Raw genomic sequence first — 230,686 nt, 5'->3', positions numbered from 1 at the left:
GCTTGAAGTGCGTAATTTAAGTAAAACGTTCCGCTACCGGACCGGCTGGTTTCGTCGTCAGACCGTAGAAGCGGTAAAACCCTTGAGCTTTACGCTACGTGAAGGCCAGACACTGGCGATTATTGGCGAGAATGGTTCGGGTAAATCCACGCTGGCAAAAATGCTGGCGGGAATGATAGAGCCTACCAGCGGCGAGTTATTGATTGACGATCATCCACTGCATTTTGGCGATTATTCCTTCCGCAGTCAGCGTATTCGCATGATTTTTCAGGATCCTTCGACCTCGTTGAATCCCCGTCAACGTATCTCGCAAATTCTGGATTTTCCACTGCGCCTGAACACCGACCTGGAACCGGAACAGCGTCGCAAACAGATTATTGAAACGATGCGTATGGTTGGGCTGCTACCGGATCACGTCAGTTACTATCCGCATATGTTGGCACCCGGACAAAAACAGCGTCTGGGTCTGGCGCGCGCGCTGATATTGCGCCCAAAAGTCATTATTGCCGATGAAGCCCTCGCTTCACTGGATATGTCGATGCGTTCGCAGTTGATTAATCTGATGCTGGAATTACAGGAAAAACAGGGCATTTCGTATATTTATGTTACCCAGCATATCGGAATGATGAAGCACATTAGCGACCAGGTGCTGGTGATGCATCAGGGCGAGGTTGTCGAGCGAGGCAGCACCGCGGATGTGCTGGCATCGCCGCTGCATGAACTCACCAAACGGCTGATTGCCGGTCATTTTGGCGAGGCATTGACGGCGGATGCGTGGCGTAAAGATCGCTAATTTTCTGAATCCTCCTTCCAGATTATTCACCTCATTCTGACAAAAGATTAAATCTTGTCAGAATGAGGTGATAGATAAAATTAAATCAAATGCGCGTGATTTAAGACGCAATCTCACTTTGCAGGAACGAAAGCTCTGGCGATATCTTCGCAGCCGACGTTTTAGTGATTTCAAATTTCGCCGTCAACATCCAGTGGGGAGCTACATTCTCGATTTTGCTTGCTGCTCGGCGCGTGTAGTCGTTGAGCTGGATGGTGGGCAGCATGATTTAGCAGTTGCCTATGATTCCAGGCGCACTAGCTGGCTTGAGTCGCAGGGCTGGACCGTGCTGCGTTTCTGGAATAACGAGATTGATTGTAATGAGGAGACGGTGCTGGAGAATATTCTGCAGGAACTGAACCGCCGGTCACCCTCTCCCTGAAAGAGCGAGGGGGCAGACCGAGCCGAATAGCTGTTGTGGTGAAAACATGGAGACGGTGCTGGAGAATATTCGGCAAGGTCTGAACCGTCCCAGCCATCGCCATGAAAGGGTTAGGGGCTGTATGAGCCTGTTTGTTGCTGGGGTAACAATATTTGCACAATACGGTCCCCTCGCCCCTCTGGGGAGAGGGTTAGGGTGAGGGGAAAAGCGCCCCCCCTGCCGCAGCCTGCTCCGGTCGGACCTGGCAACTATAGCTACTCACAGCCAGGTTGATTATAATAACCGTTTATCTGTTCGTACTGTTTACTAAAACGACGAATCGCCTGATTTTCAGGCACAACAAGCATCAACAATAAGGATTAAAGCTATGGGTTTTCTTTCCGGTAAGCGCATTCTGGTAACCGGTGTTGCCAGCAAACTATCCATCGCCTACGGTATCGCTCAGGCGATGCACCGCGAAGGAGCTGAACTGGCATTCACCTACCAGAACGACAAACTGAAAGGCCGCGTAGAAGAATTTGCCGCTCAATTGGGTTCTGACATCGTTCTGCAGTGCGATGTTGCAGAAGATGCCAGCATCGACACCATGTTCGCTGAACTGGGGAAAGTTTGGCCGAAATTTGACGGTTTCGTACACTCTATTGGTTTTGCACCTGGCGATCAGCTGGATGGTGACTATGTTAACGCCGTTACCCGTGAAGGCTTCAAAATTGCCCACGACATCAGCTCCTACAGCTTCGTTGCAATGGCAAAAGCTTGCCGCTCCATGCTGAATCCGGGTTCTGCCCTGCTGACCCTTTCCTACCTTGGCGCTGAGCGCGCTATCCCGAACTACAACGTTATGGGTCTGGCAAAAGCGTCTCTGGAAGCGAACGTGCGCTATATGGCGAACGCGATGGGTCCGGAAGGTGTGCGTGTTAACGCCATCTCTGCTGGTCCGATCCGTACTCTGGCGGCCTCCGGTATCAAAGACTTCCGCAAAATGCTGGCTCATTGCGAAGCCGTTACCCCGATTCGCCGTACCGTTACTATTGAAGATGTGGGTAACTCTGCGGCATTCCTGTGCTCCGATCTCTCTGCCGGTATCTCCGGTGAAGTGGTCCACGTTGACGGCGGTTTCAGCATTGCTGCAATGAACGAACTCGAACTGAAATAATCGTTCTGTTGGTAAAGATGGGCGGCGTTCTGCCGCCCGTTATCTCTGTTATACCTTTCTGATATTTGTTATCGCCGATCCGTCTTTCTCCCCTTCCCGCCTTGCGTCAGGATAACGATTTCCTTTACGACCAAGGAGCGCCCATGGAACAACGCCACATCACCGGCAAAAGCCACTGGTATCATGAAACGCAATCCAGTACTACGGAGTATGACGTTCTGCCTCTGGTCCCGGAAGCCGCAAAGGTCAGCGATCCCTTTCTACTCGACGTGATCCTTGAAAAAGAAACGCTGGCCCCCTTCCTTTCATGGCTGGACCCTGCGCGTGTTCTTGCAGTGGATTTGTTCCCTGACCAGCTTACCGTGACCCGTTCACAGACCTTCACCGCTTATGAACGCTTGTCGACGGCCCTGACGGTTGCTCAGGTTTGCGGCGTCCAGCGGTTATGTAACTACTATTCGGCGCGACTTACGCCGCTCCCCGGGCCTGATTCCACCAGGGAAAGTAATCATCGGTTGGCACAAATCACGCAATATGCCCGCCAACTGGCTAGCTCGCCTTCTATTATCGACAACCGATCGCGCCAGCATCTGAATGACGTCGGTCTTACTGCCTGGGACTGTGTGATCATTAGCCAAATCATTGGTTTTATTGGCTTTCAGGCGCGGACAATTGCGACATTTCAGGCTTATCTCGGGCATCCGGTACGCTGGTTACCCGGGCTGGAGATACAAAACTACGCCGACGCGTCACTGTTTGCTGATGAATCATTACGCTGGCGAAGCAGCTATGAGGTGGAAAAACTACCTGAAGAGCACACAAAAAGTTCAACTGCAGAACTTTGCCAACTGGCCGAAATACTCTCTCTCCACCCTATTTCACTTTCCCTTCTCGAAAAGTTGTTAAACAGCACACGGGGCAATACACAGCCGGATAATCAGCTTGCGGCGTTGTTATGCGCGCGTATAAATGGCAGTCCTGCTTGTTTTGCCACCTGTATGGATTCATCAAATGAATATAAAAAAATCAGCACCCTTATGCGCAAGGGCGAAAATGAAATTAACCAATGGGCTGACCGTCATTCTGTTGAGCGCGCTACCGTTCAGGCGATACAATGGCTGACCCGAGCACCCGATCGCTTTAGCGCCGCCCAGTTCAGCCCTTTACTCGAACACGAAAAATCATCAACGCAGATTATTAATCTGCTGGTATGGAGCGGGCTGTGTGGCTGGATAAATCGCTTAAAAATCGCGTTGGGTGAGACATATTAACCTTGCCGCGTCAGACAGATTCGCGTAAAACTGTCAGCCGCTCTAATGGCCACCAAAATAGACAATTATGTTTCAGGACAACCCGCTGCTAGCGCAGCTTAAACAGCAACTGCATTCCCAGACGCCACGCGCTGAAGGGGTGGTAAAAGCCACAGAAAAAGGCTTTGGCTTCCTGGAAGTCGACGCGCAAAAAAGTTATTTCATTCCGCCGCCGCAGATGAAAAAAGTCATGCATGGCGACCGAATTATCGCGGTGATCCACAGTGAAAAAGAACGTGAATCCGCAGAGCCAGAAGAACTGGTTGAACCGTTCCTGACTCGTTTCGTGGGTAAGGTTCAGGGCAAAAATGACCGTCTGGCCATCGTTCCTGATCATCCACTCTTAAAAGACGCCATTCCTTGCCGCGCAGCCCGTGGCCTGAACCACGAGTTTAAAGAAGGCGACTGGGCGGTTGCCGAAATGCGCCGTCATCCGCTGAAAGGCGATCGTTCTTTCTATGCAGAACTGACACAATACATCACTTTTGGTGACGATCACTTTGTACCGTGGTGGGTTACCCTTGCACGCCATAATCTGGAAAAAGAAGCACCAGACGGCGTCGCTACCGAAATGCTCGATGAAGGTCTGGTTCGTGAAGATCTGACCGCGCTGGATTTTGTCACCATCGACAGTGCCAGCACAGAAGATATGGATGACGCCCTTTTCGCTAAGGCGTTGCCGGATGACAAACTTCAGCTGATTGTGGCGATTGCCGATCCAACCGCGTGGATTGCTGAAGGCAGTAAGCTGGACAAAGCCGCGAAAATTCGCGCATTCACCAACTATCTGCCTGGCTTCAACATCCCTATGCTGCCTCGCGAGCTTTCTGACGATCTCTGCTCACTGCGCGCCAATGAAGTCCGCCCGGTACTGGCATGCCGCATGACGCTCTCCGCTGATGGCACCATTGAAGATAATATCGAATTCTTTGCCGCCACCATCGAATCCAAAGCGAAGCTGGTGTATGACCAGGTTTCTGACTGGCTGGAAAATACCGGTGACTGGAAGCCTGAAAGTGAAGCAATTGCCGAACAAGTCCGTTTGTTAGCGCAAATTTGCCAACGCCGCGGCGAGTGGCGTCATAACCACGCACTGGTGTTTAAAGATCGCCCGGATTACCGCTTTATTCTCGGTGAAAAAGGTGAAGTGCTGGATATCGTCGCCGAGCCTCGTCGCATTGCCAACCGTATCGTCGAAGAAGCGATGATTGCCGCTAACATTTGTGCGGCCCGCGTACTGCGCGATAAGCTCGGTTTTGGCATCTATAACGTGCATATGGGCTTTGATCCGGCGAATGCCGACGCGCTGGCAGCGTTGCTGAAAACGCACGGTCTGCATGTCAATGCCGAAGAAGTGCTCACGCTGGACGGTTTCTGCAAACTGCGTCGTGAACTGGATGCGCAACCAACTGGTTTCCTCGACAGCCGCATTCGTCGCTTCCAGTCATTTGCTGAAATTAGCACTGAACCCGGTCCTCACTTTGGCCTCGGTCTGGAAGCATACGCCACCTGGACATCGCCGATCCGTAAATATGGCGACATGATCAACCACCGTCTGCTGAAAGCGGTTATCAAAGGCGAAACTGCGACGCGTCCACAGGATGAGATCACTGTCCAAATGGCCGAGCGTCGCCGTCTCAATCGGATGGCAGAACGTGATGTTGGTGACTGGTTATACGCACGCTTCCTGAAAGACAAAGCCGGGACCGACACCCGTTTCGCGGCGGAAATTGTCGATATCAGCCGTGGCGGCATGCGTGTTCGTTTGGTTGATAACGGCGCTATCGCCTTTATTCCTGCACCTTTCTTACACGCTGTGCGCGATGAAATGGTTTGCAGCCAGGAAAACGGCACCGTACAAATTAAAGGTGAAACGGTTTATAAAGTAACTGACGTTATTGACGTCACCATTGCCGAAGTCCGCATGGAAACCCGCAGCATTATTGCGCGCCCGGTCGCGTAATCTCCTTTCACGGCCCATTCCTTATGAATGGGCCGTTTATTTCCCCGCTCTACCTTCATCATATCCCGGCAGTTTTTTAACTGACTTTCGTTTGAAAACTGGCGTTTTTCCAAAACTGGATTACAAATAAATATATAAAAAAACAATGCGTTTAGCCGCCGTTAATTTCATGTAAGTCATGTTGTTCCTTTTATTTAACCGCGGACTCCGCTGTTAACCGGAGGATATGCATCATGAAAACCGTTAGGGAGTCCACAACGTTGTACAACTTTCTCGGATCGCACAATTCATACTGGCGGTTGACGGAAAGCAGCGATGTTTTGCGCTTTTCTACCACCGAAACCACAGAACCTGAACGTATGTTGCAGTTATCTGCCGAACAGGCTGCTCGAATCAGGGAAATGACAGTCATCACCTCCAGCCTGATGATGAGTCTGACCGTCGATGAAAGCGATCTTTCTGTGCATCTGGTAGGACGAAAAATCAATAAACGGGAATGGGCTGGCAACGCGTCTGCATGGCATGACACACCGGCGGTTGCTCGTGATTTATCACACGGGCTTTCCTTTGCTGAGCAGGTAGTTTCTGAAGCACATTCCGCAATAGTCATTCTCGACAGCCGGGGGAATATTCAACGCTTCAATCGCTTATGTGAAGATTACACAGGGTTGAAAGAACACGACGTCATTGGGCAAAGCGTGTTTAAACTGTTTATGAGTCGTCGTGAAGCTGCGGCATCCAGGCGCAATAACCGTGTATTTTTTCGAAGCGGCAATGCATATGAAGTCGAACTGTGGATACCAACACGTAAAGGCCAGCGGCTGTTTCTGTTTCGCAATAAATTTGTCCACAGCGGCAGTGGCAAAAACGAGATTTTTTTAATCTGTTCCGGTACCGACATTACCGAGGAGCGCCGCGCTCAGGAGCGACTGCGTATTCTGGCAAATACCGACAGTATCACCGGACTGCCGAATCGTAACGCAATGCAGGAGTTAATCGATCACGCTATTAATCATGCAGATAACAATAAAGTTGGGGTTGTGTATCTTGATTTGGATAATTTTAAAAAGGTCAACGACGCCTATGGGCATTTGTTTGGTGACCAGTTATTACGCGACGTGTCATTGGCTATTTTAAGCTGTCTCGAACATGACCAGGTGTTGGCGCGTCCAGGTGGCGATGAGTTTCTGGTACTGGCATCCAATACCTCACAAAGCGCGCTGGAAGCAATGGCATCACGAATTTTGACCCGCTTACGCCTCCCCTTTCGTATTGGTTTAATTGAAGTTTATACCAGCTGTTCAGTAGGTATTGCACTCTCTCCCGAACATGGTTCGGACAGCGCGGCTATTATTCGTCACGCCGACACAGCAATGTACACAGCGAAGGAAGGCGGACGAGGACAATTTTGCGTTTTTACCCCAGAAATGAATCAACGGGTATTTGAATATCTCTGGCTGGATACCAACTTGCGTAAAGCACTAGAAAACGATCAGTTGGTTATTCACTATCAACCGAAAATCACCTGGCGTGGCGAAGTGCGCAGTCTGGAAGCACTAGTACGTTGGCAGTCACCTGAACGTGGGTTGATTCCACCGTTGGACTTCATTTCCTACGCCGAAGAGTCAGGGCTAATTGTGCCTTTAGGCCGTTGGGTGATTCTCGATGTCGTACGCCAGGTGGCAAAGTGGCGGGATAAAGGCATAAACCTGCGAGTGGCGGTAAATATTTCTGCACGTCAGCTCGCCGATCAAACCATTTTCACCGCCCTGAAACAGGTTCTCCAGGAACTCAATTTTGAATACTGCCCTATAGATGTTGAACTGACAGAGAGTTGTCTGATTGAGAATGATGAACTGGCACTGTCTGTTATTCAACAATTTAGCCAACTAGGTGCGCAAGTACATCTGGATGATTTTGGTACCGGCTACTCTTCACTTTCGCAACTGGCGCGCTTTCCGATCGATGCCATCAAACTTGACCAGGTTTTTGTTCGAGATATTCACAAACAACCTGTCTCGCAGTCACTGGTCCGGGCGATCGTCGCTGTGGCCCAGGCATTGAATCTTCAGGTGATCGCCGAAGGTGTAGAGAGTGCAAAGGAAGATGCTTTTTTAACCAAGAACGGGATCAATGAGCGGCAAGGATTTTTGTTTGCCAAACCGATGCCCGCCGTCGCCTTCGAACGCTGGTATAAACGCTATCTGAAGCGCGCATAAGTAGATGAATATATATACTTAGCGCTATATCCCGTCATTATATATCGTATTCCTGGATGATAATTAGCCGTTGCTGTTAAACACTTCTCTTTTAGCGGCAATTTTTGCATTATTCATTTTCCACTTTTGCTATAAGGATGTCCTTGATGTCTGAATTTGATGCCCAGCGCGTTGCCGAACGTATTGATATTGTGTTAGATATCCTTGTGGCAGGCGATTACCACTCTGCGATCCATAATCTCGAGATACTTAAAGCAGAACTCTTGCGCCAGGTTGCTGAATCTACGCCAGACATCCCGAAGGCACCGTGGGAGATTTAACAATCGTGCCTTCAGGTTTTCCTATTTGAGGATGCCCGGCGCGTCAGTATTTTTTTATTAAGTATTATAACGTTATAAGAATTACAGCGATGAATTCCCGACAACAAACTATTCTACAGATGGTCATTGACCAGGGTCAGGTTAGCGTAACCGATCTGGCAAAAGCCACTGGAGTTTCTGAAGTTACCATTCGCCAGGATCTCAACACACTCGAAAAACTGAGTTACCTCCGCCGTGCACATGGCTTTGCTGTTTCGCTTGATAGTGATGACGTCGAAACCCGTATGATGAGCAACTATACGCTGAAGCGTGAACTCGCCGAGTTTGCCGCGTCGCTGGTTCAACCGGGCGAAACCATCTTTATCGAAAATGGCAGCAGCAATGCCCTACTCGCCCGGACTCTGGGCGAGCAGAAGAAAAATGTCACTATCATCACGGTCAGCAGCTACATCGCGCATTTGCTGAAAGACGCGCCTTGTGAAGTTATTTTGCTCGGTGGCGTGTATCAGAAAAAAAGCGAAAGTATGGTTGGCCCTTTGACACGCCAGTGCATCCAACAGGTGCATTTCAGCAAAGCATTTATTGGTATTGATGGCTGGCAACCTGAAACTGGATTTACCGGTCGCGATATGATGCGTACCGATGTGGTCAATGCCGTGCTGGAAAAAGAGTGCGAAGCGATAGTCCTGACTGACAGCTCGAAATTTGGTGCTGTACATTCATACTCCATCGGTCCCGTTGAGCGATTCAATCGCGTGATTACCGATTCGAAAATACGCGCCAGCGATCTGATGCATCTTGAGCACAGTAAACTCACCGTTCACGTCGTTGACATTTAACCATTTCCCTTCTCTACGGATGATTTGCAGTTTGGCAAATCATCCGCTCTAAGATGATTCCTGGTTGATAATTAAGACTATTTACCTGTTATTAACACTCTCAAGATATAAAATTATTATCAGCGATATAACAGGAAGTCATTATCACCTGCGTGATATAACCCTGCGCGCGAGCAGATTTCACGGAATAATTTCACCAGGCTTATTCTTAGCTATTATAGTTATAGAGAGCTTACTTCCGTGAATCATAAATTCAGGAGAGAGTATTATGTTTGTAACGAGCAAAAAAATGACCGCGGCTGTTCTGGCAATTACTTTGGCAATGTCTCTGAGTGCCTGTTCTAACTGGTCTAAACGGGACCGCAACACCGCAATCGGCGCGGGTGCAGGGGCATTAGGCGGTGCAGTACTGACCGATGGCAGTACGTTGGGTACATTAGGTGGTGCAGCTGTCGGCGGTGTTATTGGTCACCAGGTCGGTAAATAATCGTAAATAAATGTCGATTATCGACTCGCAATTATAATACGCTTGATTCTGTTCAGTACGAAATAACTGAATAATACACACAGTAAAATATTCGAAAGCCACGGATATATCCGTGGCTTTTTATGTTAACCGCCTGCGAGTTTTACCTTCATCCCTTTCGCTTCAAGTAGTGATTTTAATAAATCACGCTTATCGCCCTGGATTTCAATAACTCCATCTTTAACTGCTCCGCCGCAGCCGCATTTTTTCTTCAGTTCCGCTGCAAGTTTTGTCAGTTCGGCATCATCGAGATCGACACCGGTAATCAGGCAAACGCCCTTACCTTTACGTCCACTGGTCTGACGCTGAATACGCATCACACCGTCGCCTTTAGGGCGTACAGGGACCGCTTTGGGCTCATCAATACGTCCGGTTTCCGTTGAGTAGACCAGACGGCTGTTGGAATCACTCATCATGCACTCCGCTGTAAAGAGGCGTTGATCGCTTTCAGCGTCTGCGCTGGATCTACCGATTGCGTTACCGGGCGACCAATCACCATATAATCAACACCAGCCGACAACGCCTGTTCTGGCGTCATAATGCGGCGCTGGTCACCAGCTTCACTCCCCTGCGGACGAATGCCCGGCGTAACCAGTTTGAACTCCTGACCGAATACCTGTTTAAAGCGCACAGCTTCCTGAGCAGAACACACCACACCATCAAGGCCACATTTTTGCGTCAGTGCCGCCAGACGTTCTGCATAATCTGCAGGTGACAGTGTCATGCCAAGATCGACCAGGTCGCTGGCTTCCATGCTGGTCAACACTGTCACAGCAATCAAAAGCGGTGCATCTTTGCCAAACGGAACCAGTGCCTCACGCGCTGCGGTCATCATACGCGCCCCACCAGAGGCATGAACATTCACCATCCACACGCCTAAGTCAGCTGCAGCAGCGACAGCGTGCGCTGCAGTGTTAGGAATATCGTGGAATTTCAGGTCAAGAAAGATATCAAAACCACGCTGTTGAAGTTCGCGCACAAACTGTGGCCCAAACAATGTAAACATCTCTTTGCCGACCTTCAGACGACAATCGCGTGGGTCGATCTTGTCGACAAAGGACAGCGCGTCATCACGATTATGATAATCAAGGGCAACAACCACAGGAGAATTCGTAACAGCGCGGGAAGAAGATGAAGCAGTTAACGTCATGACCAGACCTTCTTGATGATGGGCACCGGAAGTGGCGCGAAACAGGTAAACGGCGAGCATTCTACCCGTGGAAATAAAAAATTAACAGTTGCGATTTTTCCCCTGGCAGGCTTTTTCTGCGCCGTCGTTGCCGGAGCACAATGGAACATCAATAACTAGTATGTTGTAACTAAAGTAGGATTTTTTTAAAAATTACAGGCCATCAAGACCGCGAATCGGTTTAATGGTTGACCAGGCCCGACAAGACGGACAATGCCAGTAGAGGGTGTATGCGGTAAAACCACATTTCTGGCAGCGATAACGAGGCTTACTACGTACCTTTTCGCCAACCATGTCACGCAGCACCATCAGGCTCTCTTTGGCACGCCCTTCTTCCGCTTCATTTAAGTGGTAATCCATTAACTTATGGAACACACGCATGGTCGGATGACGCTGAAGCTGGCGCGTAATATAGACCTGTGCGGCCTCACTACCGTCGCGCGCTTCGATGATATCAGCAAGCATCAATTCAGCATCGGCACCGGTGTTCTCTTCCACCGCACGCTGCAGGAATTCTGCCCATTCGGCAGTTTTACCCAACTGCTGATAGCAGGTTTGCAACATTTCCAGCGTTTCGCTGACCAGTTCTCTGTCCTGGGATATCACGCGTTGCAGACTTTCGACGGCTTTGGCGTATTCTCCTTTCGCCATAAACACGCGTCCCATCATTATGGATACGCGGGCGCTGTTTTTATCTGCCGCCGCCCCTTTTTTTAGCAAGGTCATGGCACGATCGAGATCGTCGCTGGCCATATGCTGCAGGGCTAACTCACAGTAGAAATGGGCAATTTCGACGCGCTGTTTATCTTTACCCAGCTTCACCAGGCGTTCGGCAACATCAATTGCTTTCTGCCACTCACTGGTAGCCTGGTAGATTTGTAGCAACTGTTGCAGCGCGCCAATGCGGAAGTCAGTTTCATCGGTCAGCTGATTGAACATGTCTTCCGCGCGGTCATATAACCCGGCGGCCATGTAATCACGCCCCAGTTGTTGAATCGCCAACAGACGCTGTTCATAGGTCAGCGAGGCGCTTTCCATTAGGGTCTGATGGATGCGAATAGCGCGATCAACTTCGCCACGCGAACGGAACAGGTTTCCGAGCGTAAGGTGGGCTTCAACGGTGCCTGTATCCTCTTTAAGCATATCGAGAAACAGGTCTACCGCTTTATCCTGTTGATTACTAAGCAGGAAGTTAACCCCCGCTACGTAATCACGCGACAAGCGGTTGGCTTCATCTTGCTTGTTTTGTTGCGCACTTCTGCGGCCCATATACCAGCCATAGGCAGCGGCTACAGGCAAAAGCAGAAACAACAACTCCAGCATAGAAAGTTATTCCTTCGCCGCTGACGAGTGCGGCACTACAGCCACGTCAGTCGCGGGTGAAAGCTGGTTTTCCAGTCGCTTTATTTTACGTTCAGCGCGCGCCAGGGAAACACGAACTCGCAGCCAGAACAGGCCACAAATCAACCAACCGATAGCAAACCCCGCAGCAAACAATACCGCCAGCAATGTGGAAATACGGTACTCCCCTTGCGCTAACAGATAATTAAACGTCACCTGTTGATCGTTCTGCGCACCCAACGTGACCGAAATCACGAAGATCGCTAACACCAGTAAGAAAATGAGTAAATATTTCACATTACTTCCCGTTATGTGGTTAGAGCGAATAAATTATGGTCAACTTACCGCAATAGCCCTTTAAAGTACCATTTTCGCGCCGTCTGCGAAATGGCATCCACACGCATTGTTGATGATTTAAGGGCTAAACTCGGAAAATCAACCAGCGTTAACTTTCTTGTTCTCGTTGCGCTATTTCGCGATTTTCTTCCGCAGGTGGTGTTAATGGCCCACAAATTCGTTGCGCAAGCCACGTTGCCACCACCACCAGCGCCCACGAAATCAACGTAGCTACTACCAGATCGCGTGGCCAATGCATCCCGAGCAGCAGGCGGCTTCCCATGACTCCCGTTGCCCAGACCAGCAAGATAGCAATGGTTAACGTTCGCCGACGCGGCCACAGCAAACCAACGGCCAGCAGTGCCCAACTGGCAGCAAACATCGTGTGACCGGAAGGAAAGGCAAACCCCGTCTCTTTCTGCCAGTGTGAACGCAAATATTGTGGGATATTTTTCTCTTCAGCCAACTGTTCTTTCACTAGATTTCCGCGTTCTGCTCGCTTTAAAGTGTAGAACTCATCAACCGGAATATGATGTGTTTTTTCCAGCCAGATAACAAAAGGTCGTGGTTCCTGGACTTTGTCTTTGATCCAGGATTTAACGCCTTGTCCCACAAGGATTGCGGCCGCCAGAATGGCAAATAATACAAAGGCAGCCTTAATGCGAAAACGCAGACACCAGAGAAACCAGCCGAATAAAATCAAATGTGTAATGACGCCCCAGGGCTGGGTGACAGTTTCAGTAACCCAAAAAGCCGCTTTTAGTAGCCAACTTTGTTCTCCAGGTTGCCAACGCCAGCCAGAAATCCATACGGCTACTGGCATGACAAGCAATAGTGCAGCTCCCACTGCGGTACGTCTGGCAATCGAACGCATGGCCTCTCCTTTTTGATAAGTCCCACAATCATAACTGAAAACGCCAGTTTCAGGAAAAATTGACAGATTTGTGCCATTCCGTGAACGATCGACGCGTCGTGATTAGGTGAACCCCTTCTCGTTATGGCAAAATAAGCCAATACAGAACCAGCATTATCTGGAGAATTTCATGCAGCTTAAACGTGTGGCAGAAGCCAAACTGCCAACCCCATGGGGCGATTTCCTGATGGTGGGATTTGAAGAACTGGCAACCGGACACGATCATGTCGCGCTAGTCTATGGCGATATTTCCGGGCATACCCCGGTACTTGCGCGCGTCCATTCCGAATGTCTGACCGGTGACGCCCTGTTCAGCTTGCGCTGCGATTGTGGCTTCCAGCTCGAAGCGGCATTGACGCAAATTGCCGAGGAAGGCCGTGGTATTTTGCTGTATCACCGTCAGGAAGGTCGTAACATTGGTCTGCTGAATAAAATCCGCGCTTACGCACTGCAGGATCAAGGTTACGATACCGTAGAGGCTAACCACCAGTTAGGCTTCGCCGCTGATGAGCGCGACTTCACTCTTTGCGCTGATATGTTCAAACTCCTTGGCGTCAATGAAGTCCGCTTGTTAACCAATAACCCGAAAAAAGTCGAAATTCTGACCGAAGCAGGGATTAATATTGTTGAACGCGTACCATTGATTGTAGGTCGTAACCCCAATAACGAACATTATCTCGATACCAAAGCCGAGAAAATGGGCCATTTGCTGAACAAATAACCCTCTTGCATTGTGTAATTCATTTGCTTGCCGGAAGCAAAATAACCGGCAAGCAAATAGTTGTTACTTCAACATATTACGAATGACATAATGCAAAATGCCGTCGTTCTGGTAGTAGGTCAACTCCGTCGCGGTGTCGATACGACAACGGCAGGGTACGACTTCCTGGCTACCATCCGCGCGCGTAAGCGTCACCGGAACCGTCGCGCCGGGTTGTAGGTTTTGCAGATCGCCAATATCAATCTTCTCTTCCCCGGTTAGCCCTAACGTTTTACGCGTTACGCCTTGCGGAAATTCCAGCGGCAGGATGCCCATGCCAATTAAATTCGAACGGTGAATTCGTTCAAACGATTCGGCAATCACCACACGAATACCAAGCAGACGCGGACCTTTTGCCGCCCAGTCACGACTGGAGCCTGATCCATACTCTTTCCCGGCAATCACCGCCAGCGGCGTTTGCTCCTGCTTATAGCGCATCGCAGCATCATAAATAGAGACTACGTCGCTGTCAGGTAAATGCCGCGTCATCCCCCCTTCAACGCCAGGCACCATTTCATTACGGATGCGAATATTGGCGAAGGTGCCGCGCATCATCACTTCATGGTTACCACGCCGCGAACCGTAGGAGTTAAAGTCTTTTCGCTCAACACCCCGACCTTGTAGATATCGACCCGCTGGGCTGTCGGGCTTAATACTGCCCGCCGGAGAGATATGGTCAGTGGTGACTGAATCCCCCAGCATTGCGAGGATCCGCGCACCGTGAATATCTTCCACTGGTGCTGGTGTTGCCTGCATTTCATCAAAGAAAGGCGATAAGCGAATATAGGTTGAGTCCTCCTGCCAACCGTAGGTATCGGATCGTGTGACGTTAATTCCCTTCCACTCTGCTGTGCCTTCAAAAACTTCTGCGTACTCTTTGCGGAACATTTCTGTGGAGACTTGTTCTACCGCACGGGCAATTTCTTGTGCCGATGGCCAGATATCTTTCAGATAAACCGGATCGCCTTTGCGATCATGGCCGATAGGCTCAGAAGCCAGGTTGATATTCATATTTCCCGCCAGCGCATAGGCAACCACCAGCGGCGGCGAGGCCAGCCAGTTAGTTTTAACCAGCGGATGGATACGGCCTTCAAAGTTACGGTTGCCGGACAGCACCGCACCGACGGTTAAATCGCCTTTTTTGATTGCCGTTTCGATAGGATCGGGCAGCGGCCCAGAGTTACCAATACAGGTGGTACAACCGTATCCCACAAGGTTAAACCCCAGTTCGTCGAGATACGGTGTCAGTTTCGCTTTTGCCAGATAATCAGAAACGACTTTCGAACCCGGTGCCAGCGACGCTTTGACCCATGGTTGCCGCTTGAGGCCCAGAGTTACGGCTTTTTTCGCCAGCAAGCCTGCGGCCATCAGCACACTTGGGTTAGAGGTGTTGGTGCACGAGGTTATCGCAGCAATGACCACAGCGCCATCAGGTAACTGATACTGATGTCCGTTCATAACATAATCGACCGGCTGGCGATCTTTATGCGTGGCATTCACTTCCAGTTCGTTACTGGCGGCAAATGCTTTTGGTACATCGGGCAGTGCAACGCGATCCTGTGGGCGTTTAGGCCCTGCCAGGCTCGCTTCAACGTCATTCATATCCAGTTCTAACGTACTGGTAAAAATTGGTTCATCGCCCGGGTTACGCCACATGCCCTGCGCTTTGGCATATTTTTCGACCAACTCGACCTGATCTTCGCTGCGCCCGCTTAAACGCATGTAATCGAGGGTTACAGCATCGATTGGGAAGAAGCCACAGGTGGCACCATATTCTGGCGACATATTGGCAATGGTGGCGCGATCCGCCAACGGTAGTGAATCCAGACCATCACCATAAAATTCGACGAATTTCCCCACCACGCCATGTTTGCGCAGCATTTGGGTAACAGTGAGAACCAGGTCTGTGGCGGTAATACCTTCACGTAATTTTCCGGTAAGTTTGAAGCCCACTACATCCGGGATAAGCATGGAAACCGGCTGGCCTAACATTGCGGCTTCTGCTTCGATCCCACCAACGCCCCACCCCAGCACGCCAAGGCCGTTGATCATGGTGGTGTGCGAGTCAGTACCAACGAGTGTATCCGGATAAGCAATCCATTCACCGTCCTGCAATTCACTCCACACTGCTTTGCCGAGATATTCGAGGTTAACCTGATGGCAAATGCCTGTGCCTGGCGGCACGACGCTAAACCGACTGAACGCTTGCTTTCCCCATTTCAGGAACACATAACGTTCGTGGTTGCGCTCCATTTCCAGGCGTACGTTTTCTTCAAATGCCTCATCATCACCAAAACGATCGACGGTCACCGAGTGGTCAATGACCAGGTCGACCGGTGAGAGCGGGTTAACCTTTGCAGTATCGCCGCCGAGGCGTTTAACCGCTTCGCGCATTGCCGCCAGATCAACAACGGCAGGTACGCCGGTAAAGTCCTGCATCAGCACCCTTGCCGGGCGGTAGGCAATTTCACGGTCAGCATGGGCATTTTTCAGCCATCCTGCCAGCGCGTGGATATCCTCTTCGGTAACCGAGTTACCATCCTGCCAGCGCAGCAGGTTTTCGAGCAAAACTTTGAGTGACTTGGGTAGACGGGTGATATCGCCCAGTGATTTAGCAGCAAGCGGCAGGCTGTAGTAGTGGTAAGTTTTATCTTTGGCCTGCAACGTGTCCTTACTGGCTTCTCGTAGGGTTGACGACATAGCTCCTCCTTAATGACAGGGTTGCGAAGCCCTGATTCTCTTCAGGGTGAATATTAAAGATAACACAAACATCGCGTAACGATTTGATAACAACCCAAATTGATAAAAGAGGAGAAACCTTGTGGCAAAGCAAATGACAACCCCGCCGCAGCGGGGTCAAGGATCAGTGAGTAATGATCCAGAGGAGTTCGGCCCAGAAGAGCATCGACAGAGAAAACGCGCCCATCCAGGACCAATATTTCATATTTGTGTTGATCATAGGCTACACCCTTAACGGTTATTATTTTGTGTTGAGATAACTCAAGCTGTTATTGCTGCGGTGTATTAAAAGCCCTTTAATTCATTAAAAATGGGTAATAAGAATGATGATAATTATTGTTTCGGCTGATCATCTTCAGCAAACAGTTCTATAAAGGCTTGCTGCTGCGATGTTAGTTGCCAGTCGTCTGGAATAACGACGGAACATTCCCGTTTCGTTTCTGTTTCATTGTCACTATGCTGGCATAATGGTGACGACTCCAGTTGCTCCTGACCGACCATAGTTATCCCCACACTTTCCAAATCAGCAGTGCGACAACCACCCAGAAAAGTGCAGAACCAAGAAAAACCGCCAGCCAGGCTTTACGTTTTAATTCAGGATCGCGGCGGGGTTCCTGATTTCCAGAAGGCATTGCTAACCTCATATAATCGCCATCACTTATCAGCAAGACGTTGAACGATTGGTGTAATTAATCATACGATGAGACAAATCCTAAAGAAACTTTAGTCAAAAATCCAGCGAATTTACGAATCGTCTCCAGTGAATAATTCAATCTTTTGACCTGAAATAGATATTTGAAAACTGGAGTTTGCGAGGCGGGTAATTAGACACTACTTTACAGGTAATTTACCCTATAAATATGAGGGATAAAAATATTGTGCACGGTATAGAAATAAGTAACAAAAGAGAATATATTCCGGCACCTTCGCTACATAAAAGGTGCCGAAAATAACGCAAGAAATTATTTTTCCGGCAGTTTTATATCTTTAAACATGACCTCAATTTCTTCATTAGAGCGCAATGCGACAGCCGCATCAACGACATCACGCGTTAAATGCGGTGCAAAACGCTGAATGAAATCATACATATAACTGCGCAAGAAAGTACTACGGCGAAAACCAATTTTGGTTGTACTGTGGCTGAAGATATCGTGAGCATCAACACGCACAAGGTCGGGATCGGCGACCGGATCCACCGCCATGCTGGCAATGACCCCTACCCCCAGCCCTAACCGGACGTAAGTTTTAATGACGTCAGCATCCGTTGCCGTGAAAACGATACGCGGCGTTAACCCTGCGCGATTAAAGGCAGTATCCAGTTCTGAACGTCCGGTAAAGCCGAAGGTATATGTCACCAACGGATATTGCGCCAGTTCTTCAATGGTAATGGCTTTTTTGCCTGCCAGCGGGTGATCCGGAGTGACTACAATAGCCCGATTCCAGTGGTAGCACGGTAACATCACTAAATCTTCATACAGATGCAGCGCTTCTGTGGCGATAGCGAAATCAGCATTGCCTTTAGAGACGGCATCAGCAATTTGTGTCGGCGAGCCCTGGTGCATATGCAAAGAAACGCGAGGATAACGCTCAATAAAGCCTTTGATGACGTTTGGTAATGCGTAGCGTGCCTGGGTATGCGTGGTGGCGATATACAGTGAACCTTTATCCGGCCAGGTGTGCTCTCCGGCAACCGATTTTATGGCATCGACTTTCGACAGGACTTCGCGAGCGATACGAATTATTTCTTGCCCTGCTGGCGTTACCTGCGTCAGGTGCTTGCCGCTTCGGGAAAAAATTTGAATGCCTAGCTCGTCTTCCAGCATTCTGACTTGTTTACTGATCCCGGGTTGTGATGTGTAAAGTCCTTCCGCTGTTGATGAGACATTCAGGTTATGATTGACCACCTCAACAATATAGCGAAGTTGTTGTAATTTCATGTTAAACCATCCACTTAGACGCCATCAGAACATCGTTTTTTCGTCACACCTGGCGGGTGACTAATACGATTTAATAATAAAAAAGGTGCTAACTATAACCACTATATCATTTATAGCCTTAGTGTATAGGTGTGAAGAAAAAATAATATGCAATAAAAAAGGGCCGCTTTCGCGACCCTTTGTTTATAAAAACCTGACAGAATTAAAGGTTATTTTTTTCCTTCAACCCATTTGCCATCAACATAAAATGCTGACCAGCCAGTCGCCTTTCCGTCTTTTTCCGAAGAGACATATTGCTGTTTGGTTTTACGGCTAAAGCGAACCATGGTCTTATTACCTTCCGGATCCTGCTGTGGCGCATCGGCCAGATAACGCAGTTTTTCCGGCAGACGGTCGCGGAAGCGATAAAGCTCTTCCACCAGTGGCGCACGCGTTTCACGCGATTTCGGGAAAGTGTTGGCAGCCAGGAACACACCGGCAGCACCGTCACGCAGCACGAAATAAGCATCTGATTTTTCGCACGGCAGCTCAGGTAATGGCACCGGATCTTCTTTCGGTGGTGCCACTTCGCCGTTACGTAAAATCTTACGTGTGTTTTTACACTCTTCGTTGGTGCAGGCCATGTATTTACCGAAACGCCCCATTTTCAGGTGCATTTCAGAGCCACATTTTTCACACTCAACGATCGGGCCGTCATAACCTTTAATGCGGAATTCGCCCTCTTCGATCTCGTAACCGTCGCAGGTTGGGTTATTACCACAGACATGCAACTTACGTTTCGGATCGATGAGATAGCTGTCCATCGCCGTGCCGCATTTCGGGCAACGACGTTTTGCGCGCAGCGCGTTGGTTTCAGCATCTTCGCCTTCCAGCACGTTCAGCACTTCGTTTTCCGGCACCAGGTTAATGGTGGTTTTGCAACGCTCTTTCGGCGGCAGCGCATAGCCAGAACAGCCAAGGAATACCCCGGTGCTCGCTGTGCGAATCCCCATTTTGCGACCACAAGTCGGGCAGTCAATGCTGGTCAGAACCATCTGGTTCGGGCGCATACCACCCTCTTCCGGATCTTTTTCAGCTTTATCTAACTGCTGGGTGAAATCCGAGAAGAAGTGATCCAGTACAGCTTTCCACTCTGCTTCGTGATTTGCCACCTGGTCGAGGCTGTTTTCCATCTGCGCGGTAAAGTCGTAGTTCATTAACTCGCGGAAATTTTCTTCAAGGCGATCGGTGACGATTTCGCCCATTTTTTCCGCATAGAAACGACGATTTTCTACTCGCACGTAGCCACGATCCTGAATGGTCGAAATGATCGACGCATAGGTAGACGGGCGACCGATACCACGTTTTTCCAGTTCTTTAACCAGCGATGCTTCACTGAAACGGGCTGGCGGCTTGGTAAAGTGCTGGGCTGGTGTCAGTTCAACGAGCGTCAGAGCATCGCCTTTATCGACTGCCGGTAAGATACGATCTTCATCGCCTTTACGCAGTGCAGGCATCACTTTCGTCCAGCCATCAAAGCGCAAAATACGACCGCGTGCTTTCAGGCGGAAATCGCCCGCACCAACGGTCAGCGTCGTGGAGTCATATTTCGCTGGGGTCATCTGGCAGGCAACGAACTGACGCCAGATTAACTGGTACAGTTTCTGCGCATCTGCTTCCATATCCTTCAGCGATTCCGCCATCACATTGACGTCAGAAGGACGAATCGCTTCGTGCGCTTCCTGTGAGTTTTCTTTGCTGGCGTACTGATTCGGACTTTCCGGCAGATATTTCTTACCAAAATTATCGCTGATATAACCGCGAACCATATTTACCGCGTCCTGACTCAGGTTAGTGGAGTCGGTACGCATGTAAGTGATATAGCCTGCTTCATACAAACGCTGCGCCATCATCATGGTTTTTTTCACGCCAAATCCAAGACGGGTGCTGGCAGCTTGTTGCAGCGTAGAGGTAATAAAAGGAGCGCCAGGTTTACTGGTTGTCGGTTTGTCTTCACGTTCCAGCACGCTGTAGCGCGCTTTTTCCAGCAGACTTACCGCAGCCTGAGTTTGTTCTTTGTTGACCGGACGGAACGGTTTGTCGTTCTGATGAGTCACCTGCAACGCCAACACTTCACCAGATGGCGTGGTCGTGCTGGCATCGACTTCCCAGAACTCTTCCGGCACGAACGCTTTAATTTCACGCTCACGCTCGACCACCAGGCGGACTGCCACCGACTGCACACGACCGGCAGACAGACCACGAGCGATCTTTTTCCATAGCAGCGGCGAAACCATATACCCCACCACACGGTCCATAAAGCGACGCGCCTGCTGGGCATTAACACGATCAATATTCAGCTCACCCGGTTTGTTAAATGCCTGGCGGATCGCGTTTTTAGTAATTTCGTTAAACACCACTCGGCTATAGCGCGCATCATCACCACCAATCACTTCCCGCAGGTGCCATGCAATGGCTTCCCCTTCGCGGTCAAGGTCGGTTGCGAGATAGATGTGGTCGGCTTTTTCAGCCAGTTGTTTCAGTTCAGAGACGACCTTCTCTTTACCAGGCAACACTTCATAGTGCGCCTCCCAATTGTGCCACGGGTCAACCCCCATACGGTTGACGAGAGCGCCACGTTCATCCTTTTTAGGCTTTTTAGCCGTCTTGGTGGAGGTAGAGTCGGCACTCTTTTTGGCAGCTGAGCCACTGGTCGGCAAATCGCGGATGTGACCGACGCTGGATTTCACCACGTAGTCACTACCCAGATACTTGTTGATCGTTTTGGCTTTTGCCGGGGACTCAACGATGACAAGAGCTTTACCCATATTCACCTTACCTAATTTGATTCTTCCAGGAATGCGTCGCACGTTGATAAACCTTCCACTGGCAACGAGTTACCGATATGGACTCGCTCTCTGCGGATATCAACCCCTTGTCGTGACTCTGTTCACGAAAATTCAGGTGACTGAGTTAACAGGTCTTGGCCTACAGGCGCTATAGCACGACGGAATTTTGGTCGAATGTCAAGCAAATCTATTGCCAGATTGACGAAAGCGTCACACTGTACCTGATAAAATCCGATACGCAACTTTATTAGCATGCAAAATCCAAAGTTGCCAGTAAGGCGCTCTTGCCACCAGCGTGGTATATTTGTCTGCAAGCCATGCCTGGCGTAGACTAATGTCCTTGTTTAAGGAGTAAATAATGAACAAAGAGACACACCCCATCGACCGCGAAACGCTGTTGAAAGAGGCCAACAAAATCATTCGTGAGCATGAGGATACGCTCGCAGGGATTGAAGCCACCGGCGTCACGCAGCGTAATGGCGTGCTGGTATTTACCGGCGACTACTTTTTAGATGAACAAGGATTGCCAACAGCCAAAAGCACCGCGGTGTTTAATATGTTCAAACACCTGGCCCATGTGCTTTCAGAAAAATATCACCTGGTTGATTAAAGCAAAACGCGAGGTCTTACCCTCGCGTTTGTCTTTTACATCAATGGCTTTTGCCCCCGCTGCCACCAGCGTAACAACAATCGATCGGCGCTCTCTGCCGCGCTGCCGGTGAATCGGTCAATGAGTCGTTTACGCTGCATATAGCGTACATTGACCACTTCTCGGCCTTCCATCAGGCTAAGAATAACTTCATCACTGGTGTTGATTTCATCAACCAGGCCTTTCTCTACCGCCTGTTGTCCGTACCAGTGTTCACCCGTTGCCACCTGTTCAATATCCAGAGACGGACGCATACGCTTCACAAAATCTTTAAATAACTGATGCGTTTCGTTCAGCTCTTCGCGGAATTTCTCCCGCCCTTCTTCGGTATTTTCACCCAGCAAGGTCAGCGTACGCTTATACTGCCCGGCGGTGTGAAGTTCGATATCAATATCTTTGCTTTTCAGGAAGCGGTTAAAGTTGGGCATTTGCGCCACCACCCCAATGGAACCCACAATAGCAAACGGTGCGGAAACAATTTTGTCCGCCACACAGGCCATCATGTAACCGCCGCTGGCAGCGACTTTGTCTACCGTAACAGTTAAAGGAATGTTTTTATCACGCAGACGCTGCAGCTGCGAAGCCGCCAACCCGTAACCATGCACCATGCCACCAGGGCTTTCCAGACGTAGTACAACCTGATCCTGCGGTTTGAATGCTGCGAGTACAGCCGTTATCTCTTCACGTAGCGAGTTCACTTCATGGGCGTCCATGCTGCCTTTAAAATCCAGCACCCAGACGCGGGGTTTACTGTCAGTTGCCACCTCTCCCAGTTTGGCTTTCGCTTTTGCTGCTTTCGCTTCTTGCTTATGCTTTTTCTTCTGCGCTTTGTGCCACTGTTTTTGCTGATGTGAGTCCATCAGCGCCGCGGCCAGTTCTTCTTTCATCTCCTTATACTGTTCGCTGAGATTGTTGACCCGTAACTCGCCACGCTGGCGTTTATTACGTTGAGCAACATTGACAATAATGGCGGCAATCGCCGCAATCGCTAGCACAACGGTAACGATTTTCGCCAAAAACAAACCATATTCAGACAACAATTCCACGAGTCCCCACCTTGGTTAAACAACGCTTTGGCTCACAGTTTACAACAGGCATGTTAAGCCGTCTCGCAGAGATGTTATTGCAGCGAAAGTATGACAAAGTATCCATTTTGCGGTGTTATCGCCCCAGGCTGATTGAAATGCCCTTCTGTTTCAGGCATAAAGCCCCAAAGTCATAAAGTACACTGGCAGCGCGACAGACAACGTCGTTGAGGAGTAGCCATGCATTACCAGCCAAAACAAGATTTACTCAATGATCGCATTATCCTGGTGACGGGAGCCAGCGATGGGATTGGCCGTGAAGCCGCGATGACGTATGCACGCTATGGTGCGACAGTGATTCTGTTGGGCCGTAATGAAGAAAAATTACGTCAGGTAGCCAGCCACATAAACGAAGAAACTGGACGTCAGCCACAGTGGTTTATTCTCGATTTGCTGACCTGCACGTCCGAAGATTGCCAACAACTGGCACAGCGCATTACCGTTAATTATCCGCGTCTGGATGGTGTTTTGCATAATGCCGGATTGCTCGGCGATGTTTGCCCAATGAGCGAACAAAATCCACAGGTCTGGCAGGACGTCATACAGGTCAACGTTAATGCCACCTTTATGCTCACCCAGGCACTGCTTCCTTTATTACTCAAATCGGACGCCGGTTCACTGGTCTTTACTTCATCAAGCGTTGGACGTCAGGGACGAGCCAACTGGGGCGCATATGCAGCGTCGAAATTTGCCACCGAAGGGATGATGCAGGTACTGGCCGATGAATATCAGCAGCGCCTGCGCGTCAACTGCATTAACCCAGGCGGTACGCGCACCGCAATGCGTGCCAGCGCCTTCCCGACCGAAGATCCACAGAAACTTAAAACACCCGCTGATATCATGCCGCTCTACCTCTGGCTGATGGGCGATGACAGCCGCCGTAAAACCGGCATGACCTTTGACGCCCAACCGGGCCGTAAACCAGGAATTTCCCAATGAGTGATGAACGCTACCAACAGCGTCAGCAGCGAGTGAAAGAAAAAGTAGATGCTCGTGTGGCCCAGGCCCAGGATGAACGCGGTATTATCATCGTCTTTACCGGCAATGGAAAAGGCAAAACCACCGCGGCATTTGGTACGGCAACACGCGCAGTTGGTCACGGAAAAAAAGTGGGCGTCGTGCAGTTTATTAAAGGCACCTGGCCTAATGGCGAACGCAATCTGCTGGAGCCACATGGCGTTGAGTTTCAGGTGATGGCAACGGGCTTTACCTGGGATACACAAAACCGCGAGTCTGATACCACCGCCTGCCGCGAAGTCTGGCAACATGCAAAGCGGATGCTTGCTGATTCCTCACTGGATATGGTTTTGCTTGATGAGCTGACTTATATGGTGGCGTATGACTATTTGCCACTGGAAGAAGTGGTGCAGGCGTTAAATGAACGTCCACATCAACAGACGGTGATTATCACGGGTCGAGGCTGTCATCGGGATATTCTTGAACTGGCGGATACGGTGAGTGAGTTGCGCCCCATCAAACATGCGTTTGATGCCGGTGTAAAAGCGCAGATAGGGATCGATTATTAATCTGTAAAAATGCCGGATATGACGTCCGGCATACTTTGATTAACCGTTATTATTACGTCCGCCAGAACGACGACCGCCGCTCACCTGACTGTGACGTTTCACCGCACGACGAATCTGATTCGCCTTCATGCGACGACGGTCTTTTTCTACAGCGACTTTAGAGCTGGTTTCTGGCGGTAGCTCCACCAGTTCGCGCAGATAGTTAGTCTGGGCGAGGTCCAGCTCCGTCCAGCCACCGCGTGGCAGACCTTTCGGCAGTGGGATATCACCGTAACGAACACGGATCAGGCGGCTGACCTGCACACCAACCGCTTCCCACAGACGACGAACTTCACGGTTACGGCCTTCGGTCAGAGTCACGTTGTACCACTGGTTGATCCCTTCGCCGCCGCTGAACTTGATGGTTTTAAAAGCTGCCGGACCATCTTCCAGTTGCACGCCACGACTCAAATCACGCAGTTTCGCGTCGTCAACCTGACCAAATACACGCACGGCGTATTCACGTTCAACTTCACGGCTTGGATGCATTAAACGGTTTGCCAGTTCACCGTCAGTGGTGAACAGCAGCAGACCACAGGTGTTAACGTCCAGACGACCTACGGCAATCCAGCGTGCGCCACGCAGCTTTGGCAGACGGTCAAACACCGTCGGACGCCCTTCCGGATCGTTACGGGTACACAACTCACCTTCCGGTTTGTAATAAGCCAGAACGCGACAAATTTGTTCAGCGGACTCACGTACCGAAATAAGGTGACCATCGATACGGATTTTCAATCCAGGGGTAACTTCAACGCGATCGCCGAGTTTAGCAATTTTGCCATCAACACTCACACGACCGGCTTCAATAATAGATTCGATTTCACGGCGAGAACCGTGGCCGGCACGCGCCAGCACTTTCTGTAGCTTTTCGCTCATAGAGCTTCCTTTTGGTGTCGCCTTCCCAGGCGTCTGATATGCTTTTGTGCAACAGTGAGTCAGAACTTACATCTGACTCACTGATAGTAAAGTCTGTTTGAACTCCTCAGGCCTTAAGTAAACGACTCGACGTTTTAACTGGCCTGGCTTTGAGGCGCAACATACTACACTATCTTTATGGTTAAAGCTTGTTTCGATTAACATCAGCTTAATTACCAGCCACCACCGCCTCCGCCACCCGCGCCGCCGCCAGCACCACCACCGGAATAACTTCGCCCCAACAAACTGGTATAGGCCCCGCAACTTAGGTGCGTCTGTAATGAGAATAAAACGCCGCTACGGGCAATTTCCGGGGCGCGAACAGCCGCTGTGAGTGATGGGGTGATACGTGCTGCCCATTCTCTGCCAAGGTTTGCCGAGACCGCCCAACCTAGCAACGCATAATCCAGTTTCCGTGTTTCCCCTTTCCGACGCCGCCCACTGTGTGTTGCCGCCTCTTTACGCGCAAGATAGTTAACGATAGCTTCACCGTGGGCATAACGTTGCTGTCCAGTTTGGGTAAACTTTGGCAGAAAAATATACCCCATGCCAGTGAGATAACCGGTCAGGAAAACAGCGGTAAAATAACCCGCTGGCATATACCAGTAAAAGAATACATCTCCGACATTGATGTAGAGAGAATAGAAGGCCACGCCTGAACAAATCAGTGGTAAAAACAAAGTGATGATTACACGATTAACGCAAGGCTTGTCATCATCGCGGGCAAACAAAAGCTCAAGGGAACAAAATAAAAAAGGAATAATCCAGCAGATCATAATAAACATATCGCCCACCAGACTCATTCCTGCCCAGCCTACAGGACTCAAGTTACCGTAAAGAATGACCGCCAATATTGCCAGTCCACCCCATTGCAAAAAAGTATCAGACCGGTAAAACGAAGACTTTTTACGCGGCAGATAAAATTTCTGCATCCGTAAAAATGCCCTGCGTAAGACTCTGTTGCGTCTCCCCGTAAGAACGACCTTATCGCCTTTACGAAATAACGCTTCCAGTAATAACTGCTCTGCGGGCAGTAATACCGCATTATTTCTGGTCGCGCCTTCATTAACACGAATCAGGATTTGCTGGTTCTTGTCAGACTGATCTTCCAGATGAATTTTTCCTTTCACAATCAGATTTACGATATCGGCACAAAAACCTTTATCGTCGTAAACTAGCTTCGCATCGAGACGTAACATGCCGGGCGTGTAATCTGGCGGAATGACATCGGTTTCAATCACATCTACCGGCGTAAATTGCGGCCTGCGCTTCCAGAGATATAACCATCCACAAACCAGGAACAGACACGGAAACCAAATTAACAACGATGACGTGGAGGGTAAAAGAAGATGGCTGAAAATATTCGTCGTTTGCGGAGCCGAGGCATTGCTAAGTAAAGCGTGAGGCCAGCGGTAGAGGACCGTGAAATCTTCACGATAAAACGGATCGCGGGATTCAATTCTTCCGTCCTCAAGGATGCGGCCATTACGATATGTGTCGCCCTCTTCTCCGGTAAAGAGATCGATTTCGCTAAATGGATTACCCGCAATATTAGAGAACTGGAGAGAAAAACGGGTCTTATAAATTTCAAACGGCCAGTGGTTACCGGTCACGTTCCAGATTAGCAGATCAGAATCCCCCTCACGCAGGAAAGCATTTTTAACCTGATAATGAATTTGATAATGATAGTCGCCTTGAGGCAAGAAACGTTGTTTATCGCCCACGACAATACTCATTAACCCGATATGCCAGTCAAGATGCCAGGGTTCAGGAATACCATCACGGGTGACGCCAACAATATGATAGTTCAGCAGTGCAGCGTCCCCATCAGGCTGCATCCAGAGTCGTGGTAAATCACGATAAAAGCCGTGCTTAATCTGCTGATTTCGCGCCTGAAAATGAATATTTTCTTTGATGTCGAGCACCCCATCTGGTTGCAGAGTGGCTTCAACATCAAAGAGCGAGATCCCTTCTTCATAAGAAGGGATCTCCGTGTTTTCTGCATAACTTAGAGATGATACAAACAGCCCTGCTATCAACAGCAAAATGCAGCGAAACTTCCCTGCCATAGTCTTCCATCCATGGAACGCAATTTGTTATAAGAAAGGCTTCACATCACCTACGCCTTCACGCACCACGACCGGCGTATCATCGGTAAGATCAATAACCGTTGTTGGTTTCTGCCCGAGATAACCGCCGTGAATAATCAAATCTACCTGTTTTTCCAGACGGTCTTTAATTTCTTCCGGATCGGATTCGGTAAATTCGCTGCCTGGCAGCATTAGCGAAGTGGAAAGCATCGGTTCGCCCAATGCTTCAAGCAACGCTTGCGCAATCGGGTTAGAAGGCACACGCATACCGATGGTTTTGCGTTTTTCCTGCAACAGACGGCGTGGCACCTCCTTCGTCCCCTTCAGGATGAAGGTATAGTTGCCCGGCGTGTTGTTTTTCATTAAACGAAACGCAACGTTATCGACAAATGAATAGGTCGAGAGTTCAGAAAGATCGCGACACATCAGGGTAAAGTTGTGACCGTCCGGCAGCTGGCGAATACGACAAATACGCTCCATGGCGTTTTTATCTTCAATTTTACAGCCGAGCGCATAGCCGGAATCAGTTGGATAAACAATCACCCCGCCTTTACGCACGATCTCCACCGCCTGGTTGATCAGACGTTGCTGTGGGTTATCAGGATGAATATAAAAAAACTGGCTCATAATTCCCTCTCTGTGGTGTTCTGCGGCTGTTCCCATAGCTGCCAGACGCCTTCAACGCCTGCGGGCAGCCAGAGTTTACGACCCAGTTCGATCCACGGGCATGGCTGATGAAAATCAGATCCTTGTGATGCCCATAAATGATGCTGACGCGCAAGGGCCGCCAGCTGGGTACGTTCATTGGGCGATTGCTGGCACTGCGCGACTTCCATCGCGTCACCGTGGTGTTCGGCAAAATGCGCAACCAATCTTTTCAGCCATTTAGCACTAAGATTGTACCGCCCAGGATGAGCTAGCACCGCCTTACCGCCAGAATGATGAATGACATCAATAGCTTGTTCTATTGTACACCACTGTGGCGGAACGTATCCGGTTTTCCCGCGCGCCAGATACTTTTTAAAGACATCCGCCATTGAACTGGCTTTGCCGCACTCAACAAGGAAACGCGCAAAATGACCGCGCGTCACTGCGCCGCCCTGCGCCAGTCGTTGTGCGCCTTCCAGCGCCCCAGGTATTTGCGCTTTTTCAAGTCTTTCGGCAATCAGCTGCGCCCGCTGATTGCGCCGTTCTGTCTGCTGCGCGAGGAACTCACACATTAGCGGATGAGTAATATCAATATTCAGCCCGACAATATGAATTTCATGATTTTCCCAGACCGTGGAAATTTCCACGCCGGGAATAAGATTCAACGCCAGTCCCGAACGTGAAATTTCCTCTCTTGCTGGCGCGATTGCAGCTGTGGTGTCATGGTCGGTGATCGCCAGGGTGCCGACGCGCATCTCGACTGCACGGTGCACCAATGCTTCTGGCGTCAGGCAGCCATCGGAAGCTGTGGTATGGCTGTGCAGGTCGTAAATCACTGCATAATTCGTGTCGCTCAAGGCGCACTCCCGTTCTGGATAATGTTTTTTGCGCCGACATCATAACGGTTCTGGCAAATATTCTGAAATGAGCTGTTGACAATTAATCATCGAACTAGTTAACTAGTACGCAAGTTCACGTAAAAAGGGTATCGACAATGAAAGCAATTTTCGTACTGAAAGGTTGGTGGCGCACTTCCTGAAACGGGCAGTGTATTCACCATGCGTAAAGCAATCAGATACCCAGCCCGCCTAATGAGCGGGCTTTTTTTTGAACAAAATTAGAGAATAACAATGCAAACACAAAAACCGACTCTCGAACTGCTAACCTGCGAAGGCGCTTATCGCGACAATCCCACCGCGCTTTTTCACCAGTTGTGTGGGGATCGTCCGGCAACGCTGCTGCTGGAATCCGCAGATATCGACAGCAAAGATGATTTAAAAAGCCTGCTGCTGGTAGACAGTGCGCTGCGCATTACAGCTTTAGGTGACACTGTCACAATCCAGGCACTTTCCGGCAACGGCGAAGCCCTGCTGGCACTACTGGATAACGCCCTGCCTGCGGGTGTGGAAAGTGAACAATCACCAAACTGCCGTGTGCTGCGCTTCCCCCCTGTCAGTCCACTGCTGGATGAAGACGCCCGCTTATGCTCCCTTTCGGTTTTTGACGCTTTCCGTTTATTGCAGAATCTGTTGAATGTACCGAAGGAAGAACGAGAAGCCATGTTCTTCGGCGGCCTGTTCTCTTATGACCTTGTGGCGGGATTTGAAGATTTACCGCAACTGTCAGCGGAAAATAACTGCCCTGATTTCTGTTTTTATCTCGCTGAAACGCTGATGGTGATTGACCATCAGAAAAAAAGCACCCGTATTCAGGCCAGCCTGTTTGCTCCGAATGAAGAAGAAAAACAACGTCTCACTGCTCGCCTGAACGAACTACGTCAGCAACTGACCGAAGCCGCGCCGCCGCTGCCAGTGGTTTCCGTGCCGCATATGCGTTGTGAATGTAATCAGAGCGATGAAGAGTTCGGTGGCGTAGTGCGTTTGTTGCAAAAAGCGATTCGCGCTGGAGAAATTTTCCAGGTGGTGCCATCTCGCCGTTTCTCTCTGCCCTGCCCGTCACCGCTGGCGGCCTATTACGTGCTGAAAAAGAGTAATCCCAGCCCGTACATGTTTTTTATGCAGGATAATGATTTCACCCTATTTGGCGCGTCGCCGGAAAGCTCGCTCAAGTATGATGCCACCAGCCGCCAGATTGAGATCTACCCGATTGCCGGAACACGCCCACGCGGTCGTCGCGCCGATGGTTCACTGGACAGAGATCTCGACAGCCGTATTGAACTGGAAATGCGTACCGATCATAAAGAGCTGTCTGAACATCTGATGCTGGTTGATCTCGCCCGTAATGATCTGGCACGCATTTGCACCCCCGGCAGCCGCTACGTCGCCGATCTCACCAAAGTTGACCGTTATTCCTATGTGATGCACCTCGTCTCTCGCGTAGTCGGCGAACTGCGTCACGATCTTGACGCCCTGCACGCTTATCGCGCCTGTATGAATATGGGGACGTTAAGCGGTGCGCCGAAAGTACGCGCTATGCAGTTAATTGCCGAGGCGGAAGGTCGTCGCCGCGGCAGCTACGGCGGCGCGGTAGGTTATTTCACCGCGCATGGCGATCTCGACACCTGCATTGTGATCCGCTCGGCGCTGGTGGAAAACGGTATCGCCACCGTGCAAGCGGGTGCTGGTGTAGTCCTTGATTCTGTTCCGCAGTCGGAAGCCGACGAAACCCGTAACAAAGCCCGCGCTGTACTGCGCGCTATTGCCACCGCGCATCATGCACAGGAGACTTTCTGATGGCTGACATTCTGCTGCTCGATAATATCGACTCTTTTACGTACAACCTGGCAGATCAGTTGCGCAGCAATGGGCATAACGTGGTGATTTACCGCAACCATATTCCGGCGCAAACCTTAATTGAACGCCTGGCGACCATGAGCAATCCGGTGCTGATGCTTTCTCCTGGCCCCGGTGTGCCGAGCGAAGCCGGTTGTATGCCGGAACTCCTCACCCGCTTGCGTGGCAAGCTGCCCATTATTGGCATTTGCCTCGGACATCAGGCGATTGTCGAAGCTTACGGGGGCTATGTCGGTCAGGCGGGCGAAATTCTCCACGGTAAAGCCTCCAGCATTGAACATGACGGTCAGGCGATGTTTGCCGGATTAACAAACCCGCTGCCGGTGGCGCGTTATCACTCGCTGGTTGGCAGTAACATTCCGGCCGGTTTAACCATCAACGCCCATTTTAATGGCATGGTGATGGCAGTACGTCACGATGCGGATCGCGTTTGTGGATTCCAGTTCCATCCGGAATCCATTCTCACCACCCAGGGCGCTCGCCTGCTGGAACAAACGCTGGCCTGGGCGCAGCAGAAACTAGAGCCAGCCAACACGCTGCAACCGATTCTGGAAAAACTGTATCAGGCGCAGACGCTTAGCCAACAAGAAAGCCACCAGCTGTTTTCAGCGGTGGTGCGTGGCGAGCTGAAGCCGGAACAACTGGCGGCGGCGCTGGTGAGCATGAAAATTCGCGGTGAGCACCCGAACGAGATCGCCGGGGCAGCAACCGCGCTACTGGAAAACGCAGCGCCGTTCCCGCGCCCGGATTATCTGTTTGCTGATATCGTCGGTACTGGCGGTGACGGCAGCAACAGTATCAATATTTCTACCGCCAGTGCGTTTGTCGCCGCGGCCTGTGGGCTGAAAGTGGCGAAACACGGCAACCGTAGCGTCTCCAGTAAATCTGGTTCGTCCGATCTGCTGGCGGCGTTCGGTATTAATCTTGATATGAACGCCGATAAATCGCGCCAGGCGCTGGATGAGTTAGGTGTATGTTTCCTCTTTGCGCCGAAGTATCACACCGGATTCCGCCACGCGATGCCGGTTCGCCAGCAACTGAAAACCCGCACCCTGTTCAATGTGCTGGGGCCATTGATTAACCCGGCGCATCCGCCGCTGGCGTTAATTGGTGTTTATAGTCCGGAACTGGTGCTGCCGATTGCCGAAACCTTGCGCGTGCTGGGGTATCAACGCGCGGCGGTGGTGCACAGCGGCGGGATGGATGAAGTTTCATTACACGCGCCGACAATCGTTGCCGAACTGCATGACGGCGAAATTAAAAGCTATCAGCTCACCGCAGAAGACTTTGGCCTGACACCCTACCACCAGGAGCAACTGGCAGGCGGAACACCGGAAGAAAACCGTGACATTTTAACACGTTTGTTACAAGGTAAAGGCGACGCCGCCCATGAAGCAGCCGTCGCTGCGAACGTCGCCATGTTAATGCGCCTGCATGGCCATGAAGATCTGCAAGCCAATGCGCAAACCGTTCTTGAGGTACTGCGCAGTGGTTCCGCTTACGACAGAGTCACCGCACTGGCGGCACGAGGGTAAATGATGCAAACCGTTTTAGCGAAAATCGTCGCAGACAAGGCGATTTGGGTAGAAGCCCGCAAACAGCAGCAACCGCTGGCCAGTTTTCAGAATGAGGTTCAGCCGAGCACGCGACATTTTTATGATGCGCTACAGGGTGCGCGCACGGCGTTTATTCTGGAGTGCAAGAAAGCGTCGCCGTCAAAAGGCGTGATCCGTGATGATTTCGATCCAGCACGCATTGCCGCCATTTATAAACATTACGCTTCGGCAATTTCGGTGCTGACTGATGAGAAATATTTTCAGGGGAGCTTTAATTTCCTCCCCATCGTCAGCCAAATCGCCCCGCAGCCGATTTTATGTAAAGACTTCATTATCGACCCTTACCAGATCTATCTGGCGCGCTATTACCAGGCCGATGCCTGCTTATTAATGCTTTCAGTACTGGATGACGACCAATATCGCCAGCTTGCCGCCGTCGCTCACAGTCTGGAGATGGGGGTGCTGACCGAAGTCAGTAATGAAGAGGAACAGGAGCGCGCCATTGCATTGGGAGCAAAGGTCGTTGGCATCAACAACCGCGATCTGCGTGATTTGTCGATTGATCTCAACCGTACCCGCGAGCTTGCGCCGAAACTGGGGCACAACGTGACGGTAATCAGCGAATCCGGCATCAATACTTACGCTCAGGTGCGCGAGTTAAGCCACTTCGCTAACGGTTTTCTGATTGGTTCGGCGTTGATGGCCCATGACGATTTGCACGCCGCCGTGCGCCGGGTGTTGCTGGGTGAGAATAAAGTATGTGGCCTGACGCGTGGGCAAGATGCTAAAGCAGCTTATGACGCGGGCGCGATTTACGGTGGGTTGATTTTTGTTGCGACATCACCGCGTTGCGTCAACGTTGAACAGGCGCAGGAAGTGATGGCTGCGGCACCGTTGCAGTATGTTGGCGTGTTCCGCAATCACGATATTGCCGATGTGGTGGACAAAGCTAAGGTGTTATCGCTGGCGGCAGTGCAACTGCATGGTAATGAAGAACAGCTGTATATCGATACGCTGCGTGAAGCTCTGCCAGCACATGTTGCCATCTGGAAAGCATTAAGCGTCGGTGAAACCCTGCCCGCCCGCGAGTTTCAGCACGTTGATAAATATGTTTTAGACAACGGCCAGGGTGGAAGCGGGCAACGTTTTGACTGGTCACTATTAAATGGTCAATCGCTTGGCAACGTTCTGCTGGCGGGGGGCTTAGGCGCAGATAACTGCGTGGAAGCGGCACAAACCGGCTGCGCCGGACTTGATTTTAATTCTGCTGTAGAGTCGCAACCGGGCATCAAAGACGCACGTCTTTTGGCCTCGGTTTTCCAGACGCTGCGCGCATATTAAGGAAAGGAACAATGACAACATTACTTAACCCCTATTTTGGTGAGTTTGGCGGCATGTACGTGCCACAAATCCTGATGCCTGCTCTGCGCCAGCTGGAAGAAGCTTTTGTCAGTGCGCAAAAAGATCCTGAATTTCAGGCTCAGTTCAACGACCTGCTGAAAAACTATGCCGGGCGTCCAACCGCGCTGACCAAATGCCAGAACATTACAGCCGGGACGAACACCACGCTGTATCTCAAGCGTGAAGATTTGCTGCACGGCGGCGCGCATAAAACTAACCAGGTGCTGGGGCAGGCGTTGCTGGCGAAGCGGATGGGTAAAACCGAAATCATCGCCGAAACCGGTGCCGGTCAGCATGGCGTGGCGTCGGCCCTTGCCAGCGCCCTGCTCGGCCTGAAATGCCGTATTTATATGGGTGCCAAAGACGTTGAACGCCAGTCGCCTAACGTTTTTCGTATGCGCTTAATGGGTGCGGAAGTGATCCCGGTGCATAGCGGTTCCGCGACGCTGAAAGATGCCTGTAACGAGGCGCTGCGCGACTGGTCCGGTAGTTACGAAACCGCGCACTATATGCTGGGCACCGCAGCTGGCCCGCATCCTTATCCGACCATTGTGCGTGAGTTTCAGCGGATGATTGGCGAAGAAACCAAAGCGCAGATTCTGGAAAGAGAAGGTCGCCTGCCGGATGCCGTTATCGCCTGTGTTGGCGGCGGTTCGAATGCCATCGGCATGTTTGCTGATTTCATCAATGAAACCAACGTCGGCCTGATTGGTGTGGAGCCAGGTGGTCACGGTATCGAAACTGGCGAGCACGGCGCACCGCTAAAACATGGTCGCGTGGGTATCTATTTCGGTATGAAAGCGCCGATGATGCAAACCGAAGACGGGCAGATTGAAGAATCTTACTCCATCTCCGCCGGACTGGATTTCCCGTCTGTCGGCCCACAACACGCGTATCTTAACAGCACTGGACGCGCTGATTACGTGTCTATTACCGATGATGAAGCCCTTGAAGCCTTCAAAACGCTGTGCCTGCACGAAGGGATCATCCCGGCGCTGGAATCCTCCCACGCCCTGGCCCATGCGTTGAAAATGATGCGCGAAAACCCGGATAAAGAGCAGCTACTGGTGGTTAACCTTTCCGGTCGCGGCGATAAAGACATCTTCACCGTTCACGATATTTTGAAAGCACGAGGGGAAATCTGATGGAACGCTACGAATCTCTGTTTGCCCAGTTGAAGGAGCGCAAAGAAGGCGCATTCGTTCCTTTCGTCACGCTCGGTGATCCGGGCATTGAGCAGTCATTGAAAATTATCGATACGCTAATTGAAGCCGGTGCTGACGCGCTGGAGTTAGGTATCCCCTTCTCCGACCCACTGGCGGATGGCCCGACGATTCAAAACGCCACTCTGCGCGCCTTTGCGGCAGGTGTGACTCCGGCACAATGTTTTGAAATGCTGGCACTGATTCGCCAGAAACACCCGACCATTCCCATTGGCCTGTTGATGTATGCCAATCTGGTGTTTAACAAAGGCATTGATGAGTTTTATGCCCAGTGCGAAAAAGTCGGCGTCGATTCGGTGCTGGTTGCCGATGTGCCAGTTGAAGAGTCCGCGCCCTTCCGCCAGGCCGCGTTGCGTCATAATGTCGCACCTATCTTCATCTGCCCGCCAAATGCCGATGACGACCTGCTGCGCCAGATAGCCTCTTACGGTCGTGGTTACACCTATTTGCTGTCACGAGCAGGCGTGACCGGCGCAGAAAACCGCGCCGCGTTACCCCTCAATCATCTGGTTGCGAAGCTGAAAGAGTACAACGCTGCACCTCCATTGCAGGGATTTGGTATTTCCGCCCCGGATCAGGTAAAAGCAGCGATTGATGCAGGAGCTGCGGGCGCGATTTCTGGTTCGGCCATTGTTAAAATCATCGAGCAACATATTAATGAGCCAGAGAAAATGCTGGCGGCACTGAAAGTTTTTGTACAACCGATGAAAGCGGCGACGCGCAGTTAATCCCACAGCCGCCAGTTCCGCTGGCGGCATTTTAACTTTCTTTAATGAAGCCGGAAAAATCCTAAATTCATTTAATATTTATCTTTTTACCGTTTCGCTTACCCCGGTCGAACGTCAACTTACGTCATTTTTCCGCCCAACAGTAATATAATCAAACAAATTAATCCCGCAACATAACACCAGTAAAATCAATAATTTTCTCTAAGTCACTTATTCCTCAGGTAATTGTTAATATATCCAGAATGTTCCTCAAAATATATTTTCCCTCTATCTTCTCGTTGCGCTTAATTTGACTAATTCTCATTAGCGACTAATTTTAATGAGTGTCGACACACAACACTCATATTAATGAATCAATGCAACGCAACGGGAGAAATAACATGGCCGAACATCGTGGTGGTTCAGGAAATTTCGCCGAAGACCGTGAGAAGGCATCCGACGCAGGCCGTAAAGGCGGTCAGCATAGCGGCGGTAATTTTAAAAATGATCCGCAACGCGCATCTGAAGCGGGTAAAAAAGGCGGTCAACAAAGCGGTGGTAATAAATCAGGCAAATCCTGATTCACCGTTAATTATTAATATCAGCTGATAAAGATAATTGCATCTGCGGGCCGTATGGCTCGCAGTGATTTCACTGGAGAAAAATATGAATATGAAGACCATTGAAGATGTATTTATTCACCTGCTTTCAGATACCTACAGCGCAGAAAAACAATTAACCCGGGCACTGGCAAAACTCGCAAGAGCAACATCAAATGAAAAATTAAGTCAGGCTTTTCATGCGCACCTCGAGGAAACTCATGGACAGATTGAACGTATTGATCAAGTTGTGGAGTCCGAATCGAACCTGAAAATTAAGCGCATGAAATGTGTGGCAATGGAAGGTCTTATTGAAGAAGCTAATGAGGTCATCGAAAGTACCGAGAAAAACGAAGTGCGTGATGCCGCACTGATTGCCGCAGCACAGAAAGTCGAGCATTATGAGATTGCCAGTTACGGGACATTAGCGACGCTGGCTGAACAATTAGGTTACCGTAAAGCAGCGAAGCTTCTGAAAGAAACCCTGGAAGAAGAAAAGGCCACCGACATCAAACTGACTGATCTGGCCATTAATAACGTAAATAAGAAAGCCGAAAATAAAGCCTGAAATATGAATTTTAACTTTTAGTCATTTTATAAAGAGGACATTTTCATGAATCGTATTGAACATTATCATGACTGGTTACGTGACGCCCACGCAATGGAAAAGCAAGCCGAATCTATGCTTGAATCCATGGCCAGCCGTATAGATAATTATCCTGAACTACGCGCTCGTATTGAACAACATCTTAGTGAAACCAAAAACCAGATTGTTCAACTGGAAACTATTCTTGATCGTAATGACATTTCACGTTCAGTCATTAAAGATTCCATGAGTAAAATGGCTGCGCTTGGGCAGTCAATCGGTGGTATATTCCCTTCTGATGAAATAGTCAAAGGCTCTATTAGCGGATATGTCTTCGAGCAATTTGAAATCGCCTGTTACACCTCACTATTAGCAGCAGCAAAAAATGCCGGTGATACAGCTTCAATTCCAACCATCGAAGCGATTTTAAATGAGGAAAAGCAAATGGCCGACTGGCTGATTCAGAATATTCCGCAAACAACTGAGAAATTTTTAATTCGCTCTGAAACTGATGGCGTAGAAGCGAAGAAATAATACCCTTTATACCATGTCCTTATTGACCCCGTATATTACGGGGTCGTTTTTGTGCGGAATTAAAAACGATATCCTGCTGAGAACATAAACACCCACGGATCGAGGCGTACGCTATCGTGTTGCTGTGCACCGCCCAGCTTATAATTGGCGGTGGTATCGATATCCATGTACCACACTGACATGTTAACCAACCAGTCACGGTTAATCAGATAATCAACCCCCACCTGCCCGGCAGCTCCCCAGGAATCTTTCAGACTGAGATCGGAAAGCCCTGCCTCTTTGCCATGATCGTTAAATCCATTATCAAAGAAGGTGGTGTAGTTAATACCTGCCCCAACGTAAGGACGGAATTTGCTGCTGGCATCACCAAAATACCACTGCGCCATCAGTGTTGGTGGCAGATGATGAACGGTTGCAATATCGCCGGTCGCCCGGGTGCCGATTTTATGGCGGAACGGCGTCGCTGCCAGTAATTCCACACCAATGTTGTCGGTCGCCATATAAGTAAACGTAAGGCCCAGTTGCGTGTTATTGGTCACGCTGAATCCACCCAGACTTCCTAACGTACCACCAGCACCTTCTGTTGGACGTACGGTTGCAGAACCTGCACGCATAAAAAATTCGCCTGCTTCATGCGCAAAGGCACTGCCAGAGAGAAGAGTTGTTACTGCCAAAGCCGCCACTGTTAACTTTTTCATATCCGCTCCGTCGTTATGGTTATAAAAACGTGACGAATATACCTACATTGGAGTAACAAATGATCCTACATAGATCACATTACATATGATAATTCACCCTTTATTGATCTGGATTAATTTAGAAGTTGCATTGAGAATCCTGGTTAATGTGATTTAAATCAATTTTTAAATATTTTCGCTACGCAAATATTAACTCGGTCGCCACTTGCCGCGATTTGCCCATGCCTGAAGGCCAGCAATTACCTCCGCTTTACAAAGATATGCTTTTCCATACAAGACCTGATGCTGCCACCCGAGGCTTAACCAGGGTACAATTGCCCGCTAATTAACACCTGCATAAAACTCAAGGAGAGTGCATGTCTATCACGGCGCAGTCCGTATACCGTGACACCGGAAATTTCTTCCGTAATCAATTTATGACCATTCTGTTGGTATCGTTGCTATGTGCGTTTATCACAGTGGTGTTAGGGCATGTTTTCTCACCCAGTGATGCACAGCTTGCGCAGCTCAATGACGGCGTGCCCGTTAGCGGCAGTAGTGGGTTGTTCGACCTGGTTCAGAATATGTCACCGGAACAGCAACAAATTTTGCTGCAGGCTTCAGCGGCGTCCACTTTTTCAGGATTAATCGGTAACGCCATTCTCGCCGGAGGCGTAATATTAATTATCCAGCTGGTGTCTGCGGGTCAGAGAGTCAGTGCGCTGCGAGCTATTGGTGCCAGTGCGCCGATATTGCCAAAGTTATTTATTCTGATTTTTCTGACTACCCTTTTAGTACAGATTGGCATCATGCTGGTGGTCGTTCCGGGAATTATCATGGCCATTTTACTGGCCCTGGCACCGGTGATGTTGGTACAGGGCAAAATGGGCGTTTTTGCCTCGATGCGTAGCAGTATGCGGCTGACTTGGGCGAATATGCGTCTGGTGGCACCCGCAGTACTGAGCTGGTTGCTGGCAAAAACACTGTTGCTGCTTTTTGCCTCTTCTTTTGCCGCATTAACCCCGGAAATTGGTGCCGTACTGGCGAACACCTTGAGCAACCTGATTTCAGCCATATTGCTCATCTATCTGTTCCGCCTGTATATGTTGATTCGCCAATAACCTTAAGCATTTGATTACGGAATCGTAAAATGAAGCAGTTTCTTGATTTTTTACCGCTGGTTGTCTTTTTCGCGTTTTACAAGATTTATGACATCTATGCGGCTACTGCGGCGCTGATCGTCGCCACGGCGATTGTGCTTATCTATAGCTGGGTTCGCTTTCGTAAGGTTGAGAAGATGGCCCTGATCACTTTTGTTCTGGTGGTCGTCTTCGGTGGCTTGACGCTGTTCTTCCACAATGATGAGTTTATTAAATGGAAGGTTACAGTCATTTATGCTCTATTTGCGGGAGCCCTGTTAGTCAGCCAATGGGTGATGAAAAAGCCGCTAATTCAGCGGATGCTGGGTAAAGAACTCACGCTGCCGCAACCGGTATGGTCGAAGCTGAATCTGGCCTGGGCTGTTTTCTTTATCCTTTGCGGTCTGGCAAACATCTACATCGCATTCTGGCTGCCGCAAAATATTTGGGTCAACTTTAAAGTCTTTGGCCTGACCGCCCTTACCTTAATCTTCACATTGTTAAGCGGTATCTATATCTACCGCCACATGCCGCAGGAAGATAAATCCTAACCAGACTGCCAGTCCTTCGGGGCTGGCGCTGTATCTCCTCTGTTCTCCTCAGGAAAATCATAGTAGCATCGCGCCTGTGATTTTCCTTTTAAGTCGGTTTTACCATGTCTACAACACATAACGTCCCTCAGGGCGATCTTGTTTTACGTACTTTAGCCATGCCCGCCGATACCAATGCCAATGGTGACATCTTTGGTGGTTGGTTAATGTCACAAATGGATATTGGCGGCGCTATTCTGGCAAAAGAAATTGCCCACGGTCGCGTAGTGACTGTGCGGGTTGAAGGAATGACTTTCTTACGGCCGGTTGCGGTCGGCGATGTGGTGTGCTGCTATGCACGCTGTGTCCAGAAAGGGACGACATCGGTCAGCATTAATATTGAAGTGTGGGTGAAAAAAGTAGCGTCTGAACCAATTGGGCAACGCTATAAAGCGACAGAAGCATTATTTAAGTATGTCGCGGTTGATCCTGAAGGAAAACCTCGCGCCTTACCTGTTGAGTAATAGTCAAAAGCCTCCGGTCGGAGGCTTTTGACTTTCTGCTTACTGAATTTCGGTGGTGCCGTTAATTTTAAACAGGATATTCACCACAATCCCACTGCCTGGCTTACCCGGCTCATAACGCCATCTGCGCATCGCATTTTTCACCTCACGCTCAAACATGTTCGCAGGCTTGGCTGAGAGGATTTGTACGTTATCCACGCGACCATCCGGCGTAACGTCAAATTTAACTTTAACCTGCCCTTCAATGCGCAATGCCTGTGCTCGTGCCGGATACTGCGGCTGATTACGGCTTAATGCGCGTGGTCCTGAAGCCACACTGGTAACCGGCTTGCTGGTTGCAGCCGTTGCTGTACTTGATGTCAGGCGTGCCGGTGCCGTATTTTCAAACGGTGATGCCGGACGCGACTCTACGGGTTTGACATCGCGTTTTGGCTGCTCCTGTACCTTTTTCACCGGCTTCGGTTTTGGCTTAGGTTTCGGCTTCGGCTTTTCAATGACCACCGGTGCTTCTTTTGGCGGTTCGGGGATCGGCTCAGGTTCCGGTTCTGGCTCTACCACCGGCTCCGGTGGCGGCTGAACGGCTTGTGGCGGTTCGAGATCAGCAGGCGTAACCATCGTGACAGAAATCGGCTGCGCAGGCGCAGGTAGTTCAATAACCTGATGTACCGAGGTATAGAGCAGACCCGCCACAACAGCACCATGAATGCAGACCGAAAGTAACGTCGGCCAGGGGAAGCGGCGAGGTAAATCAAGGGTCATTGAAGTCATAATCATTTCAGTAGAAAAACCAGGTCTCGATTTTAAATGCAAATAGCAATCATATTCAATAAGGCAAGACGATCAGGATCAGTGAAAATGTCATTTTTGGCGTAATTACCCTTACTTTATGCATGGCCTTAACAAAGACATCATCTTTCCGTTGCAGATCTTCGCCCTTTCAAATAACGTACTTTACAACTTTCCCGAACAAGGAGTTGTGCCCGTGTTGTATGTTATTTACGCTCAAGACAAAGCTGATAGCCTCGAAAAACGCCTTTCCGTTCGTCCGGCACATTTAGCACGTTTACAGTTACTGCATGATGAAGGTCGTTTGTTGACAGCTGGTCCAATGCCAGCGGTAGACAGTAACGATCCAGGGGCTGCGGGATTTACTGGCTCAACCGTTATTGCTGAATTTGAATCGCTGGAAGCAGCTCAGGCCTGGGCCGATGCTGACCCGTACGTAGCGGCAGGAGTCTATGAACACGTTTCAGTGAAACCATTTAAGAAAGTGTTCTGAATAGAGATTCAATATTTAAGGGCACGGTTTTTGCAACCGTGTTCTTGTTTGGCCTTTCCTTATAGCCGGTCAGTGCATTCACCACCACAAGCAGATAATAACTTTATCTGTATTTCTTTATATGATGTGAGCATATTCAGGAAAAATGACCTTTCCTGAGGTACAGTTGCTCGCTCAAATCCTTTGATTACTGCGGATAAAGTCATCTACTATTGTTTAACACATTCACGCGCTGCATGTATGTTCAGAAAATGTGCACGCTAAGATAATTAAACAAAATTGTGGTTACAGAGGTATCAGTGAGTCACTGGGCTACATTCAAACAAACAGCAACAAATTTATGGGTGACCCTTCGGCACGACATTCTCGCGCTGGCCGTCTTTTTAAATGGATTGCTTATTTTTAAAACAATCTATGGTATGTCGGTCAATTTGCTTGATATTTTCCATATCAAAGCATTTTCAGAGTTGGATCTCTCCTTGCTGGCAAACGCCCCACTCTTTATGCTCGGCGTCTTTCTTGTCCTGAACTCCATTGGCTTACTGTTCCGGGCAAAGCTCGCATGGGCAATCAGTATCATTTTGTTGTTGATAGCGCTAATTTACACCCTGCATTTTTATCCCTGGCTGAAATTTAGTATTGGATTTTGCATTTTTACGCTGGTGTTTTTGCTGATACTGCGCAAAGACTTCTCCCACAGTAGCGCCGCAGCCGGGACAATTTTTGCATTTATTAGTTTCACGACATTACTGTTTTACTCAACCTACGGTGCGCTTTATTTAAGCGAAGGTTTTAATCCGCGAATAGAAAGTTTGATGACCGCGTTCTATTTTTCGATAGAAACCATGTCAACCGTCGGCTATGGCGATATTGTCCCTGTTTCTGAATCAGCACGATTGTTCACTATTTCGGTCATTATTTCCGGCATTACCGTTTTTGCCACATCTATGACCTCAATTTTTGGTCCGCTTATCCGCGGGGGATTCAACAAACTTGTAAAAGGAAACAATCATACAATGCATCGTAAAGATCATTTTATTGTTTGCGGACATTCGATTCTCGCCATCAATACGATCCTGCAACTGAATCAACGCGGACAAAACGTAACGGTTATCAGCAACTTGCCTGAAGATGATATCAAGCAACTTGAGCAACGCTTAGGCGATAATGCTGATGTTATCCCCGGTGACAGTAATGACAGTTCTGTATTAAAGAAAGCGGGAATCGATCGTTGCCGGGCCATTCTGGCGCTGAGTGATAACGATGCAGATAACGCGTTTGTTGTACTCTCGGCAAAAGATATGAGCAGTGATGTCAAAACAGTTCTCGCCGTCAGTGATAGCAAAAACCTGAATAAGATTAAGATGGTACATCCGGATATCATTCTCTCACCGCAACTGTTTGGCAGCGAAATTCTGGCGCGAGTTTTAAATGGTGAAGAGATTAATAATGATATGCTCGTTTCAATGTTGTTGAACTCAGGTCATGGTATTTTCAGCGATAACGATGAACTAGAAACGAAAGCTGACAGTAAAGAATCGGCGCAAAAATAGAGTTTAAAGACGGAAGAGTAAACTTATTGGGCACCGCAATGGTGCCCAGTACATTTAGATATTGTAGATCGCAAACAATAACGAGTTACGCTGTTTGTTTAGAATGCACTTCCTGATGCTGTGGATACGCATATTTCGGCGCGATTGCCCCTCAAGCCAACGCGATTTACGTCGGCTAGCCTGACGCTGCATGCGCCAGCGCCCCACTTCCGTTCTACTCCGCTTCATGTTAACTACTCTATGCAATAACAGAATGGTCATTATACCCCCACCCCCGACGCTGACCAGTGCTTTTCCCGCGTTTTTATTTGCCAGATGAATCCATATGCGTAAACTCATAACAATGCGCTTTCAAAAGGATTTCTAATCTATGACAACCGTTTATACGTTGGTGAGTTGGTTGGCCATTCTGGGATACTGGTTGCTCATTGCAGGCGTAACTTTACGCATTCTAATGAAACGACGCGCAGTTCCCTCCGCGATGGCCTGGCTGTTGATTATTTACATTCTGCCGTTAGTCGGAATTATTGCCTATCTTGCCGTTGGCGAGCTCCATTTAGGCAAACGCCGCGCTGAGCGCGCCAGAGCGATGTGGCCTTCCACCGCAAAATGGCTTAACGACCTTAAAGCCTGTAAGCATATCTTCGCCGAAGAAAATAGCAGTGTCGCTGCGCCATTATTCAAGCTTTGCGAGCGTCGTCAGGGGATCGCTGGGGTCAAAGGGAATCAGCTACAACTGATGACCGAGTCAGATGATGTGATGCAGGCGTTAATCCGCGACATCCAGCTCGCGCGCCATAATATTGAGATGGTGTTTTATATCTGGCAGCCCGGCGGCATGGCGGACCAGGTGGCTGAATCATTAATGGCGGCTGCGCGACGCGGCATTCATTGCCGATTGATGCTCGACTCCGCCGGGAGTGTGGCTTTTTTCCGCAGCCCGTGGCCCGAGCTAATGCGTAATGCCGGTATTGAAGTGGTCGAAGCCTTAAAGGTCAATCTGATGCGTGTGTTTTTACGCCGTATGGACCTGCGCCAACATCGCAAGATGATCATGATCGATAATTACATCGCGTACACCGGCAGCATGAATATGGTCGATCCTCGCTACTTCAAACAAGATGCGGGCGTAGGGCAATGGATTGATCTGATGGCGCGTATGGAAGGCCCTATCGCCACCGCGATGGGGATTATTTATTCCTGCGACTGGGAGATTGAAACCGGAAAACGTATTCTGCCGCCACCACCAGATGTCAATATTATGCCGTTTGAACAGGCCAGCGGTCACACCATTCACACAATTGCTTCTGGCCCCGGCTTTCCGGAAGATCTCATTCACCAGGCATTATTGACTGCGGCTTATTCGGCGCGTGAATATTTGATCATGACCACGCCCTACTTTGTGCCAAGCGATGATTTACTTCATGCGATTTGCACGGCGGCGCAGCGCGGGGTGGATGTCAGTATTATCCTTCCGCGAAAAAATGACTCGATGCTGGTCGGCTGGGCCAGTCGCGCATTCTTTACGGAACTGCTGGCTGCTGGGGTTAAAATTTATCAGTTTGAAGGCGGGTTACTGCATACCAAGAGCGTGCTGGTCGATGGCGAACTAAGTCTGGTTGGCACAGTTAACCTTGATATGCGTAGTCTGTGGCTAAATTTCGAGATTACCCTGGCAATCGACGATAAAGGTTTTGGTGCTGACCTCGCCGCCGTTCAGGACGATTATATTTCGCGTTCACGTCTGCTCGATGCCCGTTTATGGCTAAAACGTCCATTATGGCAACGTGTCGCCGAGCGACTGTTTTACTTCTTCAGTCCGTTGCTGTAAAACGTCGCCAACAGAGGTTAAACAGGTAGTAACTATGGATATGGATCTAAACAATCGCCTGACTGAAGATGAAACGCTTGAACAGGCCTACGATATTTTTCTCGAACTGGCTGCCGACAATCTCGATCCAGCTGATGTTCTGCTGTTCAATCTTCAGTTTGAAGAGCGCGGCGGCGCGGAGTTATTCGATCCGGCGGAAGACTGGCAGGAACATGTTGATTTCGATTTGAACCCGGACTTTTTTGCCGAAGTGGTGATTGGTCTGGCGGACAGTGAAGATGGTGAAATCAACGATGTTTTTGCCCGCATTCTGTTATGCCGCGAAAAAGATCACAAACTTTGCCATATCATCTGGCGGGAATAAATAATCGCTTTTAGCGTGAAAAAGGGCTGACAACTGTCAGCCCTTATTGTTTTTAAAGCGGATCGACTTTCAGGCAAGAAACGGCGTGTCTGAAACTCCCCTCCAGAACAGGACGTGTTTTGGCGCACTCTGGACCGGCAATCGGGCAACGGGTACGGAAAACACAACCGGAAGGCGGGTTGATCGGCGACGGTAATTCCCCTTCCAGTAACTGGATGGTTTTGTTCTTCTCCAGATCCGGATCAGGTATGGGGACTGCCGACATCAATGCCCTGGTGTAAGGATGTAGTGGATTGTGGTAGACCTCATCATAGGTCCCCAGTTCTACCGCATGGCCGAGATACATCACCAACACACGATCGGAAATGTGTTTTACCACGGCCAGGTCATGAGCGATAAAAATTAATGACAATCCCATCTCACGTTGCAATTGCTGGAGCAGGTTGACCACCTGTGCCTGAATTGACACGTCCAGCGCCGACACCGGCTCATCACAGATAATCAGCTTCGGTTCAAGAATAAGAGCACGCGCAATCCCGATACGCTGGCACTGCCCACCAGAGAACTCATGCGGATAGCGGTTAATCAGGTTAGGCAATAACCCGACTTTCAGCATCATCGCCTTCACGCGCTCGCGAACTTCCTGGCGTGACATTTTCGGATGATAAGTACGTAGTGGTTCAGCGATGATCTCGCCGATGGTCATACGCGGGTTTAGCGATGCCAACGGATCCTGGAAAATCATCTGAATATCACTGCGAACGGCACGCCATTCATCGGGTTTCATGCCCAGCAACTCTTTACCTAACCAGGCAACATGACCGTCGGTCGCCTTGACCAAACCGATGATGGCGCGAGCAAAGGTGGACTTACCGCATCCCGATTCCCCTACCACACCTAATGTTTCCCCTTCATACAGGCGAAGAGTGACACCATCGACGGCTTTGAGCGTTTTCGGCGGTTGCCAGAACCACTGTTTGCCATCTTTGATTTCAAAGTGCACTTTAAGATCGGCGATTTCAAGGAGGACTTTTCTTCCTTCAGTTACAGCATTCATAACAGTTCCTCCACCGGTTTAAAGCAAGCACGCAGACGGCCAGGCGTAAACTCTTCCAGCGGCGGTGCGCTACTACAAATTTCCATCGCATGCGGACAACGTGGCTGGAACGGGCAACCTTTCGGTAATCGCAGCAGGTTTGGCGGATTACCCGGGATGGTCAACATTGTTTCACCTTCCGCATCGAGACGCGGCACCGCGTTGAGCAAACCGATAGAATAAGGATGAACGGGTTGATAAAAGACATCGCGCGCGTTGCCATATTCCATCGTGCGCCCGGCGTACATTACCAGCACTTTGTCGCAGATCCCCGCCACCACGCCAAGATCGTGGGTGATCATAATGATGGCGGTATTAAATTCCCGCTTCAGTTCATTTAATAGCGTCATGATCTGCGCCTGTACGGTGACGTCCAGCGCAGTTGTTGGTTCATCCGCAATCAGCAGCTTAGGTCGACATAACAAGGCCATCGCAATCATGACTCGCTGACGCATGCCGCCAGAAAATTCGTGCGGGTACATTTTCATGCGTTTACGCGCTTCCGGCATTTTTACCGCATCGAGCATCCGCACCGACTCTTCAAACGCCTCAGCTTTGCTCATGTTCTTATGCAGCATCAGCACTTCCATCAACTGCTCACCGACGCGCATATAGGGATTCAACGAAGTCATTGGGTCCTGAAAAATCATTGAGATTTGTTCAGCGCGCAGTTTATTGAGTTCATGCTCTGGCAAATTGAGGATTTCACGCCCATTGAAGGTTGCCGATCCGCCAATACGTCCGTTGGCAGCCAACAGGCCCATCAACGCAAATGCAGTTTGCGATTTACCCGAACCAGACTCACCTACAATACCCAGCGTTTCTCCGGCACGTAGGGAAAAATTCAAATCATTGACCGCCGTGACGTCGCCGTCCGGGGTACTAAAGGTGACACGCAAATCTTTCACGTTCAGCAGTGCGTCAGCCTGTTGTTGTGCGAGCGGCACAGTTGCAGTTTCAATTACGCTCATGGCTGCACTCCTTAACGATCTTTCGGGTCGAGGGCATCACGCAAGCCATCGCCGATAAAGTTGAAACAAAACAGCGTCACCACGAGGAATCCCGCTGGGAACAACAATAACCATGGAGAGACTTCCATCGAGTTCGCGCCATCACTCAGCAATGCACCCCAGCTGCTTAACGGCTCTTGCGTACCCAACCCCAGGAAGCTAAGGAAAGATTCAAAGAGGATCATGCTGGGCACCAGAAGTGATGCGTAGACCACCACCACACCGAGTACATTCGGCACAATGTGGCGAATAACAATGCCCGATGTCGATACACCGCCAACTTGTGCCGCCTCAATAAACTCTTTGCGCTTCAGACTCAGGGTTTGTCCACGCACAATACGAGCCATATCCAGCCAGGAAACCATGCCAATCGCCACGAAAATCAGCAGGATGTTTTGACCGAAAAAGGTCACAAGCAAAATGACGAAGAACATGAATGGGAAGGAGTTGAGGATTTCCAGCAGACGCATCATTACCGAATCCACTTTACCGCCCAGATAACCGGAAAGCGAACCATAAAGTGTCCCCACGACCACTGCCACCAGTGCCGCAGCAACACCGACCATGAGTGAGATACGCCCGCCAATCGCAACGCGCACAAGCAGGTCGCGACCGGATGAGTCAGTACCAAAGTAGTGACCGGACTCCATATCCGGGGCGCTGGACATCATCGCCCAGTCAGTATCGTCATAGGCAAACTGCGAAAGCATCGGTGCCAGGATTACAAATAACGCGATCAGCACCAGCACTATCAGACTGGCAACCGCCGCACGGTTATGCATAAAACGTCGACGTGCGTCCTGCCACAAGCTGCGCCCTTCGACCTCCAGCTTTTCACTGAAATTTTCCAGCGTCTCGCTGTTTTTCTTACTTAACATCATCGCGAGCTCCAGTATCAGTAACGGATTTTCGGGTCGATAACCGCATATAGCACATCGACAATGGCATTAAACAAAATGGTTAACGCACCAACCAGGATGGTCAGGCTTAACACTAAGGAATAGTCACGGTTCAATGCGCCATTAACGAACAGTTGCCCAATCCCCGGCAAACCATAAATGGTTTCGATGACCATAGAACCGGTAATAATGCCGACAAATGCGGGGCCCATATAGGAGAGCACGGGTAACAGAGCAGGTTTTAATGCGTGGCGTAAAATGATCCGCCGCATAGGTAACCCTTTCGCCCGGGCAGTACGAATAAAGTTGGAGTGTAATACTTCAATCATAGAGCCACGGGTAATACGCGCAATACTGGCGATATAAGCGAGTGACAACGCCACCATCGGCAATATCATGAATTTAAGCGCCCCACCATTCCAGCCACCGCCCGGCAGCCAATGCAAAATGATCGCAAATATCATGACTAATAATGGTGCAACCACAAAACTGGGGATAACAACCCCGGTCATTGCCAGGCCCATCACGGTATAGTCCCATTTGGTGTTTTGTTTTAATGCGGCAATAACGCCAGCACTAACACCCAGTATTACCGCAAGGAAAAATGCTGCGGCTCCCAATTTGGCAGAAACGGGAAAACTGGATGCAACCAGGTCATTGACCGAATAATCTTTATATTTAAACGATGGACCGAAATCACCGTGCGCCAGTTGTTTCAGGTAGCTGAAATACTGTGTCATGATCGGATCATTAAGATGATATTTCGCTTCGATATTGGCCATCACTTCTGGCGGTAAAGTACGTTCGCCGGTAAAAGGGCTTCCCGGCGCGAGGCGCATCATAAAGAACGAAATAGTAATAAGAATAAATAGCGTCGGAATCGCTTCCAGACAGCGACGTAGAATAAATTTTAACATTGCCCTACCTTCTGGCCTGTGCCTTCTGTAATGCGATAAAAATCAGACACCGTGGAGCAGGACACTCCTGCCCCACGCATTGCCATTAGTGCTTCACAATGTACATATTCCGGGTATAGGTATTATCCAGCGGATCTTTGCCGGTATAGCCACCAACCCACGGTTTCACCAGACGCGCATTCACGTAGTAATAAACAGGAACAATGGCCGAATCCTTATCCAGCTGTTGTTCTGCTTTAGTGTACAGAGCTGTGCGCTGCGCCTCGTCAGTCACTTTCAGCGTTTCCGCCATAATGCTGTCAAAGGCCGGGCTCTTATAATGCGCGGTATTCATCGAGCTGTTCGAAAGCATGGTGTTCAGGAAGGAAGTTGGTTCGTTGTAGTCAGCACACCAGCCTGCACGGGCCACATCAAAAGTACCCTGGTGACGGGTGTCGAGGAACGTTTTCCACTCCTGGTTAACCAGTTTGACGTTTACACCAATGTTTTTCTTCCACAATGAAGAGGCAGCAATCGCCAGCTTTTTATGCAGATCGGAGGTGTTATACAGCAGGTTGATGGTCAACGGTTTGTCTGCGGTATAACCCGCTTCAGCCAGCAGTTTTTTCGCTTCTTCGTTACGTTTTTCCTGGCTCCAGCCAAACCATTCTGGCTGAGTCAATTTTGCGCCATCAGTATACGGTGGAGTGTAACCATAGGCGGGCATGTCGCCCTGCGCTTTCACTTTATTAACAATGATATCGCGGTCCATACCTAGTTTCAGTGCGGTACGCACACGCACATCGTTGAATGGCGGTTTCTGGTTGTTAATTTCGTAATAGTAAGTGCACAGGTATGGATCAACGTGAACTTCGTCCGGGATCTCTTTTTTCAGCTTCTGGAACAATTCGATCGGCATGTTGTTATACGTCATGTCGATTTCACCACTACGGTAGCGGTTGACATCGGTAACTTCAGAAGCAATAGGCAAATAGGTTACCTGGTTAATAACGGTTTTCGCGTTGTTCCAGTAGGTCGGGCTGCGTTCAAGAACGATTCGTTCGTTTACGACCCAATCTTTTAAGGTATAGGCACCGTTGGTGACGATATTACCAGGCTGGGTCCATTTTTCGCCGAATTTCTCGATAGCGGCTTTTGGCACCGGTGAAGTTGATGGGTGAACAAGTAATTTATAGAAGTACGGAACGGGTTCACTTAAGGTGACTTCTAATGTGTGATCATCAATAGCTTTCACGCCGAGATCGGTAATCGGTTTTTTCCCTTCAAGAATTTCATCAATACCGGCGATATGCCCATATTGCAGATAACTGGCATACGGAGAAGCAGTGTTCGGATCAACAGAACGTTGCCAGCTATACACAAAGTCTTGTGCTGTGACTGGCGTGCCATCAGACCATTTCGCATCTTTACGCAAATGGAAGGTCCAGACTTTCGCGTCTTTATTATCCCAGGATTCAGCGACGCCAGGTGCTGGATGACCGTCAAGATCGCTGACCAGTAAGCCTTCAAACAGGTCTCGGCTGATATTAGACTCCGGAACACCTTCAATTTTGTGCGGATCTAATGACTGAACTTCTGAACCATTGTTACGTACCAGTGTTTGTTTTTCCGCCAGTGTGACGCCTGCGGGTACATCAGCTGCCAGCGCGACATTCCCTGCCATTAGCGCAGCCAGAACGCCAGCTGCTACTAAACTTCTCTTGGTGATGTTGGTCATTGTTTTTTGGACTCCCTCATTATAATTACTGGTATTAACCAGCATGTGTAATCCCGGATTGGGACCCTGCACAGGCTCGGAGACTTTCTGCTGTCAGGTTACTTTATCGTTACGTATTACTATCACCGACTTTATTTATTCTGGTGATTCAGACGATCACCTTATGTCGATTCGTACTGTGTCTCCCCTGTCGAGACACATTATTCTTTCGCGACGCTCTTTAATTGTTAATTATTCTCATTACCAATAAAGAATCGTCTGGCGGTTGCCCGGAAAGTACCAAATGCGGTTCTTACTCGCCAATACATTTTGCAAAATTGTTAAGCAATTCTCTTTTATTGACCGTATCAGAATCTATAGCTTGCATCCATGCCTTAACAAACATCTTTCAATTCAATCAAATAGAGATTGGCTAAGCATGTCTATCTTTTCTGATTACAGTTCCAGTAGTGAAATGCACAATAATTTAACAATTGATTATTATTTAGCACTTTCCTCTACCAAAGGCAGTGGAATTACTAATATCATTTCAATTATTCTTCAGCAAGCCCAGGATTATGATGTGGCGAAAATAACATGATGGTGAGGAGAAGCAGTTAAGGAAATCCTTATAACTAACTGTAATTTGAGAAGAATATTTTTACCTATTCCTTTTGCTTTTGATAACTGCGCGGGAACAAAGTAAAAATAATGACGAAGTAAACGGAGCATGGCAGCTCCGTTTCATTTGAAAGGAATTAATTAAGCAGGCCGGGGAAAATCCCCTTAATACCAGTAACGATAAATTCAATCCCCAATGCCATCAGCAATAGCCCCATAATACGCGTAATCACGTTGATGCCGGTCTGGCGTAAAACCCGTACCAGCCACGGTGCCATGCGGAACAATCCCCAACAACATAAAGCGAACAATGCAATAGCCACAAAGAAACCAAACAGATAGCTAATGCTGTGATAACGCGTACCCCAGACGATGGTAGAACTGATCGCCCCTGGCCCCGCCATCAACGGCAACGCCAGTGGCACCACACCAATGCTTTCACGTACCGCGGTTTCTGATTTTTCTTGCTTGTTCTGTTTATCCTCGCCAAGCTTGCCGCTGATCATCGACATCGCTATTGTCACCACCAGGATACCCCCGGCGATACGGAACGAATCAATTGATATACCAAAAAGTTGTAGAATCGTGTCGCCGAGAAAAAGCGAGATCCACAAGATAATGGCCACAGACAGGTTGGCTGTAAGGTTAGTTTTGTTTCGCGCTGCCGCTGTCTGATAACTGGTCATGCTGATAAAGACGGGAATAATCCCTACCGGGTTGACCAGCGCAAATAACCCGATGAAAAATTTGAAGTAAACGGGAAAATCAAAAAAGGTCTGAATCACGGTTAGCTCCGAAGCAAAAGCCGGATAATGTTAGCCATAAATAAGGTTGAAAAGACGCGCTGACAATACGCCTTTTGACAGCATTTTTCACCTCCTAACTACTTAAAATTGCTATCATTCGTTATTGTTATCTAGTTGTGCAAAACATGCTAATGTAGCCACCAAATCATACTACAATTTATTAACTGTTAGCTATAATGGCGAAAAGCGATGCTGAAAGGTGTCAGCTTTGCAAAAATTTGATTTGGATCACGTAATCAGTACCCAGAAGTGAGTAATCTTGCTTACGCAACCTGGAAGTGACGCATTAGAGATAATAACTCTAATGTTTAAACTCTTTTAGTAAATCACAGTGAGTGTGAGCGCGAGTAAGCTTTTGATTTTCATAGGTTAAGCAAATCATCACCGCACTGACTATACTCTCGTATTCGAGCAGATGATTTACTAAAAAAGTTTAACATTATCAGGAGAGCATTATGGCTGTTACTAATGTCGCTGAACTTAACGCACTCGTAGAGCGTGTAAAAAAAGCCCAGCGTGAATATGCCAGTTTCACTCAAGAGCAAGTAGACAAAATCTTCCGCGCCGCCGCTCTGGCTGCTGCAGATGCTCGAATCCCACTCGCGAAAATGGCCGTTGCCGAATCCGGCATGGGTATCGTCGAAGATAAAGTGATCAAAAACCACTTTGCTTCTGAATATATCTACAACGCCTATAAAGATGAAAAAACCTGTGGTGTTCTGTCTGAAGACGACACTTTTGGTACCATCACTATCGCTGAACCAATCGGTATTATTTGCGGTATCGTTCCGACCACTAACCCGACTTCAACTGCTATCTTCAAATCGCTGATCAGTCTGAAGACCCGTAACGCCATTATCTTCTCCCCGCACCCGCGTGCAAAAGATGCCACCAACAAAGCGGCTGATATCGTTCTGCAGGCTGCTATCGCTGCCGGTGCTCCGAAAGATCTGATCGGCTGGATCGATCAACCTTCTGTTGAACTGTCTAACGCACTGATGCACCACCCAGACATCAACCTGATCCTCGCGACTGGTGGTCCGGGCATGGTTAAAGCCGCATACAGCTCCGGTAAACCAGCTATCGGTGTAGGCGCGGGCAACACTCCAGTTGTTATCGATGAAACTGCTGATATCAAACGTGCAGTTGCATCTGTACTGATGTCCAAAACCTTCGACAACGGCGTAATCTGTGCTTCTGAACAGTCTGTTGTTGTTGTTGACTCTGTTTATGACGCTGTACGTGAACGTTTTGCAACCCACGGCGGCTATCTGTTGCAGGGTAAAGAGCTGAAAGCTGTTCAGGATGTTATCCTGAAAAACGGTGCGCTGAACGCGGCTATCGTTGGTCAGCCAGCCTATAAAATTGCTGAACTGGCAGGCTTCTCTGTACCAGAAAACACCAAGATTCTGATCGGTGAAGTGACCGTTGTTGATGAAAGCGAACCGTTCGCACATGAAAAACTGTCCCCGACTCTGGCAATGTACCGCGCTAAAGATTTCGAAGACGCGGTAGAAAAAGCAGAGAAACTGGTTGCTATGGGCGGTATCGGTCATACCTCTTGCCTGTACACTGACCAGGATAACCAACCGGCTCGCGTTTCTTACTTCGGTCAGAAAATGAAAACGGCGCGTATCCTGATTAACACCCCAGCGTCTCAGGGTGGTATCGGTGACCTGTATAACTTCAAACTCGCACCTTCCCTGACTCTGGGTTGTGGTTCTTGGGGTGGTAACTCCATCTCTGAAAACGTTGGTCCGAAACACCTGATCAACAAGAAAACCGTTGCTAAGCGAGCTGAAAACATGTTGTGGCACAAACTTCCGAAATCTATCTACTTCCGCCGTGGCTCCCTGCCAATCGCGCTGGATGAAGTGATTACTGATGGCCACAAACGTGCGCTCATCGTGACTGACCGCTTCCTGTTCAACAATGGTTATGCTGATCAGATCACTTCCGTACTGAAAGCAGCAGGCGTTGAAACTGAAGTCTTCTTCGAAGTAGAAGCGGACCCGACCCTGAGCATCGTTCGTAAAGGTGCAGAACTGGCAAACTCCTTCAAACCAGACGTGATTATCGCGCTGGGTGGTGGTTCCCCGATGGACGCCGCGAAGATCATGTGGGTTATGTACGAACATCCGGAAACTCACTTCGAAGAGCTGGCGCTGCGCTTTATGGATATCCGTAAACGTATCTACAAGTTCCCGAAAATGGGCGTGAAAGCGAAAATGATCGCTGTCACCACCACTTCTGGTACAGGTTCTGAAGTCACTCCGTTTGCGGTTGTAACTGACGACGCTACTGGTCAGAAATATCCGCTGGCAGACTATGCGCTGACTCCGGATATGGCGATTGTCGACGCCAACCTGGTTATGGACATGCCGAAGTCCCTGTGTGCTTTCGGTGGTCTGGACGCAGTAACTCACGCCATGGAAGCTTATGTTTCTGTACTGGCATCTGAGTTCTCTGATGGTCAGGCTCTGCAGGCACTGAAACTGCTGAAAGAATATCTGCCAGCGTCCTACCACGAAGGGTCTAAAAATCCGGTAGCGCGTGAACGTGTTCACAGTGCAGCGACTATCGCGGGTATCGCGTTTGCGAACGCCTTCCTGGGTGTATGTCACTCAATGGCGCACAAACTGGGTTCCCAGTTCCATATTCCGCACGGTCTGGCAAACGCCCTGCTGATTTGTAACGTTATTCGCTACAATGCGAACGACAACCCGACCAAGCAGACTGCATTCAGCCAGTATGACCGTCCGCAGGCTCGCCGTCGTTATGCTGAAATTGCCGACCACTTGGGTCTGAGCGCACCGGGCGACCGTACTGCTGCTAAGATCGAGAAACTGCTGGCATGGCTGGAAACGCTGAAAGCTGAACTGGGTATTCCGAAATCTATCCGTGAAGCTGGCGTTCAGGAAGCAGACTTCCTGGCGAACGTGGATAAACTGTCTGAAGATGCATTCGATGACCAGTGCACCGGCGCTAACCCGCGTTACCCGCTGATCTCCGAGCTGAAACAGATTCTGCTGGATACCTACTACGGTCGTGATTATGTAGAAGGTGAAACTGCAGCGAAGAAAGAAGCTGCTCCGGCTAAAGCTGAGAAAAAAGCGAAAAAATCCGCTTAATCAGTAGCGCTGTCTGGCAACATAAACGGCCCCTTCTGGGCAATGCCGATCAGTTAAGGATTAGTTGACCGATCCTTAAACTGAGGCACTATAACGGCTTCCACAACAGGGAGCCGTTTTCTTATGCCACTTCTCAATGATCTGCTCGATTTCAGTGACCATCCGCTTATGCCTCCGCCCTCTGCACAACTATTTGCAGAACACCTTCCCACCGAGTGGATACAACACTGCCTGACGCTTTCTGCTCATGCGACCGTTCGCCGCCGTCGTTTACCGGGGGACATGGTTATCTGGATGGTGGTGCAATGAGCCAATTACCGATGTTGTTCGCCGTCTGAACCTGAGCGCGGATGGCGAAGCGGGGATGAACCTGCTGGCCCGCAGCGCTGTCACCCAGGCGCGTCAGCGCGTGGGGGCCGCCCCAGTGGAATGGCTCTTCCGCCAGACCGCACAGACAGGGGCGCGGAACGTTACCTGAAGGATGACTGGCACGGCCTGCAACTTTTTGCCATTGATGGCGCACAGTTCAGGACACCTGATAAACCCGAGCTGCGTGAATATTATGGGTCTGCCAACACATCCACTAAGCGGCAGAACGCCTACCCGGTTATGCGTCTGGTGGCCTTAATGAACCTGGGAAGTCACATTCTGCTGAATGCCGTGACCGCACCTTACCGGCAGAGCGAAACTGTGCTGGCCCACTCCATGCTCGCCACCATCCCGGATAACTCTATTACGTTGTTTGATAAACTTTTTTACAGCGAAGACCTGCTGCTGACGCTGAACCAGAAGGGTTGTAACCGCCACTGGCTACTGCCTGCGTGGAAGAATATCGCATCAGAAATGATAGAGCTGGGAAACACGGCGTCACCAGGGACCATCCCGAAACGACTGGAGCATCTTCGGGGTGCTCTGGAAGTGGTGTTCATAACAAAACGCCCCCGACCATCAAGGCCGAGGTCGGTTAAGATATCAAAAACCCGTTATCCTGTGAAACATAGTGCCGCTCCTCTTAAGTGAACGGCATTGCCCTTCTGGGGCCGTATTTTTTGTTTACCCAAAGCAACTTTTCCATAAACCGACAGCATTAGCCTTCATCATATTTGCGACGATGTATAACGCCTAAACACAGGGATATTGTACTTTACAGGTCACAAGTCAACGTCGGTGCTTAAGAGCCCTGTGAGGCGTATAGCGGCGTTAAAAAACTGCCGAGAAGGGTATATAGCCCGGAAGAAGTGCGTAAAACGAACTGACAGGATAAAAGTGCCCTGCTCACCCTGTCAGTAAAGAAATTCTTATTAATCGTGGCGATGCCTTTCCTGAATAGCCGTTAATGAGTCGACTTGTAACGCCTCTTTATAGTGTTTACGGCATACAGAAACGTATCGTTCATTACCACCAATTACCACCTGCTCACCTTCGTTATAAGGTCTGCCTGCTTGATCAAGACGCAGCACCATGCTTGCTTTACGGCCACAAAAACAGATGGTTTTTAATTCAACCAGTTTGTCGGACCATGCCAGTAAGTATTGGCTGCCAATAAATAATTCACCTCGAAAATCGGTACGTAAACCATAACAAAGTACGGGTATATCGAGTTGATCGACAACCTCCGATAATTCATATACTTGTTGTCTGGTTAAAAACTGGCATTCATCAACCAGTACGCAATGAATTGCCTGCTGTTCATGTTCCGCACGAATCTCATCAAATAATGATGAATTTTGGTTAAATAATTTTGCAGGCGATGACAAACCTATACGCGAACTGACTTTCCCGGCACCAAAGCGATCATCAATTTCTGCCGTATATACGACAGTGCGCATGCCGCGTTCCTGGTAATTGTATGAAGATTGCAACAATGCTGTAGACTTACCCGCATTCATTGCGGAATAGTAGAAATATAGCTGTGCCATCAGCCACAGGCCCTCAATGATATGAAATAAAGTTGGCTGGAGTTTATCATAATTCGTCAGTTTTTCAGCTCAACAGTATGCACAGAAGTGGGTATATGCGTTCTCCCTTACGAAGCCTTGCATAATCCTTCTGAGCTATCATTACAACTGCCTCGCTTGTTATAAGCGGGTAAATGACTGCTGGTAACTATTCACAATCTTTAATCTGTTGCGCAAGTAATAGCCCTCTGTTGACCTCCAGGAGATAGTGCAATACTAAGTCCCTGCTCTTATTGCGACTGTTCTACTTTTCATCATTCGCTTAATAGGGAATTCTCGTAAACACGACTAATACAGAAGACTGAAAGGTCGTCAGCCTACGATAATCTCCCCATAAAATGTGACATGAATCAGGAAGTTTTAACCTCACGAGCTGCGAAATCATCGGTACAAATAGGGCTATATGCCGCGTCTTTTCTGGCTAATTTTATGAAAAGATATTTATTGGCGGCACAAAATAAAGAACAATTTTGAATTCCTTACATTCCTGGCTATTGCACAACTGAATTTAAGGCTCTATTATTACCTCAACAAACCACCCCAATATAAGTTTGAGATTACTACAATGAGCGAAGCACTTAAAATTCTGAACAACATCCGTACTCTTCGTGCGCAGGCAAGAGAATGTACACTTGAAACGCTGGAAGAAATGCTGGAAAAATTAGAAGTTGTTGTTAACGAACGTCGCGAAGAAGAAAGCGCGGCTGCTGCTGAAGTTGAAGAGCGCACTCGTAAACTGCAGCAATATCGCGAAATGCTGATCGCTGACGGTATTGACCCGAACGAACTGCTGAATAGCCTTGCTGCCGTTAAATCTGGCACCAAAGCTAAACGTGCTCAGCGTCCGGCAAAATATAGCTACGTTGACGAAAACGGCGAAACTAAAACCTGGACTGGCCAGGGCCGTACTCCAGCTGTAATCAAAAAAGCAATGGATGAGCAAGGTAAATCCCTCGACGATTTCCTGATCAAGCAATAATCTTTTGTAGATTGCACTTGCTTAAAATCCCGCCATCGGCGGGATTTTTTATTGTCCGGTTTAAGACAATTTAATAAGAATAAGCTATAAAAAAACGGCGTCGATTGCTCAACGCCGTTTCGTGGATAACACCGATACGGATGTTACTTCTTAATGCCCATCTCTTCTTCAAGCCAGGCTTTAAATTCCGTGCCAAGGGTGTTATGACGAATACCGTATTCAACGAAGGCCTGCATGTAACCTAATTTATTACCGCAGTCATGGCTCTTCCCTTTCATATGATAGGCTTCAACCGTTTCTTTTTCGATTAGCATATCAATTGCGTCGGTGAGCTGAATTTCATCACCAGCTCCCGGAGGGGTTTTTGCCAGCAACGGCCAAATATCCGCACTAAGTACGTAACGACCCACAATAGCGAGATTAGACGGCGCAACATCCGCTTTTGGTTTTTCAACCACGCCAACCATCGGTACGCTTTCACCCGGCGCTAATTCAACGCCTTTGCAATCCACAACGCCATATGCGGTCACATCAGCAACCGGTTCAACCATGATCTGGCTATGACCCGTTTCATCAAAGCGGCGGATCATCTCTGCCAGGTTATCCTGTGACAAATCGGATTCATATTCATCCAGAATAACGTCAGGCAAAATAACAGCCACAGGTTCATCACCCACTACCGGGTGAGCACACAATACCGCGTGTCCCAGACCTTTCGCCAGCCCCTGACGAACTTGCATAATAGTCACGTGCGGCGGACAAATAGACTGCACTTCATCAAGCAGTTGACGTTTTACACGTTTTTCCAGCATTGCTTCCAGTTCAAAACTGGTATCAAAGTGGTTTTCAATAGAGTTTTTAGATGAGTGTGTAACCAGCACAATTTCAGTAATGCCAGCCGCAATACATTCATTCACGACGTATTGAATTAATGGCTTATCGACAAGTGGCAGCATCTCTTTCGGGATGGCTTTCGTCGCCGGCAACATCCTGGTTCCTAATCCCGCAACGGGGATAACGGCTTTTTTGACTTTCGTATTAATGGCAGCCATTTAAATTCTCCTGGACTGTTCGTGTTTTGAACGTGTTCATATTTCTGTATCGCATCCCAGTATATCAGCACCCCGAAGGGGCTAAGTTCTGAAAAGGAGGCGAGTTAGCATAATTAAGACAATTACTTATACGAATGGCGACGATAGTACCACCAGCCGACATTAGCAGGTAATGCAAATTTAGCCCGCGTTATCGTTTGCTCATTCTGCAGACAACATCAAGCGCAGTCGACCACCGGTTCCCCATATTTGGCATTGCCAGGCATCGCATCGCTGGCTCAATTGATTCAAATAAGCGTTACCTAATGTGCCTAACGGAACACCATTACTGATTTGCACCTGGTGTTCGCCGGTATTTAACGTCGCATTCAGACCCGCAGAAACCAGAATGAGATTTTTCAGTTCGCGATGATAATAGCCAACTAATAGCGGAAACTGCCCCGGCAGATTGGCCTGACGGAGTAAATGGTTTACCTGCTTCAATAACGCGCCCAACTCTGGCAACCGTTGATTTTGGTGTGCAAGCTGTTCCTGTAATAATCCGTTAAACAATGCGCGTAATAACAAGGCAGCAAGTACGCCATTATGTCCAGCTCGGGTGACATCAAGGCAATAAAATGCCAGATCGTTTTCCGAAAGTGCGGCAATATCAAGCACCAGGCCGGGTTTGTCCGCGGCAACCAATTGACGATAATTAACCCGGCAATGGGAAATCACCTGCTGAACCGGCGGTTGTAGTTCCTGTAATAATTTCGCCGCTGCGGCAGGGTTATCAACCATTGCATCCCAGTCGCGAAAAAGCCTTTCCTCTTCCTCAACGCGCGAATTAAACATGCTGGGATAGAGACAGGCAAAAACCATCTCGCGCAAGCGATTCAGATCTTTAACTGGTTTCAGCAAAACATCTTCAACGCCCAGACGTAACGCTTTGGCAATATCTGCCATATTTTCAGTGGCAGATATCACCAGAACTGGGGTCTGGTCGCCTCTGTTACGTATATGCTCCAGCAGTTTAAGCCCGTTCATTCGTGGCATCGCGATATCACATATCATCAGGTCTGGAGTGAAACCTCCCAGCAACTCAAGGGCATCCACCCCATCAGCCGCCAGTACCGTTGTCGCTCCCAATGAGGAAAACCATGAATCCAGAAGCGAGCGAAATACCTGCTCATCTTCAACAATGAGAATCTGTTTTCCGACCAATGGCTGCGTCATGTTCTCTCCCCTGACTGGCTTTACTCAATAGTGGCATGCTATTGCCACCTGCGCCTGTCAGAATTAACTTAAGTGTAGATAAAAATTCTGGTCAAATGTTGGTGCGTACCAACGGCAAAAGTTCGTCCATTTTCCTTTCCACTGCCAGCTGTCCGGCCGCAATGGCAGCGTGCGCGCGATGAAAATCAAGCGTAGATATTTGCGGGCAAACAGGTTGAATCAGAATATCGGGCGGATCACCTGCCATGCGGTTCCTTTTAAGGCGGTTCTCCAGCACCTGGATAGAAGTGGTCATAATCTCTGTTGCCGTTGGCGCTGTCACCGCCCGACGTGTCGTTATGCTGCCTAACCTTTCTTTCAGACGCGCATGCCACGGCAGAGAATCACCATTCTCGCTATTTTCTTCACTGACATTAAAGGAGAGCAAATCTTGTTGCATCAAATGAGCATCGTGCTGCAGGTCAACCGCTATCACAATATCAGCCCCCAATGCACGCGTGAGGGAAATAGGAATTGGGTTAACGACTGCTCCATCAACCAGCCAGTAGCCGTTATGTGCAACAGGTGCCATGAGTCCTGGAATACTGCATGATGCGCGAATAGCAAGATGGAGATCGCCTTCAGTAAACCATAATTCACGTCCCGTACTTAAATTGGTGGCAACAGCCGCAAAGCGACGGGAACAATTTTCGATCTCTGTTTCCGGCATTATTTCGCGGTATTGATTGAAGACACGCTCGCCGCGCAGTAACCCACCGCGCTGCCAGGAGAGATCCATCAGGCGTAAAACATCCCAATAACTGAAAGAGGTCACCCAATCTTCCAGCGCAGATAATCGATCGCATGCATAGGCAGCGCCCACCAGCGAACCAATTGAACATCCTGCAACGATATCAATTTCAATACCCACTTTTTTTAGCGCATTAATAACGCCAATATGCGACCAACCTCTCGCCGCGCCAGATCCCAGCGCCAGCCCTATTTTTATCTTTCTCATTATTCCCGCAAGATTCCCCTGGAATGCAATCGTAGCCACATCGCTACTGCTCGGTTAACATAGTGCTACTCAGGCGGTTAATACGCCGTTATTGTTTCCAGGGAGATTATTTGTGTCTCAGCTTTGTCCCTGTGGTAGTGCTGTCGAGTATAGCCTATGTTGCCACCCTTATGTGTCTGGTGAAAAGGTTGCACCTGATCCAGAACATCTCATGCGTTCGCGTTACTGCGCTTTTGTGATGCAAGACGCAGATTATTTAATAAAGACCTGGCATCCATCTTGTGGAGCAGCGGCGTTACGTGCCGAATTGATTGCCGGATTTGCGCATACTGAATGGTTGGGATTGACCGTATTTGAACATTGTTGGCAGGACGCCGACAATATCGGATTTGTCAGTTTTGTTGCTCGATTTACCGAAGGTGGCAAAACAGGTGCAATAATTGAACGTTCGCGATTTTTGAAAGAAAACGGTCAATGGTACTATATTGACGGTACACGTCCGCAGTTTGGCCGCAACGATCCCTGCCCTTGTGGTTCAGGTAAAAAATTTAAAAAGTGCTGCGGCCAATAATGGTTGACGGTACGGTTTAGCAAACACTCTCAACAAGGTTTTTCCAGCAATGCATTCACTCCAACGTAAAGTTCTGCGTACTATTTGTCCGGACCAAAAAGGTCTGATCGCACGTATTACCAATATTTGCTACAAGCACGAGTTAAATATCGTACAGAACAATGAATTTGTTGATCACCGTACCGGGCGCTTTTTTATGCGCACGGAACTGGAAGGGATTTTTAATGATTCCACCCTGCTGGCGGATCTCGATAGCGCATTGCCAGAAGGCTCCGTGCGTGAGCTGAATCCTGCCGGTCGTCGCCGGATAGTGATTCTGGTCACTAAAGAAGCGCATTGCCTTGGCGATTTGTTGATGAAAGCCAATTACGGCGGCCTGGATGTCGAAATCGCGGCAGTTATTGGTAACCACGATACTCTACGTTCTCTGGTTGAGCGTTTTGATATTCCGTTTGAGCTGGTAAGCCATGAAGGGTTAAGCCGCAACGAGCACGATCAAAAGATGGCGGATGCCATTGATGCTTATCAACCTGACTACGTGGTGCTGGCGAAGTATATGCGGGTATTAACGCCGGAATTTGTGGCACGCTTCCCGAATAAGATCATCAATATTCACCATTCATTCCTGCCAGCGTTTATTGGCGCACGTCCTTATCACCAGGCCTATGAACGTGGTGTGAAGATTATTGGCGCAACCGCTCACTATGTGAATGACAATCTGGACGAAGGCCCAATCATCATGCAGGACGTTATTCATGTCGATCATACCTACACAGCTGAAGATATGATGCGCGCAGGTCGTGACGTCGAGAAAAACGTCTTAAGTCGTGCACTATACAAAGTACTGGCACAGCGCGTCTTTGTTTACGGTAATCGGACGATTATTCTTTAATCGCCAGCAAAAATAACTGGTTACCTTTAATCCGTTACGGATGAAAATTACGCAACCAGTTCATTTTTCTCAACGTAACACTTTACAGCGGCGCGTCATTTGATATGATGCGCCCCGCTTCCCGATAAGGGAGCAGGCCAGTAAAAAGCATTACCCCGTGGTGGGGTTCCCGAGCGGCCAAAGGGAGCAGACTGTAAATCTGCCGTCATCGACTTCGAAGGTTCGAATCCTTCCCCCACCACCATAATTCACCACAGCGATGTGGTAACTTCGGTGAGATTGTGAAAGTTCGCACTCATCGGGGAAGGGTGAGAACCTTCGACTAAGGTTCGATTCGAGCGAAAGCGAGAGAACGTTGCCACAGGCAACGGCCCGAAGGGTGAGGAGCGAAGCGACGAATAATCCTTCCCCCACCACCATCTCAAGCATTACCTCAAAATTTGAATTACCCCTGGTGGGGTTCCCGAGCGGCCAAAGGGAGCAGACTGTAAATCTGCCGTCATCGACTTCGAAGGTTCGAATCCTTCCCCCACCACCATCACTTTCAAAAGTCCCTGAACTTCCCAACGAATCCGCAATTAAATATTCTGCCCATGCGGGGAAGGATGAGAAGCTTCGACCAAGGTTCGACTCGAGCGCCAGCGAGAGAGCGTTGCCGCAGGCAACGACCCGAAGGGCGAAGCGCGCAGCGCTGAGTAATCCTTCCCCCACCACCATCACTTTCAAAAGTCCCTGAACTCTCAAGCGAATCCGCAATCAAATATTCTGCCCATGCGGGGAAGGATGAGAAGCTTCGACTAAGGTTCGGCTCGAGCGTCAGCGAGAGAGCGTTGCCGCAGGCAACGACCCGAAGGGCGAAGCGCGCAGCGCTGAGTAATCCTTCCCCCACCACCATCACTTTCAAAAGCCCCGGAATTCTCAAACGAATCCGCAATCAAATATTCTGCCCAAGCGGGGAAGGATGAGAAGCTTCGACCAAGGTTCGACTTGAGCGCCAGCGAGAGAGCGTTGCCGCAGGCAACGACCCGAAGGGCGAAGCGCGCAGCGCTGAGTAATCCTTCCCCCACCACCATCGCTTCCTTAAATAATCAAAACCTGTTACTCCGAGCTAATTTTGCCCGATGGCACCACGTTTACCGGGCCTACAATATCCTCCCCTGTAGGTCGGATAAGCGAAGCGCATCCGACAACTCACCCCGCACCGTGCCCATAAAAAAACCCCGCCGAAGCAGGGTCTATGTGAACTAAAATTCGCTTAGTGACGAGCGCGCACCAGCTGGTACTTACGTGTCAGATACTCCACCGGTACGCTCCAGATGTGTACCAGACGCGAGAACGGGAACAGCAGGAATAACGTCATCCCCAGCACCAGGTGCAGACGGAAGATAAACGCCACACCATCGAGGTGTTGAGAAGCGCCACCGTGGAAGGTCACCACCGACTGCGCCCAGCCAACCAGTTTCATCATCTCGCTACCGTCCATATGCTGAGCGGAGAACGGAATGGTCAACAGGCCCAGCGCGCACTGGATAACGAGCAGCGACAGGATCAGGATATCCGCTCCGGTAGTGGTTGCACGCACGCGTGGGCTGAACAGACGACGCTTCAGCAACAGCACGCCGCCAATCAGACACAGCACGCCGCTGGCACCACCAGCAAACATCGCCATTTTCTGTTTCACTTCAATCGGCAGCCAGGCTTCATACATCCAGTGCGGCGTCAGCATACCGAAGAAGTGACCAACAAAAATCCCCAGAATACCGATATGGAACAGGTTCGACGCCAGGTTCATCCCTTTGCGATCCAGCATCTGGCTGGACGCCGCGCGCCAGGTGTACTGCCCGTAGTCATAACGCAGCCAGCTACCAATCAGGAAGACCGCCCCGGCTATGTACGGGTAGATATCAAAGAAGAACATATTCAGGAATTGCATTAGTGCTGTCCTCCGGTGGTGATATTCAGATATTGCGGCGCGACGGCACCGGCAAAGCGACGCTGATGAGCAGTGATTGCTGAATCACCGCAGCCTTTGTCAGCAAAGAATTTAACCTGCTCTTCTTCCCAGACAGCATCCAGCGCCTGCGGCGTATCATCGCGCGCTTCGTCGGCAATTTTTTCCGCCACTTTGTCGCTGTCGATAGCGGTATTGGCCAATTTCAGCAGCAGATCAAACATCACGGCATAACGGCTTTCACGCTGTTGCAGACGCGCGCTCAGCAATGCCAGAATCGGCGCGATATCTTTCAAACCTTCCACGGCTTCGCTTTGCGGCAGCTGCGACAGGTACTCCAGATACAGCGGCAGATGGTCCGGTAATTCGCGGCTGTTTAACTGCAAGCCGTGCTGCTCGTACTGCGCCAGCAGGTCCACCATCGCCTGGCCGCGGTCACGGGATTCACCGTGAACATGTTCAAATAGCAACAGTGACGTGGCGCGGCCACGGTCGAACAGTTCGCTGTACTGGGCCTGGGCATCGAGCGGATCCATCGCCGTTAAATCGCGCAGGAAAATGCCCAGCGCATGGGCATCTTCTTTCGACAGATTTTTCGACGCAGCAATCGCCTCAAACATCTCTTGTTGATGCTGCCATAAGGCAGCATCCGGATATTCAAGGAGACGCGATACAATCACGAGTTCGATCATGGATGCGGCTCCGTTTTGCTGGTCACATCGATGGCATCGATACGACGGCTGTTGAACAGATTGAATTTGGTATCTGAACCGTGGCAGCCATCACCAAAGGTAAAGCCGCAGCCATTTTTCTCCGGGAAGGCTTCCCGTGCCAGTTCACGATGACTACTCGGCACCACAAAGCGATCTTCGTAGTTAGCAATCGCCAGATAACGGTACATCTCCTGTGCCTGGGCTTCGGTCAGACCGACCTCTTCCAGCGCACGGGTATCAACTTTACCGTCAACGGTTTCAGCACGTTTGTAATGACGCATCGCCAGCATACGTTTCAGTGCGCGCAGTACCGGTTTGGTATCACCGGCGGTCAGCAGATTCGCCAGATACTGTACCGGAATACGCAAGCTTTCGACGTCTGGCAGAATGCCGTTGCTACCCAGCTCACCCGCGTCTGCTGCAGACTGAATCGGAGACAGAGGCGGCACGTACCAGACCATCGGCAGTGTGCGATATTCTGGATGCAGCGGCAGCGCCAGTTTCCATTCCATTGCCATTTTATAAACCGGCGACTGCTGTGCGGCTTCAATAACGCTCAGCGGAATACCGTCTTTAATCGCCTGCTCGATGACTTTCGGATCGTTCGGATCGAGGAACACCTCCAGCTGACGCTGGTAAAGATCTTTCTCGTTCTCGGTGCTGGCTGCACGTTCAATCGCGTCGGCATCGTACAGCAGCACGCCAAGATAACGGATACGACCGACACAGGTTTCTGAGCACACGGTCGGCTGACCCGCTTCAATACGCGGATAGCAGAAGATGCACTTCTCAGACTTACCGCTCTTCCAGTTGAAGTAGATTTTTTTGTACGGGCATCCGGTGATGCACATACGCCAGCCACGGCATTTATCCTGGTCGATCAGGACGATGCCATCTTCTTCACGCTTGTAAATCGCACCGCTCGGGCAGGTCGCCACACATGCCGGGTTCAGGCAGTGTTCGCACAGGCGCGGCAAATACATCATGAAGGTGTTTTCGAACTGGCTATACATCGCCTTCTGGATGTTGTCGAAGTTCTTGTCTTTCGCCAGTTTGTCAAACTCACCACCCAGGTCATCTTCCCAGTTCGGCCCTTTTTCGATTTTCGCCATCCGTTCCCCGGTAATCAGCGAACGCGGACGGGCAATCGGCTGCGATTTGCTGCCTTCCGGCGCGGTATGCAGGTTCTGATAGTCAAAATCGAACGGCTCGTAATAATCGTCGATCCCCGGCAGATGCGGGTTAGCGAAGATTTTACCCAGCAACATGGCACGGTTACCCATGCGCGGCTGCAGTTTGCCGTTGATTTTACGGATCCAGCCGCCTTTGTATTTTTCCTGGTTTTCCCAGTCAGTCGGGAAGCCCTGACCCGGCTTGGTTTCCACGTTGTTGAACCACGCGTATTCCACGCCTTCACGGCTGGTCCAGACGTTTTTACAGGTAACTGAACAGGTGTGGCAGCCGATGCACTTATCGAGATTCAGCACCATGCCGACTTGTGAACGAATTTTCATTTTACGCTCTCCTGTACCTGGTCATTGCCTTCGCCATCTAACCAGTCAATGTTCTTCATCTTACGCACTACAACAAACTCATCGCGGTTAGAACCTACGGTGCCGTAGTAGTTAAAGCCGTATGCCAGATGGGCATAGCCGCCGATCATATGCGTCGGTTTCGGAGTGATACGGGTGACCGAGTTATGGATACCACCACGCTGTTGGGTAATTTCCGAACCAGGCAGGTTAACGATACGTTCCTGCGCGTGGTACATCATGGTCATCCCTGCCGGAACACGCTGGCTGACAACCGCACGGGCAGTCAGAGCACCGTTGCTGTTGAATACTTCAATCCAGTCGTTATCGGCGATACCCAGATCTTTGGCATCGGCTTCACTCAACCAGACCACCGGACCACCGCGACCTAAAGTCAGCATCAGCAGGTTGTCGCTGTAGGTGGAGTGGATACCCCACTTCTGGTGCGGCGTCAGGAAGTTGAGCGCTTTTTCCTGGTTGCCGTTGGATTTCTGGCCTATCACTTCTTTCACCGAACGGGTGTCGATCGGCGGACGATAAACCAGCAGGCTTTCACCGAAATCACGCATCCACTGGTGATCCTGATACAGTTGCTGACGACCAGAGAGCGTACGCCATGGGATCAGCTCGTGAACGTTGGTGTAACCGGCGTTGTAAGAAACGTGTTCATCTTCCAGACCAGACCAGGTCGGGCTGGAGATAATTTTGCGCGGCTGTGCCTGAATATCGCGGAAGCGGATCTTCTCGTCTTCTTTATTCAGCGCCAGATGCGTATGGTCACGACCGGTAAATTCGCTCAGGGCAGCCCAGGCTTTCACGGCTACCTGACCGTTGGTTTCCGGTGCCAGTGTCAGGATCATCTCTGCCGCATCAATTGCGGTGTTCAGCATCGGCTGGCCTTTCGCCGGACCTTCCGCTTTGGTGTAGTTGAGCTTACGCAGCAGATCCATCTCGCTCTGGGTGTTCCAGGCAATCCCTTTACCGCCATTACCGATTTTCTCCATCAGCGGGCCGATAGAGGTAAAGCGTTCGTAAGTCGCCGGATAATCGCGCTCTACGACCATAATGTGTGGCGCGGTTTTACCTGGGATCAGGTCGCACTCGCCTTTTTTCCAGTCTTTCACATCCAGCGGCTGCGCCAGTTCAGCGGCAGAGTCATGCTGGATAGGCAGCGTGACGATGTCGGTTTCTTTACCCAGATGGCCGACGCACACTTCGGAGAATTTCTTCGCGATGGCTTTGTAGATTTCCCAGTCGCTTTTCGCTTCCCAGGCCGGATCGACCGCCGCAGACAGCGGGTGAATAAACGGATGCATATCCGAAGTATTCATGTCGTCTTTTTCGTACCAGGTCGCCGTCGGCAAAATGATGTCGGAATAGAGACAGGTGCTCGACAGACGGAAGTCCAGCGTAACCACCAGATCCAGCTTGCCTTCCAGACCATTGTCCTGCCAGTCCACTTCTTCCGGCTTCACGCCGCCCTGTTGCCCCAGATCTTTACCCTGGATACCGTGCTCCGTCCCCAGCAGGTACTTGAGCATAAACTCATGACCTTTACCGGAAGAACCGAGCAGGTTAGAACGCCAGATGAACAGGTTGCGCGGGTGGTTTTTACCGTTTTCTGGTTGTTCTGCCGCAAAACGGATGGAACCCTCTTTCAGGGATTTCACCGTATAGTCCACCGGATTCATCCCGGCTTTTTCCGCTTCGCCAGCGATAGTCAGCGGGTTAGTGCCTAACTGCGGTGCAGACGGCAGCCAGCCCATGCGTTCCGCACGGACGTTAAAGTCGATCAAGTGTCCGGTATAGCGGGATTTGTCCGCCATCGGTGACAGCAACTCTTCCGCCGTGACGGTTTCATAACGCCACTGGCTGGAGTGGTTATAGAAATAAGAAGTGCTGTTCATGTGACGCGCCGGACGCTGCCAGTCAAGGGCAAACGCCAGCGGCTGCCAGCCGGTTTGCGGACGCAGTTTTTCCTGACCTACATAGTGCGCCCAGCCGCCCCCGCTCTGACCGACACAGCCGCAGAAAATCAGCATGTTGATCAGACCACGATAGTTCATATCGAGGTGATACCAGTGGTTCAGCCCCGCACCGACGATAATCATCGAACGACCGTGCGTTTTATCAGCGTTATCGGCAAATTCACGGGCGATGCGAATAATCTGGCTGCGAGAAACGCCGGTAATCTGCTCGGCCCAGGCCGGGGTATAAGCTTTCACATCGTCATAGCTGGTTGCACAGTTAACGTCGTTCAGGCCACGTTCCAGACCGTAGTTTGCCAGCGTCAGATCATAAACGGTGGTCACCAGGGCGGTGCTGCCATCAGCCAGTTGCAGGCGTTTCACCGGCAGTTTGTGCAGCAGCACGTTTTCCAGTTCCACTTTGTTGAAGTGTTCCGTGCCGTCGCCACCAAAGTACGGGAAGCCTACCTCAGCGATCTCATCCTGGCTACCCAGCAGGCTCAGTTGCAGCTCGGTTTCTTCGCCAGTTTTGCCGTCGCGCTGCTCAAGATTCCATTTGCCCTTCTCGCCCCAGCGGAAGCCAATAGAACCGTTCGGCGCAACCATTTCGCCATTGGTATTAAAGGCGACAGTTTTCCATTCCGGATTGTTTTCCTGGCCCAGCGCATCAACCAGATCAGCAGCGCGCAGCATACGACCTGCAGCGTAGTAACCGTCGCGTTCTTCCAGCATCACCAGCATCGGCATGTCGGTGTAGCGACGCACATAGTCGGTGAAATACTGGCTTGGGTTGTCGAGGTGGAATTCACGCAGCATTACGTGGCCCATCGCCAGCGCCATTGCCGCATCGGTGCCCTGTTTCGGTGCCAGCCACAGATCGCACAGTTTGGCGATTTCAGCGTAGTCTGGTGTGACGGCAACAGTTTTGGTCCCTTTGTAACGCACTTCAGTAAAGAAGTGAGCATCCGGGGTACGCGTCTGCGGCACGTTTGACCCCCAGGCGATGATGTAGCTGGAGTTGTACCAGTCAGCAGATTCCGGTACGTCAGTTTGCTCGCCCCAGGTTTGCGGAGACGCAGGAGGCAAGTCGCAGTACCAGTCGTAGAAGCTTAAGCAAGTACCGCCAATCAGCGAGAGATAGCGTGCACCCGATGCGTAAGAAACCATCGACATTGCCGGAATTGGCGAGAAACCAGCAACACGGTCCGGGCCGTAGTTTTTGATGGTGTAAACGTTAGATGCGGCGATCAGTTCGTTCACCTCCTGCCAGGAAGAACGAACAAATCCACCGCGTCCACGCGCCTGCTTAAAGCTTTTCGCTTTATCGGCGTCTTCAATGATAGAAGCCCATGCCTCAACCGGATCGCTATGCAGCGCCTTCGCTTCACGCCACATTTTCATCAGGCGTTTGCGCATCATCGGGTATTTCAGGCGGTTGGCACTGTAAAGATACCAGGAGTAGCTGGCACCGCGCGGGCAGCCGCGAGGTTCATGGTTTGGCAGATCCGGACGGGTACGCGGATAGTCAGTCTGCTGGGTTTCCCAGGTGACCAGACCGTTTTTGACGTAGATTTTCCAGCTGCAGGAGCCGGTGCAGTTTACCCCGTGGGTAGAGCGGACGATTTTGTCATGCTGCCAACGCTGGCGATATCCATCCTCCCAGTCACGGTTGGTATTGAGAAGCTGGCCATGCCCATCGGCAAAGGTTTCACCCTTCTGTTTGAAGTAGCGAAACCGGTCCAGGAATTTACTCATCGGTTTTCTCCTGTGGGAGCCTGTCGGCCCTCTGATAAATCGACATTGCTAATGTTTAAGGGCAAGGTAACGCTCTGAAACAGCGTGGGAATTGATAACGATCAAGAGTGATGGGGATGAAAAATAAAGTAAATTCCTAAGATACCCCTTTAGGATAATTAACAGCCACCACATAACAGACTGTAAATTAAGACGTTTTATACCTGTAGTTATTTAAACTATTAAGATTTTTATGCAGATGGGTATTAAGGAGTATTCCCCATGGGTAACATATTAATGGCTCTTAATGAAATCCGGCGAAATAAACCATATAACATTAGTATGTTGTAACTAAATGACGCATAAAAAAAGCGCGACATCATGCCGCGCAAAGGATAATCAAATATTTTACTCTATATAATTCGGTTTACAGGAAGGCGGCAAGTGAATGAATCCCAGGAGCTTACTAAAGTAAGTGACTGGGGTGAATGAACGCAGCCGCAGCACATGTAACCCGAAGTATGACGAGTAACGGTTTATTTTTTAGAATGCCGACCATATACCGCCCAGGTAATCACTACGCAGGCGATATAGAAAATCAAAAATACCTTCATTGCGCCGACTGGCGAACCCGTTAATGCCAGCGAGCTACCAAACGCTTTCGGGATAAAGAAGCCACCAATCGCGCCAATCGCAGAGATGAAACCCAGCGCCGCCGCCGTGTCGGTTGCCGCTTCACGCATCGCACGTTCGTCAGAACCCCCTTCTGCTTTCACGCGATCCATTGTCAGTTTACGGAAGATCACTGAAATCATCTGGAAAGTGGAACCACTACCCAGCCCAGCTGTCAGGAACAGCGCCAGGAAGACCGCGAAGAACGCCATGAAGCTTCCGCCCTGCCCGTCAGTCGGTAAGGTCAGGAACAGCAGGCCGCTGAAAATCGCCATCAGAATAAAGTTCACCAGCGTGACACGAGTTCCGCCCAGACGGTCAGATAATGCACCACCTGCAGAACGCGCCAGCGCACCAATAAACGGCCCGAAGAAAGCGTATTGCAGAATCTGAACATCCGGGAACTGCGTTTTTGACAGCATTGCAAAGCCCGCGGAGAAGCCGATGAAGGAGCCGAAGGTTGCCAGATACAGCAGGCTCATAATCCACAGATGACCCCGTTTGAGTACCGGCAACTGCTCCTTGATGGAGGCTTTCGAGGTAGCAAGATCGTTCATGCCAAACCACGCCGCAATGGTGAAGATGGCAAGGAACGGCACCCATATCCAGGACGCATTCGCCAGATACAGCTCAGTCCCATCCGGCTGTTTGACGCCCTGGCTACCAAATACTGCGAAAATCGACAGTGATACCACCAGCGGAGCAACCAACTGCATGACGCTGACGCCCATGTTTCCCAGACCACCATTCAGACCCAGCGCGCCACCCTGCTTCTGTTTCGGAAAGAAGAAGCTGATGTTTGCCATACTGGATGCGAAGTTCGCGCCAGCAAAGCCGCATAGCAGAGAGATGATGATGAAGACGCTATAAGGCGTGGAGGTATCCTGCACGGCAAAACCCAGCCAGACGCAAGGAATAATCAGAATACCGGTGCTGAACGCCGTCCAGCGACGACCACCGAAGATAGGAACCATAAAGGAGTATGGAACACGTAATAACGCGCCAGAAACCGAAGGCAGCGCAGTCAACATAAATAGCTGATCGGTCGTAAAATTAAAGCCGACTTTCGGTAGGTTCACCGCAACAGCGCTGAACAACATCCATACGCAAAACGCCAGCAGCAGACAGGGAACGGAAATCCACAGGTTGCGGCTGGCAATACGTTGACCGCGTTGTTGCCAGAACGCAGGATCTTCCGGTCGCCAATCTGTAATGACAGCTCCAGTAGCCCTTTCGGGGGCGGATGAGTGACTCATAGACACCTCTGATACTCGTTTCGATGTCTGCCACCTTAGTGTCTGTAGCTAAAGGCAATTTGATGTAAATCAAACGATAAGATAACTTTATCTATCATTGATATTTATCATTACCCATAGTGAGTACAGTGACTTCATAAAAATTATGAGATTTTTCACGGTGCTGTAAAATCCCTACCCTTACCGATGTAAAGCGACTAACCACACGGCAAATAAGGAGTAACTCTTTCCGGGTATGGGTATACTTCAGCCAATAGCCGAGAATACTGCCATTCCAGAATGTATCGTCACATTCATTAAGGTTATTGCTCATTTAAAGCCTGAAGGAAGAGGTTTACATGCTTAAACGTTGTCTCTCTCCGCTCACCCTGGTTAATCAGGTTGCGCTTATTGTGTTGCTTTCTACTGCTATTGGACTGGCAGGGATGGCGGTTTCTGGCTGGCTGGTGCAAGGCGTTCAGGGCAGCGCCCATGCGATCAACAAAGCGGGATCGCTGCGCATGCAAAGTTACCGTCTGTTGGCGGCAGTGCCATTAAGCGAGAAAGACAAGCCCTTAATTAAAGAGATGGAACAAACGGCATTTAGCGCCGAGTTGACTCGAGCAGCAGAACGAGACGGACAACTGGCGCAATTACAGGGTTTACAAGATTACTGGCGTAATGAACTGATCCCTGCGCTGATGCGTGCACAAAACCGAGAAACGGTGTCAGCGGATGTCAGCCAGTTTGTTGCCGGGCTTGATCAACTGGTATCTGGTTTTGACCGCACCACGGAAATGCGCATCGAGACAGTGGTACTGGTCCATCGGGTAATGGCGGTATTTATGGCACTTTTACTGGTGTTCACTATTATCTGGTTGCGGGCGCGACTGCTACAACCGTGGCGGCAACTGCTGGCAATGGCGAGTGCCGTCAGTCATCGCGATTTTACCCAACGCGCAAACATCAGCGGGCGCAACGAAATGGCGATGCTTGGAACTGCGTTGAACAATATGTCTGCAGAACTGGCCGAAAGTTATGCCGTACTTGAGCAGCGGGTTCAGGAGAAAACCGCCGGGCTGGAGCATAAAAATCAGATCCTCTCTTTTTTATGGCAGGCTAACCGCCGTTTGCATTCCCGCGCCCCGCTGTGTGAACGCCTGTCACCTGTACTCAACGGCTTACAGAATTTAACCCTGCTACGTGATATCGAATTGCGGGTGTATGACACTGATGATGAAGAGAATCATCAGGAGTTTACCTGCCAGCCAGATATGACTTGTGATGATAAAGGCTGCCAGCTCTGCCCGCGCGGCGTATTACCCGTTGGTGATCGCGGCACGACCCTGAAGTGGCGGCTGGCTGACTCTCATACGCAGTACGGTATTTTGCTGGCGACCCTGCCGCAGGGGCGTCATCTTAGCCATGATCAACAACAACTGGTGGATACCCTGGTTGAACAACTCACCGCCACGCTGGCGCTGGATCGCCATCAGGAACGTCAGCAACAGTTGATCGTGATGGAAGAGCGTGCCACCATTGCGCGCGAACTGCATGATTCTATTGCCCAATCTCTCTCTTGCATGAAGATGCAGGTGAGTTGTTTACAGATGCAGGGCGATGCGCTGCCAGAAAGCAGCCGCGAACTGTTAAGTCAGATCCGTAACGAACTGAATGCATCCTGGGCGCAGTTGCGTGAATTGCTCACCACATTCCGCTTGCAGCTCACCGAGCCTGGATTACGTCCGGCGCTGGAGGCGAGTTGCGAAGAGTACAGCGCCAAATTTGGCTTCCCGGTGAAGCTGGATTATCAATTGCCGCCTCGCCTGGTGCCTTCGCATCAGGCAATCCACTTGTTGCAAATTGCCCGTGAGGCATTAAGTAACGCCCTCAAACATTCGCAAGCGAGTGAAGTCGTGGTGACGGTGGCGCAAAACGATAATCAGGTCAAACTGACCGTCCAGGATAACGGCTGCGGCGTGCCTGAAAATGCCATCCGCAGCAATCACTACGGCATGATAATAATGCGCGATCGTGCGCAAAGTTTACGAGGCGATTGCCGCGTCCGCCGTCGTGAATCAGGTGGCACCGAAGTGGTGGTCACCTTTATTCCCGAAAAAACTTTCACAGACGTCCAAGGAGATACCCATGAGTAATCAGGAACCGGCTACTATCCTGCTGATTGACGATCACCCGATGCTGCGAACTGGCGTAAAACAGCTTATCAGTATGGCACCAGATATCACCGTGGTTGGCGAAGCGAGTAATGGCGAACAGGGTATTGAACTGGCGGAGTCTCTTGATCCCGATCTGATCCTGTTAGATCTCAATATGCCCGGCATGAACGGTCTGGAAACGCTGGATAAACTGCGCGAAAAGTCCCTCTCAGGGCGCATTGTGGTATTCAGCGTCTCTAACCATGAAGAAGATGTGGTCACCGCACTGAAACGCGGCGCGGATGGCTATCTGTTAAAAGATATGGAACCGGAAGATCTGCTGAAAGCATTGCATCAGGCAGCTGCTGGCGAAATGGTATTAAGCGAAGCATTAACGCCTGTTCTGGCCGCCAGCTTGCGCGCTAACCGTGCCACTACTGAGCGCGATGTTAACCAGTTAACCCCACGCGAGCGCGATATTCTCAAGCTGATTGCCCAGGGTTTGCCGAACAAGATGATTGCCCGCCGCCTGGATATCACCGAAAGCACAGTAAAAGTGCACGTCAAGCACATGCTGAAGAAAATGAAGCTCAAGTCTCGCGTGGAAGCAGCGGTATGGGTGCATCAGGAGCGCATTTTCTGATTACGGTTCCCAGCGCAGTTCGTCGTTTGACAATGCATCGAACGGTTCGACAAGCGTTAGCGTGATCTCATTGGAGGAGACACGCTGCCCCTGGTTATCTTCCACCACCACAGACAATCGCCAGTGATTGCTTGCCCCTTCCCCGTTCTGCCAGTCAGGCATGATCAGCGTCCAGCCCTCCGCGCTGTTGGCTTGTGCGCCCGGCGTCAAACTTAATATCTGCGTATCGCCCTGCCAAATCAGTTGCCGAATACCGTAACGACTGCGGATTTGTAATTTCAGCGGCACTGTTTCGCCAGGTTTTAGATCCCACGGCGGTGTCGCCAGAAACACCGTTAACGTTTTTCGCTGTCGGTACTCAAGAGTCGGTAGATTATTTCGCTGCGGATTGTCATAGCGACTACCACGTAACGACTGACTTTCGGCAACCTCGCCCGCAGAAAGTTGTTTTTTGAGCGGTACACCAAAGCGGTAATTAAGATTCAGCCCGAGGTTATTTTGATTTTCGCCACTTTCACCCTGTTTATGCTGGGCCGTCACAGTGACTAATGGCACAGGGGTGTAATTTAATCCCAGACTCAACGCGACGGGATTGTGATAACCCGTACCAGAGTTAAACAAATCAACACGATCACCAAAATACTGTTCTAGGCTGACACTGGTATTGAGGTGTTGATAGAACGGCATGCGCATCCGAGCTGTCAGGTCGTACCCGCGCGCCATCCGTTGTTCCTGCGTGGCTGTCTGTTCATGCCATGCAGCAAACGGCTGATAAAAGTTTGCCGATAATCGCAAATATTCGCCCCACGCTTCGGCACCAAAGCCCGCTCGCTGAAGATTTTCGTCCAGCAAGTTGTCATAAAAAGTGTTATAACCCACCAGCCAGTTGCCGCGCGCCCAGCGTTGCCCAACGCCCACATTGCTCACCAACCCATTATCCTGCTGAGTAAGACCAAGCTGGCTCCAGGTGAGATAACGATCATTATCTTGTAACGGCACAAACCAGCTTCCACGACTGCCGGTGAAATGTCCTTCGTTATCCACTTTGACGTCAACACTGGCATTTCCCCACGGTGATAGCCAGGACTCTACGTGCTGATTAACCTGTTGACTAAGCGCGTCGCGGACTTTTCCCAATGCGAAAGCTTTTGCCTGCTCGCCAGTATCCAGCCCGTTATCATTCATACTGGTTTCGCCGAAATCTTTCACAATTTCAGCAAAGTGTTTTTCCCCATCATGATTTTCGGGAGCCATGCCTAAATCCGGCAGACCATCATTGTTATTATCAAAGGGATTTGCCGCTTTTTGCTCGAAGGTAGATTGTGCGTTAGCTGTACCGCCTGCTACAAGCAAGAGTAAATAAAACGGGATAATGCGAGGAACGAAACGGCTCAAAACGTCGGTAACTTCCGGTAATAATGAAAAACCATAGCCTTAAAGAATAACGATTACTGGCAACTTTTGTCGTATTTTCTCGCGCTTTCAGGAAAATCCTTAAAAATGTGACCGATTGGTCAGACGCTGCAGAAGCAGTAAGATAGAAGATGAGTGTCTAATTCCCTGAATACAGGAGTAAATAATGCAAAAAATCGTGATCGTTGCCAATGGCGCACCTTACGGGAGCGAATCCTTGTTTAACAGCTTGCGGCTGGCCATTGCGTTACGAGAGCAGGAGAGCAATCTGGATCTGCGTCTGTTCCTCATGTCTGATGCGGTCACAGCCGGGTTGCGCGGGCAAAAACCAGGGGAAGGCTACAACATTCAGCAAATGCTGGAGATCCTTACCGCTCAGAATGTACCGGTGAAATTGTGCAAAACCTGTACCGACGGGCGCGGGATTAGTACACTTCCTCTGATTGATGGGGTGGAAATCGGTACTCTTGTGGAACTGGCGCAATGGACGCTGTCAGCCGATAAAGTGCTCACATTTTAATGTTTGAGGGGGCGTCTGACGCCCCACTATGCGGGAAGTTTACTCAGGCGAATCCCGGACGTAACACACCATCCGGAAAATTCTCCGCCAGCAGTTTTTTTACCGATACCAGCAAATCATTCAGCCCATCGTCCTGCATTCCCAGTTTGATAAGCTCCTGTTCCAGTGAAAACAGGTATTGTGCGTTGGTTCCCAGCGGACCGCTCGCCGCCGCAATCAACGGCGCGATGACCTGAGCGCGAGTATCAGATTCATATTCTGGATGTCGCGGGTCCATAATAAACACAATGGCGTTTACTGTGCGTCCATCATCAAGATCAAGCTGACACCAGGTTGGCAGATAACAGCCGGTAATCATCTCTCGCTTCCACAACAGGGTTAGTTCCTGCTCCAGCGTCTCTTCTGGCAGTCGATAGGCGACGCCTGTGGTGCGTCCGCCCTCTTTCAGTGCAAGCATCCGTCCCGGCTGGTGCGCAGTCCCGCGCCCGGCGGTCAGGCGCAGGCAAAATGCGCGATGCCATCCAACCAGTGTACCGGTGCACGATTCGGTAAACTCCAGTGCCGGATTCCACATCAACGATCCATAGCCGAAGATCCACACCGGTCCCTCATCAGGTCGACAAGCCAGCGTCGCCGCCAGCGAAGCCGCCCGTTGTTCTGCTGACCATAAGAGTGATTCTTCAATGGCACCAAATGCCGTTTTACAATCGGCATTCATCAAGAAATCACGCGTTATCACCTTACACCTCCGCCACTGCATACTTCCCTGCGACAACTTTTTGGTGTCTTCCGGACATTTTTACTGCTCATTTTGAAACCACTAACGGGACAATATGCAATCCACGGACCACTTGCAAGGCAACACCGCACGAATAGCTTTAACTAAGCGACCGGTTTTACGATTTTTTATGCCATTTATCATCATCCCCTTTGGCATATTCATGCTTCACAGCAGCCCAGGCCACTTTATGCGCGGTTTCTTCGCGACTGGCGTCATCACGCCGATCTTCTTTATCTTTATATTGATCCCATGCGCTGTTGAACGCTTCTTTATAGATATCCTGGGCATGAGACGGTAGAACGTGCTTTACGCTTTCCGGCAGATCGCTTTTCGTTTTATACGGCATCGTTGACTCCTTTTACAAAGTTGAACATTAAGTGTGGTCAACAATATCTACTCTTGCCAAAACATAAGAATTTTCAGGTCAGACTCTTCTTAAGAAACGCTAAAACAAACATTGTCTAAACGTAATACTTATTTTTATGCCCCAATGAGTAAAAAATCGACAGCGGGGTAAAAATTCGTAAAATGTTACCGATATCCAGACACTTTCTGTTATTTTTCCTACCTATTTTTTACATTTTCGATAAATTCATCTGCAAAGGGATAACCATAATGTCAAATGCTCAAGAGGCGGTAAAAACCCGCCACAAGGAGACTTCGCTTATTTTCCCGGTTCTGGCGCTGGTAGTGCTGTTCCTGTGGGGAAGCAGCCAGACACTACCAGTGGTCATTGCCATCAATCTTCTTGCGCTTATTGGTATTTTAAGTAGCGCCTTTAGTGTTGTCCGTCATGCGGACGTATTAGCCCATCGCCTGGGAGAACCTTACGGTTCGCTTATTCTTAGCCTTTCAGTGGTTATTCTTGAAGTCAGTTTGATTTCAGCTTTAATGGCAACCGGCGACGCCGCGCCAACGCTAATGCGTGATACGCTCTATTCAATCATTATGATTGTTACCGGTGGGCTGGTTGGCTTTTCATTATTGTTGGGCGGTCGTAAGTTTGCCACCCAATATATGAATCTGTTTGGTATCAAGCAGTATTTAATTGCGCTGTTCCCCCTGGCGATAATCGTACTGGTATTTCCAATGGCTCTGCCTGCGGCGAATTTTTCAACCGGTCAGGCGTTACTGGTAGCATTAATTTCTGCGGCAATGTATGGCGTATTTTTGCTGATCCAGACCAAAACGCATCAAAGTTTGTTTGTCTACGAGCACGAAGATGACAGTGATGATGACGACCCGCATCACGGTAAACCGTCTGCCCATAGCAGCCTGTGGCATGCTATCTGGTTGATTATCCATCTGATTGCCGTTATTGCGGTGACCAAAATGAACGCCAGCTCGCTGGAGACATTGCTCGACAGCATGAATGCCCCTGTCGCCTTTACTGGCTTCCTGGTGGCACTGTTGATTCTGTCGCCGGAAGGTTTAGGTGCATTAAAAGCAGTGTTGAACAACCAGGTTCAGCGCGCGATGAATCTGTTCTTTGGTTCAGTGTTAGCAACCATTTCGCTTACCGTACCTGTCGTCACGCTAATTGCCTTTATGACGGGTAACGAATTGCAGTTTGCACTTGGTGCGCCAGAAATGGTGGTGATGGTGGCCTCTTTAGTGCTGTGCCATATCTCCTTCTCCACCGGACGTACTAACGTGCTCAATGGCGCAGCGCATCTGGCACTGTTTGCCGCCTATTTGATGACGATATTTGCCTGACAGTTATATCTCCTCCGATGACGGTAATCGGGGGAGATAATATAAATTCCTGCTTATTGTATTTCTTCATACTACCTGGACAGGTCGTTAATCAGAATTGCGAGCCTGTACCACACCCTGCACGAAACCACTGCAACAGCTGTTGAAAAGCCGGAATGTACTCTTCATTGCAAACATTTCAGGGATGAAGTGAAGATGAATTGCGACGTAGTATCCACACCAAGCCGGCGTTATCCGGTGAGGCGCAATGTTGCGGGGCTTTATCCCTGGTGGCATTGGTTGCTGGAAAGAGAAAACCCCCGCACGTTGAGAGGTAAAACCTGACAACAAAACGGGGGCTAATCTTGAAACCAGACACTTCAAGAATAGCCGCAAAATGTTGTCATTACAACAAGGCGGCTATATGACGCTCGCGCAGTTTGCCATGATTTTCTGGCACGACCTGGCAGCACCGATCCTGGCGGGAATTATTACCGCAGCGATTGTCAGCTGGTGGCGTAACCGGAAGTAAGGTGAAAACGGGCGTCAGGCTGCCGTGATGGCAATATGCGCCCGAAACCGGCCGCAGGGGTAACAGCCTGCGGCCATTTTTGTCTTTATCTCTTCCACAAGTAAATATTGGCAACCCGAGCTGGAAGCATCATCCAGAGCACTCATGAAACGACTGCAACAGCTGTTGAAAAGCCGGAATGTACTCTTTATTGCAAACATTTCAGGGATGAAGTGAAGATGAATTGAGACGTAGTATCCACACCAAGCCGGAATTATCCGGTGAGGCGCAATGTTGCGGGGGCTTTATCCCTGGTGGCATTGGTTGCTGGAAAGAGAAAACCCCCGCACGTTGAGAGGTAAAACCTGACAACAGAACGGGGGCTAATCTTGAAACCAGACACTTCAAGAATAGCCGCAAAATGTTGTCATTACAACAAGGCGGCTATATGACGCTCGCGCAGTTTGCCATGACTTTCTGGCACGACCTGGCGGCACCGATCCTGGCGGGAATTATTACCGCAGCGATTGTCGGCTGGTGGCGTAACCGGAAGTAAGGTGAAAACGGGCGTCAGGCTGCCGTGATGGCAATATGCGCCCGAAACCGGCCGCAGGGGTAACAGCCTGCGGCCATTTTTGTCTTTATCACTTCCACAAGTAAATATTGGCAACCCGAGCTGGAAGCCTCATCCAGAGCACTCATGAAATGACTGTAACAGCTGTTGAAAAACCGGAATGCACTCTTCATTGCAAACATTTCAGGGATGAAGTGAAGATGAATTGAGTCGTAGTATCCACACCAAGCCGGCGTTATCCGGTGAGGCGCAATGTTGCGGGGGCTTTATCCCTGGTGGCATTGGTTGCTGGAAAGAGAAAACCCCCGCACGTTGAGAGGTACAACCTGACAACAGAACGGGGGCTAATCTTGAACCAGAACAATTCAAGAATAGCCGCAAAATGTTGTCATTACAACAAGGCGGCTATATGACGCTCGCGCAGTTTGCCATGATTTTCTGGCACGACCTGGCAGCACCGATCCTGGCGGGAATTATTACCGCAGCGATTGTCAGCTGGTGGCGTAACCGGAAGTAAGGTGAAAACGGGCGTCAGGCTGCCGTGATGGCAATATGCGCCCGAAACCGGCCGCAGGGGTAACAGCCTGCGGCCTTTTTTGTATCCGGCACCCATGAAAAAAGTCTTAACGCAGAACGCTAATACTTTATTTTTCAAGCAAAAAAGATTACTTGCTGGTATCCAGTTCTTCGAAACCTTTCACCAGATCATCAATCGCTTTCATCTGCTTGAGGAACGGTTCCAGTTTAGCCAGCGGCAGCGCGGATGGACCATCACATTTCGCATGTTCCGGATCCGGATGCGCTTCAATAAACAGCCCCGCCAGACCTACCGCCATACCGGCTCGTGCCAGCTCAGCCACCTGAGCACGACGACCACCGGAAGCTGCGCCAAACGGATCGCGGCATTGCAGTGCGTGGGTCACGTCGAAAATCACCGGCGAGTTACCAGACACTTTCTTCATAATGCTGAAGCCCAGCATATCGACAACCAGGTTGTCATAGCCGAAGTTAGCACCGCGATCGCAAAGAATCACTTTTTCGTTGCCGCCTTCTTTGAATTTATCAACGATATTACCCATCTGTCCCGGGCTGACAAACTGTGGTTTCTTGACGTTAATTACCGCACCGGTTTTCGCCATGGCTTCAACCAGGTCAGTCTGGCGAGCAAGAAACGCCGGCAACTGAATCACATCCACGACATCAGCAACGGGCTGTGCCTGACTTGGTTCGTGAACGTCGGTGATAATTTTCACGCCAAAAGTCTGCTTCAACTCCTGGAAGATTTTCATCCCTTCTTCCAGGCCCGGTCCACGATAAGAGTGGATGGAGGAGCGGTTGGCTTTGTCAAAAGAGGCTTTGAACACGTAAGGGATACCCAGTTTCTGGGTCACAGTTACGTAGTGCTCGCAAATGCGCATCGCCAGATCGCGAGATTCCAACACGTTCATACCGCCAAACAGTACGAACGGCAGGTCATTTGCTACGTTGATGTCGCCAATGCTAACCACTTTTTGTTTCATAGGATCGCCTTAATCTTGAGTAAAATGTCGATTAATTAATGCAGCACAATATGTTTATGCGCGATGTTATTTATTTGCGCACGGATCATTTCGCTGATCGGGTCTTCCGGACACTGTTCAACGAAATAACTTAAATCGTTCAACGCAACGTGTTCGCAATCCAGTTGCGCATAAATCAACCCGCGATCGCGAATTTCATAGGGATCTTCAGGGTTGAATTGTAATAAAGCTTCGCTGGTGCGTAACGCCAGCTCCATCTGATTTTCTTCCATCAACGAGGCTTTGAGTGTATCCAGCAATTTGCGGATTACCTCAATGTTATCAGCTTCATCAAGGTCTTCATAAAACAGTTCCGCCGACGGGCTGATATTTCCCTTTAACCATACGTCCAGCATATGTTCGCTTAACGATTCACCGTTAAAAGGATTAATCAGCCAAATTTCGCCATCCGGACATTCAATGCGCAATATCAGCTGCGTAGGGAAAATCACCGGCAGCAGCGGCAAATCGAGACGATTCGCGACCCATAATAAAACCGCACCTAATGATACCGCACTGCCCTGTCGATTCTTTAACACCTGGTCCAGCCATAATGCATCGGAAAGACGATAAACACCGCGTGAGGCTTTAAATCCCCAGTCGCCGTAAAACAGCGCGATCAGTTTTTCCAACTGCTCTTCTAAAGGCAGAAGCTGGCTGATTTCTTCCTTCGCCAGACTAACGAGACGCTCCAGTTCGTCGTAAACATCTTGCGAGGGAAAATCGCGGCGGATTGCTTCGCAAGCCAGGATCATGCCTTCGCACAATGGCGCTTTATTAAATTCGAAATCAGCTAACGATCTCATGACTTACCCCAGTAACGGTACTTTTGTGGTGGCGAGTTTAATGATGATGTACAGCACCACCAACGCCAGCGGGAAGGCAATAATGCGCGCCTGCTGACTGTGCATACGACGATAATCGAGTGCAATAAAACCCAAAACGATATAAATGATAACTCCAAACAGCTTTTCAGTCAGCCACTGTGCCTGCCCGGAAAATGGCAGGATGTGCGCTTTAGCCATCAACGCAATGCCGCTTAACAGTAACAGCGTATCGACAACCGGCGGCACAATGCGCGTCCAGCGAGCAAATGCCTGTGGATGCTTCTGATAACGTAGCCAGAAACGTAAGGTTAATAGCCCAACAGAAAGCGCGATACTAATAAGATGAACACTAAGCAGTGTAGAAAAACTTGTCATTGATAATAGCGGCCGAGCGTTACGCGCTCGTTATCACCATAGTCACGGCAGGTTTCGACGTCATGATACCCCGCGAGGATAAATGCTTGTCGCACCGCTTCGCCCTGCTGCCAGCCATGTTCCAGAAGCAGAAAGCCGCCGGATACCAGCGCGTTACGCGACTGTTCGATGATATGCACGATGTCTGCCATTCCACTGTCTGCCGCAACCAGCGCAGTGAGCGGCTCAAAGCGGACATCGCCTTGTTGAAGATGAGGGTCCTGCTCGTCAATATACGGCGGATTGCTGACAATCATCGCAAACTGCTGCCCGGCTAGCGCGCTAAACCAGTCGCTTTGCAGAATGTGGATATTTTTGATCGCCAGATGCTGGGCATTACGTTGTGCCAGGGAGACAGCATCAGGCATACGATCTACAGCGATAATTTCGCAGTCCGGGCGCTCGCTAGCCAGCGCAAGCGCAATCGCCCCGGTACCCGTCCCGAGATCGAGAATACGGCAAGGTTGTTCAGGCAACCGCGCCAGTGCCTGCTCCACCAGACACTCCGTATCCGGGCGCGGAATTAAGGTCGCTGGCGAAACAAATAACGGCAACGACCAGAATTCTCGCACCCCGGTTAAATGAGCAATGGGTTCACCATCGCGACGACGTGTCAGTAGCGCATCAAGTTGCTGACATTGTTCGTCAGTCAGCTGCGTTTCACCAAAGGCGAGAATAAAAGTACGCCCTCTGCCGGTAACATGCTCCAGCAGGATTTCAGCATCACGACGCGGGCTTTCGCTCGCCTGAAGTTGGCTTATTGCTTCACGTAACCAGTGTTGATATTCCATTATTCCTGCTCGGACAACGCCGCCAGTTGGTCGGCCTGATGTTCCTGGATAATCGGTTCAATCAGCATATCCAGCTTACCTTCCATCACTTCATCCAGGCGGTAGAGCGTCAGGTTGATGCGGTGATCGGTAACGCGCCCCTGCGGGAAGTTGTAAGTACGGTTACGGTCGCTGCGATCGCCACTCCCCAGCAGGTTACGACGGGTAGACGCTTCGGCCTGTTGGCGTTTTGCCATTTCAGCAGCGTGGATGCGAGCACCGAGAACAGAAAGTGCTTTAGCTTTGTTTTTATGTTGTGAACGTTCGTCCTGACATTCAACAACAATCCCGGTCGGCAAGTGAGTAATACGAATTGCCGAATCGGTGGTGTTAACGTGCTGACCACCCGCCCCTGACGAGCGGAAAGTATCAATGCGTAAATCTGCTGGGTTGATGTCCGGCAGTTCTGCGTCAGGCAGTTCTGGCATTACCGCAACGGTACAAGCAGAAGTATGAATACGACCCTGCGATTCCGTAGCAGGAACACGTTGCACGCGATGACCGCCGGATTCAAATTTCAGACGACCATACACACCATCACCGCTAATTTTGGCGATGATCTCTTTATAACCACCATGTTCACCCTCGCTGGCGCTCATGATTTCTACCCGCCAGCGGCGGGCTTCGGCATAACGGCTGTACATACGGAACAGATCGCCCGCGAACAGCGCCGCTTCGTCGCCGCCGGTTCCGGCTCGGACTTCGAGGAAGGCGTTACGTTCGTCATCAGGATCTTTTGGCAGTAACAGAACCTGTAATTGCTGTTCCAGTTGCTCGCTTTTTTCTTTAGCTTCGCGCAGTTCATCCTGCGCCATCTCACGCATTTCAGGATCATCGAGCATCATCTGTGCGGTTTCGATATCTTCCTGAACCTGTTGCCAGTCGGTAAAACAGCGCGAAACATCACTTAACTGCGCATATTCGCGTGATAATGCGCGAAAACGTTCCTGGTCGGCGATAGTTTGCGCGTCACCCAGCAACGCCTGAACTTCTTCATGGCGTTCATGCAGGGCTTCCAGTTTGGCAACGATAGAAGGCTTCATAGGCGTAAATGCACCCTGTAAAAAAAGAAAATGATGTACTGCTACTCCAGCCCGAGGCTGTCGCGCAGAATATTCAGGCGTTCGTTATCCCCGTCACGGGCGGCCTGTTGAAGTGATTTCGTTGGCGCATGGATCAAGCGGTTAGTCAGTTTCCATGCCAGATCCTGCATAATGGCTTGCGCGTCGCCGCCCTGCTCAAGGGCCGCTAACGCTTTGGCGGTTAACTCATCGCGAACTTGCTCTGCCTGGCTGCGATACTCGCGAATGGTTTCGCTGGCGCTTTGTGCTCGCAGCCACGCCATAAATTCGCTGGTTTCCTGAGCGACAATAGTTTCCGCCTCAACCGCTGCGGCTTTACGCTGCGCCAGGTTGTGCGAAATGATGCTTTGCAGATCATCAACGCTATAAAGATAAGCATTCGCCAGTTTGCCAACTTCCGGCTCAACATCGCGCGGAACGGCAATATCCACCAACAGCATTGGTTGGTTGCGACGGCTTTTTAATGCGCGCTCCACCATGCCTTTCCCGATAATCGGTAACGGGCTGGCGGTGGAACTGATGATGATATCGGCTTCGCGCAGACGTTCGTCGATATCACTCAGGGCAATCACTTCCGCGCCGACTTCATCTGCCAGAATTTGGGCACGTTCGCGAGTGCGGTTGGCGATAATCATCTTCTGTACTTTGTGTTCGCGCAGATGACGCGCCACCAGCTCGATAGTTTCGCCCGCGCCTACCAGCAACACTGTGACCGTAGAGAGCGATTCAAAGATCTGCCGCGCCAGCGTACAAGCCGCAAAAGCGACAGACACAGCGCTGGCACCGATATCTGTTTCAGTGCGAACGCGTTTCGCGACAGAGAAAGATTTCTGGAACATGCGTTCCAGTTCGCTGGCCTTCATATGACCTTTTTGCGAATCGGCAAACGCTTTTTTAACCTGACCGAGGATCTGCGGCTCCCCCAGAACCAGTGAATCCAGGCCGCTGGCAACACGCATTAAATGGCTAACCGCGTCGTTATCCTGATGCCAGTAGAGGCTTTTACGCAGATCTTCTTCATTAAGATTGTGATAATCGCAAAGCCAGCGGATTAACGCCTCTTGCAGGTTGTCCTGCTCTTCAACGCTAAGATAAAGTTCCGTGCGGTTGCACGTCGACAGCACCACGCCGCCCTGCACCATCGGCTGCGCAAGCAGGCTGTCAAGCGCCTGATCGAGCTTATCCGGCGAAAACGATACACGTTCTCGCAGCGATACAGGTGCCGTTTTATGGTTGATACCGAGTGCTAAAAGGGTCATGTCTGCGGGAAATAATACCAACGTTGATAGGGTTAGTCTGCTTGCATCATACAGGATGCGTAAGATCAATAAAAGAGAGCGCCCCCTTTTGGAGTAATTGCCGAAAGCCGTTAGATTCTGGCAATTAAGACAACTTGAACATAGACGATAGCGGACGGTAACGCTAGCATTAAGGGTTATAACTGCAACGTATCTCAAGGACTTGTCATCACTATGCCCCTGCCCGATTTTCGTCTTATCCGCCTGCTACCGCTGGCTGCTCTTGTGCTCACTGCCTGTTCCGTTACCACGCCCAAAGGTCCTGGCAAAAGCCCGGATTCGCCACAATGGCGTCAGCATCAGCAAGACGTGCGCAATCTTAATCAGTATCAGACTCGCGGCGCGTTCGCTTATATTTCTGACCAACAAAAAGTGTACGCCCGCTTTTTCTGGCAGCAAACCGGCCAGGATCGCTACCGTCTGCTGCTCACTAACCCATTGGGCAGCACGGAACTGGAGCTGAATGCTCAACCGGGTAACGTGCAGTTAGTCGACAATAAAGGTCAGCGTTATACCGCCGATGACGCCGAAGAGATGATTGGCAAATTGACCGGAATGCCAATTCCGCTCAACAGCTTGCGCCAGTGGATTTTAGGTTTACCGGGTGATGCAACCGACTACAAACTGGACGACCAGTACCGCCTGAGCGAAATTACCTACAGCCAGAATGGCAAAAACTGGAAGGTTGTTTATGGTGGTTATGACACCAAAACGCAACCTGCGATGCCAGCCAATATGGAACTCACCGACGGTGGTCAACGCATCAAGTTAAAAATGGATAACTGGATAGTGAAATAATGCGGACACAGTGGCCCTCTCCGGCAAAACTTAATCTGTTTTTATACATTACCGGTCAGCGTGCGGATGGTTACCACACGCTGCAAACGCTGTTTCAGTTTCTTGATTACGGCGACACCATCAGCATTGAGCTTCGTGACGATGGGGATATTCGTCTGTTAACGCCCGTTGAAGGCGTGGAACATGAAGATAACCTGATCGTTCGCGCAGCGCGATTGTTGATGAAAACTGCGGCAGACAGCGGGCGTCTTCCGACGGGAAGCGGTGCGAATATCAGCATTGACAAGCGTTTGCCGATGGGCGGCGGTCTCGGCGGTGGTTCATCCAATGCCGCGACGGTCCTGGTGGCATTAAATCATCTCTGGCAATGCGGGCTAAGCATGGATGAGCTGGCGGAAATGGGGCTGACGCTGGGCGCAGATGTTCCTGTCTTTGTTCGGGGGCATGCCGCGTTTGCCGAAGGCGTTGGTGAAATACTAACGCCGGTGGATCCGCCAGAGAAGTGGTATCTGGTGGCGCACCCTGGTGTAAGTATTCCGACTCCGGTGATTTTTAAAGATCCTGAACTCCCGCGCAATACGCCAAAAAGGTCAATAGAAACGTTGCTAAAATGTGAATTCAGCAATGATTGCGAGGTTATCGCAAGAAAACGTTTTCGCGAGGTTGATGCGGTGCTTTCCTGGCTGTTAGAATACGCCCCGTCGCGCCTGACTGGGACAGGGGCCTGTGTCTTTGCTGAATTTGATACAGAGTCTGAAGCCCGCCAGGTGCTAGAGCAAGCCCCGGAATGGCTCAATGGCTTTGTGGCGAAAGGCGCTAATCTTTCCCCATTGCACAGAGCCATGCTTTAAGCCGGGCAAGCTGAGTTTCGGTGACAACGTCACCTTGTTCCAGACGTTGCATCGCGCTCTTTAATACACCGCCTGGAAAGGATCATGCCTGGCCCGCACAGTTTTCGGCAGATTCTTTCCACCAATGGACGCATGCCTGAGGTTCTTCTCGTGCCTGATATGAAGCTTTTTGCTGGTAACGCCACCCCGGAACTAGCACAACGTATTGCCAACCGCCTGTACACTTCACTCGGCGACGCCGCTGTAGGTCGCTTTAGCGATGGCGAAGTCAGCGTACAAATTAATGAAAATGTACGCGGTGGTGATATTTTCATCATCCAGTCCACTTGTGCCCCTACTAACGACAACCTGATGGAATTAGTCGTTATGGTTGATGCCCTGCGTCGTGCTTCCGCAGGTCGTATCACCGCTGTTATCCCCTACTTTGGCTATGCGCGCCAGGACCGTCGCGTCCGTTCCGCTCGTGTACCAATCACTGCGAAAGTGGTTGCAGACTTCCTCTCCAGCGTCGGTGTTGACCGTGTGCTGACAGTGGATCTGCACGCTGAACAGATTCAGGGTTTCTTCGACGTTCCGGTTGATAACGTATTTGGTAGCCCGATCCTGCTGGAAGACATGCTGCAGCTGAATCTGGATAACCCAATTGTGGTTTCTCCGGACATCGGCGGCGTTGTGCGTGCCCGCGCTATCGCTAAGCTGCTGAACGATACCGATATGGCAATCATCGACAAACGTCGTCCGCGTGCGAACGTTTCACAGGTGATGCATATCATCGGTGACGTTGCAGGTCGTGACTGCGTACTGGTCGATGATATGATCGACACTGGCGGTACGCTGTGTAAAGCTGCTGAAGCTCTGAAAGAACGTGGTGCTAAACGTGTATTTGCGTACGCGACTCACCCGATCTTCTCTGGCAACGCGGCGAACAACCTGCGTAACTCTGTAATTGATGAAGTCGTTGTCTGCGATACCATTCCGCTGAGCGATGAAATCAAATCACTGCCGAACGTGCGTACTCTGACCCTGTCAGGTATGCTGGCCGAAGCGATTCGTCGTATCAGCAACGAAGAATCGATCTCTGCCATGTTCGAACACTAATCGAACCCGGCTCAAAGACCCGCTGCGGCGGGTTTTTTTGTCTGTAATATCCATTTGTATGACCTATGCCTCCTTCACCTGCCATTTAGTTGACAGATGATGCGCTCACGGATGAAACATTATTGTGAACAAAATATTTTCCTCACATGTGATGCCTTTCCGCGCTCTGATCGACGCTTGCTGGAAAGAAAAATATACTGCCGCACGGTTTACCCGTGACCTGATTGCCGGGATAACCGTCGGGATTATTGCTATCCCGCTGGCGATGGCGTTGGCTATTGGTAGTGGTGTGGCACCCCAGTACGGTTTATATACCGCAGCTGTTGCGGGGATTGTCATTGCTCTGACGGGTGGGTCACGCTTTAGCGTTTCCGGTCCGACTGCGGCATTTGTGGTAATTCTCTATCCCGTGTCGCAACAGTTTGGACTGGCAGGACTGCTGGTTGCGACCTTGCTGTCGGGGATCTTTTTGATTCTGATGGGTCTGGCACGCTTTGGTCGCCTGATTGAGTATATTCCGGTTTCCGTCACCTTAGGTTTCACCTCGGGTATCGGGATCACCATCGGTACCATGCAGATTAAAGATTTTCTCGGTCTGCAAATGGCCCATGTCCCGGAACATTATCTACAAAAAGTCGGCGCATTATTTATGGCGCTGCCGACCATTAATGTGGGTGATGCTGCCATTGGCATTGTGACGCTAGGTATTCTTGTTTTTTGGCCGCGTCTGGGCATTCGTTTACCCGGTCACCTTCCGGCCTTGCTGGCTGGTTGCGCGGTGATGGGGATTGTTAACCTGCTCGGCGGACATGTTGCTACCATCGGTTCGCAATTCCACTACGTCCTGGCCGATGGTTCTCAGGGTAACGGTATTCCGCAACTGCTGCCGCAACTGGTGCTGCCGTGGGATCTGCCTAATTCAGAATTCACGCTAACCTGGGATTCTATTCGCACACTGCTGCCTGCGGCATTCTCAATGGCAATGCTCGGCGCAATCGAATCTCTGCTCTGCGCCGTGGTGCTGGATGGTATGACCGGGACGAAACACAAGGCGAACAGCGAACTGGTTGGACAGGGACTGGGGAATATTATCGCTCCGTTCTTTGGTGGTATTACCGCTACAGCTGCCATCGCGCGTTCTGCCGCTAACGTCCGTGCCGGGGCAACGTCCCCTATCTCGGCGGTGATCCACTCTATTCTGGTTATTCTTGCCCTGCTGGTACTGGCACCGCTGCTCTCCTGGCTGCCGCTTTCCGCCATGGCAGCCCTGCTGTTGATGGTGGCGTGGAACATGAGTGAAGCGCACAAAGTGGTCGACTTGCTGCGTCATGCGCCGAAAGATGACATCATCGTCATGCTGCTGTGCATGTCGCTGACCGTGTTGTTTGATATGGTTATTGCCATCAGCGTGGGGATCGTGCTGGCATCGCTGCTGTTTATGCGTCGTATCGCACGTATGACTCGCCTGGCACCGGTAGTCGTAGATGTTCCAGACGATGTCCTGGTTCTGCGCGTTATTGGCCCGCTGTTTTTTGCTGCTGCTGAAGGCTTATTCACGGACCTGGAGTCACGTCTTGAAGGCAAACGGATTGTGATTCTGAAGTGGGATGCCGTTCCGGTACTTGATGCTGGTGGTCTTGATGCGTTCCAGCGTTTTGTGAAGCGTCTGCCCGAGGGATGTGAACTGCGCGTGTGCAACGTGGAATTCCAGCCACTGCGCACTATGGCTCGCGCTGGCATTCAACCGATCCCGGGACGCCTGGCGTTCTTCCCGAATCGTCGCGCGGCGATGGCGGATTTATAAGTACGAGATTGACCAGTCAGCGCAAACTGACTGGTCAGCAAACTGCATTATTTGTTAGCTATGACGGCGATTATCGCTACGGCGGCAACGTTTGTCATAGTGGCGAACCCACCAGTAACGGTCGCACACCTGTTCATGCCCGCCAACACGGGCACCCGCCAGCCAGAGAATGGCACCGACGAAAATACTTAGCACTGCACCATGTGCGAAATACTGGGGCATATTAAACTGTGGTAACTGGTTGAGGATTGAATACCCCACGCCGACCACCATTACCACCAGACCCAACCCCATGAGCACGTTACCGAGTAACGAAGCGTTTTTGCGTTTCATATGTCACCTCCGGAACTTTCTGGGTTGTAACAGGGAATACCCCTCTTCCTTATGTGTAAAGTATAGACAACACCCAGTGGGTTATGTGCGGGCGTGATCACAATTACAACCCTTATTTCAACAAAACTTTACAAATAAACGCCTGAACACCTTGACTTTCTAATAGTCCGCTCAGGCAATTATTACGTTATCTGCATTTGATACGCAGTTTTTTGTCAAGCGGGGCCGCAACCAGTAAACTACGCGCCAGTTATGTACACACTCAGGACAAAAAAACGTGACGATTAAATTGATTGTCGGCCTGGCGAACCCCGGTGCTGAATACGCCGCAACGCGACATAATGCTGGTGCCTGGTTCGTTGACTTACTGGCAGAGCGTTTGCGCGCTCCGCTGCGCGAAGAGGCTAAATTCTTTGGTTATACTTCGCGAGTCACTCTTGGAGGCGAAGATGTCCGCCTGTTAGTCCCGACTACATTTATGAATCTCAGCGGCAAAGCCGTTGCGGCGATGGCCAGTTTTTTCCGCATTAATCCGGACGAAATTCTGGTGGCCCACGACGAACTGGATCTGCCTCCTGGCGTCGCCAAATTTAAATTGGGCGGTGGCCATGGTGGTCACAATGGACTGAAAGACATCATCAGTAAATTGGGTAATAACCCTAACTTTCACCGTTTACGCATCGGAATCGGTCATCCGGGCGATAAAAATAAAGTTGTCGGTTTTGTGTTAGGCAAACCGCCTGTTAGTGAACAGAAGTTAATTGATGAAGCCATTGACGAAGCGGCGCGTTGTACTGAAATGTGGTTTACAGATGGCTTGACCAAAGCAACGAACCGATTGCACGCCTTTAAAGCGCAATAAGTCGTTGTCTGCGGCATTTTTGCCGAGTGCCGTGTATAATAGGCAAAGTTATTTCCATTTCTGCAATCTGTTAGCAATAACAGGTTGATTATTAAGATATTAAGGTGATTTAAATCATGGGATTCAAATGCGGTATCGTCGGTTTGCCCAACGTCGGGAAATCTACCCTGTTCAACGCGCTGACCAAAGCCGGTATTGAAGCGGCCAACTTTCCATTCTGCACCATTGAGCCGAACACAGGCGTCGTACCAATGCCTGATCCTCGCCTGGATCAACTGGCTGAAATCGTAAAACCGCAGCGTACGCTTCCCACGACCATGGAATTTGTCGATATCGCCGGTCTGGTAAAAGGCGCATCGAAAGGCGAAGGTCTGGGTAACCAGTTCCTGACCAACATCCGTGAAACCGAAGCGATCGGTCACGTTGTTCGCTGCTTTGAAAATGACAACATCATTCACGTTTCCGGCAAAGTTAACCCGGCTGACGATATTGAAGTTATCAACACCGAACTGGCGCTGGCAGACCTCGACACCTGCGAACGTGCGATTCATCGCGTACAGAAGAAAGCCAAAGGTGGCGATAAAGACGCGAAAGCTGAGCTGGCGGTCCTGGAAAAATGCCTGCCCCAGTTGGAAAATGCAGGTATGCTGCGCGCGCTGGATTTAAGCGCTGAAGAGAAAGCGGCTATTCGTTACCTGAGCTTCCTGACGCTGAAACCAACAATGTACATCGCCAACGTCAACGAAGACGGTTTTGAAAACAACCCATATCTTGACCAGGTGCGTGAAATCGCGGCGAAAGAAGGTTCTGTTGTGGTTCCGGTTTGTGCTGCTGTTGAAGCAGACATTGCCGAACTGGACGACGAAGAACGTGACGAGTTTATGCAGGAGCTTGGGCTGGAAGAGCCGGGCCTGAACCGTGTGATCCGTGCCGGTTATAAACTGCTGAACCTGCAAACTTACTTCACCGCTGGGGTGAAAGAAGTGCGTGCATGGACCATTCCGGTTGGAGCAACCGCGCCGCAGGCAGCGGGCAAAATCCATACTGATTTTGAAAAAGGCTTTATCCGTGCACAAACCATCTCGTTTGAAGATTTCATCACTTACAAAGGTGAACAAGGCGCGAAAGAAGCAGGCAAAATGCGTGCAGAAGGTAAAGATTACATCGTGAAAGATGGCGATGTGATGAACTTCCTTTTCAACGTCTAATTAATTTATTGTCTTATGAGGTTTCGCTAAATCTCATGAAGAGCGCAAAAGTATATAAAATCCACGCAATTGCGTGGATTTTTCATTTCACCGAGTCCTAATCATTCTTGTAACATCCTACACTTTTGTGCTTATTGCCTATAGTGAACCACGAGAATAATTAAAGACATAAGTGTTCAGATGACGGATATCTCATTAGCAGTGATATAACGTAAGTTTTTGTATCACTACACATCAGCCCCCTTCACAGCTGATCAAAATTGATCACGCTCCAATATGCTGGCAAGATGAAAATGATAACCAGTAGCACAATAACAACGATAGGCCAGAAAACCCATTGACCAAAAATGAATATCGATGTTTTTTGCTTTTTCTTATTAGTAATGCAAAAATGGCGCATATTGTTTTTGTTATGCAGATACATCAAGCGAAACTCCCATAACTAATTAGGATTATTACAAAAAATCTTCACCAAATTTTTTAACCGCTGTTTGTTGTAATATTTTTGCCATATTTATAGTAACGAATTGGAATAAGTAACGACAACTTAGGGAATAACTCGATATAAACTCACCTTTGTAAGGGGGATGTTAAATATATATTAATTCCTGTGTTCCTGATTTTGCCCGGTAATAGAGAATTATTCTCTGAGAAGCTCATCATGATTGCACCATACAAATATCATGATGATAAGAGGATATTATTCATTGATTTAAACAAAATGACAAAATCCATAGACCCATAGTCTGGGTACTATATAGGAGTGGTATGGGCATCAAACAACACAATGGGAATACCAAAGCAGATCGTCTCGCTGAATTAAAAATCCGTTCGCCCTCAATTCAACTGATAAAATTTGGCGCTATTGGTTTGAATGCAATTATCTTTTCCCCCCTGCTGATAGCTGCTGATACAGGAAGTCAATATGGCACCAATATTACTATTAATGATGGTGACAGAATTACAGGAGATACCGCCGATCCATCAGGAAACCTCTATGGTGTAATGACCCCAGCAGGAAACACGCCTGGCAATATCAACCTGGGTAATGATGTCACCGTCAATGTCAACGACGCCTCTGGATATGCAAAAGGAATCATTATTCAGGGCAAAAACAGCTCCCTGACAGCTAACCGACTCACAGTAGATGTTGTTGGTCAAACCTCTGCCATCGGCATTAACTTAATTGGTGACTATACCCATGCTGACTTAGGCACAGGCAGCACCATTAAGAGTAACGATGACGGCATCATTATTGGGCATAGCTCAACACTAACAGCCACTCAATTCACCATTGAAAACTCGAACGGTATAGGCCTAACCATCAATGACTATGGCACCAGTGTCGATCTTGGAAGCGGAAGTAAAATCACGACCGATGGAAGTACAGGTGTTTATATCGGTGGTCTCAACGGCAATAACGCCAATGGTGCTGCGCGTTTTACGGCTACAGACCTGACAATCGATGTTCAGGGCTACAGCGCCATGGGGATAAACGTACAGAAAAACTCTGTTGTCGATCTCGGAACAAACAGTACCATTAAAACCAATGGCGATAATGCTCACGGCCTCTGGAGCTTTGGCCAGGTTAGCGCGAATGCACTCACTGTTGATGTAACTGGAGCCGCGGCCAATGGCGTCGAAGTTCGTGGTGGTACAACCACTATCGGTGCAGATAGCCATATTTCTTCCGCGCAGGGCGGTGGCCTCGTCACCAGTGGTTCAGACGCGATAATCAATTTTACTGGCACGGCAGCGCAACGAAACAGCATCTTTTCCGGCGGTTCTTATGGTGCCTCGGCCCAGACGGCAACGGCTGTTGTCAACATGCAAAATACCGATATTACAGTTGATCGTAATGGCAGTCTGGCGCTGGGTTTGTGGGCTCTCAGCGGCGGTAGAATAACCGGAGACAGTTTGGCTATCACCGGCGCGGCAGGAGCCAGGGGAATTTATGCCATGACCAACAGCCAGATCGACCTCACGAGCGATCTGGTCATTGATATGAGTACACCCGACCAGATGGCCATCGCAACGCAACATGACGATGGTTATGCCGCCAGCCGCATCAACGCCTCGGGTCGTATGCTTATCAACGGTAGCGTTCTTTCCAAAGGTGGGCTAATCAATCTGGATATGCACCCTGGGTCGGTTTGGACAGGTTCCTCCCTCAGCGATAATGTCAATGGCGGAAAACTGGACGTTGCAATGAATAACAGCGTCTGGAACGTAACAAGTAATTCTAATCTCGACACGCTGGCGCTGAGCCATTCAACTGTCGATTTTGCCAGCCACGGGTCAACTGCCGGCACATTTGCCACATTAAACGTAGAGAACCTGAGCGGTAACAGTACCTTTATTATGCGTGCTGATGTTGTTGGCGAGGGTAATGGCGTTAATAATAAAGGGGATTTATTGAATATCAGCGGGAGTAGTGCTGGTAATCACGTATTGGCTATCCGCAACCAGGGCAGCGAGGCCACAACGGGAAATGAAGTTCTGACAGTGGTAAAAACCACTGACGGCGCGGCCTCGTTCAGCGCGTCTTCTCAGGTTGAGTTGGGGGGATATCTGTACGATGTGCGTAAAAATGGCACTAACTGGGAGCTTTACGCTTCCGGGACAGTTCCGGAACCGACTCCTAATCCTGAACCCACACCAGCTCCCGCTCAGCCTCCCATAGTCAACCCCGATCCTACGCCTGAACCCGCTCCCACGCCTAAACCCACCACGACCGCAGATGCTGGCGGCAATTATCTCAATGTCGGTTACTTATTGAACTATGTTGAAAACCGTACGCTGATGCAACGGATGGGTGACCTGCGAAATCAGAGTAAAGACGGTAATATCTGGTTGCGCAGTTATGGGGGAAGCCTGGACTCCTTTGCCAGTGGCAAACTGAGCGGCTTTGACATGGGTTACAGCGGTATCCAGTTTGGTGGGGATAAACGTCTCTCTGATGTAATGCCGTTGTATGTCGGTCTGTATATTGGCTCAACACATGCATCGCCGGACTATAGCGGAGGCGACGGTACCGCACGTTCAGACTACATGGGAATGTACGCCAGTTACATGGCACAAAACGGTTTTTACAGCGATCTCGTTATAAAAGCATCGCGCCAGAAAAATAGTTTCCACGTACTGGACAGTCAGAACAACGGCGTTAACGCCAACGGCACTGCGAATGGAATGAGCATCTCCCTGGAAGCCGGGCAGAGGTTCAACCTGTCCCCTACTGGTTATGGGTTCTATATAGAGCCGCAAACCCAGCTTACATACAGCCACCAGAATGAGATGACTATGAAGGCGAGTAATGGCCTCAATATACATCTGAATCACTACGAATCGCTGCTGGGGCGTGCCAGCATGATACTGGGGTATGACATCACCGCAGGCAACAGCCAGCTGAATGTCTATGTGAAGACTGGCGCTATCCGCGAGTTTTCAGGGGATACCGAATATCTGTTGAACAACTCCCGGGAGAAGTACAGTTTCAAAGGTAATGGCTGGAATAACGGCGTGGGAGTCAGTGCACAGTATAACAAACAGCACACATTCTATCTCGAAGCGGATTACACGCAGGGTAACCTCTTTGATCAGAAGCAAGTCAACGGAGGATATCGCTTCAGCTTTTAAGTGCGGGATAGACAAGCCCTTAAACGATGCTGAAAATTGTTAGCGTGCGCCGGAATGAAATACAGATCACTCTGATGTATCAGAAATCGTTTCTGTCTTTCATACCCGGCGCTTAAACTGCCCTGCATCAATGCCATGTTGCTTCATTTTCCGCCACAGCGTAGTGCGGCCGATCCCAAGTAAAGCCGACATTTCCTGAATGCGACCGCCTGTGACCTGGGCTGCGTTAATAATTGCCTCTTTTTCAACTTCCGCAAATGACAGACTGGTGGAAAGGCGGGTGGCGCTGACATCATCTGTCGCCTGCTCGGTAAACAGATGTTCCGGCAAATCACTGACGCGAATGCGCCCGTTATCACTACTCAGAGCAAGATTCTCGATGACGCTGTAAAGTTCAAAATCGTTGCCTGGCCATGCACAAGAAACCAGGCGAGCGAGGGCATCGTCATCAATTTTCAGCCGCGTAGAGAAGCGTTTTTCAAGACTGCGTAATTTGTTATTCACCAGCGCCGGAATGCTGCCACGCCGCATACGCAGAGGCGGGATGGTAATTTCAAATGCATGCAGCGCGTAATACAGCTGGCGACTAAAACGATTTTGTTCCACCAGCATTGCGAGGTCCGCGGTCGTTGTTGCAATCACTTTGACATCAATTGGTATTAAACGCCGCGCATCCAGTCGCGTGATAACCCCCTGCTTGATAACCTGAAGCAAAGCAGACTGTAACTCCACCGCCAGATATTCAATCTTTTCAAGAAACAGCGTGCCGCCGTGTGCCAGTTCCAGCCGACTCAGACGGCCATTTTCATTGTCCGTGCGATCGCCACCAATAAATTCTTCCGCCAGCGCAGCATCACCATATAACTCACAATTGACGGCGATATAAGGACCTGCAGCACGCTCGCTTTCATTATGAATTGCCTGACTTAGCAGTGCCTTGCCCACGCCCTCTTCTCCACAAAGCAGGACAGGAAAGCTACTGCGCGCCGCCTGGCGACCAAAATGAATCAAGCGGCGGGTTTGCGGATCGTCCTGTGGCATATGAGCGAAGGTATGGCTGACTTTTCCTAATTGACTGGTCATCAACTGCCGCATCTGTTCCACAGGATGGAGCAACAAAATAAAGCTGGTTCCCTGCGTTTCTATTATCGGTTTAAGGGTTATCACCGCATCAATAAACTGGTGCTGGCTTTCAAAGGTTGCTTCTACGTGTTTGAGCGGATGTGCCTGTTTTATTGCTTGTTGCAATACGGCGGGTAACGTTAAGAGTTCAGTGATTGCCCGTCCCTGACTTGCCGTCGCGTCAAGGCGCAAGACCCGCGCCGCCTGGGCATTAATAAATTGCAAATTACCCTGCTCGTCCCAGCTAATCACGCCATCATCCATACTTTCTAACAGGGCATTAAGTTGATTTAAATGACGGTTAGTTTCAGCGAGCAAACTGTCCGTCAGCAGTAAATTTCCGACCTCGCGGGCGATTGCCAACGTCAACGGCAAATCAGCTGCGGTAGTTTGCTCAACCGGACACGCCAGCGCTATTGTTCCCGTCAATCGGCCCTTGCTGTCAAACAACGGCGTTGCACAAAAGGCCCAGTTCCAGAGTACCTGTTTGAAATGTTGATCGGCCATCGTTTTCACGGCCTGACCAGAGATAGCCGCTAACGATAGCGCACAAGTACCAATAATTCCCTCGGCGCAATACGTGCCGTCATTGAATCCCAGTGCACTTAGCTGCTGCAAGGTTTGCGGATCGCCATTACGGCTGAGAATGCAGGCGGTTTCATCGAGGATAAACAGCGCACACTCTCGCGGTGCCATATATTCCCAGGCATCTTCCAGCGCAGCCTGCCCGAGCGTCAGCATCGCTTTCTTACGCCGATAAATAGAAGCAAATGTCACGCCCTGGGCCTGATGTGGTACGTTCCATGTCTCCCGTTTCATCAGCTTATTGCATCGCTCCCAGGAGGTTGCAATTAAGGGAGATATGCCCCGACCATCGTTGTTAAAAGCGCCACTCATATCCCGCATCCCTTATGACAAAAGGTGTTCCGGCTCGCAATTTTAAGTATTAATACACGTAAAAGTTTCAATATGGAACATTCATTAAAGCATATGTTTCACTATGAAACATAATTTGGGCTAATTTTCTTTTCCCTTGCCTGATGCACAATGGATTCATCGGCAGTCAGTGGTCGCCGTGTCGTTGAACATCATCCATGCCCTACCGTAATTGCTGGAGCAAAATAATGAAAAAATTGATCAATGATGTGCAAGACGTACTGGACGAACAACTGGCAGGACTGGCGAAAGCGCATCCATCGCTGACACTGCATCAGGATCCGGTGTATGTCACCCGAGCTGATGCCCCTGTTGCAGGAAAAGTCGCCCTGCTGTCGGGTGGCGGCAGCGGACACGAGCCGATGCACTGTGGTTATATCGGTCAGGGGATGCTTTCGGGGGCCTGTCCGGGCGAAATTTTCACCTCACCGACGCCCGATAAAATCTTTGAATGCGCCATGCAAGTTGATGGCGGCGAAGGTGTACTGTTGATTATCAAAAATTACACCGGCGATATTCTTAACTTTGAAACAGCGACCGAGTTACTGCACGATAGCGGCGTAAAAGTGACCACTGTGGTCATTGATGACGACGTTGCGGTAAAAGACAGTCTTTATACTGCCGGGCGACGCGGCGTTGCCAACACCGTATTAATTGAAAAACTCGTAGGCGCAGCGGCGGAGCGTGGCGACTCACTGGACGCCTGTGCGGAACTGGGGCGTAAGCTGAATAATCAAGGCCACTCAATAGGTATCGCTCTCGGTGCCTGTACCGTTCCTGCCGCGGGCAAACCTTCTTTTACCCTGGCGGATAATGAGATGGAGTTTGGCGTCGGCATTCATGGTGAGCCGGGTATTGACCGCCGCCCCTTCTCTTCCCTTGATCAAACCGTCGATGAAATGTTCGACACCCTGCTGGTAAATGGCTCATACCATCGCACTTTGCGTTTCTGGGATTATCAACAAGGCAGTTGGCAGGAAGAACAACAAACCAAACAACCGCTCCAGTCTGGCGATCGGGTGATTGCGCTGGTTAACAATCTTGGCGCAACTCCGCTTTCTGAGCTGTACGGCGTCTATAACCGCCTGACCACACGTTGCCAGCAAGCGGGATTGACTATCGAACGTAATTTAATTGGCGCGTACTGCACCTCACTGGATATGACCGGTTTCTCAATCACCTTACTGAAAGTTGATGACGAAACGCTGGCACTCTGGGACGCCCCGGTCCACACCCCGGCCCTTAACTGGGGTAAATAAGGAGAAAGCAATGTCACTGAGCAGAACTCAAATTGTTAACTGGCTCACTCGTTGTGGCGATATTTTCAGCACCGAGAGCGAGTATCTTACCGGACTGGATCGCGAAATTGGCGATGCTGACCACGGGCTAAATATGAACCGAGGCTTTAGCAAAGTGGTGGAAAAACTCCCTGCTATCGCAGATAAAGATATCGGTTTCATTCTCAAGAATACCGGTATGACGCTGCTTTCCAGCGTCGGTGGTGCCAGTGGTCCGCTGTTCGGTACCTTCTTTATCCGCGCCGCACAGGCGACCCAGGCACGGCAAAGCCTGACACTGGAAGAGCTTTATCAGATGTTCCGCGATGGCGCGGACGGCGTAATCAGTCGCGGGAAAGCCGAACCTGGCGATAAAACCATGTGTGATGTGTGGGTGCCGGTGGTGGAATCGTTACGTCAGTCCAGCGAGCAAAATCTCTCTGTTCCGGTGGCGCTCGAAGCTGCCAGTAGCATCGCCGAATCCGCTGCACAAAGTACGATTACGATGCAAGCCCGCAAAGGCCGCGCCAGTTATCTCGGTGAACGCAGTATTGGTCACCAGGATCCCGGCGCGACCTCGGTGATGTTTATGATGCAAATGTTGGCGTTAGCCGCAAAAGAGTAAGGAATTGGTGATGGTAAACCTGGTCATAGTTTCACATAGCAGCCGACTGGGAGAAGGTGTCGGTGAATTAGCCCGTCAGATGTTAATGAGTGATAGTTGTAAAATCGCCATTGCCGCGGGAATTGACGATCCACAAAATCCCATTGGTACCGATGCCGTCAAAGTGATGGAGGCCATCGAATCTGTTGCTGATGCCGACCATGTGCTGGTCATGATGGATATGGGTAGCGCATTATTGAGTGCTGAAACTGCGCTGGAATTGCTGGCTCCCGAGATCGCCGCAAAAGTACGTTTGTGTGCTGCGCCGTTGGTCGAAGGTACACTGGCAGCAACGGTCAGCGCGGCCTCGGGGGCGGATATCGACAAAGTTATCTTTGACGCCATGCATGCGCTGGAAGCCAAACGTGAACAACTGGGTTTACCGTCCTCCGACACTGAAATCTCTGACACATGTCCTGCGTACGATGAAGAAGCCCGTTCTCTGGCGGTGGTCATAAAAAACCGTAACGGCCTGCATGTACGTCCGGCCTCCCGGCTGGTTTATACCTTATCGACATTTAATGCCGATATGTTGCTGGAAAAAAACGGCAAATGCGTCACACCAGAGAGTATTAACCAGATTGCGTTACTACAAGTTCGCTATAACGATACGCTGCGCCTGATTGCGAAAGGGCCAGAAGCTGAAGAGGCACTGATCGCTTTCCGTCAGCTGGCTGAAGATAACTTTGGTGAAACGGAGGAAGTCGCTCCACCTACTCTGCGTCCCGTTCCGCCTGTTTCGGGTAAAGCCTTTTATTATCAACCAGTTTTATGTACGGTACAGGCAAAATCAACCCTGACCGTGGAAGAAGAACAAGATCGATTACGCCAGGCTATTGACTTCACGTTATTAGATCTGATGACGTTAACAGCGAAAGCAGAAGCCAGCGGGCTTGACGATATTGCCGCAATCTTTTCTGGTCACCATACACTGTTAGATGATCCGGAACTGCTGGCGGCGGCAAGCGAACTCCTTCAGCATGAACATTGCACGGCAGAATATGCCTGGCAGCAAGTTCTTAAAGAACTTAGCCAGCAATACCAGCAACTGGATGATGAATATCTACAAGCTCGCTATATTGATGTGGACGATCTTCTGCATCGCACCCTGGTCCACCTGACCCAAACGAAAGAAGAACTCCCGCAGTTTAACTCGCCAACTATTCTACTGGCGGAGAACATTTATCCTTCCACAGTACTGCAACTGGATCCGGCGGTTGTAAAAGGTATCTGCCTTAGCGCCGGAAGTCCGGTATCCCACAGCGCCCTAATCGCCCGTGAACTGGGGATTGGCTGGATTTGCCAGCAGGGTGAGAAACTGTATGCGATACAACCAGAAGAAACGCTAACGCTGGACGTTAAAACGCAACGTTTCAACCGTCAGGGTTAAGCCACTGTTCGGATGGCATCGTTCTGATGTCATCCGGCAATTTACTCAGCACTAATGGTTTTTAACTACCTGTTATATTTTTCACCAATTTATGATGATTTTTCTTCGCTAATCACGAACCCAACGCCGCTGGCTGGCTAATAAACAGACGTTATTTGATCACTCTATTTCGCCGTTATTTATCCCTTTAATTCCCTTTTCTAAAATGCCTGACAGTTCGCAGAATGAGATTTCGATCATGCAGCTAGTGCGATCCTGAACTAAGGTTTTCTGATACTTGAATACCGTTTTATTCGGTTTCGCCAAAGGAGAATGATTGATGAAATCCCCCGCACCTTCTCGCCCGCAAAAAATGGCGTTAATTCCAGCCTGTATCTTTTTGTGTTTCGCTGCGCTATCGGTGCAGGCAGAAGAAACACCGGTAACACCACAGCCGCCTGATATTTTATTAGGGCCGCTGTTTAATGATGTGCAAAACGCCAAACTTTTTCCGGACCAAAAAACCTTTGCCGATGCCGTGCCGAACAGCGATCCGCTGATGATCCTTGCTGATTATCGGATGCAGCAAAACCAGAGCGGATTTGATCTGCGCCATTTCGTTAACGTCAATTTCACCCTGCCGAAAGAAGGCGAGAAATATGTTCCGCCAGAGGGGCAGTCACTGCGCGAACATATTGACGGACTTTGGCCGGTATTAACGCGTTCTACCGAAAACACCGAAAAATGGGATTCTCTGTTACCGCTGCCGGAACCTTATGTCGTGCCGGGCGGACGCTTTCGCGAGGTATATTACTGGGACAGTTACTTCACCATGTTAGGACTTGCCGAAAGCGGTCACTGGGATAAAGTCGCGGATATGGTGGCCAATTTTGCTCATGAAATAGACACTTACGGTCATATTCCCAACGGCAACCGCAGTTACTATTTAAGCCGCTCGCAACCGCCCTTCTTTGCCCTGATGGTAGAGTTACTGGCGCAGCATGAAGGCGATGCCGCGTTGAAGCAATACCTGCCGCAAATGCAAAAAGAATATGCTTACTGGATGGACGGTGTTGAAAACCTGCAAGCCGGACAACAGGAAAAACGCGTTGTCAAACTTCAGGATGGTACCCTTCTCAACCGCTACTGGGACGATCGCGATACGCCACGACCAGAGTCATGGGTGGAAGATATTGCCACCGCCAAAAGCAATCCGAATCGACCTGCCACTGAAATTTACCGCGACCTGCGCTCTGCCGCTGCGTCTGGCTGGGATTTCAGCTCGCGCTGGATGGACAACCCGCAGCAGTTAAATACCTTACGCACCACCAGCATCGTACCGGTCGATCTGAACAGCCTGATGTTTAAAATGGAAAAAATCCTCGCCCGCGCCAGCAAAGCTGCCGGAGATAACGCGATGGCAAACCAGTACGAAACGCTGGCAAATGCCCGTCAAAAAGGGATCGAAAAATACCTGTGGAACGATCAACAAGGCTGGTATGCCGATTACGACCTGAAAAGTCATAAAGTGCGCAATCAGTTAACCGCGGCCGCCCTGTTCCCGCTGTACGTCAATGCGGCAGCGAAAGATCGCGCCAACAAAATGGCGACGGCGACGAAAACACATCTGCTGCAACCCGGCGGCCTGAACACCACGTCGGTGAAAAGTGGGCAACAATGGGATGCGCCAAATGGCTGGGCACCGTTACAGTGGGTCGCGACAGAAGGATTACAAAACTACGGGCAAAAAGAGGTGGCGATGGACATTAGCTGGCACTTCCTGACCAATGTTCAGCACACCTATGACCGGGAGAAAAAGCTGGTGGAAAAATATGATGTCAGCACCACCGGAACGGGGGGCGGCGGTGGCGAATATCCATTACAGGATGGCTTTGGCTGGACCAATGGCGTGACGCTGAAAATGCTGGATTTGATCTGCCCGAAAGAGCAACCGTGTGACAATGTTCCGGCGACGCGTCCGACCGTTAAGTCAGCAACGACGCAACCCTCAACCAAAGAGGCACAACCCACACCTTAACCAGCGCTTACTCCGACAACGTCATTCGGCTTCTCCGGATGGCGTTGTCGGCAGATAACACCATAGCTATGGTTTTTTCTACACAGACGGTTTTTCAAGTCCTGGCGGGAAGTATTGCGCAAATGTTTGCCATACGTGGTTGCCGAAGATAGCGTCATTTCTACGGGTAAGTGTTTCACTTTCATCACCCGGCGATTTACGCCGACGTTGGCTATATAAAGCATCAATTGCTACCTGAATATTGTTACGGTGTTCACTCATCAACGTTTTTTTGCTTTCTGGAGTTAAATTAATAATCACATAATCCAGACACTCCAGAGAATTTAGCAACCAAAAAAAGAATTCAGACCATTCCTCTTCGCGTAACTGAAGCATTGCCGAACGGGTATTTTGGCTTAATCTGCCAGAAGGATTGATCAATTCTAAATGTTCAATAAGCGCAGCCAAAACCGCCTCACTATCCGCCCCATTTTTAACGCCTGACTGGCTACTGTCTAAAATATTTATTTTCTGAATCACACCAAAAACAACGAAACAATAATTAAAAAAGGATTCTGTTGTTGTTACCGGGAACCGACTTTATCGGATATCGAAGTGCTATATTGATTTTTTTCACCCGTAAAGCAGGTGTCGAGTATACGTTCTGATGTGAAAGCGGATAGCGGCATCTGTATCGCTATCCGCCTTATGAAAATCTTATTCTCTTCGCAGGAGGCGGAATATGCCCAGAACGAGAATAGCTCCCACCACCGCCACCAGGAAGCTGTGCAGATTAAAACCACTGATGGAGCCGCCAATGCCAAACATGGTCGCCAGCCAGCCGCCGACCACCGCACCGACTATCCCGAGAATACAGGTCAGGAAAAATCCACCACCATCACGCCCCGGCATGATTAGCTTGGCGATAATGCCGGCTATCAGGTCAAAAATAATCCAGGCAATAATTCCCATGTTCAGGCCCTCGTTTCGATGAATCGGACGCAAGAAATGCTTACATCAACGCTCTAAGTATAGGCAAGGGCGGGATCGATGCTGGGCGTATGTCGGCTGATTTAAGAACAACATGTAAAAAATATTCACGCATTTGTATTAAGTTTTGTTAACTGTGACCGATAAACCAAAGACAGTTTGTCAGTCAGGAGTTTTTCCGCGTGAGTCATTACCATGAGCAGTTCCTGAAACAAAATCCGTTAGCCGTCCTGGGCGTGTTACGCGATTTGCACAAAGCCGCAATTCCTTTGCGTCTCAGTTGGAATGGCGGGCAGCTGATCAGCAAATTACTGGCAATAACCCCGGATAAACTGGTGCTGGATTTCGGCAGTCAAGCCGAAGACAACATCGCCGTGCTAAAGGCACAGCACATTACCATTACCGCCGAAACTCAGGGTGCGAAAGTCGAGTTTACTGTTGAACAACTACAGCAGAGTGAATACTTGCAGCTTCCGGCATTTATTACCGTACCGCCTCCCACCTTATGGTTTGTACAACGACGCCGATATTTCCGCATCTCCGCCCCACTCCATCCGCCTTATTTTTGCCAGACCAAACTGGCGGATAACAGTACGTTACGTTTCCGCCTGTATGATTTGTCGTTAGGCGGCATGGGCGCATTACTGGAAACAGCAAAGCCTGCCGAATTACAAGAAGGCATGCGCTTCGCTCAGATTGAAGTCAACATGGGGCAATGGGGTGTTTTTCACTTTGACGCCCAGTTAATCTCCATCAGCGAGCGCAAAGTGATTGATGGCAAGAATGAAACCATCACCACTCCCCGTCTGAGCTTCCGTTTTCTTAACGTCAGCCCGACGGTGGAGCGGCAATTACAGCGGATTATTTTCTCTCTCGAGCGAGAAGCCCGGGAAAAAGCGGACAAAGTGCGCGACTGATTTACATCGCGTCCAGTGCCTGCTCAAGTTTGTAGATATAGCGCGGAGCCTGCGGCGCAGGGTGATTTCGCGCTACGTGTTCGAGGAACTCGTCAGCATCCAAATCGTTGATTTTGCTGATCGCCTTTTTCCGATCTGACGAGAAAGTCCGTAGCAGCGCACCTGCCCCGTTAGCGTATGACACCACCAGCGCATATTGCAGTACCTTCGGATCTTCAATGCCTGCCAGCGGGCCGGTTTCCAGAATATTCAGGTAAGCCGCCCCCATTGAAATATTACGCTCTGGATTTTTCAGCTCGCTGGTCGTCGGCTCACCACTCCAGCCCATACGGCGATAAACATCACGTCCGGAGGTTGAAGCTTTTAACTGCATCAAACCAATGGCATTCGATTTACTCACCGCGTTCGGATTACCACCCGATTCGATAGCGATAATCGCCGTGATCAATTGTGGATCGACGCCCCAGGCTGCACCGGCTTTCTGGCTTATTGGCATCCACTGCATCGCACGTTGCACCGGAACTTTCGCGTTCCACGGCGGGTTCGTATAGTCATGCTTTGATGAACAACCCGCTAATAACACAATCAAAAAGGCAAACCATCTCAATTTCACTTCTTCTATCCTTATAGCCTGGAATCGCCGTTGAGGTGACAACGGCACACCTAAGCGGCATGATATACATTTCGTTTCTGTTGTCAGCAAGGAATTGCCATGTCTCTGTTTCACTTAATTGCCCCATCGGGTTACTGCATTAAACAGCACGCCGCGCTGCGTGGTATCCAGCGCCTTACCGACGCGGGGCATCAAGTCAATAACGTCGAGGTTATTGCCCGTCGTTGTGAGCGTTTTGCGGGTACGGAAACAGAGCGTCTGGAAGATCTCAATTCCCTTGCCAGACTGACTACCCCCAACACCATCGTGCTGGCTGTACGCGGCGGTTACGGTGCCAGTCGTTTACTGGCAGATATTGACTGGCAGGCACTGGTGGCTCGCCAACAACATGACCCGTTGCTCATTTGCGGACATAGCGATTTTACCGCCATTCAGTGCGGTCTTCTGGCGCATGGCAATGTCATCACCTTTAGCGGCCCCATGCTGGTAGCAAACTTTGGCGCGGATGAACTGAACGCCTTTACCGAGCACCATTTCTGGCTGGCGTTACGCAATGAAACCTTCACCATTGAATGGCAAGGGGAAGGCCCGACATGTCGGGCCGAAGGCACGTTGTGGGGAGGCAATCTTGCGATGCTGATTTCACTGATCGGTACACCGTGGATGCCAAAAATTGAGAACGGTATTCTGGTGCTGGAAGATATTAACGAGCACCCTTTCCGGGTCGAACGTATGCTGTTGCAGCTCTATCATGCGGGAATTTTGCCACGTCAGAAGGCGATTATTCTCGGTAGCTTTAGCGGCAGCACGCCCAATGATTATGACGCAGGTTACAACCTGGAGTCAGTGTACGCGTTTTTGCGTTCCCGCCTGTCGATTCCACTCATTACCGGCCTCGATTTTGGTCATGAACAACGCACGGTTACGCTGCCGTTGGGCGCACATGCCATTCTGAATAACACCCGGGAAGGCACTCAGTTGACGATTAGCGGTCATCCTGTTCTTAAAATGTAAAAAAATCACGCTTCAGGGCTAAGTAAAACGCTGTCTCTGCCGCTAATATGGTAGGGTTTATATAAGAGACAGCGTAATCAGGAGTAACCGACCGTTGGATGCCACAACAATAATTAGCCTTTTCATCTTAGGATCCATCCTTGTCACCAGCAGTATATTACTTAGTTCATTTTCTTCCCGTCTTGGCATTCCTATTCTGGTTATTTTTCTGGCGATCGGCATGCTGGCAGGAGTCGATGGCGTCGGCGGTATCCCGTTTGATAATTACCCCTTCGCCTACATGGTAAGTAACCTGGCACTGGCGATTATTTTGCTCGACGGCGGGATGCGCACTCAGGCCAGTTCCTTTCGTGTGGCGTTAGGACCGGCACTGTCGCTGGCGACGCTGGGCGTGCTTATCACCTCTGGTTTAACCGGCATGATGGCGGCGTGGCTGTTTAATCTTGATTTGATTGAAGGCTTATTAATCGGCGCTATCGTCGGCTCTACCGATGCTGCAGCGGTCTTTTCTCTGCTGGGTGGTAAGGGGCTTAACGAACGTGTTGGCTCGACGCTGGAAATTGAATCCGGCAGTAATGATCCAATGGCGGTCTTTCTGACGATTACCCTAATTGCGATGATCCAGCATCATGAGAGCAATATTAGCTGGATGTTCATTGTCGATATTCTGCAACAATTTGGTCTGGGCATTGTAATAGGTCTTGGCGGCGGTTATTTACTACTGCAAATGATCAACCGCATCGCCCTGCCCGCCGGATTATATCCATTGCTGGCATTAAGTGGCGGTATTCTGATTTTCTCATTAACTACTGCGCTGGAAGGTAGCGGTATTCTGGCGGTGTATCTGTGCGGTTTTCTGCTGGGTAATCGCCCTATTCGCAACCGCTACGGCATCCTGCAAAATTTCGACGGCCTCGCCTGGCTGGCGCAAATCGCCATGTTCCTGGTGCTGGGGCTGTTGGTTAACCCAAGCGATCTGCTGCCTATTGCCATTCCGGCGCTCATTTTGTCCGCATGGATGATATTCTTCGCCCGTCCCCTTTCGGTATTTGCTGGATTGCTCCCCTTCCGCGGTTTCAATCTGCGTGAGCGCGTGTTTATCAGCTGGGTAGGATTACGCGGCGCGGTGCCAATCATCCTGGCCGTGTTCCCGATGATGGCGGGGCTGGAGAATGCACGTCTGTTCTTTAATGTCGCCTTCTTTGTGGTTCTGGTTTCACTGCTCTTGCAGGGAACATCACTCTCGTGGGCGGCTAAAAAAGCCAAAGTGGTGGTTCCGCCAGTGGGACGTCCGGTGTCACGCGTTGGCCTGGATATTCATCCGGAAAATCCGTGGGAGCAGTTTGTTTATCAATTGAGTGCCGATAAATGGTGCGTGGGCGCGGCACTGCGCGATTTGCATATGCCAAAAGAGACGCGTATTGCGGCACTGTTTCGTGATAACCAGTTGCTTCATCCTACCGGCAGCACCCGACTGCGCGAAGGCGATGTGTTGTGTGTAATTGGTCGGGAACGCGATCTTCCGGCGCTCGGTAAACTGTTCAGCCAGTCGCCGCCGGTCGCGCTGGATCAACGCTTCTTTGGTGACTTCATTCTCGAAGCCAGCGCCAAATATGCTGATGTTGCGCTGATATATGGCCTGGAAGACGGGCGAGAATATCGTGATAAGCAGCAAACGCTGGGTGAAATTGTCCAGCAGTTGTTAGGCGCGGCACCGGTTGTCGGTGACCAGGTAGAGTTTGCCGGGATGATCTGGACGGTGGCCGAGAAAGAAGATAATGAAGTGTTGAAGATTGGCGTACGGGTGGCTGAAGAGGAAGCTGAATCTTAAATTTAATGAAGCATCTATCGCCGGTTGCGATGCTTTGCTGAACGCAGCCTGAGCCTGCAATTGTTTGTCGTCCATAATTTAACCTTCATTTGATGTTGAATTGAACATATCAAAATCAGGCAATTACACAAATCTATGTACAGGCTCCATCAAGGGTAAAGCGTGATTTATCTGAAGTCGAGTTCGAGTCAACAATGAAGCGTAAGCGTTTTATGTAGAACGCCTGTGCGGTGAGTTCAGGTTCCGGGGAAATAGTGTCCATCCTTTTAATGGACACTATCATGGGCAATGGCTCTGTCACATTAACAACTACAGTTGCTGACCAGCCGGATGGATGATTTTTTTGCACCCAGAAGACGTTGCCTCCGATCCGGCTTACAACAAGTTACACCGTCACAACCGGGACGCGTAGCGCCAGCGCGCACATCAACTCATAGCCCACCGTTCCGGCAGCGGCGGCGACATCATCAATTTTGATCTCCTTGCCCCACAGCTCAACCGGCGTACCAATACCCGCCTGCGGGCAAGGCGTTAAATCGACCGCTAGCATATCCATCGAGACGGTCCCCACCGTCATGGTGCGCACGCCGTCCACTAAAACAGGGGTACCGGTAGGCGCGTGGCGCGGATAACCGTCGGCGTACCCTGCGGCGACAATGCCGATTCGCTGTTCATCGCGCGCAGTATAGCGACCGCCGTAGCCCACACGCTCGCCCGCTTTTAGCGTCTGGACACCAATAATCTCACTGCTTAGCGTCATCACCGGACGTAATCCGGTATTGGCGATATCACGCCACTGACCGGACGGCGAAGCGCCATACAAAATAATGCCAGGCCGAACCCAGTCAAAATGCGCTTCCGGGTGCCACAGAGTCGCCGCCGAATTGGACAACGAACGCCGACACTCCAGCCCCTCCGCCGCCTGCTCAATACGCGCCATCGCGCCGGAAATTCCATCAGGATGTTCCGCTTCGGCAAAATGCGACATCAGGGTCATTTCGCCAACATTCGCCATTGCCCGCAACTGCTGCCAGACGGTAAGCACGCGATCGGGCTGGAAGCCCAACCGATTCATCCCACTGTTCACTTTAAGATAAATATCCAACGGTGCTTTTAGCCGCGCATTTTGCAGTGCTTTGAGCTGCCAGTTGCTGTGTACGCAGGTGGTCAGGCGGTGCTGGTCATAAATCTCCAGATCCTGAGCATGGAAAAATCCTTCCAGCATCAGGATCGGTCCTTTCCAGCCGCGCTCACGTAACGTTATTGCCTCTTCCAGGTTAAGCAATGCAAAGCCATCGGTGGCCCCGATCGCGCTCCAGATACGCTCAATACCATGCCCGTAAGCGTTCGCTTTTACCACCGACCAGACGCGCGCGTGCGTCGCGGCCTGGCGGACAATGGACAGATTCTGTTTTAATGCCTGCAGATCGAGGCTGGCCTGTATCGGACGGGTCATCTCGTTTCCTTAGCTGTGTGCGCCATGTAAATGGCCCGGACGTGATGGCGTAAATCCACGGCTGTAGCGCGCTACGCTTAGATCCTCATATGGGATCGCTGGCGTGCGACCAGAGAGCAGATCGCTTAACAACTGACCGGAACCGCAAGCCATCGTCCAGCCGAGCGTGCCGTGACCGGTATTCAGCCACAGATTTTTAAAGCGTGTACGCCCGACAACCGGCGTGCCGTCTGGCGTCATCGGGCGCAGACCAGTCCAGAAAGTCGCCTGCTCGACATGACCGCCGCGTGGATAGAGATCGCGAACCACCATCTCCAGCGTTTCACGACGCGGTTGCAACAGCTCGGTATTAAAACCAACAATCTCCGCCATTCCGCCAACACGAATGCGGTTATCGAAACGGGTAATGGCGATTTTGTAGGTTTCATCAAGAATGGTGGATACCGGCGCACCATCTTCCTGCGCAATTGGAATGGTCAGCGAGTAGCCTTTCAGCGGATACACCGGAATATCAACAATGCCTTTGAGCATCGCCGTCGAGTAAGAACCAAACGCCATCACATACGCATCGGCCTTAATCACTTCATCGCCACACTTCACGCCGTAGATTTGCTCGCCGTCGCAAAGCAGTTGGTCAACGGGCGTATTAAAGCGGAATTTAACCCCCGCCTGCTCCGCCATCCGCGCCAGATTCTGGGTAAATAGCTGACAGTCTCCGGTTTCATCATTGGGTAACTGCAGGCCGCCCGTCAGTTTGTGCGCCACTTCTGCCAGCGCGGGCTCCACTTCCGCCAGGCGGCTGGATTCCAGCAGCTGATACGGTACGCCGGCATCTTCCAGCACGGCGATATCGCGGGTCGCATTTTCATACTGTTGTTCGGTACGGAACAGTTGCAGCGTCCCACCCTGACGCCCTTCATACTGAATATTGGTTTCGGCGCGCAATGCTTTCAGGCAATCACGGCTGTATTCCGCCAGACGCACCATCCGCCCTTTGTTTTCCATGTAGTGGCTGGTGTCGCAGTTACGTAACATTTGCCACATCCATTTCAACTGGAACTGCGTACCGTCGAGACGAACCGCCAGCGGCGCATGGCGCTGGAACATCCATTTAATCGCTTTTAAAGGCACACCTGGTGCCGCCCACGGTGCAGCATATCCGGGGGAGATTTGCCCGGCATTCGCGGCACTGGTTTCCAGGGCGGCCCCCGGCTCCCGATCAATGACGGTGACCTCATGTCCTGCCTGATTTAAGTACCAGGCGCTGGCAACGCCTACCACACCACTTCCCAGTATGACAACTCGCATAGCCACTCCGATAACGGTAGATACAGTAAAAGAATAATAATCTAATCACATCTTGATAACTCAGTTGAAAATATTATTCAACATACGGCTTTTTTATGGTGAGCTGGCTCACATCTCCCTGACTCTGCGGCAATATGGCGTCTTTAGTATCTCCTGCTGAACGCCCTTTTTATCCAGCATAAAATTCCGTTCAGAAGCGGATTAGTGGCACTCTGATAATAAGAAATCGCAAAGAAAAAAATTCTCCGGCGACGCGGTTTTTAACAGGTGTTCTATGCTTGAAATGAGGTGCTCCACACAGAGAGCGCCGACAACAATGAGGTGCGCGTATGGCGACGATCGATTCTATGAATAAGGACACCACACGTTTGAGCGATGGACCCGACTGGACGTTCGACCTGCTGGATGTTTATCTGGCAGAGATAGACCGGGTGGCGAAACTCTACCGGCTGGATACCTACCCGCACCAGATTGAAGTGATAACCTCAGAACAGATGATGGATGCCTACTCCAGCGTCGGCATGCCAATTAACTATCCGCACTGGTCATTCGGTAAAAAGTTTATCGAGACTGAACGGCTGTATAAGCACGGTCAGCAAGGACTGGCCTATGAAATCGTCATTAACTCTAACCCGTGTATCGCTTACCTGATGGAAGAGAACACCATTACCATGCAAGCGCTGGTGATGGCTCATGCCTGCTATGGGCATAACTCTTTCTTCAAAAACAATTACTTATTCCGTAGCTGGACCGACGCCAGTTCGATTGTCGATTATCTGATTTTTGCCCGTAAATATATTACCGAGTGCGAAGAGCGTTATGGCGTTGATGAAGTAGAACGGCTTCTGGACTCGTGCCACGCGCTGATGAACTACGGCGTGGACCGGTACAAACGCCCGCAAAAAATCTCGCTGCAAGAAGAGAAAGCCCGGCAGAAAAGTCGCGAAGAGTATCTGCAAAGTCAGGTCAATATGCTCTGGCGTACCCTGCCGAAGCGCGAGGAAGAGAAAACGGTTGCTGAAGCGCGCCGCTATCCGTCCGAACCACAAGAAAACCTGCTCTATTTTATGGAGAAAAATGCGCCACTGCTGGAATCATGGCAGCGTGAAATCCTGCGTATTGTGCGTAAGGTGAGCCAGTATTTTTATCCGCAAAAACAGACTCAGGTGATGAACGAAGGCTGGGCGACCTTCTGGCACTACACCATCCTTAACCATCTGTATGATGAAGGGAAAGTAACGGAACGTTTTATGCTGGAGTTTTTGCACAGCCACACCAATGTGGTCTTCCAGCCCCCCTATAACAGCCCGTGGTACAGCGGCATCAACCCGTATGCCCTCGGGTTCGCCATGTTCCAGGATATTAAACGGATTTGTCAGTCGCCAACGGAAGAAGACAAATACTGGTTCCCGGATATCGCCGGTTCCGACTGGCTGGAAACGCTGCATTTCGCGATGCGTGATTTCAAAGATGAGAGTTTTATCAGCCAGTTCCTGTCACCGAAAGTGATGCGTGATTTCCGCTTCTTCACCGTGCTGGATGACGATCGGCATAATTATCTGGAGATTTCCGCTATTCATAATGAAGAAGGTTATCGGGAGATCCGTAACCGGTTATCGTCGCAATATAACTTAAGTAATCTGGAGCCGAATATTCAGATCTGGAACGTGGATTTGCGCGGCGACCGTTCGCTGACGCTGCGTTATATTCCACATAATCGCGCACCGCTGGATCGGGGGCGCAAAGAAGTCCTGAAGCATGTGCATCGCCTGTGGGGATTTGATGTGATGCTCGAACAGCAAAACGAAGACGGCAGCATCGAGTTGCTGGAACGTTGCCCGCCAAGAATGGGAAATCTGTAAAAACAACAAAAAACCCCTCGTTTGAGGGGTTTGCTCTTTAAACGGAAGGGATTATCGCCCCTGAATGGCTAAATCACCCGGCAGATTTTTCTGCATCCGGTGCCAAATCTCGCCACTCTCATGCCCATAGCGACGCACTGTTTCGTACACCTGATCGTGCGCGCCTTCACTGCACAACGCCGACAGTTTGTGGTAGAAGCCCAGCGCCAGACTGCGCGCTTCCGGATTGGCGAAATAGTGACGACCAATACGCGTATACAGCCCTTTCATCCCGTTAAGAATCAGACCGTAAATCGGGTTGCCGGAAGCAAACGCCAGGCCGCGGAATATGTTGTAATCCAGCTCGGCAAAGGCATCGGCGTGATCGGCCACTTCATTAGCGGTAGCCAGCACTTCCTGCGCTTTATCGGGATGCTGACGAAACGCGGTGCGAATAAAAATAGTGGAAATATTGGTACGCACCGACAGCAAATTATCAATAAGCTGCGGCACACTTTCGTGATCCAGTCGCGCCAGTGTTTCAAGGATATTTAAACCGGAAGTTTCCCAGAAATTATTCACCTTCGTCGGCTTGCCATGTTGAATGGTCAACCAGCCATCTCGTGCCAGACGCTGTAACACTTCACGTAACGTAGTACGCGTTACGCCAATTAATTCTGAAAGTTCACGTTCTGCGGGCAAAATAGTCCCGGGAGGGAAGCGGTTATTCCAGATACTTTCAATAATGTACTCTTCCGCGAAACCCGCCGGGCTTTGCGCCTTAATGACCATAGTGAGATTTCCATAACACAGCAAAACAAAGTTGGACTCATCATACCAGAGGGCTAACTACGCTGATAGCAGACAAAAAGAAGAAAAAGGGATCAAGGCTTCATTTTCCGCATCTCTTTCCCCTTGACTATCAAGACTTGCCTCACTCCTGCCTGACCGTTAAGCTTTGCGTTTAAACATAAAAACATCATTGATTATTTGTAAGGTAAGGGAAACCATCATGGAGATCTCCTGGGGCCGCGCGCTATGGCGCAATTTTTTGGGCCAGTCCCCCGACTGGTACAAACTCGCCCTCATCATTTTCTTAATCGTAAACCCGTTAATTTTCCTCATCAGCCCTTTCGTCGCGGGCTGGTTGCTGGTAGCGGAATTTATTTTCACTCTGGCGATGGCCCTGAAATGCTACCCGCTGCTCCCCGGTGGTCTGTTGGCTATCGAAGCGGTATTCATCGGCATGACCAGCGCGGAACACGTCCGTGAAGAGGTGGCGGCAAATCTTGAAGTCTTGCTGTTACTGATGTTTATGGTGGCGGGTATCTATTTTATGAAACAGCTGTTGCTGTTCATATTTACCCGTTTGCTGTTAAGCATTCGCTCCAAAATGCTGCTGTCGCTCTCTTTTTGCGTGGCGGCTGCGTTCCTCTCCGCGTTCCTCGATGCCTTAACCGTCGTGGCGGTGGTGATCAGCGTTGCAGTCGGTTTTTATGGTATTTATCACCGCGTAGCCTCTTCCCGTACCGAAGACACCGACCTGCAAGACGATAGTCATATCGACAAGCATTACAAAGTGGTTCTGGAACAGTTCCGTGGCTTTCTGCGTAGCCTGATGATGCATGCCGGTGTCGGCACCGCATTAGGCGGCGTAATGACCATGGTGGGCGAACCACAGAACCTGATCATCGCTAAAGCGGCTGGCTGGCATTTTGGCGATTTCTTCCTGCGCATGTCGCCGGTGACCGTTCCGGTTCTGATTTGTGGCCTGTTAACCTGCCTGCTGGTAGAGAAGCTGCGTTGGTTTGGCTACGGTGAAACGCTGCCGGAGAAAGTCCGCGAAGTGTTGCAACAGTTTGACGATCAAAGCCGCCACCAGCGTACCCGTCAGGATAAAATCCGTCTGATTGTCCAGGCGATTATTGGCGTCTGGCTGGTGACTGCGCTGGCGTTGCATCTGGCGGAAGTTGGCTTGATTGGTTTGTCAGTCATTATTCTGGCAACATCATTGACCGGTGTCACCGATGAGCATGCTATCGGTAAAGCCTTCACCGAATCTCTGCCATTCACCGCACTGTTGACGGTGTTTTTCTCGGTAGTCGCGGTGATTATCGACCAACAACTGTTTTCGCCAATTATTCAGTTTGTGTTGCAGGCATCGGAACATGCTCAGCTGTCGCTGTTCTATATTTTCAACGGTCTGCTGTCATCCATTTCGGATAACGTCTTCGTGGGGACGATTTATATCAACGAAGCGAAAGCGGCAATGGAAAGTGGCGCTATCACGTTGAAGCAATACGAGCTGCTGGCGGTCGCCATTAATACCGGTACCAATCTGCCCTCCGTCGCTACGCCGAACGGTCAGGCTGCGTTCCTGTTCCTGCTGACCTCTGCACTCGCGCCATTGATTCGCCTCTCTTATGGCCGCATGGTGTGGATGGCCCTGCCTTACACCCTCGTCCTGACACTCGTCGGCTTGCTCTGCGTCGAGTTTACGCTTGCCCCTGTAACCGAATGGTTTATGCAAATGGGCTGGATAGCAACGCTTTGATAACAACTTACCGGGCATATAAATGCCCGGTTTGCCTTTTCGCCCGATAATTGTCCAATTGCGTCCTATTTTTGCTGCCTCCTGGTGGCGCAGCGAATGAATTGGTTTAAACTGCGCACTCTATGCATATTGCAGGGAAATGATTATGTTGCGATTTTTGAACCAATGTTCACAAGGCCGGGGCGCGTGGCTGTTGATGGCGTTTACTGCTCTGGCACTGGAACTGACGGCGCTGTGGTTCCAGCATGTGATGTTACTGAAACCTTGCGTGCTCTGTATTTATGAACGCTGCGCGTTATTCGGCGTTCTGGGTGCTGCGCTGATTGGCGCGATCGCCCCGAAAACTCCGCTGCGTTATGTAGCGATGGTTATCTGGTTGTATAGTGCGTTCCGCGGTGTGCAGTTAACTTACGAGCACACCATGCTTCAGCTCTATCCTTCGCCGTTTGCCACCTGTGATTTTATGGTTCGTTTCCCGGAATGGCTGCCGCTGGATAAGTGGGTGCCGCAAGTGTTTGTCGCCTCTGGCGATTGCGCCGAGCGTCAGTGGGATTTTTTAGGTCTGGAAATGCCGCAGTGGCTGCTCGGTATTTTTATCGCTTACCTGATTGTCGCAGTGCTGGTGGTGATTTCCCAGCCGTTTAAAGCGAAAAAACGTGATCTGTTCGGTCGCTAATCCATTCGGCGCTCCTGCGGGAGCGCTTTTTTCCTGCCGCTATATTTATTTGACCCGCAGTAAATCAGAACTTCGCGTTGTATAACGTGGTGAAAGCATGGCTCGCTTCATCTGCCATTGTTGCTGGATCCCCTGCCCGGCAAAATAGAGTGTTCCTCTGCCCTCTTTAGCATTCAGTGTATCCATTACCGTCATCAATTGCTCACTCCCGGGGCGCGGTGCGTTGTCATCGAATAAATTGAGCTGCGCGACTCCCTGACTGAAGAAATCCCCCAGCATCACGCCCGCTTTTTGGTAACGATGGCCCGCTTGCCAGATGGCATCCAGAGATCGCGTAGCAGCGTTAATGATATCCCTGCTGTCCTGAGTGGGCGTCAGCAGTTTTACCGACGCGCTATTGCCGTAATAAGGTTCATTGAGCGCAAATGGTGACGTCTTAATAAACGTGGAGATAAACCGACAATATTGATGCTCGCTGCGAAGTTTTTCCGCCGCCCGGGCAGCGTAACTACAAATGGCCTGCCGCATCGACGGATAATCCGTGATGCGTTCACCAAACGAGCGGGAACAGATAATTTCCTGCTTCGTCGGTGCAAACTCTTCCAGTTGCAAACAGGGTTCGCCGCGCAGTTCACGCACCGTTCTTTCGAGCACGACATTAAAATGTTTACGGATAAACCGGATATCTGTATCCGCCAAATCGAGAACGGTTTTGATCCCCATCGCGTCCAGTTTTTTGCTGATCCGCCGTCCAATCCCCCAGACGTCATCCACGGGGAGAGCAGACATTAATTTACGCTGGCGTTCCAGATTTGATAAATCCACCACCCCACCCGTCTGCCGCTGCCATTTTTTTGCCGCATGATTGGCAAGCTTAGCCAGCGTTTTGGTCTGGGCGATCCCCACGCCAACAGTAAGATGGGTACGTTGTAGCACCGTTGCGCGAATTTCTCTGCCAAAATCAGTCAGATCGCGACAATTACGCACACCTGTCAGATCGCAGAATGCCTCATCAATACTGTAAATCTCGACGCGGGGCGATAGCTCTTCCAGCGTCGACATCACCCGATTGCTCATGTCTGCGTAAAGCTCATAATTGCTGCTAAAGCAAACCACACCACAGCGACGAAACAGATCTTTTTGTTTGAACCAGGGATCGCCCATTTTAACGCCAAGCGCCTTTGCCTCAGCGTTTCGGGCGATAACGCAACCGTCATTATTCGATAGCACAACCACCGGTTTACCCCATAAATCAGGGCGAAACACCGTCTCACAGCTGGCATAAAACGCGTTTACATCACAGAGGGCAAACATCAGCGCATCGCCTTAACGACGTGGATCACCACACCAAAGACATCCAGCGTATCTTCGCTACTGATGGTAATGGGCGAGTACGCACTGTTCATGGGAATAAGCTGTACCGTCGGGCGTAGTTGCAATTTTTTCACCGTAAACTCGCCGTCAACAGCAGCGATGACAATATCACCATGGCTGGCGGTAATAGCGCTATCGACAATCAGTAAATCACCGTCACTAATTCCACCATCAATCATAGAATCACCACTTGCTTTGACGAAGTAAGTCGCGCTGGGATGCTGGATCAACAGTTGATTCAGATCGATGCGCTGTTCAACGTAATCTGCTGCCGGTGAAGGAAAGCCACACTGAACAAGATCGCTAAATAGCGGAAAAGTCACAATTTCGCGGAGATCCGCAGGCTTGATAAACAACATAATAATCTGCCTGAAGTTATACTGTTTTTATATACAGTAGTCTGTTCTTGCCAGCAGATCAATACTGATTCAGGCTATCAATATTTGTCGCTGCATAGACTGCTGATTTTTCGTTCTCTTATCCTGTGCTCACGTGGCCTTCTGGCGACGACGCTCATCCAGCAGAAATGAAAAATATCACCCGGCAAAAAAATAGAATAGAAGCACTCGCCATAATGACATTAAACATTGTTTGATATTTATCATATTAATAGAAATAAAGACATTGACGCATCCCGCCCGGCTAACTATGAATTAGATGAAGTAAAATTTATTAATAGTTGTAAAACAGGAGTTTCATTACAATTTATATATTTAAAGAGGCGAATGATTATGACTGAAATCGTTGCAGATAAAACGGTAGAAGTAGTTAAAAACGCAATCGAAACCGCAGATGGAGCATTAGATCTTTATAATAAATATCTCGATCAGGTCATCCCCTGGCAGACCTTTGATGAAACCATAAAAGAGTTAAGTCGCTTTAAACAGGAGTATTCACAGGCAGCCTCCGTTTTAGTCGGCGATATTAAAACCTTACTTATGGATAGCCAGGATAAGTATTTTGAAGCAACCCAAACAGTGTATGAATGGTGTGGTGTTGCGACGCAATTGCTCGCAGCGTATATTTTGCTATTTGATGAGTACAATGAGAAGAAAGCATCCGCCCAGAAAGACATTCTCATTAAGGTACTGGATGACGGCATCACGAAGCTGAATGAAGCGCAAAAATCCCTGCTGGTAAGCTCACAAAGTTTCAACAACGCTTCCGGGAAACTGCTGGCGTTAGATAGCCAGTTAACCAATGATTTTTCAGAAAAAAAACAGCTATTTCCAGTCACAGGTAGATAAAATCAGGAAGGAAGCGTATGCCGGTGTCGTCGCCGGTCCATTTGGATTAATCATTTCCTATTCTATTGCTGCGGGCGTAGTTGAAGGGAAACTGATTCCAGAATTGAAGAACAAGTTAAAATCTGTGCAGAATTTCTTTACCACCCTGTCAAACACGGTTAAACAAGCGAATAAAGATATCGATGCCGCCAAATTGAAATTAACCACCGAAATAGTCGCCATCGGGGAGATAAAAACGGAAACTGAAACAACCAGATTCTATGTTGATTATGATGATTTAATGCTTTCTTTGCTAAAAGAAGCGGCCAAAAAAATGATTAACACCTGTAATGAGTATCAGAAAAGACACGGTAAAAAGACACTCTTTGAGGTACCTGAAGTCTGATAAGCTATTATTCTCTCCATGTACTCAAGGTATAAGGTTTATCACATTTAAAAACACAGACGTTTTTTAAAGATTGAGAGTTACCTGTTGATAATAAGGTATCGGGTAACTCTCATTATGACAGAGCGCTTTCAAAAACAGGGCTACGAAATGGCGAGCATCCAGACGTATATTAAGAAAGCCCCCATCAACATCTATTAAATTTATCACTGCGCCCAGTCAGGTTTATTTAAGATATGATCCTGCCAGTCAATCACTTCTGATTCTTTCACTGCGATATGACGCACAGAGATACGTTCACCATGCATTGCCGCTTTCGAACCCGTAAGTAGCGGATGCCACGCAGGTAAATCTTTACCTTCCGCCAGCAACCGATAAGCGCAGGTCATTGGCAGCCATTCGAATGTTGGCAGATTTTCACGGGTTAATTTAATGCAGTCGGGTTCAAACTCGAAACGACGTTCGTAGTTCCGACATTGACAGGTTTTAATATTGAGCTGGCGACAGGCGACGTTAGTGAAGTAGATTTCGTCGGTGTCTTCATCCATCAGTTTATGCAGGCAACACTGACCGCAACCATCACACAACGACTCCCATTCCGCATCGCTCATTTCGTCCAGGGTTTTACTTTGCCAGAAAGGTACATCGCTCATCAGGTGTTCCGCCATTACGTTAAAACGCACCTTATAACCAGTCTGGCACAGCGATGCAAGTTTTGCCGCCGCTTTCAGGCGGCAAAAAGTATTACAAAACGCGAGTTGTCAAAGAATGCCCATCGAAAGTGACTGTCAGCTCATCACCGCTTTGCAACGGGCCGACGCCATCAGGCGTGCCTGTCAACACAACGTCACCGGCCTTGAGGGTAAAAAACTTGCTCATATAAGCGATCAGCGGAACGATTTTATGGATCATGTCCGCAGTCGTACCTTGCTGGCGTTGCTCGCCGTTTACGCTCAGGCCCAGCGTTGTATTTTGCGGGTCGCCGGTAAATTCCGCCGCGGGAATAAACCCGGAAAGCGGACAAGAGTTATCAAACGCTTTAGCCTTTTCCCACGGCTGCCCGGCTTTCTTCATTTTTCCCTGAACATCACGCAACGTCAGATCGAGCGCCACGCCATAACCGGCAATGGCTTTGCGGACATGCTCTTCCGTAGCCTGACGCAGCGTCGCGCCAATCAACACCGCCAGTTCGACTTCATGATGAACTGAACCGAAATCGGATGGGATCGCCAATGGCTGCCGCAGATCGCACAGTGCCGTTTCTGGTTTAATAAACAGCACTGGCTCTTCGGGCACTGCGCTGCCCATCTCTTTAATATGTTTGGCATAGTTACTGCCAACACAGACTACTTTACTCACCGGATAATCCAGCAGCGCACCTTGCCAGTTGTGATGTTGATACATAACGTTCCCCTCACCTTATCGTGGATATGAAAACCCGCGCCGACAAAGATAATGCCACCGCCGGATATCGGTTATTTGTTAGTGTCGTCTGTTTTCTGCCCCATGACGGAAAGATGTTGCTTCAGCAAATCTTCGGGTGGTGGCGGTAACTGCAAATAGTAACCTTGCTCGGTTAATGCCAGTTTAACCTTTTCAATATCAGCATTGACCAGTTTCTTCCGCCCATCCAACGGCAGAATCATCGCTAACTGAGGCTGACCAAAACCTTTCATCAGTTCCTCAGGAACACGCGAAAAATCGTCTTTTTTTTCGACATATAAATAGGTCTGGTCACGCTTGCTGCTTCGATAAATCACACAAAACATACTTTTACTCTTTAAGATGCCAGGTTTTGGCATAAGCTAACATCAATGAAACCCGCGCCACAAGCCAGCCAGCTGTAGATTTCTGCGGTTTGTTGAGTCCATGCCCCTTTATAAGTAATCCCCCCGGCAAAAAATGCCGCGCCGGGATTTTACCGAACGCAGAAAAGCCACTGGAATTCTCCCGTAAGGGATTGTTATATTATAACAGTTCATCGTACTCATTCTGAACAGGAGACTACCAATGAAAATCAAGAGCATCAGTAAGGCTGTATTGCTGTTTGCACTGCTAACCTCCACGAGCTTTGCTGCGGGTAAGAATGTCAATGTTGAGTTCAGAAAAGGCCATAGCAGCGCTCAGTACTCCGGCGAAATAAAGGGATACGATTACGATACATATACCTTCTATGCCAAAAAAGGTCAGAAAGTGCATGTGAGTATCTCTAATGAAGGCGCTGATACTTACCTCTTCGGGCCAGGAATCGATGATTCAGTTGATTTATCCAGATATTCCCCAGAACTCGATAGTCACGGACAATACTCACTCCCTGCTTCTGGCAAATATGAGCTGCGAGTGTTGCAAACCCGAAACGACGCCCGTAAAAACAAAACTAAAAAATATAACGTCGATATTCAAATTAAGTAAATGTCAACCGACGGGGACTCTCCCCGTCATAAACGTTAATGCCCCACTCCTCTCTGTCGCTCAAGAGGTTAATGACGAATAGAACATAATGTAAACAAGACATCACTCACGACACATAAATAACATCTTTGTGGTGGTTTGATTGATTTTTCCACTCCGCTTACCATCCACACCAAAATAACGATCATCACGACATAATTTTTCTTTAACATCGCAAAATACACCGTTAGCGAATGTAAATTCGCTGGGATCGTAGCCTTGTAATGATTGTAAGTTTTCAGCGGCTTTTTCGCCGAGATATTTCCTTGTTAACTCTGGGGAAATGCCATCTGAGTTCACACAAATATACGGGTCGCAAACAACGCCGCACGCCGGAGATTGAAGTCCGCCAGCGTCATTTCCAGACGCCATTGATGAGAACATCATCCCCACACCTGACAATCCGATATAAAAAATACGCATCATATTCATAGCACATCCTGATAATCCAACCGTACAACACTTATGCTCATTTCATCATCAATCCGTAATCAAAACCGCTGACCTGGACGAGTTACGATGACCTGACAGAAGTATCAGACGTCTTCTGCGGTTTCTATGATAGAGCAATTCTGTGGCGGATATTAAGATAACGGGTATCTGTTCTTTAATGATGCTGCAAAAAATGGAAAGTTAAGAAAGCCTGGCGTGGTGAAAAAATACACTTGTCTCAATACTGGATATTTAAACAGGTCTGGAGATGCTGTCACGATTAGGGTGCGGAAAAAGGAAGCGTAAATAAGAAGAATCAAAAGTACGACGGCAATGGGTTGATTGACAAGGGTATTTTTTAAGCTATGAATCAGCGCCATTTATCACAGAATAGACTTTTACTCTGAATAAATGGGAGGGTGACTTGCCTCAATATAATCCAGACTATAACATGCCTTATAGTCTTCGGAACATCATCGCGCGCTGGCGATGATTAATAGCTAATTGAGTAAGGCCAGGATGTCAAACACGCCAATCGAGCTTAAAGGCAGTAGCTTCACTTTATCTGTGGTTCATCTGCATGAGGCAGAACCTAAGGTTATCCATCAGGCGCTGGAAGACAAAATCGCTCAGGCCCCCGCATTTTTAAAACATGCCCCCGTTGTACTCAACGTCAGTGCACTGGAAGACCCGGTAAACTGGTCAGCGATGCATAAGGCGGTTTCGGCAACCGGTTTGCGGGTTATTGGCGTAAGTGGCTGCAAAGATGCGCAACTTAAAGCCGAAATTGAAAAAATGGGGCTGCCTATCCTGACGGAAGGAAAGGAAAAAGCGCCACGTCCAGCTCCCGCACCGCAGGCTCCAGCGCAAAATACAACGCCGGTCACAAAAACGCGTTTAATAGATACCCCGGTGCGTTCCGGTCAGCGTATTTATGCTCCACAATGTGATCTGATTGTTACAAGCCACGTTAGCGCTGGGGCCGAATTGATTGCCGATGGGAACATTCATGTCTATGGCATGATGCGCGGTCGTGCGCTTGCAGGGGCAAGTGGTGACCGGGAAACGCAAATATTTTGTACTAACCTGATGGCGGAATTGGTGTCCATCGCAGGTGAATACTGGCTGAGTGATCAAATCCCAGCAGAATTTTATGGCAAAGCGGCGCGACTGCAGTTAGTCGAAAACGCTTTGACCGTTCAACCGTTAAATTGATCCCTTTTTAACAAGGAATTTCTATGGCACGCATTATTGTTGTTACTTCGGGCAAAGGGGGTGTTGGTAAGACAACCTCCAGCGCGGCCATCGCCACTGGTTTGGCCCAGAAGGGAAAGAAAACTGTCGTGATAGATTTTGATATCGGCCTGCGTAATCTCGACCTGATTATGGGTTGCGAACGCCGGGTCGTTTACGATTTCGTCAACGTCATTCAGGGCGATGCAACGCTAAATCAGGCGTTAATTAAAGATAAGCGTACTGAAAATCTCTATATTCTTCCGGCATCGCAAACACGCGATAAAGATGCCCTCACCCGTGAAGGGGTCGCCAAAGTTCTTGATGATCTGAAAGCGATGGATTTTGAATTTATCGTTTGTGACTCCCCGGCAGGGATTGAAACCGGTGCGTTAATGGCACTCTATTTTGCAGACGAAGCCATTATTACCACCAACCCGGAAGTCTCCTCAGTACGCGACTCTGACCGTATTTTAGGCATTCTGGCGTCGAAATCACGCCGCGCAGAAAATGGCGAAGAGCCTATTAAAGAGCACCTGCTGTTAACGCGCTATAACCCAGGCCGCGTAAGCAGAGGTGACATGCTGAGCATGGAAGATGTGCTGGAGATCCTGCGCATCAAACTCGTCGGCGTGATCCCAGAGGATCAATCAGTATTGCGCGCCTCTAACCAGGGTGAACCGGTCATTCTCGACATTAACGCCGATGCGGGTAAAGCCTACGCAGATACCGTAGAACGTCTGTTGGGAGAAGAACGTCCTTTCCGCTTCATTGAAGAAGAGAAGAAAGGCTTCCTCAAACGCTTGTTCGGAGGATAAGTTATGGCATTACTCGATTTCTTTCTCTCGCGGAAGAAGAACACAGCCAACATTGCAAAAGAACGGCTGCAGATTATTGTTGCTGAACGCCGTCGCAGCGATGCAGAACCGCATTATCTGCCGCAGTTGCGTAAAGATATTCTTGAGGTCATTTGTAAATACGTACAAATTGATCCTGAGATGGTAACCGTACAGCTTGAGCAAAAAGATGGCGATATTTCTATTCTTGAGCTGAACGTGACCTTACCGGAAGCAGAAGAGCTGAAATAAGCCCGCTGTAAAAGCGCATTTATCTTCAAGGCAGAGTTATCTCTGCCTTGAGTTTTTCATCCCTCTCATCCACGTTGTGGTAAAGCGGCGAGTATTCTTGCTGATACTCCTCATTGCTATTTCCACCTCCCCCTTTACACCTTAAGGCTGTTCCCACGCACAAAACAAAATGTTTATGCCTGGTTGAGTAAATAACCTTATTGTTTGTATGGATATACTGGGAGATGATAACCCCGCAATTTCATTATTCATTGTTCTCCCATAGGATGAGGTTTCCCGCCGTAACTGGCGGGCTTTTTTTGCCCCAGAATTTTCCCTTTCAACATCCTGTAAACGAAAACTGCGCCGAAGCGCAGTTTAATCGTTGATGGTCAGAACGACCAGTTCACACCAGCCACCGCGTTCCACGGGGATTCCACACCGGCACCATGGCTATACCCTACCCCGAGATGTCCGCTAAACGTACTGCTGAATGAGGCTTTAATACCTGCCTGGTATATTCCACGTCTGCCCGACAAATCATTGACGAAATTACCGTCATTATTCACCTTCACCCGGTTATCATCGACAAATTCTTTGCGCACAGCCGCCTTCAGCCAGGGTTCATTTCCATACCGTTCCCCAGGCGCATGTTGTAACTCAGCGTTGCACCCAGTTCACGATATATACTGCGGGTATCGACTGATTTCGATTCCATGCCATTGGATAAATGATAGTAGCGTCTAAGTGACCTAAGCTCTGCTGCAACATCAGCCCGCAGGCACCAGACCAGGGGATTCATCCTGAAGAGACAGCGCAGGTGTATTGTGTTCACCGCTCACCAAAGACATCATGATGAAATGATGATATCCCGCATAAGAAAGAGGCATTTTTTACACGCAGTGCGCTGAAGTGTAGTTGGATAAAAAATCACTCTTTTCAGATAATACTGTCGTACGCTTATCTTTCGACAATGAGGCCGTCGGCAAAATAAAATGACTAATGTAATCGTTGCTGATGAATATCTTCTGCTCACATAAAAATCACACAATAATATTGATAAATCAGATTATCTTACCTTTACAACATTGCGTTAACAGTCAATGACACTTCTTGAATAAATATATTGTCAATCAATGAGTTATTCCTCATTTAAGATTATTCTCATTCACGTAAAAAACATAATTCCTATCATCACAGCCACGCTCATTTTGAATTATCTGAATAATAGCGAGCGTTCTTTAGTTAAGCAGATCTTAATTGAAGACGAAATTATTGTGTGTGCAACTTACTTAATACCGGACATCTAAGTTGAAGAAAAAAATACTTGCCTTCGGGCTTATCTCAGCATTGTTCTGCTCCACGCCAGCGATGGCGGATATGAACCGCACCACGAAAGGTGCATTGCTAGGCGCAGGCGTTGGTTTACTTACTGGCAATGGTGTTAATGGCGTACTGAAAGGTGCAGCTGTTGGCGCTGGTGTTGGTGCAGTAACAGAAAAAGGCCGCGACGGTAAAAATGCGCGTAAAGGTGCAAAAGTGGGTGCCGCCGTTGGTGCTGTCACTGGCGTTCTGACCGGCAATGGCCTCGAAGGGGCGATTAAAGGTGCCGTGATTGGCGGTACGGGTGGTGCAATTCTGGGTAAAATGAAATAAGGAATGATGATGAAAAAATTTGCTTTACTGGCGGGCCTGTTTGTTTTCGCACCAATGACCTGGGCGCAGGACTACAATATTAAAAACGGTTTGCCGTCAGAAACCTATATTACTTGCGCAGAAGCCAACGAAATGGCAAAAACTGACAGCGCACAGGTTGCAGAAATTGTTGCGGTAATGGGTAATGCCAGCGTTGCCAGCCGTGATTTAAAAATTGAGCAATCTCCGGAACTGAGCGCCAAAGTGGTAGAAAAACTGAATCAGGTTTGCGCTAAAGACCCGCAAATGCTGTTGATCACGGCAATTGATGACACCATGCGTGCTATCGGCAAAAAATAATATTTCATATGTACCGCGTCGATGAATACGACGCGGTTTTTTAGCTAACGGCGGGATCAGAACTTATATTTCAGGCCCACCATCACTGCGGTGTCATTGTAGCCATTATCACCCAGCTGCACGCCCACATTCCCCAGACGCTGGCCGCTGGATTCAGGTTGCCATTTACGCCAAGTTTAATTTCCCCCAAATTACTCGCCCCATCTTGTTCGACTTTCACACCGTTCATTGAGACAGCAAAATCTTTACTGTTATGGATCCAGTTCATTTCAACAAAAGGTTCAAAGTCGTCACCGTGCGGACCGCTGTTTTTCTCCTGAGTACGAATAAAGGTGCGGAAGCCGAGTCGGGTCTGGATGTTGTTATTTGCGTCATTCTCAATACGTGAGCCATTGGCTTCCGTGTGCGCATTATGATCGACGCCCATCCAGATAGCCTGTGCCTGTGGCTGGAAGATCCACGTATATTTCGCCGCTTCCAGACCAAAGGATTTATTCAGGGCAAAACCGTAACCCGCTTCCAGCGAGACGGTTGCACCTTTCGCGCTATAGGATTCATAGGCTAATTCATCCCCTTTCACCGAGTTTTTAAACCAGCTATATTGCGCCCAGGAGTCAATGTATGCGCCTTTTTTACTGATGTCATCGGCAAACCAGGTGGCATACAGCCCTGCGCTATAGCCTCTGACACTCCCTTTCGAACGATAATCCGACACGCTGGAATGAGTTAAGTTGTAGTCGCGGGCATAACCAGCCATCACTCCCAAACGCCAACTGTCACTATCGGTAAAACCACCGGTTAACAGATCGCCCCCTAACTGCGAGACGTAGCGATGCGAGGTCGTTCTCAACTGTCCGTTGCTGTCACGCCAGGCATTATGCCCGCCAATTTGACGTAGCCAAAGTCGGCTTGAACGCTCCTGTTCAGTTACAGGATCGATGTAGCGCGTTTCACCCGCACGGTCGTTCAGACGCATAACAAAAAGAGTGTTAGCAGCTGCCAGGTTAGCGACGTAACTTCCAGCTTCGGGGCGCAGGACGGGGGTAGGCGTTTCTGTTGATTCTGAATTTCCCTCTGAGCTGTTATCCTCCTCATTCACTGACTGATAACTTGTCAAATCCCAGTTTTTGCCTTGTTGTTTTAGTTGATATTCGAAAGCTCCAGCTGCAATCCTTGCATCACCTTATCTGAAGGCATCTGCTGGAGATTCATCGCCATTCACAGTTATGAGTTCGATCCCGTTTAGCGTGGCCGCGCCGCTTCCTCCAGCATTTTTCACATAGACGGTAGTTGAACCCGAAGTATTACCCTCAACAATAAGTCTGTCCGTAGCCGATTTATCATCACCTAATACGGTGCGGATATTAAGCTGACCATTATTACCGACATAATTACCTTTTACGGTTAATGTTTTTCCTTGGGTAAATGTTTGACCATCATCATACGAAAGATTGATAATACTGTCTGAATTAGTCAGATGGGTAACAACGGAGTCATCTTTCATATTCCAGATTGTATTTTCTGAAAGCTTCAGCGTGGTTGTGCCGCTGACGAGTTTAGTCGCTCCATTTAGAATAGAGTCGGACGAAATTATGTTTAAGTCACCTCCAGTATTATTAACCAGAACATTATTACCAGGTGTGATAATACTTCGATTAAGAATACTTACATCCGTTGTAGTTTTGTTAACATCAATACTATCCAAAGCACTTGAAAGTTCAACACTTAATAGTGCTATTTTGGCTTGAGAATCGATATTTGATGCATCAATTGATATTCCTTTATCTTGTTTTGATACCGCGGTGACATTGGAAAAAAATAACTCTCCACCATTGTATATTTTTGCAATGGGGGCTTTAGTGCCTGTTGTTGTAATAGAACTATTTTTTATATCAATGTTACCTTGTCGAATAGCAACTGCATAACTTCCATCAGCCACAGTTTCAAGTGCCACATAATCTAAATTAATATATGCTTTTTTCCCATTAGCATAAGCACCATAGCTATTAATGCCATTAGTTGTTATGGAACCACCATTCATTTTTAAATCAGCACGGCTAATAACTTCGTAACTGTTAGAATCACTAACTTCATCATCTACAGCATCGACACATGTTCGAGACTCTCCAGGACTTGAACATGCAAGAACACCTACTGCATTTTCCCCAGAGGTAACAATGTTCGTTTTATCTGTGGTTTCAAGACGGGTGTTATTTACCATCTTTTCAGAATCATTAACCTGGCTTAAAAGTCCCGCTGAATATGCCCCACCCGACTCGACTGAATTATCACCATTCATAAAGATGGTGCCACCAAATTCACTGACTACTGCGCTGGCTGTTATCCCTCCATTTTCTTTGTCAGATACGCTTCCAGAGGTCTTAATATCGCTATCGCTTATATATAATACTTTGTTTTGACTATCAACAGAAATACCATAAGATCCATCACCACTAGTCATCACACTGGCATTATTTATATATCCAGTTACACCGTCATCCACTTTCACAGCATGGCTTTCGTCTTCAGTGGTTAGATACTCTCCATTACTTATCGGATTATTATCTTTGATTTCAATCGGCGATTCTTCATCAGTCATATAGGAAATTATACTATAATCATCCAACAATTGTGTTGCATATGCATTACCCACCGCCAGAGCAATAAGTCCCAAACTAAACCCGGGGAGTTTTTTCAGTTTCATAGATTAACCATCCATTCATTGGATTAACAAACATTCCTGGTCAAATAACCTATGAGCTCAGATTACCAAAACGGAGGGTAAAGACAAAAACAAAAGCACAAAAAATTTAAATAGATAAACAGCGACAATATATAAATGATAAATAAGTCGGCATTATCATTTTTCACCTTATTTTCATGACATTGATCACTTTGAGGTGACGATTTTGTTTAACAAATAACTCTTCGACATCAAAATTGTTAATAGTTGCGATGAGGATTATTTCGGTGATATATAAAAACAACCGTGATAACACCAGGGTTGACAACTATTTGCGCAATAATGCCTTTCCTTCAATGATCCAGGCGTTCACTGCCAGCAACCCATTCAGCCGCATACTGACAGTGAGAAACTGAAAGATTATTGCTGATCCCTGTGGTTGACGAGTCTTTCTCTTAATCGATTAACCAGATTGATCGCCAGCCAAACAAGGGCATTAAGCAAATTTATCGTCACAAGCACTTCTCCCAGCCCGGTACTGGGTTTTGCAATAAGGATGACCAGGAGGGTGATCAGCATAAATGCAATGGAAAATATGATATAGAGAGTGAAATAATCCAGATTATTACTATTGTTCATGCTACTAATGGCAATCCTGTCAAAACTTTCAAACAATTATAGCAAACAAAATAATGAACAATAGTAACAAGAGGCAACGAGCTAATTAGCTGTCTATAATTACACCGCACTATGGCCTTGCTGATCAATTTTCACTCAACCACAACCTTCACCTTCGGTTTAGAAAGGATAATTTTGACCAGGTCGATGTATGTAACAGGTTTATAGAAATAATAACCCTGCTGAAATGTGATATTATTTTGGTTCAGATAGTCAAGTTGTTCTTTCGTTTCGACACCTTCAGCGACGATACTGATCGAAAGTTTACGCGCCAGATCCAATACACAATCCAGAATTCGGGTTGATTCTGGATCTGCGTTTACGCGGCCAACGAAACTGTGATCAATTTTGATATAATCAATATGCAGGTCATGAAGATAAGAAAGCCCTGAGTAGCCAGTACCGAAATCATCCAGTGCGATGACAAAACCATTTTCATGCAGTATGTTCAACCGCTGAACCAGACTTTCATCAACATTCAATGGCTCACGCTCGGTGACTTCCAGAACAAGGTTTAAATCGCGGCGGGTAAAACTGTCACGGAAATTTAAACACTCGTCGACAAACGTCGGCGAAATAATATGCGAAGCGCTAAAATTAATTCCAATATGAAAACCTTCCGGCAATTTACTCGCGATAGCGTTCATCTGTCTGGCAACCTGATTCATCAGGCTTTGCGTAAGCGGAACGATTAATCCGGATTTTTCAGCAAGTGGAATAAATGCCGCGGGTGATATATATCCACCGTGAGGTTGTTTCCAGCGGGCTAACACCTCAACTCCCCGCAATGTCCCTTCCCGACCATTTACCACAGGTTGGTAAAAAGGGACGATCTCCCCATTATTTATTGCCCGTCGCAGGATCTCTTCAGGCGTTGCGCTTTTATTGAAATATCTATCAAGCAGGAAGGCAGCGGCGCAGGCGATTAACAGAATAAATATTAAAATCCCAAAGCCTTTATCGATAAGTCTGTAGAAGCTAAAGAGTGGCGGCGGGTTAAAGATAATAGTGAAATGATATTTTGTGGAGTGAACCTTCTCGGTATAGGGATAATGTCCATTAAGCGTCATCACATCACCCGTTGGTCCAATAATGTCATCCGCCACGCGTAATACATACCTTACCCCTTTCAAGGGTACATTAAGTGCCCCACGAATATGCTGATCGCTTATCGTAACCAAAATGCGCGTATCTGCAAATTGGTTCTGATAGAGCAGGATAGGTAATCTATTAACGGTGTCGATTGCTGGAGCCAACAGTAAATTACTGTCCGGGAAAACAGGAATACGAGACAACAGGACCCGATTCCCAGGCAGGGATGTACACCAGACTATTCCCTGTTTGAGAATGATGATTGTGCGCAGGTGAGGTTTCAGAGCTGCTTCAGTGCCAAGCTGATATTGCTCCTCGAGGTTGCATTCCTTCCCGGCAATGTTAACCGCTGTTTGAGTCGCTTGTGACGCTTCTTCAAGTATATGATTGATATTGTTGGCGGCATATCTCGCTCCCGCCAGGTACTCTGCTTTTGCGGAATACCAGAGCTGGATGTTCAAAATAGCGACACCGGTAATAAACAAGCATATCGCAACGAGGATGGGTATGAGTGTATTGCGCATTTGCTTGTCCCGGCCAAAGGGTTTAATACATGAAAATGCCATTCATTCGCTCGCGCTGGCATCTACAGAGAGCATGGTAGAGAGCATAAGAAATATCCACGCCGAAGATAAAATTTTCTCCATCTTGATCTAACCCATTAATTATTGAGCATAATGTAGGCAGTACAAAATAAGTTAGGCGGGATATCAGGCGTCAAGAATGGAGAGCGAGAACTCTCCATTCTTGACACCTGATATTGCGGACATAATAAGAAAGCATAACGCCTGAAATGCTCACTTTGCATCAGCATGGTGATACAGCTGATGTTTATTCTAAAACCTTACTCAAGTTCTAAGAGAGCACGGATTCCCTGTCATTAATAATGATATCCGTTAGTGTAGTCTTATGCATTTCAATGTACTGCAATATTTGCAGATAGAGATCAGAAAGAATCACACTGGTTTCATCTTTTAAACGCAAGCGTAAAGCCTGATCAATAATATGACTATCAACATACCCATGCGTCATGAACACCTCCCTCTCGAGATTTTTAAACAAAGCACATTGAAAAATAAATCTCTCTGGGATTGAATTATTCATGTCAGCCTCGTAGAAATATTAACCCAATAAAATTATGCTGTGTATAGTCTAAAGCGACAGACAAAAATAAGATGAATGAGTTTTCTATAAACTTATACTTAATAATTAGAAGTTACATATCATCAGCTGTGTATCGCAACACGATTTCCAGTGTTTTTCTAATCACATCAGCTTTGAGAATATCACTTGTTGTTTCCAAGGAGTGTATCAGACTTAAGATAATATTTTTATTATTAACATTATCGCCTGAAAGCATTAAATTGGTGACAGCCTGCCCTAACACTGCTGACTCTTCTTCTAACAAATTACCCGAACTGCGAAAGTAACTTGCTAACGCTTTATCAGTTATTGCATTATGAATTGTAGTATCTTCAAGCATGGTAACCTCTCATCTTACTTATGAAATTTTAATGTATTCTGTTTATTTTCTTACCATTGAACATACTTTTATTGTCAGCTGTCGCTGTTCTTCGGTTTGGCCCTCCTGAATCACTATTGCTAAAATCACGAATTATGCTGTCAATTAAATCGCGTCGGAAAGCATCTTCCTCAGCCGATTTCATTACGAGTAATTGCTTAATAAGAGTCTGCAATGAAAAATTTATCTTCATGCGCAGTATCTGGAGCACCGCCTGGCCAGTAATTTCATATTTTATACGTTCATTATCAGATGTCTTCATAACGACTTCATAGCTAACCTGTTAAATAATCAGGCTGTTGCATTATTCAAAAAGCAACCCAATTAGTGCATTATAATGTTTCTGTTCCTCTTCCCCAGTCGCGTGTTCCAGTCGGCAAAGAAGTTTGGCACAAAGCGACTTTCGACTCAGATTACGTCCATCTTTCAAAATCTCAGTCACAATTTCCCCGAGAGTTTCCTGCTGAGTAGGCAAGTTAGCTTTTGCAAAGTAACGAGTGATTGCTCCCGCAGAATCTAAAGTCACTGAATTTTGATGCATGCTACGCCTCTGTTAAAAATGTTAATCAATGTTAAGTGAGGTAACAATAGCAAACTTGTACGAAATATGTGTACAGAATGATAAATTAATTTTTTGCAATTAGTACTAATGCATATAAAACAATGTGTTATGATAAAACATATTGCATCATTTAACTGACAATCTATACAAGATTTTTCGCCAACTCGTGTTCAACTTTTTCCATTTTTTATCAATGTAAAGAAACGGTTATGTTTTGGTATTAAAAGAAAGACACAAGAAGATATGTCTGTTACCGTCTTACTCTCGCCTCACCCATTACCCTGGATTGTTAATGCTTACCACCCTTATTTATCGTAGCCATATACGTGACGACGAACCTGTCAAAAAAATCGAAGAAATGGTTTCGATAGCAAATCGCAGGAACATGCAGTCTGACGTAACAGGGATCTTACTGTTTAATGGTTCTCATTTTTTCCAGCTTCTGGAAGGTCCGGAAGAACAGGTTAAAATGATATATCGGGCTATATGCCAGGATCCACGGCACTATAATATTGTTGAGCTGCTGTGCGATTACGCGCCTGCTCGCCGTTTTGGCAAAGCGGGAATGGAATTATTTGATTTGCGCCTGCACGAGCGAGATGACGTTTTACAGGCCGTATTCGACAAAGGCACATCAAAATTTCAGCTAACTTATGATGACAGAGCGCTACAATTTTTTCGTACTTTTGTCCTTGCAACCGAACAATCAACCTATTTCGAGATCCCTGCCGAAGACTCCTGGCTTTTTATCGCTGACGGATCTGATAAAGAACTTGATTCCTGTGCCCTTTCACCAACTATAAACGACCACTTTGCCTTTCATCCTATTGTCGATCCCTTATCGCGGCGGATAATCGCTTTTGAAGCCATTGTGCAAAAAAATGAAGATAGCCCATCAGCCATAGCGGTTGGGCAGCGTAAAGACGGGGAAATCTACACAGCGGATCTCAAAAGTAAGGCGCTTGCATTCACGATGGCACACGCACTTGAGCTCGGTGATAAAATGATTTCAATCAATCTATTACCTATGACCCTGGTTAACGAACCTGACGCAGTCTCTTTTTTACTTAATGAAATAAAGGCCAATGCTCTGGTGCCTGAACAAATCATCGTTGAATTTACTGAAAGTGAAGTCATATCTCGGTTTGATGAGTTTGCCGAAGCGATTAAATCGCTAAAGGCTGCTGGTATCAGTGTAGCAATTGATCATTTTGGCGCAGGTTTTGCTGGTTTGTTACTCCTGTCACGCTTCCAGCCTGACAGAATTAAAATCAGTCAGGAATTGATTACCAATGTTCATAAAAGTGGGCCACGGCAGGCAATTATTCAGGCGATCATAAAATGCTGTACATCACTTGAAATTCAAGTCAGTGCTATGGGCATGGCAACACCAGAAGAGTGGATGTGGCTTGAATCCGCAGGAATTGAGATGTTTCAGGGAGATCTGTTTGCTAAAGCTAAATTGAATGGTATCCCTTCCATAGCGTGGCCAGAGAAAAAATAATTTTCAGCACATTCTTTCACATGATTTCAGTAAATCATCGTGAAAATGAATACGTTACGTTTAAATTTAATCCACATTAAAAATAATGTTTCATCCAATTTAGCTGAAATCTTATTTATACTTTGTACAATTTTAGCGTATATTGTACAAAGTATTATTGGGTCGTGTACAGGCGACGGAGATTTGTGACCGCAAGGAGGAATTGTGGCTTATTACAGCATTGGTGATGTTGCTGAACGTTGCGGGATTAATCCTGTCACTCTCCGGGCCTGGCAACGCCGCTACGGTTTGTTAAAACCACAGCGCAGTGAAGGCGGACACCGACTCTTTGATGAAGAAGACATACAACGCATCGAAGAGATCAAGCGTTGGATAAGTAATGGCGTCCCTGTAGGCAAAGTTAAAGCATTACTGGAAACCACCAGCCAGGATACGGAAGATGACTGGAGCCGCCTGCAAGAAGAGATGATGTCAATTCTTCGCATGGCTAATCCTGCCAAACTACGCGCGAGAATTATTTCACTGGGTCGAGAGTACCCAGTAGATCAATTGATTAATCATGTTTACCTTCCTGTTCGCCAGCGTCTCGTGCTTGATCACAACACCTCCCGCATTATGAGCAGTATATTTGACGGCGCATTAATTGAATACGCAGCAACCTCGCTTTTCGAAATGCGCCGTAAGCCCGGTAAAGAAGCCATTCTGATGGCGTGGAATGTTGAAGAGAGAGCACGATTGTGGCTGGAAGCATGGCGTTTATCATTGTCAGGATGGCACATTTCTGTTCTTGCTGATCCCATTGAATCGCCGCGCCCGGAACTGTTCCCGACGCAAACATTGATTGTCTGGACAGGCATGGCACCAACGAGAAGGCAAAACGAACTTTTACAACACTGGGGTGAGCAAGGTTATAAAGTCATCTTTCATGCCCCCTAATTTCACCTTTATCCCGCCCCTTAGACAGAATGTTATAATCTGAACCCACAACAGCGTTTGTACCGGAGCTGGTCCGTTGCAAAATGCTCACCGGGAGAATTCAGATATTCCCTCTATCACACTCTGTACATATCACAGCCAAAGGACAGACCAGATTGAAGTGGTAAAACCGATCGTGCACACTACGCAGTCTCACAACTAACAAGAGGTTATTATCCTGATGGATCAGGTCGTTGTTTTTCAAAAGATGTTTGAGCAAGTGAGAAAAGAGCAAAACTTCTCCTGGTTTTATTCAGAATTAAAACATCACCGTATTGCACATTACATTTATTATCTGGCTACGGATAACATCAGAATTATTACTCACGATGATACGGTTTTGTTATTAAGAGGAACCAGGAACCTGTTAAAAGTTAGTACGACCAAGAACCCTGCTAAAATAAAAGAGGCCGCATTGCTTCATATTTGCGGAAAATCTACATTTCGGGAATACTGTTCAACACTGGCAGGCGCGGGCGTTTTCCGGTGGGTTACTGATGTTAATCATAACAAACGCAGTTACTACGCCATTGATAATACGCTTTTATATATTGAAGATGTAGAAAATAATAAACCATTAATCTAGCTAAAGTTGGATACTTAAGAAATGCTTCATAATTCAGTAAGGCATTAGCATAATGGAAATAAAAGTGCAGAGACTATCTCTATGGATGATTAATACTGTCTTTTTATTGTCACCCATAAATAATCACCAGACTAATACTATCAACTTGATATTTGAAATGTGATCACTTGACTTTTGATACGTTATTTTATAACGGTTAACATATTTATAAAAACAACGGCCGTGCCACACGTCCGTTTCAATACTTAACGCACATGTATTTTGGTTTAGTCATCATCCGGTTATATGTATTTTAGCCAGGAACAGGTTAAATCATTCCTATATAACTCAAAAATTGAAACCTTATTCTCATGTCATGCTTATATTCATTATTATCGTTATATAAAAAGGCAACCATAATATTTAGCAAATTGGCACAAAGTAGCATAAAGGCTATGTTTTAATTACAGGATGTTCAGTCATTTGAATGTATAACATTATAGCTAAACAAATCTAAAACGAAGTCAATAATTTATTGCTTTCACAAAATCTCATTTTGTTTAACATCCATTGAGATTCCTTGCTTTAAATTTTATTTTATATAAGCCATCATTTTAATTAATTTATTTTTTTGAGGGGGGGGGTAATATACTCATATGCAAAATCAAGAAATAAACATCCTAATGAACCATATTAAATACCGTGGGATAAGACATAACAAATGAAGTGGATAGTAATTGACACGGTAATTCAACCTACATGTGGTATATCTTTTTCAGCCATATGGGGTAATATGAAAATGATCATCTGGTATCAATCTACTATATTTCTCCCTCCTGGCAGTATATTTACACCGGTTAAGTCTGGTATTATCCTTAAGGATAAAGAATATCCTATTACTATTTATCACATCGCACCATTCAACAAGGATTTATGGAGTTTACTCAAAAGCAGTCAAGAGTGTCCTCCAGGAGAAAGCAAAATAACAAATAAATGTTTACATAATAGTTGCATTATAAAAATATGCCCATATGGGCTCAAGTAATGGGCTTCATATAAATATGCTCGATATGCTATTAATAATATCCACATAAATAAAACAACGGGCGTGTTATACGCCCGTTTCAATATTTAACACATGGAGAGATTACATGTTTTCGATGATCGCTTCACCAAACTCTGAACATTTCAGCAGCTTAGCGCCTTCCATCAGACGTTCGAAGTCATAAGTTACGGTCTTGGCATTGATTGCGCCTTCCATACCTTTAACAATCAGGTCAGCCGCTTCAGTCCAACCCATATGGCGCAGCATCATCTCAGCGGAGAGAATAATAGAGCCAGGATTTACTTTGTCCTGACCGGCATATTTCGGCGCAGTACCGTGGGTGGCTTCAAACAGGGCGCATTCGTCACCGATGTTTGCACCAGGGGCGATACCGATACCGCCAACCTGCGCTGCCAGGGCGTCAGAAATGTAGTCACCGTTCAGGTTCATACAGGCGATAACATCATATTCAGCCGGACGCAGCAGGATCTGTTGCAGGAATGCATCAGCAATCACGTCTTTAATGACGATCTCTTTGCCAGTGTTCGGGTTTTTAACTTTCAGCCACGGGCCACCGTCGATCAGTTCACCGCCAAACTCTTCACGCGCCAGCTGGTAGCCCCAGTCTTTAAACGCTCCTTCGGTGAACTTCATGATGTTGCCTTTGTGCACCAGAGTCACAGAGTCACGATCGTTAGCAATTGCGTATTCGATCGCTGCACGAACCAGACGTTTGGTGCCTTCTTCCGAACACGGCTTAATACCGATACCACAATGTTCCGGGAAGCGAATTTTCTTCACCCCCATCTCTTCACGCAGGAATTTAATCACTTTCTCGGCGTCGGCAGAGTCTGCTTTCCATTCGATACCCGCATAAATGTCTTCCGAGTTTTCACGGAAGATAACCATATCGGTCAGTTCAGGGTGTTTAACCGGGCTTGGAGTGCCCTGATAGTAACGTACCGGACGCAGGCAGATGTAGAGATCCAGTTCCTGGCGCAGGGCAACGTTCAGAGAGCGAATACCGCCACCAACCGGAGTGGTCAGCGGACCTTTAATGGCAACGCGATATTCACGAATCAGATCAAGAGTTTCAGCAGGCAGCCAGACGTCCTGACCATAAACCTGTGTGGATTTTTCACCGGTGTAAATTTCCATCCAGGAGATTTTACGCTCGCCTTTATAGGCTTTCTCGACTGCAGCGTCGACCACTTTCAGCATGGCTGGGGTTACATCTACACCGATTCCATCACCTTCAATGTAAGGGATAATCGGATTTTCAGGAACGTTGAGTTTGCCGTTTTGCAGGGTGATCTTCTTGCCTTGTGCCGGAACAACTACTTTACTTTCCATTCACCTCTCCTTCGAGCGCTACTGGTTTGCTCGTCTGCCACCACGTTGCATATGCGTTTGCGTCCTGCGATACGGATGCTTTAGAGCAATTTTTTGTTAATGATTTGTAATTGGCTTGTCAATACTACCCTATTGTTTGCCGTCATGAAAGATGCGCGTTATTAGGCTATAATGCGGCAATTCATAATCTCTGAAAATATCATGCAAAAAACTTCTTTTAGAAATCACCAGGTTAAGCGATTCAGCTCGCAACGTTCTACCAGGCGTAAACCTGAAAACCAGCCCACGCGTGTGATCCTGTTCAATAAACCCTACGATGTTCTTCCGCAGTTCACCGATGAAGCCGGACGCAAAACATTAAAAGAATTCATCCCGGTTCAGGGCGTTTATGCAGCAGGTCGCCTTGACCGCGATAGCGAAGGGTTGCTGGTGCTGACCAATAACGGCGCGTTGCAGGCGCGTTTAACCCAGCCGGGTAAACGCACCGGAAAAATCTATTATGTGCAGGTGGAAGGTATTCCCACACAAGACGCACTTGAAGCCTTGCGCAATGGCGTAACCTTAAATGATGGCCCTACCCTGCCCGCCGGCGCGGAGCTGGTTGACGAACCCGCGTGGTTATGGCCGCGGAATCCACCAATTCGTGAACGCAAAAGTATTCCCACCAGCTGGCTGAAGATCACCTTATATGAAGGACGTAATCGCCAGGTGCGCCGCATGACCGCCCATGTTGGCTTCCCCACGCTGCGACTGATTCGCTATGCGATGGGTGATTACTCTTTGGATAATCTTGCCAATGGCGAATGGCGAGAAGTGACAGATTAAGGATGCAAAATGTTTAAACCGCACGTTACCGTTGCTTGCGTGGTGCACGCAGAAGGCAAATTTTTAGTCGTTGAAGAGACGATTAATGGTAAAGCGTTATGGAACCAACCTGCCGGGCATCTGGAAGCCGATGAAACCTTAGTGGAAGCCGCCGCCCGTGAACTGTGGGAAGAAACCGGCATCAGCGCGCAGCCGCAACACTTTATTCGTATGCATCAGTGGATTGCGCCAGATAAAACGCCGTTTTTGCGTTTCCTCTTTGCCATTGAGCTTGAGCAAATATGCCCGACCCAGCCTCATGACAGCGATATCGACTGCTGCCGTTGGGTCAGCGCCGAAGAAATTTTACAGGCGTCAAATCTTCGTTCGCCGCTGGTGGCGGAAAGTATTCGTTGTTATCAAAGCGGGCAACGTTATCCGCTGGAGATGATTGGCGATTTTAACTGGCCTTTTACAAAGGGTGTCATCTAAAAGGCTGCGTGATAGAATACGCCGCCTTGAAGTTCAATGTCGTGAGTGATCCAATGTCTGAAACCGCAAAAAAAGTAATCGTCGGCATGTCCGGCGGTGTCGATTCCTCCGTTTCTGCCTGGCTGTTGCAACAACAGGGATATCAGGTCGAAGGCCTGTTTATGAAGAACTGGGAAGAAGACGACGGTGAGGAATATTGCACAGCGGCAGCGGATCTGGCTGATGCCCAGGCTGTCTGCGACAAGCTCGGCATTGAACTGCACACCGTTAACTTTGCTGCCGAGTACTGGGACAACGTCTTCGAACTGTTCCTTGCCGAATATAAAGCCGGTCGCACGCCGAATCCGGATATTCTGTGCAACAAAGAGATCAAATTTAAAGCCTTCCTCGAATTTGCCGCCGAAGATTTAGGTGCCGATTATATCGCTACCGGTCATTACGTACGTCGGGCCGATGTCGATGGCAAGAGCCGCCTGCTGCGTGGTCTGGACAGCAATAAAGACCAGAGCTACTTCCTTTATACGCTCAGCCATGAGCAGATTGCGCAAAGCCTGTTCCCGGTCGGCGAACTGGAAAAACCGCAGGTGCGTAAGATTGCTGAAGATCTTGGTCTGGTCACCGCGAAGAAAAAAGACTCTACCGGCATTTGCTTCATTGGCGAACGTAAATTCCGCGAGTTCCTGGGCCGTTATCTCCCGGCGCAACCGGGCAAAATCATTACCGTCGATGGCGATGAAATTGGTGAGCACCAGGGGCTGATGTATCACACTCTCGGTCAGCGTAAAGGTCTGGGTATCGGTGGCACCAAAGAAGGTACCGAAGAACCGTGGTATGTGGTGGACAAAGACGTCGAAAACAACATTCTGGTTGTCGCTCAGGGCCATGAACACCCGCGGCTGATGTCTGTCGGGTTGATTGCCCAGCAGTTGCACTGGGTCGATCGCGAACCATTCACCGGCACTATGCGTTGCACGGTAAAAACCCGCTATCGCCAGACCGATATCCCTTGCACCGTCAAGGCGCTGGACGATGATCGCATTGAAGTGATTTTCGATGAACCGGTTGCCGCCGTGACGCCGGGCCAGTCTGCCGTCTTCTATAACGGTGAAGTGTGCCTCGGTGGCGGTATTATTGAGCAGCGTCTGCCGCTGCCGGTCTGATTATTATCTTTACTTAAAACAAGGAAGCAGTGAACGTGGCAAAGAATTACTATGACATCACCCTCGCCCTGGCCGGTATTTGTCAGTCGGCACGCCTGGTGCAACAACTCGCTCACCAGGGGCATTGTGATGCCGATGCGCTACACGTCTCACTCAACAGTATTATTGATATGAACCCCAGCTCGACGCTGGCGGTTTTTGGCGGTAGCGAAGCCAACCTGCGCGTCGGGCTGGAAACCCTGCTCGGCGTGCTCAATGCCAGCAGTCGCCAGGGCTTAAACGCCGAATTAACCCGCTACACACTCAGCTTGATGGTGCTTGAGCGCAAACTCTCCTCAGCGAAAGGCGCGCTCGACACTCTGGGCAACCGGATCAACGGCCTGCAACGCCAGCTCGAACACTTCGATTTACAGTCCGAAACGCTGATGAGCGCGATGGCTGCTATCTATGTTGATGTGATTAGCCCGCTTGGCCCGCGCATTCAGGTCACCGGTTCCCCTGCTGTACTGCAAAGCCCACAAGTGCAGGCGAAAGTTCGCGCAACCCTGCTGGCAGGCATTCGCGCCGCCGTGCTCTGGCACCAGGTCGGCGGCGGACGTCTGCAACTGATGTTTTCTCGTAATCGCCTGACCACTCAGGCAAAACAAATTCTTGCTCATTTAACCCCGGAGTTGTGATCTATGGAATTATCCTCACTGACCGCCGTTTCCCCTGTCGATGGACGCTACGGCGATAAAGTCAGCGCGCTGCGCGGGATTTTCAGCGAATATGGTTTGCTGAAATTCCGTGTACAAGTTGAAGTACGTTGGCTGCAAAAACTGGCCGCGCACGCAGCGATCAAGGAAGTTCCTGCTTTTGCTGCCGACGCAATCGGTTACCTTGATGCAATCGTCGCCAGTTTCAGCGAAGAAGATGCGGCGCGCATCAAAACTATCGAGCGTATCACTAACCACGACGTTAAAGCGGTTGAGTATTTCCTGAAAGAAAAAGTGGCGGAGATCCCGGAACTGCACGCGGTTTCTGAATTCATCCACTTTGCCTGTACTTCGGAAGATATCAATAACCTCTCCCACGCATTAATGCTGAAAACCGCGCGTGATGAAGTGATCCTGCCATACTGGCGTCAACTGATTGATGGCATTAAAGATCTCGCCGTTCAGTATCGCGATATCCCGCTGCTGTCTCGTACCCACGGTCAGCCAGCCACGCCGTCAACCATCGGTAAAGAGATGGCAAACGTCGCCTACCGTATGGAGCGCCAGTACCGCCAGCTTAACCAGGTGGAGATCCTCGGCAAAATCAACGGCGCGGTCGGTAACTATAACGCCCACATCGCCGCTTACCCGGAAGTTGACTGGCATCAGTTCAGCGAAGAGTTCGTCACCTCGCTGGGTATTCAGTGGAACCCGTACACCACCCAGATCGAACCGCACGACTACATTGCCGAACTGTTTGATTGCGTTGCGCGCTTCAACACTATTCTGATCGACTTTGACCGTGACGTCTGGGGTTATATCGCCCTTAACCACTTCAAACAGAAAACCATTGCTGGTGAGATTGGTTCTTCCACCATGCCGCATAAAGTTAACCCGATCGACTTCGAAAACTCCGAAGGGAATCTGGGCCTTTCCAACGCGGTATTGCAGCATCTGGCAAGCAAACTGCCGGTTTCCCGCTGGCAGCGTGACCTGACCGACTCTACCGTGCTGCGTAACCTCGGCGTGGGTATCGGTTATGCCTTGATTGCATATCAATCCACCCTGAAAGGCGTGAGCAAACTGGAAGTGAACCGTGACCATCTGCTGGATGAACTGGATCACAACTGGGAAGTGCTGGCTGAACCAATCCAGACAGTTATGCGTCGCTATGGCATCGAAAAACCGTACGAGAAGCTGAAAGAGCTGACTCGCGGTAAGCGCGTTGACGCCGAAGGCATGAAGCAGTTTATCGATGGTCTGGCGTTGCCAGAAGAAGAGAAAGCCCGCCTGAAAGCGATGACGCCGGCTAACTATATTGGTCGAGCTATCACGATGGTTGATGAGCTGAAATAAACCTCGTATCAGTGCCGGATGGCGATGCTGTCCGGCCTGCTTATTAAGATTATCCGCTTTTTATTTTTTCACTTTACCTCCCCTCCCCGCTGGTTTATTTAATGTTTACCCCCATAACCACATAATCGCGTTACACTATTTTAATAATTAAGACAGGGAGAAATAAAAATGCGCGTACTGGTTGTTGAAGACAATGCGTTGTTACGTCACCACCTTAAAGTTCAGATTCAGGATGCTGGCCATCAGGTCGATGACGCAGAAGATGCCAAAGAAGCCGATTATTATCTCAATGAACATATACCGGATATTGCGATTGTCGATCTCGGATTGCCAGACGAGGACGGTCTGTCACTGATTCGCCGCTGGCGTAGCAACGATGTTTCACTGCCGATTCTGGTATTAACCGCCCGTGAAAGCTGGCAGGACAAAGTCGAAGTATTAAGTGCCGGTGCTGATGATTATGTGACTAAACCGTTTCATATTGAAGAGGTGATGGCGCGAATGCAGGCATTAATGCGGCGTAATAGCGGTCTGGCTTCACAGGTCATTTCGCTCCCCCCGTTTCAGGTTGATCTCTCTCGCCGTGAATTATCTATTAATGACGAAGTGATCAAACTGACCGCGTTCGAATACACCATTATGGAAACGTTGATACGCAATAATGGCAAAGTGGTGAGCAAAGATTCGTTAATGCTACAACTCTATCCGGATGCGGAGCTGCGGGAAAGCCATACCATTGATGTACTGATGGGACGTCTGCGCAAAAAAATTCAGGCACAATATCCGCAAGAAGTGATTACCACCGTTCGCGGCCAGGGCTATCTGTTCGAATTGCGCTGATGAAAAAATTACTGCGTCTTTTTTTCCCGCTCTCGCTGCGGGTACGTTTTCTGTTGGCAACGGCAGCGGTAGTACTGGTGCTTTCGCTTGCCTACGGAATGGTCGCGCTGATCGGTTATAGCGTCAGTTTCGATAAAACTACGTTTCGGCTGTTACGTGGCGAAAGCAATCTGTTCTATACCCTTGCGAAGTGGGAAAACAATAAGTTGCATGTCGAGTTACCAGAAAATATCGACAAGCAAAGCCCCACCATGACGCTAATTTATGATGAGAACGGGCAGCTTTTATGGGCGCAACGTGACGTGCCCTGGCTGATGAAGATGATCCAGCCTGACTGGCTGAAATCGAATGGTTTTCATGAAATTGAAGCGGATGTTAACGATACCAGCCTCTTGCTGAGTGGAGATCATTCGATACAGCAACAGTTGCAGGAAGTGCGGGAAGATGACGACGACGCGGAGATGACCCACTCGGTGGCGGTAAACGTCTACCCGGCAACATCGCGAATGCCAAAGTTAACCATTGTGGTGGTGGATACCATTCCGGTGGAGCTAAAAAGTTCCTATATGGTCTGGAGCTGGTTTATCTATGTGCTCTCAGCCAATCTGCTGTTAGTGATCCCGCTGCTGTGGGTCGCCGCCTGGTGGAGTTTACGCCCCATCGAAGCCCTGGCAAAAGAAGTCCGCGAACTGGAAGAACATAACCGCGAATTGCTCAATCCAGCCACAACGCGAGAACTGACCAGTCTGGTACGAAACCTGAACCGATTGTTAAAAAGTGAACGCGAACGTTACGACAAATACCGTACGACGCTCACCGACCTGACCCATAGTCTGAAAACGCCACTGGCGGTGCTGCAAAGTACGCTGCGTTCTCTGCGTAGTGAAAAGATGAGCGTCAGTGATGCTGAGCCGGTAATGCTGGAGCAAATCAGCCGCATTTCACAGCAAATTGGCTACTACCTGCATCGTGCCAGTATGCGCGGCGGGACATTGCTCAGCCGCGAGCTGCATCCGGTCGCCCCACTGCTGGACAATCTCACCTCAGCGCTGAACAAAGTGTATCAACGCAAAGGGGTCAATATCTCTCTCGATATTTCGCCAGAGATCAGCTTTGTCGGTGAGCAGAACGATTTTGTCGAGGTGATGGGCAACGTGCTGGATAATGCCTGTAAATATTGCCTCGAGTTTGTCGAAATTTCTGCAAGGCAAACCGACGAGCATCTCTATATTGTGGTCGAGGATGATGGCCCCGGTATTCCATTAAGCAAGCGAGAGGTCATTTTCGACCGTGGTCAACGGGTTGATACTTTACGCCCTGGGCAAGGTGTGGGGCTGGCGGTAGCCCGCGAAATCACCGAGCAATATGAGGGTAAAATCGTCGCCGGAGATAGCATGCTTGGCGGTGCGCGGATGGAGGTGATTTTTGGTCGCCAGCATTCTACGCCGAAAGATGAATAAATATGTCCATACTTCACGCATTACGTTAAGCATCCGTTATAATCGGTTGCAGATACCAGCCTGTGGATGCTTAACATGGAATACCAACTCACTCTTAACTGGCCCGATTTTCTTGAACGTCACTGGCAGAAACGCCCGGTGGTGTTAAAACGCGGCTTTAATAATTTTATTGACCCGATCTCTCCAGACGAGTTGGCGGGTCTGGCGATGGAAAGCGAAGTCGACAGTCGACTGGTCAGTCACCAGGATGGCAAATGGCAGGTCAGCCACGGTCCGTTCGAAAGCTACGATCATCTCGGTGAAACTAACTGGTCATTGTTAGTGCAAGCAGTAAATCACTGGCATGAGCCGACCGCCGCGCTGATGCGACCGTTCCGTGAACTACCGGACTGGCGTATTGATGATCTGATGATCTCTTTTTCTGTACCTGGCGGCGGCGTCGGCCCGCATCTCGATCAGTACGACGTGTTTATCATTCAGGGTACCGGACGTCGTCGCTGGCGAGTGGGCGAAAAGCTGCAAATGAAACAGCACTGCCCACACCCGGATCTGTTACAGGTCGATCCGTTCGAAGCCATCATCGATGAAGAGCTGGAGCCTGGCGATATTCTTTATATTCCGCCAGGATTCCCGCATGAAGGCTACGCGCTGGAAAATGCGATGAACTATTCCGTGGGTTTTCGCGCGCCAAATACGCGGGAATTAATTAGCGGATTTGCCGATTATGTGCTGCAACGTGAACTGGGCGGCAACTACTACAGCGATCCGGATGTTCCACCTCGCGCTCATCCTGCGGACGTTCTGCCGCAAGAAATGGATAAACTGCGTGAGATGATGCTCGAATTGATCAACCAGCCGGAACACTTTAAGCAATGGTTTGGCGAGTTTATATCCCAGTCACGTCATGAACTGGATATCGCGCCGCCGGAACCGCCTTATCAGCCAGATGAAATCTACGATGCGCTGAAACAAGGTGATGTGCTGGTGCGCCTGGGTGGTCTGCGCGTATTGCGCATTGGCGACGACGTGTATGCCAATGGTGAGAAGATCGATTCCCCGCACCGTCCGGCACTGGATGCACTCGCCAGCAACATTGCGCTGACCGCGGAGAATTTTGGCGATGCGCTGGAAGATCCGTCATTCCTCGCGATGCTCGCGGCGCTGGTCAATAGCGGATACTGGTTCTTCGAAGGGTAAGTTTGGATTTAAGCCGGATGCGGCATCACATGCCGCATCCCTTTTCGCTTACTTCCGTTGCGCCGTTAACTCGGCAATACGGACGATCACCTGCACCGCTTTTTCCATACCTTCCAGAGTCACAAACTCATGCTTACCATGATAGTTGTAACCGCCAGTGAACAGGTTCGGGCACGGTAATCCCATAAACGACAACTGCGCGCCGTCGGTACCGCCGCGGATCGGTTTCAGTTCCGGTTCAATATCGCAGTCACGCATCGCCTGCTGGGCGATATCGAGAATATGCGGATGCTCAACCACTTTCTCGCGCATATTGTAGTAACTGTCTTCAATCACCAGTTCAATGTAGCAATCAGGATGTAACCCTTTGCCCACTTTTTTGGCGATCTCCATCATTTTACGTTTACGCGCTTCAAACTGTTTACGGTCGAAATCACGGATGATGTAGTGCATATCGGCTCGGTCAACGGTGCCTTTCATGCTCGCCAGGTGATAGAAACCTTCATAGCCTTCTGTCATTTCCGGGCTTTCATCCGCCGGAACTTCCGCATGAATACGTGCCGCCAGCGACAGCGCATTTACCATCACTCCTTTCGCCGTGCCCGGATGAACATTGTTACCGACAATTTTGATATTGACCGATGCGGCGTTGAAGTTTTCAAACTCCAGTTCGCCTACGCCACCACCGTCAACAGTGTAAGCCCAGCGGGCATCGAGGGCATCAACATCAAAATGTTTCGCCCCTTTGCCCACTTCTTCATCCGGGGTAAAGGCGACGCGAATATCACCATGCGGAATGTTTTTCTGTTGCAATACCGCCAGCGCGGTCATGATTTCTGCAATACCGGCTTTGTCATCGGCACCTAACAAGGTTTTACCATCGGTGGTAATCAACGTCTGACCCAGTAGCTGATGCAGCACCGGGAACATAACCGGTGATAAAACTTCATCGCCGATACCCAGCGCAATATCGCCACCGCGATAGTTTTCAACAATTTGCGGATTAACATTTTTGCCGCTGCAATCCGGTGAGGTATCCACATGAGAAATAAAGCCAATCGCCGGGATATCGCCAGGGACGTTAGCCGGTAACGTCGCCATCAAAGTGCCCTTCTCACTTAAGGTCACATTGATAAGCCCCATTTCTTCGAGCTGCTCTTTCAGCAGATGCAATAACTTCCATTGGCCTTCCGTGCTGGGAACCTGTCTCACCCCTGCTTTTGATTGGGTATCCAGAGACACGTAGTTCAAAAATCGCTCAAGTAGTTTATCCATGTAGTCACCCTCACTTTTTGTGACAACATTATTAAGAAGCAAGAAAAGACAAATATTGCGTCAGGTCACTTTTACCCCTGCAAGCGGGAATATTTATCAGCATTACCTTAATGAATATAAAGCTAAGCCAGTAATTCACAACAAAGATTGGCGATTCAAGCGGTTTGCCGTAGAATTACCGCCCTCATTAAGAGTCACCAAGGTGGTTAACCACAAACCCCGCATCGGTAAGCCATCCGTTGCGTTTACATGGGACAGAGTAAAAAATTGAATAAACAACCGAGTTCGCTTTCACCGCTGGTGCAATTGGCGGGAATTCGCAAATGCTTTGATGGTAAAGAGGTCATTCCCCAGCTGGATCTGACTATCAACAATGGCGAGTTCCTCACGCTGCTTGGCCCTTCTGGCTGCGGTAAAACAACCGTTCTTCGCCTGATTGCAGGTCTGGAAACTGTTGATTCCGGACGCATCATGCTGGATAACGAGGACATCACCCACGTTCCGGCGGAAAACCGCTATGTGAACACTGTTTTCCAAAGCTACGCACTTTTCCCCCACATGACCGTGTTCGAAAATGTGGCCTTTGGGTTGCGCATGCAAAAAACCCCCGCTGCTGAAATTACGCCCCGCGTGATGGAAGCCCTGCGGATGGTGCAACTGGAAACCTTCGCTCAACGTAAACCGCATCAGCTCTCTGGTGGTCAACAGCAACGCGTCGCCATTGCTCGCGCGGTGGTTAACAAGCCTCGTCTGTTGTTGCTGGATGAGTCGCTCTCAGCGCTGGATTACAAACTGCGTAAGCAAATGCAGAACGAGCTGAAAGCGTTACAGCGTAAGCTTGGTATTACCTTCGTCTTTGTCACTCACGATCAGGAAGAAGCGCTCACCATGTCAGACAGGATTGTGGTGATGCGCGAGGGTCGTATTGAGCAAGATGGTACACCGCGCGAAATTTACGAAGAGCCGAAAAACCTGTTTGTTGCCGGCTTCATTGGCGAAATCAATATGTTTAACGCCACTGTCATCGAACGTCTAGACGAGCAGCGCGTACGCGCCAACGTTGAAGGCCGCGAATGTAATATCTACGTTAACTTCGCCGTTGAACCGGGGCAAAAACTGCATGTTCTGCTGCGCCCGGAAGACTTACGTGTTGAAGAGATTAACGACGACAACCACGCTGAAGGGCTGATTGGTTACGTTCGTGAGCGTAACTACAAAGGCATGACGCTGGAGTCGGTTGTTGAACTGGAAAATGGCAAGATGGTGATGGTCAGCGAATTCTTCAATGAAGACGACCCTGACTTTGACCACTCTCTCGACCAAAAAATGGCCATTAATTGGGTAGAAAGCTGGGAGGTCGTACTGGCTGATGAAGAACACAAGTAAGTTCCAGAATGTAGTGATTGTCACTATTGTCGGTTGGCTTGTGTTGTTTGTCTTTCTGCCCAACCTGATGATCATTGGCACCAGCTTTTTGACCCGCGACGACGCCAGTTTCGTCAAAATGGTCTTTACGCTGGATAACTACACGCGTCTGCTCGATCCGCTCTATTTTGAAGTGCTATTGCACTCGCTGAATATGGCGCTGATCGCCACCCTCGCCTGCCTGGTGCTGGGCTACCCGTTTGCCTGGTTTCTGGCGAAGCTACCACACAAGGTGCGTCCGCTGCTGCTGTTTCTGCTGATTGTTCCCTTCTGGACCAACTCACTGATTCGCATCTACGGGCTGAAAATTTTCCTCAGCACCAAAGGCTATCTCAACGAGTTTTTGCTCTGGCTGGGCGTTATCGACACACCAATTCGTATCATGTTCACGCCCAGTGCGGTGATTATCGGTCTGGTTTACATTCTGCTACCGTTTATGGTGATGCCGCTGTACTCCAGTATCGAAAAACTGGATAAGCCGTTGCTTGAGGCGGCGCGCGATCTCGGTGCCAGCAAGTTACAGACTTTTATCCGTATCATTATTCCACTGACGATGCCGGGAATTATTGCCGGATGTCTGCTGGTGATGCTGCCAGCGATGGGCCTGTTCTATGTATCCGACCTGATGGGCGGTGCGAAAAACCTGCTGATCGGTAACGTCATCAAGGTCCAGTTCCTTAATATTCGTGACTGGCCGTTTGGTGCAGCTACCAGCATTACGCTGACTATCGTAATGGGCCTGATGTTGGTGGTTTACTGGCGCGCTTCTCGTTTGCTGAATAAGAAGGTGGAACTCGAATGATCGGTCGACTGCTTCGCGGCGGTTTTATGACCGCTATCTACGCGTACCTGTATATCCCAATCATTATTTTGATTGTGAACTCCTTTAACAGCTCGCGCTTTGGCATCAACTGGCAGGGTTTTACCACCAAATGGTATAGCCTGCTGATGAACAACGACAGCCTGTTACAGGCAGCGCAGCATTCACTAACAATGGCGGTGTTTTCGGCGACGTTTGCTACGCTTATCGGTTCACTGACGGCAGTTGCGCTGTACCGTTATCGCTTTCGTGGTAAGCCGTTCGTTAGCGGAATGCTGTTTGTGGTGATGATGTCACCAGATATCGTGATGGCGATTTCGCTGCTGGTGCTGTTTATGCTGCTGGGTATTCAGCTTGGCTTCTGGTCGCTGCTGTTCTCGCATATCACCTTCTGCCTGCCATTTGTGGTGGTGACGGTGTATTCGCGCCTGAAAGGTTTTGACGTGCGAATGCTGGAAGCGGCGAAAGATCTCGGTGCCAGCGAATTTACCATTCTGCGAAAAATCATTCTGCCACTGGCAATGCCAGCGGTGGCGGCGGGCTGGGTGTTAAGCTTTACCCTGTCGATGGACGATGTGGTAGTTTCTTCGTTCGTCACCGGACCAAGTTATGAAATTCTGCCGTTAAAAATTTATTCGATGGTCAAAGTCGGCGTATCGCCGGAAGTTAACGCGCTGGCAACCATATTACTGGTGCTGTCGCTGGTGATGGTTATTGCCAGCCAGCTTATTGCTCGTGATAAAACGAAAGGTAACACAGGGGACGTTAAATGAAAAAATGGTCACGCCACCTGCTCGCGGCGGGTGCTCTGGCACTGGGCATGAGCGCCGCTCACGCCGATGACAACAACACGCTGTATTTCTACAACTGGACCGAGTACGTGCCGCCAGGACTGCTTGAACAGTTCACCAAAGAAACCGGTATTAAGGTTATCTATTCGACTTACGAGTCGAACGAAACCATGTACGCCAAGCTGAAAACATACAAAGACGGTGCCTATGATCTGGTGGTTCCTTCAACCTATTACGTTGATAAAATGCGTAAAGAAGGGATGATCCAGAAGATCGACAAGTCGAAGTTAACAAACTTCAGCAATCTCGATCCAGACATGCTCAACAAGCCTTTTGACCCGAATAACGACTACTCCATTCCGTATATCTGGGGTGCGACGGCGATTGGTGTTAACGGTGATGCGGTGGATCCGAAATCTGTCACCAGCTGGGCCGATCTGTGGAAGCCAGAGTACAAAGGCAGCCTGCTGTTGACCGACGATGCCCGTGAAGTGTTCCAGATGGCGCTGCGTAAGCTGGGCTACTCCGGTAACACCACCGATCCGAAAGAGATTGAAGCTGCATATAACGAGCTGAAAAAACTGATGCCAAACGTGGCAGCCTTTAACTCCGATAACCCGGCGAACCCGTACATGGAAGGCGAAGTTAACCTCGGCATGATCTGGAACGGTTCTGCTTTCGTTGCACGCCAGGCGGGTACGCCAATTGACGTGGTGTGGCCGAAAGAAGGCGGCATTTTCTGGATGGACAGCCTGGCGATCCCGGCAAATGCCAAAAACAAAGAAGGCGCGCTGAAATTGATCAACTTCCTGCTGCGCCCGGATGTGGCAAAACAGGTTGCCGAAACTATCGGTTATCCAACGCCAAACCTTGCGGCGCGTAAGCTGTTAAGCCCGGAAGTGGCGAACGATAAAACGCTCTACCCGGATGCTGAAACCATTAAAAATGGCGAATGGCAGAATGACGTTGGCGCAGCCAGCAGCATTTATGAAGAGTATTATCAGAAGCTGAAAGCAGGACGTTAATTCAGCAAGCGGGCGGTGGTATTACCGCCCGTTTTTTAGTTAGCAAGGATGTGGCTAATGAGTCAGGACAGTAAAGTTTTCTTTCGTATATTCCTCGGTATCGGTCTGGTACTGATCCTCATTTCTGTTGTTGTCTTTTATAACCAGTTCACCTATAGCAAAGACGCGATTCATACCGAAGGCGTCATTGTTGATACCGTCTGGCACTCCAGTCATTCTCATCGCACGGGTAAAGATGGTTCGTGGTATCCCGTCGTTGCCTTTCGACCGACGCCAGATTACACGCTAATTTTCAATTCGAGTATCGGCAGCGATTTTTATGAAGACAGCGAAGGCGATAAAGTTAATGTTTATTATTCTCCCGGGCATCCTGAAAAGGCTGAGATAAATAACCCGTGGGTTAATTTTTTTAAATGGGGGTTTATCGGCATTATGGGCGTTATTTTTATCGCCGTCGGTTTATTAATAAGTATGCCCTCCTCTAAAAAATCACGCAGGAAACGGAAGTCCCGCCCATGAAAAAATTCATTATACTGCTCAGTTTACTGATACTCCTGCCTCTGACAGCAGCCAGCAAGCCATTAATTCCAATAATGAAGACACTTTTTACGGACGTTACCGGTACTGTACCAGATGCTGAAGAGATCGCGCATAAAGCCGAGCTTTTTCGCCAACAAACGGGAATTGCACCGTTTATTGTGGTTTTACCCGACATTAATAATGAAGCCAGTCTCAGACAAAATGGTAAAGCGATGCTGGCGCATGCGTCATCTTCATTGAGTGATGTAAAAGGAAGTGTTCTGTTACTATTTACTACCCGCGAACCACGGTTAATTATGATCACCAACGGCCAGGTTGAAAGTGGTCTGGACGATAAACATCTCGGCCTTCTGATAGAAAATCACACGCTGGCTTATTTAAATGCAGATCTCTGGTATCAGGGAATCAATAATGCATTGGCTGTTCTACAAGCACAGATATTAAAACAATCGACGCCGCCACTAACGTATTATCCGCATCCAGGACAACAGCATGAAAATGCTCCCCCCGGCAGCACCAACACATTAGGTTTTATCGCCTGGGCTGCGACGTTTATCTTATTTTCCAGGATCTTTTACTACACGACTCGTTTTATTTATGCGTTAAAATTTGCAGTGGCGATGACTATTGCCAATATGGGTTATCAGGCTTTATGTTTGTATATCGATAATAGCTTTGCGATTACCAGAATATCGCCACTCTGGGCAGGGCTAATTGGTGTCTGTACGTTTATTGCCGCATTGTTATTGACGAGTAAACGATAAAAGAGGCCGGAAAAGTGCGCGTGTATTATGCCGGATGGGGCGCGAACGCCTTATCCGGCCCACAAAACCCGCAAATTCAATTAATTGCGTCCCCTTGCAGGCCTGATAAGCGTAGTGCATCAGGCAATGCTTCCCGCTTTTAATCCCTTCAGCAACTTTTCAACAAACTCAGGCACCACCTGGCTTGCCGGGCCGTAATATTTCTCGGCAAATTCATTACCAACCTGACTCGGTTCAAGATTCAGTTCCACGGTGTGCGCGCCATGCAGTTTCGCTTCGTGAACAAACCCAGCCGCCGGATAAACATGCCCGGATGTGCCAATGGCAATGAAAATATCGGCCATCGACAACGCCATATAAATTTCATCCATGCCGAGTGGCATTTCGCCAAACCACACTACGTGCGGGCGCAAGGGTGCCGGAAACTGGCAACAATGGCATTTATCTTCTGGGGTAACGTCTCCTGTCCAGTCGAGAACCTGACCACTTTGTGAACAACGAACTTTCAGCAGTTCCCCATGCATATGAATCACATTGGTATTACCTGCGCGTTCATGCAGGTTGTCGATATTCTGCGTCACCAGCAAAAAGCGATCGCCGAGGGCGTCTTGCAGTTTAGCCAGCGCAAGATGCGCGGCGTTAGGCTGAATTTCTGGCTGCTGCAGCTGTCGACGACGGGCGTTATAAAACGCTTGCACCAGTTCAGGATCGCGATCGAAACCTTCCGGCGTTGCCACATCTTCAACCCGATGTTCTTCCCACAGGCCATCTGCGGCGCGAAAGGTACGAATACCTGATTCCGCAGAAATTCCTGCCCCTGTCAGTACGAGTACTCTTGGTTTTTCCATTGCTTCCGGCACCACTTTATCTCTGAAAAAAATACGCTGACGCAAACGCTCGCGCAGGCGGCGTTTATTTTTACGAAAACGACTTAACCGATGACCCCGACGCGACAGCATAGCAACCTCTGTTGTTTAATCGGTTAGATGTAGGAAGGCCGCACCACGCATTCCTCCCGCATCACCGTGGCGCGCGCGTTCAATGCGCGGAACACGAGCTACAGGTAAGAGATGACGAGGCAGCCTGTCCGCCAGTTGCGCTGTGATTGCCGGGAAATTCGATAAGCCACCACCAATGATGACCAGGTCAGGGTCAACAATGGTCAGGATATTTCCCAGACAAACCGCTAATAAATCCAGATAACGCTCAACGTGCGCCCTTGCCTGCTCATCGCCTTGATCATAAAGCGCAATAATTTCGGGAGCCTGCAACGGTTGATGATAATAGTGTTGATACAGCCACGCAAAACCGCGACCAGACAGATAATTTTCAATGCAGCCATGCTGACCACAGCCGCAGCGGCGTAACGGGAAATCTAACCCCATCATGGTTAACGCATCAACCGGCAGACGCATATGGCCAAACTCGCCGGTAATGTAGCTTTTACCGGTAATCGGTTTGCCGTTGAAAATCAGCCCGCCGCCAACGCCGGTGCCGAGAATCAACCCCATCACCAGTGGATATTGAGTAAATTCATCATCCCAGGCTTCTGAAAGGGCAAAACAGTTGGCATCGTTATCAAGGCGTACATCGCGATCAAGACGTGCGCTCAGGTCGGCACGCAGCGGTTTACCGCTGGCAGCGGGGACATTGGCGGCATACAGCGTACCATCTTCTGTTTCCGGCATTCCCGGAATACCGATGCCGACAGAACCTTTACAGCCAAAACGTTGGTCAGCTTCAGCTACCAGCTCACACACTGCATCTAAAAATGCGTCATAGCTGTCACGCGGTGTCGGCACCCGCTTTTCCCACTGCAACTGCCGACCGCTATCAAACACGCCAAGCGCAATTTTTGTTCCACCAATATCAAACCCGTAATACATTGCCGCTCCTTGTTTTAATGTACTGCCTTTACTGGCCGCTAAGGACTCGCGCAGGGTCAATATTACTGGCGCGCCGCGCCGGATACCAACTTGCCAAAAGACTCAGCAACAATGCTGTGACCAGTACGTAGAAGACGTCCAGCCAGTGCAATTCCGATGGCAGGAAATCAATAAAATAGATATCGCTGGAGAGGAACTGATGACCGATCAACTTTTCAATCCACTCAATAATCGGGGTAAGTTGCAGTGAAACCACTACGCCGATAATCACACCACACAGGCTGCCGAACAGCCCTGCCAGCAATCCATACCAGACAAAGATGGCGCGAATTAAACCATCTTTCGCCCCCAGCGTTCTTAATACTGCGATATCGCCACTCTTGTCTTTCACCGCCATCACTAAGGTGGAGACGATGTTGAAACAGGCCACGCCAATCACCAGTACCATCGCCAGATACATAATGGCGCGGATCATTTGGATATCGCGATACATATAGCCGTAAGTACCAATCCAGCTTTTAATATAAACATAGCTGTTGGTCACTTCACCCGCATCGCGTACCAGCTTATTGGCGTTGAAAACATCCGTCATTTTAAGGGCAATACCTGACACGCTGGAACCCATATCAAGATATTGTTGGGCATCCGCCAGCGGGATCATGGCAAAACTGTGATCGAGTTGACCACTCAACTGCAAAATACCGGCAACGTGCAAACGCACACGTTTTGGCTGCATCAGTTTATGCTCGGGATTCGAGTTGGGGATCATAATCGACACCCAATCCCCCTGCTTCACTTTCAGCGCATCCGCCACGCCTTTGCCGATGATAATTTGCTGTTCGCCCGCTTTAAAATTGCGCCACGCATCGCCCTGGACAAACGAGGGTAATGCGCTCAGACGCTGTTCCTGTTGCGGGTTAACGCCCTTCACCTGGATTGCGCGAAGATTCGCGCCACTTTCCACCAGCCCGGTGAAATTGATATACGGCGCGGCAGCGGCAATACCCGGCACTTTTTGCACGTGATCCAGTGCTTCCTGCCAGTTAGTCCACGGCTGATCCACCGCCTCGATTTCACCATGCGGCACCACCGCCAGAATACGGTTGTTCAGTTCGCGTTCAAAGCCGTTCATCGCGCTTAAGCCGACGATCAATACCGCCACGCCGAGGGCAATGCCAATGGTAGAAATAACGGAGATCAGCGACACCATGCCGCCGCGCCGCCGTCCGCGACTAAAACGCAGGCCAATTAATAACGATAAAGGCATCGCCATTACTCCGCCCCCATCAGGCTCAGTTCCGCCGTCAGACGACCATCACGCATTTCTAACTGGCGGCTCATACGTTTCGCCAGTTGCAGGTCGTGAGTAACCACCAGGAAGGCGGTGCCCTGCAAGCGATTCAATTCCCCAAGCAACTGGAAGATGCTGTCGGCGTTACGCGCATCGAGGTTACCGGTAGGTTCATCCGCCAGTACCAGGCGCGGGTTATTCACCAGCGCACGGGCAATCGCCACACGCTGGCGTTCGCCGCCAGAAAGTTCAGATGGGCGGTGATTCGCACGATGATCCAGCCCCACCGCTTTTAACATCTCAAGTGCACGGCTGTTGATTTCAGCGGGCTTTTTCTTGCCAATCAGCAGCGGCATAGCCACGTTTTCCAGGGCGGTAAAATCCGGCAGCAGGTGGTGAAACTGATAAATAAAGCCCAGCTTCTGGTTGCGCAGTTCAGCTTTCGCTGCCGACGACAGTTTGCTCATTGGCTGACCATTAAAAATCACATCGCCGGAGGTTGGCGTATCCAGCCCGCCCAGCAGGTGCAGCAAGGTACTTTTACCGGAACCAGAGCTACCGACGATCGCCATCATTTCACCTTCGCCGACGCTGAAACTGACATTGTGCAGCACATCGGTTTGCACACTGCCTTCCTGATAGCGTTTGCACAGGTTGTCGCATTGCAACAGGATCTTATTCATAACGTAAAGCCTCAGCGGGTTGAGTGGCGGCAGCGCGCCATGAAGGGTAAAGCGTAGACAGCAGCGCGATAGCCATCGCCACCAGCGCAATAACAATGACCTGTAAAGGTTCGATAGCCACCGGCAGCGCCGCGCCATCAAGCAGGACGTCGATTATCGGCATCAGATTATTTAACTGGCTGGCAAGCAGGGCGCCAAGCGCCGCTCCGAGGATCGCACCGATAATCCCGGCGCTGGCCCCTTGCACCATAAAGACCATCATGATTTGTCGCGGAGTTAAGCCTTGCGTTTGCAGGATCGCTACTTCGCCCTGCTTCTCCATTACCATCAGCCCTAGTGAGGTAATAATGTTAAACGCCGCAACGGCGACAATCAGGCTCAGCAGTAAACCCATCATATTTTTTTCCATGCGTACGGCCTGGAACAACTCGCCTTTACGATCACGCCAGTCCTGCCATTTGCTGCCTTCAGGCAGTTTTTGCTGACTTAATGAGTCGACTTTCAGCGGCTCATCCAGCCACAAACGCCAGCCGGTAATATTGCCTGCCGGATAACGCATCAGACGCGAGGCATCCTCAATATTCACCAGCATTTCATAGCCATCGACTTCACTGTTGGCGGCGAAAGTGCCAATCACATTGAACAGGCGCTGGCTTGGAATACGCCCCATCGGCGTGAACTGGCTGGCAGATGGTACCATCACGCGGATTTGATCACCGCGATTAACGCCTAGCTGTGAGGCAAGTTGTTCGCCGAGGATGACATTATATTTCCCCGGCTCGAGGTCAGTTTGTTTCACATTGACCAGATACGGTGTAAGTGGATCTTTTTGCGCCGGGTCGATACCGAGCATCACCCCGACCGCCACGCTGCGCGCGCTTTGCAGTACCACATCACCGGTAGTAATAGGTGCGACGCGATTAACGCCGTCCAGTTTGACTGCCGTTTCTGGGAGTTGCTGCGGGTTAAGAGAGCCATGCTCAGAAGAGAGAATTGCCTGTGGCATCAGGCCAAGGATGTTGTTTTGCAGCTCGCGCTCAAAGCCGTTCATCACTGACAATACTGTGACCAGCGCCATCACCCCGAGGGTAATGCCGATGGTAGAAAGCCAGGAGACGAAACGACCGAAGCGATCCGCTGCACGCCCACGCATGTAACGCAGGCCAATAAATAGAGCGACAGGTTGGTACATGAAATCCGTCTGGTTGCTGTAGCAAAGACACGAGTATATAAGCGAAAGCAAGATGGGTAAACGTCTGAACTGTAAGTGATCGTCAGGGCTAATCTGAAAAGCCCCCGTAAATCAATCGGCTAAATTGCCATGTTTTATCATCAATCTTGCCGCCTGATCTTAATCTGAAAAATCATCCAATACAGACAGATACCCATTACACCTCGGGTCATAACCCGCAGGATCAACCGCATGTAAATTAAAAAAGAGCGTGTTGTCCTGATGAAACAAAAAGAGCTATGGATTAACCAGATCAAAGGGTTATGTATTTGTCTGGTGGTGATTTATCACTCGGTCATTACCTTTTATCCGCATCTGACCACTTTTCAGCATCCGTTATCGGAAGTCCTGAGCAAATGCTGGATCTATTTCAATCTTTACCTTGCCCCCTTTCGTATGCCGGTTTTTTTCTTTATATCCGGCTATTTGATTCGCCGCTATATCGACAGCGTACCGTGGGGAAATTGTCTCGATAAACGGATCTGGAACATCTTCTGGGTGCTGGCGCTTTGGGGCGTGGTGCAGTGGCTGGCACCTGAGCGCGATTTAAGCAATGCCTCCAATGCCGCTTATGCCGATTCCACCGGTGAGTTCCTGCACGGGATGATCACCGCCAGCACCAGCTTGTGGTATCTGTATGCGTTAATTGTCTATTTCGTGGTATGTAAAATTTTTAGCCGTCTGGCGCTGCCACTATTCGCCTTGTTTGTACTGCTGAGTGTGGCGGTTAATTTCGTTCCCACGCCGTGGTGGGGAATGAACAGTGTGATCCGCAATTTGCCTTATTACAGCCTTGGCGCATGGTTTGGCGCAACAATAATGACCTGTGTTAAAGAGGTGCCGTTGCGCCGCCATCTGCTGATGGCTTCTTTGCTTACCGTTCTGGCGGTCGGTGCCTGGTTGTTTACTATCTCGCTGCTGTTGTCGCTGGTATCGATTGTGGTGATCATGAAGCTGTTTTATCAATACGAGCAACGATTCGGTATGCGCTCCACCAGCCTGCTGAATGTGATTGGCTCCAACACCATTGCTATCTACACCACCCATCGCATTCTGGTTGAAATATTCAGCTTAACTCTGCTTGCGCAAATGAACGCAGCACGCTGGTCGCCGCAAGTCGAACTGACACTCCTGCTGGTTTATCCCTTTGTCAGTTTGTTCATCTGTACTGTTGCGGGCTTGCTGGTAAGAAAACTTTCACAGCGTGCATTCAGCGATCTGTTGTTCTCCCCGCCTTCACTGCCCGCTGCCGTCAGTTACTCCCGCTAAGCCATCGCCCCAGCCGGGGCGATTCAATTTGCTAAACCATGTCGATTACGGATAATGAACAGCATTGCTTATCAGAGATATGCCCCCATATGTTGAGGCATATCCTAACGAGAATCTGACAACCGTTATGCCTGAACAATATCGTTATACGCTGCCCGTCAAAGCGGGTGAGCAGCGTCTGCTGGGCGAGTTAACCGGCGCAGCCTGTGCAACGCTGGTAGCGGAAATTGCCGAACGTCACGCCGGTCCGGTGGTACTCATTGCACCAGATATGCAAAATGCTCTGCGTTTGCATGATGAAATCAGCCAGTTTACCGATCAAATGGTGATGAATCTGGCGGACTGGGAAACTCTTCCCTACGACAGTTTTTCGCCTCATCAGGACATTATCTCCTCGCGCCTTTCCACCCTTTACCAGCTACCGACGATGCAGCGTGGCGTACTGATTGTTCCGGTGAATACGCTTATGCAGCGCGTTTGCCCACACAGTTTTCTCCACGGTCATGCGCTGGTGATGAAAAAAGGTCAGCGCCTGTCACGAGATGCATTACGAACCCAACTGGACAGCGCCGGTTATCGCCATGTTGACCAGGTGATGGAGCACGGCGAATACGCCACGCGCGGCGCGTTGCTGGATCTCTTCCCGATGGGGAGTGAGCTGCCTTATCGTCTTGATTTCTTTGATGATGAAATCGACAGCCTGCGGGTGTTTGACGTCGACAGCCAGCGCACGCTGGAGGAAGTAGAAGCGAGCAATCTGCTGCCCGCGCACGAATTTCCGACCGATAAAGCGGCAATTGAACTGTTCCGCAGCCAGTGGCGCGATACCTTCGAAGTGAAGCGCGATCCAGAACATATTTACCAGCAAGTGAGTAAAGGCACATTACCTGCCGGGATCGAGTACTGGCAGCCATTGTTCTTCAGCGAACCACTGCCGCCGCTGTTCAGTTATTTCCCTGCCAATACCTTGCTCGTGAATACTGGCGATCTGGAAACCAGTGCCGAACGTTTCCAGGCTGACACGCTGGCGCGTTTTGAGAATCGCGGCGTCGATCCGATGCGCCCGCTGTTGCCACCACAATCGCTCTGGCTGCGGGTGGACGAGCTCTTCTCAGAGCTGAAAAACTGGCCCCGGGTGCAGCTAAAAACTGAACATTTACCGACAAAAGCCGCGAATGCCAATTTAGGTTTCCAGAAACTGCCAGACCTGGCCGTTCAGGCACAACAAAAAGCGCCGCTGGATGCGCTGCGTAAGTTCCTCGAGACTTTCGACGGTCCGGTGGTGTTCTCGGTAGAAAGTGAAGGTCGCCGTGAAGCGCTGGGTGAACTGCTCGCACGAATTAAAATTGCTCCGCAACGCATTATGCGTCTTGATGAAGCCAGCGACCGTGGGCGTTATCTGATGATTGGCGCTGCCGAACATGGTTTTGTCGATACGGTGCGTAATCTGGCGCTGATTTGCGAAAGCGATCTGCTCGGTGAACGCGTTGCCCGTCGTCGTCAGGATTCTCGCCGCACCATCAACCCCGATACACTGATCCGTAACCTTGCGGAACTGCATATTGGTCAGCCGGTGGTCCATCTGGAGCACGGCGTCGGTCGTTATGCCGGAATGACCACGCTGGAAGCGGGTGGCATTACTGGCGAGTATCTGATGCTCACCTATGCCAACGACGCCAAACTGTATGTTCCGGTGTCGTCACTGCATCTGATTAGCCGTTACGCAGGTGGCGCGGAAGAAAACGCCCCGCTGCATAAACTTGGCGGCGATGCGTGGTCACGCGCGCGGCAGAAAGCGGCGGAAAAAGTGCGTGATGTGGCGGCGGAATTGCTGGATATCTACGCGCAACGCGCCGCCAAAGAGGGCTTCGCGTTTAAACACGATCGTGAGCAGTATCAGTTGTTCTGCGACAGCTTCCCGTTTGAAACCACGCCGGATCAGGCGCAGGCCATTAATGCGGTACTTAGCGACATGTGTCAGCCGCTGGCAATGGATCGTCTGGTGTGCGGCGATGTTGGCTTTGGTAAAACAGAAGTGGCGATGCGCGCAGCTTTCCTGGCAGTAGATAACCACAAGCAGGTGGCGGTGCTGGTGCCTACCACCCTTCTCGCGCAGCAGCATTACGACAACTTCCGCGACCGTTTCGCCAACTGGCCGGTACGTATCGAAATGATCTCCCGTTTCCGCAGCGCCAAAGAGCAGACGCAAATCCTTGCGGAAGTGGCGGAAGGGAAAATCGATATTCTGATCGGTACGCACAAACTGCTGCAAAGTGACGTCAAGTTTAAAGATTTAGGCCTGCTGATTGTCGATGAAGAACACCGCTTCGGGGTGCGTCATAAAGAGCGCATTAAAGCGATGCGCGCGAACGTGGATATTCTGACGCTTACTGCAACGCCGATCCCACGTACGCTGAATATGGCAATGAGCGGAATGCGTGACCTGTCGATTATCGCCACGCCGCCCGCCCGTCGTCTGGCAGTTAAAACCTTTGTCCGTGAGTATGACAGCATGGTGGTCCGGGAGGCGATCCTGCGTGAAATTTTGCGCGGAGGACAGGTTTATTATCTCTACAATGATGTGGAAAACATTCAGAAAGCCGCCGAACGGCTGGCAGAACTGGTGCCAGAAGCGCGGATCGCCATCGGTCACGGGCAGATGCGCGAGCGCGAACTGGAACGGGTGATGAATGATTTCCATCATCAACGTTTCAACGTGCTGGTTTGTACAACCATTATCGAAACCGGGATCGACATCCCGACAGCCAACACTATTATCATTGAACGCGCGGATCACTTCGGTCTGGCGCAGCTGCACCAGTTACGCGGTCGCGTCGGACGTTCGCATCATCAGGCATATGCATGGTTGCTGACACCGCATCCAAAAGCGATGACTACCGATGCACAAAAACGTCTTGAAGCAATTGCCTCGCTGGAAGATCTCGGGGCAGGTTTTGCGCTGGCAACGCACGATCTGGAGATTCGCGGCGCGGGTGAACTGCTTGGCGAAGAACAAAGCGGCTCAATGGAAACCATCGGTTTCTCGCTGTATATGGAGTTGCTGGAAAACGCCGTCGATGCACTGAAAGCCGGACGCGAGCCGTCGCTGGAAGATCTCACCAGCCAGCAAACAGAAGTCGAGCTGCGGATGCCGTCGCTATTGCCAGATGATTTCATCCCTGACGTGAACACGCGTCTGTCGTTCTACAAACGTATTGCCAGCGCCAAAACGGAAAACGAACTGGAAGAGATCAAAGTCGAGCTTATCGATCGCTTCGGCCTGCTGCCGGATCCGGCGCGTACCCTGCTGGATATTGCCCGTCTGCGCCAGCAAGCGCAGAAACTGGGGATCAGGAAGCTGGAAGGTAATGAGAAAGGCGGGGTGATCGAATTTGCCGAGAAGAATCACGTTAATCCGGCCTGGTTGATTGGTTTGCTGCAAAAACAGCCGCAGCATTACCGCCTTGATGGTCCGACGCGCCTGAAATTTATTCAGGATTTGAGTGAGCGGAAAACGCGTATCGAATGGGTACGCCAGTTTATGCGTGAACTGGAAGAGAACGCGATCGCTTAATGGTAAATCGGGGGCGTTTCTGCGCCCCCATCTGCAACATTTACAAATTCTTTGCACTTCCCTGCACTATCCGACACTGTCACCATCCATAATTCAGGCTTATCTGTTTATTACAATAACCTTATATTTATTATGGATTTTTGGTGATGATCAAAACGCGTTTTTCTCGCTGGCTAACGTTTTTTACGTTCGCCGCTGCCGTGGCGCTGGCGCTACCGGCAAAAGCCAACACCTGGCCGCTGCCGCCAGCGGGCAGTCGTCTGGTTGGCGAAAACAAATTTCATGTGGTGGAAAATGACGGTGGTTCTCTGGAAGCCATCGCCAAAAAATATAACGTCGGCTTTCTCGCTCTGTTACAGGCTAACCCCGGCGTTGATCCTTACGTACCGCGCGCGGGCAGCGTGTTAACGATCCCGTTGCAAACCCTACTTCCAGACGCGCCGCGCGAAGGCATTGTGATCAACATTGCGGAGCTGCGTCTCTATTACTACCCGCCGGGTAAAAATTCGGTAACCGTGTATCCAATAGGTATTGGTCAGTTAGGTGGTGACACGCTGACACCGACAATGGTGACCACCGTTTCAGACAAACGTGCAAACCCAACCTGGACGCCAACGGCAAACATCCGCGCCCGTTATAAAGCACAGGGAATTGAGTTGCCTGCGGTAGTGCCGGCTGGACCGGATAACCCAATGGGCCATCATGCGATTCGTCTGGCGGCCTATGGCGGCGTTTATTTGCTTCATGGTACGAACGCCGATTTTGGCATTGGCATGCGGGTAAGTTCTGGCTGTATTCGTCTGCGGGATGACGATATCAAAACACTCTTTAGCCAGGTCACCCCAGGCACCAAAGTGAATATCATCAACACTCCGATAAAAGTCTCTGCCGAACCAAACGGTGCGCGTCTGGTTGAAGTACATCAGCCGCTGTCAGAGAAGATTGATGACGATCCGCAGCTGCTGCCAATTACGCTGAATAGCGCAATGCAATCATTTAAAGATGCAGCACAAACTGACGCTGAAGTGATGCAACATGTGATGGATGTCCGTTCCGGGATGCCGGTGGATGTCCGCCGTCATCAAGTGAGCCCACAAACTCTGTAAATCCTGGATAAAAAAAATCCCCGCGACACGGCATGTCGCGGGGAAAAAATCAGCAGTAGCAGGCATTAATGAGGGTTAATGCTTATTTATAAATTACTGCTGTTCCATGGAGGGTATTCGGACCGGTTACAGAAGTAATACGGAAAGATTTTGCGCCCATCTCATCCGCTTTTTGCGCCAGCTGCTCTTCCAGCGATCCCAGATTTGTCCCCGCGTTAGCACTGATTGTACCGACTTTTTGTTGGCCTTCTGGCGTTGACTGAACTTCGACAGCCGCAAAGCTGGCAAATGACATGGAGCTTAAAATCGCCGCAGCGATGAGGGTTTTTACGTTTTTCATAATAGTGGCCTTATGCAGATGAATGACGTCGCAAGCAATTACTTAACGATCGATAACTAAATGATAGATGTGATCTGGATCACATACAAGATATTTTTTTATAACAATCATTAATTAATTTAAAAATCTTTAAATTTCAGTTAAATAGAAAGCAATTATTTTTATGGAATCTGGACTGGTGAACGGAGGTGATTATTTTTATAATAACCTTTCATTCACAGTCACCAGGTACAACGGCATCATGGCAACTGACTCAACACAATGTGTAAAAAAAAGCCGTGGCCGCCCAAAAGTGTTCGACAGGGATGCCGCGCTTGATAAGGCCATGAAATTGTTCTGGCAACACGGTTATGAAGCGACTTCTCTTGCGGACCTCGTCGAAGCGACCGGAGCCAAAGCGCCCACGCTATACGCGGAATTTACCAACAAAGAGGGGTTATTTCGTGCCGTTCTCGACCGCTATATCGATCGTTTTGCCGCTAAGCATGAAGCACAGCTGTTTTGTGAAGAGAAAAGCGTGGAGTCTGCGCTGGCTGACTATTTTGCTGCCATCGCCAACTGCTTTACCAGCAAAGACACCCCGGCAGGCTGCTTCATGATCAACAACTGCACCACCCTCTCCCCAGATTCAGGAGATATCGCCAATACGTTGAAATCACGCCATGCGATGCAAGAGCGCACTTTGCAGCAGTTTTTATGTCAACGACAAGCGCGCGGGGAAATCCCGCCCCACTGTGACGTGACACATCTGGCAGAATTCCTTAATTGTATTATTCAGGGGATGTCGATCAGCGCACGCGAAGGTGCATCGCTGGAAAAACTGATGCAGATTGCCGGAACGACTTTGCGTTTATGGCCCGAACTGGTGAAATAAGTCGCAAAAAAAGCCCCTCAGCCTGAGCGAATGAGGGGCCAAATTGCAGAGTACAGCCTTGTTATACTTTGTTATTCAAAATCAGTTGCCCGTTGCTATCTAGCGGGATCTGCGTACCCGGATCGCGGTCCATGCGGATTTTGCCCTGCTGATCGCCAATCTTATAGGTCACATCATAACCGAGCATTTTTTCTGACTTGTCATACACCGTTTTACAACGCTGTTGCGTAGTCGTGTAAGTATCGCTTTCCTGGAGAGAGCCCTGGATCTGGTTACCGGCATATCCACCACCCAGCGCCCCCACAACAGTGGCGACATCTTTACCGCGACCACCACCAAACTGATGCCCTATCACGCCGCCAGCAACAGCGCCGAGCACCGACCCGGTAATGCGATTTTCATCCTGCACCGGTCGACGATGGGTCACTGTGACGTTGCGACACTCCTGACGCGGTGTTTTAACCGTTTCCTTGATTGGGGTTGCAGAAACAACCTGAGCGTATTGCGGGCCCCGTTCAAACACGTTCAGACTGGCCACTGCCGCTACGCCCAGCGCAGCTGCGACACCAATCCCGATACCCGCCAACATTGATTTATTCACGGGAACACCTCCTTCTTTGCAGTTATGCCAATCATGCAAGCGAAGGAGAAAAGCAGCTATCAGACAGAAGATGAAAAGCGCGGGAATGGCTGGAAATACTTAATGATTCGGAGGAGTCTGAAGGAATGCCTGATGCGACGCTTAACGCGTCTTATCAGGCCTACCGCTCGTACCATTTGTCCAGGGCGGATGAGGCGTTTATGCCACATCCGCCAGTGTACGTCGATTAATGCAACTTCAAACGCGGACGGATAACGCGGTTAATACTCCCCACCAGCATCATTAATCCGGTTTTAAAGTAACCATGCAGCGCAATCTGATGCATTCGGTATAGCGAGATATATACAAAGCGCGCAATTCGTCCTTCAATCATCATTGAGCCGCGCGTCAGGTTACCCATCAGGCTACCGACGGTGGAGAAGTTCGACAGCGATACCAGCGAACCATGATCTTTATACTGATAATTTTTCAGCGGCTTACCGTTCATCTGCGCCAGAATGTTGTTCATTGCGCAAGTCGCCATCTGGTGTGCAGCCTGAGCACGCGGCGGAACAAAGCCCCCTTCCGGACGCGGGCATGACGCGCAGTCGCCAATAGCGTAAATGTCTGGATCGCGGGTGGTTTGCAGCGTCGGTTCCACCACCAGCTGGTTGATACGGTTAGTTTCAAGACCACCGATATCTTTCAGGAAGTCTGGCGCTTTGATCCCGGCTGCCCATACCATCAGATCAGCCTCAATATATTCGCCATCTTTAGTGTGCAGGCCGCCTTCATCAGCACTGGTGACCATGGTTTGCGTCAGCACGCGAACGCCAAGTTTCGTTAGCTCGTTGTGGGCCGCAGCAGAGATACGTGGCGGTAACGCAGGCAAAATACGTTCTCCCGCTTCTACCAGCGTTACGTTCAGGGCTTCGTTGGTCAGGCCTTTGTAACCGTAGCTGTGCAGTTGCTTGACCGCGTTGTGCAATTCAGCGGAGAGTTCTACACCCGTCGCGCCGCCGCCGACAATCGCAATGTTCACTTTGCCATTCGCGCCCAGGTTGGCGGAGTATTTCAGGAACAAATTCAGCATCTCCTGGTGGAAGCGACGCGCCTGGTGCGGGTTATCGAGGAAAATGCAGTTCTCTTTGACACCTGGCGTATTGAAATCGTTAGAGGTGCTACCCAGCGCCATTACCAGGGTGTCATAGGCGATTTTACGTTCCGGAACCAGCAGTTCACCTTTCTCGTCGCGCAGTTCTGCAATAGTGATTGTTTTCGCTTCACGATCAATATCAATGACGGAACCCAGCTGGAACTGGAAACCATGATTGCGCGCATGGGCCAGATAGCTCAACGCATCGACGCCTTCATCAAGCGAGCCAGTCGCCACTTCGTGCAGCAGCGGTTTCCACAGGTGGCTGTGGTTACGATCGACCAGCGTAATTTTGGCTTTTTTCTTGCGTCCCAGCTTATGCCCCAGCTGTGTTGCCATTTCCAGCCCACCAGCACCGCCGCCGACAATCACAATCTTTTTCAATGGCGTAGTCAACGTGACCCCCTTAAATTTATTAACCAATTGTTAATTAATGGTTATTAACATAGCTCTTAATTAACAACAGGTTACAGCAATGAAAATGTTCTTCGCTATTGAGAATAACATGAATGGTGCATTGGTCATACCAAAATTGATGTTAATCAAGTTTTGTTGCTGAAAAGATAGGCGACTTTACCGGGTGAGATCAAAAAACAGAGTTTATTGTTTATTATTTGAGCGAATTTGTGAGAGTGATATAGAGTGAGGGGTGTATGCAGGGCGTTCGGTAGGCCTGATAAGAAGCGCATCAGGCATTGATGCTCGACTGTCGGATGCGGCGTGGACGCCTTATCCGACCCACAGAATTCGGAGCGCATCAGGTACCGGCAAGGTTACCTGATGCGACGAGGGCATTTACCCGAGGGTTTTGAACGCTTTAATGCGCTGTAAATGCGGGGAGATATTCTTGAATTTGTGCGTCTGCTCTTCGTCCCAGACAATCTCGTAATAATGATGCAACTCTTCAGATGTCCGCTGGCTGTTAAGCGCTTCATCATTACGCGACAAAATCACCAGGCAACGATCGCGATTCTTCTCACGGAAGTTGGTCACACACTTAGTGGCAATATCGGCATACTCTTCCGGGCGATCAATCTTGCCTTCCATGTTCTCATAAGGGAACAAATTAGGGTTGAAGATCACCTGGCGGATGTCGCAAAGAAAACCAATCCGTTCCGCCCAGTATCCGCCCAAGCCAACGCCGCAAATTAGCGGACGCTCGTCAACGTTCAGTTGCAACATTTTGTCCACTTCTTTAAGCAGATGCTGCATATCATGTTTCGGATGCCGCGTACTGTAGCTTATCAAGCGTACATCCGGGTCAATAAACTGCAATTGTAAGACTTTCTCGTGGTTACCCGGACTGTTAGAGTCAAAACCGTGTAAATAGATAATCATCGCTTCCTCACATAAGCCAGGGTTAGTGACCTGCTTTCTCTTCCTGCCAGCGTTCATGTAACTGATTCAGACGGGTGCTGATCGCTTTCCAGCGAGCCGAGTCCATCAGTTCCTGTCGCGAAAATGAACCTTTATGATACAAACGTGTAACACGTTCTGCCTTGATCGGTGACAGATTATCTAACACGCTGACGGCCCCTTTACGATTATTGCAGACCAGGATCATATCGCAACCCGCATCCAGTGAAGCCTGCCCGCGTTCGGCATAACTGCCCATAATCGCGGCACCTTCCATCGATAAATCGTCAGAGAAAATCACGCCGTCAAAACCCAGTTCCTGACGCAAAACGGTTTTCAGCCAGTAGGGAGAACCGCTCGCCGGACGCGGATCAACATCACTGTAGATCACATGCGCAGGCATAATGGCGTCGAGTTTATTTTCGCGGATTAAGGAACTGAAGACCGACATATCTTTAGCGCGAATCTCCGCTTGTGGACGTGGATCGCACGGTGTTTCTTTGTGTGAGTCTGCCGTTACTGCACCGTGTCCTGGGAAGTGTTTCCCGGTCGTTTTCATTCCGGCTTCATGCATACCATCAATAAACCGGCTGGCAATTGCCAGGGCTTTTTGTGGATCGGCATGATAAGAACGCTCGCCAATCGCCGCGCTGATATGCCCGACATCCAGCACAGGCGCAAAGCTGATATCAATATCCATAGCGATCATTTCGCTGGCCATCAACCAACCTGCCTCCTGCGCCAGTTTGCCACCCTCTTCCATTCCTGACAGCGCAGCGAATGATTGCGCCGCTGGCAAGCGGGTAAAACCTTCACGAAAACGCTGCACGCGTCCACCTTCCTGATCAACCGCCACCACCAGACGATTGCGCGAAGCTGCGCGGATCTGGCGCACCAGTTCACGTAACTGGGCAGGATCATGATAGTTACGCGTAAAGAGAATCAGCCCTCCCACCAGCGGATGCGCCAGTATTTCACGCTCTTCCGCGTCCAGTTCGTAACCTTCGACATCCAACATTACTGGACCCACACTGCTCTCCTTATTGTTTTATTAATAGCTGCCGCCAGGTGTCATCGGCCAGCCTGATAAATTGTTGATCGCCGGTTTGTCGCCAGCGGTACTCAAACCACCCTGCTTTGAGCATCAGCAGCCAGGGAAACCATCGCCTGACCTGACGCCATAATTGCGCCGGATAAATCTTCGCGCGAGTGGCATAGTCATTGACCAATTGCCGGTGCTGTTCAGTATTTTCCACCCACACCGCCGCCAGTTCCAGCGCGATATCACCATCTCCGGCATACTCCCAGTCGATGAGTTTTAACCCTGACGCGCTATGCACTAAATTTCCGGCGTGGACATCCATATGCAATGGACTTAAGCGTAAAGGCCGTGGTTCCCGCGCTTTGCGCAGACGTTTTAACATTCGCAGCCAACCCACTGTCCGCCGCGCCGGATCGCTTTGCTGCCAGTACAGTTCCAGTAACGGCAACAGCGTTATTCGCCAGCCAAAACGTGGTTGTTGATGTAGATAATACAGCAAGCCTGCCAGTTCGTTGGTATCCGGCAAATACGTTTTTACCGCGCCGGGCAGATAGTCGACTACCATCCAGTCACGGAGATATAAATGCGGCTTCGGTGCAATGCATGCGGGTAGTTGTGATAAAGCCCGATACTGGCGCAAGAACGCGGACTGCGGCGCATCAGGATCGTGCGGCTGACGCACAACAAAACGCTGGCCCTGATGTTCAATGAGAAAACTCCCGCCACTAAGCCCACTATTAAACGTCGTGACGGGATGATACTGCGGGAAAAAGCGCGACAGCAATTCGTCGCGCGTGATGGGATTATTGCTGCGAAACGGCACCTTTACCTGACCAGATAATTTCGCCCGTCTGCACCAGCATCAGCTGCATTTGTAGGGTCGGAGCGTTAACGTTGCCAGAGGCGCTGGAGTACAGCACGTAATGAGCGCCGACATTGCGGGCAATGCCTATGGCTTTACTACGGGTGCCTAAACTGTCCTGCGGCGACAAACCTAACTGTTGCTTCGCCATCGACAGTTGCTGGGCGGAAACCAGGGTAAATTTCCCGTTATTAGCCAGCGCATTTCGCAGCGTTTCGGTCGCTTCTGCGGCATTCAGCGAACCGTTAGTACGGTTGTTAACGCTATCAACCAGCAGGACGCTACCCGCAGTCACCCCGTCAGCCCCAAGCATCTTACTGACCATCGGCTGCATTGCGCCATTCCAGTCATAATGGCGAATATGCGGCGCAGGCGGTGCAGTTTGATCTTCGTGCTCAATTGGGCCTGGCTGCTGCGGGATCGTCGGCACCGAGGGCACTGTGGGGACAGGCTGTTGTGGCTCGGCTGGTTGTTCCGGCGCTGGTTTCACTTCTTCTACCGGTGCAGGTTCACGTTGCCCCACACACCCGGCGAGAAACATCGCCAGCGCGGTAATCAAGGCGTAGCGACTCATTTTTGTCATCAAGATTCACCCCTTACAAATATAGATAAAGTCTGACTTTGTGCGCCCCCAGAAAATTGGCGCTGCCGTACAGCGTTACCGCCGAATGTGCGGGAATGGTAACGCTGCGTGGCCTTTCCAGAGGATGCATCTCCAGCCCTCTGGCGTCATACCAGTAAAAACGATAATGAACGGTAACGGGTTCTTGCCTTTCGTTATAAAGCGTTGAGGATGCTGAAGGTTGAATATCAGACGTCGAAAGGAAGGGCTTTTCTGCACTGATGCCCGCAGCCAATAAAGATGACTCCATCACCAGCGATTGCTCATCATTCACCGGAATTTCCGGATGTGAACGACAGCCCACCAGCAGTAACAACACCAGAGACACCAGCCCAAAGCATCCTTTTCTCATCGTTACAGACCTTTATGCGCCAGCATTGGTCCCAGCGGACGGCCACCCAACAAGTGCATATGGATGTGGTAAACCTCTTGTCCGCCATGGCGGTTGGTATTCATGATCAGACGATAGCCATCTTCGGCAATACCTTCTTGCTCAGCAATTTTTGCCGCTACGGTGATCATGCGTCCCAGCGCCTGCTCATGCTCAGCTGAGACGTCGTTCACAGTCGGAATGAGGATATTCGGAATGATCAGAATATGCGTTGGCGCTTGCGGCGAAATATCGCGAAACGCCGTTACCAGATCATCCTGGTAGACGATATCGGAGGGGATCTCACGACGAATAATTTTGCTGAATATAGTTTCTTCTGCCACGACATTTTCCTTTTTCAAATAGCCATGCGTTGCGCCATGCTACGCCGCGCCACACTGCGAGTATAGAGTATGGTCGAGTTAAACCTGCTCTTTCAACCTTAACTCACGATTTCTTAAGCAAAAAATCGTTTTGCTGCCGTATATATCGCCATTATTCCCATTTCTGCCTGCGAATGCGCTGAAAAGACATTCTCTGTTTGGTTTACATGACAAATATGAATGCGTACATTTCTCATTTGCATTTACAAACAAAATTATTCGCACACTAAATATAATCGCTCATCACCCTCCTCCGGCATGAGCCTGACGACAACATAAACCAAGAGATTTCAAATGCTTTCAACACAATTTAACAGGGATAATCAATATCAAGCCATCACCAAACCGTCACTACTTGCCGGTTGCATAGCACTGGCACTATTACCTTCTGCCGCTTTTGCTGCACCAGCCACTGAAGAAACGGTGATTGTTGAGGGTTCAGCCACAGCTCCAGATGATGGCGAAAATGATTACAGCGTAACGTCTACCTCTGCGGGTACCAAAATGCAGATGACTCAACGTGATATTCCTCAGTCGGTCACTATTGTTAGCCAGCAGCGGATGGAAGATCAGCAGTTACAAACGCTGGGCGAAGTGATGGAAAACACGCTGGGGATCAGCAAAAGTCAGGCGGATTCCGATCGTGCTCTTTATTATTCCCGCGGATTCCAGATCGATAACTATATGGTTGATGGTATCCCCACCTATTTTGAATCGCGCTGGAATCTGGGCGACGCACTTTCTGATATGGCACTCTTTGAACGCGTAGAAGTAGTGCGTGGCGCGACAGGACTCATGACCGGGACGGGTAATCCATCTGCGGCAATTAATATGGTTCGAAAACACGCGACCAGTCGTGAATTTAAAGGCGATGTCTCGGCGGAATACGGTAGCTGGAACAAAGAACGGTATGTGGCGGATTTACAAAGCCCACTCACCGAAGACGGTAAAATCCGCGCGCGAATTGTCGGCGGCTACCAGAATAACGACTCATGGCTGGACCGCTACAACAGTGAAAAGACCTTCTTCTCGGGCATTGTCGATGCTGATTTAGGCGATCTTACGACGCTTTCAGCCGGTTACGAATATCAGCGCATTGATGTTAATAGCCCTACCTGGGGCGGTTTACCGCGCTGGAATACTGATGGCAGCAGCAACAGTTACGATCGCGCACGCAGTACCGCACCTGACTGGGCGTACAACGATAAAGAGATCAACAAGGTCTTTATGACCCTGAAGCAGCAGTTTGCTGATACCTGGCAAGCGACACTGAATGCCACCCACTCTGAAGTCGAATTTGACAGCAAAATGATGTATGTCGATGCCTATGTAAACAAAGCGGATGGTATGCTGGTTGGGCCATACAGTAATTATGGACCTGGCTTTGATTATGTCGGCGGCACCGGTTGGAACAGTGGCAAACGTAAAGTTGATGCGCTGGATTTGTTCGCTGACGGTAGTTATGAATTGTTTGGTCGTCAGCACAATCTAATGTTTGGTGGCAGTTACAGCAAACAAAACAATCGTTACTTCAGTTCATGGGCCAACATCTTCCCGGATGAAATTGGCAGTTTCTACAACTTTAATGGCAATTTCCCACAAACCGACTGGTCACCACAGAGCCTGGCGCAGGACGATACCACACATATGAAATCGTTATATGCTGCCACTCGTGTCACCCTTGCCGATCCGCTGCATCTGATCCTCGGCGCACGTTATACCAACTGGCGGGTTGATACGCTGACTTACAGCATGGAGAAAAACCACACCACGCCTTACGCTGGTCTGGTGTTTGACATCAATGACAACTGGTCGACCTACGCCAGCTATACCTCTATTTTCCAGCCGCAAAATGATCGTGACAGTTCAGGCAAATATCTGGCTCCAATCACCGGTAACAACTACGAGCTGGGTCTGAAATCGGACTGGATGAATAGCCGTCTGACCACCACGTTAGCCATCTTCCGTATTGAGCAGGATAATGTCGCTCAGTCCACCGGTACACCTATCCCCGGCAGCAACGGCGAAACCGCCTATAAAGCGGTGGATGGGACAGTCAGTAAAGGGGTGGAATTTGAACTCAACGGCGCAATTACCGACAACTGGCAGCTGACATTTGGCGCAACGCGCTATATTGCAGAGGATAACGAAGGAAACGCCGTTAATCCTAATCTGCCACGCACCACGGTTAAAATGTTCACCAGCTATCGGTTGCCTGTCATGCCAGAGTTGACGGTCGGCGGTGGTGTTAACTGGCAAAATCGCGTGTATACCGACACCGTGACGCCGTATGGCACCTTCCGCGCCGAGCAAGGTAGCTACGCGCTGGTGGATCTCTTCACCCGCTACCAGGTGACGAAAAACTTCTCGTTACAGGGGAACGTCAATAACCTGTTCGACAAAACCTACGATACCAACGTGGAAGGTTCTATCGTCTACGGCACACCGCGTAATTTCAGCATTACCGGCACGTATCAATTCTGAATAACACCTGTAAAAAAGGCAGCCATCTGGCTGCCTTAGTCTCCCCAACGTCTTACGGATTAGTGGTTACGGATGTACTCATCCATCTCGGTTTTCAGGTTATCGGATTTAGTACCGAAAATCGCCTGAACACCAGAACCAGCAACCACTACGCCCGCTGCGCCCAGTTTCTTCAGGCCGGCCTGATCCACTTTAGACACATCAGCAACGCTGACGCGCAGACGGGTAATACATGCGTCGAGGTTAGTAATGTTTTCTTTACCACCAAATGCAGCAACCAGAGCCGGTGCCATTTCGCTGGTACCTGTCGCTTTTGCATCTTCAGTCGCGTCTTCACGACCCGGCGTTTTCAGATCCAGTGCTTTAATCAGCACGCGGAAGATGGTGTAGTAAACAATCGCATAACCGATACCGACGATCGGGAACAGCCACAGTTTGCTGCTGTTACCAGACAGAACGATGAAGTCGATCAGACCGTGCGAGAACGACGTACCGTCACGCATCCCCAGAAGAATACAGATTGGGAATGCCAGGCCTGCCAGAATCGCGTGGATGATGTACAGGATCGGCGCAACGAACATGAAGGAGAACTCGATCGGCTCGGTGATACCGGTCAGGAACGAGGTCAGCGCCGCGGAGATCATAATACCGCCCACTTTCGCGCGGTTTTCTGGTTTAGCAGAGTGCCAGATAGCAATTGCGGCAGCTGGCAGACCGTACATTTTGAACAGGAAGCCACCAGACAGTTTACCCGCAGTCGGGTCACCCGCCATATAACGCGGAATGTCGCCGTGGAAAACCTGACCTGCTGCGTTGGTGTATTCACCAATCTGCATCTGGAAAGGTACGTTCCAGATGTGGTGCAGACCAAACGGTACCAGGCAACGTTCGATGAAACCGTAAATGCCAAACGCAACTACCGGGTTCTGGTAAGCAGCCCACTGAGAGAAGGTCTGGATTGCAGAACCAATCGGCGGCCAAATGAAGGACAGCACAACGCCAGTAAAGATGGCAGCCAGGCCAGAAATGATCGGCACAAAGCGTTTACCGGCAAAGAAGCCAAGATACTCAGGCAGCTTAATACGGTAGAAACGGTTAAACATGTACGCTGCGATCGCACCGGAGATAATCCCTCCGAGTACGCCAGTATCCGCCAGGTGTTTAGAGGCGATTTCTTCAGCAGGTAAATGCAGTACCAGTGGCGCAACCACGGCCATGGTTTTAACCATGATGCCATAGGCAACAACTGCGGCCAGCGCGGATACGCCATCGTTATTGGTAAAGCCGAGGGCGACACCGATCGCAAAAATCAGTGGCATGTTTGCAAAGACGGAACCGCCTGCTTCTGCCATAACATGCGATACAACGGCGGGCAGCCAGCTGAAATTCGCGGAACCGACGCCCAGCAGAATACCTGCGATAGGCAGTACGGATACCGGCAGCATCAGCGATTTACCGACCTTTTGCAGGTTAGCAAATGCATTCTTAAACATAATTGAGAGTGCTCCTGAGTATGGGTGCTTTTTTTACGTTCTCACGCGTGGCAAGGGGGGAGAGCCTCGCCGTGTACAGGGCATCTAAGCGCCCTTTATTTATTACACAGAGTAAAATAATTCAGTGCCAATTTGTTTGACGGCTATCACGTTTCAACTTCAGATCATTGGAGAAGTTGCACATTTTGACAAAACATATGTCACAATATTTCAAACGTGGTTATTCACCGCCCAATTTTCGGCGGTGAACTTTACTCGTTTTAGCCATTAATTACGAGCTTTAAAAAAACTCATTCAACGGATGGATTGAAGGCGGGAAGCGTCGATGTGAAACAGACGGGCGAAGTTATCGGTGGTTACCTGCGCCAGTTCTTCAACGGCAACACCTTTCAACACAGCCATGTATTCTGCAACGTCACGAACCATCGCAGGTTGATTCTCTTTTCCTCGATGCGGTACCGGCGCAAGGTAAGGTGAGTCAGTTTCCACCAGTAACCGATCCAGGGGGACATAACGCGCAGCATCGCGCAGTTGCTCCGCATTACGGAAGGTCACAATGCCGGAAAAGGAGATGTAAAATCCGAGATCCAGTAATTTACCCGCCGTTTCTCTGTCCTCTGTAAAACAGTGTAGTACGCCACCGCAATCCGTCACTTTTTCTTCGCGCAGAATTGCCAGCGTATCGGCACGGGCGTCACGGGTATGGACGATAACCGGCTTGTTCAGTTCACGACCAATCTGGATATGATGGATGAAGGACTCTTGCTGACGTACTTTAGTTTCCGGCGTGTAATAATAATCCAGCCCGGTTTCACCCAGCGCTACAACACCCTCTTCTGCCGCCAGACGGCGTAAATCTTCTACATCGTAGGGATCATTCTGGTTGAGTGGATGCACGCCACAAGAAAATACGACGTTGTCACGTTCGCCTACCAGATCCCGCATATGTAAATAACCCGGTAATGTTGTGGCGACTGCCAGACAAAATTTCACATCGCGTGCGGCGGCTTTCGCCAGAACGTCATCCACGTCCTTATGCAAAGATTCATAATCCAGACCATCGAGATGGCAGTGTGAGTCGACTAAAAACATGATGTCTCTCTTAAAGATGAGGAACCGGTAGCACAACGCCCGGTTGCAGGTAATGCTCAATACGCAGTAAAAGATCGGTGATGAGAAGCTCGCGGTTGATGCCTGTAACAGACATTAACTGTTCACGAATGTGGCAAACATCCCCCAGTATAGCCTGCAGGCGCGAGGGAGAAAGATGGTTTGCCAGTTCGGCGACCAGGCCCGGCACATCAACATTGGTCACCTGCGCAGCACCATGATGGCGTTTTAGCGCATCCATCAGCAACGTTGCCAGCCAGTGTAAACGCGCCGGAGCTTGTTCATGATTAAGGGCCGCTAGCAGCGAATACCAGTCGCCCGATGGCACGCTATATGCCAACGCCTGACACAATGTTTCACGAGCCTGCCAGTTATCTCCCTGAAACAACGCCAGTGCCGCGCCAGGCGAACCGGCGCTTAAGCGCAATGCGGCAAGTAATGCATCCTGTGACATTGTCACTTCGCGTGAAAGCCAGGTCACGGCGTACTGTTCCGGCGGCGGCGCAAGGTAATGTAACCGACAACGACTACGTAATGTTGCCAGTAAACGTTCAGGCTCGCGGGTAGCCAGGAAAAACCAGGTTTCTGCTGGTGGCTCTTCAAGCGTTTTCAGCAATGCGTTAGCCGCGGCGTCGGTTAGTAAGGCAGCATCGGTTACCCAAACGACTTTCGCACCACCTAAGCGTGCGTGCTCATTCAGCTTTTCGGTGACCTCACGTACCGCATCAACGCCCAGCGTATTTTTTCCTTTTTCGGGAGCCAGGGTGTAGTAATCGGGATGCGTGCCAGCCTGCATCAACTGACATCCACGACAGTGACCGCAACTTTTGTGGCCCTGCGGTTGTTGGCAGAGTAAATAACGGCTCAGGGCGTAGATTAAAGCATCATCGCCCATGCCCGGTAACGCCTGAATGAGTAGCGCATGGTGACCTCTTCCGGCCTGATAGCTGGCTACCAGTTTTTCGAAATCAGGTCGTAACCATGGATACCATCTCATGCGTCCAACTCCTTCACCCAGTGGGTCACGGTAGTGCGGATTGCATCCATCACGGCCTCCAGCGGCTGGGTGGCATCAATGGTATGAATGCTTTTATCTTGTGCTGCCAGTTCCAGATAGCGGGCGCGGGTGCGATTAAAGAAATCGAAAGATTCTTGCTCAATACGATCCAGCTCGCCGCGCGCACGCGCGCGTTTTAAGCCAACTTCCGGGGTAACATCGAGATAGAGCGTTAAGTCGGGGCGAAAATCCCCGAGAACAGCATCACGCAGTGTTGCCAGCATATGTTGGTCAATACCACGTCCGCCGCCCTGATACGCCTGAGTGGAGAGATCGTGGCGATCGCCAATCACCCAAGTGCCGTTAGCCAGAGCTGGTTTGATGACCGTTTCTACCAGTTGAACGCGCGCGGCATAAAACATCAGAACTTCGGCTTTATCGGTAATGACTTCATCGCCTACCGATTTGATATCCAGCACCAGGCTTCTTAACTTTTCGGCAAGTTGCGTACCGCCAGGTTCCCGAGTGAAAACCATGTCGCGGATACCCAGTTGCTCGAGCGTCTCAACCACCACATTACGCGCGGTAGTTTTGCCTGCGCCTTCCAGCCCCTCAATGACGATATACTTACTGCGCATTTTTTTCCTTAAGCACTTTCAGATAATCCTGCACAGACTTGTTATGACTGGCAAGATTGGTATTAAACGTGTGACCACCTTTACCATCGGCCACAAAATAGAGATACGGCGTTTTTGCCGGATGCGCAGCAGCCTTCAGCGAATCCGCCCCCGGCGTCGCTATCGCACCTGGCGGCAGACCGGTAATGGTATAGGTGTTATACGCTGTCGGCGTTTCCAGGTCTGCACGAGAAAGTTTGCCATTATAACGCTCTCCCATCCCGTAAATCACGGTCGGGTCGGTCTGCAGGCGCATACCAATGCGTAAACGGTTGATAAATACTGAGGCAACCTTATCGCGTTCACTGGCAACGGCGGTTTCTTTTTCGATAATTGATGCCATCGTCACCAACTGGTTTTTATCTTTATAAGGCAGACCGTCCGCACGCCCTTCCCAGGCGCTATCGACCGCTTTCACCATTTTCTTGTGCGCTCGCTTGAGTAACGCGACATCGGTGGTATTGGCGGTATACATCCAGGTGTCTGGCCAGAACCAACCTTCAATCCACTCCGGGTTTTCCAGTTCAAGTGCCTGCGCTACGGTGGCGTACTTATCATCGCTCAGCGTATGCTTGATATACGGGGCCTCACGCAATTGCTTGAGGTAATCGCTCAGACGCATCCCTTCTACCAGTCGCAGAGGGAACTGTGCTTCTTTACCGCTTTCCAGCAATTTCAGCATCTCGCGCACGGTCATCTGCGGTGTAAAGCGGTAAGTCCCGGCTTTAAAGTGAGAAAGATCCGGTTCGATACGCAGCAGCCATTGAAAAACCCGTGGACGATTGATGATCTTATCGGCATAAAGCTGTTCACCGAGCGCCAGACGTCCGGTCCCTGGCTTCAGGGTAAATATCGTCTCTTCTTTGATAAGCAATTTGCTGTCGGCAAGATGGCGAACCTTCCAGACGCCCACACCAGCGGCGATACCCAGTACCACCAGCAATAACAAGATTATCAATAACACTTTTTTCATGACTAATTCGGGCGCTCACAAAGTGGGGCTAAATATTCATATAACGTTGCTGACGAAAAGGAGACATCGCCACAGGCACATACGGGCATCACTGGCATTAACGCATTACAAATAACCATCTCATCTGCCTGCAACGACTCTTCCAGAGAGGCTTGCACTTCGACAAGCTGATAAGAGGATTGTGCCAGCAAACGGATACAGAATTGTCGCATAATGCCGTTAACACCTGCCTGATCCAGTCGCGGCGTATAAACTACGTTGCCCTTCCGCCAGAACAAATTAGCCGCACAGCATTCCGTAACCCACCCTTCGCTGTCAAGGACCAGCGCCTCATCAGCGTTTGTCTGCTCAAGATGAGAGCGAATCAATACTTGCTCAAGACGATTGAGATGTTTAATACCTGCAAGATGAGGATTGCGCCCCAGCCGCACCGGGCTTAGCGCCAACGTAATCCCCTCGTTACGCAAACGGTCGTAATGTGCAGGATAAGCCGTAACGGAGAGAATCCGCGTTGCCGGTCCGCTGTTCAATGTGCTGTACCCTCGCCCGCCACTACCGCGACTGATCACGACTTTCAGCACACCATTTTGCTGTTCTGCTGCCAGCGTTTTCATCTCTTGTTCAAGCTGAGGCCAGAAGTCACAGGAAATCATCAACCGCTGACAAGCATCCTGTAGTCGCTGGATATGCGCCGATAACAAACTGACTTTACCGTCGATAACTCTGGCGGTGGTAAAACAACCATCACCAAACTGCGTTGCCCGATCGCTTACTGCCAGCGATTCCTGCTTATGACCGTTAATTAAGAACATACCGGCTCCTTATCAGAGAATTGTTAGTGTGGCAGCATGTTCACTACGGAACAAGTCGGAATAAAAGCTAAGAAAAAAGGCCCGCAAGCGGACCTTTTATAAGGGTGGAAAATGACAACTTAGATCTTTTTAAAGATCAAAGAACCATTAGTGCCACCGAAGCCGAAGGAGTTACACAGAGTGTATTCCATTCCGCTAACCTGACGCGCTTCGTGCGGTACGAAATCCAGATCGCAACCTTCATCCGGGTTATCCAGGTTGATGGTTGGCGGAACAGCCTGATCGCGCAGCGCCAGGATGGAGTAGATAGATTCTACTGCACCCGCCGCACCTAACAGGTGACCGGTCATAGATTTCGTGGAGCTTACCAACACACGGCTTGCAGCTTCACCGAAGATGGTTTTCACCGCCTGCGCTTCAGCTTTATCGCCAGCCGGCGTAGAAGTACCGTGCGCGTTAACGTAGCCAATCTGACTCGCTTCAATGCCTGCATCACGCAGAGCATTTGCCATCGCCAGAGCTGCGCCTGCGCCATTTTCTGGCGGTGACGTCATATGATAAGCATCGCTGCTCATACCAAAGCCGACGAGTTCAGCGTAAATTTTCGCACCGCGTTTTTTCGCGTGTTCGTACTCTTCAAGTACCAGCATACCGGCACCATCGCCCAGTACGAAACCATCACGCTCTTTATCCCACGGGCGGCTCGCCGCTTGCGGGTTATCATTGCGGGTAGATAATGCACGTGCCGCGCCAAAACCACCAACGCCCAGCGGCGTACTGGCTTTCTCTGCGCCACCTGCAACCATCACGTCAGCATCGCCATACGCGATAATACGCGCAGCATGGCCAATGTTGTGCACGCCGGAAGTACAGGCAGTCGCGATAGAGATGCTCGGGCCACGCAGGCCATACATGATAGTCAGATGACCTGCCACCATGTTCACAATCGTTGACGGAACGAAGAATGGGCTGATCTTACGTGGACCACCGTTCATCAGAGATGTGTGGTTTTCTTCGATCAGTCCGAGGCCGCCAATCCCGGAGCCAATTGCGGCACCAATGCGGGTTGCGTTCTCTTCCGTTATTTCAAGGCCAGAATCCTGCATGGCCTGAACGCCAGCGACAATTCCATATTGAATGAAGGCATCCATCTTGCGCTGTTCTTTGCGCGAGATAATGTCCTCACAGTTAAAATCCTTTACTAAGCCAGCAAATTTCGTTGCATAGGCGCTAGTATCGAAATGGTCGATTAGGCTGATGCCACTCTGACCGGCAAGCAGAGCTTTCCAGGTAGACTCTACGGTATTGCCGACAGGAGACAACATGCCCAGTCCGGTCACAACTACACGACGCTTAGACACGTTTGTCCTCCAGGGAGGGAAAAAATGATTCTAGTGGGACAAAAAGATAAAACTCAGGCGGTCGAACGACCGCCTGGAGATGTTCACTTACGCCTGGTGGCCGTTGATGTAATCAATGGCAGCCTGAACGGTGGTGATTTTCTCAGCTTCTTCGTCCGGAATCTCAGTATCAAACTCTTCTTCCAGAGCCATTACCAGCTCAACGGTGTCAAGAGAATCCGCGCCCAGGTCTTCAACGAAAGAAGCATTGTTGGTAACTTCTTCCTGCTTAACGCCCAGCTGTTCGCCGATAATTTTCTTAACGCGTTCTTCGATAGTGCTCATACTCTTAAATTTCCTATCAAAACTCGCTTTCGCGATGGTTTTCGTAGTGTATAAAATGTTGAAAAATTTGCAACTAAATCCCGGCAGGTCTTACCACGATTTTACGTTATTTTGAGGCCTTACCCCCCAATAACGCAAATCATTTTGCACTAATTATTACTCATAACCACGCAGACTGCGCGCAACATGAGCATTTTGTGCAAATCGCGGTCAGACCATGTACATCCCGCCGTTCACATGCAAAGTTTCACCCGTGATGTAAGCTGCTTCGTCGGATGCCAGGAATGCAACCGCGTTGGCGATTTCCTGTGCGCCGCCGAGGCGACCCGCAGGAACCTGCGCCAGGATACCCGCACGCTGGTCATCGCTCAGCGCACGTGTCATGTCCGTTTCAATAAAGCCCGGAGCAACAACGTTTACAGTAATACCGCGTGACGCAACTTCGCGCGCCAGTGATTTACTGAAGCCGATCAAGCCCGCTTTCGCCGCAGCGTAGTTGGCCTGACCGCCATTTCCCATGGTACCAACCACAGAACCGATAGTGATAATACGACCATGACGCTTTTTCATCATAGCGCGCATTACCGCTTTTGACAGACGGAAAACAGATGAAAGGTTGGTTTCGATAATATCGTTCCACTCTTCATCTTTCATTCGCATTAACAGGTTATCACGAGTGATACCGGCATTATTGACCAGGATATCCACTTCACCAAATTCTGCGCGAATTTTTTCCAGAACAGATTCGATAGATGCCGGGTCGGTCACATTCAACATCAGACCTTTGCCGTTGGCACCTAAATAATCACTGATCGCCTGAGCGCCATTTTCACTGGTCGCAGTGCCAATAACTTTCGCGCCACGGGCTGCGAGCGTTTCAGCAATTGCGCGGCCAATTCCGCGGCTTGCACCGGTTACCAGTGCGATTTTTCCTTCAAAATTCATGATTTTCCTCTTTTAAAGCTCGAGCGCCGCTGCCATCGCTGAAGGTTCGTTCAGCGCCGAGGCGGTCAGGGTGTCGACAATGCGTTTCGTCAGGCCAGTAAGCACTTTGCCCGGGCCGACTTCATAGAGATGTTCTACGCCTTGCGCTGCCATGTACTCAACAGACTTCGTCCACTGAACCGGGTTATACAACTGACGTACCAGTGCGTCACGGATGGCATCACCATTGGTTTCGCATTTCACATCAACGTTATTCACAACAGGAACTGTTGGTGCGTTAAAGGTGATTTTCGCTAATTCTACTGCCAGTTTGTCGGCTGCTGGTTTCATCAGCGCACAGTGAGACGGTACGCTCACTGGTAACGGCAGCGCGCGTTTTGCGCCCGCCGCTTTACAGGCAGCGCCAGCACGCTCAACCGCTTCTTTATGACCGGCAATAACCACCTGTCCCGGAGAGTTAAAGTTTACCGGAGAAACGACCTGACCTTCTGCAGCTTCTTCACACGCTTTCGCAATAGACGCATCATCCAGACCGATGATTGCCGCCATAGCGCCCGTGCCTTCCGGTACGGCTTCTTGCATGAACTTGCCGCGCATCTCAACCAGACGCACCGCATCAGCGAAATCAATCACACCAGCGCAAACCAGCGCGGAGTATTCCCCCAGGCTGTGACCGGCCATCATTGCCGGTGCTTTACCGCCCTGCTGCTGCCATACGCGATACAGCGCAACAGATGCAGTCAACAGCGCAGGCTGAGTTTGCCAGGTTTTATTCAGTTCTTCAGCTGGCCCCTGCTGGGTCAGCGCCCACAGGTCGTAGCCCAGCGCCGCAGAAGCTTCAGCAAACGTTTCTTCGACAATTGGATAGCTCGCCGCCATATCAGCCAGCATTCCAACGGTTTGAGAACCCTGTCCAGGGAACACAAATGCAAATTGCGTCATGTTTTAATCCTTATCCTAGAAACGAACCAGCGCGGAGCCCCAGGTGAATCCACCGCCAAAGGCTTCAAGCAGAACCAACTGCCCCGGCTTAATGCGCCCGTCGCGTACAGCTTCATCCAGCGCGCACGGGACAGAGGCCGCAGAGGTATTACCGTGGCGATCCAGCGTCACCACGACATTATCCATAGACATACCGAGTTTTTTCGCCGTTGCACTGATAATACGCAGGTTAGCCTGATGCGGAACCAGCCAGTCCAGTTGAGAACGGTCAAGATTATTCGCCGCCAGCGTCTCATCAACGATGTGCGCCAGTTCCGTTACCGCAACCTTGAAGACTTCGTTGCCCGCCATCGTCAGATGAATTGAATTCTCTGGATTCACGCGGTCGGCGTTTGGCAGCGTCAGCAATTCCCCATAACTACCGTCGGCATGCAGATGGGTGGAAATGATTCCCGGCTCTTCAGAGGCAGCCAGCACCGCAGCGCCCGCGCCATCGCCAAAAATAATAATAGTCCCACGATCGGTTGGATCGCAGGTGCGCGCCAGTACATCGGAACCGACGACCAGAGCATACTTCACCGCCCCAGATTTCACGTATTGATCGGCTACGCTTAATGCATAGGTGAAACCTGCGCAGGCTGCTGCAACGTCAAATGCCGGGCAACCTTTAATGCCCAACATGCTTTGAATCTGACAAGCTGCGCTCGGGAAAGCGTGCGTAGCAGAAGTCGTTGCCACAACGATCAGGCCAATCTGGTCTTTCTCAATGCCCGCCATCTCAATTGCGCGTGTCGCCGCTTCAAAGCCCATGGTTGAAACGGTTTCGTTTGGCGCGGCAATGTGGCGTTCGCGGATACCGGTACGAGTGACAATCCACTCGTCAGAGGTGTCCACCATTTTTTCCAAATCGGCGTTTGTCCGCACTTGTTCGGGCAGATAGCTGCCAGTACCAATAATCTTCGTATACATGTACGCTCAGTCACTTTTCGGTTATATACCGTCACTTGCAAACTGCGAGTTCGCTGGCAGCGTCCTGCTACCGCAGAGTTCCGCTTTTGCCACCGTCCAGCAGCTCAAAACCAGCTGGGTATACAGATTCCAGGCGAGCGGCAATTCGCTGAGGAACTTGTCGCTGCACCGCCTGCACTGCCTGTTCAATCGCGACCGCAAAAGCTCGCTGATTGGCTGCACCATGACTTTTTATCACCGTGCCGCGCAATCCTAACAGACAGGCGCCGTTATACTGGTCGGGGTTGAGGTGACTGAATCGCCTCGTCAGGCTCTTTTGTAGCCAACGCTTTAATAACAGTAGCCACCACGACCGTTTTTTCCCTTCACCCTGAGATTTCAGCAGAGAAAGGAACATCCTGACAACACCTTCCATCGTCTTTAATGTGACATTTCCTGTAAAGCCGTCACAAACCAGCACATCTGTCTTGCCAGTTAACAACTCATTGGCTTCAAGATAGCCGATATAATTGATAGAAGGGATTGTTTTAAGCACCGCTGAGGCATCCCGAATACTGTCGAGACCCTTTACTTCTTCTTCACCAATATTGAGCAACGCCACGCGAGGATTGGGAATTTCCACCACCTCTTCAGCCAGAACTGAGCCCATAATGGCAAATTGCACCAGCATTGTGCTGTCACAATCGACGTTGGCCCCTAAGTCAAGGACCACCGTTTTGCCCTTTTGCTGATGTGGTAATACCGTCACCAGCGCCGGACGCTCAATCCCCTCCAGGGGCTTGAGTAATAATTTTGCCAGCCCCATCAGCGCCCCGGTATTACCGGCACTGACACAGGCTTGCGCTCGACCTTCTTTCACCAGCTCCAGGGCCACGCGCATTGAACTCCCACGACTGGCGCGGATAGCTTGCGAAGGCCGGGCATCACTGGCGATAACTGACTGCGCAGGAATAATCTGCAGACGCGAACGTTGTTCAAAGTCAGCTTTAGCAAGTAATGGCGTGATGGCGTCGGGATTGCCGACTAAAAGAAGAGTGAGTTGCGAATTAGAATTCAGTGCCTGCAATGCTGCAGGCACTGTCACGGAAGGGCCAAAATCCCCTCCCATGACATCTAACGCCAGGGTTAGACGTGTCAAGGTATCGTCGCCGCCCGGTTTGGTCTTTCCCCAGTTGCCTGGGGAAAATCCTCACTAAGCTTCATCACGCAGATGCGTGATTACTTAGCGATGACCTTGCGGCCGCGGTAGTAACCGTCGGCAGTGATGTGGTGACGCAGGTGTTTTTCACCAGAAGTTTTGTCTACAGACAGGCTGGTGACTGCGGTCAGCGCGTCATGGGAACGACGCATGCCACGTTTGGAACGGGTTGGTTTATTCTGTTGTACGGCCATGGACCTTACTCCTCAATTACGGTTTATCCCCGATCCAACGGGGAGCACCAATTACTTACGCTTTAAGCTGGCTAATACGGCAAATGGGTTTGGCTTTTGCGCTTCTTCAGGCAGTTCACCAAAGACCATGTCCGCTTCGGACACTTCACAGTGTTCAGAATCATGCACCGGAACTACCGGCAAGGCGAGGATGATTTCATCTTCAACCATTGCAAGCAGATCGATTTCACCGAATTCGTTAACCTCAATCGGTTCATACGCTTCCGGCAGTGCTTCAGCCTGTTCGTCTGAACGCACAGGACTAAAACAATACGTTGTGTAGACCTGATGAGTAAACGGCTTCCCGCAACGCTGACACTCGAGCGTTACCGTCACCTTCGCATCGCCGTTTAACACTGCGAGACGTTGGTTATCGATAGCGAACGACATGGAGCATTCCACATCACTGTCCACACTGACTACGGATTCGGCGACGCGCTCAACCTGATCAGGGGTATAGATACCCTGGTAATCAAGGCGTTTTTGAGCCGTACGAACCGGATCGAGAGTCAGGGGTAATTTTACCTTTTGCATAGGGCGCGCATATTAACTTTGTAACGTCATAGAGTCAAAGAAAAAGGCAGCCTGTGGTTGCCTTTTGCCAATAATTCGCACACATTGCGGGTTACTGCTTTATTTTCGTTCAGTGCTGATAACAAACATCAACCTGCAAAACGAAGCGCATAGTTTAAAATGGCTATCATCAATACGCTATATCTGATGGAAAAAAATATGCCTAAACTTATTTTAGCCTCCACCTCGCCATGGCGTCGCGCTCTTCTGGAAAAACTGCAAATCTCTTTTGAATGTGCAGCACCAGAGGTCGACGAAACCCCACGCAGCGACGAATCACCGCGACAGTTGGTGCTTCGACTGGCACAAGAAAAAGCGCAATCTCTGGCGTCACGTTATCCGGATCATTTAATTATTGGTTCAGACCAGGTATGTGTTCTTGATGGCGAAATCACCGGTAAACCGTTAACGGAAGAAAATGCCCGTCTGCAATTACGCAAAGTCAGCGGCAATATCGTCACCTTCTATACTGGACTGGCGTTGTTTAATTCGGCGAATGGGCATCTGCAAACAGAAGTGGAGCCTTTTGACGTCCATTTCCGTCACCTGAGCGAGGCGGAGATTGATAATTACGTGCGTAAAGAGCATCCCCTGCACTGCGCGGGTAGCTTTAAGAGTGAAGGATTTGGCATTACGCTGTTTGAGCGTTTAGAGGGGCGTGATCCTAACACGCTGGTTGGTTTACCGCTAATCGCGCTGTGTCAGATGTTACGTCGGGAAGGGAAAAACCCGCTGATGGGATAGTTTTTTGCGCCGGATGTGGTTACGTCGCATCCGGCAATCGGTGCTGGCGGCCTGATGCGGCGTAAACGCCTTATCAGGCCAACCGCCCATTATCAGGTTTATATGCTTGTATTAGCGCGCGTTACGCAGCTTTTGCAAACAACGCTTCAAACCTTCATCCATCGGAGCTTCGATACGCATCACCTCACCGGTCCCCGGATGAGTAAACTTCAACGCTGCAGCGTGCAGGAACAGGCGATTTAATCCCGTGCCTGCTTCAGTGAGCTGCCTGTCAAATTCACGGTCACCGTAGCGATCGTCAAAGGCAATCGGATGACCCGCATATTGTGTATGCACACGGATCTGGTGAGTACGCCCTGTTACCGGGCTACAACGCACCAGGGTGGCAAATGCATAGCGTTCTTCCACTTTAAAGCGTGTTTCCGACGGTTTGCCTTCCTGACTCACACGCACGATACGTTCGCCGCTTTGCAGAATATTTTTCAGTAACGGTGCTTGAACGCTCTTCACATGCGACTGCCACTGACCGCGCACCAGCGCCAGGTAATCTTTTTGCATCCCTTTTTCACGTAATTGCTCATGCAGAGAACGCAACGCCGAGCGTTTTTTCGCTACCAGCAAAACACCTGAGGTGTCCCGGTCAAGACGATGAACCAGTTCAAGGAACCGCGCTTCCGGGCGCAACGCCCGCAAACCTTCAATAACGCCGAAGCTTAAACCACTGCCGCCATGTACCGCCGTACCGGAAGGTTTATTCAGCACCAGGATGTGATCATCTTCATATAAGATGACGTCCGCCAGCGCCGCCACCTTTTGCAGATGTGGCGAAACCGCCTCTTCTTCCCGCTCAGCAACGCGAACCGGTGGAATACGCACCTCATCACCCGCTTCGAGTTTATATTCAGGCTTAATACGTTTTTTGTTCACCCGCACTTCGCCTTTACGCAAAATACGGTAAATCATACTTTTTGGTACGCCTTTCAATTGGGTACGCAAAAAGTTATCGATACGTTGCCCCGCTTCGTCAGCGGTGATAGCAACAATTTTTACGGATGGAGTCTCTGTTTTCATGGTTGGCGATTCTAATTAGCCAACAGGATTCGCGCCACTCATTTTTCTATGCTTATATTTACTTTTGCACCTTATTACTTCACTGCGTGATCACTTTATTGATGGTTATTAAACCAATCACCAGCAAGAAGTGAAAAAACTGTGAGTAAGCGGGTGATAAATGGTAAAAGTCATCTTGCTATAACAAGGCTTGCAGTGGAATAATGAGGCCGTTTCCGTGTCCATCCTTGTTAAAACAAGAAATTTTACGGAATAACCCATTTTGCCCGACCGATCATCCACGCAGCAATGGCGTAAGACGTATTGATCTTTCAGGCAGTTAGCGGGCTGCGGGTTGCAGTCCTTACCGGTAGATGGAAATATTTCTGGAGAGTAATACCCAGTCTGTTTCTTTGATAATTGCGCTGTTTTTCCGCATGAAAAACGGGCAACCGACACTCTGCGCCTCTTTGAGCTGACGATAACCGTGAGGTTGGCGACGCGACTAGACACGAGGCCATCGGTTCACACCCGGAAAGGCGTTACTTTGCCCGCAGCTTAGTCGTCAATGTAAGAATAATGAGTAAGTTACGATGAAAAGAATGTTAATCAACGCAACTCAGCAGGAAGAGTTGCGCGTTGCCCTTGTAGATGGGCAGCGTCTGTATGACCTGGATATCGAAAGTCCAGGGCACGAGCAGAAAAAGGCAAACATCTACAAAGGTAAAATCACCCGCATTGAACCGAGTCTGGAAGCTGCTTTTGTTGATTACGGCGCTGAACGTCACGGTTTCCTCCCACTAAAAGAAATTGCCCGCGAATATTTCCCTGCTAACTACAGTGCTCATGGTCGTCCCAACATTAAAGATGTGTTGCGTGAAGGTCAGGAAGTCATTGTTCAGATCGATAAAGAAGAGCGCGGCAACAAAGGCGCGGCATTAACCACCTTTATCAGTCTGGCGGGTAGCTATCTGGTTCTGATGCCGAACAACCCGCGCGCGGGTGGCATTTCTCGCCGTATCGAAGGCGACGACCGTACCGAATTAAAAGAAGCACTGGCAAGCCTTGAACTGCCGGAAGGCATGGGGCTTATCGTGCGCACCGCTGGCGTCGGCAAATCTGCTGAGGCGCTGCAATGGGATTTAAGCTTCCGTCTGAAACACTGGGAAGCCATCAAAAAAGCCGCTGAAAGCCGCCCGGCCCCGTTCCTGATTCATCAGGAGAGCAACGTAATCGTTCGCGCATTCCGCGATTACTTACGTCAGGACATCGGCGAAATCCTTATCGATAACCCGAAAGTGCTCGAACTGGCACGTCAGCATATCGCTGCATTAGGTCGCCCGGATTTCAGCAGCAAAATCAAACTGTACACCGGCGAGATCCCGCTGTTCAGCCACTACCAGATCGAGTCACAGATCGAGTCCGCCTTCCAGCGTGAAGTTCGTCTGCCGTCTGGTGGTTCCATTGTTATCGACAGCACCGAAGCGTTAACGGCCATCGACATCAACTCCGCACGCGCGACCCGCGGCGGCGATATCGAAGAAACCGCGTTTAACACTAACCTCGAAGCTGCCGATGAGATTGCTCGTCAGCTGCGCCTGCGTGACCTCGGCGGCCTGATTGTTATCGACTTCATCGACATGACGCCAGTACGCCACCAGCGTGCGGTAGAAAACCGTCTGCGTGAAGCGGTGCGTCAGGACCGTGCGCGTATTCAAATCAGCCATATTTCTCGCTTTGGCCTGCTGGAAATGTCCCGTCAGCGCCTGAGCCCATCACTGGGTGAATCCAGTCATCACGTTTGTCCGCGTTGTTCTGGTACTGGCACCGTGCGTGACAACGAATCGCTGTCGCTCTCTATTCTGCGTCTGATCGAAGAAGAAGCGCTGAAAGAGAACACCCAGGAAGTTCACGCCATTGTTCCTGTGCCAATCGCTTCTTACCTGCTGAATGAAAAACGTTCTGCGGTAAATGCCATTGAAACTCGTCAGGACGGTGTGCGCTGTGTAATTGTGCCAAACGATCAGATGGAAACCCCGCACTACCACGTGCTGCGCGTGCGTAAAGGGGAAGAAACCCCAACCTTAAGCTACATGCTGCCGAAGCTGCATGAAGAAGCGATGGCGCTGCCGTCTGAAGAAGAGTTCGCTGAACGTAAGCGTCCGGAACAACCTGCGCTGGCAACCTTTGCCATGCCGGATGTGCCGCCTGCGCCAACGCCAGCTGAACCTGCCGCGCCTGTTGTAGCTCCAGCACCGAAAGCTGCACCGGCAACACCAGCAGCTCCTGCACAACCTGGGCTGTTGAGCCGCTTCTTCGGCGCACTGAAAGCGCTGTTCAGCGGTGGTGAAGAAACCAAACCGACCGAGCAACCAGCACCGAAAGCAGAAGCGAAACCGGAACGTCAACAGGATCGTCGCAAGCCTCGTCAGAACAACCGCCGTGACCGTAATGAGCGCCGCGACACCCGTAGTGAACGTACTGAAGGCAGCGATAATCGCGAAGAAAACCGTCGTAATCGTCGCCAGGCACAGCAGCAGACTGCCGAGACGCGTGAGAGCCGTCAGCAGGCTGAGGTAACGGAAAAAGCGCGTACCGCCGACGAGCAGCAAGCGCCGCGTCGTGAACGTAGCCGCCGCCGTAATGATGATAAACGTCAGGCGCAACAAGAAGCGAAGGCGCTGAATGTTGAAGAGCAATCTGTTCAGGAAACCGAACAGGAAGAACGTGTACGTCCGGTTCAGCCGCGTCGTAAACAGCGTCAGCTCAATCAGAAAGTGCGTTACGAGCAAAGCGTAGCCGAAGAAGCGGTAGTCGCACCGGTGGTTGAAGAAACTGTCGCTGCCGAACCAATTGTTCAGGAAGCGCCAGCTCCACGCACAGAACTGGTGAAAGTCCCGCTGCCAGTCGTAGCGCAAACTGCACCAGAACAGCAAGAAGAGAACAATGCTGATAACCGTGACAACGGTGGCATGCCGCGTCGTTCTCGCCGCTCGCCTCGTCACCTGCGCGTAAGTGGTCAGCGTCGTCGTCGCTATCGTGACGAGCGTTATCCAACCCAGTCGCCAATGCCGTTGACCGTAGCGTGCGCGTCTCCGGAACTGGCCTCTGGCAAAGTCTGGATCCGCTATCCAATTGTACGTCCGCAAGATGTACAGGTTGAAGAGCAGCGCGAACAGGAAGAAGTACATGTGCAGCCGATGGTGACTGAGGTCCCTGTCGCCGCCGCTATCGAACCGGTTGTTAGCGCGCCAGTTGTTGAAGAAGTGGCCGGTGTCGTAGAAGCCCCCGTTCAGGTTGCCGAACCGCAACCGGAAGTGGTTGAAACGACGCATCCTGAAGTGATCGCTGCCGCGGTAACTGAACAGCCGCAGGTGATTACCGAGTCTGATGTTGCCGTAGCCCAGGAAGTTGCAGAACAAGCAGAACCGGTGGTTGAACCGCAGGAAGAGACGGCAGATATTGAAGAAGTTGTCGAAACTGCTGAGGTTGTAGTTGCTGAACCTGAAGTTGTTGCTCAACCTGCCGCGCCAGTAGTCGCTGAAGTCGCAGCAGAAGTTGAAACGGTAGCTGCGGTCGAACCTGAGGTCACCGTTGAGCATAACCACGCTACCGCGCCAATGACGCGCGCTCCAGCACCGGAATATGTTCCGGAGGCACCGCGTCACAGTGACTGGCAGCGCCCTACTTTTGCCTTCGAAGGTAAAGGTGCCGCAGGTGGTCATACGGCAACACATCATGCCTCTGCCGCTCCTGCGCGTCCGCAACCTGTTGAGTAATAATTAGCTCAAAGTAATCAAGCCCTGGTAACTGCCAGGGCTTTTTTATTTCATCTTTGAATCAACATATTAAAATTCATCGAATGGCATCCTTGCTAACCAACAATGCAAAATAGGCAAAAAAATGCCCGCCCCAGCGATCCCAGAGCAGGCAGACAAAACATACCCAGTTTCATGATATGTTTTAAAGCGAAATTATTTGCTGAGCTGGAAGAGCGACAATCCCTGCATATCGGTAAATGCTTTATACGATGCCTGCAATGCCGTTTGCTGCATGATGTAAGATGAAATAGTTGCATTCCAGTCCACATCAACCAGATCGCTCATCTGCTGCGTTTGCCCTAAAGCGCGATCGCTACCTAATGAATCCAGCGACTCCAGTTCGTTCAGCTGCGTGCCTAATTCCGCGCGAACAGTCAGCACATTGTTCAGCGAGTTTTTCAGTCCGCGGTTGGTTTTATCTAACGCCGCAGCGGCGGTTTCTTTATCCGCTTCGCTATCCGCGACCGGCGTTTTCAGGGCTGCGATGGCACTATCCAGCATGGCAAAAAGATTGGTTTCAGAAGCGCTACCGTCTGGTTCCGCTACCGCGTTGCTGGTAATACTGTCGAAAATTTTGTCACCCGTGTGCCCTATCACCATCGAACGCGAAGCATCGACCTGTTGTTTAATACTTTCTGCTCCACCGACGTATTTCCCTTTCTCTTCGCTAAACGGCGCAGTCTCTGTTTTATAACCGGCAAAAATGTAGCGCCCGTTACCGTCAGTGGTGTTTGCCAGATTCAGCAACTGGTCACGAAGCCCCTGAATATCCGTAGCCAGCGAGGCCCGGTCATCGTCACTCAAGGTGCCATTGCTGGCGTAGACAATTTTTTCCTGAGCATTCTGGATAGCAGTGGTGACCTGGCTAAGTACACTCTCTTCCAGTGACACTTTTTGAGTGGCGAAAGTACGCGCCAGCGTGTACTGGCTGTTTTGCGCCTGTGCCTGGGAGAGAACTACGGCTTGTGATGCAGCAATGGGATCGTCAGAAGGGTTAACGACTCGCTTACCCGTCGACATCTGTTCGCCGTACTTCATCCATTCTGCCTGAGAATTGGTGATACCACGCATGTTTTGCTGGTACATCATCTGTGTACTGAAACGCATCTTATCTCCCCTTAGCGAATGTTAATCAGCGCATCAAAAATCGCGTTTGCCGTCTGCAGAACCTGCGCATTCGCCAGGTAATACTGCTGAAAACGTTGCAGATTTCCGTACTCCTCATCGAGATTGACACCGGAAATCGACTGCTGCTGATTGGAAAGCTGCGTCACCACATTACCTTGCGTGGCGCTACTGGTTTTCAACGTCGCGGTTTTATTACCGATATCACTCACTAACGAGGCATAAGCGTCGTTAAAGGATTTCGCACCGCCCACCGTTTTACTGTTGCTTTGCAGATCCAGCAGGGCCTGACCGTTGCGGTTATCGCTATCACCCGCATCTTCTTCGCTCGCCATCGCTATTTTCGCTTCGTCGGTGATTAATACATCCATGTTGACGATGGCGTCACTTACTGGTTTCAGCGTGAAGCTGTCGTTAACGGCAGGCGTTCCTGTAAACGTCAACTCCAGACCATCAAATGCCACTTTACCGTTGGCATCCGGCGTCACCGTAAAAGTGGTATTGCTGGCAAGGCGGGTGACCTGCCACTGATTATTATCGAACGAGATTTTGTAATCTGTCGCCAGTACCGCGGAGGCATCAGTTACCGTGGCACCGATCGCAACGTCACCTTTGTTTTTCGTGTTTTGCAGAACCGCGGGCTTACCGATAGCAAAGAAATCTTCACCGGCATCGCCGTTAGCATCAAATCCGGCTTTGTGTTGGGTGTTGAAAGCCTCGGCAAATGCCAGCGCCAGTTGTCCAAGCGTATTACGCGTCTGGTCCAGATCCTGAGAACGGAATGTCAGAATGCCGCCCAGCGACCCGGTATTCAGTAATTTCTCCGGGATCTCAATATTGCCTGCCGTCCCATCAACATAAGCGACAGTCGTACGAGAAGGGTCAGCGCTGGAAGGAACTGCCGCCAGTTGCCGCGCCGTACTTCCCTGAACCAGTGAGTAACCATTGGCCATCGTGATGTTATAAGTGCCGCCATCCTGAACGCTGACTTCTACACCAACAATCTGGTTTAATTCGCTCACCAGTTGATCGCGTTGATCCAGCAGATTGTTAGGTGACGCCCCTGCCCCCACGCCTGTCAGGCGCGAGATTTGATCGTTCAGGCTGGCAATTTGTTTAGCGTAGTTGTTGATCTGATCAACGCTGGCACCTATCGCGATATTGACCTGTTTGTCCTGGTCGCGCAGATATTGATCGGTGGTTTTAAACTGATTCACCAATCCTTCTGATTTCCCAATCAGCGCCTGGCGCGCTGCCGGGTCTTCCGCGTTACTCACCAGCGTTTGCAGGCTGGTGAAGAAATCCTGCATCTGTGTTGCCAGCGAAGAGGTACTGGTGGAGAGCATATTGTCGATTTTCGACATCTGCTCATAGCGGGCAGTCAGACCGCTACTTTGCGTCTGCGCCGCACGTAACTGGTTGGTAATAAACGCATCATACTCACGCTGCACACCAGAAACGTAGACACCATTGCCAACCCAGCCGCCAGCGCCCAACGTGCTATTGGCCTGCGCCATAATAGTGGTTTGGCGGGTATATCCGGCAACGTTATAGCTGGAGATATTATTACTTGCCGTATTTAACGCCGCCTGGGCCGCGTTCAGTCCGCTCATGGCGTTATTAATCAAGCTGGACATGGAGGTTCCTTATAAGCCTTCAATTACAGAGTATTATCGGCAGCGACCCGCCGGACTTGAGTTATTCAGAACAGATTATCAATGTTCATACTGTAGGTTTTGCTCACCTTGTCGCTTATCGATTTCATCTGCTGAATCATGTTGGTGAGTTTGCGGGCATAGTGAGGATCGGTGGCATAGCCCGCGTCCTGTAGGGCCTGCGCCCCCTGTTCCGCACTCGCGGCGGTCGTCACGGCGGCGTAGCGCGGGTTACGCGTTAACAGCCCAACGTAATCCGACAAGGCTTCCAGATACGAGCTGTAGACGCGAAACTTCGCTTTTACTTTCTTCGCTTCGCCGTTTTCATATTCAGTCGTGGTGATTTCAGTAACTGGCCCTTTCCAGTTGCCAGAGGCTTTGACACCAAACAGGTTATAGCTCGGCTCGCCGTTTTCGCGGCGGATTTGCCGTTGCCCCCAACCAGATTCCAGTGCCGCCTGAGCGAGGATCAAATGATGTGGCACACCGCTTTGCTGGCTTGCCAGTTGGGCGGGCAGCGAGAGTTGCGCGAGGAATGCTTTACTGTCACCCGGCAGCGAATCATCGTAGTTACGTGGCACGGCCTTTTGCACCAGCTGCGAAAGCGCCTGATTTTGATAACGCACCACAGTTTCGAGCGGGAATTTCATCGGTGCTGCTGGCGTGGACTCCTCTGGCAATGGTTGTTCTGGCGTCATCTGTTTAACCATCATCTCTGCAAGCCCCAGACCTTTGCCCGCCGTCATCTGTTGGGCAATCTGCTGGTCATACATACTGGTATACAGGCGAGTGTGCTCGCTGCTGAACAGGCCATCTTTTGGTAAAGCGTCGCGCATGCTTTTCAACATCATCTGCACGAACATCCCTTCCACCTGACGGGTCACCGGACGGATATTTGCCGCCGGATCTTCGCCCGCTTTCGCCTTTAGTTCGTTGAGTGATTGCGCATCCCAGGCCGCACTTGCCAGTAGTTTGCTGTCGCTGATCATCAGATGATTTCCAGTTTTGCCCGCAGACATCCCGCACTTTGCATTGATTGCAGTATGGACATCAGATCCATCGGCGTAGCGCCCAGCGCATTGAGCGCGCGCACCACGTTATTGAGGCTGGCGCTGGAACGTACGCTTTGCAGCGAACCGCCGCTCTGGCGTAAATCGATCTGCGTTTGTGGAGTAACCACAGTCTGTCCACCACCAAACGGTGTATCTGGCTGGCTGACATTGGCCTGACGATTAACTGTTACTGAGAGATTCCCCTGCGCTACCGCGCAGCTGTCGAGGGTCACTTCGCGATTCATCACCACCGAACCGGTGCGCGAGTTAATCACTACTTTAGCGTCCTGCGGGGTGACATTAACCTGCATATTCTGAATATCGGCAAGGAAGCGGACCTGGGAACTGTTGCCACTCGGTACGCGCACCTGAATAGTCCGCGCATCTAACGCGGTGGCGCTGCCATATCCACGCACGCGGTTGATGGTGTCAGCGATTTGCTGCGCCATGCTGAAATCTTCGTCGTTAAGTTGCAAATTAAGGGTATTCCCGACGCCAAACTGGCTGGGCAATTCACGTTCAATAACCGCACCATTGGTGATCCGTCCACCGTTCAGTTGGTTAACCTGAACACTGCTACCGCCAGCGGAGGCTCCTGCGCCGCCAACCAGAATATTGCCCTGCGCCAGCGCATACACCTGACTGTCAACGCCCTTAAGCGGTGTCATCAACAACGTACCTCCACGCAAGCTTTTGGCATTTCCCATGGAAGAAACCACCACATCGATGGTTTGCCCCTGACGTCCAAACGGAGGAAGTGACGCTGTCACCATTACCGCAGCGACGTTTTTTAGCTGCATATTGGTGCCCGTCGGAACGGTAATTCCCAGCTGTGAGAGCATGTTATTAAGCGTTTGTGTGGTAAACGGCGTCTGGGTTGTCTGGTCACCGGTGCCATCCAGCCCCACCACCAGACCATAGCCAATCAGTGAGTTTTGCCTTACCCCCTGAACACTGGTGAGATCGCGAATACGCTCAGCCTGAGCCGCCGTCGTGACCAGTAGAAGAATTAATGCAGAGAGAAATTTAATCACCACAGCCTCACTTACATTGGCGACAGGTTAAGGAAGAAACGCTGCAACCAGCCCATATTTTGCGCTTCGTTAATGTAGCCATTGCCTACGTATTCAATGCGCGCATCCGCCACCTGAGTAGACGGTACGGTATTGCTGCCGCTGATAGTGCGTGGATTAACCACGCCAGAGAAGCGAATAAATTCGGTACCCTGATTAATGGCAATCTGTTTTTCACCCACCACATGCAGGTTGCCGTTGACCAGTACCTGGTCAACCGTCACCGTCAACGTGCCGCTAAAGGTATTGCTGGCATTGGCCCCGCCCTTTCCGTTGAACGTGTTACCACCGGAGGCTTCGACATCGGCACGAGCGTTACCAAACAGCCCCTGCAAATAGCGCGGCACAGTATCAAAGCCAAAATTAGTTTTACCGTCACGGCTGGCATTCGCAGAGGAGCTTTTGCTGGCGCTGACGTTCTCCTGCAACACGATAGTCAGCGTATCGCCAATATTGCGTGGTCGACGATCTTCAAACAGCGGTTGATAGCCATAGTTAATCGGCTGAGCAGACTGGAAAATAGAACCGTTGGCGACGGGCGTCGGACCGGGAACCGGTTGTGCACTGGTCGCCCCCTGCACCAGCGGCGTGGAGGGTATCCAGGCGCAGCCGGTTAGTGAAAGCACCAACAAGCTGGAAATGGCATAAGTATGCGCAGCGTTTTTTTGCATGGCTATCATCTTCAAAAATCAGTAAACCGGTGAACCTGCCACCGGTTAAGCCTTAGAGTTGCGTCAGTTTTTGCAGCATCTGATCGGTGGTGGACACCGCTTTACTGTTGATTTCGTAAGCGCGTTGCACCTGAATCATATTGACCAGTTCTTCCGCCACGTTGACGTTAGACGTTTCAACATACCCTTGATACAGCAGTCCCGCGCCGTTCAGGCCCGGCGTGCTTTCGTTCGGTGCACCAGAGGATTGCGTTTCGGTGTAGAGGTTTTCGCCAATGCTCTCCAGCCCGGTGTCATTCATAAAGGTGGTGAGATTGAGCTGCCCAACCTGAACCGGAGCTGCCTGGCCTTGTTGGGTTACGCTGACCACGCCATCACGACCGATGGTGATACTTAACGCATTCGCCGGAATGGTGATCGCTGGCTGCACCTGAAAACCACCAGCCGTCACCAGCTGCCCGTTCTGATCCACCTGGAAAGAGCCGTCACGGGTATAGGCTGATGAACCATCTGGCAACATCACCTGGAAAAAGCCCTGCCCTTTAATCGCGACATCTTTGCTGTTGTTGGTCTGCGACAGGTTTCCCTGGCTGTGTAAGCGTTCAGTGGCGACCGGGCGTACCCCCGTGCCGATTTGTAATCCGGAGGGTAAGGTGGTTTGTTCGGAAGACTGTGCCCCCGGCTGGCGAATGGTTTGATAAAGCAGATCTTCAAACACCGCGCGCTGACGCTTAAAACCGTTAGTACTGACGTTTGCCAGGTTGTTGGCAATGACGTCCATATTGGTTTGCTGGGCGTCAAGGCCCGTTTTGGCGATCCATAATGAACTGATCATAAAATGTCCTGTAGTGGATTAGTGACAAAGTGCATATGTCTTCTTGCCGGATGCGGCGTAAACGCCTTATCCGGCCTACAAGTGCTCGCAAAATCGATAAATTTCGATTGCCCCCATAGACCCGATAAACTTGCGCATCGGGCAACTTATACTTGTCATGTATCCTTTCAATTAACTCATCGACAGCAGTTGGTTGGCACGGCCTGCGTTATCATCGACGCTGCTGATCACCTTCATCTGCATTTCAAAACGCCGCGCGCTGGCAATCATGTCGCTCATTGCCGCAACGGCATTGACGTTACTGCCTTCCAGAACCCCCGACATCACACGCAAGGTTGGATCTGCCTGCAGTACCGGCCCACGCGTGGCCTGGGTTTCTGCGCTTAAACGAAAAATGCCGTCGTCACCGCGCTGCACTTCGCTGCCCGTGGCTTTCACCAGTTTAAGACGCCCTACTGGCGCAACCGTATTTGCCGGATCGCCCGGATTGAGCGCCGAGATTGTGCCATCGGCAGCAATAGTGATTTCCGCCCCTTCCGGCACAGCAATTGGCCCAGCCTCGCCTATCACCGGATGCCCCTGAATTGTCAGTTGCCCGGTGGGATCAACCTGAATGCTGCCATTACGCGTATACCCTTCGCTGCCGTCAGCAGTCTGCACGGCCAGCCAGCCATCCTGCTGCAACGCGACGTCCAGCGGGCGCGAGGTGTAATCCATTTTGCCGGGCGTCATATCTGCGCCCGGCGTTGACGCCGTGACCAACGTGCGCGTGGGCAGAGAAAGCCCTTCCACTGGCACCGCGCGTAAAGCATTCAACTGCGCGCGAAAACCGGGCGTTGAGGCATTGGCCAGATTACTGGCGGTTACCGCCTGTTGATTCAGTGTCTGGCTGGCTGCTCCCATCGCGGTATAAATTGCGTGATCCATTGAGCTATCCCGTCAGCGATTAGCGTAAGTTAACCAGCGTGTTGAGGATCTGGTCCTGGGTTTTGATGGTCTGGGCGTTAGACTGATAGTTACGCTGGGCAACGATCATATTGACCAGTTCTTTACTGAGATCGACGTTGGACGCTTCCAGCGCACCGTTGGTCAGGGTGCCAAAGTTTCCCGTCCCGGCTGTCCCCAACAGCGCCACGCCAGAAGATTGCGTCGCAGACCAGACGTTGTCGCCTTCGGATGCCAGACCTTCGTTGTTGGCAAAGTTCGCCAGTACAATCTGCCCCAGCAGTTGGGTTTGTTCGTTGGAATAGTTGCCGACAACCGTACCGTCATCATTGATTTGATAACTCACCAGATCGCCCGGTTTGTAGCCGTTCTGGGTGGTTGCCACAATATTGTTAGCGCCGGTATTTTGCTGCATGGAGTTGAGGAAGCTCAGACTAAACGTGGCGGGTTCTGCACCGTTAATTGCGCCGGTTGCGATATTATTCGCCATCGCACCATCCACTAATGTGCCATTAGCATTAAATTCCAGTGTTGTCGCTGTCTTCGCAATGCTGTTTGGATCACTGCTATCCTGGGTGTAGACCTGCCAGTTATTATCCCCGGTCTTCACAAAGTAGACGCTCATGTCATGAGCATTACCCTGACTGTCGAAAACAGTCACCGAACCTTTTTTGTTATAGCTATCCGCATTGCTGGCGCTGAATGGCGTAACAGTAGGAAGCGGATCACTGGAATTCAGGTTGATCTGCATCGATGCCGTGGTGGTAGTTTTCGCTGCCATCAGGGTATTCGGGATCGAAATATTGGTCGGATTCGCCCCTTGCTGAATAGTCGGCGGCGTACCGGTTGCCGGGTAACCCGTCAGCTGTAAACCTTGCATATTCACCAGGTTACGGTTTTCATCCAGCTTAAATTGTCCGTTACGGCTGTAGAACACCGAACCGTTGCTGTCTACCAGACGGAAAAAACCGTTCTGGCTGATAGCAACGTCCAGACCTCGCCCGGTGTTGGTGGTCGTGCCATCGGTAAAGTCCTGAGTGATACCGGCAACTTTTACCCCCAGTCCCACTTTCGAACCGGCAAACATATCGGCAAAAGAGGCCGTGCCTGATTTAAAGCCGTAGGTGGCGGAGTTGGCGATATTGTTGCCAATAACATCGAGGTTGGTGGCGGCAGCGTTTAATCCGCTAACCGCTTGAGAAAAGGCCATGACTGACTCCTGAAATGTGAAGGCTTAAATTATCTGCCGTACTTCGTCGAGGGTGGTGGTGCCGTAAGTGCCGAGATCCAGCGTATTACCGCTGTTGCCGCGGATCACACCCTGCACCAGAGCAAACTGCAGCGGCTGGGCAACCAGTTGTGTACCACCGTTACTGGCGCTAATCGCTACATTGTAAGAACCGTTCGGCGCAGTGCTGCCATCAGTCAACGTACCGTCCCAGGTGAAACTGTGAACTCCGGCGGTCAGTTCACCAATATCAATGGTGCGCACAACCGCGCCATTTTTATCGGTGATGGTGGCCGTAACTTTGTCTGCCGCCTGTTGCAGCTCAACACCAAACGGCGTGGTCGTGGTCACAGCCCCTTCTTCACTGCCGGTTCCCGCAAGAACAGTGGTGCCGGGGATCATCACGCCGTGACCGATCAGGTTACTGGCCTGTAACGACTGGCTGTTATCAATCTGTCCGGAAATAGATCCGAGCGTGGTATTGAGTTTTTCAATCCCGCTGACCGTGCTGATTTGTGCCAATTGCGACGTCAGCTCGTTGTTTTCCATTGGATTGGTCGGGTCCTGGTTTTTCAGCTGCGCCACCAGCAAAGTCAGAAAACTGCTTTGTAAATCTGCGGCGTTGCTGCCCGTGAGCGAACTACTGCTGGTGGTACTGACGCCGGTATTTGTCGGATCGGTGGTGGTTACCGCAATGGACATAGCTTTCTCCTTTATTGACCGAGCGTAAGGGTTTTCAGCATCATGCTTTTCACCGTGTTGAGCACTTCAACATTGGCCTGATAGCTGCGTGACGCCGACATGGTGTTAACCATCTCCCCGACGACATCAACGTTCGGCATTTTTACGTAGCCCTTTGCATCTGCCAGCGGATTACCCGGTTCATAAACCAGTTTGTCCGGGGCCTGACTTTCTATAACATCGGCAACCTTTACGCCGCCTGTCGCAGCACCTGGTGCAGCGTTAACCTGGAATACCACCTGTTTTGCCCGATATGGCTGTCCATCAGGACCGGTCACGCTATCAGCATTTGCCAGATTACTGGCCGCCACGTTCAGGCGCTGGGACTGGGCAGTTAACGCCGACCCGGCGATATCAAAAATATTCAGCAGTGCCATCCGTTAATTTCCGCTCTGTAAAACGTTCATCATGCCTTTGATTTGCCCGCTCAACGCGCTAAGGCTCATCTGGTATTGCAGGCTGTTATCGGCAAACTGGGTGCGTTCGCGATCCATATCGACGGTATTACCGTCAAGCGAAGGCTGGTCCGGAATACGGTATTGCAGTTCTGCGGTAGGAGGCGTCAGCGCCTGCGCCGGAATGTGTTGCGTTGAGGTCATCGTCAGTGCAACCACACTGGTTGCATCCCGTCCACGTTGCATGACTTTTTTAAGTTCACTGGCAAAATCGATATCGCGCGCCTGATAACCAGGGGTATCGGCATTGGCGATGTTTGCTGCCAGCACTTCCTGACGCTGGGCGCGCAGATTGAGCGCCTCTTGTTGAAAACGTAAGGCGGCGTCGAGCTTATCGAGCATATCTCCTCCGCAGGTATCAAAATTCTGCCATCAGCTTAAATGCCTTTACGCGCGCGTTATCGGCGGAATAAACGCAAAATGGGTCGCTATTTATGCCGTTGATGGTCATTGCGGACAGGTACAATTCACGTTGTAGAAATGGCTGGGGGCGAAAATGCTGATAATAAAACGTAGCGTGGCGATCATCGCGATACTGTTCAGTCCGTTAAGTACGGCGAGCAATCTCACATCGCAATTGCACAACTTTTTTAGCGCCCAACTCGCGGGGGTAAGTGATGAGGTTCGTGTTTCTATTCGTACAGCGCCCAATCTACTACCGCCATGCGAGCAGCCATTGCTTTCGATGAGCAATAATTCCCGCCTGTGGGGCAATGTGAATGTGTTGGCACGCTGCGGTAACGACAAACGATATTTACAGGTTAATGTACAGGCCACAGGAAATTATGTGGTTGCCGCGATGCCCATTGCGCGGGGAGGAAAGCTGGAAGCTGGCAATGTCAAACTGAAACGCGGACGGCTGGATACCCTGCCACCGCGTACGGTGCTGGATATCAATCAACTTGTTGATGCCATTAGCCTGCGCGATCTATCACCCGATCAACCTATCCAGTTAACCCAGTTTCGCCAGGCATGGCGGGTAAAAGCGGGACAACGCGTCAATGTGATCGCCAGCGGTGATGGGTTTAGCGCCAACGCAGAAGGTCAGGCGCTGAACAATGCAGCCGTCGCACAGAATGCGCGGGTGCGCATGGTATCGGGACAGGTAGTCAGCGGCGTTGTTGATGCAGATGGGAATATTCTTATAAACCTGTAAGCTGTTAAAGATTACCCGTCCCTTGCCGATAAATAAGCAACACATGATAAAAGCGCCCTCAATGAGGAATAAACCATGAGTATTGATCGCACTTCGCCTCTGAAGCCTGTAAGCACCGTTCAACCGCGCGAAACCACTGACGCGCCGGTAACGAACACCCGGGCGGCAAAAACAACAGCCTCCACCAGCACCAGTGTGACGTTAAGCGACGCGCAAGCAAAACTGATGCAACCCGGCAGCAGTGATATCAATCTTGAACGTGTCGAAGCGTTAAAACTGGCGATTCGTAACGGTGAACTAAAAATGGACACCGGCAAAATTGCCGATGCGCTGATCAACGAAGCGCAGCAAGACTTGCAGAGTAACTGATCGTATGACACGTCTTGCAGAGATCCTCGACCAGATGTCCGCTGTGCTTAACGATCTCAAAACGGTAATGGATCAAGAGCAGCAACATCTCTCTATGGGGCAGATCAACGGCAGCCAGTTGCAATGGATTACAGAACAAAAAAGCTCACTGCTGGCGACGCTGGATTACCTCGAACAGTTACGCAGGAAAGAACCCAATACAGCAAATAGCGTTGATATTAGTCAACGCTGGCAGGAAATTACTGTGAAAACGCAGCAACTACGCCAAATGAATCAACATAACGGCTGGTTACTGGAAGGACAGATTGAGCGCAATCAACAGGCGCTGGAAATGTTGAAACCGCATCAGGAACCGACGCTATATGGGGCGAACGGTCAGACCTCAACAACCCATCGCGGCGGTAAAAAGATTTCGAGCTGAAGATTATCTCCGGCCTGCACTGCAGGCCGGAATGCATTGTTACACCGTCCGGCGGGCAAATTCTTTAACTTTGAAGCCCAGTACCGCCAGTGCAGCGAAGTACGCGGCAATCCCCGCCAGCACGACCGCCATTAAACGCAGTAAACGCCAGGGCATGGTACCCAATGACCACTCCGGCATGATATGTAACATACCTAAAAGCACGCCAGACATCACCAGTACCGCCACCACCAGACGCAACAGAAACGCCATCCAGCCGGGTTGCGGGGTAAAGATTTTCTGCTTACGCAACTGCCAGTAAAGCAGCGAAGCATTCAGACACGCCGCCAGACCAATAGAAAGTGACAGCCCGGCATGTTTCAACGGACCAATAAACGCCAGGTTCATCAATTGCGTTAAAATCAGCGTAACGATGGCAATTTTCACTGGCGTTTTAATGTCCTGGCGGGAATAAAAGCCAGGAGCCAACACTTTCACTACAATCAGGCCAATCAAACCCACCGAGTAGGCAATTAACGCCCGCTGGGTCATCAGCGCATCAAACGCGGTAAATTTACCGTACTGGAACAGCGAAACGGTCAACGGACCGGAAAGAATGCCCAACGCAACCGCACTCGGCAGCGCCAACAGGAAACAAAGACGCAACCCCCAGTCCATCAAACGGTTGTATTCATCATGATTGCCACTGGCAAAACTTTTCGACAGCGACGGCAGCAAAATGGTGCCAAGCGCCACGCCCAGCACACCGGACGGAAACTCCATTAAGCGGTCGGCGTAATACATCCAAGACACCGAACCGGAAGCAAGAAACGAGGCAAAAATGGTGTTGATGATTAAGGAGATCTGGCTCACAGAGACGCCAAGGATCGCCGGTCCCATCTGTTTCACCACGCGCATTGCTCCGGCATCGTGGAAGTTAATGCGCGGCAGGACCAGCATGCCGATCTTCTTCAGGTGCGGTAGCTGATACACCAGCTGCAGGACGCCGCCGACCGTAACAGCCCACGCCAGCGCCAGCACCGGTGGGTTAAAGTACGGTGCGGCAAACAGCGCGAAACCAATCATGCTGATGTTAAGCAGTGTTGGAGCAAACGCCGGAATCGAGAAGCGGTTCCACGTATTCAGAATCGCTCCCACCAGCGACGCCAGGGAGATCAGCAAGATATAGGGAAAGGTAATCTTTAGTAGCTGGCTGGTCAGGGCAAATTTGTCAGCTGTGTCAGCGAAGCCTGGCGCGGTCACCATGATCACCCACGGTGCGGCGAGCATGCCAGCGACCGTCACAACCGCCAGCGCAAGTGTCAGCAGGCCAGAAACATAAGAGACAAAGACCCGCGTGGCGTCTTCACCCTGCTTACTTTTATATTCCGCCAGAATCGGTACAAATGCCTGGGAAAATGCCCCTTCGGCAAAGATACGGCGTAACAAGTTAGGAAGTTTAAAAGCGACGAAAAAGGCGTCGGTTGCCATCCCTGCGCCAAAGATTCTGGCGACAATTGCGTCTCGTGCGAAGCCAAGCACACGCGAAAACATGGTCATCGAGCTGACGGCGGCCAGCGATTTTAATAAATTCATCGGTGTTCTAATCCAGACCCACGGGCAAAACGCCTGCAAGGCAGGCGCTGAAAGAGGCGAATAGTCTACCTGGATTATGGTGAATTGCTACCGCCAGATGTTACAGGGTTTATTCACTCATCGCATCGCGCCAGATCTTGTCAACGATACGTTGCGCCAGCACGGCCTGTTCGCCGGCGGTTTGCGGAACTGTCTGGTTTTGCACACATTCAATGAAGTGCCGCGCACAGCCGACAAACCCACGTTGCTCAAGCGTACTCTGCCAACCAGGAATCGGTTTATGCACTACGCCCTGCCCGCGCTCCTCACGCCATTCGCGCATATCCGTAATGTCGATGAGCGCACCGTCAGTCACGGCCTGCACGGTTTCACGCTGACTTCCGGCACGGCGATGCATACAGGTGGTGATCTGCAAAGGACCAGCCGAAAAATGGTGCTCGGCAAACAGCATTTCGCCAGCGTCGTTAGTCAGTAGCGTACCGCCATCCAGAGAGGCTTTGCCGCCCGACAACCACAGCGCGGTATCCACCACATGCAGATAATCATCCAGCAACGTGAAATAAAGATCGTGTGGCCCGACGCTATTGCTACGATGTTTATCCATTCTTAGCGAGGCTGCGGTGGCGAGTTGCGTTTTTAACTCACCGTAGAGTGGTGCGAAACGACGGTTAAAACCGACCATCAACGTCAGTTTTTTCCGCGCCGCCAGTTCCACCAGCCGTTCAGCATCGCGCAGATTTTCTGCCAGCGGTTTATCGACACAGACATGTACCCCCGCATTGAGTAACGTACTGACCACGTCAAAGTGGCTGGCGGTGCTGGAATGCACAAAAACCGCATCGCAACTGGCGGCAAGGCTGGATAACGAATCGGCATAAGGAATGCGCCAGCTTTCACAAATTGGCAGGGCTTTCGCGCGCGTAGGCGACCAGGCTCCTTGTAACGTCCAGTCAGACGCTGCCGCCAGCACCGGTAACCACGCTTTTTGCGCAATGCCACCTAATCCCACTACGCCGATACGTAATTTTTTCACTTTAATCTCCCAGATGGGCCAGCAACGAATCAAGACGCTGTTTCAGTTCTGCCACTTCGATTTCCAGGGCTTCGACGCGGGCCTGTAAATCACCGTCAACCGCGTTCGACATATCCGTCACCGCCGGCTGATCTTCAACCTCACCACTGAAAAGATGCATGTAGCGGTTTTCGCGTTTACCCGGTTCGCGGGCCAGACGCACCACAAAAGGACCATCTTCGCGATTTGCCAGTTGTTCCAGCGTCGACTCCACTTCCGCCATATCGCTGAATTCATACATTCGCGCGGCGCGGCTGCGCAGTTCACCTGGCGTCTGGGCACCACGCAATAACAACGTGGTGATTAACGCCACTTCCGCTGCGCTCAGTTTCAGATCGCCAAATTCTGAATTACAAAAACGTTGCTCATATTTGGTGACCCGATTACCAAAACCGCTCACTGTGCGTAGATAATGACGTTTGACCAGATTATCCAGCTGTTCCTGCACTTCGGATTCACTCAGATTCATGACCGGTTCACGGTTCGTTTTCTGATTACAGGCCGTGACTACACCATTGACTGAGAGCGGGTATTGCTCCGGCGTGGTCACCTGCTTTTCCAGCAAGCAACCAATCACGCGAGCTTCAAGGGCAGTAAGTTGATATTTCATGAGATTCTCCTTAGCGGCCGGGCGTCCAGTCTGGGGTAGTTAATGCCGTCAGTACGTGATCGCGCCATTGTCCATCAATCAACAGATAGTCTTTCGCATAGCCTTCTTTTTCAAAACCCAGTCGCGCCAGTAAATCACCGCTGCGTTTATTGTGCGGCATATAATTAGCCATAATGCGATGAATATGTTGGGTGCGCTGCATATAACGAATGGCTGCGGTCAGGGCTTCAAACATGAGTCCTTTGCCCTGCCATTTTTGCCCAATCGAATAACCGAGATAGCAGGCATGAAAAGAGCCACGAACAACATTGGAAAAATTGGCAACGCCAATAATCTCTTTTTCGTCCGGGTCGAATAAGCCAAAGTAGAAAGCTGAACCTTGTTTATGAAATTCGTTAATCATCCCCAGCCTGGCCTGCCAGCCTGATGGATAACAGTGGCTTTCGTCGCGCACTGGCTCCCAGGGCTTGAGGAAATGGCGATTCTCTGCGTAATAATCCGCCAGACGCCAGGCATCACGATCATGCACCAGACGCACGACCAGTCGGTCTGTGGTTAAGCGCACTTTTGGCACGTTACTGCGATAGCCAAACATTCTATACCTACTCCTTCCCGTAACGTCTTTAATACGCTGTAAGTATTACTATACCTGCGCAACCAGACCCTGTGAAAAGTCCAAAATGCCATTGTCTGCATTATTCACATATTTGATAAAAACTCTCTATCAAAGCGACGTTTTGATAAAAAAATATTGTCCCCGAAGTGATGGGAAAAGTCTTAGCGGCAATGCAGAATAGAAAGTGCTCATCTTTTATTTCCCGGGAGGGGAAATGTCCCGCGTGTCGCAGGCGAGGAACCTGGGTAAATATTTCCTGCTCATCGATAATATGCTGGTCGTGCTGGGGTTCTTTGTTGTCTTCCCGCTGATCTCTATCCGCTTCGTTGATCAAATGGGCTGGGCCGCCGTCATGGTCGGTATTGCTCTCGGTCTACGCCAGTTTTTTCAGCAAGGTCTGGGTATTTTCGGCGGCGCAATTGCCGACCGCTTTGGTGCCAAACCGATGATTGTTACCGGTATGCTGATGCGCGCCGCCGGATTCGCCACAATGGGTATCGCCCACGAACCGTGGCTATTGTGGTTTTCATGCCTGCTCTCGGGACTCGGCGGCACGTTGTTTGATCCGCCGCGTTCGGCGCTGGTGGTGAAACTAATCCGTCCACAACAACGTGGTCGTTTTTTCTCGCTGTTGATGATGCAGGACAGTGCCGGTGCGGTCATTGGCGCATTGTTGGGGAGCTGGCTGTTGCAATACGACTTTCGCCTGGTCTGCGCCACAGGGGCCGTTTTGTTTGTGCTGTGTGCGGCGTTCAATGCGTGGTTGTTACCGGCATGGAAACTCTCCACCGTACGCACGCCCGTTCGCGAAGGCATGACCCGCGTGATGCGCGACAAGCGTTTTGTCACCTATGTTCTGACGCTGGCGGGTTACTACATGCTGGCTGTACAAGTGATGCTGATGCTGCCAATTATGGTCAACGACGTGGCTGGCGCGCCCTCTGCCGTTAAATGGATGTATGCCATTGAAGCGTGTCTGTCGTTAACGTTGCTCTACCCTATCGCCCGCTGGAGTGAAAAGCATTTTCGTCTGGAACACCGGTTGATGGCTGGGCTGTTGATAATGTCATTAAGCATGATGCCGGTGGGCATGGTCAGCGGCCTGCAACAACTTTTCAACCTGATTTGTCTGTTTTATATCGGGTCGATCATTGCCGAGCCTGCGCGTGAAACCTTAAGTGCTTCGCTGGCGGACGCAAGAGCTCGCGGCAGCTATATGGGGTTTAGCCGTCTGGGTCTGGCGATTGGTGGCGCTATTGGTTATATCGGTGGCGGCTGGCTGTTTGACCTGGGCAAATCGGCGCACCAGCCAGAGCTTCCGTGGATGATGCTGGGAATTATTGGCATCTTCACTTTCCTTGCGCTGGGTTGGCAGTTTAGTCAAAAACGCGCCGCGCGTCGTTTGCTGGAACGCGACGCCTGATTTGATACTCCCCCCTGACTCCTCCATACTGAAAGTGAACTGACAGCCAAATGGAGGAGTCACGTGAAGCTATACATTTACGATCACTGCCCTTACTGCCTCAAAGCCCGCATGATTTTCGGCCTGAAAAATATCCCCGTCGAATTACATGTTCTGCTCAACGACGACGCAGAAACACCCACCCGGATGGTCGGTCAAAAACAGGTTCCCATTCTGCAAAAAGATGACAGCCGCTATATGCCAGAAAGCATGGATATCGTTCACTATGTCGATAAACTCGACGGCAAACCGTTACTGACCGGCAAACGTTCCCCTGCCATTGAAGAGTGGCTGCGCAAAGTCAATGGCTACGCCAACAAACTGCTGTTGCCGCGTTTTGCCAAATCGGCATTTGATGAGTTTTCTACTCCCGCCGCGCGCAAATATTTCGTCGACAAGAAAGAGGCCAGCGCGGGTAATTTTGCCGACCTGCTGGCCCACTCTGACGGTCTGATTAAGAATATCAGCGATGATTTGCGTGCGCTGGACAAACTGATCGTCAAACCGAACGCCGTGAATGGCGAACTTTCGGAAGATGATATTCAGCTATTTCCGCTACTGCGTAATCTGACGCTGGTAGCCGGAATCAACTGGCCAAGCCGCGTTGCTGATTACCGCGATAATATGGCGAAACAGACACAAATCAATTTGTTATCATCAATGGCGATTTAATCCTGACCCGCCGCGGCAGCCTGTATTCGCGGGTTGCCGCCGTTTTCAGTTTTTTCTGCTGGCGAGTTTATCGCTGGTGACACATGCTGCGTTGTGTCAGGATATTGACGCAGATTTCATGTCGAGGACTACCATGAACAAGTTTTTATTTGCCGCTGCATTGATCGTCAGTGGCCTGCTCGTTGGCTGTAATCAACTCACCCAATACACCATCACCGAACAAGAAATTAACCAGTCGCTTGCGAAACATAATAATTTCTCAAAAGATATCGGTTTACCCGGCGTGGCTGACGCCCATATTGTTCTGACAAACTTGACCAGCCAAATTGGTCGCGAAGAGCCGAATAAGGTTACCCTAACCGGAGACGCCAATCTGGACATGAACTCCCTGTTCGGTAGTCAGAAAGCGACCATGAAACTGAAGCTGAAAGCGCTGCCCGTGTTTGATAAAGAAAAAGGTGCGATCTTCCTGAAAGAGATGGAAGTGGTCGATGCGACGGTACAACCGGAAAAAATGCAAACGGTGATGCAAACGTTGCTTCCCTATTTGAACCAGGCATTACGCAATTACTTTAACCAGCAACCTGCTTACGTCCTGCGCGAAGATGGCAGTCAGGGCGAAGCAATGGCGAAAAAACTGGCGAAAGGCATTGAAGTGAAGCCAGGCGAAATTGTCATTCCGTTTACGGATTAATGACGAGGGCGCATTCGCGCCCTTTATTTTTCGTGCAAAGGAAAACGTTTCCGCTTATCCTTTGTGTCCGGCAAAAACATCCCTTCAGCCGGAGCATAGAGATTAATGACTGCACCATCCCAGGTATTAAAGATCCGCCGCCCAGACGACTGGCACCTTCACCTCCGCGATGGCGACATGTTAAAAACTGTCGTGCCGTATACCAGCGAAATTTATGGACGGGCTATCGTAATGCCCAATCTGGCTCCGCCCGTGACCACCGTTGAGGCTGCCGTGGCGTATCGCCAGCGTATTCTTGATGCCGTACCTGCCGGGCACGATTTCACCCCATTGATGACCTGTTATTTAACAGATTCGCTGGATCCTAATGAGCTGGAGCGCGGATTTAACGAAGGCGTGTTCACCGCTGCAAAACTTTACCCGGCAAACGCAACCACTAACTCCAGCCACGGCGTTACGTCAGTTGACGCAATCATGCCGGTACTTGAGCGCATGGAAAAAATCGGTATGCCGCTACTGGTGCATGGTGAAGTGACACATGCAGATATCGACATTTTTGATCGTGAAGCGCGCTTTATAGAAAGCGTGATGGAACCGCTGCGCCAGCGCCTGACTGCACTGAAAGTCGTTTTTGAACACATCACCACCAAAGACGCAGCCGACTATGTCCGTGACGGAAATGAACGGCTGGCTGCCACCATCACTCCGCAGCATCTGATGTTTAACCGCAACCATATGCTGGTTGGTGGCGTGCGTCCGCACCTGTATTGTTTACCCATCCTCAAACGCAATATTCACCAACAGGCATTGCGTGAACTGGTCGCCAGCGGTTTTAATCGAGTATTCCTCGGTACGGATTCTGCGCCACATGCACGTCATCGCAAAGAGAGCAGTTGCGGCTGCGCGGGCTGCTTCAACGCCCCAACCGCGCTGGGCAGTTACGCTACCGTCTTTGAAGAGATGAATGCTCTGCAGCACTTTGAAGCATTCTGTTCTGTAAACGGCCCGCAGTTCTATGGCTTGCCGGTCAACGACACATTCATCGAACTGGTACGTGAAGAGCAACAGGTTGCTGAAAGCATCGCACTGACTGATGACACCCTGGTGCCATTCCTCGCCGGGGAAACGGTACGCTGGTCCGTTAAACAATAAAAATCGTAGCTTCCTGTTGTCATTAGGTTATTTTACCTGTATAAATAACCAGTATATTCAACAGGGGGCTATTATGCGAATTGAAGTCACCATAGCGAAAACTTCTCCATTGCCAGCTGGGGCTATTGACGCCCTGGCTGGCGAACTTTCCCGCCGTATTCAGTATGCGTTTCCTGATAATGAAGGCCACGTATCGGTACGTTATGCCGCAGCGAATAATTTATCGGTTATTGGCGCAACAAAAGAAGATAAACAGCGCATTAGCGAAATTCTCCAGGAAACGTGGGAAAGCGCCGATGACTGGTTTGTCAGCGAATAATATGCAGTGATTTTTGTTTTTGCCGGGTCGCCCCGGCTTTTTTATTTTACTTACGAATTTTGAGTACAAAATTTCTACACTTCCTCAAAATAATTGCACAATATGCTAAAAAAATATGAATGACATGCTGTTTTATTGTTCATATAAATCTTAAAAGCAGAAATTTATCTGTTCCCCCCTTTAAAAATTCGGTGAATACCCTTACTTATTGGTATACTGAAGTTGCTTCAGATAAAAACGCATTGAACCTCGAATAACGTTGTCTAGTAACACGAATTAGGGGGCCATGATGGAAAAAAATAATGAAGTCATTCAGACTCATCCGCTCGTAGGGTGGGACATCAGCACCGTTGATAGCTATGATGCGCTGATGTTGCGTTTGCACTACCAGACCCCAAATAAGTCCGAGCAGGAAGGGACTGAAGTTGGTCAGACGCTCTGGTTAACCACTGATGTTGCCAGACAATTTATTTCGATATTAGAAGCAGGAATCGCCAAAATTGAATCCGGTGATTTCCCGGTAAACGAGTATCGGCGTCATTAACATGACATGACCATCCACCCAAAAGGCACCTCACCGGTGCCTTTACCATTTCTGGGTTGTATATCTGCATTCAGTTAATTACTCTGCTTAAACCATGAGAGCAGAGAGAAAAAAATGAAATACGATCTCATCATTATTGGCAGCGGTTCCGTAGGCGCTGCCGCCGGGTATTATGCAACCCGCGCCGGTTTAAACGTGCTAATGACCGACGCCCATATGCCACCGCATCAACACGGCAGCCACCACGGCGATACGCGATTAATTCGCCATGCTTATGGTGAAGGCGAAAAGTATGTCCCACTGGTACTCCGCGCGCAAACACTGTGGGATGAGCTCTCCCGCCACAACGAAGATGATCCCATTTTTGTACGCTCTGGTGTCATTAACCTCGGCCCGGCTGACTCCGCATTTCTCGCCAACGTCGCCCACAGCGCCGAACAGTGGCAACTCAACGTCGAAAAGCTCGACGCGCAAGGGATTATGGCCCGCTGGCCAGAAATACGCGTCCCGGACAACTACATCGGCTTATTTGAGACTGATTCCGGTTTTTTGCGCAGCGAACTGGCGATTAAAACCTGGATCCAACTGGCGAAGGAAGCGGGCTGTGCGCAGCTGTTCAACTGCCCGGTCACCGCAATTCGTCATGACGATGATGGCGTAACTATTGAAACGGCTGACGGAGAGTATCAGGCGAAAAAAGCGATTGTCTGCGCGGGAACATGGGTAAAAGACCTGCTCCCGGAGCTGCCTGTCCAGCCCGTACGCAAAGTATTTGCCTGGTATCAGGCCGATGGTCGCTATAGCGTGAAGAATAAATTCCCGGCGTTTACCGGTGAACTGCCCAATGGCGATCAATATTATGGTTTTCCGGCAGAAAACGACGCGTTGAAGATTGGCAAACATAACGGAGGCCAGGTTATCCATTCAGCGGATGAACGTGTTCCGTTTGCGGAAGTGGTCAGCGATGGTTCGGAAGCCTTCCCGTTCTTGCGCAATGTCTTGCCGGGTATCGGTTGCTGCCTGTACGGCGCTGCCTGCACCTATGATAATTCGCCTGACGAAGATTTTATTATCGATACCCTACCCGGTCACGATAATACACTGCTCATTACCGGCCTGAGCGGGCACGGTTTTAAATTTGCGTCTGTTTTAGGGGAAATAGCTGCCGATTTTGCGCAAGACAAAAAAAGCGATTTTGATTTAACGCCATTCAGGCTTTCCCGCTTCCAATAATCATCATTACGGCCTCCAGAATGAGGCCGTTTTTACAGGAGTATTTAATGCGTCGGCTGTTGCACTATCTCATCAATAATATTCGCGAGCATCTGATGCTTTATCTTTTTCTCTGGGGATTGTTGGCAATTATGGATCTGATCTATGTGTTTTATTTTTAGTTTTCCGCACTGACATAAACTGACAAATATTTAATCTCCCTTTCATTTAGCGTGAAAAATTGAATGAGATTATTCCTGCTTCTACAGCACTCACCAGACATCTCTGATGCTGAACCCACTAAACTTATGAAGATTCTTTCATTATTAATTCAAAATTATTGAAATAAAAATAAATATCATTCAATTTGTTATTTTTGTGTTGCAATTCATTCTCCGACACGCCATTTTCTTTCTCTCGCAAATTCGTTTTGGATGCACTTATGTCATTCACAAATACCCCTGAACGCTATGGTGTTATATCTGCGGCCTTCCATTGGCTAAGCGCAATTATTGTCTACGGCATGTTTGCTTTAGGTCTGTGGATGGTCACGCTCAGTTATTACGATGGCTGGTATCACAAAGCACCCGAACTGCATAAAAGCATCGGTATTTTGTTAATGATGGGGCTGGTTATTCGCGTTCTGTGGCGTGTCATATCTCCACCGCCGGGTCCGCTGCCGAGTTATTCGCCCATGACTCGTCTTGCCGCAAGAGCTGGACATCTCGCATTGTACCTATTGCTTTTCGCCATCGGCATCAGCGGCTATCTGATCTCAACTGCCGATGGTAAACCGATCAGCGTTTTTGGCTGGTTTGACGTCCCCGCGACCCTTGCCGACGCTGGCGCACAGGCAGACTTTGCCGGTGCCCTGCATTTTTGGCTCGCGTGGAGCGTCGTAGTACTGTCCGTTATGCACGGATTTATGGCCCTGAAGCATCATTTCATCGATAAAGACGACACTCTGAAGCGCATGCTGGGAAAGTCGTCATCTGACTATGGAGTATAAAAAATGAAAAAAAGCCTGCTTGGTTTAACCTTCGCGTCCCTGATGTTCTCTGCCGGTTCAGCGGTTGCCGCCGATTACAAAATTGACAAAGAAGGTCAGCACGCCTTTGTTAATTTCCGCATCCAGCACCTTGGCTATAGCTGGTTATACGGCACCTTTAAAGATTTCGACGGTACTTTTACCTTTGACGAAAAAAATCCGGCTGCCGATAAAGTGAATGTGACAATTAACACCACCAGCGTCGATACTAATCACGCCGAACGCGATAAACATCTTCGCAGTGCAGATTTCCTCAATACCGCAAAATATCCACAGGCAACATTCACCTCCACCAGCGTGAAGAAAGACGGTGACGAACTGGATATTACCGGCGATCTGACGCTGAATGGCGTAACCAAACCCGTCACGCTGGAAGCGAAATTAATTGGTCAGGGCGACGACCCATGGGGTGGTAAACGTGCAGGCTTCGAGGCCGAAGGCAAAATTAAGCTCAAGGACTTCAATATCAAGACAGATTTAGGTCCAGCTTCTCAGGAAGTGGATCTGATTATTTCAGTGGAAGGCGTACAGCAGAAGTAAGCGTGAAATGTTGCCGGATGGCACGCATCCGGCAATGATATTTATTCTGTTGGATCAGGAATGCACAGTGTTGTATTCAGACGTCCACGAGACTTATTAAAGATCTTATTGCCATTTTCACGTCCTGCCCGACGGCGTCGCTGTTCTTCTGGCGGTAACGCGCTTTCTTCGCAGCAAATCTCACTACAACAACCTTTGTATTTTTCCGCGCATACTGGACACTGAATAAACAGCAGGTGGCAGCCATCATTTTTACAGTTGGTATGGCTGTCGCACGGCGCGCCGCACTGGTGGCAATGCGCGATAATCTCATCCGATATACGTTCGCCCATCCGCTCGTCAAAAACAAAATTTTTGCCAATAAAACGCACCGGCAAGCCCTGCTCGCGCGCCTTACGGGCGTATTCAATAATTCCGCCCTCGATATGCCAGACTTTGTTGAATCCGTTATGTTTCATCCAGGCACTGGCCTTTTCACAACGAATGCCGCCGGTGCAGTACATGACGATTTTTTTATCTTTATGTGCCTGCATCATCTCGACTGCTTTTGGCAGCTGCTCACGGAAGGTATCTGCCGGAATTTCGAGCGCGTTTTCAAAGTGCCCCACTTCATACTCATAGTGGTTACGCATGTCGATAAATAGTGCATCGGGATCGTCAAGCATGGCGTTCACTTCCGCCGCTTGCAGATACTCACCAACATTGCTGGCATCAAAGTGAGGATCGTCAATACCGTCGGCAACAATGCGATCGCGTACCTTCATGCGCAGTACCCAGAAGGATTTCCCGTCATCATCCAACGCGATATTCAGGCGTAAACCCTCTAAAGCCGGGTCGAAGGCATAGAGCTGCGCGCGAAATGTTTCAACATTGCTCGCAGGTACGCTGATTTGCGCGTTAATGCCCTCATGCGCCAGATACACTCGCCCAAAAACATTCAGCGCGGTAAACAGCTGATATAAAGCGTCACGGGTCGTCTTAGGATCGGCGATGTGGAAATACTTGTAAAACGAAATGGTGGTTCGCGGTTCGCTCTCAGCCAACATTTTGGCTTTTAGCGCGTCGTTGGAAATGCGGTTGTGTAACACTGGCATGGTGTACGGTTCCTGCGAGATGGGAAAGTAAAAATCCGCGGCATGATATAGCAATTATCGATAATTAACATCCACACATTTTACGCTACATTTGCGCATTAAAAATTATTTGTTATTTACAAGCGCGGCAATTTCGCCCAGTCTTCAGCCACAAATTTTGGTTGCGGGCGAAAAAATGCGACAATACATACAATTGCCCGAATAGGTTGAAAAACAGGATTGATATGACGAATCTACCCAAGTTCTCCACCGCACTGCTTCATCCGCGTTATTGGTTAACCTGGTTGGGTATTGGCGTACTTTGGTTAGTCGTGCAATTGCCCTACCCGGTTATCTACCGCCTCGGTTGTGGATTAGGAAAACTGGCGTTACGTTTTATGAAACGACGCGCAAAAATTGTGCATCGCAACCTGGAACTGTGCTTCCCGGAAATGAGCGAACAAGAACGCCGTAAAATGGTGGTGAAGAATTTCGAATCCGTTGGCATGGGCCTGATGGAAACCGGCATGGCGTGGTTCTGGCCGGACCGCCGAATCGCCCGCTGGACGGAAGTGATCGGCATGGAACACATTCGTGACGTGCAGGCGCAAAAACGCGGCATCCTGTTAGTTGGCATCCATTTTCTGACACTGGAGCTGGGTGCGCGGCAGTTTGGTATGCAGGAACCGGGTATTGGCGTTTATCGCCCGAACGATAATCCACTGATTGACTGGCTACAAACCTGGGGCCGTTTGCGCTCAAATAAATCGATGCTCGACCGCAAAGATTTAAAAGGCATGATTAAAGCCCTGAAAAAAGGCGAAGTGGTCTGGTACGCACCGGATCATGATTACGGCCCGCGCTCAAGCGTTTTCGTCCCGTTGTTTGCCGTTGAGCAGGCTGCGACCACGACCGGAACCTGGATGCTGGCACGGATGTCCGGCGCATGTCTGGTGCCCTTCGTTCCACGCCGTAAGCCAGATGGCAAAGGGTATCAATTGATTATGCTGCCGCCAGAGTGTTCTCCGCCACTGGATGATGCCGAAACTACCGCCGCGTGGATGAACAAAGTGGTCGAAAAATGCATCATGATGGCACCAGAGCAGTATATGTGGTTACACCGTCGCTTTAAAACACGCCCGGAAGGCGTTCCTTCACGCTATTAAATCTCCCATGCCGGATGCTTCAGAATGGCATCCGGCATTACCACAGCAAATCCCCCTGATTTAGCGATAAAAGCTCTCTGGATTGCGCCCCCTGGAAGTCGGGCGCATAATTAGTGTGCTTATCTTTTCTTCTTATGTTCACCGCGCCTGGCGCACCAACAGCGGATTGCTATGTCACCCTGTGAAAATGACACCCCTATAAACTGGAAACGAAACCTGATCGTCGCCTGGCTAGGCTGTTTTCTTACCGGTGCCGCCTTCAGTCTGGTAATGCCCTTCTTACCCCTCTACGTTGAGCAGCTTGGCGTTACCGGTCACTCCGCCCTGAATATGTGGTCCGGTATTGTCTTCAGCATTACATTTTTATTTTCGGCCATCGCCTCACCGTTTTGGGGTGGACTCGCCGACCGTAAAGGCCGAAAACTCATGCTATTACGCTCTGCCCTCGGCATGGGCATCGTGATGGTGTTGATGGGGCTGGCACAAAATATCTGGCAGTTTTTGATCCTGCGGGCGCTTCTTGGGTTACTTGGCGGATTTGTCCCCAATGCTAATGCTCTTATCGCCACACAAGTACCGCGTAATAAAAGCGGCTGGGCGCTGGGTACGCTCTCCACAGGCGGCGTTAGTGGTGCGTTGCTCGGCCCAATGGCTGGCGGCCTGCTCGCCGATAGCTACGGCTTACGTCCGGTATTCTTTATTACCGCCAGTGTGCTCATACTCTGCTTTTTCGTCACCCTGTTTTGCATCAGAGAAAAATTCCAGCCGGTCAGCAAAAAAGAGATGCTGCACATGCGGGAAGTGGTGACATCACTTAAAAACCCGAAACTGGTACTCAGCCTGTTTGTCACTACGTTAATCATCCAGGTGGCGACGGGCTCAATTGCCCCCATTCTGACGCTGTATGTCCGCGAACTGGCGGGTAACGTCAGTAACGTCGCCTTTATCAGTGGCATGATCGCCTCGGTGCCAGGCGTGGCGGCTCTGCTAAGTGCACCACGACTCGGCAAACTTGGCGATCGAATCGGACCCGAAAAGATCCTGATTACAGCGCTGATCTTTTCTGTACTGCTGTTGATCCCAATGTCTTACGTTCAGACGCCATTGCAACTTGGGATTTTACGTTTTTTGCTCGGTGCCGCCGATGGTGCACTACTCCCCGCCGTACAGACACTGTTGGTTTACAACTCGAGCAACCAGATCGCCGGGCGTATCTTCAGCTATAACCAATCGTTTCGTGATATTGGCAACGTTACCGGACCATTGATGGGAGCAGCGATTTCAGCGAACTACGGTTTCAGAGCGGTATTTCTCGTCACCGCTGGCGTAGTGTTATTCAACGCAGTCTATTCATGGAACAGTCTACGTCGTCGTCGAATACCCCAGGTATCGAACTGATTTTTCGCCTTTCATACTTGCAAAAGCGGAGAATCAGCTATCCTTTTCCCTGAAACCTCATCAACTCAAAGGGAGAATCGTGATGACCATGTACGCAACGCTTGAAGAAGCCATTGACGCTGCACGCGAAGAATTTCTTGCAGACAACCCCGGCATCGACGCCGAAGATGCGAATGTGCAACAGTTCAATGCCCAAAAATACGTTTTGCAGGACGGCGACATCATGTGGCAAGTTGAGTTTTTTGCCGACGAAGGGGAAGAAGGTGAATGTTTACCTATGCTTAGCGGTGAAGCCGCGCAAAGTGTTTTTGATGGCGACTATGATGAGATAGAGATACGCCAGGAGTGGCAGGAAGAGAATACATTACATGAATGGGACGAGGGGGAATTTCAGCTTGAGCCACCGCTGGATACCGAGGAAGGACGCGCAGCAGCTGATGAGTGGGATGAACGTTAATCACTCATACGGGCCATGATGAATGTCGATCGGCAGCAGTAAAGTATCAAAAACCAGAGAGAATGGCAGATCAAGGATCGTGACATAACGCCAGGCGGAGTCACGCACATCCCATTGCACACCGGGATAATATTGGTTGCCATGCCCCTGCCCCGGTATAGTGCGACTAATAATGCTGCCACAGCCACTCAGCAAGGTCACCATGATGCTCACCACAATTAAACGCATTTGATACCTCTTTCGTAAAAAAATACCGGCATAACGCCGGTATTTTTATTGGCTCGTTGTTTTTGCCGGATGCGGCGTGAACGCCTTATCCGACCCACAAAGTCTTGCAAAATCAATAAATTGCAGGAACGATGTAGGCCTGATAAGCGTAGCGCATCAGGCAACTACGTTTTTATTGCGAAGCCGCATCCGGTTTACGCAATGCCAGTGGATTGAGCTTTATCCCTTCGTAATAACTCACCCATGAAGAATATCTCTCCGGGGAATTCCAGACACGGAAATGCAGACGGGCCATCGTCACCGGATCGCTTAGCAGCACCAGGCGACGATCGCGATTCAGCTTCTCTGGCGTCTCGTTCAGCGCCTGTTCAACGTGGCGGTCACGGGCGATTTCCAGCACCTTACTGGCGCGGTGACGCGCGGTCGCCATTGCGGTTGCCAGAGCGTTAAATGACGGGTTAAACACTGCGTGCATAAAGCCATCATCAAGGGAGCGTTGACGATTCATCTCAAGGAACCGATCGGTATCAACCAGCACCTGCGGCGGCGAATACTCTTCCGGGATCAGGAACAGTTTCCAGCGTTTGGTGCGCAGACCAACGGTGGCACGGCTGGAAATCACCGAAACAAACGGTGACAGGATCAACGAGAAGACAATCGGTGCCAGCCAGAACAGGAAACGCAGATCCAGCCACGCCATCCCAACAGCCCACACTAACCCTAACAGCAGCTGTGAGCCGTGGCGTTTGAACGCTTCACCCCAGGAAGTGGAGTCATCATCACGCTGCGGTGAATTCCACACCACTTCCCAGCCAAGGAACGCGCTGACAACGAAGACCGTATGGAACAGCATGCGTACCGGAGCCAGCAGCACGGAAAAAAGCACTTCCAGCAGCAACGATAATGTAACGCGCCAGAAGCCGCCGTATTCTTTCGTTCCTTTGCACCAGATAAGCAAAATGCTCAATAACTTCGGCAGGAACAACAGCACCATGGTCGAAGCAAAAAGTGCAATCGCCAGCTCAGGACGCCACTGCGGCCACACTGGGAACAACTGCCGTGGTTGCAGGAAGTATTGCGGTTCGGTCAACGCATGCACTACCTGCAATGCAGTAGAGAGCGCGAGGAACATAAACCACAGCGGAGCGGAGAGATAAGACATCACGCCCGTCAGGAACACCGCACGGTGAACCGGGTGCATACCCTTCACCAGGAACAGACGGAAGTTCATCAGGTTACCGTGGCACCATCGGCGGTCACGTTTTAGCTCATCAAGCAAGTTAGGCGGCAATTCTTCATAAGAACCCGGGAGATCGTAAGCAATCCAGACCCCCCAACCTGCACGGCGCATCAACGCCGCTTCCACGAAGTCATGTGACAGGATTGAACCGGCAAAGGAACCTTCGCCCGGCAGCGGAGCCAGTGCGCAGTGCTCGATAAACGGTTTCACGCGGATAATCGCGTTATGTCCCCAGTAGTGCGACTCGCCAAGTTGCCAGAAGTGCAAACCGGCTGTAAACAGTGGCCCATACACGCGGGTCGCGAACTGCTGACAGCGCGCATACAGCGTATCCATACCGGACGCTTTCGGCGACGACTGAATGATCCCGGCGTTCGGGTTGGCTTCCATCAGGCGCACCAGCCCGCACAAACAATCACCGGTCATTACCGAGTCAGCATCCAGCACCACCATGTAGCTGTACTGGCTGCCCCAGCGACGGCAGAAGTCATCGATATTACCGCTTTTACGCTTCACGCGGCGACGGCGGCGGCGATAGAAAATCTGACCTTCGCCACCGACTTCAGCGATAAGCTCCATCCAGGCTTTTTGCTCTGCGACGCAGATATCCGGGTTATAACTGTCACTAAGAATGTAGACATCAAAGTGTTTGGCATTCCCGGTGGCTTTTACTGATTCCCACGTTGCACGCAGGCCAGCAAAAACACGGTTCACGTCTTCGTTACAGATAGGCATGATCAACGCCGTGCGATGCTCCGGGTTTAATGGTTCATCGCCAACTGTTGACGCAGATATACTGTATTTATCGCGACCAATAAGCAGTTGCAGGAAGCCCATTAACGCCGTCCAGAATCCGGCGGACACCCAACAGAACAGTACCGCAAAGAGGATCAGGATACCGGTTTGCAGCATATAAGGCAGAAGCTGCATAAAGGAAACCCACAAATCCTGACCAACCATATCCATAGGATTAATCAGCGCCCAACCCTGATAAGGAAGAATGGTCTTCATATACCAGGTCGCGACGACAGTTTGCGCGAGCGTCAGGATCAACAGAATGTAACGGCGGATGGTACCGACGGTACGCCACTTTTGCTCGCTCTCCTGCTCTTCTTTGGTCAAACGAGCCAGATAGCGCGGCGTGACATCGCGTCCACGCAGGCGATCCCAGAAACGGCCTACCGGGTTGGTACGCCACGGGTCGGGAAACATCGAGGAGCGTTTTGCTTCTGGCATCGCCTTCAGCTGATCGCGCCCTTCGTCGTCTTTAATTAACTGTCCATCAGCAAGTGAATCTGGCCAGGCTTGTTCCAGACGCGCCTTTACCGAGCCTTGCGGGGAATCATCCTCCCGCGCCCAGGTGCGGTGTTCGGCATCCAGCGCCTGATGAACGGCGCGGATATCAGTCTTCGGCAATGCCGCTTTCTCGCTTGCGGCGATGGGCATTGCGTCAATGTACTCAGTTGTCTTATTCATTGGCAGGTAACTGGTAGCTCCAGGTTTCACTCAACGTCTGATCGGCATTCACCAGCGCAGCACGCATTTCAGTGGTTTTCTTGGCATCTTTCACTTTCACACGCATCACCAGACGCCAGCCTTTGGTAACCGGGTTATAGCGCACCGTGCTTTCAACTATCTCACCATTATCACCAATGCTGGTTTGCGCTGTGACCGGGGTATCCTCTGGCAGTTTTTTCATCTCTGCGCCGGTAAAATCGACCACAAAGGCGATAGTACCGTCAGGCTGGCGAATCAGGTTCGACTGCTTCACATCCCCCGTTGAACGACGCGTTTGTTGCACCCATGCGTTATCTGGCGCATGCAGTTTGTCTTCATCACGGCTGAAGGTGATGGTGTATTTAAAGTTCATCTCTTTACCCGGCTCCGGCAGCTGATCCGGCGTCCAGTAAGCGACGATGTTATCGTTGGTTTCATCGTTGGTTGGAATTTCCACCAGCTCAACGCTGCCTTTACCCCACTCCCCTTTCGGAGTCACCCATGCGCTTGGACGGAGATCGTAACGATCATCGAGATCTTCAAAGCGGGAGAAATCACGACCGCGCTGCAACAGACCAAAGCCTTGCGGGTTTTCCATGGAGAAGCTGCTGACCGCTAAATGTTTCGGGTTATTCAACGGACGCCAGATCCATTCGCCATTACCGGCATGGATAGAGAGACCGTTAGAGTCGTGCAACTCCGGACGATAGTTATTTGCAGGCGACGGTTGGTTCGGCCCAAACAGGAACATACTGGTTAACGGTGCAACCCCCAGTTTGCCGACTTTATCGCGCAGATAGATTTTCGACTGCACATCCACAACCGTGTCACGCCCTGGCATAACCACGAATTTGTAAGCACCTGTCGCACGCGGCGAGTCAAGCAATGCATAGATGGTTAAACGTTTATCAGTCGGTTTTGGACGCTCGATCCAGAACTCTTTGAAGCGCGGAAATTCTTCACCCGATGGCAAGGCGGTATCAATTGCCAGGCCGCGGGCAGAAAGGCCATAAACCTGACCTGCACCAATCACGCGGAAATAGCTGGCCCCGAGCATGCTGACGATTTCATCGTTTTTATCTTTGCTGTTGATCGGGTAAAGCACTTTAAAACCGGCAAAGCCAAGGTCTTTTACCGTATCTTTGTCATGCTGAACATCGCCGAAAGTGAAATAATCCGGGCTGTATTTGATTCGTTTGACTGCGGTGGCAGTCACTTCATTTATTTTGACCGGGGTATCGAAGTACATACCCTGATGGTAGAACTCGAGTTTGAATGGGGTCTTCAGATTGTTCCAGTACGCTTTGTCATGATTAAACTGGATCTGCTGATAGTCCGCGTATTTCATATCGCGGAAAACGGAGGGCAAGTTGCTTTTGGGCGTCTCGTAGCCTTTCCCGGCTAAAGATTGAGCTTGCTTTGCGACATCATCAATACTGAAAGCCCAGCTTGAAGATGTATACAGGGTTAACATTACTGCAGCACTCAACCAACGCATTTTCATCATTTGTAGTTTATGTTTCATAATTAGTAAGCACTTCCCCCTTTGTGTGCTTATATCGATCCGATCTATTTTAATGGATAACCAGCCATTCCGACAACAGAATCCCGGTATCGTTCAGCACGCTGGCTCATGGATTAAGCACCTGATTGCAACCGTTTTCACTTTCCGTGCTTCTCCTAAAGACAGAAGCATCGACTTCGTGTAGGGTTTGCCAGCAAATTTATTTATCAACCGTCTTACAGACGCTTCCATTCTGGTTAGTGGTAGCGATGATGCTATGCATAAAAACCTTGAAGCCTGCGCCTGGCGCGGTCAGGTCGGTGTCACTATGGCAACAAGCCTAAAGGCATAACCCGACAGGGATAAGACGAAAAATCCGAGATTAGTTAACCATATATGAACCCAGTACCCGCGCAACGTGAATATTTCCTCGACTCCATCCGCGCCTGGCTGATGTTGTTAGGGATACCTTTTCATATTTCTTTAATCTATTCGAGCCATACATGGCATGTGAATAGCGCCGAATCATCATTGTGGCTGACCCTTTTTAATGACTTCATCCACTCGTTCCGCATGCAGGTATTTTTCGTTATATCCGGCTACTTTTCCTACATGCTTTTTTTACGCTATCCCTTGAAAAAATGGTGGAAAGTACGTGTCGAACGTGTAGGTATCCCGATGTTAACAGCCATCCCCCTACTGACATTACCGCAATTTATTATGCTGCAATATGTCAAAGGAAAAGCGGAAAGTTGGCCTGGGCTGTCATTGTATGACAAATATAATACGTTGGCCTGGGAATTAATATCACACCTGTGGTTTTTACTGGTGTTAGTGGTCATGACGACGCTGTGCGTATGGATATTTAAGCGCATCAGAAATAATTTAGAAAATTCTGATAAAACGAATAAAAAATTCTCGATGGTAAAACTATCGGTGATTTTTTTATGCCTCGGCATCGGTTATGCGGTAATAAGAAGAACGATTTTTATTGTGTATCCGCCCATTCTGAGTAATGGCATGTTCAATTTTATTGTCATGCAAACGCTGTTTTATTTGCCGTTCTTTATCCTCGGCGCACTGGCTTTCATTTTCCCTCATCTTAAAGCCTTGTTTACCACGCCGTCTCGTGGCTGTACCCTTGCAGCAGCATTGGCGTTTGTCGCTTATTTACTCAACCAGCGCTATGGCAGTGGCGATGCCTGGATGTACGAAACCGAGTCGGTGATCACCATGGTCCTCGGTCTGTGGATGGTGAATGTGGTCTTCTTCTTTGGCCACCGTTTGCTTAACTTCCAGTCAGCGCGGGTGACTTATTTTGTTAACGCATCGCTGTTTATCTATCTGGTTCACCACCCGTTAACGCTGTTTTTCGGCGCATACATTACACCGCACATCACCTCCAACTGGCTTGGTTTTCTCTGTGGCCTGATATTTGTAGTAGGGATTGCGATAATTCTGTATGAAATTCATTTGCGCATCCCGTTACTGAAGTTTTTGTTCTCTGGTAAACCGGTTGTTAAGCGTGAGAACGATAAAGCACCAGCCCGTTAAGCCACATTTACAATAACCATTCCACGGGCAATATCGACGCCAGTCTGACCATAACCCGCTTCCAGAAACTGGTGGCGGGTTCTTTTTTGAGAATAATCTCTTTCTTTGCATGACGATCAACCCAGTTGATCCGTCCCCACCTGTCCAGACGGAGCTGCCAGGCCGCATCATACTGGCTCTGAATAAAGCGTTTATCAATTAACTGTGCCAGCGTTTCGCTCTCTATCACGAAGCCCATTTCAGTATTGAGCAATGTTGAACGCGGATCGAAATTGAAAGAGCCGATAAACACCGTTTTACCATCGATGCTAAAGGTTTTAGCATGCAGGCTGGCTCCGGAATTACCGGTTATGCCGCGATCGTGTAACGTACTACTTTGTTCACGCGTCGGCTTGAGTTCATATAATTCCACGCCATAGCGGAGCAATTTTTTGCGCCAGCGCGCGTATCCGGCATGGACGACAGCAACATCGTTAGCGGCAAGAGAATTGGTTAGGATCGCAATCTTTACCCCTTTTCTCACCATCCGTAAGAGTTGCGCCACACCTGCGCGTGTCGGTACAAAATAGGAAGAGATAATATCGATGCGTTCACTGGGTGAGCCCATGATATCGAACAGGCGCTGCGGTAACAGTGAATGCCGTTTTGCCTTGCCCTCCCCTTTCGCCGGATCATCACTTAATAAACGTGTCTTCGCCCAGATAAGCGGCAATGTTCCATCAACCAGATGATTTATAAATGGACTGGATTCCATTTTGCGTAAATAACGATGCGTCATGGCATCGTTATGCCAGGAGGCGGGTAACTCGATGCGATCCGCCATTTCACCCTCCGGGACATCCAGCACCTGCTGTAAGGGTGAAACCGATTTGCAATACCAGTAGCGGGCGAAATCATCGGCAACGTCCTCTACCACGGGTCCTATTGCCATGACATCTAAATCCGAAAAAAGTGGCTCCTCCCCTGCTCCAAAATAGGCATCACCAATATTTCGTCCTCCCACCAGGGTCACCACGCCATCGACAGTGAAACTTTTATTGTGCATACGGCGATTAAGACGGGAAAAGTCGGTGATATAACCAAGCGGACGCAGCAAGCGAAACGAGAAAGGATTAAAAAGCCGGACTTCAATGCGTGGATGACTGTCAAGCAAGCGTAAAATGTCGTCAAGTCCGGGCGTATTGTTGTCGTCCAGCAACAAACGGACGCGAACGCCACGCTTTGCTGCGGCTAACAGGGCGGAAAACAGTAACCGACCCGACATATCGTCCTGCCAGATGTAATACTGAACATCGAGCGTATGCTCTGCCATTTCGGCCAGACGATACCGGGCGGCAAACGCATCCAGACTTTTCTCCAGAGGAAAAAGGCCACACTGACCGGGATGTTGCGAACACAGTGGCAGCACCGCGCTCGCCAGCCGGGGCAAATCATTCATCTCCTTGTTGGGTAAGGAGTCTTTCGTAGAGGTGGGCGTTTTCTTCATCATAACAGACAAAGTATACCTGTTCGGGTAAAGCGTGACGGGTAATAAATTCTGAAACGGTTTTTACTGCGATTTCAGCCGCTGCCGCACGAGGGTAACCATAAACCCCAGTACTGATTGCAGGAAAAGCCACTGACGTATAGCTGTTTGCCGCCACCAGTCGTAGGCTATTGAGATAGGCATCCTGCAAAAGCTGGTCTTCGTTTTGTTCACCACCACGCCAGACTGGCCCGACGGTGTGCACTACGGCTTTAGCGGGAAGATCGCCTGCAAGCGTAATAACGGCATGCCCCGTAGGGCAATCGCCCTGCTGTTGCCTGACTTTTAAACAAGCATCCAGCAGGGCCGGACCCGCTGCGCGATGAATGGCCCCATCGACGCCGCCGCCTCCCATTAATGACGGATTAGCCGCATTCACAATCACATCAACGGCCAGTTTGGTAATATCACCCTGCACAACATGAATACGCGTTTTCATAACGCCTCCTTACACCTTCTTGTTTCTTAAGTGTACAGCAGGCTTTTTGGTTAAATCGCATTTTTCTGCTCAGCAACGTGAGTTGTTCAGAAACTTAGTTATATTCGATGTTCATTACAGCCAGCTTTTTCTGTTTATCAAGATACTGCACTTTTACTGAGGCTATTTGCGCGTTTTTGACATTGCGGTGATGCTGCCAACTTACTGATTTAGTGTATGATGGTGTTTTTGAGGTGCTCCAGTGGCTTCTGTTTCTATCAGCTGTCCCTCCTGTTCAGCTACTGACGGGGTGGTGCGTAACGGCA

General features: G+C 50.0%; 229 protein-coding genes, 2 tRNA genes, 4 other RNA genes, 7 pseudogenes and 1 other annotated feature (1 of these 243 cut by a window edge). Of the genes and pseudogenes, 119 read left to right on the top strand and 123 right to left on the bottom strand.

Features of this window, described 5'->3' with window-relative positions; translation table 11 throughout:
• The 5 genes from sapF to rnb all read left to right on the top strand — a co-directional run.
• Positions 1-793: the 3' portion of a peptide ABC transporter ATP-binding protein SapF gene (gene sapF / locus K0778_RS01210; protein WP_000573407.1), read on the top strand. Its footprint begins 14 nt before the window's first position; 793 of the gene's 807 nt are visible here — the last part of the coding sequence; the start codon falls outside the window, past its left edge; its stop codon occupies positions 791-793.
• Positions 794-860: 67 nt separating this feature from the next.
• Positions 861-1,214 (top strand): DUF559 domain-containing protein, encoded by a 354-nt coding sequence (locus K0778_RS01205; RefSeq protein ID WP_000565727.1) that lies wholly within the window; start codon positions 861-863, stop codon positions 1,212-1,214.
• A 367-nt stretch (positions 1,215-1,581) separates the two neighbouring features.
• Entirely contained in the window at positions 1,582-2,370 is a 789-nt protein-coding gene (gene fabI, locus K0778_RS01200) for an enoyl-ACP reductase FabI (RefSeq protein WP_000506490.1), read from the top strand.
• Positions 2,371-2,513: 143 nt separating this feature from the next.
• A complete protein-coding gene (locus K0778_RS01195) occupies positions 2,514-3,641 on the top strand; it encodes a CMD domain-containing protein (RefSeq protein WP_001335988.1) in 1,128 nt (375 codons plus the stop codon).
• Positions 3,642-3,708: 67 nt separating this feature from the next.
• Positions 3,709-5,643, top strand: a complete 1,935-nt coding sequence (gene rnb, locus K0778_RS01190) for an exoribonuclease II (RefSeq protein ID WP_063084845.1) — start codon at positions 3,709-3,711, stop codon at positions 5,641-5,643.
• Between the two features lie 76 nt (positions 5,644-5,719).
• On the opposite strand, the pseudogene K0778_RS01185 reads toward rnb, so the two are convergent.
• Positions 5,720-5,823 (bottom strand): annotated as a pseudogene (locus K0778_RS01185) (hypothetical protein).
• A 53-nt stretch (positions 5,824-5,876) separates the two neighbouring features.
• Here K0778_RS01185 and pdeR point away from each other — a divergent pair.
• Entirely contained in the window at positions 5,877-7,862 is a 1,986-nt protein-coding gene (gene pdeR / locus K0778_RS01180) for a cyclic di-GMP phosphodiesterase (protein WP_000859984.1), read from the top strand.
• Here pdeR and ymiD read toward each other — a convergent pair.
• Positions 7,844-7,972, bottom strand: coding sequence for a protein YmiD (ymiD, locus tag K0778_RS01175; RefSeq protein WP_211180493.1), 129 nt, complete (start codon positions 7,970-7,972; stop codon positions 7,844-7,846). The two genes, pdeR and ymiD, sit on opposite strands and share 19 nt — an antisense overlap.
• 36 nt (positions 7,973-8,008) lie before the next feature.
• Here ymiD and yciZ point away from each other — a divergent pair, with 36 nt between their 5' ends.
• The 3 genes from yciZ to osmB all read left to right on the top strand — a co-directional run bounded on the left by yciZ (position 8,009) and on the right by osmB (position 9,508).
• Positions 8,009-8,182, top strand: coding sequence for a protein YciZ (yciZ, locus tag K0778_RS01170; protein WP_001288368.1), 174 nt, complete (start codon positions 8,009-8,011; stop codon positions 8,180-8,182).
• Positions 8,183-8,271: 89 nt separating this feature from the next.
• Positions 8,272-9,021 carry a DNA-binding transcriptional regulator YciT gene (locus tag K0778_RS01165; RefSeq protein ID WP_001088621.1) on the top strand — a complete coding sequence of 250 codons (750 nt, stop codon included), beginning with the start codon at positions 8,272-8,274 and terminating at the stop codon, positions 9,019-9,021.
• A 268-nt stretch (positions 9,022-9,289) separates the two neighbouring features.
• Positions 9,290-9,508, top strand: coding sequence for an osmotically-inducible lipoprotein OsmB (gene osmB / locus K0778_RS01160; RefSeq protein ID WP_000498253.1), 219 nt, complete (start codon positions 9,290-9,292; stop codon positions 9,506-9,508).
• Between the two features lie 125 nt (positions 9,509-9,633).
• Here the strand turns inward: osmB and yciH are convergent, their stop codons facing one another.
• The 5 genes from yciH to pgpB all read right to left on the bottom strand — a co-directional run bounded on the left by yciH (position 9,634) and on the right by pgpB (position 13,287).
• Positions 9,634-9,960, bottom strand: a complete 327-nt coding sequence (yciH, locus tag K0778_RS01155; protein WP_063084846.1) for a stress response translation initiation inhibitor YciH — start codon at positions 9,958-9,960, stop codon at positions 9,634-9,636.
• Positions 9,960-10,697: an orotidine-5'-phosphate decarboxylase gene (pyrF, locus tag K0778_RS01150; protein WP_000176278.1), complete on the bottom strand. Its 738-nt coding sequence runs from the start codon at positions 10,695-10,697 to the stop codon at positions 9,960-9,962. The genes yciH and pyrF overlap by 1 nt, the downstream gene beginning before the upstream one ends.
• 192 nt (positions 10,698-10,889) lie before the next feature.
• Positions 10,890-12,059 (bottom strand): lipopolysaccharide assembly protein LapB, encoded by a 1,170-nt coding sequence (gene lapB / locus K0778_RS01145; protein ID WP_000891353.1) that lies wholly within the window; start codon positions 12,057-12,059, stop codon positions 10,890-10,892.
• A 6-nt stretch (positions 12,060-12,065) separates the two neighbouring features.
• Positions 12,066-12,374, bottom strand: coding sequence for a lipopolysaccharide assembly protein LapA (gene lapA / locus K0778_RS01140; RefSeq protein WP_000876286.1), 309 nt, complete (start codon positions 12,372-12,374; stop codon positions 12,066-12,068).
• 148 nt (positions 12,375-12,522) lie between these two features.
• Entirely contained in the window at positions 12,523-13,287 is a 765-nt protein-coding gene (pgpB, locus tag K0778_RS01135) for a phosphatidylglycerophosphatase B (protein WP_001619378.1), read from the bottom strand.
• A 169-nt stretch (positions 13,288-13,456) separates the two neighbouring features.
• Between pgpB and ribA the strand changes: the two genes are divergently transcribed.
• Positions 13,457-14,047, top strand: coding sequence for a GTP cyclohydrolase II (gene ribA, locus K0778_RS01130; protein WP_001176295.1), 591 nt, complete (start codon positions 13,457-13,459; stop codon positions 14,045-14,047).
• 63 nt (positions 14,048-14,110) lie between these two features.
• On the opposite strand, the gene acnA is transcribed toward ribA, so the two are convergent.
• The 6 genes from acnA to topA all read right to left on the bottom strand — a co-directional run bounded on the left by acnA (position 14,111) and on the right by topA (position 21,569).
• Positions 14,111-16,786, bottom strand: coding sequence for an aconitate hydratase AcnA (gene acnA / locus K0778_RS01125; RefSeq protein WP_000099534.1), 2,676 nt, complete (start codon positions 16,784-16,786; stop codon positions 14,111-14,113).
• A gap of 163 nt (positions 16,787-16,949) precedes the next feature.
• Positions 16,950-17,045, bottom strand: coding sequence for a small membrane protein YmiC (ymiC, locus tag K0778_RS01120; RefSeq protein ID WP_001310756.1), 96 nt, complete (start codon positions 17,043-17,045; stop codon positions 16,950-16,952).
• A 113-nt stretch (positions 17,046-17,158) separates the two neighbouring features.
• A complete protein-coding gene (yciX, locus tag K0778_RS01115; protein ID WP_001297116.1) occupies positions 17,159-17,326 on the bottom strand; it encodes a protein YciX in 168 nt (55 codons plus the stop codon).
• A gap of 2 nt (positions 17,327-17,328) precedes the next feature.
• Positions 17,329-17,469: a YmiA family putative membrane protein gene (locus tag K0778_RS01110; protein ID WP_001300896.1), complete on the bottom strand. Its 141-nt coding sequence runs from the start codon at positions 17,467-17,469 to the stop codon at positions 17,329-17,331.
• 318 nt (positions 17,470-17,787) lie between these two features.
• Positions 17,788-18,762 (bottom strand): HTH-type transcriptional regulator CysB, encoded by a 975-nt coding sequence (gene cysB, locus K0778_RS01105; protein ID WP_000776253.1) that lies wholly within the window; start codon positions 18,760-18,762, stop codon positions 17,788-17,790.
• Between the two features lie 209 nt (positions 18,763-18,971).
• Entirely contained in the window at positions 18,972-21,569 is a 2,598-nt protein-coding gene (topA, locus tag K0778_RS01100; protein ID WP_001619376.1) for a type I DNA topoisomerase, read from the bottom strand.
• A gap of 379 nt (positions 21,570-21,948) precedes the next feature.
• Between topA and K0778_RS01095 the strand changes: the two genes are divergently transcribed.
• Positions 21,949-22,200: a YciN family protein gene (locus K0778_RS01095; RefSeq protein ID WP_001031494.1), complete on the top strand. Its 252-nt coding sequence runs from the start codon at positions 21,949-21,951 to the stop codon at positions 22,198-22,200.
• A 35-nt stretch (positions 22,201-22,235) separates the two neighbouring features.
• Here K0778_RS01095 and sohB read toward each other — a convergent pair whose 3' ends face one another.
• Complete coding sequence (gene sohB, locus K0778_RS01090; RefSeq protein ID WP_000422045.1) at positions 22,236-23,285, bottom strand: protease SohB; 1,050 nt, start codon at positions 23,283-23,285, stop codon at positions 22,236-22,238.
• Between the two features lie 219 nt (positions 23,286-23,504).
• Between sohB and K0778_RS01085 the strand changes: the two genes are divergently transcribed.
• Positions 23,505-24,263 carry a YciK family oxidoreductase gene (locus tag K0778_RS01085; protein WP_000559280.1) on the top strand — a complete coding sequence of 253 codons (759 nt, stop codon included), beginning with the start codon at positions 23,505-23,507 and terminating at the stop codon, positions 24,261-24,263.
• Positions 24,260-24,850: a cob(I)yrinic acid a,c-diamide adenosyltransferase gene (gene cobO / locus K0778_RS01080; protein ID WP_001278907.1), complete on the top strand. Its 591-nt coding sequence runs from the start codon at positions 24,260-24,262 to the stop codon at positions 24,848-24,850. Before K0778_RS01085 ends, cobO begins: the two co-directional genes overlap by 4 nt.
• Before the next feature lie 39 nt (positions 24,851-24,889).
• Here the strand turns inward: cobO and rluB are convergent, their stop codons facing one another.
• From rluB to rnm, 4 genes are all read right to left on the bottom strand, one after another.
• The gene (gene rluB, locus K0778_RS01075) at positions 24,890-25,765 is read right to left on the bottom strand and encodes a 23S rRNA pseudouridine(2605) synthase RluB (RefSeq protein WP_001291217.1); all 876 of its coding nucleotides are present in this window, start codon (positions 25,763-25,765) and stop codon (positions 24,890-24,892) included.
• A 212-nt stretch (positions 25,766-25,977) separates the two neighbouring features.
• Entirely contained in the window at positions 25,978-27,873 is a 1,896-nt protein-coding gene (locus K0778_RS01070) for a DUF2207 domain-containing protein (RefSeq protein WP_001301109.1), read from the bottom strand.
• A 27-nt stretch (positions 27,874-27,900) separates the two neighbouring features.
• Entirely contained in the window at positions 27,901-28,521 is a 621-nt protein-coding gene (locus tag K0778_RS01065) for an L-threonylcarbamoyladenylate synthase (protein ID WP_001295575.1), read from the bottom strand.
• Positions 28,518-29,399: an RNase AM gene (gene rnm, locus K0778_RS01060; RefSeq protein WP_001285661.1), complete on the bottom strand. Its 882-nt coding sequence runs from the start codon at positions 29,397-29,399 to the stop codon at positions 28,518-28,520. The genes K0778_RS01065 and rnm overlap by 4 nt, the downstream gene beginning before the upstream one ends.
• Positions 29,400-29,536: 137 nt before the next feature.
• On the opposite strand from rnm, the gene trpL reads away from it, so the two are divergent.
• The 9 genes from trpL to K0778_RS01015 all read left to right on the top strand — a co-directional run bounded on the left by trpL (position 29,537) and on the right by K0778_RS01015 (position 37,901).
• On the top strand, positions 29,537-29,581 hold the full coding sequence (trpL, locus tag K0778_RS01055) for a trp operon leader peptide (RefSeq protein WP_001700591.1): 45 nt from the start codon (positions 29,537-29,539) through the stop codon (positions 29,579-29,581).
• Positions 29,558-29,651: a sequence feature (Trp leader region), on the top strand. Its footprint overlaps the gene before it by 24 nt.
• A gap of 21 nt (positions 29,652-29,672) precedes the next feature.
• Positions 29,673-31,235: an anthranilate synthase component I gene (gene trpE, locus K0778_RS01050; RefSeq protein WP_001194582.1), complete on the top strand. Its 1,563-nt coding sequence runs from the start codon at positions 29,673-29,675 to the stop codon at positions 31,233-31,235.
• Entirely contained in the window at positions 31,235-32,830 is a 1,596-nt protein-coding gene (gene trpD, locus K0778_RS01045) for a bifunctional anthranilate synthase glutamate amidotransferase component TrpG/anthranilate phosphoribosyltransferase TrpD (RefSeq protein ID WP_000763511.1), read from the top strand. The genes trpE and trpD overlap by 1 nt, the downstream gene beginning before the upstream one ends.
• Positions 32,831-34,192: a bifunctional indole-3-glycerol-phosphate synthase TrpC/phosphoribosylanthranilate isomerase TrpF gene (gene trpCF / locus K0778_RS01040; protein ID WP_000983871.1), complete on the top strand. Its 1,362-nt coding sequence runs from the start codon at positions 32,831-32,833 to the stop codon at positions 34,190-34,192.
• 11 nt (positions 34,193-34,203) lie between these two features.
• Entirely contained in the window at positions 34,204-35,397 is a 1,194-nt protein-coding gene (gene trpB, locus K0778_RS01035; RefSeq protein ID WP_000209520.1) for a tryptophan synthase subunit beta, read from the top strand.
• A complete protein-coding gene (gene trpA / locus K0778_RS01030) occupies positions 35,397-36,203 on the top strand; it encodes a tryptophan synthase subunit alpha (protein ID WP_000443067.1) in 807 nt (268 codons plus the stop codon). Before trpB ends, trpA begins: the two co-directional genes overlap by 1 nt.
• 380 nt (positions 36,204-36,583) lie before the next feature.
• The gene (locus K0778_RS01025) at positions 36,584-36,763 is read left to right on the top strand and encodes a general stress protein (protein ID WP_000807651.1); all 180 of its coding nucleotides are present in this window, start codon (positions 36,584-36,586) and stop codon (positions 36,761-36,763) included.
• An 85-nt stretch (positions 36,764-36,848) separates the two neighbouring features.
• On the top strand, positions 36,849-37,349 hold the full coding sequence (locus K0778_RS01020) for a ferritin-like domain-containing protein (protein WP_001056490.1): 501 nt from the start codon (positions 36,849-36,851) through the stop codon (positions 37,347-37,349).
• 45 nt (positions 37,350-37,394) lie between these two features.
• Positions 37,395-37,901 (top strand): ferritin-like domain-containing protein, encoded by a 507-nt coding sequence (locus tag K0778_RS01015; RefSeq protein ID WP_001079505.1) that lies wholly within the window; start codon positions 37,395-37,397, stop codon positions 37,899-37,901.
• Between the two features lie 59 nt (positions 37,902-37,960).
• On the opposite strand, the gene ompW is transcribed toward K0778_RS01015, so the two are convergent.
• Entirely contained in the window at positions 37,961-38,599 is a 639-nt protein-coding gene (ompW, locus tag K0778_RS01010; RefSeq protein ID WP_000737226.1) for an outer membrane protein OmpW, read from the bottom strand.
• A gap of 239 nt (positions 38,600-38,838) precedes the next feature.
• Between ompW and K0778_RS01005 the strand changes: the two are divergent.
• From K0778_RS01005 to yciA, 4 genes and pseudogenes are all read left to right on the top strand, one after another.
• A pseudogene (locus K0778_RS01005) lies at positions 38,839-38,928 on the top strand (YkgJ family cysteine cluster protein); the annotation flags it as partial.
• Positions 38,929-38,955: 27 nt separating this feature from the next.
• Positions 38,956-39,699 (top strand): YciC family protein, encoded by a 744-nt coding sequence (locus K0778_RS01000; protein WP_001619373.1) that lies wholly within the window; start codon positions 38,956-38,958, stop codon positions 39,697-39,699.
• A gap of 29 nt (positions 39,700-39,728) precedes the next feature.
• On the top strand, positions 39,729-40,268 hold the full coding sequence (locus K0778_RS00995; protein WP_000808667.1) for a septation protein A: 540 nt from the start codon (positions 39,729-39,731) through the stop codon (positions 40,266-40,268).
• Positions 40,269-40,372: 104 nt separating this feature from the next.
• Positions 40,373-40,771, top strand: coding sequence for an acyl-CoA thioester hydrolase YciA (gene yciA, locus K0778_RS00990; protein WP_000108160.1), 399 nt, complete (start codon positions 40,373-40,375; stop codon positions 40,769-40,771).
• 39 nt (positions 40,772-40,810) lie between these two features.
• Here yciA and tonB read toward each other — a convergent pair whose 3' ends face one another.
• Positions 40,811-41,530 carry a TonB system transport protein TonB gene (gene tonB, locus K0778_RS00985; RefSeq protein WP_001360141.1) on the bottom strand — a complete coding sequence of 240 codons (720 nt, stop codon included), beginning with the start codon at positions 41,528-41,530 and terminating at the stop codon, positions 40,811-40,813.
• 223 nt (positions 41,531-41,753) lie between these two features.
• Between tonB and K0778_RS00980 the strand changes: the two genes are divergently transcribed.
• Positions 41,754-42,050 carry a YciI family protein gene (locus K0778_RS00980; RefSeq protein WP_000967595.1) on the top strand — a complete coding sequence of 99 codons (297 nt, stop codon included), beginning with the start codon at positions 41,754-41,756 and terminating at the stop codon, positions 42,048-42,050.
• A 299-nt stretch (positions 42,051-42,349) separates the two neighbouring features.
• Positions 42,350-43,603, top strand: a complete 1,254-nt coding sequence (gene kch, locus K0778_RS00975) for a voltage-gated potassium channel protein (RefSeq protein ID WP_001295624.1) — start codon at positions 42,350-42,352, stop codon at positions 43,601-43,603.
• 54 nt (positions 43,604-43,657) lie between these two features.
• On the opposite strand, the gene K0778_RS00970 is transcribed toward kch, so the two are convergent.
• On the bottom strand, positions 43,658-43,831 hold the full coding sequence (locus tag K0778_RS00970; protein ID WP_001309467.1) for a YciY family protein: 174 nt from the start codon (positions 43,829-43,831) through the stop codon (positions 43,658-43,660).
• A gap of 142 nt (positions 43,832-43,973) precedes the next feature.
• On the opposite strand from K0778_RS00970, the gene cls reads away from it, so the two are divergent.
• The gene (gene cls, locus K0778_RS00965; protein WP_000214516.1) at positions 43,974-45,434 is read left to right on the top strand and encodes a cardiolipin synthase; all 1,461 of its coding nucleotides are present in this window, start codon (positions 43,974-43,976) and stop codon (positions 45,432-45,434) included.
• Positions 45,435-45,468: 34 nt separating this feature from the next.
• The gene (locus tag K0778_RS00960) at positions 45,469-45,798 is read left to right on the top strand and encodes an HI1450 family dsDNA-mimic protein (RefSeq protein WP_000366959.1); all 330 of its coding nucleotides are present in this window, start codon (positions 45,469-45,471) and stop codon (positions 45,796-45,798) included.
• Positions 45,799-45,850: 52 nt separating this feature from the next.
• On the opposite strand, the gene oppF is transcribed toward K0778_RS00960, so the two are convergent.
• The 5 genes from oppF to oppA all read right to left on the bottom strand — a co-directional run bounded on the left by oppF (position 45,851) and on the right by oppA (position 51,437).
• Positions 45,851-46,855, bottom strand: a complete 1,005-nt coding sequence (gene oppF / locus K0778_RS00955; RefSeq protein ID WP_000994905.1) for a murein tripeptide/oligopeptide ABC transporter ATP-binding protein OppF — start codon at positions 46,853-46,855, stop codon at positions 45,851-45,853.
• Positions 46,852-47,865, bottom strand: a complete 1,014-nt coding sequence (gene oppD, locus K0778_RS00950) for a murein tripeptide/oligopeptide ABC transporter ATP-binding protein OppD (protein ID WP_000110945.1) — start codon at positions 47,863-47,865, stop codon at positions 46,852-46,854. Before oppD ends, oppF begins: the two co-directional genes overlap by 4 nt.
• Positions 47,866-47,876: 11 nt before the next feature.
• A complete protein-coding gene (oppC, locus tag K0778_RS00945; protein ID WP_000979661.1) occupies positions 47,877-48,785 on the bottom strand; it encodes an oligopeptide ABC transporter permease OppC in 909 nt (302 codons plus the stop codon).
• 14 nt (positions 48,786-48,799) lie between these two features.
• Entirely contained in the window at positions 48,800-49,720 is a 921-nt protein-coding gene (gene oppB, locus K0778_RS00940; protein WP_000911112.1) for an oligopeptide ABC transporter permease OppB, read from the bottom strand.
• An 85-nt stretch (positions 49,721-49,805) separates the two neighbouring features.
• On the bottom strand, positions 49,806-51,437 hold the full coding sequence (gene oppA, locus K0778_RS00935; RefSeq protein ID WP_001297114.1) for an oligopeptide ABC transporter substrate-binding protein OppA: 1,632 nt from the start codon (positions 51,435-51,437) through the stop codon (positions 49,806-49,808).
• Positions 51,438-51,720: 283 nt separating this feature from the next.
• Between oppA and K0778_RS00930 the strand changes: the two genes are divergently transcribed.
• Positions 51,721-52,017: a hypothetical protein gene (locus tag K0778_RS00930; RefSeq protein WP_001211521.1), complete on the top strand. Its 297-nt coding sequence runs from the start codon at positions 51,721-51,723 to the stop codon at positions 52,015-52,017.
• 157 nt (positions 52,018-52,174) lie between these two features.
• Here K0778_RS00930 and ychE (K0778_RS00925) read toward each other — a convergent pair whose 3' ends face one another.
• Positions 52,175-52,822: an NAAT family transporter YchE gene (gene ychE / locus K0778_RS00925; protein ID WP_000616554.1), complete on the bottom strand. Its 648-nt coding sequence runs from the start codon at positions 52,820-52,822 to the stop codon at positions 52,175-52,177.
• A gap of 30 nt (positions 52,823-52,852) precedes the next feature.
• Entirely contained in the window at positions 52,853-52,906 is a 54-nt protein-coding gene (gene ychE / locus K0778_RS00920; protein ID WP_211180492.1) for a protein YchT, read from the bottom strand.
• 392 nt (positions 52,907-53,298) lie between these two features.
• Here ychE (K0778_RS00920) and adhE point away from each other — a divergent pair, with 392 nt between their 5' ends.
• Complete coding sequence (adhE, locus tag K0778_RS00915) at positions 53,299-55,974, top strand: bifunctional acetaldehyde-CoA/alcohol dehydrogenase (protein WP_000301651.1); 2,676 nt, start codon at positions 53,299-53,301, stop codon at positions 55,972-55,974.
• Between the two features lie 123 nt (positions 55,975-56,097).
• Positions 56,098-56,994: pseudogene (locus K0778_RS00910) on the top strand (IS4 family transposase).
• A gap of 281 nt (positions 56,995-57,275) precedes the next feature.
• Here the strand turns inward: K0778_RS00910 and tdk are convergent.
• Positions 57,276-57,893, bottom strand: coding sequence for a thymidine kinase (gene tdk, locus K0778_RS00905; protein ID WP_000068077.1), 618 nt, complete (start codon positions 57,891-57,893; stop codon positions 57,276-57,278).
• Between the two features lie 604 nt (positions 57,894-58,497).
• Here tdk and hns point away from each other — a divergent pair.
• A complete protein-coding gene (gene hns / locus K0778_RS00900; protein ID WP_001287378.1) occupies positions 58,498-58,911 on the top strand; it encodes a histone-like nucleoid-structuring protein H-NS in 414 nt (137 codons plus the stop codon).
• Positions 58,912-59,054: 143 nt separating this feature from the next.
• Here hns and galU read toward each other — a convergent pair whose 3' ends face one another.
• The 3 genes from galU to rssA form a co-directional block, all read right to left on the bottom strand.
• Positions 59,055-59,963, bottom strand: coding sequence for a UTP--glucose-1-phosphate uridylyltransferase GalU (gene galU / locus K0778_RS00895; protein ID WP_000718995.1), 909 nt, complete (start codon positions 59,961-59,963; stop codon positions 59,055-59,057).
• A gap of 201 nt (positions 59,964-60,164) precedes the next feature.
• A complete protein-coding gene (rssB, locus tag K0778_RS00890; protein ID WP_000193447.1) occupies positions 60,165-61,178 on the bottom strand; it encodes a two-component system response regulator RssB in 1,014 nt (337 codons plus the stop codon).
• Between the two features lie 91 nt (positions 61,179-61,269).
• Complete coding sequence (gene rssA, locus K0778_RS00885) at positions 61,270-62,175, bottom strand: patatin-like phospholipase RssA (protein ID WP_001295622.1); 906 nt, start codon at positions 62,173-62,175, stop codon at positions 61,270-61,272.
• A gap of 112 nt (positions 62,176-62,287) precedes the next feature.
• Between rssA and K0778_RS00880 the strand changes: the two genes are divergently transcribed.
• From K0778_RS00880 to K0778_RS00845, 8 genes are all read left to right on the top strand, one after another.
• The gene (locus K0778_RS00880) at positions 62,288-62,746 is read left to right on the top strand and encodes a YchJ family protein (RefSeq protein WP_001362540.1); all 459 of its coding nucleotides are present in this window, start codon (positions 62,288-62,290) and stop codon (positions 62,744-62,746) included.
• Positions 62,747-62,795: 49 nt separating this feature from the next.
• On the top strand, positions 62,796-63,638 hold the full coding sequence (gene purU / locus K0778_RS00875) for a formyltetrahydrofolate deformylase (protein WP_000555849.1): 843 nt from the start codon (positions 62,796-62,798) through the stop codon (positions 63,636-63,638).
• Positions 63,639-63,797: 159 nt separating this feature from the next.
• Positions 63,798-63,882 (top strand) — tRNA-Tyr (locus K0778_RS00870).
• 43 nt (positions 63,883-63,925) lie between these two features.
• Positions 63,926-64,057: non-coding RNA, RtT sRNA (locus tag K0778_RS00865), on the top strand.
• A 34-nt stretch (positions 64,058-64,091) separates the two neighbouring features.
• Positions 64,092-64,176: transfer RNA gene (locus K0778_RS00860), tRNA-Tyr, on the top strand.
• 46 nt (positions 64,177-64,222) lie between these two features.
• A non-coding RNA gene (locus K0778_RS00855) (RtT sRNA) lies at positions 64,223-64,354 on the top strand.
• Positions 64,355-64,400: 46 nt separating this feature from the next.
• Positions 64,401-64,532: non-coding RNA, RtT sRNA (locus K0778_RS00850), on the top strand.
• Between the two features lie 46 nt (positions 64,533-64,578).
• Positions 64,579-64,710: non-coding RNA, RtT sRNA (locus K0778_RS00845), on the top strand.
• 183 nt (positions 64,711-64,893) lie between these two features.
• On the opposite strand, the gene narI is transcribed toward K0778_RS00845, so the two are convergent.
• The 5 genes from narI to narK all read right to left on the bottom strand — a co-directional run bounded on the left by narI (position 64,894) and on the right by narK (position 73,463).
• Positions 64,894-65,571, bottom strand: coding sequence for a respiratory nitrate reductase subunit gamma (narI, locus tag K0778_RS00840; RefSeq protein ID WP_001160110.1), 678 nt, complete (start codon positions 65,569-65,571; stop codon positions 64,894-64,896).
• Entirely contained in the window at positions 65,571-66,281 is a 711-nt protein-coding gene (gene narJ / locus K0778_RS00835) for a nitrate reductase molybdenum cofactor assembly chaperone (RefSeq protein ID WP_000571699.1), read from the bottom strand. The genes narI and narJ overlap by 1 nt, the downstream gene beginning before the upstream one ends.
• A complete protein-coding gene (narH, locus tag K0778_RS00830) occupies positions 66,278-67,816 on the bottom strand; it encodes a nitrate reductase subunit beta (protein WP_000702660.1) in 1,539 nt (512 codons plus the stop codon). The genes narJ and narH overlap by 4 nt, the downstream gene beginning before the upstream one ends.
• On the bottom strand, positions 67,813-71,556 hold the full coding sequence (locus K0778_RS00825) for a nitrate reductase subunit alpha (RefSeq protein WP_000032939.1): 3,744 nt from the start codon (positions 71,554-71,556) through the stop codon (positions 67,813-67,815). Before K0778_RS00825 ends, narH begins: the two co-directional genes overlap by 4 nt.
• Before the next feature lie 515 nt (positions 71,557-72,071).
• The gene (gene narK, locus K0778_RS00820; protein ID WP_000019827.1) at positions 72,072-73,463 is read right to left on the bottom strand and encodes a nitrate transporter NarK; all 1,392 of its coding nucleotides are present in this window, start codon (positions 73,461-73,463) and stop codon (positions 72,072-72,074) included.
• 338 nt (positions 73,464-73,801) lie between these two features.
• Here narK and narX point away from each other — a divergent pair, with 338 nt between their 5' ends.
• Both narX and narL read left to right on the top strand, forming a co-directional pair.
• The gene (narX, locus tag K0778_RS00815) at positions 73,802-75,598 is read left to right on the top strand and encodes a nitrate/nitrite two-component system sensor histidine kinase NarX (RefSeq protein WP_000918073.1); all 1,797 of its coding nucleotides are present in this window, start codon (positions 73,802-73,804) and stop codon (positions 75,596-75,598) included.
• Positions 75,591-76,241, top strand: a complete 651-nt coding sequence (gene narL / locus K0778_RS00810; protein ID WP_000070491.1) for a two-component system response regulator NarL — start codon at positions 75,591-75,593, stop codon at positions 76,239-76,241. Before narX ends, narL begins: the two co-directional genes overlap by 8 nt.
• On the opposite strand, the gene ychO is transcribed toward narL, so the two are convergent.
• Positions 76,242-77,636: an inverse autotransporter invasin YchO gene (ychO, locus tag K0778_RS00805; protein WP_000086217.1), complete on the bottom strand. Its 1,395-nt coding sequence runs from the start codon at positions 77,634-77,636 to the stop codon at positions 76,242-76,244.
• Positions 77,637-77,820: 184 nt separating this feature from the next.
• Between ychO and ychN the strand changes: the two genes are divergently transcribed.
• Positions 77,821-78,174 carry a DsrE/F sulfur relay family protein YchN gene (ychN, locus tag K0778_RS00800; protein ID WP_001169669.1) on the top strand — a complete coding sequence of 118 codons (354 nt, stop codon included), beginning with the start codon at positions 77,821-77,823 and terminating at the stop codon, positions 78,172-78,174.
• Positions 78,175-78,217: 43 nt separating this feature from the next.
• On the opposite strand, the gene chaC is transcribed toward ychN, so the two are convergent.
• Complete coding sequence (chaC, locus tag K0778_RS00795) at positions 78,218-78,913, bottom strand: glutathione-specific gamma-glutamylcyclotransferase (RefSeq protein ID WP_001336325.1); 696 nt, start codon at positions 78,911-78,913, stop codon at positions 78,218-78,220.
• 157 nt (positions 78,914-79,070) lie between these two features.
• Positions 79,071-79,301, bottom strand: a complete 231-nt coding sequence (gene chaB, locus K0778_RS00790) for a putative cation transport regulator ChaB (protein WP_001146444.1) — start codon at positions 79,299-79,301, stop codon at positions 79,071-79,073.
• Positions 79,302-79,570: 269 nt separating this feature from the next.
• Between chaB and chaA the strand changes: the two genes are divergently transcribed.
• The 4 genes from chaA to K0778_RS00770 all read left to right on the top strand — a co-directional run bounded on the left by chaA (position 79,571) and on the right by K0778_RS00770 (position 82,252).
• A complete protein-coding gene (gene chaA / locus K0778_RS00785) occupies positions 79,571-80,671 on the top strand; it encodes a sodium-potassium/proton antiporter ChaA (RefSeq protein WP_000063607.1) in 1,101 nt (366 codons plus the stop codon).
• A gap of 403 nt (positions 80,672-81,074) precedes the next feature.
• Positions 81,075-81,182, top strand: coding sequence for a type I toxin-antitoxin system toxin Ldr family protein (locus K0778_RS00780; protein ID WP_000170955.1), 108 nt, complete (start codon positions 81,075-81,077; stop codon positions 81,180-81,182).
• 427 nt (positions 81,183-81,609) lie between these two features.
• Positions 81,610-81,717, top strand: coding sequence for a type I toxin-antitoxin system toxin Ldr family protein (locus K0778_RS00775; RefSeq protein ID WP_000170963.1), 108 nt, complete (start codon positions 81,610-81,612; stop codon positions 81,715-81,717).
• A 427-nt stretch (positions 81,718-82,144) separates the two neighbouring features.
• Positions 82,145-82,252, top strand: a complete 108-nt coding sequence (locus K0778_RS00770; protein ID WP_000170955.1) for a type I toxin-antitoxin system toxin Ldr family protein — start codon at positions 82,145-82,147, stop codon at positions 82,250-82,252.
• Between the two features lie 148 nt (positions 82,253-82,400).
• On the opposite strand, the gene kdsA is transcribed toward K0778_RS00770, so the two are convergent.
• Genes kdsA through hemA form a run of 6 tightly spaced genes read right to left on the bottom strand, consistent with a single transcriptional unit; the run spans position 82,401 to position 87,706 of the window.
• Positions 82,401-83,255 (bottom strand): 3-deoxy-8-phosphooctulonate synthase, encoded by an 855-nt coding sequence (gene kdsA, locus K0778_RS00765; RefSeq protein ID WP_000811065.1) that lies wholly within the window; start codon positions 83,253-83,255, stop codon positions 82,401-82,403.
• A gap of 35 nt (positions 83,256-83,290) precedes the next feature.
• Positions 83,291-84,100, bottom strand: a complete 810-nt coding sequence (gene sirB1 / locus K0778_RS00760; RefSeq protein ID WP_001257044.1) for an invasion regulator SirB1 — start codon at positions 84,098-84,100, stop codon at positions 83,291-83,293.
• A gap of 3 nt (positions 84,101-84,103) precedes the next feature.
• Complete coding sequence (gene sirB2, locus K0778_RS00755; protein WP_000200374.1) at positions 84,104-84,496, bottom strand: invasion regulator SirB2; 393 nt, start codon at positions 84,494-84,496, stop codon at positions 84,104-84,106.
• Positions 84,493-85,326, bottom strand: coding sequence for a peptide chain release factor N(5)-glutamine methyltransferase (prmC, locus tag K0778_RS00750; RefSeq protein WP_000456467.1), 834 nt, complete (start codon positions 85,324-85,326; stop codon positions 84,493-84,495). Before prmC ends, sirB2 begins: the two co-directional genes overlap by 4 nt.
• Positions 85,326-86,408, bottom strand: coding sequence for a peptide chain release factor 1 (prfA, locus tag K0778_RS00745; RefSeq protein WP_000804726.1), 1,083 nt, complete (start codon positions 86,406-86,408; stop codon positions 85,326-85,328). The genes prmC and prfA overlap by 1 nt, the downstream gene beginning before the upstream one ends.
• 41 nt (positions 86,409-86,449) lie before the next feature.
• Positions 86,450-87,706, bottom strand: a complete 1,257-nt coding sequence (hemA, locus tag K0778_RS00740) for a glutamyl-tRNA reductase (protein ID WP_001299679.1) — start codon at positions 87,704-87,706, stop codon at positions 86,450-86,452.
• A gap of 213 nt (positions 87,707-87,919) precedes the next feature.
• Here hemA and lolB point away from each other — a divergent pair, with 213 nt between their 5' ends.
• From lolB to dauA, 4 genes are all read left to right on the top strand, one after another.
• Positions 87,920-88,543, top strand: a complete 624-nt coding sequence (gene lolB, locus K0778_RS00735; protein WP_001130692.1) for a lipoprotein insertase outer membrane protein LolB — start codon at positions 87,920-87,922, stop codon at positions 88,541-88,543.
• Positions 88,543-89,394 (top strand): 4-(cytidine 5'-diphospho)-2-C-methyl-D-erythritol kinase, encoded by an 852-nt coding sequence (ispE, locus tag K0778_RS00730; RefSeq protein ID WP_001260332.1) that lies wholly within the window; start codon positions 88,543-88,545, stop codon positions 89,392-89,394. The genes lolB and ispE overlap by 1 nt, the downstream gene beginning before the upstream one ends.
• Positions 89,395-89,544: 150 nt before the next feature.
• Positions 89,545-90,492 carry a ribose-phosphate diphosphokinase gene (prs, locus tag K0778_RS00725; RefSeq protein WP_001298109.1) on the top strand — a complete coding sequence of 316 codons (948 nt, stop codon included), beginning with the start codon at positions 89,545-89,547 and terminating at the stop codon, positions 90,490-90,492.
• Between the two features lie 124 nt (positions 90,493-90,616).
• Positions 90,617-92,296 (top strand): C4-dicarboxylic acid transporter DauA, encoded by a 1,680-nt coding sequence (gene dauA, locus K0778_RS00720; RefSeq protein WP_001033352.1) that lies wholly within the window; start codon positions 90,617-90,619, stop codon positions 92,294-92,296.
• Positions 92,297-92,350: 54 nt separating this feature from the next.
• Here the strand turns inward: dauA and ychH are convergent, their stop codons facing one another.
• The gene (gene ychH, locus K0778_RS00715) at positions 92,351-92,629 is read right to left on the bottom strand and encodes a stress-induced protein YchH (RefSeq protein ID WP_000823885.1); all 279 of its coding nucleotides are present in this window, start codon (positions 92,627-92,629) and stop codon (positions 92,351-92,353) included.
• A gap of 277 nt (positions 92,630-92,906) precedes the next feature.
• Between ychH and pth the strand changes: the two genes are divergently transcribed.
• The 3 genes from pth to K0778_RS00700 all read left to right on the top strand — a co-directional run bounded on the left by pth (position 92,907) and on the right by K0778_RS00700 (position 98,335).
• Positions 92,907-93,491 carry an aminoacyl-tRNA hydrolase gene (gene pth / locus K0778_RS00710; protein ID WP_000152933.1) on the top strand — a complete coding sequence of 195 codons (585 nt, stop codon included), beginning with the start codon at positions 92,907-92,909 and terminating at the stop codon, positions 93,489-93,491.
• Positions 93,492-93,607: 116 nt separating this feature from the next.
• Positions 93,608-94,699 carry a redox-regulated ATPase YchF gene (gene ychF / locus K0778_RS00705; protein WP_000505866.1) on the top strand — a complete coding sequence of 364 codons (1,092 nt, stop codon included), beginning with the start codon at positions 93,608-93,610 and terminating at the stop codon, positions 94,697-94,699.
• A 768-nt stretch (positions 94,700-95,467) separates the two neighbouring features.
• Positions 95,468-98,335: an autotransporter outer membrane beta-barrel domain-containing protein gene (locus K0778_RS00700; protein ID WP_001334788.1), complete on the top strand. Its 2,868-nt coding sequence runs from the start codon at positions 95,468-95,470 to the stop codon at positions 98,333-98,335.
• Between the two features lie 99 nt (positions 98,336-98,434).
• On the opposite strand, the gene dhaR is transcribed toward K0778_RS00700, so the two are convergent.
• Positions 98,435-100,354 carry a dihydroxyacetone kinase operon transcriptional regulator DhaR gene (gene dhaR / locus K0778_RS00695; protein WP_001350505.1) on the bottom strand — a complete coding sequence of 640 codons (1,920 nt, stop codon included), beginning with the start codon at positions 100,352-100,354 and terminating at the stop codon, positions 98,435-98,437.
• A gap of 227 nt (positions 100,355-100,581) precedes the next feature.
• Between dhaR and dhaK the strand changes: the two genes are divergently transcribed.
• The 4 genes from dhaK (at position 100,582) to treA (ending at position 105,741) form a co-directional block, all read left to right on the top strand.
• Positions 100,582-101,652: a dihydroxyacetone kinase subunit DhaK gene (dhaK, locus tag K0778_RS00690; protein ID WP_000733715.1), complete on the top strand. Its 1,071-nt coding sequence runs from the start codon at positions 100,582-100,584 to the stop codon at positions 101,650-101,652.
• A gap of 10 nt (positions 101,653-101,662) precedes the next feature.
• A complete protein-coding gene (gene dhaL, locus K0778_RS00685; protein WP_000059411.1) occupies positions 101,663-102,295 on the top strand; it encodes a dihydroxyacetone kinase subunit DhaL in 633 nt (210 codons plus the stop codon).
• A gap of 10 nt (positions 102,296-102,305) precedes the next feature.
• Positions 102,306-103,724 carry a dihydroxyacetone kinase phosphoryl donor subunit DhaM gene (gene dhaM, locus K0778_RS00680; protein ID WP_001301101.1) on the top strand — a complete coding sequence of 473 codons (1,419 nt, stop codon included), beginning with the start codon at positions 102,306-102,308 and terminating at the stop codon, positions 103,722-103,724.
• 319 nt (positions 103,725-104,043) lie between these two features.
• Positions 104,044-105,741, top strand: coding sequence for an alpha,alpha-trehalase (treA, locus tag K0778_RS00675; protein ID WP_000841714.1), 1,698 nt, complete (start codon positions 104,044-104,046; stop codon positions 105,739-105,741).
• Between the two features lie 78 nt (positions 105,742-105,819).
• Here the strand turns inward: treA and ycgY are convergent, their stop codons facing one another.
• Together ycgY and K0778_RS00665 are read right to left on the bottom strand one after the other, a co-directional pair.
• Complete coding sequence (gene ycgY, locus K0778_RS00670; RefSeq protein ID WP_000615067.1) at positions 105,820-106,260, bottom strand: protein YcgY; 441 nt, start codon at positions 106,258-106,260, stop codon at positions 105,820-105,822.
• A 177-nt stretch (positions 106,261-106,437) separates the two neighbouring features.
• Positions 106,438-106,692 carry a GlsB/YeaQ/YmgE family stress response membrane protein gene (locus tag K0778_RS00665; RefSeq protein WP_001310727.1) on the bottom strand — a complete coding sequence of 85 codons (255 nt, stop codon included), beginning with the start codon at positions 106,690-106,692 and terminating at the stop codon, positions 106,438-106,440.
• Between the two features lie 200 nt (positions 106,693-106,892).
• Here K0778_RS00665 and K0778_RS00660 point away from each other — a divergent pair, with 200 nt between their 5' ends.
• Positions 106,893-107,627 carry a flagellar brake protein gene (locus tag K0778_RS00660; protein WP_000020169.1) on the top strand — a complete coding sequence of 245 codons (735 nt, stop codon included), beginning with the start codon at positions 106,893-106,895 and terminating at the stop codon, positions 107,625-107,627.
• Between the two features lies 1 nt (position 107,628).
• Here the strand turns inward: K0778_RS00660 and emtA are convergent, their stop codons facing one another.
• Entirely contained in the window at positions 107,629-108,240 is a 612-nt protein-coding gene (emtA, locus tag K0778_RS00655) for a membrane-bound lytic murein transglycosylase EmtA (RefSeq protein WP_001301104.1), read from the bottom strand.
• A gap of 99 nt (positions 108,241-108,339) precedes the next feature.
• On the opposite strand from emtA, the gene ldcA reads away from it, so the two are divergent.
• Both ldcA and K0778_RS00645 read left to right on the top strand, forming a co-directional pair.
• Positions 108,340-109,254, top strand: coding sequence for a muramoyltetrapeptide carboxypeptidase (gene ldcA / locus K0778_RS00650; protein ID WP_000051560.1), 915 nt, complete (start codon positions 108,340-108,342; stop codon positions 109,252-109,254).
• A 94-nt stretch (positions 109,255-109,348) separates the two neighbouring features.
• Positions 109,349-111,085 (top strand): potassium/proton antiporter, encoded by a 1,737-nt coding sequence (locus K0778_RS00645; protein WP_000340194.1) that lies wholly within the window; start codon positions 109,349-109,351, stop codon positions 111,083-111,085.
• A gap of 385 nt (positions 111,086-111,470) precedes the next feature.
• On the opposite strand, the gene dadX is transcribed toward K0778_RS00645, so the two are convergent.
• Together dadX and dadA are read right to left on the bottom strand one after the other, a co-directional pair.
• Positions 111,471-112,541 carry a catabolic alanine racemase DadX gene (dadX, locus tag K0778_RS00640; protein ID WP_000197881.1) on the bottom strand — a complete coding sequence of 357 codons (1,071 nt, stop codon included), beginning with the start codon at positions 112,539-112,541 and terminating at the stop codon, positions 111,471-111,473.
• A gap of 9 nt (positions 112,542-112,550) precedes the next feature.
• Complete coding sequence (gene dadA / locus K0778_RS00635; protein WP_001266908.1) at positions 112,551-113,849, bottom strand: D-amino acid dehydrogenase; 1,299 nt, start codon at positions 113,847-113,849, stop codon at positions 112,551-112,553.
• Positions 113,850-114,178: 329 nt separating this feature from the next.
• Between dadA and K0778_RS00630 the strand changes: the two genes are divergently transcribed.
• Complete coding sequence (locus tag K0778_RS00630) at positions 114,179-115,711, top strand: SpoVR family protein (protein WP_000190854.1); 1,533 nt, start codon at positions 114,179-114,181, stop codon at positions 115,709-115,711.
• A 51-nt stretch (positions 115,712-115,762) separates the two neighbouring features.
• On the opposite strand, the gene fadR is transcribed toward K0778_RS00630, so the two are convergent.
• Complete coding sequence (fadR, locus tag K0778_RS00625) at positions 115,763-116,482, bottom strand: fatty acid metabolism transcriptional regulator FadR (RefSeq protein ID WP_000234823.1); 720 nt, start codon at positions 116,480-116,482, stop codon at positions 115,763-115,765.
• A gap of 220 nt (positions 116,483-116,702) precedes the next feature.
• Between fadR and nhaB the strand changes: the two genes are divergently transcribed.
• Together nhaB and dsbB are read left to right on the top strand one after the other, a co-directional pair.
• Positions 116,703-118,244 carry a Na(+)/H(+) antiporter NhaB gene (gene nhaB, locus K0778_RS00620; protein ID WP_000406391.1) on the top strand — a complete coding sequence of 514 codons (1,542 nt, stop codon included), beginning with the start codon at positions 116,703-116,705 and terminating at the stop codon, positions 118,242-118,244.
• Between the two features lie 145 nt (positions 118,245-118,389).
• The gene (gene dsbB / locus K0778_RS00615; RefSeq protein WP_000943459.1) at positions 118,390-118,920 is read left to right on the top strand and encodes a disulfide bond formation protein DsbB; all 531 of its coding nucleotides are present in this window, start codon (positions 118,390-118,392) and stop codon (positions 118,918-118,920) included.
• A gap of 45 nt (positions 118,921-118,965) precedes the next feature.
• Here the strand turns inward: dsbB and umuC are convergent, their stop codons facing one another.
• On the bottom strand, positions 118,966-120,234 hold the full coding sequence (gene umuC, locus K0778_RS00610; protein ID WP_000457616.1) for a DNA polymerase V catalytic protein: 1,269 nt from the start codon (positions 120,232-120,234) through the stop codon (positions 118,966-118,968).
• A complete protein-coding gene (locus K0778_RS00605) occupies positions 120,234-120,653 on the bottom strand; it encodes a translesion error-prone DNA polymerase V autoproteolytic subunit (RefSeq protein WP_000897378.1) in 420 nt (139 codons plus the stop codon). The genes umuC and K0778_RS00605 overlap by 1 nt, the downstream gene beginning before the upstream one ends.
• Positions 120,654-121,025: 372 nt before the next feature.
• Between K0778_RS00605 and hlyE the strand changes: the two are divergent.
• Positions 121,026-121,926 (top strand): annotated as a pseudogene (hlyE, locus tag K0778_RS00600) (hemolysin HlyE).
• A 206-nt stretch (positions 121,927-122,132) separates the two neighbouring features.
• Here the strand turns inward: hlyE and K0778_RS00595 are convergent.
• The 3 genes from K0778_RS00595 to K0778_RS00585 form a co-directional block, all read right to left on the bottom strand.
• Positions 122,133-122,579: a YcgN family cysteine cluster protein gene (locus tag K0778_RS00595; protein WP_001306825.1), complete on the bottom strand. Its 447-nt coding sequence runs from the start codon at positions 122,577-122,579 to the stop codon at positions 122,133-122,135.
• A gap of 91 nt (positions 122,580-122,670) precedes the next feature.
• Positions 122,671-123,330 (bottom strand): fumarylacetoacetate hydrolase family protein, encoded by a 660-nt coding sequence (locus tag K0778_RS00590; RefSeq protein WP_000284277.1) that lies wholly within the window; start codon positions 123,328-123,330, stop codon positions 122,671-122,673.
• A 71-nt stretch (positions 123,331-123,401) separates the two neighbouring features.
• A complete protein-coding gene (locus K0778_RS00585; protein WP_001297679.1) occupies positions 123,402-123,695 on the bottom strand; it encodes a YcgL domain-containing protein in 294 nt (97 codons plus the stop codon).
• A gap of 241 nt (positions 123,696-123,936) precedes the next feature.
• Here K0778_RS00585 and pliG point away from each other — a divergent pair, with 241 nt between their 5' ends.
• Positions 123,937-124,338: a g-type lysoyme inhibitor PliG gene (pliG, locus tag K0778_RS00580; protein ID WP_000695218.1), complete on the top strand. Its 402-nt coding sequence runs from the start codon at positions 123,937-123,939 to the stop codon at positions 124,336-124,338.
• Between the two features lie 102 nt (positions 124,339-124,440).
• Here pliG and K0778_RS00575 read toward each other — a convergent pair whose 3' ends face one another.
• Entirely contained in the window at positions 124,441-124,809 is a 369-nt protein-coding gene (locus K0778_RS00575) for a YcgJ family protein (RefSeq protein ID WP_001056840.1), read from the bottom strand.
• A 519-nt stretch (positions 124,810-125,328) separates the two neighbouring features.
• Between K0778_RS00575 and minC the strand changes: the two genes are divergently transcribed.
• The 3 genes from minC to minE are packed head-to-tail and all read left to right on the top strand — an operon-like array spanning position 125,329 to position 127,130.
• Positions 125,329-126,024, top strand: coding sequence for a septum site-determining protein MinC (gene minC / locus K0778_RS00570; RefSeq protein WP_000072536.1), 696 nt, complete (start codon positions 125,329-125,331; stop codon positions 126,022-126,024).
• A gap of 23 nt (positions 126,025-126,047) precedes the next feature.
• Positions 126,048-126,860 (top strand): septum site-determining protein MinD, encoded by an 813-nt coding sequence (gene minD / locus K0778_RS00565; protein WP_000101055.1) that lies wholly within the window; start codon positions 126,048-126,050, stop codon positions 126,858-126,860.
• 3 nt (positions 126,861-126,863) lie between these two features.
• Positions 126,864-127,130, top strand: coding sequence for a cell division topological specificity factor MinE (gene minE / locus K0778_RS00560; RefSeq protein ID WP_001185665.1), 267 nt, complete (start codon positions 126,864-126,866; stop codon positions 127,128-127,130).
• 371 nt (positions 127,131-127,501) lie between these two features.
• Here minE and K0778_RS00555 read toward each other — a convergent pair.
• From K0778_RS00555 to ymgJ, 3 genes and pseudogenes are all read right to left on the bottom strand, one after another.
• Positions 127,502-127,845: pseudogene (locus K0778_RS00555) on the bottom strand (autotransporter outer membrane beta-barrel domain-containing protein); the annotation flags it as partial.
• A gap of 34 nt (positions 127,846-127,879) precedes the next feature.
• Positions 127,880-127,999 carry a hypothetical protein gene (locus tag K0778_RS00550; protein WP_001131446.1) on the bottom strand — a complete coding sequence of 40 codons (120 nt, stop codon included), beginning with the start codon at positions 127,997-127,999 and terminating at the stop codon, positions 127,880-127,882.
• Positions 127,960-128,145, bottom strand: coding sequence for a protein YmgJ (ymgJ, locus tag K0778_RS00545; RefSeq protein WP_001325743.1), 186 nt, complete (start codon positions 128,143-128,145; stop codon positions 127,960-127,962). The genes K0778_RS00550 and ymgJ overlap by 40 nt, the downstream gene beginning before the upstream one ends.
• A gap of 100 nt (positions 128,146-128,245) precedes the next feature.
• Between ymgJ and ymgI the strand changes: the two genes are divergently transcribed.
• The 3 genes from ymgI to K0778_RS00530 are packed head-to-tail and all read left to right on the top strand — an operon-like array spanning position 128,246 to position 129,104.
• Positions 128,246-128,419: a protein YmgI gene (gene ymgI, locus K0778_RS00540; RefSeq protein WP_000122462.1), complete on the top strand. Its 174-nt coding sequence runs from the start codon at positions 128,246-128,248 to the stop codon at positions 128,417-128,419.
• Position 128,420: 1 nt separating this feature from the next.
• Positions 128,421-128,765: a YMGG-like glycine zipper-containing protein gene (locus K0778_RS00535; RefSeq protein WP_000726974.1), complete on the top strand. Its 345-nt coding sequence runs from the start codon at positions 128,421-128,423 to the stop codon at positions 128,763-128,765.
• Positions 128,766-128,768: 3 nt separating this feature from the next.
• Complete coding sequence (locus K0778_RS00530; RefSeq protein ID WP_000979977.1) at positions 128,769-129,104, top strand: YmgD family protein; 336 nt, start codon at positions 128,769-128,771, stop codon at positions 129,102-129,104.
• Between the two features lie 56 nt (positions 129,105-129,160).
• Here the strand turns inward: K0778_RS00530 and ycgH are convergent.
• The 7 genes and pseudogenes from ycgH to ycgZ all read right to left on the bottom strand — a co-directional run bounded on the left by ycgH (position 129,161) and on the right by ycgZ (position 135,620).
• A pseudogene (gene ycgH / locus K0778_RS00525) lies at positions 129,161-131,808 on the bottom strand (autotransporter YcgH).
• Positions 131,809-132,207: 399 nt separating this feature from the next.
• On the bottom strand, positions 132,208-132,426 hold the full coding sequence (gene ymgF, locus K0778_RS00520; RefSeq protein WP_001065861.1) for a cell division-associated protein YmgF: 219 nt from the start codon (positions 132,424-132,426) through the stop codon (positions 132,208-132,210).
• Between the two features lie 131 nt (positions 132,427-132,557).
• On the bottom strand, positions 132,558-134,081 hold the full coding sequence (locus tag K0778_RS00515; RefSeq protein ID WP_001246498.1) for a cyclic diguanylate phosphodiesterase: 1,524 nt from the start codon (positions 134,079-134,081) through the stop codon (positions 132,558-132,560).
• Between the two features lie 331 nt (positions 134,082-134,412).
• Positions 134,413-134,661 carry a protein YmgC gene (gene ymgC / locus K0778_RS00510; protein WP_001065752.1) on the bottom strand — a complete coding sequence of 83 codons (249 nt, stop codon included), beginning with the start codon at positions 134,659-134,661 and terminating at the stop codon, positions 134,413-134,415.
• 112 nt (positions 134,662-134,773) lie between these two features.
• Positions 134,774-135,040 carry a biofilm/acid-resistance regulator AriR gene (gene ariR / locus K0778_RS00505; RefSeq protein ID WP_000888772.1) on the bottom strand — a complete coding sequence of 89 codons (267 nt, stop codon included), beginning with the start codon at positions 135,038-135,040 and terminating at the stop codon, positions 134,774-134,776.
• 28 nt (positions 135,041-135,068) lie between these two features.
• Positions 135,069-135,341, bottom strand: coding sequence for a two-component-system connector protein YmgA (locus tag K0778_RS00500; RefSeq protein ID WP_000858002.1), 273 nt, complete (start codon positions 135,339-135,341; stop codon positions 135,069-135,071).
• A gap of 42 nt (positions 135,342-135,383) precedes the next feature.
• The gene (ycgZ, locus tag K0778_RS00495; RefSeq protein ID WP_000554144.1) at positions 135,384-135,620 is read right to left on the bottom strand and encodes a regulatory protein YcgZ; all 237 of its coding nucleotides are present in this window, start codon (positions 135,618-135,620) and stop codon (positions 135,384-135,386) included.
• Between the two features lie 313 nt (positions 135,621-135,933).
• Here ycgZ and bluF point away from each other — a divergent pair, with 313 nt between their 5' ends.
• The 6 genes from bluF to K0778_RS00465 all read left to right on the top strand — a co-directional run bounded on the left by bluF (position 135,934) and on the right by K0778_RS00465 (position 139,730).
• Positions 135,934-137,145, top strand: a complete 1,212-nt coding sequence (gene bluF, locus K0778_RS00490; protein ID WP_062887679.1) for a blue light-responsive regulator BluF — start codon at positions 135,934-135,936, stop codon at positions 137,143-137,145.
• A 204-nt stretch (positions 137,146-137,349) separates the two neighbouring features.
• Positions 137,350-138,081, top strand: a complete 732-nt coding sequence (gene bluR, locus K0778_RS00485) for a DNA-binding transcriptional repressor BluR (RefSeq protein WP_000332297.1) — start codon at positions 137,350-137,352, stop codon at positions 138,079-138,081.
• Between the two features lie 220 nt (positions 138,082-138,301).
• Positions 138,302-138,706 carry a DUF1398 domain-containing protein gene (locus K0778_RS00480; RefSeq protein WP_000373101.1) on the top strand — a complete coding sequence of 135 codons (405 nt, stop codon included), beginning with the start codon at positions 138,302-138,304 and terminating at the stop codon, positions 138,704-138,706.
• Between the two features lie 52 nt (positions 138,707-138,758).
• Complete coding sequence (locus K0778_RS00475) at positions 138,759-138,869, top strand: hypothetical protein (RefSeq protein ID WP_032082692.1); 111 nt, start codon at positions 138,759-138,761, stop codon at positions 138,867-138,869.
• A 235-nt stretch (positions 138,870-139,104) separates the two neighbouring features.
• Positions 139,105-139,149, top strand: a complete 45-nt coding sequence (locus K0778_RS00470; RefSeq protein WP_120795380.1) for a protein YmgK — start codon at positions 139,105-139,107, stop codon at positions 139,147-139,149.
• Positions 139,150-139,406: 257 nt separating this feature from the next.
• Positions 139,407-139,730 (top strand): anti-adapter protein IraM, encoded by a 324-nt coding sequence (locus K0778_RS00465; protein WP_001295666.1) that lies wholly within the window; start codon positions 139,407-139,409, stop codon positions 139,728-139,730.
• A gap of 102 nt (positions 139,731-139,832) precedes the next feature.
• Here the strand turns inward: K0778_RS00465 and icd are convergent, their stop codons facing one another.
• Positions 139,833-141,083: an NADP-dependent isocitrate dehydrogenase gene (gene icd, locus K0778_RS00460; protein WP_000444488.1), complete on the bottom strand. Its 1,251-nt coding sequence runs from the start codon at positions 141,081-141,083 to the stop codon at positions 139,833-139,835.
• A 171-nt stretch (positions 141,084-141,254) separates the two neighbouring features.
• Between icd and rluE the strand changes: the two genes are divergently transcribed.
• The 8 genes from rluE (at position 141,255) to roxA (ending at position 149,087) form a co-directional block, all read left to right on the top strand.
• On the top strand, positions 141,255-141,908 hold the full coding sequence (gene rluE / locus K0778_RS00455) for a 23S rRNA pseudouridine(2457) synthase RluE (protein ID WP_001248661.1): 654 nt from the start codon (positions 141,255-141,257) through the stop codon (positions 141,906-141,908).
• A gap of 9 nt (positions 141,909-141,917) precedes the next feature.
• Positions 141,918-142,379 carry a phosphatase NudJ gene (nudJ, locus tag K0778_RS00450; RefSeq protein ID WP_000476093.1) on the top strand — a complete coding sequence of 154 codons (462 nt, stop codon included), beginning with the start codon at positions 141,918-141,920 and terminating at the stop codon, positions 142,377-142,379.
• A 53-nt stretch (positions 142,380-142,432) separates the two neighbouring features.
• Positions 142,433-143,539, top strand: a complete 1,107-nt coding sequence (gene mnmA / locus K0778_RS00445; RefSeq protein WP_001297484.1) for a tRNA 2-thiouridine(34) synthase MnmA — start codon at positions 142,433-142,435, stop codon at positions 143,537-143,539.
• A 35-nt stretch (positions 143,540-143,574) separates the two neighbouring features.
• Positions 143,575-144,216: a high frequency lysogenization protein HflD gene (gene hflD, locus K0778_RS00440; protein WP_001297479.1), complete on the top strand. Its 642-nt coding sequence runs from the start codon at positions 143,575-143,577 to the stop codon at positions 144,214-144,216.
• A gap of 3 nt (positions 144,217-144,219) precedes the next feature.
• On the top strand, positions 144,220-145,590 hold the full coding sequence (gene purB, locus K0778_RS00435) for an adenylosuccinate lyase (RefSeq protein ID WP_063084654.1): 1,371 nt from the start codon (positions 144,220-144,222) through the stop codon (positions 145,588-145,590).
• Positions 145,591-145,758: 168 nt separating this feature from the next.
• A complete protein-coding gene (gene phoP, locus K0778_RS00430; RefSeq protein WP_001265471.1) occupies positions 145,759-146,430 on the top strand; it encodes a two-component system response regulator PhoP in 672 nt (223 codons plus the stop codon).
• A complete protein-coding gene (gene phoQ / locus K0778_RS00425; protein ID WP_000735411.1) occupies positions 146,430-147,890 on the top strand; it encodes a two-component system sensor histidine kinase PhoQ in 1,461 nt (486 codons plus the stop codon). The genes phoP and phoQ overlap by 1 nt, the downstream gene beginning before the upstream one ends.
• A gap of 75 nt (positions 147,891-147,965) precedes the next feature.
• Positions 147,966-149,087, top strand: a complete 1,122-nt coding sequence (gene roxA / locus K0778_RS00420; protein ID WP_001295435.1) for a [50S ribosomal protein L16]-arginine 3-hydroxylase — start codon at positions 147,966-147,968, stop codon at positions 149,085-149,087.
• A gap of 48 nt (positions 149,088-149,135) precedes the next feature.
• On the opposite strand, the gene pepT is transcribed toward roxA, so the two are convergent.
• Entirely contained in the window at positions 149,136-150,362 is a 1,227-nt protein-coding gene (gene pepT, locus K0778_RS00415; protein WP_153449051.1) for a peptidase T, read from the bottom strand.
• Between the two features lie 249 nt (positions 150,363-150,611).
• Between pepT and potA the strand changes: the two genes are divergently transcribed.
• From potA to K0778_RS00385, 6 genes are read left to right on the top strand one after another with little or no spacing between them, the layout of a single operon-like run.
• Entirely contained in the window at positions 150,612-151,748 is a 1,137-nt protein-coding gene (gene potA / locus K0778_RS00410) for a spermidine/putrescine ABC transporter ATP-binding protein PotA (RefSeq protein WP_000531601.1), read from the top strand.
• Complete coding sequence (gene potB, locus K0778_RS00405; RefSeq protein ID WP_063084655.1) at positions 151,732-152,589, top strand: spermidine/putrescine ABC transporter permease PotB; 858 nt, start codon at positions 151,732-151,734, stop codon at positions 152,587-152,589. The genes potA and potB overlap by 17 nt, the downstream gene beginning before the upstream one ends.
• A complete protein-coding gene (gene potC, locus K0778_RS00400; protein ID WP_000580316.1) occupies positions 152,586-153,380 on the top strand; it encodes a spermidine/putrescine ABC transporter permease PotC in 795 nt (264 codons plus the stop codon). The genes potB and potC overlap by 4 nt, the downstream gene beginning before the upstream one ends.
• Positions 153,377-154,423, top strand: a complete 1,047-nt coding sequence (gene potD, locus K0778_RS00395) for a spermidine/putrescine ABC transporter substrate-binding protein PotD (protein WP_000759317.1) — start codon at positions 153,377-153,379, stop codon at positions 154,421-154,423. The genes potC and potD overlap by 4 nt, the downstream gene beginning before the upstream one ends.
• 57 nt (positions 154,424-154,480) lie before the next feature.
• Positions 154,481-154,942, top strand: a complete 462-nt coding sequence (locus tag K0778_RS00390; RefSeq protein WP_000076376.1) for a DUF3592 domain-containing protein — start codon at positions 154,481-154,483, stop codon at positions 154,940-154,942.
• Entirely contained in the window at positions 154,939-155,727 is a 789-nt protein-coding gene (locus K0778_RS00385) for a YgcG family protein (RefSeq protein WP_000713462.1), read from the top strand. The genes K0778_RS00390 and K0778_RS00385 overlap by 4 nt, the downstream gene beginning before the upstream one ends.
• A 119-nt stretch (positions 155,728-155,846) precedes the next feature.
• On the opposite strand, the gene cobB is transcribed toward K0778_RS00385, so the two are convergent.
• The 5 genes from cobB to lolC are packed head-to-tail and all read right to left on the bottom strand — an operon-like array spanning position 155,847 to position 160,779.
• Positions 155,847-156,686, bottom strand: a complete 840-nt coding sequence (gene cobB / locus K0778_RS00380; RefSeq protein ID WP_000952737.1) for a Sir2 family NAD+-dependent deacetylase — start codon at positions 156,684-156,686, stop codon at positions 155,847-155,849.
• A 15-nt stretch (positions 156,687-156,701) separates the two neighbouring features.
• Positions 156,702-157,613, bottom strand: a complete 912-nt coding sequence (gene nagK, locus K0778_RS00375; RefSeq protein WP_000291267.1) for an N-acetylglucosamine kinase — start codon at positions 157,611-157,613, stop codon at positions 156,702-156,704.
• A gap of 28 nt (positions 157,614-157,641) precedes the next feature.
• Positions 157,642-158,886 carry a lipoprotein-releasing ABC transporter permease subunit LolE gene (gene lolE / locus K0778_RS00370; RefSeq protein WP_001251348.1) on the bottom strand — a complete coding sequence of 415 codons (1,245 nt, stop codon included), beginning with the start codon at positions 158,884-158,886 and terminating at the stop codon, positions 157,642-157,644.
• A complete protein-coding gene (lolD, locus tag K0778_RS00365) occupies positions 158,886-159,587 on the bottom strand; it encodes a lipoprotein-releasing ABC transporter ATP-binding protein LolD (protein ID WP_001033694.1) in 702 nt (233 codons plus the stop codon). Before lolD ends, lolE begins: the two co-directional genes overlap by 1 nt.
• A complete protein-coding gene (lolC, locus tag K0778_RS00360) occupies positions 159,580-160,779 on the bottom strand; it encodes a lipoprotein-releasing ABC transporter permease subunit LolC (RefSeq protein ID WP_063084656.1) in 1,200 nt (399 codons plus the stop codon). Before lolC ends, lolD begins: the two co-directional genes overlap by 8 nt.
• A gap of 261 nt (positions 160,780-161,040) precedes the next feature.
• Here lolC and K0778_RS00355 point away from each other — a divergent pair, with 261 nt between their 5' ends.
• From K0778_RS00355 to ldtC, 3 genes are all read left to right on the top strand, one after another.
• The gene (locus K0778_RS00355; protein ID WP_000810270.1) at positions 161,041-162,087 is read left to right on the top strand and encodes an acyltransferase family protein; all 1,047 of its coding nucleotides are present in this window, start codon (positions 161,041-161,043) and stop codon (positions 162,085-162,087) included.
• A 127-nt stretch (positions 162,088-162,214) separates the two neighbouring features.
• The gene (mfd, locus tag K0778_RS00350; RefSeq protein WP_063084657.1) at positions 162,215-165,661 is read left to right on the top strand and encodes a transcription-repair coupling factor; all 3,447 of its coding nucleotides are present in this window, start codon (positions 162,215-162,217) and stop codon (positions 165,659-165,661) included.
• A gap of 143 nt (positions 165,662-165,804) precedes the next feature.
• Entirely contained in the window at positions 165,805-166,767 is a 963-nt protein-coding gene (gene ldtC / locus K0778_RS00345) for a L,D-transpeptidase LdtC (RefSeq protein WP_001300895.1), read from the top strand.
• An 82-nt stretch (positions 166,768-166,849) separates the two neighbouring features.
• On the opposite strand, the gene bhsA is transcribed toward ldtC, so the two are convergent.
• Positions 166,850-167,107 (bottom strand): multiple stress resistance protein BhsA, encoded by a 258-nt coding sequence (gene bhsA / locus K0778_RS00340; protein WP_000800153.1) that lies wholly within the window; start codon positions 167,105-167,107, stop codon positions 166,850-166,852.
• A 241-nt stretch (positions 167,108-167,348) separates the two neighbouring features.
• Here bhsA and comR point away from each other — a divergent pair, with 241 nt between their 5' ends.
• Positions 167,349-167,981 carry a TetR family copper-responsive transcriptional repressor ComR gene (gene comR / locus K0778_RS00335; RefSeq protein ID WP_001336528.1) on the top strand — a complete coding sequence of 211 codons (633 nt, stop codon included), beginning with the start codon at positions 167,349-167,351 and terminating at the stop codon, positions 167,979-167,981.
• A gap of 61 nt (positions 167,982-168,042) precedes the next feature.
• Here comR and K0778_RS00330 read toward each other — a convergent pair whose 3' ends face one another.
• The 8 genes from K0778_RS00330 to hinT form a co-directional block, all read right to left on the bottom strand.
• Entirely contained in the window at positions 168,043-168,582 is a 540-nt protein-coding gene (locus K0778_RS00330; RefSeq protein ID WP_001043459.1) for a glycine zipper 2TM domain-containing protein, read from the bottom strand.
• Between the two features lie 226 nt (positions 168,583-168,808).
• Positions 168,809-170,113, bottom strand: coding sequence for an NADH-quinone dehydrogenase (gene ndh / locus K0778_RS00325; RefSeq protein ID WP_000211045.1), 1,305 nt, complete (start codon positions 170,111-170,113; stop codon positions 168,809-168,811).
• A gap of 399 nt (positions 170,114-170,512) precedes the next feature.
• Positions 170,513-171,055 (bottom strand): alpha/beta hydrolase YcfP, encoded by a 543-nt coding sequence (ycfP, locus tag K0778_RS00320; protein ID WP_000587933.1) that lies wholly within the window; start codon positions 171,053-171,055, stop codon positions 170,513-170,515.
• A gap of 22 nt (positions 171,056-171,077) precedes the next feature.
• Entirely contained in the window at positions 171,078-172,103 is a 1,026-nt protein-coding gene (gene nagZ / locus K0778_RS00315; RefSeq protein ID WP_000529320.1) for a beta-N-acetylhexosaminidase, read from the bottom strand.
• Between the two features lie 10 nt (positions 172,104-172,113).
• Positions 172,114-172,938: a thiamine kinase gene (gene thiK, locus K0778_RS00310; protein ID WP_001116592.1), complete on the bottom strand. Its 825-nt coding sequence runs from the start codon at positions 172,936-172,938 to the stop codon at positions 172,114-172,116.
• Positions 172,919-173,560, bottom strand: a complete 642-nt coding sequence (gene lpoB / locus K0778_RS00305; protein WP_000164439.1) for a penicillin-binding protein activator LpoB — start codon at positions 173,558-173,560, stop codon at positions 172,919-172,921. Before lpoB ends, thiK begins: the two co-directional genes overlap by 20 nt.
• A 13-nt stretch (positions 173,561-173,573) precedes the next feature.
• Complete coding sequence (locus K0778_RS00300) at positions 173,574-173,951, bottom strand: YcfL family protein (RefSeq protein WP_001225295.1); 378 nt, start codon at positions 173,949-173,951, stop codon at positions 173,574-173,576.
• 2 nt (positions 173,952-173,953) lie between these two features.
• The gene (hinT, locus tag K0778_RS00295) at positions 173,954-174,313 is read right to left on the bottom strand and encodes a purine nucleoside phosphoramidase (RefSeq protein WP_000807125.1); all 360 of its coding nucleotides are present in this window, start codon (positions 174,311-174,313) and stop codon (positions 173,954-173,956) included.
• A gap of 333 nt (positions 174,314-174,646) precedes the next feature.
• Between hinT and fhuE the strand changes: the two genes are divergently transcribed.
• Positions 174,647-176,836 carry a ferric-rhodotorulic acid/ferric-coprogen receptor FhuE gene (fhuE, locus tag K0778_RS00290; protein ID WP_000953441.1) on the top strand — a complete coding sequence of 730 codons (2,190 nt, stop codon included), beginning with the start codon at positions 174,647-174,649 and terminating at the stop codon, positions 176,834-176,836.
• A gap of 59 nt (positions 176,837-176,895) precedes the next feature.
• Here fhuE and ptsG read toward each other — a convergent pair whose 3' ends face one another.
• The 14 genes from ptsG to yceD form a co-directional block, all read right to left on the bottom strand.
• On the bottom strand, positions 176,896-178,329 hold the full coding sequence (gene ptsG, locus K0778_RS00285; protein WP_000475719.1) for a PTS glucose transporter subunit IIBC: 1,434 nt from the start codon (positions 178,327-178,329) through the stop codon (positions 176,896-176,898).
• A gap of 294 nt (positions 178,330-178,623) precedes the next feature.
• Positions 178,624-179,421: a metal-dependent hydrolase gene (locus tag K0778_RS00280; protein WP_000480245.1), complete on the bottom strand. Its 798-nt coding sequence runs from the start codon at positions 179,419-179,421 to the stop codon at positions 178,624-178,626.
• A gap of 10 nt (positions 179,422-179,431) precedes the next feature.
• On the bottom strand, positions 179,432-180,436 hold the full coding sequence (gene holB, locus K0778_RS00275; protein WP_001267956.1) for a DNA polymerase III subunit delta': 1,005 nt from the start codon (positions 180,434-180,436) through the stop codon (positions 179,432-179,434).
• Positions 180,433-181,074, bottom strand: a complete 642-nt coding sequence (gene tmk / locus K0778_RS00270; RefSeq protein WP_001257000.1) for a dTMP kinase — start codon at positions 181,072-181,074, stop codon at positions 180,433-180,435. The genes holB and tmk overlap by 4 nt, the downstream gene beginning before the upstream one ends.
• Positions 181,064-182,086: a cell division protein YceG gene (gene yceG, locus K0778_RS00265; RefSeq protein ID WP_000756827.1), complete on the bottom strand. Its 1,023-nt coding sequence runs from the start codon at positions 182,084-182,086 to the stop codon at positions 181,064-181,066. Before yceG ends, tmk begins: the two co-directional genes overlap by 11 nt.
• A 2-nt stretch (positions 182,087-182,088) precedes the next feature.
• Entirely contained in the window at positions 182,089-182,898 is an 810-nt protein-coding gene (pabC, locus tag K0778_RS00260) for an aminodeoxychorismate lyase (protein WP_000478681.1), read from the bottom strand.
• Positions 182,899-183,017: 119 nt separating this feature from the next.
• A complete protein-coding gene (gene fabF, locus K0778_RS00255; RefSeq protein ID WP_000044679.1) occupies positions 183,018-184,259 on the bottom strand; it encodes a beta-ketoacyl-ACP synthase II in 1,242 nt (413 codons plus the stop codon).
• 87 nt (positions 184,260-184,346) lie between these two features.
• Positions 184,347-184,583 (bottom strand): acyl carrier protein, encoded by a 237-nt coding sequence (acpP, locus tag K0778_RS00250; protein WP_000103754.1) that lies wholly within the window; start codon positions 184,581-184,583, stop codon positions 184,347-184,349.
• A gap of 210 nt (positions 184,584-184,793) precedes the next feature.
• Entirely contained in the window at positions 184,794-185,528 is a 735-nt protein-coding gene (gene fabG, locus K0778_RS00245) for a 3-oxoacyl-ACP reductase FabG (protein WP_001008535.1), read from the bottom strand.
• A gap of 12 nt (positions 185,529-185,540) precedes the next feature.
• Positions 185,541-186,470 (bottom strand): ACP S-malonyltransferase, encoded by a 930-nt coding sequence (gene fabD / locus K0778_RS00240; RefSeq protein WP_000191372.1) that lies wholly within the window; start codon positions 186,468-186,470, stop codon positions 185,541-185,543.
• 15 nt (positions 186,471-186,485) lie between these two features.
• Positions 186,486-187,439, bottom strand: a complete 954-nt coding sequence (gene fabH, locus K0778_RS00235) for a beta-ketoacyl-ACP synthase III (protein ID WP_000288132.1) — start codon at positions 187,437-187,439, stop codon at positions 186,486-186,488.
• A gap of 67 nt (positions 187,440-187,506) precedes the next feature.
• The gene (gene plsX, locus K0778_RS00230) at positions 187,507-188,577 is read right to left on the bottom strand and encodes a phosphate acyltransferase PlsX (protein ID WP_000197578.1); all 1,071 of its coding nucleotides are present in this window, start codon (positions 188,575-188,577) and stop codon (positions 187,507-187,509) included.
• Positions 188,578-188,657: 80 nt separating this feature from the next.
• Positions 188,658-188,831 (bottom strand): 50S ribosomal protein L32, encoded by a 174-nt coding sequence (gene rpmF, locus K0778_RS00225; protein ID WP_000290727.1) that lies wholly within the window; start codon positions 188,829-188,831, stop codon positions 188,658-188,660.
• 51 nt (positions 188,832-188,882) lie between these two features.
• Positions 188,883-189,404, bottom strand: coding sequence for a 23S rRNA accumulation protein YceD (gene yceD / locus K0778_RS00220; RefSeq protein ID WP_001174481.1), 522 nt, complete (start codon positions 189,402-189,404; stop codon positions 188,883-188,885).
• A 198-nt stretch (positions 189,405-189,602) separates the two neighbouring features.
• Here yceD and yceF point away from each other — a divergent pair, with 198 nt between their 5' ends.
• Positions 189,603-190,187: a 7-methyl-GTP pyrophosphatase gene (gene yceF, locus K0778_RS00215; protein WP_024193442.1), complete on the top strand. Its 585-nt coding sequence runs from the start codon at positions 189,603-189,605 to the stop codon at positions 190,185-190,187.
• Between the two features lie 111 nt (positions 190,188-190,298).
• Here the strand turns inward: yceF and rluC are convergent, their stop codons facing one another.
• Entirely contained in the window at positions 190,299-191,258 is a 960-nt protein-coding gene (rluC, locus tag K0778_RS00210; RefSeq protein WP_000846343.1) for a 23S rRNA pseudouridine(955/2504/2580) synthase RluC, read from the bottom strand.
• 572 nt (positions 191,259-191,830) lie between these two features.
• Here rluC and rne point away from each other — a divergent pair.
• Positions 191,831-195,016, top strand: a complete 3,186-nt coding sequence (rne, locus tag K0778_RS00205) for a ribonuclease E (protein WP_000827360.1) — start codon at positions 191,831-191,833, stop codon at positions 195,014-195,016.
• 195 nt (positions 195,017-195,211) lie between these two features.
• Here the strand turns inward: rne and flgL are convergent, their stop codons facing one another.
• The 11 genes from flgL to flgB all read right to left on the bottom strand — a co-directional run bounded on the left by flgL (position 195,212) and on the right by flgB (position 205,180).
• Entirely contained in the window at positions 195,212-196,165 is a 954-nt protein-coding gene (gene flgL, locus K0778_RS00200) for a flagellar hook-associated protein FlgL (protein WP_001212782.1), read from the bottom strand.
• A gap of 11 nt (positions 196,166-196,176) precedes the next feature.
• The gene (gene flgK / locus K0778_RS00195) at positions 196,177-197,820 is read right to left on the bottom strand and encodes a flagellar hook-associated protein FlgK (protein ID WP_000096479.1); all 1,644 of its coding nucleotides are present in this window, start codon (positions 197,818-197,820) and stop codon (positions 196,177-196,179) included.
• A 65-nt stretch (positions 197,821-197,885) separates the two neighbouring features.
• Positions 197,886-198,827, bottom strand: a complete 942-nt coding sequence (flgJ, locus tag K0778_RS00190) for a flagellar assembly peptidoglycan hydrolase FlgJ (RefSeq protein WP_034167091.1) — start codon at positions 198,825-198,827, stop codon at positions 197,886-197,888.
• Complete coding sequence (gene flgI / locus K0778_RS00185) at positions 198,827-199,924, bottom strand: flagellar basal body P-ring protein FlgI (protein ID WP_000589326.1); 1,098 nt, start codon at positions 199,922-199,924, stop codon at positions 198,827-198,829. Before flgI ends, flgJ begins: the two co-directional genes overlap by 1 nt.
• 11 nt (positions 199,925-199,935) lie before the next feature.
• Positions 199,936-200,634, bottom strand: a complete 699-nt coding sequence (gene flgH / locus K0778_RS00180; RefSeq protein WP_001295442.1) for a flagellar basal body L-ring protein FlgH — start codon at positions 200,632-200,634, stop codon at positions 199,936-199,938.
• Between the two features lie 52 nt (positions 200,635-200,686).
• On the bottom strand, positions 200,687-201,469 hold the full coding sequence (gene flgG / locus K0778_RS00175) for a flagellar basal-body rod protein FlgG (RefSeq protein WP_000625837.1): 783 nt from the start codon (positions 201,467-201,469) through the stop codon (positions 200,687-200,689).
• Between the two features lie 171 nt (positions 201,470-201,640).
• Entirely contained in the window at positions 201,641-202,396 is a 756-nt protein-coding gene (gene flgF, locus K0778_RS00170) for a flagellar basal-body rod protein FlgF (protein WP_000349316.1), read from the bottom strand.
• A gap of 19 nt (positions 202,397-202,415) precedes the next feature.
• Complete coding sequence (gene flgE, locus K0778_RS00165; protein ID WP_000885873.1) at positions 202,416-203,624, bottom strand: flagellar hook protein FlgE; 1,209 nt, start codon at positions 203,622-203,624, stop codon at positions 202,416-202,418.
• A 24-nt stretch (positions 203,625-203,648) separates the two neighbouring features.
• On the bottom strand, positions 203,649-204,344 hold the full coding sequence (gene flgD / locus K0778_RS00160; RefSeq protein ID WP_000020486.1) for a flagellar hook assembly protein FlgD: 696 nt from the start codon (positions 204,342-204,344) through the stop codon (positions 203,649-203,651).
• An 11-nt stretch (positions 204,345-204,355) separates the two neighbouring features.
• Positions 204,356-204,760, bottom strand: a complete 405-nt coding sequence (gene flgC / locus K0778_RS00155; protein WP_001196460.1) for a flagellar basal body rod protein FlgC — start codon at positions 204,758-204,760, stop codon at positions 204,356-204,358.
• Between the two features lie 3 nt (positions 204,761-204,763).
• Entirely contained in the window at positions 204,764-205,180 is a 417-nt protein-coding gene (flgB, locus tag K0778_RS00150; protein ID WP_000884702.1) for a flagellar basal body rod protein FlgB, read from the bottom strand.
• A gap of 154 nt (positions 205,181-205,334) precedes the next feature.
• Here flgB and flgA point away from each other — a divergent pair, with 154 nt between their 5' ends.
• From flgA to flgN, 3 genes are all read left to right on the top strand, one after another.
• On the top strand, positions 205,335-205,994 hold the full coding sequence (gene flgA / locus K0778_RS00145; protein ID WP_000905458.1) for a flagellar basal body P-ring formation chaperone FlgA: 660 nt from the start codon (positions 205,335-205,337) through the stop codon (positions 205,992-205,994).
• 75 nt (positions 205,995-206,069) lie between these two features.
• Complete coding sequence (flgM, locus tag K0778_RS00140) at positions 206,070-206,363, top strand: flagellar biosynthesis anti-sigma factor FlgM (protein ID WP_000020884.1); 294 nt, start codon at positions 206,070-206,072, stop codon at positions 206,361-206,363.
• A 4-nt stretch (positions 206,364-206,367) separates the two neighbouring features.
• Positions 206,368-206,784, top strand: a complete 417-nt coding sequence (flgN, locus tag K0778_RS00135; protein ID WP_063084658.1) for a flagella biosynthesis chaperone FlgN — start codon at positions 206,368-206,370, stop codon at positions 206,782-206,784.
• 39 nt (positions 206,785-206,823) lie between these two features.
• Here flgN and murJ read toward each other — a convergent pair whose 3' ends face one another.
• From murJ to rimJ, 4 genes are all read right to left on the bottom strand, one after another.
• Positions 206,824-208,359 carry a murein biosynthesis integral membrane protein MurJ gene (gene murJ, locus K0778_RS00130; protein WP_001050683.1) on the bottom strand — a complete coding sequence of 512 codons (1,536 nt, stop codon included), beginning with the start codon at positions 208,357-208,359 and terminating at the stop codon, positions 206,824-206,826.
• Between the two features lie 109 nt (positions 208,360-208,468).
• Entirely contained in the window at positions 208,469-209,392 is a 924-nt protein-coding gene (locus tag K0778_RS00125) for a Gfo/Idh/MocA family protein (protein ID WP_000736158.1), read from the bottom strand.
• 1 nt (position 209,393) lies between these two features.
• Positions 209,394-210,041 (bottom strand): YceH family protein, encoded by a 648-nt coding sequence (locus K0778_RS00120; protein WP_000877107.1) that lies wholly within the window; start codon positions 210,039-210,041, stop codon positions 209,394-209,396.
• Positions 210,042-210,051: 10 nt separating this feature from the next.
• Complete coding sequence (gene rimJ / locus K0778_RS00115) at positions 210,052-210,636, bottom strand: ribosomal protein S5-alanine N-acetyltransferase (RefSeq protein ID WP_000468186.1); 585 nt, start codon at positions 210,634-210,636, stop codon at positions 210,052-210,054.
• Positions 210,637-210,871: 235 nt separating this feature from the next.
• On the opposite strand from rimJ, the gene mdtH reads away from it, so the two are divergent.
• From mdtH to K0778_RS00065, 10 genes are all read left to right on the top strand, one after another.
• Entirely contained in the window at positions 210,872-212,080 is a 1,209-nt protein-coding gene (mdtH, locus tag K0778_RS00110) for a multidrug efflux MFS transporter MdtH (protein ID WP_053263448.1), read from the top strand.
• Between the two features lie 63 nt (positions 212,081-212,143).
• On the top strand, positions 212,144-212,791 hold the full coding sequence (gene grxB, locus K0778_RS00105; RefSeq protein WP_000780912.1) for a glutaredoxin 2: 648 nt from the start codon (positions 212,144-212,146) through the stop codon (positions 212,789-212,791).
• 133 nt (positions 212,792-212,924) lie between these two features.
• Complete coding sequence (locus K0778_RS00100; RefSeq protein WP_001295443.1) at positions 212,925-213,485, top strand: lipoprotein; 561 nt, start codon at positions 212,925-212,927, stop codon at positions 213,483-213,485.
• A gap of 105 nt (positions 213,486-213,590) precedes the next feature.
• On the top strand, positions 213,591-214,637 hold the full coding sequence (gene pyrC, locus K0778_RS00095; RefSeq protein WP_000126543.1) for a dihydroorotase: 1,047 nt from the start codon (positions 213,591-213,593) through the stop codon (positions 214,635-214,637).
• A gap of 73 nt (positions 214,638-214,710) precedes the next feature.
• Positions 214,711-214,956, top strand: a complete 246-nt coding sequence (gene dinI / locus K0778_RS00090; RefSeq protein ID WP_001217754.1) for a DNA damage-inducible protein I — start codon at positions 214,711-214,713, stop codon at positions 214,954-214,956.
• A gap of 289 nt (positions 214,957-215,245) precedes the next feature.
• Positions 215,246-215,500 (top strand): biofilm formation regulator BssS, encoded by a 255-nt coding sequence (bssS, locus tag K0778_RS00085; protein WP_000414437.1) that lies wholly within the window; start codon positions 215,246-215,248, stop codon positions 215,498-215,500.
• 114 nt (positions 215,501-215,614) lie between these two features.
• Positions 215,615-216,733: an N-methyl-L-tryptophan oxidase gene (gene solA, locus K0778_RS00080; RefSeq protein WP_000872811.1), complete on the top strand. Its 1,119-nt coding sequence runs from the start codon at positions 215,615-215,617 to the stop codon at positions 216,731-216,733.
• A gap of 47 nt (positions 216,734-216,780) precedes the next feature.
• Positions 216,781-216,894, top strand: a complete 114-nt coding sequence (locus K0778_RS00075) for a YceO family protein (RefSeq protein WP_001253418.1) — start codon at positions 216,781-216,783, stop codon at positions 216,892-216,894.
• 260 nt (positions 216,895-217,154) lie between these two features.
• Positions 217,155-217,721 carry a cytochrome b gene (locus tag K0778_RS00070; RefSeq protein ID WP_000011114.1) on the top strand — a complete coding sequence of 189 codons (567 nt, stop codon included), beginning with the start codon at positions 217,155-217,157 and terminating at the stop codon, positions 217,719-217,721.
• A 3-nt stretch (positions 217,722-217,724) separates the two neighbouring features.
• Positions 217,725-218,300: a YceI family protein gene (locus K0778_RS00065; protein ID WP_000749261.1), complete on the top strand. Its 576-nt coding sequence runs from the start codon at positions 217,725-217,727 to the stop codon at positions 218,298-218,300.
• Positions 218,301-218,341: 41 nt separating this feature from the next.
• On the opposite strand, the gene K0778_RS00060 is transcribed toward K0778_RS00065, so the two are convergent.
• Positions 218,342-219,394, bottom strand: a complete 1,053-nt coding sequence (locus K0778_RS00060; protein ID WP_063084660.1) for a rhodanese-related sulfurtransferase — start codon at positions 219,392-219,394, stop codon at positions 218,342-218,344.
• A gap of 224 nt (positions 219,395-219,618) precedes the next feature.
• Between K0778_RS00060 and lpxL the strand changes: the two genes are divergently transcribed.
• From lpxL to K0778_RS00045, 3 genes are all read left to right on the top strand, one after another.
• Complete coding sequence (gene lpxL, locus K0778_RS00055; RefSeq protein WP_000183364.1) at positions 219,619-220,539, top strand: kdo(2)-lipid IV(A) lauroyltransferase; 921 nt, start codon at positions 219,619-219,621, stop codon at positions 220,537-220,539.
• Between the two features lie 171 nt (positions 220,540-220,710).
• A complete protein-coding gene (gene mdtG, locus K0778_RS00050; RefSeq protein ID WP_000074172.1) occupies positions 220,711-221,937 on the top strand; it encodes a multidrug efflux MFS transporter MdtG in 1,227 nt (408 codons plus the stop codon).
• Between the two features lie 82 nt (positions 221,938-222,019).
• A complete protein-coding gene (locus K0778_RS00045) occupies positions 222,020-222,394 on the top strand; it encodes an acidic protein MsyB (protein ID WP_000180056.1) in 375 nt (124 codons plus the stop codon).
• Here K0778_RS00045 and K0778_RS00040 read toward each other — a convergent pair whose 3' ends face one another.
• The 3 genes from K0778_RS00040 to mdoG form a co-directional block, all read right to left on the bottom strand.
• On the bottom strand, positions 222,395-222,622 hold the full coding sequence (locus K0778_RS00040; protein ID WP_001237205.1) for a YceK/YidQ family lipoprotein: 228 nt from the start codon (positions 222,620-222,622) through the stop codon (positions 222,395-222,397).
• A gap of 172 nt (positions 222,623-222,794) precedes the next feature.
• Entirely contained in the window at positions 222,795-225,338 is a 2,544-nt protein-coding gene (gene mdoH / locus K0778_RS00035; RefSeq protein WP_001295445.1) for a glucans biosynthesis glucosyltransferase MdoH, read from the bottom strand.
• A complete protein-coding gene (gene mdoG, locus K0778_RS00030) occupies positions 225,331-226,866 on the bottom strand; it encodes a glucans biosynthesis protein MdoG (protein WP_001343212.1) in 1,536 nt (511 codons plus the stop codon). Before mdoG ends, mdoH begins: the two co-directional genes overlap by 8 nt.
• A 393-nt stretch (positions 226,867-227,259) precedes the next feature.
• On the opposite strand from mdoG, the gene mdoC reads away from it, so the two are divergent.
• Positions 227,260-228,417, top strand: coding sequence for a glucans biosynthesis protein MdoC (mdoC, locus tag K0778_RS00025; protein ID WP_063084661.1), 1,158 nt, complete (start codon positions 227,260-227,262; stop codon positions 228,415-228,417).
• A 7-nt stretch (positions 228,418-228,424) separates the two neighbouring features.
• On the opposite strand, the gene clsC is transcribed toward mdoC, so the two are convergent.
• From clsC to ymdA, 3 genes and pseudogenes are all read right to left on the bottom strand, one after another.
• Complete coding sequence (gene clsC / locus K0778_RS00020; protein WP_001307714.1) at positions 228,425-229,906, bottom strand: cardiolipin synthase ClsC; 1,482 nt, start codon at positions 229,904-229,906, stop codon at positions 228,425-228,427.
• Positions 229,848-230,381 (bottom strand): O-acetyl-ADP-ribose deacetylase, encoded by a 534-nt coding sequence (gene ymdB, locus K0778_RS00015; protein WP_000857405.1) that lies wholly within the window; start codon positions 230,379-230,381, stop codon positions 229,848-229,850. The genes clsC and ymdB overlap by 59 nt, the downstream gene beginning before the upstream one ends.
• Positions 230,382-230,475: 94 nt before the next feature.
• Positions 230,476-230,565 (bottom strand): annotated as a pseudogene (gene ymdA, locus K0778_RS00010) (protein YmdA); the annotation flags it as partial.
• Between the two features lie 57 nt (positions 230,566-230,622).
• On the opposite strand from ymdA, the gene K0778_RS00005 reads away from it, so the two are divergent.
• Positions 230,623-230,686: IS1 family transposase (locus K0778_RS00005; protein WP_001676991.1), on the top strand; the 64-nt coding region annotated here is incomplete at its 3' end.

This window comes from Escherichia sp. XD33 (assembly GCF_019375075.1).
Taxonomy (GTDB): Bacteria; Pseudomonadota; Gammaproteobacteria; order Enterobacterales; family Enterobacteriaceae; genus Enterobacter; species Enterobacter flexneri_A.
Note: the sequence above shows the minus strand (reverse complement) of the source record. Positions and strands in the feature narration are given on the sequence as shown.

Excerpts from the sequence above, each read along its gene's own strand:
- ychF (WP_000505866.1), top strand. The coding sequence starts at position 93,608 with ATGGGATTCAAATGCGGTATCGTCGGTTTGCCCAACGTCGGGAAATCT.
- mdoH (WP_001295445.1), bottom strand. The coding sequence starts at position 225,338 with ATGAATAAGACAACTGAGTACATTGACGCAATGCCCATCGCCGCAAGC.
- minC (WP_000072536.1), top strand. The coding sequence starts at position 125,329 with ATGTCAAACACGCCAATCGAGCTTAAAGGCAGTAGCTTCACTTTATCT.
- ispE (WP_001260332.1), top strand. The coding sequence starts at position 88,543 with ATGCGGACACAGTGGCCCTCTCCGGCAAAACTTAATCTGTTTTTATAC.
- rnb (WP_063084845.1), top strand. The coding sequence starts at position 3,709 with ATGTTTCAGGACAACCCGCTGCTAGCGCAGCTTAAACAGCAACTGCAT.
- murJ (WP_001050683.1), bottom strand. The coding sequence starts at position 208,359 with ATGAATTTATTAAAATCGCTGGCCGCCGTCAGCTCGATGACCATGTTT.
- rluB (WP_001291217.1), bottom strand. The coding sequence starts at position 25,765 with ATGAGCGAAAAGCTACAGAAAGTGCTGGCGCGTGCCGGCCACGGTTCT.
- K0778_RS01025 (WP_000807651.1), top strand. The coding sequence starts at position 36,584 with ATGGCCGAACATCGTGGTGGTTCAGGAAATTTCGCCGAAGACCGTGAG.
- chaA (WP_000063607.1), top strand. The coding sequence starts at position 79,571 with ATGTCAAATGCTCAAGAGGCGGTAAAAACCCGCCACAAGGAGACTTCG.
- rssA (WP_001295622.1), bottom strand. The coding sequence starts at position 62,175 with ATGAGAAAGATAAAAATAGGGCTGGCGCTGGGATCTGGCGCGGCGAGA.
- acpP (WP_000103754.1), bottom strand. The coding sequence starts at position 184,583 with ATGAGCACTATCGAAGAACGCGTTAAGAAAATTATCGGCGAACAGCTG.
- comR (WP_001336528.1), top strand. The coding sequence starts at position 167,349 with ATGGCAACTGACTCAACACAATGTGTAAAAAAAAGCCGTGGCCGCCCA.
- rssB (WP_000193447.1), bottom strand. The coding sequence starts at position 61,178 with ATGACGCAGCCATTGGTCGGAAAACAGATTCTCATTGTTGAAGATGAG.
- mdoC (WP_063084661.1), top strand. The coding sequence starts at position 227,260 with ATGAACCCAGTACCCGCGCAACGTGAATATTTCCTCGACTCCATCCGC.
- K0778_RS00045 (WP_000180056.1), top strand. The coding sequence starts at position 222,020 with ATGACCATGTACGCAACGCTTGAAGAAGCCATTGACGCTGCACGCGAA.
- K0778_RS00575 (WP_001056840.1), bottom strand. The coding sequence starts at position 124,809 with ATGAATATGATGCGTATTTTTTATATCGGATTGTCAGGTGTGGGGATG.
- nhaB (WP_000406391.1), top strand. The coding sequence starts at position 116,703 with ATGGAGATCTCCTGGGGCCGCGCGCTATGGCGCAATTTTTTGGGCCAG.
- K0778_RS01015 (WP_001079505.1), top strand. The coding sequence starts at position 37,395 with ATGAATCGTATTGAACATTATCATGACTGGTTACGTGACGCCCACGCA.
- yciA (WP_000108160.1), top strand. The coding sequence starts at position 40,373 with ATGTCTACAACACATAACGTCCCTCAGGGCGATCTTGTTTTACGTACT.
- mdoG (WP_001343212.1), bottom strand. The coding sequence starts at position 226,866 with ATGATGAAAATGCGTTGGTTGAGTGCTGCAGTAATGTTAACCCTGTAT.
- fabH (WP_000288132.1), bottom strand. The coding sequence starts at position 187,439 with ATGTATACGAAGATTATTGGTACTGGCAGCTATCTGCCCGAACAAGTG.
- rluE (WP_001248661.1), top strand. The coding sequence starts at position 141,255 with ATGCGGCAATTCATAATCTCTGAAAATATCATGCAAAAAACTTCTTTT.
- dhaL (WP_000059411.1), top strand. The coding sequence starts at position 101,663 with ATGTCACTGAGCAGAACTCAAATTGTTAACTGGCTCACTCGTTGTGGC.
- K0778_RS00700 (WP_001334788.1), top strand. The coding sequence starts at position 95,468 with ATGGGCATCAAACAACACAATGGGAATACCAAAGCAGATCGTCTCGCT.
- K0778_RS01000 (WP_001619373.1), top strand. The coding sequence starts at position 38,956 with ATGTCTATCACGGCGCAGTCCGTATACCGTGACACCGGAAATTTCTTC.
- ychN (WP_001169669.1), top strand. The coding sequence starts at position 77,821 with ATGCAAAAAATCGTGATCGTTGCCAATGGCGCACCTTACGGGAGCGAA.
- yceG (WP_000756827.1), bottom strand. The coding sequence starts at position 182,086 with ATGAAAAAAGTGTTATTGATAATCTTGTTATTGCTGGTGGTACTGGGT.
- K0778_RS00665 (WP_001310727.1), bottom strand. The coding sequence starts at position 106,692 with ATGGGAATTATTGCCTGGATTATTTTTGACCTGATAGCCGGCATTATC.
- K0778_RS01070 (WP_001301109.1), bottom strand. The coding sequence starts at position 27,873 with ATGGCAGGGAAGTTTCGCTGCATTTTGCTGTTGATAGCAGGGCTGTTT.
- icd (WP_000444488.1), bottom strand. The coding sequence starts at position 141,083 with ATGGAAAGTAAAGTAGTTGTTCCGGCACAAGGCAAGAAGATCACCCTG.
- treA (WP_000841714.1), top strand. The coding sequence starts at position 104,044 with ATGAAATCCCCCGCACCTTCTCGCCCGCAAAAAATGGCGTTAATTCCA.
- potD (WP_000759317.1), top strand. The coding sequence starts at position 153,377 with ATGAAAAAATGGTCACGCCACCTGCTCGCGGCGGGTGCTCTGGCACTG.
- flgD (WP_000020486.1), bottom strand. The coding sequence starts at position 204,344 with ATGTCCATTGCGGTAACCACCACCGATCCGACAAATACCGGCGTCAGT.
- tmk (WP_001257000.1), bottom strand. The coding sequence starts at position 181,074 with ATGCGCAGTAAGTATATCGTCATTGAGGGGCTGGAAGGCGCAGGCAAA.
- roxA (WP_001295435.1), top strand. The coding sequence starts at position 147,966 with ATGGAATACCAACTCACTCTTAACTGGCCCGATTTTCTTGAACGTCAC.
- K0778_RS00500 (WP_000858002.1), bottom strand. The coding sequence starts at position 135,341 with ATGAAGACATCTGATAATGAACGTATAAAATATGAAATTACTGGCCAG.
- adhE (WP_000301651.1), top strand. The coding sequence starts at position 53,299 with ATGGCTGTTACTAATGTCGCTGAACTTAACGCACTCGTAGAGCGTGTA.
- dadA (WP_001266908.1), bottom strand. The coding sequence starts at position 113,849 with ATGCGAGTTGTCATACTGGGAAGTGGTGTGGTAGGCGTTGCCAGCGCC.
- fabI (WP_000506490.1), top strand. The coding sequence starts at position 1,582 with ATGGGTTTTCTTTCCGGTAAGCGCATTCTGGTAACCGGTGTTGCCAGC.
- hemA (WP_001299679.1), bottom strand. The coding sequence starts at position 87,706 with ATGACCCTTTTAGCACTCGGTATCAACCATAAAACGGCACCTGTATCG.
- rluC (WP_000846343.1), bottom strand. The coding sequence starts at position 191,258 with ATGAAAACAGAGACTCCATCCGTAAAAATTGTTGCTATCACCGCTGAC.
- K0778_RS00070 (WP_000011114.1), top strand. The coding sequence starts at position 217,155 with ATGTCATTCACAAATACCCCTGAACGCTATGGTGTTATATCTGCGGCC.
- pgpB (WP_001619378.1), bottom strand. The coding sequence starts at position 13,287 with ATGCGTTCGATTGCCAGACGTACCGCAGTGGGAGCTGCACTATTGCTT.
- K0778_RS00530 (WP_000979977.1), top strand. The coding sequence starts at position 128,769 with ATGATGATGAAAAAATTTGCTTTACTGGCGGGCCTGTTTGTTTTCGCA.
- yciZ (WP_001288368.1), top strand. The coding sequence starts at position 8,009 with ATGTCTGAATTTGATGCCCAGCGCGTTGCCGAACGTATTGATATTGTG.
- K0778_RS01065 (WP_001295575.1), bottom strand. The coding sequence starts at position 28,521 with ATGAGCCAGTTTTTTTATATTCATCCTGATAACCCACAGCAACGTCTG.
- pyrF (WP_000176278.1), bottom strand. The coding sequence starts at position 10,697 with ATGACGTTAACTGCTTCATCTTCTTCCCGCGCTGTTACGAATTCTCCT.
- bhsA (WP_000800153.1), bottom strand. The coding sequence starts at position 167,107 with ATGAAAAACGTAAAAACCCTCATCGCTGCGGCGATTTTAAGCTCCATG.
- dhaR (WP_001350505.1), bottom strand. The coding sequence starts at position 100,354 with ATGAGTGGCGCTTTTAACAACGATGGTCGGGGCATATCTCCCTTAATT.
- flgM (WP_000020884.1), top strand. The coding sequence starts at position 206,070 with ATGAGTATTGATCGCACTTCGCCTCTGAAGCCTGTAAGCACCGTTCAA.
- ariR (WP_000888772.1), bottom strand. The coding sequence starts at position 135,040 with ATGCTTGAAGATACTACAATTCATAATGCAATAACTGATAAAGCGTTA.
- purB (WP_063084654.1), top strand. The coding sequence starts at position 144,220 with ATGGAATTATCCTCACTGACCGCCGTTTCCCCTGTCGATGGACGCTAC.
- purU (WP_000555849.1), top strand. The coding sequence starts at position 62,796 with ATGCATTCACTCCAACGTAAAGTTCTGCGTACTATTTGTCCGGACCAA.
- K0778_RS00475 (WP_032082692.1), top strand. The coding sequence starts at position 138,759 with ATGGAAATAAAAGTGCAGAGACTATCTCTATGGATGATTAATACTGTC.
- lpoB (WP_000164439.1), bottom strand. The coding sequence starts at position 173,560 with ATGACAAAAATGAGTCGCTACGCCTTGATTACCGCGCTGGCGATGTTT.
- K0778_RS00280 (WP_000480245.1), bottom strand. The coding sequence starts at position 179,421 with ATGTTTTTAGTCGACTCACACTGCCATCTCGATGGTCTGGATTATGAA.
- K0778_RS00775 (WP_000170963.1), top strand. The coding sequence starts at position 81,610 with ATGACGCTCGCGCAGTTTGCCATGACTTTCTGGCACGACCTGGCGGCA.
- ribA (WP_001176295.1), top strand. The coding sequence starts at position 13,457 with ATGCAGCTTAAACGTGTGGCAGAAGCCAAACTGCCAACCCCATGGGGC.
- dsbB (WP_000943459.1), top strand. The coding sequence starts at position 118,390 with ATGTTGCGATTTTTGAACCAATGTTCACAAGGCCGGGGCGCGTGGCTG.
- prmC (WP_000456467.1), bottom strand. The coding sequence starts at position 85,326 with ATGGAATATCAACACTGGTTACGTGAAGCAATAAGCCAACTTCAGGCG.
- trpE (WP_001194582.1), top strand. The coding sequence starts at position 29,673 with ATGCAAACACAAAAACCGACTCTCGAACTGCTAACCTGCGAAGGCGCT.
- dinI (WP_001217754.1), top strand. The coding sequence starts at position 214,711 with ATGCGAATTGAAGTCACCATAGCGAAAACTTCTCCATTGCCAGCTGGG.
- K0778_RS00960 (WP_000366959.1), top strand. The coding sequence starts at position 45,469 with ATGGATATGGATCTAAACAATCGCCTGACTGAAGATGAAACGCTTGAA.
- flgE (WP_000885873.1), bottom strand. The coding sequence starts at position 203,624 with ATGGCCTTTTCTCAAGCGGTTAGCGGATTAAACGCTGCCGCCACCAAC.
- sirB2 (WP_000200374.1), bottom strand. The coding sequence starts at position 84,496 with ATGACAAGTTTTTCTACACTGCTTAGTGTTCATCTTATTAGTATCGCG.
- osmB (WP_000498253.1), top strand. The coding sequence starts at position 9,290 with ATGTTTGTAACGAGCAAAAAAATGACCGCGGCTGTTCTGGCAATTACT.
- K0778_RS00075 (WP_001253418.1), top strand. The coding sequence starts at position 216,781 with ATGCGTCGGCTGTTGCACTATCTCATCAATAATATTCGCGAGCATCTG.
- umuC (WP_000457616.1), bottom strand. The coding sequence starts at position 120,234 with ATGTTTGCCCTCTGTGATGTAAACGCGTTTTATGCCAGCTGTGAGACG.
- dhaK (WP_000733715.1), top strand. The coding sequence starts at position 100,582 with ATGAAAAAATTGATCAATGATGTGCAAGACGTACTGGACGAACAACTG.
- tdk (WP_000068077.1), bottom strand. The coding sequence starts at position 57,893 with ATGGCACAGCTATATTTCTACTATTCCGCAATGAATGCGGGTAAGTCT.
- cysB (WP_000776253.1), bottom strand. The coding sequence starts at position 18,762 with ATGAAATTACAACAACTTCGCTATATTGTTGAGGTGGTCAATCATAAC.
- kdsA (WP_000811065.1), bottom strand. The coding sequence starts at position 83,255 with ATGAAACAAAAAGTGGTTAGCATTGGCGACATCAACGTAGCAAATGAC.
- trpCF (WP_000983871.1), top strand. The coding sequence starts at position 32,831 with ATGATGCAAACCGTTTTAGCGAAAATCGTCGCAGACAAGGCGATTTGG.
- pabC (WP_000478681.1), bottom strand. The coding sequence starts at position 182,898 with ATGTTCTTAATTAACGGTCATAAGCAGGAATCGCTGGCAGTAAGCGAT.
- ymgF (WP_001065861.1), bottom strand. The coding sequence starts at position 132,426 with ATGAACAATAGTAATAATCTGGATTATTTCACTCTCTATATCATATTT.
- pliG (WP_000695218.1), top strand. The coding sequence starts at position 123,937 with ATGAAAATCAAGAGCATCAGTAAGGCTGTATTGCTGTTTGCACTGCTA.
- K0778_RS00995 (WP_000808667.1), top strand. The coding sequence starts at position 39,729 with ATGAAGCAGTTTCTTGATTTTTTACCGCTGGTTGTCTTTTTCGCGTTT.
- lolB (WP_001130692.1), top strand. The coding sequence starts at position 87,920 with ATGCCCCTGCCCGATTTTCGTCTTATCCGCCTGCTACCGCTGGCTGCT.
- ychH (WP_000823885.1), bottom strand. The coding sequence starts at position 92,629 with ATGAAACGCAAAAACGCTTCGTTACTCGGTAACGTGCTCATGGGGTTG.
- K0778_RS00060 (WP_063084660.1), bottom strand. The coding sequence starts at position 219,394 with ATGCCAGTGTTACACAACCGCATTTCCAACGACGCGCTAAAAGCCAAA.
- galU (WP_000718995.1), bottom strand. The coding sequence starts at position 59,963 with ATGGCTGCCATTAATACGAAAGTCAAAAAAGCCGTTATCCCCGTTGCG.
- cls (WP_000214516.1), top strand. The coding sequence starts at position 43,974 with ATGACAACCGTTTATACGTTGGTGAGTTGGTTGGCCATTCTGGGATAC.
- mnmA (WP_001297484.1), top strand. The coding sequence starts at position 142,433 with ATGTCTGAAACCGCAAAAAAAGTAATCGTCGGCATGTCCGGCGGTGTC.
- fadR (WP_000234823.1), bottom strand. The coding sequence starts at position 116,482 with ATGGTCATTAAGGCGCAAAGCCCGGCGGGTTTCGCGGAAGAGTACATT.
- K0778_RS00825 (WP_000032939.1), bottom strand. The coding sequence starts at position 71,556 with ATGAGTAAATTCCTGGACCGGTTTCGCTACTTCAAACAGAAGGGTGAA.
- ymdB (WP_000857405.1), bottom strand. The coding sequence starts at position 230,381 with ATGAAAACGCGTATTCATGTTGTGCAGGGTGATATTACCAAACTGGCC.
- rpmF (WP_000290727.1), bottom strand. The coding sequence starts at position 188,831 with ATGGCCGTACAACAGAATAAACCAACCCGTTCCAAACGTGGCATGCGT.
- phoQ (WP_000735411.1), top strand. The coding sequence starts at position 146,430 with ATGAAAAAATTACTGCGTCTTTTTTTCCCGCTCTCGCTGCGGGTACGT.
- K0778_RS00970 (WP_001309467.1), bottom strand. The coding sequence starts at position 43,831 with ATGAAGCGGAGTAGAACGGAAGTGGGGCGCTGGCGCATGCAGCGTCAG.
- prfA (WP_000804726.1), bottom strand. The coding sequence starts at position 86,408 with ATGAAGCCTTCTATCGTTGCCAAACTGGAAGCCCTGCATGAACGCCAT.
- K0778_RS00065 (WP_000749261.1), top strand. The coding sequence starts at position 217,725 with ATGAAAAAAAGCCTGCTTGGTTTAACCTTCGCGTCCCTGATGTTCTCT.
- K0778_RS00465 (WP_001295666.1), top strand. The coding sequence starts at position 139,407 with ATGAAGTGGATAGTAATTGACACGGTAATTCAACCTACATGTGGTATA.
- K0778_RS00770 (WP_000170955.1), top strand. The coding sequence starts at position 82,145 with ATGACGCTCGCGCAGTTTGCCATGATTTTCTGGCACGACCTGGCAGCA.
- ycgZ (WP_000554144.1), bottom strand. The coding sequence starts at position 135,620 with ATGCATCAAAATTCAGTGACTTTAGATTCTGCGGGAGCAATCACTCGT.
- dhaM (WP_001301101.1), top strand. The coding sequence starts at position 102,306 with ATGGTAAACCTGGTCATAGTTTCACATAGCAGCCGACTGGGAGAAGGT.
- K0778_RS00550 (WP_001131446.1), bottom strand. The coding sequence starts at position 127,999 with ATGCCTCTTTCTTATGCGGGATATCATCATTTCATCATGATGTCTTTG.
- mdtG (WP_000074172.1), top strand. The coding sequence starts at position 220,711 with ATGTCACCCTGTGAAAATGACACCCCTATAAACTGGAAACGAAACCTG.
- K0778_RS00355 (WP_000810270.1), top strand. The coding sequence starts at position 161,041 with ATGAAACAAAAAGAGCTATGGATTAACCAGATCAAAGGGTTATGTATT.
- potC (WP_000580316.1), top strand. The coding sequence starts at position 152,586 with ATGATCGGTCGACTGCTTCGCGGCGGTTTTATGACCGCTATCTACGCG.
- K0778_RS00930 (WP_001211521.1), top strand. The coding sequence starts at position 51,721 with ATGCGGTTCTTACTCGCCAATACATTTTGCAAAATTGTTAAGCAATTC.
- fabG (WP_001008535.1), bottom strand. The coding sequence starts at position 185,528 with ATGAATTTTGAAGGAAAAATCGCACTGGTAACCGGTGCAAGCCGCGGA.
- cobB (WP_000952737.1), bottom strand. The coding sequence starts at position 156,686 with ATGCTGTCGCGTCGGGGTCATCGGTTAAGTCGTTTTCGTAAAAATAAA.
- nagK (WP_000291267.1), bottom strand. The coding sequence starts at position 157,613 with ATGTATTACGGGTTTGATATTGGTGGAACAAAAATTGCGCTTGGCGTG.
- flgC (WP_001196460.1), bottom strand. The coding sequence starts at position 204,760 with ATGGCACTGCTGAATATTTTTGATATCGCCGGGTCGGCGTTAACTGCC.
- flgG (WP_000625837.1), bottom strand. The coding sequence starts at position 201,469 with ATGATCAGTTCATTATGGATCGCCAAAACGGGCCTTGACGCCCAGCAA.
- acnA (WP_000099534.1), bottom strand. The coding sequence starts at position 16,786 with ATGTCGTCAACCCTACGAGAAGCCAGTAAGGACACGTTGCAGGCCAAA.
- fabD (WP_000191372.1), bottom strand. The coding sequence starts at position 186,470 with ATGACGCAATTTGCATTTGTGTTCCCTGGACAGGGTTCTCAAACCGTT.
- narL (WP_000070491.1), top strand. The coding sequence starts at position 75,591 with ATGAGTAATCAGGAACCGGCTACTATCCTGCTGATTGACGATCACCCG.
- ymgC (WP_001065752.1), bottom strand. The coding sequence starts at position 134,661 with ATGAATAATTCAATCCCAGAGAGATTTATTTTTCAATGTGCTTTGTTT.
- dadX (WP_000197881.1), bottom strand. The coding sequence starts at position 112,541 with ATGACCCGTCCGATACAGGCCAGCCTCGATCTGCAGGCATTAAAACAG.
- K0778_RS00515 (WP_001246498.1), bottom strand. The coding sequence starts at position 134,081 with ATGCGCAATACACTCATACCCATCCTCGTTGCGATATGCTTGTTTATT.
- K0778_RS01165 (WP_001088621.1), top strand. The coding sequence starts at position 8,272 with ATGAATTCCCGACAACAAACTATTCTACAGATGGTCATTGACCAGGGT.
- holB (WP_001267956.1), bottom strand. The coding sequence starts at position 180,436 with ATGAGATGGTATCCATGGTTACGACCTGATTTCGAAAAACTGGTAGCC.
- rne (WP_000827360.1), top strand. The coding sequence starts at position 191,831 with ATGAAAAGAATGTTAATCAACGCAACTCAGCAGGAAGAGTTGCGCGTT.
- narX (WP_000918073.1), top strand. The coding sequence starts at position 73,802 with ATGCTTAAACGTTGTCTCTCTCCGCTCACCCTGGTTAATCAGGTTGCG.
- K0778_RS00605 (WP_000897378.1), bottom strand. The coding sequence starts at position 120,653 with ATGTTGTTTATCAAGCCTGCGGATCTCCGCGAAATTGTGACTTTTCCG.
- ycfP (WP_000587933.1), bottom strand. The coding sequence starts at position 171,055 with ATGATTATCTATTTACACGGTTTTGACTCTAACAGTCCGGGTAACCAC.
- potA (WP_000531601.1), top strand. The coding sequence starts at position 150,612 with ATGGGACAGAGTAAAAAATTGAATAAACAACCGAGTTCGCTTTCACCG.
- flgA (WP_000905458.1), top strand. The coding sequence starts at position 205,335 with ATGCTGATAATAAAACGTAGCGTGGCGATCATCGCGATACTGTTCAGT.
- lolC (WP_063084656.1), bottom strand. The coding sequence starts at position 160,779 with ATGTACCAACCTGTCGCTCTATTTATTGGCCTGCGTTACATGCGTGGG.
- K0778_RS00480 (WP_000373101.1), top strand. The coding sequence starts at position 138,302 with ATGGATCAGGTCGTTGTTTTTCAAAAGATGTTTGAGCAAGTGAGAAAA.
- lolD (WP_001033694.1), bottom strand. The coding sequence starts at position 159,587 with ATGAATAAGATCCTGTTGCAATGCGACAACCTGTGCAAACGCTATCAG.
- yciX (WP_001297116.1), bottom strand. The coding sequence starts at position 17,326 with ATGGTCGGTCAGGAGCAACTGGAGTCGTCACCATTATGCCAGCATAGT.
- lapB (WP_000891353.1), bottom strand. The coding sequence starts at position 12,059 with ATGCTGGAGTTGTTGTTTCTGCTTTTGCCTGTAGCCGCTGCCTATGGC.
- K0778_RS00630 (WP_000190854.1), top strand. The coding sequence starts at position 114,179 with ATGGCGACGATCGATTCTATGAATAAGGACACCACACGTTTGAGCGAT.
- K0778_RS01095 (WP_001031494.1), top strand. The coding sequence starts at position 21,949 with ATGAACAAAGAGACACACCCCATCGACCGCGAAACGCTGTTGAAAGAG.
- flgB (WP_000884702.1), bottom strand. The coding sequence starts at position 205,180 with ATGCTCGATAAGCTCGACGCCGCCTTACGTTTTCAACAAGAGGCGCTC.
- K0778_RS01020 (WP_001056490.1), top strand. The coding sequence starts at position 36,849 with ATGAATATGAAGACCATTGAAGATGTATTTATTCACCTGCTTTCAGAT.
- ymiD (WP_211180493.1), bottom strand. The coding sequence starts at position 7,972 with ATGCAAAAATTGCCGCTAAAAGAGAAGTGTTTAACAGCAACGGCTAAT.
- flgK (WP_000096479.1), bottom strand. The coding sequence starts at position 197,820 with ATGTCCAGCTTGATTAATAACGCCATGAGCGGACTGAACGCGGCCCAG.
- solA (WP_000872811.1), top strand. The coding sequence starts at position 215,615 with ATGAAATACGATCTCATCATTATTGGCAGCGGTTCCGTAGGCGCTGCC.
- ptsG (WP_000475719.1), bottom strand. The coding sequence starts at position 178,329 with ATGTTTAAGAATGCATTTGCTAACCTGCAAAAGGTCGGTAAATCGCTG.
- potB (WP_063084655.1), top strand. The coding sequence starts at position 151,732 with ATGAAGAACACAAGTAAGTTCCAGAATGTAGTGATTGTCACTATTGTC.
- oppB (WP_000911112.1), bottom strand. The coding sequence starts at position 49,720 with ATGTTAAAATTTATTCTACGTCGCTGTCTGGAAGCGATTCCGACGCTA.
- narJ (WP_000571699.1), bottom strand. The coding sequence starts at position 66,281 with ATGATCGAACTCGTGATTGTATCGCGTCTCCTTGAATATCCGGATGCT.
- cobO (WP_001278907.1), top strand. The coding sequence starts at position 24,260 with ATGAGTGATGAACGCTACCAACAGCGTCAGCAGCGAGTGAAAGAAAAA.
- K0778_RS00390 (WP_000076376.1), top strand. The coding sequence starts at position 154,481 with ATGAGTCAGGACAGTAAAGTTTTCTTTCGTATATTCCTCGGTATCGGT.
- oppF (WP_000994905.1), bottom strand. The coding sequence starts at position 46,855 with ATGAATGCTGTAACTGAAGGAAGAAAAGTCCTCCTTGAAATCGCCGAT.
- trpA (WP_000443067.1), top strand. The coding sequence starts at position 35,397 with ATGGAACGCTACGAATCTCTGTTTGCCCAGTTGAAGGAGCGCAAAGAA.
- K0778_RS00595 (WP_001306825.1), bottom strand. The coding sequence starts at position 122,579 with ATGAGCGATGTACCTTTCTGGCAAAGTAAAACCCTGGACGAAATGAGC.
- K0778_RS00100 (WP_001295443.1), top strand. The coding sequence starts at position 212,925 with ATGAACAAGTTTTTATTTGCCGCTGCATTGATCGTCAGTGGCCTGCTC.
- ymgI (WP_000122462.1), top strand. The coding sequence starts at position 128,246 with ATGAGTTATTCCTCATTTAAGATTATTCTCATTCACGTAAAAAACATA.
- oppA (WP_001297114.1), bottom strand. The coding sequence starts at position 51,437 with ATGACCAACATCACCAAGAGAAGTTTAGTAGCAGCTGGCGTTCTGGCT.
- K0778_RS01085 (WP_000559280.1), top strand. The coding sequence starts at position 23,505 with ATGCATTACCAGCCAAAACAAGATTTACTCAATGATCGCATTATCCTG.
- flgJ (WP_034167091.1), bottom strand. The coding sequence starts at position 198,827 with ATGATCAGCGACAGCAAACTACTGGCAAGTGCGGCCTGGGATGCGCAA.
- bssS (WP_000414437.1), top strand. The coding sequence starts at position 215,246 with ATGGAAAAAAATAATGAAGTCATTCAGACTCATCCGCTCGTAGGGTGG.
- rimJ (WP_000468186.1), bottom strand. The coding sequence starts at position 210,636 with ATGTTTGGCTATCGCAGTAACGTGCCAAAAGTGCGCTTAACCACAGAC.
- lolE (WP_001251348.1), bottom strand. The coding sequence starts at position 158,886 with ATGGCGATGCCTTTATCGTTATTAATTGGCCTGCGTTTTAGTCGCGGA.
- ymiC (WP_001310756.1), bottom strand. The coding sequence starts at position 17,045 with ATGATCAACACAAATATGAAATATTGGTCCTGGATGGGCGCGTTTTCT.
- flgL (WP_001212782.1), bottom strand. The coding sequence starts at position 196,165 with ATGCGTTTCAGTACACAGATGATGTACCAGCAAAACATGCGTGGTATC.
- ldcA (WP_000051560.1), top strand. The coding sequence starts at position 108,340 with ATGTCTCTGTTTCACTTAATTGCCCCATCGGGTTACTGCATTAAACAG.
- pyrC (WP_000126543.1), top strand. The coding sequence starts at position 213,591 with ATGACTGCACCATCCCAGGTATTAAAGATCCGCCGCCCAGACGACTGG.
- lpxL (WP_000183364.1), top strand. The coding sequence starts at position 219,619 with ATGACGAATCTACCCAAGTTCTCCACCGCACTGCTTCATCCGCGTTAT.
- topA (WP_001619376.1), bottom strand. The coding sequence starts at position 21,569 with ATGGGTAAAGCTCTTGTCATCGTTGAGTCCCCGGCAAAAGCCAAAACG.
- mdtH (WP_053263448.1), top strand. The coding sequence starts at position 210,872 with ATGTCCCGCGTGTCGCAGGCGAGGAACCTGGGTAAATATTTCCTGCTC.
- narK (WP_000019827.1), bottom strand. The coding sequence starts at position 73,463 with ATGAGTCACTCATCCGCCCCCGAAAGGGCTACTGGAGCTGTCATTACA.
- K0778_RS00040 (WP_001237205.1), bottom strand. The coding sequence starts at position 222,622 with ATGCGTTTAATTGTGGTGAGCATCATGGTGACCTTGCTGAGTGGCTGT.
- yciH (WP_063084846.1), bottom strand. The coding sequence starts at position 9,960 with ATGAGTGATTCCAACAGCCGTCTGGTCTACTCAACGGAAACCGGACGT.
- K0778_RS00780 (WP_000170955.1), top strand. The coding sequence starts at position 81,075 with ATGACGCTCGCGCAGTTTGCCATGATTTTCTGGCACGACCTGGCAGCA.
- nudJ (WP_000476093.1), top strand. The coding sequence starts at position 141,918 with ATGTTTAAACCGCACGTTACCGTTGCTTGCGTGGTGCACGCAGAAGGC.
- narH (WP_000702660.1), bottom strand. The coding sequence starts at position 67,816 with ATGAAAATTCGTTCACAAGTCGGCATGGTGCTGAATCTCGATAAGTGC.
- K0778_RS00585 (WP_001297679.1), bottom strand. The coding sequence starts at position 123,695 with ATGTTTTGTGTGATTTATCGAAGCAGCAAGCGTGACCAGACCTATTTA.
- flgH (WP_001295442.1), bottom strand. The coding sequence starts at position 200,634 with ATGCAAAAAAACGCTGCGCATACTTATGCCATTTCCAGCTTGTTGGTG.
- bluF (WP_062887679.1), top strand. The coding sequence starts at position 135,934 with ATGCTTACCACCCTTATTTATCGTAGCCATATACGTGACGACGAACCT.
- K0778_RS01195 (WP_001335988.1), top strand. The coding sequence starts at position 2,514 with ATGGAACAACGCCACATCACCGGCAAAAGCCACTGGTATCATGAAACG.
- trpD (WP_000763511.1), top strand. The coding sequence starts at position 31,235 with ATGGCTGACATTCTGCTGCTCGATAATATCGACTCTTTTACGTACAAC.
- minE (WP_001185665.1), top strand. The coding sequence starts at position 126,864 with ATGGCATTACTCGATTTCTTTCTCTCGCGGAAGAAGAACACAGCCAAC.
- minD (WP_000101055.1), top strand. The coding sequence starts at position 126,048 with ATGGCACGCATTATTGTTGTTACTTCGGGCAAAGGGGGTGTTGGTAAG.
- oppC (WP_000979661.1), bottom strand. The coding sequence starts at position 48,785 with ATGATGTTAAGTAAGAAAAACAGCGAGACGCTGGAAAATTTCAGTGAA.
- ompW (WP_000737226.1), bottom strand. The coding sequence starts at position 38,599 with ATGAAAAAGTTAACAGTGGCGGCTTTGGCAGTAACAACTCTTCTCTCT.
- chaB (WP_001146444.1), bottom strand. The coding sequence starts at position 79,301 with ATGCCGTATAAAACGAAAAGCGATCTGCCGGAAAGCGTAAAGCACGTT.
- yceD (WP_001174481.1), bottom strand. The coding sequence starts at position 189,404 with ATGCAAAAGGTAAAATTACCCCTGACTCTCGATCCGGTTCGTACGGCT.
- pepT (WP_153449051.1), bottom strand. The coding sequence starts at position 150,362 with ATGGATAAACTACTTGAGCGATTTTTGAACTACGTGTCTCTGGATACC.
- flgN (WP_063084658.1), top strand. The coding sequence starts at position 206,368 with ATGACACGTCTTGCAGAGATCCTCGACCAGATGTCCGCTGTGCTTAAC.
- hns (WP_001287378.1), top strand. The coding sequence starts at position 58,498 with ATGAGCGAAGCACTTAAAATTCTGAACAACATCCGTACTCTTCGTGCG.
- oppD (WP_000110945.1), bottom strand. The coding sequence starts at position 47,865 with ATGAGCGTAATTGAAACTGCAACTGTGCCGCTCGCACAACAACAGGCT.
- phoP (WP_001265471.1), top strand. The coding sequence starts at position 145,759 with ATGCGCGTACTGGTTGTTGAAGACAATGCGTTGTTACGTCACCACCTT.
- mfd (WP_063084657.1), top strand. The coding sequence starts at position 162,215 with ATGCCTGAACAATATCGTTATACGCTGCCCGTCAAAGCGGGTGAGCAG.
- sirB1 (WP_001257044.1), bottom strand. The coding sequence starts at position 84,100 with ATGAGATCGTTAGCTGATTTCGAATTTAATAAAGCGCCATTGTGCGAA.
- K0778_RS01110 (WP_001300896.1), bottom strand. The coding sequence starts at position 17,469 with ATGAGGTTAGCAATGCCTTCTGGAAATCAGGAACCCCGCCGCGATCCT.
- flgF (WP_000349316.1), bottom strand. The coding sequence starts at position 202,396 with ATGGATCACGCAATTTATACCGCGATGGGAGCAGCCAGCCAGACACTG.
- K0778_RS00385 (WP_000713462.1), top strand. The coding sequence starts at position 154,939 with ATGAAAAAATTCATTATACTGCTCAGTTTACTGATACTCCTGCCTCTG.
- tonB (WP_001360141.1), bottom strand. The coding sequence starts at position 41,530 with ATGACCCTTGATTTACCTCGCCGCTTCCCCTGGCCGACGTTACTTTCG.
- pdeR (WP_000859984.1), top strand. The coding sequence starts at position 5,877 with ATGAAAACCGTTAGGGAGTCCACAACGTTGTACAACTTTCTCGGATCG.
- K0778_RS00300 (WP_001225295.1), bottom strand. The coding sequence starts at position 173,951 with ATGAGAAAAGGATGCTTTGGGCTGGTGTCTCTGGTGTTGTTACTGCTG.
- clsC (WP_001307714.1), bottom strand. The coding sequence starts at position 229,906 with ATGATGAAGAAAACGCCCACCTCTACGAAAGACTCCTTACCCAACAAG.
- fhuE (WP_000953441.1), top strand. The coding sequence starts at position 174,647 with ATGCTTTCAACACAATTTAACAGGGATAATCAATATCAAGCCATCACC.
- K0778_RS00120 (WP_000877107.1), bottom strand. The coding sequence starts at position 210,041 with ATGAAATATCAACTTACTGCCCTTGAAGCTCGCGTGATTGGTTGCTTG.
- narI (WP_001160110.1), bottom strand. The coding sequence starts at position 65,571 with ATGCAATTCCTGAATATGTTCTTCTTTGATATCTACCCGTACATAGCC.
- K0778_RS00590 (WP_000284277.1), bottom strand. The coding sequence starts at position 123,330 with ATGTATCAACATCACAACTGGCAAGGTGCGCTGCTGGATTATCCGGTG.
- trpB (WP_000209520.1), top strand. The coding sequence starts at position 34,204 with ATGACAACATTACTTAACCCCTATTTTGGTGAGTTTGGCGGCATGTAC.
- yceF (WP_024193442.1), top strand. The coding sequence starts at position 189,603 with ATGCCTAAACTTATTTTAGCCTCCACCTCGCCATGGCGTCGCGCTCTT.